Origin of the sequence: Bradyrhizobium sp. 139 (assembly GCF_023074175.1) — a bacterium.
Classification (GTDB): domain Bacteria; phylum Pseudomonadota; class Alphaproteobacteria; order Rhizobiales; family Xanthobacteraceae; genus Bradyrhizobium.
In genome coordinates this window covers 1-170,165 of sequence record NZ_JADPKS010000045.1, presented here as the reverse complement: position 1 = coordinate 170,165, position 170,165 = coordinate 1, and the positions used below count along the sequence as shown (strand labels likewise).

173 protein-coding genes, 1 other RNA gene and 2 pseudogenes are annotated in these 170,165 nt (G+C 64.4%); 70 read left to right on the top strand and 106 right to left on the bottom strand.

The window, feature by feature from the left end; all coding sequences use genetic code 11:
• Positions 1 to 112: 112 nt before the first annotated feature.
• On the bottom strand, positions 113 to 1,000 hold the full coding sequence (locus tag IVA80_RS11835; protein ID WP_247429483.1) for a 50S ribosomal protein L11 methyltransferase: 888 nt from the start codon (positions 998 to 1,000) through the stop codon (positions 113 to 115).
• A gap of 151 nt (positions 1,001 to 1,151) precedes the next feature.
• Between IVA80_RS11835 and IVA80_RS11830 the strand changes: the two genes are divergently transcribed.
• Positions 1,152 to 1,316, top strand: a complete 165-nt coding sequence (locus IVA80_RS11830) for a Flp family type IVb pilin (RefSeq protein WP_247429481.1) — start codon at positions 1,152 to 1,154, stop codon at positions 1,314 to 1,316.
• A gap of 287 nt (positions 1,317 to 1,603) precedes the next feature.
• Here IVA80_RS11830 and IVA80_RS11825 read toward each other — a convergent pair whose 3' ends face one another.
• Positions 1,604 to 3,214, bottom strand: a complete 1,611-nt coding sequence (locus tag IVA80_RS11825) for an NAD(P)/FAD-dependent oxidoreductase (RefSeq protein ID WP_247429479.1) — start codon at positions 3,212 to 3,214, stop codon at positions 1,604 to 1,606.
• A gap of 178 nt (positions 3,215 to 3,392) precedes the next feature.
• Between IVA80_RS11825 and IVA80_RS11820 the strand changes: the two genes are divergently transcribed.
• Positions 3,393 to 5,672, top strand: a complete 2,280-nt coding sequence (locus tag IVA80_RS11820) for a fused MFS/spermidine synthase (RefSeq protein ID WP_247429477.1) — start codon at positions 3,393 to 3,395, stop codon at positions 5,670 to 5,672.
• Positions 5,673 to 5,780: 108 nt separating this feature from the next.
• On the opposite strand, the pseudogene IVA80_RS11815 reads toward IVA80_RS11820, so the two are convergent.
• Positions 5,781 to 5,981, bottom strand: a pseudogene (locus tag IVA80_RS11815) (glycerophosphodiester phosphodiesterase family protein); the annotation flags it as partial.
• Between the two features lie 303 nt (positions 5,982 to 6,284).
• Between IVA80_RS11815 and IVA80_RS11810 the strand changes: the two are divergent.
• From IVA80_RS11810 to IVA80_RS11800, 3 genes are read left to right on the top strand one after another with little or no spacing between them, the layout of a single operon-like run.
• Positions 6,285 to 7,244 carry a fatty acid desaturase gene (locus IVA80_RS11810; RefSeq protein ID WP_247429475.1) on the top strand — a complete coding sequence of 320 codons (960 nt, stop codon included), beginning with the start codon at positions 6,285 to 6,287 and terminating at the stop codon, positions 7,242 to 7,244.
• Between the two features lie 46 nt (positions 7,245 to 7,290).
• Entirely contained in the window at positions 7,291 to 8,673 is a 1,383-nt protein-coding gene (locus tag IVA80_RS11805) for an MBOAT family O-acyltransferase (protein ID WP_247429472.1), read from the top strand.
• Positions 8,648 to 9,658 carry a hypothetical protein gene (locus tag IVA80_RS11800; protein ID WP_247429470.1) on the top strand — a complete coding sequence of 337 codons (1,011 nt, stop codon included), beginning with the start codon at positions 8,648 to 8,650 and terminating at the stop codon, positions 9,656 to 9,658. Before IVA80_RS11805 ends, IVA80_RS11800 begins: the two co-directional genes overlap by 26 nt.
• A gap of 82 nt (positions 9,659 to 9,740) precedes the next feature.
• Here the strand turns inward: IVA80_RS11800 and IVA80_RS11795 are convergent, their stop codons facing one another.
• The 3 genes from IVA80_RS11795 to IVA80_RS11785 form a co-directional block, all read right to left on the bottom strand.
• The gene (locus IVA80_RS11795; RefSeq protein WP_247429468.1) at positions 9,741 to 11,441 is read right to left on the bottom strand and encodes a fatty acyl-AMP ligase; all 1,701 of its coding nucleotides are present in this window, start codon (positions 11,439 to 11,441) and stop codon (positions 9,741 to 9,743) included.
• A 26-nt stretch (positions 11,442 to 11,467) separates the two neighbouring features.
• Positions 11,468 to 11,722 (bottom strand): acyl carrier protein, encoded by a 255-nt coding sequence (locus IVA80_RS11790; protein ID WP_247429466.1) that lies wholly within the window; start codon positions 11,720 to 11,722, stop codon positions 11,468 to 11,470.
• A gap of 288 nt (positions 11,723 to 12,010) precedes the next feature.
• Positions 12,011 to 12,793, bottom strand: a complete 783-nt coding sequence (locus IVA80_RS11785) for a L,D-transpeptidase (protein ID WP_247429463.1) — start codon at positions 12,791 to 12,793, stop codon at positions 12,011 to 12,013.
• A gap of 325 nt (positions 12,794 to 13,118) precedes the next feature.
• On the opposite strand from IVA80_RS11785, the gene IVA80_RS11780 reads away from it, so the two are divergent.
• Complete coding sequence (locus IVA80_RS11780) at positions 13,119 to 13,442, top strand: hypothetical protein (protein WP_247429461.1); 324 nt, start codon at positions 13,119 to 13,121, stop codon at positions 13,440 to 13,442.
• A gap of 112 nt (positions 13,443 to 13,554) precedes the next feature.
• On the opposite strand, the gene IVA80_RS11775 is transcribed toward IVA80_RS11780, so the two are convergent.
• The gene (locus tag IVA80_RS11775) at positions 13,555 to 14,316 is read right to left on the bottom strand and encodes an ABC transporter permease (RefSeq protein WP_247429459.1); all 762 of its coding nucleotides are present in this window, start codon (positions 14,314 to 14,316) and stop codon (positions 13,555 to 13,557) included.
• Positions 14,313 to 15,236 (bottom strand): ABC transporter ATP-binding protein, encoded by a 924-nt coding sequence (locus IVA80_RS11770; RefSeq protein WP_247429455.1) that lies wholly within the window; start codon positions 15,234 to 15,236, stop codon positions 14,313 to 14,315. Before IVA80_RS11770 ends, IVA80_RS11775 begins: the two co-directional genes overlap by 4 nt.
• A gap of 288 nt (positions 15,237 to 15,524) precedes the next feature.
• On the opposite strand from IVA80_RS11770, the gene IVA80_RS11765 reads away from it, so the two are divergent.
• Complete coding sequence (locus IVA80_RS11765) at positions 15,525 to 16,244, top strand: hypothetical protein (RefSeq protein WP_247429453.1); 720 nt, start codon at positions 15,525 to 15,527, stop codon at positions 16,242 to 16,244.
• Here the strand turns inward: IVA80_RS11765 and IVA80_RS11760 are convergent.
• Together IVA80_RS11760 and IVA80_RS11755 are read right to left on the bottom strand one after the other, a co-directional pair.
• Positions 16,241 to 17,419, bottom strand: coding sequence for a cytochrome P450 (locus IVA80_RS11760; RefSeq protein ID WP_247429451.1), 1,179 nt, complete (start codon positions 17,417 to 17,419; stop codon positions 16,241 to 16,243). The two genes, IVA80_RS11765 and IVA80_RS11760, sit on opposite strands and share 4 nt — an antisense overlap.
• A 16-nt stretch (positions 17,420 to 17,435) precedes the next feature.
• Positions 17,436 to 18,644 carry an ABC transporter substrate-binding protein gene (locus IVA80_RS11755; protein ID WP_247429449.1) on the bottom strand — a complete coding sequence of 403 codons (1,209 nt, stop codon included), beginning with the start codon at positions 18,642 to 18,644 and terminating at the stop codon, positions 17,436 to 17,438.
• Between the two features lie 159 nt (positions 18,645 to 18,803).
• Here IVA80_RS11755 and IVA80_RS11750 point away from each other — a divergent pair, with 159 nt between their 5' ends.
• Together IVA80_RS11750 and IVA80_RS11745 are read left to right on the top strand one after the other, a co-directional pair.
• Positions 18,804 to 19,226, top strand: a complete 423-nt coding sequence (locus IVA80_RS11750; protein ID WP_247429447.1) for a MarR family transcriptional regulator — start codon at positions 18,804 to 18,806, stop codon at positions 19,224 to 19,226.
• Positions 19,227 to 19,583: 357 nt separating this feature from the next.
• Positions 19,584 to 20,525, top strand: a complete 942-nt coding sequence (locus IVA80_RS11745) for a LysM peptidoglycan-binding domain-containing protein (protein WP_247429444.1) — start codon at positions 19,584 to 19,586, stop codon at positions 20,523 to 20,525.
• Between the two features lie 330 nt (positions 20,526 to 20,855).
• Here IVA80_RS11745 and IVA80_RS11740 read toward each other — a convergent pair whose 3' ends face one another.
• From IVA80_RS11740 to IVA80_RS11720, 5 genes are all read right to left on the bottom strand, one after another.
• Positions 20,856 to 21,086, bottom strand: a complete 231-nt coding sequence (locus IVA80_RS11740; protein ID WP_247429442.1) for a hypothetical protein — start codon at positions 21,084 to 21,086, stop codon at positions 20,856 to 20,858.
• A gap of 29 nt (positions 21,087 to 21,115) precedes the next feature.
• On the bottom strand, positions 21,116 to 21,433 hold the full coding sequence (locus IVA80_RS11735) for a hypothetical protein (protein ID WP_247429440.1): 318 nt from the start codon (positions 21,431 to 21,433) through the stop codon (positions 21,116 to 21,118).
• Between the two features lie 115 nt (positions 21,434 to 21,548).
• A complete protein-coding gene (locus IVA80_RS11730) occupies positions 21,549 to 22,004 on the bottom strand; it encodes an Hsp20 family protein (RefSeq protein WP_247429438.1) in 456 nt (151 codons plus the stop codon).
• Between the two features lie 282 nt (positions 22,005 to 22,286).
• Positions 22,287 to 23,360, bottom strand: a complete 1,074-nt coding sequence (locus tag IVA80_RS11725; RefSeq protein WP_247429435.1) for a tartrate dehydrogenase — start codon at positions 23,358 to 23,360, stop codon at positions 22,287 to 22,289.
• Positions 23,361 to 23,380: 20 nt separating this feature from the next.
• Positions 23,381 to 24,679 (bottom strand): MFS transporter, encoded by a 1,299-nt coding sequence (locus tag IVA80_RS11720; protein WP_247429431.1) that lies wholly within the window; start codon positions 24,677 to 24,679, stop codon positions 23,381 to 23,383.
• A gap of 155 nt (positions 24,680 to 24,834) precedes the next feature.
• Between IVA80_RS11720 and IVA80_RS11715 the strand changes: the two genes are divergently transcribed.
• Both IVA80_RS11715 and IVA80_RS11710 read left to right on the top strand, forming a co-directional pair.
• Entirely contained in the window at positions 24,835 to 25,752 is a 918-nt protein-coding gene (locus IVA80_RS11715; RefSeq protein ID WP_247429429.1) for a LysR substrate-binding domain-containing protein, read from the top strand.
• Positions 25,753 to 25,790: 38 nt separating this feature from the next.
• Positions 25,791 to 26,615 (top strand): aspartate dehydrogenase, encoded by an 825-nt coding sequence (locus tag IVA80_RS11710; protein ID WP_247429427.1) that lies wholly within the window; start codon positions 25,791 to 25,793, stop codon positions 26,613 to 26,615.
• Between the two features lie 3 nt (positions 26,616 to 26,618).
• Here IVA80_RS11710 and IVA80_RS11705 read toward each other — a convergent pair whose 3' ends face one another.
• The 8 genes from IVA80_RS11705 to IVA80_RS11670 all read right to left on the bottom strand — a co-directional run bounded on the left by IVA80_RS11705 (position 26,619) and on the right by IVA80_RS11670 (position 34,812).
• Entirely contained in the window at positions 26,619 to 27,920 is a 1,302-nt protein-coding gene (locus IVA80_RS11705; RefSeq protein WP_247429425.1) for a sorbosone dehydrogenase family protein, read from the bottom strand.
• A 227-nt stretch (positions 27,921 to 28,147) separates the two neighbouring features.
• Positions 28,148 to 28,357 carry a hypothetical protein gene (locus IVA80_RS11700; RefSeq protein ID WP_247429423.1) on the bottom strand — a complete coding sequence of 70 codons (210 nt, stop codon included), beginning with the start codon at positions 28,355 to 28,357 and terminating at the stop codon, positions 28,148 to 28,150.
• Positions 28,358 to 28,649: 292 nt separating this feature from the next.
• The gene (locus IVA80_RS11695; protein WP_247429421.1) at positions 28,650 to 29,276 is read right to left on the bottom strand and encodes an isoprenylcysteine carboxylmethyltransferase family protein; all 627 of its coding nucleotides are present in this window, start codon (positions 29,274 to 29,276) and stop codon (positions 28,650 to 28,652) included.
• 26 nt (positions 29,277 to 29,302) lie between these two features.
• Positions 29,303 to 30,334 carry an NAD-dependent epimerase/dehydratase family protein gene (locus IVA80_RS11690; protein ID WP_247429419.1) on the bottom strand — a complete coding sequence of 344 codons (1,032 nt, stop codon included), beginning with the start codon at positions 30,332 to 30,334 and terminating at the stop codon, positions 29,303 to 29,305.
• A 30-nt stretch (positions 30,335 to 30,364) separates the two neighbouring features.
• On the bottom strand, positions 30,365 to 30,901 hold the full coding sequence (locus tag IVA80_RS11685; protein ID WP_346347990.1) for an Mpo1-like protein: 537 nt from the start codon (positions 30,899 to 30,901) through the stop codon (positions 30,365 to 30,367).
• 153 nt (positions 30,902 to 31,054) lie between these two features.
• A complete protein-coding gene (locus IVA80_RS11680) occupies positions 31,055 to 31,720 on the bottom strand; it encodes an OmpA family protein (RefSeq protein ID WP_247429414.1) in 666 nt (221 codons plus the stop codon).
• Positions 31,720 to 32,136, bottom strand: a complete 417-nt coding sequence (locus tag IVA80_RS11675) for a hypothetical protein (RefSeq protein ID WP_247429411.1) — start codon at positions 32,134 to 32,136, stop codon at positions 31,720 to 31,722. Before IVA80_RS11675 ends, IVA80_RS11680 begins: the two co-directional genes overlap by 1 nt.
• Positions 32,137 to 32,226: 90 nt before the next feature.
• Entirely contained in the window at positions 32,227 to 34,812 is a 2,586-nt protein-coding gene (locus IVA80_RS11670; protein ID WP_247429408.1) for a UvrD-helicase domain-containing protein, read from the bottom strand.
• Positions 34,813 to 35,049: 237 nt separating this feature from the next.
• Here IVA80_RS11670 and IVA80_RS11665 point away from each other — a divergent pair, with 237 nt between their 5' ends.
• Positions 35,050 to 35,223, top strand: coding sequence for a DUF1328 domain-containing protein (locus tag IVA80_RS11665; RefSeq protein ID WP_247429404.1), 174 nt, complete (start codon positions 35,050 to 35,052; stop codon positions 35,221 to 35,223).
• A 3-nt stretch (positions 35,224 to 35,226) separates the two neighbouring features.
• Here IVA80_RS11665 and IVA80_RS11660 read toward each other — a convergent pair whose 3' ends face one another.
• The gene (locus IVA80_RS11660) at positions 35,227 to 35,721 is read right to left on the bottom strand and encodes a thioesterase family protein (protein ID WP_247429401.1); all 495 of its coding nucleotides are present in this window, start codon (positions 35,719 to 35,721) and stop codon (positions 35,227 to 35,229) included.
• Positions 35,722 to 35,808: 87 nt separating this feature from the next.
• On the opposite strand from IVA80_RS11660, the gene IVA80_RS11655 reads away from it, so the two are divergent.
• The 3 genes from IVA80_RS11655 to IVA80_RS11645 all read left to right on the top strand — a co-directional run bounded on the left by IVA80_RS11655 (position 35,809) and on the right by IVA80_RS11645 (position 39,109).
• A complete protein-coding gene (locus IVA80_RS11655) occupies positions 35,809 to 37,233 on the top strand; it encodes an FAD-linked oxidase C-terminal domain-containing protein (protein WP_247429399.1) in 1,425 nt (474 codons plus the stop codon).
• A gap of 91 nt (positions 37,234 to 37,324) precedes the next feature.
• Positions 37,325 to 38,629, top strand: a complete 1,305-nt coding sequence (locus tag IVA80_RS11650; RefSeq protein WP_247429397.1) for a Spy/CpxP family protein refolding chaperone — start codon at positions 37,325 to 37,327, stop codon at positions 38,627 to 38,629.
• A 117-nt stretch (positions 38,630 to 38,746) separates the two neighbouring features.
• Entirely contained in the window at positions 38,747 to 39,109 is a 363-nt protein-coding gene (locus tag IVA80_RS11645) for a hypothetical protein (protein WP_247429391.1), read from the top strand.
• A 4-nt stretch (positions 39,110 to 39,113) separates the two neighbouring features.
• Here IVA80_RS11645 and IVA80_RS11640 read toward each other — a convergent pair whose 3' ends face one another.
• Both IVA80_RS11640 and IVA80_RS11635 read right to left on the bottom strand, forming a co-directional pair.
• Entirely contained in the window at positions 39,114 to 40,781 is a 1,668-nt protein-coding gene (locus IVA80_RS11640; RefSeq protein ID WP_247429389.1) for a SulP family inorganic anion transporter, read from the bottom strand.
• Positions 40,782 to 40,939: 158 nt separating this feature from the next.
• Positions 40,940 to 42,415, bottom strand: a complete 1,476-nt coding sequence (locus IVA80_RS11635) for a caspase family protein (RefSeq protein WP_247429387.1) — start codon at positions 42,413 to 42,415, stop codon at positions 40,940 to 40,942.
• 416 nt (positions 42,416 to 42,831) lie between these two features.
• Here IVA80_RS11635 and IVA80_RS11630 point away from each other — a divergent pair, with 416 nt between their 5' ends.
• The 6 genes from IVA80_RS11630 (at position 42,832) to IVA80_RS11605 (ending at position 50,985) form a co-directional block, all read left to right on the top strand.
• Positions 42,832 to 43,863: a TRAP transporter substrate-binding protein gene (locus IVA80_RS11630; RefSeq protein WP_247429385.1), complete on the top strand. Its 1,032-nt coding sequence runs from the start codon at positions 42,832 to 42,834 to the stop codon at positions 43,861 to 43,863.
• Between the two features lies 1 nt (position 43,864).
• The gene (locus IVA80_RS11625; RefSeq protein ID WP_247429383.1) at positions 43,865 to 45,751 is read left to right on the top strand and encodes a TRAP transporter large permease subunit; all 1,887 of its coding nucleotides are present in this window, start codon (positions 43,865 to 43,867) and stop codon (positions 45,749 to 45,751) included.
• Positions 45,752 to 45,763: 12 nt separating this feature from the next.
• Positions 45,764 to 46,741 (top strand): NAD(P)-dependent oxidoreductase, encoded by a 978-nt coding sequence (locus IVA80_RS11620; RefSeq protein ID WP_247429381.1) that lies wholly within the window; start codon positions 45,764 to 45,766, stop codon positions 46,739 to 46,741.
• Between the two features lie 59 nt (positions 46,742 to 46,800).
• Positions 46,801 to 47,040 (top strand): hypothetical protein, encoded by a 240-nt coding sequence (locus IVA80_RS11615; protein WP_247429379.1) that lies wholly within the window; start codon positions 46,801 to 46,803, stop codon positions 47,038 to 47,040.
• A gap of 124 nt (positions 47,041 to 47,164) precedes the next feature.
• Positions 47,165 to 49,594 (top strand): EAL domain-containing protein, encoded by a 2,430-nt coding sequence (locus IVA80_RS11610; protein WP_247429489.1) that lies wholly within the window; start codon positions 47,165 to 47,167, stop codon positions 49,592 to 49,594.
• A gap of 92 nt (positions 49,595 to 49,686) precedes the next feature.
• Positions 49,687 to 50,985 (top strand): MFS transporter, encoded by a 1,299-nt coding sequence (locus IVA80_RS11605; RefSeq protein ID WP_247429377.1) that lies wholly within the window; start codon positions 49,687 to 49,689, stop codon positions 50,983 to 50,985.
• 144 nt (positions 50,986 to 51,129) lie between these two features.
• Here IVA80_RS11605 and IVA80_RS11600 read toward each other — a convergent pair whose 3' ends face one another.
• Together IVA80_RS11600 and IVA80_RS11595 are read right to left on the bottom strand one after the other, a co-directional pair.
• Entirely contained in the window at positions 51,130 to 53,109 is a 1,980-nt protein-coding gene (locus IVA80_RS11600; protein ID WP_247429375.1) for an adenylate/guanylate cyclase domain-containing protein, read from the bottom strand.
• A 113-nt stretch (positions 53,110 to 53,222) separates the two neighbouring features.
• Positions 53,223 to 53,834: a TetR/AcrR family transcriptional regulator gene (locus IVA80_RS11595; RefSeq protein ID WP_247429373.1), complete on the bottom strand. Its 612-nt coding sequence runs from the start codon at positions 53,832 to 53,834 to the stop codon at positions 53,223 to 53,225.
• Between the two features lie 144 nt (positions 53,835 to 53,978).
• On the opposite strand from IVA80_RS11595, the gene IVA80_RS11590 reads away from it, so the two are divergent.
• The 6 genes from IVA80_RS11590 (at position 53,979) to IVA80_RS11565 (ending at position 62,118) form a co-directional block, all read left to right on the top strand.
• A complete protein-coding gene (locus IVA80_RS11590) occupies positions 53,979 to 55,211 on the top strand; it encodes a cytochrome P450 (RefSeq protein ID WP_247429370.1) in 1,233 nt (410 codons plus the stop codon).
• Positions 55,212 to 55,367: 156 nt separating this feature from the next.
• On the top strand, positions 55,368 to 58,997 hold the full coding sequence (locus IVA80_RS11585; RefSeq protein ID WP_247429367.1) for an AsmA-like C-terminal region-containing protein: 3,630 nt from the start codon (positions 55,368 to 55,370) through the stop codon (positions 58,995 to 58,997).
• A 318-nt stretch (positions 58,998 to 59,315) separates the two neighbouring features.
• Entirely contained in the window at positions 59,316 to 60,434 is a 1,119-nt protein-coding gene (locus IVA80_RS11580; protein WP_247429364.1) for a DUF2336 domain-containing protein, read from the top strand.
• Positions 60,435 to 60,468: 34 nt separating this feature from the next.
• On the top strand, positions 60,469 to 60,702 hold the full coding sequence (locus tag IVA80_RS11575; protein ID WP_247429361.1) for a hypothetical protein: 234 nt from the start codon (positions 60,469 to 60,471) through the stop codon (positions 60,700 to 60,702).
• 282 nt (positions 60,703 to 60,984) lie between these two features.
• A complete protein-coding gene (locus IVA80_RS11570; RefSeq protein WP_247429359.1) occupies positions 60,985 to 61,359 on the top strand; it encodes a response regulator in 375 nt (124 codons plus the stop codon).
• A 273-nt stretch (positions 61,360 to 61,632) separates the two neighbouring features.
• On the top strand, positions 61,633 to 62,118 hold the full coding sequence (locus tag IVA80_RS11565) for a DUF417 family protein (protein WP_247429356.1): 486 nt from the start codon (positions 61,633 to 61,635) through the stop codon (positions 62,116 to 62,118).
• A gap of 223 nt (positions 62,119 to 62,341) precedes the next feature.
• On the opposite strand, the gene IVA80_RS11560 is transcribed toward IVA80_RS11565, so the two are convergent.
• The 7 genes from IVA80_RS11560 to ssrA all read right to left on the bottom strand — a co-directional run bounded on the left by IVA80_RS11560 (position 62,342) and on the right by ssrA (position 67,884).
• Entirely contained in the window at positions 62,342 to 64,213 is a 1,872-nt protein-coding gene (locus IVA80_RS11560) for a ferrous iron transporter B (protein ID WP_247429351.1), read from the bottom strand.
• A gap of 34 nt (positions 64,214 to 64,247) precedes the next feature.
• Positions 64,248 to 64,523, bottom strand: a complete 276-nt coding sequence (locus tag IVA80_RS11555; RefSeq protein ID WP_247429348.1) for a FeoA family protein — start codon at positions 64,521 to 64,523, stop codon at positions 64,248 to 64,250.
• 115 nt (positions 64,524 to 64,638) lie between these two features.
• Entirely contained in the window at positions 64,639 to 64,890 is a 252-nt protein-coding gene (locus IVA80_RS11550) for a ribbon-helix-helix domain-containing protein (protein WP_247429345.1), read from the bottom strand.
• Positions 64,887 to 65,075, bottom strand: a complete 189-nt coding sequence (locus tag IVA80_RS11545; protein WP_247429342.1) for a DUF4169 family protein — start codon at positions 65,073 to 65,075, stop codon at positions 64,887 to 64,889. The genes IVA80_RS11550 and IVA80_RS11545 overlap by 4 nt, the downstream gene beginning before the upstream one ends.
• 278 nt (positions 65,076 to 65,353) lie before the next feature.
• Positions 65,354 to 66,796, bottom strand: coding sequence for a class II fumarate hydratase (fumC, locus tag IVA80_RS11540; protein WP_247429339.1), 1,443 nt, complete (start codon positions 66,794 to 66,796; stop codon positions 65,354 to 65,356).
• An 88-nt stretch (positions 66,797 to 66,884) separates the two neighbouring features.
• Complete coding sequence (locus IVA80_RS11535; RefSeq protein WP_247429333.1) at positions 66,885 to 67,403, bottom strand: ClpXP protease specificity-enhancing factor SspB; 519 nt, start codon at positions 67,401 to 67,403, stop codon at positions 66,885 to 66,887.
• Between the two features lie 116 nt (positions 67,404 to 67,519).
• Positions 67,520 to 67,884, bottom strand: a transfer-messenger RNA (tmRNA) gene (gene ssrA / locus IVA80_RS11530).
• 83 nt (positions 67,885 to 67,967) lie between these two features.
• On the opposite strand from ssrA, the gene IVA80_RS11525 reads away from it, so the two are divergent.
• From IVA80_RS11525 to IVA80_RS11475, 11 genes are all read left to right on the top strand, one after another.
• Positions 67,968 to 68,564, top strand: coding sequence for a chromate transporter (locus IVA80_RS11525; RefSeq protein ID WP_247429330.1), 597 nt, complete (start codon positions 67,968 to 67,970; stop codon positions 68,562 to 68,564).
• 4 nt (positions 68,565 to 68,568) lie between these two features.
• Complete coding sequence (locus IVA80_RS11520; protein WP_247429327.1) at positions 68,569 to 69,099, top strand: chromate transporter; 531 nt, start codon at positions 68,569 to 68,571, stop codon at positions 69,097 to 69,099.
• Positions 69,100 to 69,193: 94 nt separating this feature from the next.
• A complete protein-coding gene (locus tag IVA80_RS11515; RefSeq protein WP_247429324.1) occupies positions 69,194 to 69,955 on the top strand; it encodes a tripartite tricarboxylate transporter TctB family protein in 762 nt (253 codons plus the stop codon).
• A gap of 7 nt (positions 69,956 to 69,962) precedes the next feature.
• Complete coding sequence (locus IVA80_RS11510; RefSeq protein WP_247429321.1) at positions 69,963 to 71,528, top strand: tripartite tricarboxylate transporter permease; 1,566 nt, start codon at positions 69,963 to 69,965, stop codon at positions 71,526 to 71,528.
• 242 nt (positions 71,529 to 71,770) lie between these two features.
• Positions 71,771 to 72,565, top strand: a complete 795-nt coding sequence (locus IVA80_RS11505) for a thymidylate synthase (RefSeq protein WP_247429318.1) — start codon at positions 71,771 to 71,773, stop codon at positions 72,563 to 72,565.
• A gap of 61 nt (positions 72,566 to 72,626) precedes the next feature.
• Positions 72,627 to 73,112, top strand: a complete 486-nt coding sequence (locus tag IVA80_RS11500) for a GNAT family N-acetyltransferase (RefSeq protein WP_247429315.1) — start codon at positions 72,627 to 72,629, stop codon at positions 73,110 to 73,112.
• Positions 73,112 to 73,621, top strand: a complete 510-nt coding sequence (locus IVA80_RS11495) for a dihydrofolate reductase (RefSeq protein ID WP_247429312.1) — start codon at positions 73,112 to 73,114, stop codon at positions 73,619 to 73,621. Before IVA80_RS11500 ends, IVA80_RS11495 begins: the two co-directional genes overlap by 1 nt.
• Before the next feature lie 153 nt (positions 73,622 to 73,774).
• Entirely contained in the window at positions 73,775 to 74,914 is a 1,140-nt protein-coding gene (gene hflK / locus IVA80_RS11490; RefSeq protein WP_247429309.1) for an FtsH protease activity modulator HflK, read from the top strand.
• Positions 74,911 to 75,807 carry a protease modulator HflC gene (locus tag IVA80_RS11485; protein WP_247429306.1) on the top strand — a complete coding sequence of 299 codons (897 nt, stop codon included), beginning with the start codon at positions 74,911 to 74,913 and terminating at the stop codon, positions 75,805 to 75,807. The genes hflK and IVA80_RS11485 overlap by 4 nt, the downstream gene beginning before the upstream one ends.
• A gap of 71 nt (positions 75,808 to 75,878) precedes the next feature.
• Complete coding sequence (locus tag IVA80_RS11480; RefSeq protein ID WP_025038031.1) at positions 75,879 to 76,085, top strand: DUF2065 domain-containing protein; 207 nt, start codon at positions 75,879 to 75,881, stop codon at positions 76,083 to 76,085.
• Between the two features lie 154 nt (positions 76,086 to 76,239).
• Positions 76,240 to 77,739 carry a Do family serine endopeptidase gene (locus IVA80_RS11475; protein WP_247429302.1) on the top strand — a complete coding sequence of 500 codons (1,500 nt, stop codon included), beginning with the start codon at positions 76,240 to 76,242 and terminating at the stop codon, positions 77,737 to 77,739.
• Positions 77,740 to 77,833: 94 nt separating this feature from the next.
• Here the strand turns inward: IVA80_RS11475 and serB are convergent, their stop codons facing one another.
• Positions 77,834 to 78,739 (bottom strand): phosphoserine phosphatase SerB, encoded by a 906-nt coding sequence (gene serB / locus IVA80_RS11470; RefSeq protein WP_247429299.1) that lies wholly within the window; start codon positions 78,737 to 78,739, stop codon positions 77,834 to 77,836.
• A 12-nt stretch (positions 78,740 to 78,751) separates the two neighbouring features.
• On the opposite strand from serB, the gene miaA reads away from it, so the two are divergent.
• The 8 genes from miaA (at position 78,752) to ilvC (ending at position 86,882) form a co-directional block, all read left to right on the top strand.
• Positions 78,752 to 79,684, top strand: coding sequence for a tRNA (adenosine(37)-N6)-dimethylallyltransferase MiaA (gene miaA, locus IVA80_RS11465; protein ID WP_247429296.1), 933 nt, complete (start codon positions 78,752 to 78,754; stop codon positions 79,682 to 79,684).
• 349 nt (positions 79,685 to 80,033) lie between these two features.
• On the top strand, positions 80,034 to 81,809 hold the full coding sequence (locus tag IVA80_RS11460; RefSeq protein WP_247429293.1) for an acetolactate synthase 3 large subunit: 1,776 nt from the start codon (positions 80,034 to 80,036) through the stop codon (positions 81,807 to 81,809).
• A 153-nt stretch (positions 81,810 to 81,962) separates the two neighbouring features.
• Complete coding sequence (locus tag IVA80_RS11455) at positions 81,963 to 82,934, top strand: threonine dehydratase (RefSeq protein ID WP_247429290.1); 972 nt, start codon at positions 81,963 to 81,965, stop codon at positions 82,932 to 82,934.
• A gap of 23 nt (positions 82,935 to 82,957) precedes the next feature.
• Entirely contained in the window at positions 82,958 to 83,500 is a 543-nt protein-coding gene (gene ilvN / locus IVA80_RS11450; protein ID WP_247429286.1) for an acetolactate synthase small subunit, read from the top strand.
• 3 nt (positions 83,501 to 83,503) lie between these two features.
• Positions 83,504 to 84,199 carry a class I SAM-dependent methyltransferase gene (locus IVA80_RS11445; protein WP_247429283.1) on the top strand — a complete coding sequence of 232 codons (696 nt, stop codon included), beginning with the start codon at positions 83,504 to 83,506 and terminating at the stop codon, positions 84,197 to 84,199.
• A gap of 45 nt (positions 84,200 to 84,244) precedes the next feature.
• Entirely contained in the window at positions 84,245 to 85,120 is an 876-nt protein-coding gene (locus tag IVA80_RS11440; RefSeq protein WP_247429281.1) for an EamA family transporter, read from the top strand.
• A 7-nt stretch (positions 85,121 to 85,127) separates the two neighbouring features.
• Positions 85,128 to 85,730 (top strand): LysE family translocator, encoded by a 603-nt coding sequence (locus IVA80_RS11435; RefSeq protein WP_247429278.1) that lies wholly within the window; start codon positions 85,128 to 85,130, stop codon positions 85,728 to 85,730.
• Between the two features lie 132 nt (positions 85,731 to 85,862).
• Positions 85,863 to 86,882, top strand: a complete 1,020-nt coding sequence (ilvC, locus tag IVA80_RS11430) for a ketol-acid reductoisomerase (protein ID WP_247429275.1) — start codon at positions 85,863 to 85,865, stop codon at positions 86,880 to 86,882.
• 23 nt (positions 86,883 to 86,905) lie between these two features.
• Here the strand turns inward: ilvC and IVA80_RS11425 are convergent, their stop codons facing one another.
• Positions 86,906 to 87,193 carry a hypothetical protein gene (locus tag IVA80_RS11425; RefSeq protein ID WP_247429272.1) on the bottom strand — a complete coding sequence of 96 codons (288 nt, stop codon included), beginning with the start codon at positions 87,191 to 87,193 and terminating at the stop codon, positions 86,906 to 86,908.
• A 195-nt stretch (positions 87,194 to 87,388) separates the two neighbouring features.
• Between IVA80_RS11425 and IVA80_RS11420 the strand changes: the two genes are divergently transcribed.
• A complete protein-coding gene (locus IVA80_RS11420; protein ID WP_247429269.1) occupies positions 87,389 to 88,240 on the top strand; it encodes an SDR family oxidoreductase in 852 nt (283 codons plus the stop codon).
• An 8-nt stretch (positions 88,241 to 88,248) separates the two neighbouring features.
• Here the strand turns inward: IVA80_RS11420 and IVA80_RS11415 are convergent.
• The 7 genes and pseudogenes from IVA80_RS11415 to IVA80_RS11385 form a co-directional block, all read right to left on the bottom strand.
• Positions 88,249 to 88,455 (bottom strand): annotated as a pseudogene (locus IVA80_RS11415) (hypothetical protein); the annotation flags it as partial.
• A 202-nt stretch (positions 88,456 to 88,657) separates the two neighbouring features.
• Positions 88,658 to 88,864 carry a DUF2158 domain-containing protein gene (locus IVA80_RS11410; protein WP_247429265.1) on the bottom strand — a complete coding sequence of 69 codons (207 nt, stop codon included), beginning with the start codon at positions 88,862 to 88,864 and terminating at the stop codon, positions 88,658 to 88,660.
• Between the two features lie 347 nt (positions 88,865 to 89,211).
• Positions 89,212 to 89,970: an HAD family hydrolase gene (locus IVA80_RS11405; RefSeq protein WP_247429261.1), complete on the bottom strand. Its 759-nt coding sequence runs from the start codon at positions 89,968 to 89,970 to the stop codon at positions 89,212 to 89,214.
• A complete protein-coding gene (gene hemF, locus IVA80_RS11400) occupies positions 89,961 to 90,848 on the bottom strand; it encodes an oxygen-dependent coproporphyrinogen oxidase (RefSeq protein ID WP_247429259.1) in 888 nt (295 codons plus the stop codon). Before hemF ends, IVA80_RS11405 begins: the two co-directional genes overlap by 10 nt.
• Before the next feature lie 121 nt (positions 90,849 to 90,969).
• Positions 90,970 to 91,335, bottom strand: a complete 366-nt coding sequence (locus IVA80_RS11395; protein WP_247429487.1) for a 6-carboxytetrahydropterin synthase — start codon at positions 91,333 to 91,335, stop codon at positions 90,970 to 90,972.
• 17 nt (positions 91,336 to 91,352) lie between these two features.
• Complete coding sequence (queE, locus tag IVA80_RS11390; RefSeq protein ID WP_247429256.1) at positions 91,353 to 91,985, bottom strand: 7-carboxy-7-deazaguanine synthase; 633 nt, start codon at positions 91,983 to 91,985, stop codon at positions 91,353 to 91,355.
• A gap of 10 nt (positions 91,986 to 91,995) precedes the next feature.
• A complete protein-coding gene (locus IVA80_RS11385) occupies positions 91,996 to 92,463 on the bottom strand; it encodes a tRNA (cytidine(34)-2'-O)-methyltransferase (protein ID WP_247429485.1) in 468 nt (155 codons plus the stop codon).
• 289 nt (positions 92,464 to 92,752) lie between these two features.
• Here IVA80_RS11385 and petA point away from each other — a divergent pair, with 289 nt between their 5' ends.
• From petA to IVA80_RS11360, 5 genes are all read left to right on the top strand, one after another.
• Positions 92,753 to 93,283, top strand: coding sequence for a ubiquinol-cytochrome c reductase iron-sulfur subunit (gene petA, locus IVA80_RS11380; protein WP_026232845.1), 531 nt, complete (start codon positions 92,753 to 92,755; stop codon positions 93,281 to 93,283).
• 62 nt (positions 93,284 to 93,345) lie between these two features.
• Complete coding sequence (fbcH, locus tag IVA80_RS11375; RefSeq protein WP_247429254.1) at positions 93,346 to 95,418, top strand: cytochrome b/c1; 2,073 nt, start codon at positions 93,346 to 93,348, stop codon at positions 95,416 to 95,418.
• 269 nt (positions 95,419 to 95,687) lie between these two features.
• On the top strand, positions 95,688 to 96,362 hold the full coding sequence (locus IVA80_RS11370; protein ID WP_247429252.1) for a dienelactone hydrolase family protein: 675 nt from the start codon (positions 95,688 to 95,690) through the stop codon (positions 96,360 to 96,362).
• A 342-nt stretch (positions 96,363 to 96,704) separates the two neighbouring features.
• Positions 96,705 to 98,870 (top strand): anthranilate synthase component I, encoded by a 2,166-nt coding sequence (locus IVA80_RS11365; protein WP_247429250.1) that lies wholly within the window; start codon positions 96,705 to 96,707, stop codon positions 98,868 to 98,870.
• Between the two features lie 9 nt (positions 98,871 to 98,879).
• Positions 98,880 to 99,419, top strand: coding sequence for an adenine phosphoribosyltransferase (locus IVA80_RS11360; RefSeq protein WP_247429248.1), 540 nt, complete (start codon positions 98,880 to 98,882; stop codon positions 99,417 to 99,419).
• 24 nt (positions 99,420 to 99,443) lie between these two features.
• On the opposite strand, the gene IVA80_RS11355 is transcribed toward IVA80_RS11360, so the two are convergent.
• From IVA80_RS11355 to IVA80_RS11315, 9 genes are all read right to left on the bottom strand, one after another.
• A complete protein-coding gene (locus IVA80_RS11355; protein WP_247429246.1) occupies positions 99,444 to 99,776 on the bottom strand; it encodes a GIY-YIG nuclease family protein in 333 nt (110 codons plus the stop codon).
• A 90-nt stretch (positions 99,777 to 99,866) separates the two neighbouring features.
• Complete coding sequence (locus IVA80_RS11350; protein WP_247429244.1) at positions 99,867 to 100,535, bottom strand: hypothetical protein; 669 nt, start codon at positions 100,533 to 100,535, stop codon at positions 99,867 to 99,869.
• A 62-nt stretch (positions 100,536 to 100,597) separates the two neighbouring features.
• Positions 100,598 to 101,350 carry a hypothetical protein gene (locus IVA80_RS11345; protein WP_247429242.1) on the bottom strand — a complete coding sequence of 251 codons (753 nt, stop codon included), beginning with the start codon at positions 101,348 to 101,350 and terminating at the stop codon, positions 100,598 to 100,600.
• Between the two features lie 219 nt (positions 101,351 to 101,569).
• A complete protein-coding gene (locus tag IVA80_RS11340) occupies positions 101,570 to 102,775 on the bottom strand; it encodes a M48 family metallopeptidase (protein WP_247429240.1) in 1,206 nt (401 codons plus the stop codon).
• Between the two features lie 32 nt (positions 102,776 to 102,807).
• The gene (locus IVA80_RS11335) at positions 102,808 to 103,368 is read right to left on the bottom strand and encodes a LemA family protein (RefSeq protein ID WP_247429238.1); all 561 of its coding nucleotides are present in this window, start codon (positions 103,366 to 103,368) and stop codon (positions 102,808 to 102,810) included.
• Positions 103,369 to 103,503: 135 nt separating this feature from the next.
• Positions 103,504 to 104,484: a small ribosomal subunit Rsm22 family protein gene (locus IVA80_RS11330; RefSeq protein ID WP_247429236.1), complete on the bottom strand. Its 981-nt coding sequence runs from the start codon at positions 104,482 to 104,484 to the stop codon at positions 103,504 to 103,506.
• 130 nt (positions 104,485 to 104,614) lie between these two features.
• Positions 104,615 to 108,079 (bottom strand): chromosome segregation protein SMC, encoded by a 3,465-nt coding sequence (smc, locus tag IVA80_RS11325; RefSeq protein ID WP_247429233.1) that lies wholly within the window; start codon positions 108,077 to 108,079, stop codon positions 104,615 to 104,617.
• A gap of 217 nt (positions 108,080 to 108,296) precedes the next feature.
• Positions 108,297 to 108,968 carry a DsbA family protein gene (locus IVA80_RS11320; RefSeq protein WP_247429228.1) on the bottom strand — a complete coding sequence of 224 codons (672 nt, stop codon included), beginning with the start codon at positions 108,966 to 108,968 and terminating at the stop codon, positions 108,297 to 108,299.
• 139 nt (positions 108,969 to 109,107) lie between these two features.
• Positions 109,108 to 109,602, bottom strand: coding sequence for a DciA family protein (locus IVA80_RS11315; protein WP_247429225.1), 495 nt, complete (start codon positions 109,600 to 109,602; stop codon positions 109,108 to 109,110).
• Positions 109,603 to 109,724: 122 nt separating this feature from the next.
• Here IVA80_RS11315 and mutY point away from each other — a divergent pair, with 122 nt between their 5' ends.
• Positions 109,725 to 110,828: an A/G-specific adenine glycosylase gene (mutY, locus tag IVA80_RS11310; RefSeq protein ID WP_247429220.1), complete on the top strand. Its 1,104-nt coding sequence runs from the start codon at positions 109,725 to 109,727 to the stop codon at positions 110,826 to 110,828.
• A gap of 67 nt (positions 110,829 to 110,895) precedes the next feature.
• The gene (locus tag IVA80_RS11305) at positions 110,896 to 111,315 is read left to right on the top strand and encodes a PaaI family thioesterase (RefSeq protein WP_247429217.1); all 420 of its coding nucleotides are present in this window, start codon (positions 110,896 to 110,898) and stop codon (positions 111,313 to 111,315) included.
• 160 nt (positions 111,316 to 111,475) lie between these two features.
• Here IVA80_RS11305 and IVA80_RS11300 read toward each other — a convergent pair whose 3' ends face one another.
• Positions 111,476 to 112,756, bottom strand: coding sequence for a flavin-dependent oxidoreductase (locus IVA80_RS11300; RefSeq protein WP_247429214.1), 1,281 nt, complete (start codon positions 112,754 to 112,756; stop codon positions 111,476 to 111,478).
• Positions 112,757 to 112,884: 128 nt separating this feature from the next.
• Here IVA80_RS11300 and IVA80_RS11295 point away from each other — a divergent pair, with 128 nt between their 5' ends.
• Entirely contained in the window at positions 112,885 to 113,505 is a 621-nt protein-coding gene (locus IVA80_RS11295; protein WP_247429211.1) for a glutathione S-transferase family protein, read from the top strand.
• Positions 113,506 to 113,610: 105 nt separating this feature from the next.
• On the opposite strand, the gene IVA80_RS11290 is transcribed toward IVA80_RS11295, so the two are convergent.
• Positions 113,611 to 114,528, bottom strand: coding sequence for a LysR family transcriptional regulator (locus IVA80_RS11290; protein ID WP_247429208.1), 918 nt, complete (start codon positions 114,526 to 114,528; stop codon positions 113,611 to 113,613).
• A 91-nt stretch (positions 114,529 to 114,619) separates the two neighbouring features.
• On the opposite strand from IVA80_RS11290, the gene IVA80_RS11285 reads away from it, so the two are divergent.
• Both IVA80_RS11285 and IVA80_RS11280 read left to right on the top strand, forming a co-directional pair.
• On the top strand, positions 114,620 to 115,063 hold the full coding sequence (locus IVA80_RS11285) for a nuclear transport factor 2 family protein (RefSeq protein ID WP_247429206.1): 444 nt from the start codon (positions 114,620 to 114,622) through the stop codon (positions 115,061 to 115,063).
• A gap of 232 nt (positions 115,064 to 115,295) precedes the next feature.
• Entirely contained in the window at positions 115,296 to 117,305 is a 2,010-nt protein-coding gene (locus IVA80_RS11280) for a methyl-accepting chemotaxis protein (RefSeq protein WP_247429203.1), read from the top strand.
• A gap of 60 nt (positions 117,306 to 117,365) precedes the next feature.
• On the opposite strand, the gene IVA80_RS11275 is transcribed toward IVA80_RS11280, so the two are convergent.
• The 3 genes from IVA80_RS11275 to IVA80_RS11265 all read right to left on the bottom strand — a co-directional run bounded on the left by IVA80_RS11275 (position 117,366) and on the right by IVA80_RS11265 (position 119,827).
• Positions 117,366 to 118,052 carry a glutathione S-transferase family protein gene (locus tag IVA80_RS11275; protein ID WP_247429200.1) on the bottom strand — a complete coding sequence of 229 codons (687 nt, stop codon included), beginning with the start codon at positions 118,050 to 118,052 and terminating at the stop codon, positions 117,366 to 117,368.
• Positions 118,053 to 118,184: 132 nt separating this feature from the next.
• Positions 118,185 to 118,511, bottom strand: a complete 327-nt coding sequence (locus IVA80_RS11270) for a hypothetical protein (RefSeq protein WP_247429197.1) — start codon at positions 118,509 to 118,511, stop codon at positions 118,185 to 118,187.
• Positions 118,512 to 118,696: 185 nt separating this feature from the next.
• The gene (locus tag IVA80_RS11265) at positions 118,697 to 119,827 is read right to left on the bottom strand and encodes a site-specific DNA-methyltransferase (protein ID WP_276007161.1); all 1,131 of its coding nucleotides are present in this window, start codon (positions 119,825 to 119,827) and stop codon (positions 118,697 to 118,699) included.
• 415 nt (positions 119,828 to 120,242) lie between these two features.
• Between IVA80_RS11265 and IVA80_RS11260 the strand changes: the two genes are divergently transcribed.
• Positions 120,243 to 121,178: a neutral zinc metallopeptidase gene (locus tag IVA80_RS11260; protein WP_247429192.1), complete on the top strand. Its 936-nt coding sequence runs from the start codon at positions 120,243 to 120,245 to the stop codon at positions 121,176 to 121,178.
• 179 nt (positions 121,179 to 121,357) lie between these two features.
• Entirely contained in the window at positions 121,358 to 121,921 is a 564-nt protein-coding gene (gene moaB / locus IVA80_RS11255) for a molybdenum cofactor biosynthesis protein B (protein WP_247429189.1), read from the top strand.
• 212 nt (positions 121,922 to 122,133) lie between these two features.
• On the opposite strand, the gene IVA80_RS11250 is transcribed toward moaB, so the two are convergent.
• Both IVA80_RS11250 and IVA80_RS11245 read right to left on the bottom strand, forming a co-directional pair.
• Positions 122,134 to 123,120, bottom strand: coding sequence for a helix-turn-helix domain-containing GNAT family N-acetyltransferase (locus IVA80_RS11250; RefSeq protein ID WP_247429186.1), 987 nt, complete (start codon positions 123,118 to 123,120; stop codon positions 122,134 to 122,136).
• 62 nt (positions 123,121 to 123,182) lie between these two features.
• Positions 123,183 to 123,758, bottom strand: coding sequence for a glycosyl transferase (locus IVA80_RS11245; protein WP_247429183.1), 576 nt, complete (start codon positions 123,756 to 123,758; stop codon positions 123,183 to 123,185).
• A 335-nt stretch (positions 123,759 to 124,093) separates the two neighbouring features.
• On the opposite strand from IVA80_RS11245, the gene IVA80_RS11240 reads away from it, so the two are divergent.
• Positions 124,094 to 124,933 (top strand): RMD1 family protein, encoded by an 840-nt coding sequence (locus IVA80_RS11240; RefSeq protein WP_247429180.1) that lies wholly within the window; start codon positions 124,094 to 124,096, stop codon positions 124,931 to 124,933.
• 314 nt (positions 124,934 to 125,247) lie between these two features.
• Here the strand turns inward: IVA80_RS11240 and IVA80_RS11235 are convergent, their stop codons facing one another.
• Both IVA80_RS11235 and IVA80_RS11230 read right to left on the bottom strand, forming a co-directional pair.
• A complete protein-coding gene (locus IVA80_RS11235; RefSeq protein WP_247429177.1) occupies positions 125,248 to 126,444 on the bottom strand; it encodes an acetate/propionate family kinase in 1,197 nt (398 codons plus the stop codon).
• A gap of 8 nt (positions 126,445 to 126,452) precedes the next feature.
• Positions 126,453 to 128,867 carry a phosphoketolase family protein gene (locus tag IVA80_RS11230; protein ID WP_247429174.1) on the bottom strand — a complete coding sequence of 805 codons (2,415 nt, stop codon included), beginning with the start codon at positions 128,865 to 128,867 and terminating at the stop codon, positions 126,453 to 126,455.
• Between IVA80_RS11230 and IVA80_RS11225 the strand changes: the two genes are divergently transcribed.
• The 5 genes from IVA80_RS11225 to IVA80_RS11205 all read left to right on the top strand — a co-directional run bounded on the left by IVA80_RS11225 (position 128,866) and on the right by IVA80_RS11205 (position 133,251).
• On the top strand, positions 128,866 to 129,060 hold the full coding sequence (locus tag IVA80_RS11225) for a hypothetical protein (RefSeq protein WP_247429171.1): 195 nt from the start codon (positions 128,866 to 128,868) through the stop codon (positions 129,058 to 129,060). The two genes, IVA80_RS11230 and IVA80_RS11225, sit on opposite strands and share 2 nt — an antisense overlap.
• 17 nt (positions 129,061 to 129,077) lie before the next feature.
• Entirely contained in the window at positions 129,078 to 130,241 is a 1,164-nt protein-coding gene (locus tag IVA80_RS11220) for a PA0069 family radical SAM protein (protein WP_247429168.1), read from the top strand.
• 23 nt (positions 130,242 to 130,264) lie between these two features.
• Positions 130,265 to 130,720 (top strand): VOC family protein, encoded by a 456-nt coding sequence (locus IVA80_RS11215; protein ID WP_247429165.1) that lies wholly within the window; start codon positions 130,265 to 130,267, stop codon positions 130,718 to 130,720.
• A gap of 77 nt (positions 130,721 to 130,797) precedes the next feature.
• Positions 130,798 to 131,643 (top strand): ribonuclease HII, encoded by an 846-nt coding sequence (locus IVA80_RS11210; RefSeq protein WP_247429161.1) that lies wholly within the window; start codon positions 130,798 to 130,800, stop codon positions 131,641 to 131,643.
• Positions 131,644 to 131,742: 99 nt separating this feature from the next.
• Positions 131,743 to 133,251 carry a glycosyltransferase family 39 protein gene (locus IVA80_RS11205; protein ID WP_247429158.1) on the top strand — a complete coding sequence of 503 codons (1,509 nt, stop codon included), beginning with the start codon at positions 131,743 to 131,745 and terminating at the stop codon, positions 133,249 to 133,251.
• A 58-nt stretch (positions 133,252 to 133,309) separates the two neighbouring features.
• On the opposite strand, the gene IVA80_RS11200 is transcribed toward IVA80_RS11205, so the two are convergent.
• Positions 133,310 to 134,125 (bottom strand): uracil-DNA glycosylase, encoded by an 816-nt coding sequence (locus IVA80_RS11200; protein ID WP_247429156.1) that lies wholly within the window; start codon positions 134,123 to 134,125, stop codon positions 133,310 to 133,312.
• A gap of 135 nt (positions 134,126 to 134,260) precedes the next feature.
• Between IVA80_RS11200 and IVA80_RS11195 the strand changes: the two genes are divergently transcribed.
• From IVA80_RS11195 to IVA80_RS11185, 3 genes are all read left to right on the top strand, one after another.
• Positions 134,261 to 135,922 (top strand): electron transfer flavoprotein-ubiquinone oxidoreductase, encoded by a 1,662-nt coding sequence (locus tag IVA80_RS11195; RefSeq protein ID WP_247429154.1) that lies wholly within the window; start codon positions 134,261 to 134,263, stop codon positions 135,920 to 135,922.
• Between the two features lie 323 nt (positions 135,923 to 136,245).
• The gene (locus tag IVA80_RS11190; protein ID WP_247429152.1) at positions 136,246 to 138,042 is read left to right on the top strand and encodes a tetratricopeptide repeat protein; all 1,797 of its coding nucleotides are present in this window, start codon (positions 136,246 to 136,248) and stop codon (positions 138,040 to 138,042) included.
• 28 nt (positions 138,043 to 138,070) lie between these two features.
• Entirely contained in the window at positions 138,071 to 138,955 is an 885-nt protein-coding gene (locus IVA80_RS11185) for a 4-(cytidine 5'-diphospho)-2-C-methyl-D-erythritol kinase (RefSeq protein ID WP_247429149.1), read from the top strand.
• 31 nt (positions 138,956 to 138,986) lie between these two features.
• On the opposite strand, the gene IVA80_RS11180 is transcribed toward IVA80_RS11185, so the two are convergent.
• The 5 genes from IVA80_RS11180 to IVA80_RS11160 form a co-directional block, all read right to left on the bottom strand.
• Positions 138,987 to 139,865: an alpha/beta hydrolase gene (locus tag IVA80_RS11180; RefSeq protein WP_247429147.1), complete on the bottom strand. Its 879-nt coding sequence runs from the start codon at positions 139,863 to 139,865 to the stop codon at positions 138,987 to 138,989.
• Positions 139,858 to 140,490 carry a LysE family translocator gene (locus IVA80_RS11175; protein ID WP_247429145.1) on the bottom strand — a complete coding sequence of 211 codons (633 nt, stop codon included), beginning with the start codon at positions 140,488 to 140,490 and terminating at the stop codon, positions 139,858 to 139,860. The genes IVA80_RS11180 and IVA80_RS11175 overlap by 8 nt, the downstream gene beginning before the upstream one ends.
• Positions 140,491 to 140,534: 44 nt before the next feature.
• Entirely contained in the window at positions 140,535 to 141,797 is a 1,263-nt protein-coding gene (gene fabF / locus IVA80_RS11170; RefSeq protein ID WP_247429142.1) for a beta-ketoacyl-ACP synthase II, read from the bottom strand.
• A 1-nt stretch (position 141,798) separates the two neighbouring features.
• Positions 141,799 to 142,314 (bottom strand): helix-turn-helix domain-containing protein, encoded by a 516-nt coding sequence (locus tag IVA80_RS11165; protein ID WP_247429140.1) that lies wholly within the window; start codon positions 142,312 to 142,314, stop codon positions 141,799 to 141,801.
• A gap of 321 nt (positions 142,315 to 142,635) precedes the next feature.
• On the bottom strand, positions 142,636 to 143,643 hold the full coding sequence (locus tag IVA80_RS11160) for a polyprenyl synthetase family protein (RefSeq protein WP_247429138.1): 1,008 nt from the start codon (positions 143,641 to 143,643) through the stop codon (positions 142,636 to 142,638).
• Between the two features lie 130 nt (positions 143,644 to 143,773).
• Here IVA80_RS11160 and IVA80_RS11155 point away from each other — a divergent pair, with 130 nt between their 5' ends.
• Both IVA80_RS11155 and IVA80_RS11150 read left to right on the top strand, forming a co-directional pair.
• On the top strand, positions 143,774 to 144,001 hold the full coding sequence (locus tag IVA80_RS11155; protein WP_247429136.1) for a DUF2007 domain-containing protein: 228 nt from the start codon (positions 143,774 to 143,776) through the stop codon (positions 143,999 to 144,001).
• 38 nt (positions 144,002 to 144,039) lie between these two features.
• Positions 144,040 to 144,804, top strand: a complete 765-nt coding sequence (locus IVA80_RS11150) for a methyltransferase (RefSeq protein WP_247429134.1) — start codon at positions 144,040 to 144,042, stop codon at positions 144,802 to 144,804.
• A gap of 196 nt (positions 144,805 to 145,000) precedes the next feature.
• On the opposite strand, the gene IVA80_RS11145 is transcribed toward IVA80_RS11150, so the two are convergent.
• The 38 genes from IVA80_RS11145 to IVA80_RS10960 all read right to left on the bottom strand — a co-directional run bounded on the left by IVA80_RS11145 (position 145,001) and on the right by IVA80_RS10960 (position 169,577).
• Positions 145,001 to 146,680 carry a recombinase family protein gene (locus IVA80_RS11145; protein WP_247429132.1) on the bottom strand — a complete coding sequence of 560 codons (1,680 nt, stop codon included), beginning with the start codon at positions 146,678 to 146,680 and terminating at the stop codon, positions 145,001 to 145,003.
• A 204-nt stretch (positions 146,681 to 146,884) separates the two neighbouring features.
• Positions 146,885 to 147,127 carry a hypothetical protein gene (locus IVA80_RS11140; RefSeq protein ID WP_247429130.1) on the bottom strand — a complete coding sequence of 81 codons (243 nt, stop codon included), beginning with the start codon at positions 147,125 to 147,127 and terminating at the stop codon, positions 146,885 to 146,887.
• Positions 147,127 to 150,090 carry a DUF927 domain-containing protein gene (locus tag IVA80_RS11135; protein WP_247429128.1) on the bottom strand — a complete coding sequence of 988 codons (2,964 nt, stop codon included), beginning with the start codon at positions 150,088 to 150,090 and terminating at the stop codon, positions 147,127 to 147,129. The genes IVA80_RS11140 and IVA80_RS11135 overlap by 1 nt, the downstream gene beginning before the upstream one ends.
• Positions 150,091 to 150,165: 75 nt before the next feature.
• On the bottom strand, positions 150,166 to 151,203 hold the full coding sequence (locus IVA80_RS11130) for a hypothetical protein (protein ID WP_247429126.1): 1,038 nt from the start codon (positions 151,201 to 151,203) through the stop codon (positions 150,166 to 150,168).
• Between the two features lie 26 nt (positions 151,204 to 151,229).
• Entirely contained in the window at positions 151,230 to 151,613 is a 384-nt protein-coding gene (locus IVA80_RS11125; RefSeq protein ID WP_247429124.1) for a hypothetical protein, read from the bottom strand.
• Positions 151,614 to 151,631: 18 nt separating this feature from the next.
• Positions 151,632 to 153,089 (bottom strand): DEAD/DEAH box helicase, encoded by a 1,458-nt coding sequence (locus IVA80_RS11120; RefSeq protein WP_247429121.1) that lies wholly within the window; start codon positions 153,087 to 153,089, stop codon positions 151,632 to 151,634.
• Complete coding sequence (locus IVA80_RS11115) at positions 153,007 to 153,507, bottom strand: hypothetical protein (RefSeq protein ID WP_247429119.1); 501 nt, start codon at positions 153,505 to 153,507, stop codon at positions 153,007 to 153,009. Before IVA80_RS11115 ends, IVA80_RS11120 begins: the two co-directional genes overlap by 83 nt.
• Positions 153,507 to 153,884 carry a hypothetical protein gene (locus tag IVA80_RS11110; protein ID WP_247429116.1) on the bottom strand — a complete coding sequence of 126 codons (378 nt, stop codon included), beginning with the start codon at positions 153,882 to 153,884 and terminating at the stop codon, positions 153,507 to 153,509. Before IVA80_RS11110 ends, IVA80_RS11115 begins: the two co-directional genes overlap by 1 nt.
• Positions 153,884 to 154,123: a hypothetical protein gene (locus tag IVA80_RS11105; RefSeq protein WP_247429114.1), complete on the bottom strand. Its 240-nt coding sequence runs from the start codon at positions 154,121 to 154,123 to the stop codon at positions 153,884 to 153,886. The genes IVA80_RS11110 and IVA80_RS11105 overlap by 1 nt, the downstream gene beginning before the upstream one ends.
• 4 nt (positions 154,124 to 154,127) lie before the next feature.
• On the bottom strand, positions 154,128 to 154,841 hold the full coding sequence (locus IVA80_RS11100) for a PD-(D/E)XK nuclease family protein (protein ID WP_247429111.1): 714 nt from the start codon (positions 154,839 to 154,841) through the stop codon (positions 154,128 to 154,130).
• The gene (locus tag IVA80_RS11095) at positions 154,841 to 155,215 is read right to left on the bottom strand and encodes a hypothetical protein (RefSeq protein ID WP_247429109.1); all 375 of its coding nucleotides are present in this window, start codon (positions 155,213 to 155,215) and stop codon (positions 154,841 to 154,843) included. The genes IVA80_RS11100 and IVA80_RS11095 overlap by 1 nt, the downstream gene beginning before the upstream one ends.
• The gene (locus IVA80_RS11090; protein ID WP_247429107.1) at positions 155,215 to 155,685 is read right to left on the bottom strand and encodes a dCMP deaminase family protein; all 471 of its coding nucleotides are present in this window, start codon (positions 155,683 to 155,685) and stop codon (positions 155,215 to 155,217) included. Before IVA80_RS11090 ends, IVA80_RS11095 begins: the two co-directional genes overlap by 1 nt.
• Before the next feature lie 24 nt (positions 155,686 to 155,709).
• Entirely contained in the window at positions 155,710 to 156,171 is a 462-nt protein-coding gene (locus IVA80_RS11085) for a hypothetical protein (protein WP_247429105.1), read from the bottom strand.
• A 288-nt stretch (positions 156,172 to 156,459) separates the two neighbouring features.
• Positions 156,460 to 156,885: a hypothetical protein gene (locus tag IVA80_RS11080; RefSeq protein ID WP_247429103.1), complete on the bottom strand. Its 426-nt coding sequence runs from the start codon at positions 156,883 to 156,885 to the stop codon at positions 156,460 to 156,462.
• Positions 156,886 to 156,903: 18 nt separating this feature from the next.
• A complete protein-coding gene (locus tag IVA80_RS38110; protein ID WP_247429100.1) occupies positions 156,904 to 158,784 on the bottom strand; it encodes a DNA polymerase in 1,881 nt (626 codons plus the stop codon).
• A 119-nt stretch (positions 158,785 to 158,903) separates the two neighbouring features.
• Positions 158,904 to 159,578 carry a hypothetical protein gene (locus IVA80_RS11070; protein ID WP_247429096.1) on the bottom strand — a complete coding sequence of 225 codons (675 nt, stop codon included), beginning with the start codon at positions 159,576 to 159,578 and terminating at the stop codon, positions 158,904 to 158,906.
• A 52-nt stretch (positions 159,579 to 159,630) separates the two neighbouring features.
• The gene (locus IVA80_RS11065) at positions 159,631 to 159,993 is read right to left on the bottom strand and encodes a hypothetical protein (RefSeq protein WP_247429093.1); all 363 of its coding nucleotides are present in this window, start codon (positions 159,991 to 159,993) and stop codon (positions 159,631 to 159,633) included.
• A gap of 15 nt (positions 159,994 to 160,008) precedes the next feature.
• Entirely contained in the window at positions 160,009 to 160,725 is a 717-nt protein-coding gene (locus IVA80_RS11060; RefSeq protein ID WP_247429090.1) for a hypothetical protein, read from the bottom strand.
• 25 nt (positions 160,726 to 160,750) lie between these two features.
• Positions 160,751 to 162,010 (bottom strand): VWA-like domain-containing protein, encoded by a 1,260-nt coding sequence (locus tag IVA80_RS11055; protein ID WP_247429088.1) that lies wholly within the window; start codon positions 162,008 to 162,010, stop codon positions 160,751 to 160,753.
• The gene (locus IVA80_RS11050) at positions 162,000 to 162,227 is read right to left on the bottom strand and encodes a hypothetical protein (protein ID WP_247429086.1); all 228 of its coding nucleotides are present in this window, start codon (positions 162,225 to 162,227) and stop codon (positions 162,000 to 162,002) included. The genes IVA80_RS11055 and IVA80_RS11050 overlap by 11 nt, the downstream gene beginning before the upstream one ends.
• A 116-nt stretch (positions 162,228 to 162,343) precedes the next feature.
• A complete protein-coding gene (locus tag IVA80_RS11045; protein ID WP_247429083.1) occupies positions 162,344 to 163,420 on the bottom strand; it encodes a hypothetical protein in 1,077 nt (358 codons plus the stop codon).
• Between the two features lie 45 nt (positions 163,421 to 163,465).
• Positions 163,466 to 163,696: a hypothetical protein gene (locus tag IVA80_RS11040; RefSeq protein WP_247429081.1), complete on the bottom strand. Its 231-nt coding sequence runs from the start codon at positions 163,694 to 163,696 to the stop codon at positions 163,466 to 163,468.
• A 30-nt stretch (positions 163,697 to 163,726) separates the two neighbouring features.
• Positions 163,727 to 163,903, bottom strand: coding sequence for a hypothetical protein (locus IVA80_RS11035; RefSeq protein ID WP_247429078.1), 177 nt, complete (start codon positions 163,901 to 163,903; stop codon positions 163,727 to 163,729).
• Positions 163,904 to 163,921: 18 nt separating this feature from the next.
• Positions 163,922 to 164,356, bottom strand: a complete 435-nt coding sequence (locus IVA80_RS11030) for a dATP/dGTP diphosphohydrolase domain-containing protein (RefSeq protein WP_247429076.1) — start codon at positions 164,354 to 164,356, stop codon at positions 163,922 to 163,924.
• A gap of 293 nt (positions 164,357 to 164,649) precedes the next feature.
• Positions 164,650 to 164,862, bottom strand: coding sequence for a hypothetical protein (locus tag IVA80_RS11025; RefSeq protein WP_247429074.1), 213 nt, complete (start codon positions 164,860 to 164,862; stop codon positions 164,650 to 164,652).
• A 94-nt stretch (positions 164,863 to 164,956) separates the two neighbouring features.
• A complete protein-coding gene (locus tag IVA80_RS11020) occupies positions 164,957 to 165,163 on the bottom strand; it encodes a hypothetical protein (RefSeq protein WP_247429072.1) in 207 nt (68 codons plus the stop codon).
• Positions 165,156 to 165,383 carry a hypothetical protein gene (locus IVA80_RS11015; RefSeq protein ID WP_247429069.1) on the bottom strand — a complete coding sequence of 76 codons (228 nt, stop codon included), beginning with the start codon at positions 165,381 to 165,383 and terminating at the stop codon, positions 165,156 to 165,158. The genes IVA80_RS11020 and IVA80_RS11015 overlap by 8 nt, the downstream gene beginning before the upstream one ends.
• The gene (locus IVA80_RS11010) at positions 165,370 to 165,732 is read right to left on the bottom strand and encodes a hypothetical protein (protein WP_247429066.1); all 363 of its coding nucleotides are present in this window, start codon (positions 165,730 to 165,732) and stop codon (positions 165,370 to 165,372) included. Before IVA80_RS11010 ends, IVA80_RS11015 begins: the two co-directional genes overlap by 14 nt.
• Positions 165,729 to 166,046 (bottom strand): hypothetical protein, encoded by a 318-nt coding sequence (locus IVA80_RS11005; protein WP_247429063.1) that lies wholly within the window; start codon positions 166,044 to 166,046, stop codon positions 165,729 to 165,731. Before IVA80_RS11005 ends, IVA80_RS11010 begins: the two co-directional genes overlap by 4 nt.
• Before the next feature lie 15 nt (positions 166,047 to 166,061).
• Positions 166,062 to 166,265: a hypothetical protein gene (locus IVA80_RS11000; protein ID WP_247429060.1), complete on the bottom strand. Its 204-nt coding sequence runs from the start codon at positions 166,263 to 166,265 to the stop codon at positions 166,062 to 166,064.
• A complete protein-coding gene (locus tag IVA80_RS10995) occupies positions 166,262 to 166,435 on the bottom strand; it encodes a hypothetical protein (protein WP_247429058.1) in 174 nt (57 codons plus the stop codon). The genes IVA80_RS11000 and IVA80_RS10995 overlap by 4 nt, the downstream gene beginning before the upstream one ends.
• Positions 166,435 to 166,617 (bottom strand): hypothetical protein, encoded by a 183-nt coding sequence (locus IVA80_RS10990; protein ID WP_247429055.1) that lies wholly within the window; start codon positions 166,615 to 166,617, stop codon positions 166,435 to 166,437. The genes IVA80_RS10995 and IVA80_RS10990 overlap by 1 nt, the downstream gene beginning before the upstream one ends.
• 2 nt (positions 166,618 to 166,619) lie before the next feature.
• Entirely contained in the window at positions 166,620 to 166,892 is a 273-nt protein-coding gene (locus IVA80_RS10985) for a hypothetical protein (RefSeq protein WP_247429052.1), read from the bottom strand.
• 15 nt (positions 166,893 to 166,907) lie between these two features.
• Complete coding sequence (locus IVA80_RS10980; RefSeq protein ID WP_247429049.1) at positions 166,908 to 167,270, bottom strand: hypothetical protein; 363 nt, start codon at positions 167,268 to 167,270, stop codon at positions 166,908 to 166,910.
• 237 nt (positions 167,271 to 167,507) lie between these two features.
• Entirely contained in the window at positions 167,508 to 168,251 is a 744-nt protein-coding gene (locus IVA80_RS10975) for a hypothetical protein (protein WP_247429047.1), read from the bottom strand.
• Between the two features lie 90 nt (positions 168,252 to 168,341).
• Complete coding sequence (locus IVA80_RS10970) at positions 168,342 to 168,521, bottom strand: hypothetical protein (RefSeq protein WP_247429045.1); 180 nt, start codon at positions 168,519 to 168,521, stop codon at positions 168,342 to 168,344.
• Between the two features lie 298 nt (positions 168,522 to 168,819).
• On the bottom strand, positions 168,820 to 168,969 hold the full coding sequence (locus IVA80_RS10965) for a hypothetical protein (protein ID WP_247429043.1): 150 nt from the start codon (positions 168,967 to 168,969) through the stop codon (positions 168,820 to 168,822).
• A 305-nt stretch (positions 168,970 to 169,274) separates the two neighbouring features.
• Complete coding sequence (locus IVA80_RS10960; RefSeq protein WP_247429041.1) at positions 169,275 to 169,577, bottom strand: hypothetical protein; 303 nt, start codon at positions 169,575 to 169,577, stop codon at positions 169,275 to 169,277.
• Between the last annotated feature and the right edge of the window lie 588 nt (positions 169,578 to 170,165).

Sequence of the window (170,165 nt, the reverse complement as noted above, 5' to 3'; positions counted from 1 at the left end):
CCTCTCCTCACATCCGCTGCCGACAGGCCACGCCTTGACGGCCGCAAGCGCGGCGTCATGCTTGCGGAAATCGGGGGCCATACTTAATGGTTGCTACGGCATCTACGCTGGCTCATCCCACCTTCCGCAGCAACAAACTGCTCCACCCCTCGATCCGCAGGTGCCGCAGCGGCACGAGGCCGCGTGCGCGGTAGGCGGCGATCACGGCGGGGGCCTGATGGGTCAAGAGGCCCGAGAGGATGACGCGGGCGCCGGGTGCGAGGTGCCGCGCCATCGGGCCGGCCAATTGCCTTAACGGGTTGGCAAGGATGTTGGCCAGGACCAGGTCGAACCGGCCGCATCTGGCAAAGTCCGGCGCAGCGAAGCCGGTGGCGCGGATCGCCCGCACCTGGTTGCCGACTTCGTTCAGCGTCGCGTTCTCGGCCGCAACCCGCACCGAAGGCGGGTCGATGTCGGAGGCGAGCACCGCGCGATGCAGCGCTTTCGCCGCCGCGATTGCCAACACGCCGGTTCCGGTGCCGAGGTCGAGCGGGTTCCTCGGCAGGGAACTCTTCAAAACGTGGTCAAGCAACAGTAAACAGCCGCGGGTGGTGCCGTGATGGCCGGTGCCGAAGGCGAGCGCTGCCTCGATCTCGATGCCAAGCTTGTTCGGCGCGACGCGGTCGCGGTCATGGCTGCCGTGCACGACGAAGCGCCCGGCCGGCACCGGAACGAGATCTTCAAGGCTCGCCTTGACCCAGTCCTTGGCCTCGACGATGTCGAAGATGAGCGTTTCGGCGACGTCATTTCCTGCTGAAGTTGCAACGAGTTCGCGCAGCAATGCCTGGTCGGGCATCTCGGCGAAATGGAGCGTGACGTCCCATTGTCCGTCCGGCCGCTCGAAAGCGGCGACTGCTGCATCGCCCTCGAAAAAGACCTCTGTGAGCACGTCGACGACGCGCTTGGCCGCGGCCTCAGTGCCGATCGAAAAGCTGGCGCGATGTGTGGAGGAAAGCTGCATCCGAGGGTCCGTTGAGCCAATTTTTTGGAACTTTTGTTCCTAATTTCCGTACAACTTGTAGTTCTTGAGTTAACCCGGCCGCAGGCTGTGCCGCGTAGATATCCGGATGTTGGATCGACCAACACACTTTGCAATTGAATGGAGGCGAGTCTTGAAGCGCATGATTTCGAAGTTCTGGTCGGACGAATCCGGTGCAACCGCAATCGAATACGGCCTGATTGCAGCCGGCATCGCGCTGGCGATCATCACTGTGGTGAACAGCTTGGGCACCAGCTTGAACGAGAAGTTCGGTTCGATTAGCACCTCCTTGAAGTAATTTCCGCCTCCCATTTCCCAGTGGGGGCTACTTTCTTCAGAGGCTGTTTCCTGACGATCGCCCGCACGGGGAATTGCCCCTGGCGGGCGATGTCGTTTTGGGGGCTCAGGGAATGACCGACCCCCGGCCGTCCGCTCGTTTTCCGGACATTGTCCACGGCCTTATCGCGCCACTTATCGCCAGCATTTTCACCGCCTTGTACGCAGTTCGCCGGGCGAGCCACGCACCGGTTACCCACTACTTTCTCACGGCCCTGCCAACAGCCTGTCCACAGCTCATCCACAGACCTATACACGGCTTCCGAACAGCGACCGGTGATCCCTCAAGATCACCTGCGCGGCGTTGTGGCCGGGAGCGCCGGTGACGCCGCCGCCGGGGTGGGCGCCGGAGCCGCAATGGTAGAGGCCCTTCAGGGGACCCCGATAATCGGCATGGCCCAGCATCGGCCGCGCCGAGAACAGCTGGTTCAGCGTCAGCGCGCCATGGAAGATGTCGCCGCCGAGGAGGCCGAACTGCCGCTCGAGATCAAGCGGGGACAGGATCTGGCGGCCGAGCACGCTTGCCGCAAAGCCCAGGGCATATTTGTCCACCGTCGCGATCATGAGGTCGGCGACCTCTTCGCGATGGTCGTCCCAGGACTTTCCGTCGGGCAGTTCGGGCGCGACGTGTTGGCAGAACAGGCTCGCGACGTGTTTGCCCGCGGGTGCGAGCGTGTCGTCGAGCGTGGAGGGGATCAGCATTTCGATCACAGGGTCACGGCTCCAGCCGTGCGCGCGGGCATCGAGCCAGGCGCGGTCCATATAACCAAGGCTCGGCGCCAGGATGATGCCGGAGCTGAGATGATCGCCATCGCCCGGAAGCGCGGTGAAGGAGGGCAGGCGGTCCAGCGCCACGTTCATGCGGAAGGTGCCGGAGCCGTTCTTCCAGTGCCGGATGCGGGCGAGAAAGTCTCGGGGCAGGGCGTCGGCCGCGATCAGCCGCGTATAGAGCAGCTTTGGATTGACGTTGGCCGCGACGTACTTCGCGCGAATGGTCTGGCCGTTCTCCAGCACCACGCCGACCGCGCGGTCACGCTCGACGATCACCTCGCGCACGCCCGCATCGGTGTCGATCGCGACGCCGCGGCCCTGCGCGGTGCGCGCCATCGCTTGTGTGATCGCGCCCATGCCCCCGACGGCGTGGCCCCAGACGCCCTTCTTGCCATTCACCTCGCCGAAGGCGTGATGCAGCATCACATAGGCCGAGCCCGCCGCGTACGGACTGGCATAATTGCCGACGATGGCATCGAAGCCGAACAGCGCCTTGACCAGATCGTGCTCGAAGCGCTCGTCCAGCATCTCGCCGGCCGAGCGGGTGAAGAGATCGAGCAGGCTGCGGCTTTGCTCCAGCGTCAGCCCACGCAGGATGTTGGCGCTCTGGAACGCGTTCACCGCTTCGCGGACAGCAGCCGTGCCGAAGCCGTCGACCATATTGGGCGGCGCGCGCAGCACGAATTGTCTGAGCACGTCGGCGATATCTGCCAGCTCGCGAGAGAACCCGTCGAGCGCGTTTGCGTCATGCGTGCTCAGCCGCGCCACGGAGTCCTTCGTCCGTCCCTCGCCGGTGAGCAGATAGCTGCCATCGGGCGCGGGCAGAAAATTCTGCGCGCGCCGCTCCACGATTCGCAGACCCTGCTCGGCCAGCCCGAGGTCGCGGATCACCTGCGGATTGAGCAGGCTCACGGTGTAGGCCGCGACCGAATTGCGGAAGCCCGGATGAAACTCCTCCGTGACCGCCGCCCCGCCGACCACCTTGCGGCGCTCGACCACGCGCACGCGCAAGCCCGCCGTCGCGAGATAGGCCGCGCAGGTGAGGCCGTTATGGCCAGCGCCGATGATGACGACGTCGGTTTCGATCATGACCAGTTCAATTTGTTCCGCTGTCATTCCGGGATGGTCTGAAGGACCCGACCCGGAATGACATCTGTATATCAGGCATTCCTCGCTGCAACATCACGAGAGCCTTTATTGCCCGTTCAGGTGCCTTGTGCTCCATTGCGCACCTCCGGCGCCTGCCGGGGCTTGAGCCGGAGCTTCCATGGATTCGATCGTACAACCCGCCGCTACGGAGCAGCCGTCCTCGTCGCGCAACCGGCTGCTGCTGACGGTCTACACCGCCGCGATCTTCGTCAGCGCGCTGCTGCTGTTCTCGGTGCAGCCGCTGTTCACGAAGATGGTGCTGCCGCGGCTCGGCGGCTCGCCGGCGGTATGGTCGGTGGCGATGGTGTTCTTCCAGTCGCTGCTGCTGGCCGGCTATGCCTATGCGCATCTGTTGATGCAGATCAGGAGCCGCATCGTTCCGGTCGCGGTGCATCTGATTTTGCTGATCGCGGCCTTCGCCACGCTGCCGCTCGGCATCGCCACCGCCTATGGCGAGCCACCGGCCTCCGGCTATGCGTTTTGGCTGCTCGGCCTGTTCGTGGTCTCGATCGGCTTGCCGTTCTTCGCGCTCGCCGCCAACAATCCGCTGCTCCAGGCCTGGTTCGTCCGCACCGGCCATCCTGCCGGACACGATCCCTATTTTCTCTATGCATCCTCCAACATCGGCAGCTTCCTGGCGCTGTTGTCCTATCCGTTCCTGCTGGAGCCGATGTTCACGCTGCACACGCAGAACCGGTTCTGGACCCTCGGCTATGGCCTTCTGATCCTCCTGCTTGCCGCCTGCGGCGTGCTGCTGCTGCGCTCGCCGAAGCTTGCCGTGGCAGACGCGCAATCCGAGGATGTCAATGCGCCCGCGCCGGGCCTCGTGATGCGGCTGCGCTGGATATTCCTCGCCGCGGTGCCGTCCGGCCTGCTCATCGCCGTCACCGCGCACATCTCGACCGATGTCGCGGCGGCGCCGTTGCTCTGGGTGCTGCCGCTGTCGCTGTATCTGCTCACCTGGGTGGTGGTGTTCCAGTCGCGGCCGCTGTTGCCGCATAAATGGATGCTGATGCTCCAGCCGGTCGCGATCGCGGGCGTCATCTTCCTGCTGGCTTTCGGCGGCGAACAGAATCTGCTGCTGACCCTCGGCGGCCACCAATTGTGCTTCTTCGTCATCGCCATGGCCTGCCATGGCGAACTGGCGCGGACACGGCCGGCCGCCAAATATCTCACGGGCTTCTATGTCGCGCTGTCGTTCGGCGGCATGGTCGGCGGCCTGTTCGCAGGGCTTGTTGCGCCTTTCACCTTCTCCTGGATCGCCGAATATCCGATTCTGATCGCGCTCGCCGCGCTGTGCCGACCGCCTGCGAACGAGCGGCTGGCGGGCATTGTCAAATGGTACTGGCTGGCACTTGCGGCGCTCGCGGTAGCACTCGTTGCGCCGTCCTACGCGACCGGCAATCTCTCGACCTGGTTCGAGGATCACCGCGTCTGGGTCGCGGGTGCCGTCGGCGTGCTCGCAGCACTTCTGGCGCTCGCGCTCAATGCCGGCCGCTGGAAGATATTCGCCACCGCCGCGCTCGCGCTGGCGTTGATCCGCGTTTATCCCGCGGACGAAGGCCGCGTCACGACGGTGCGCAGTTTCTTCGGCGTGCACAAGATCGTGGTGACGCCCGGCGGCTATTTCCACGTGCTGATGCACGGCACCACGATCCACGGCGCCGAGCGCTTCCGCAACAATGACGGAACGCCGGTCGTCGGCCGGCCCGAGCCGATCACCTACTACCACAAGGACGGCGGCATCGGTCAGGCCGTCACCGCGATCCGCGAGCGCAAGGGCGCGCCGCTGAAGGTCGCTGCGATCGGCGTCGGATCGGGCACGCTCGCCTGCGCCGCCGAGCCGGGCGAAAGCTGGACCTTCTTCGAGATCGACCAGTCCATGGTCGACGCGGCAAGCGATCCGAAGAACTTTCGCTACATATCGGGCTGCATGCCGGGCCTGAAGCCGGTGATCGGCGATGCTCGCCTCACCTTCGCGAAAGAGCCCGACGGCGCTTATGATCTGATCGTCGTCGACGCCTATTCGTCGGATGCGATTCCGATTCATCTCGCCACCGAAGAGGCGATGAAGATCTACAAGGACAAGCTGGCTCCGCACGGCGCCGTGGTGATGCACGTCTCCAACCGGCACCTCGATCTCGAGACCGTCGTGGTCGGAATCGCCGATGCCAACGATTTGAAGAGCTGGGTTTTCAACGAGGATTCCGGGCGCGACGGCGACTACATCTTTTCGACCGACGTCGTCATCTCCGCGCGCGAGGAGGCTGACGTCGGTAAGATCGCCTCCGCCAAGGTGTGGGAGCAGACCGAAGCCGACGACCGGGTGCGGGTCTGGACCGACGACTATTCCAACATCCTAGGGGCGCTCTATCGGCGCCTGAGGGATGGGGAGTAGGCTTCGTAGCCCGGATGGAGCGCAGCGCAATCCGGGGTGCTTTCGCGCGGCGGACACAGCTCCCGGATTTCGCTTCGCTCCATCCGGGCTACAAGGAATGGCTCCGAGTTACGGCACCACCGGCGTCCCCGCCGGCAGTGCAATTCCCTTTTCGCCGGCGACCTGCCGCAACAGGTCGGGCCTGTCCGAGATGATGCCGTCGACGCCGACCTCGATCATGCGCGCCATGTCGTCACGCTTGTTGACGGTCCACACCACGACGCGCAGTCCGAGCGTCTGGGCCTCTGAAACCAGCGCGTCGGTCACATCGACAGCGCATTGGCGAAGGCCGGCAGGGTGTTTTCCGGCAACAGCGCCCTCCCGCCGCGATGCGCCTCGAGATCGAATCCCATGGCCTCTCCCGCCATCACAACCGAGATCACAGTCAGAATTGTCGCAGCACGTGATGGCATGGTGACTCGCAGGGCAAGCGGAAAAGGCCGAATTTGAGCGCGTTTTGGCGCGGCGAGCCTATTCTACAGACTTTCGTGCCTGTTGAAACCTTGGGCGGCGGCTTGGGTTGCGTTCGCGCAGCGGCTATGTACTCATAGCTGCGTCCTTGGAATCCCGGCCGTGCAATCAAAACGCGATCACCGCATCATCCGCAGCCGGCATTTTCACCGGATGCAGCGGCGGCATTTCATCATCTTCGACGTGCTTCCCTTCGTGGGCACGCTGGTCGCACTGGGCCTGTTGTTCTACCGGACGATCGGTTCGATCGAGCTCGGCCTGTTCTTCGGCTTCTGGCTCGTCACCGGGCTCGGCCTCACGGTCGGCTATCACCGCCTGTTCACCCACCGCGCCTTTGCGACGTCCACCCCGATGAGCGCAATCCTCATCGTCATGGGATCGATGGCCGGGCGCGGCCCGATGCTGTCCTGGGCGGCCATGCACCGGCGCCACCACGAGCTGTCCGATCACGACGGCGATCTGCATTCGCCGCTTCTGCATGGCGATGGCCTGCTTGGCCGCCTGCGCGGTTTCCTGCATGCGCATCTGACCTGGATGATCGAGCACGATTATCCCAACGTCGCGCATTACGTGCCGGACCTGATGGCGGACCGCAGGCTGGTTGCCGTCAACAGCTACTATTACACTTGGGTCGCGCTCGGCCTGTTGCTGCCGGCGGTGATCGGCGGCCTGGCCACCATGAGCCTGTGGGGCGCGCTGAGCGGCTTTCTGTGGGGCGGCGTGGTCCGCATGTTCGCGGTCGAGCAGACCATGTCCGCGATCAACTCGATCATGCATACATTTGGCGCGCAGCCCTTCGTCACCCGTGACGACAACAGCAGGAATCTCGGCGTGATGGCCTGGCTCGCCTGGGGCGAAGGCTGGCACAACAATCACCATGCCTTCCCGTATTCCGCGGCCTTCGGCCTGCGCTGGTTCGAGTTCGATCCCGGCTTCATCTTCATCCGCGCGCTGGAGACGCTCGGGCTTGCCTGGGACGTCAAGGTGCCGAGCGAGGAGAAGATCGCGCGGCGCATGCTGCGGCAGCCGGGCGATGCTGCGTCCGACCTGGAAACGGGCTGAGCATCATCGACCGGCGCAACGCCGGTGATGGCGCGGCTTTGATCCGATGCTCTTCAACGATTACCCCTTTCTCCTGGTCTTCCTGCCGGCGGCGCTGCTGATCTGCCGGCTGGCCGATCCCTATCCGCATTGGCGGATCGGCGTGCAGGTTGCGCTGTCGCTCGCGTTCTATGCCTGGGGCAGTCCGTCCTTCATCCTGCTTCTGATCGCCTCGATCGTGATCAACTGGCTCGCCTCGGTCGCCTATGGCCGCATGAAATGGGCGATGCTTCTCACGCTCGTGATCGTGGTCGATATTGGCGTGCTGGCGCTGTTCAAATACGCGAACTTCGTACTTGCCAATCTAGGCCTCGTGCTGGGCACGACCTTCCCGGCGCTCGACATCGGGCTGCCGCTCGGCATCTCCTTCTTCACCTTCCACCACATCATGTATCTGGTCGATCTGAAGCGCGGCAAGGCGCCGCTCTATCCGCTCGATCGCTACGCGCTCTACATCGCCTTCTTCCCGCAGGCGATCGCCGGGCCGCTGGCGCGCTGGTCGGAGGTGATGCATCAGTTCGGCCGGCGGGTTTACGTGCCGGGCTGGCAGCGCCAGTTCTGCATTGCGACCTGCTTCATCGCGCTCGGCCTGTTCGAGAAGGTCGTGATCGCCGACGGCGTCGCGCGTCTGCTCGACCCGATCTATGCGCAGGCCGTGAGCGGGCCGCTGCCGAGCGGCGATGCCTGGCTCGCCTTCTGCTTCTCCTTTCAGATCCTGTTCGACTTCTCCGGCTACTCCGATATCGCGATCGGCCTCGGTCTGCTGCTGGGCGTGCAGCTCCCCTACAATTTCAATGCGCCGCTGCGCTCGACCAACATCCAGGATTTCTGGCAGCGCTGGCACATCACCCTGATGCTGTTCCTGCGCGATTACGTATTTTACCCGCTGGTCAACATGCGTCTGTTGCCGCGGCGCTGGCTGCCGATCCAGTTCTTCGCCGCGATGATGACCACCATGACACTGTGCGGGCTGTGGCACGGCGCGAACTGGACTTTCGTGCTGTGGGGCGTGCTGCACGGGCTTGCGCTGGTCGCCTGCGCGTTGTGGCGCCGCTATGGTCCGAATTTTCCGTCATGGCTCGGCTGGGCGCTCACCGTGCTGTTCGTGCTTGCAACCGGCGTGATCTTTCGCGCGGGGTCCGTCGAGGCGGCCTGGCATATCTTCTCCGGACTGGTTTCGCCGCTGCCGCTGGAGCGCGGAAAGCATCTGTGGCCGCTGATCGCAGCGCCGCTGTTTGCCTTCCTGCTGCCAGCCAGCCAGGACATCGTCGCCATGTTCACGCGGCGGCCGAATCCGTTGCTTGCCGGCCTGCTCGGCATCGGGCTGTTCGCATTGCTGCTCCATATGGGTGGTCGGGATCTGCATGAGTTCGCCTACTTCAAGTTCTGAGACCGACCCCGGCTGGGGCCGCAGCCTGGCGGTGTGCCTGGGCACGCTGATCGGCGGCGCATTGCTCGTGCTTGCGCTGATGGTGGTGGTCGATCCCTATGACAGCGGCAAGCTCGGCCTGCTCGGCATCGACGGCGTCGACAATCGTCTGACGCAGATCACGGCGGCGAGCCGCGCGCGCGATGCAAACTTCAACGCCGCCATCCTCGGCAACTCGACCGCGCAGATGATCGAGCCGGCGGAATTGTCGCGCGCAACGGATTTGCGCTTCGTGCAGCTTTACATGACCGGCTCGAGCCCACGCGAACAGCTCGCGGTGCTCGACTTCTTCCTGCGGAATCACGGGGAGGTCGGCGCGCTGGTGATCGCGGCCGACCCCGGCTGGTGCGTGCATGCGCGGCCGAAGGAGGAGGGCGTTCCGTTCCCCTATTGGCTCTATGACAAGAGCGTCGTCAGCTATGCGGTGCGGCTGATCTCCTGGCAGGCGATCGAGCAGGCATTTCAGCGGCTGAGCATCGGGCTTGGCCGGCGGCAGCGGATGAATCCGGACGGCTTCGTCAGCTACGAGGACATCTGGCCGCCCGGCCAATTCAAGGAGGTCGGCTGGCCCAGGGATCCCGTGCCGACAGCGTCCACCGAGATGCGGGCGGCATTTCCCGAGATCGTCGCGCTGACGGATATTGTCAGGAAGTTGCCGGCCGATGTGCCGGTCGTCATCATCGTGCCGCCGACCTTTGCAGCCACGGTGCTAAAACCCGGAACGGACACGGCGCTGGAGCGCAGCGCCTGCGATGCCGCGCTGAAGGCGGTTGTGGCCGGACGGCCGCGCAGCAACTTTGTCAACTACCGCGTCGACAACGATCTGACCCGCGAGCGCGCCAACTTCGCCGACTTCATCCACTACCGATCGAGACTCGCGGGCCTGATCGAGCAGGGCATTATTGCGAGCCTGCGCGACGGAGAGAACGCGCGGATCGATTTCTGAGCAGCGTCCGGCTCAAGCTATCCGGCTCAAGCTATCCGGCTCAAGCTATCCGGCTCAAGCTATCCGGCTCAAGCTATCCGGTTCAAGCTATCTCTTGGAAACTGCCGTCGAGCCAGAGCCTGCGCGCCAGCTTGCGCTGAGTCTTGCCGCTGGTGGTCTTCGGCAGCGCGCCGGGACGGATCAGCGCGATGTGGCGAGCCGAGAGCTCGTGGCTGTCTGCGACGGCCTCTCGGATCCGGCCCTGGATCTCGGCAACGTCGATCGTGTGACGCGCGGTGCGCTCGACCTCCTGAACGATGACCAGCGTCTCCTCGCCGCTTTCGTCCGGTACCGAGAACACCGCGCCGCAGTTTTCGCGCAAGGCTCCGTCGAGCGATTGCACCGTGCGCTCGATGTCCTGCGGATAATGGTTGATGCCGCGGATGATGATGAGGTCCTTGATCCGCCCGGTGACGAACAATTCGCCGTCGGCATCAAGGAAGCCGAGATCGCCGGTGCGCAGCCATGGATCGTCTTCGCCCGCGATCCCCGCGTTGAGCCCATCGCGTGTGGCCTCTTCATTGCGCCAATAGGCGCGAGCGATGTGGGCGCCGCTGACCCAGATCTCGCCGACGCTGTCGGCCGGCAGGCGCCTGCGGCTTTCCGGGTCTACGATCGCGATCTGCTCGCCGGCGAGTGCGCGGCCGCAGCCGACCACTGTCTGCGTATCGTCCGCATTGGAAGGCCCCTCCGCCACATGCCCCTGGAGTGCCTTGCGGCTGACATTGCGCGTGACGTGACCGTCACCGCGCTTGCCGCCGGAAATCAGGAGTGTCGCCTCGGCCATGCCGTACGCCGGATACATCGCGCGCGGATCGAAGCCGTGGGCTGCGAATGTCGCGATGAACCGTTCGATGGTTTCCGCTCGGACCGGCTCGGCGCCGTTGAGCGCGATTTTGACCGAGGACAGGTCGATGCCGTCCAACTGGTCGGAACGGCAGCGGCTGACGCAGAGATCGAAGCCGAAATTCGGACCGCACGCGACTTCTGCGCGATAATGCGAGATCGCGCGCAGCCATCCGAGCGGCCGCTGCATGAACGCGTTCGGCGCCATCAGCACGCAGGTCGCCCCGACATAGAGCGTCTGCAGCGCGTTCAGGATCAGCCCCATGTCGTGATAGAGCGGCACCCAGTTCACGTAGGTCGATTGCCTGGTGTTGCCGAGCGCGAGGCGGATCATCTCGAGATTGGCGAGCAGGTTGGCGTGGCTCACCATCACGCCCTTGGGTTCGGACGTCGAGCCGGAGGTGTATTGCAGGAAGGCGATGTCGTCCGGGGCCGGCTCGGGCAGATCGACTATCGCGCCGCTACCGGCGGTCAGATCGACCTCGATCCAGCGGATGTCCTCCTGCGCAAAGCGCGCCTGCAAATCACCGCGCAGAGCGAAGGCGGAAGTGGTCAGCGCCACTGCCGGCGTACAATTGGCCTGGATTGCCGCGCTGGCATCGCGGGCGCTGTTTCGCCGCGGCATCATCATCGGCACGGCGATGATGCCGGCCATCAGGCAGCCGAAGAACGCCACCACGAATTCGAGCCCGGGCGGAAACACCAGGATGGCGCGGTCCCCACGCCGCGCGGTCGCTGCCAGGCGGGCGGCGAGCGCGGTTGCCGCGTCATGCAATTGGCGGAAGCTGAGGACAGCTTCCTCCGCCCCGCGATCGGAGACGAAGATATAGGCGCGATCGTCGCCCTGGTCCGCGGCGCGCCGGGCCAGGAGCGCGACGAGCGAGCGGAAGGTGTCCATTTGGGTTGCGCCGGCTTCAGCCGCCCTCAGGCAGCGGAGGGAATGGCGCGCTTGTCGGCGAGAAATCGCGACAGCGCCTCGACGGTCGGATGATCGTAAAAGTCGTCCGTCGACAGTTCGAGGTCGAGCTTCTCCTCAAGTTCCATCATGAGGTAGACGAGCATCGCCGAATCGAGGCCGAGGCGGTTGAATTTCGTATCGGGGTCGACCCGATCCCTCGAGATTCGCAGGATGTTGGCCAGAGCGGTAATGCAGAAATCCGAAATCTGCTCGCGTGTCATGTCATTTCCCAGAAACAATTGGAATGACAATACGGACGACCCCCAGGTTGTCAATTTGGCTGAAGCGCCGCAGCGTTGAAGGTTGGAGACTGTTGCTTTCCTGCGTCGTTTTGCTGCTCAAATGATGCACAGACTGACGCAATTCCCCGCGGTCGACAGCGTCGGCCACTGCCAACACAGCATCCGTTCGATTCGCGCATCGCGCAAAGGGGACCGAAGCCGCCAGGCCTCAGGGCCTGGCGTGGTAAGAGCGGAAGGGGCGGGCGATAACGCCGCGTTCAGGTCGCGTCAGTTCTGGTAATAGCCGCGCGGCTGATAATACTGGCGGGGCTGTTGCTGCTGATAGTAATAGCCCTGCTGGCCATAGCCCTGGTCGTAGGACGGCTGCGGCTGCGGCTGCGGCGGATAAACCTGCGTACCGTAGATGCGGTTGGTGCGCGGCGCGGGATAGCGCGCGCCGGTGTCGCTGCCGTCAGCCGGATAGATGTAGTTGTCGTCCTGCGGCATGTAGCGGCGGGCGGGCTGCGTCGGCGGTGTCAGGTTCACGGGATCGCCTGACGTAGCGTACTGCTCTTCGGCAGGCTGCGGCGCGCGGGCCACTGCTGTGGGGTTGCGGCCACGCGGATTGCGGGCCAGCGCCACCTGGGCCGAGCCGGTCAGCGTCACCGTGGTGTTGAGCACGCCCTGCTGTTGCACCAGCGCGTAGAGCGTCGTGGCATTCTGGCGCGACAGCCGCACGCAGCCATGCGAGGCGGGCGAGCCGAGCCGGCCGACCGAATCGGTGCCGTGGATGGCGTGCCCGACCTTGGTGAAGAAGATCGCGTGCGGCATCGGCGCGTCGTCGAATTCCTTGGAGTAGTGATCCTCTTCCATGCGGAAGGTGCGGAATGCGCCGTTCGGTGTTTCGCGCGAGGGAATGCCGGTCGATACCGGCCAATGATAGCGCGCCACGCCGTCGACCGCGACGGTCATCTGCTGATTGTCCTTGTCGATGGTGATCTCGACCTTGGCCTGCGCGGTGCCCGCGCTCAAAAGCATCAACGAGGAAAAAGCGATTAAAAAAGAACGCATCTGGAAACGCATTTGAATCCTGGCTCCGGCCTGTCCACGCTAGGCGCTGCGGCTCTCCGTCCCCCGGCGTGCAATATGCCTGCATCCGGCTTTCGTTCCAGCGGCCTGCCCGCCCATCGTTAACGTGATGCCCGGCGTAAGCAAGGCCGCCTTGTGCCGCGCCACGCGTGGTGGCGCTGACATTTTCGCGAGTGGACACGCGTTCACAACGCCGACAATTCGTCACAAAGGCGCAACCATTCGGCCGCTTCAGGCGTTGATCGTGGCCACCCTCGACAGGCGGCTTTGGCCGCCCTTTACCCCTTTACTTCCCTTGGGATCGAAGATGAACAAAGCCCGTATCGCCGCCGCGCAATTGCCGGCCGGTTTGCCCGTCCGCCTGCTGTTCGCAGCCGCCGCCATCCTGCTCGCGCTGTTGTCGCTGCCGCAAGCCGGCCACGCTCAGGGCATCGTGCGCGGCGCCCAGGAAGGCTCCTATGAAGGCAACCGGATCGCCGGCCCCGTGGGCGGCGCGGTTGGAGGTGTCGTTGGTGCTGGCGTCGGCGGCGCCGTCGGTGCAGTCGAAGGTGTGCTCGGCATTCCCCACCGTGGTCACCGCCGCTGCCGCGGTTACTATGACGGCTACAACCGCTTCCACTGCTATCGGTGATGTCATTCCGGGGCGCGACGAAGTCGCGAACCCGGAATCCATTCATCCACCAGCTCTGCCGTCCGATGGATTCCGGGCTCGCGCTACGCGCGCCCCGGAATGACGGCGAGGGTCAGTTCTTCAGCCGATAGCCCGTGCGGAAAATCCACCAGATCACGATCAGGCAGATCACCAGGAACGCCAGCGTCATGCCGATGCTGACGGCGACGCTGACATCCGCGATTTCGTAGAAGCTCCAGCGGAAGCCCGAGATCAGATAGACGACCGGGTTGAGCAGCGCCACCGTGCGCCAGGTGGGTGGCAGCATGTCGATGGAATAGAAGCTGCCGCCGAGGAAGGTCAGCGGCGTCACCACCAGCATCGGGATCATCTGAAGCTTTTCGAACCCGTCGGCCCAGATCCCGATGACGAAGCCGAACAGGCTGAATGTTACCGCCGTCAACATCAGGAAGGTCAGCATCCAGATAGGATGGTGGATGTGCAGTGGCACAAAGAGACCGGCCGTTGCCAGAATGATAAGGCCCAGAATGATCGACTTGGTCGCGGCGGCGCCGACATAGCCGAGCACGATCTCGAAAGAGGAGATCGGCGCCGACAGGATTTCGTAGATCGTGCCGGTGAATTTCGGGAAGTAGATGCCGAACGAGGCGTTGGCGATGCTCTGCGTCAGCACCGACAGCATGATCAGGCCCGGCACGATGAAGGTGCCGTAGCTGACACCCTCGACCTGGCTGATGCGCGAGCCGATTGCAGCGCCGAACACCACGAAATAGAGCGAGGTCGAGACCACAGGCGAGACGATGCTTTGCAGCAGCGTGCGCCAGGTGCGCGCCATTTCGAACAGATAGATGGCACGGACAGCGCGGTAGTTCATGACGTCCTCACGAGGTCGACGAAGATGTCCTCGAGCGACGATTGCGTCGTATCGAGATCGTTGAAGCGGATGCCGGCGCTGCGCAAATCGCTGAGCAGGCTGGTGATGCCGGTGCGATCGCCCTTGGTATCGTAGTCGTAGACCAGCGTTGCGCCGCCATCGCAGAGGTCGAGCTCGTAATGACTAAGGCTGTCCGGCAGCGTCGTGATCTTGCCCTGCAGATGCAGCGTCAGCCGCTTCTTGCCGAGCTTCTCCATCAACGTCGCCTTGTCCTCGACCAGCACGATCTCGCCCTTGTTGATGACGCCGATGCGGTCGGCCATCTCCTCGGCTTCCTCGATGTAGTGCGTGGTCAGGATGATGGTGACGCCGGATTGCTGGAGGGTGCGAACCACCTCCCACATGCCCTTGCGCAGCTCGACGTCGACGCCGGCGGTCGGCTCGTCCAGGAACAGGATCTGCGGCTCGTGCGACAGCGCCTTGGCGATCATCACACGGCGTTTCATGCCGCCGGAAAGGGTGATGATCTTGTTGTCCTTCTTGTCCCACAGCGAGAGGTCCTTCAGCACCTTCTCGATATGGGCCGGGTTCTTCGGCTTGCCGAACAGGCCGCGGGAGAAGCTCACCGTCGCCCACACGCTCTCGAAGGCATCGGTGTGCAATTCCTGCGGCACGAGGCCGATCAGCGAGCGCGCCTTGCGGTAGGAGGCCTGAATGTTCTCGCCGCCGACCAGGACCTTGCCTTCGCTGGGATTGGCGATGCCGCAGATGATCGAGATCAACGTGGTCTTGCCCGCGCCGTTCGGCCCGAGCAGCGCAAATATCTCGCCGCGCTTGATGTCGAGACTGACGTTCTTGAGCGCCTTGAAGCCGGACCCATAGGTCTTCGACAAATTGGCGACGGAAATGATGGAGGACATGATGGCCGCAAATCTGAGGGGCAAATACTGGGGAGGGAAGGCTGGAACCGGCCCGGCAGGGCGGTCAGCGGAGCCCTGAAATAGGAATGCTCTTGCCCGGCCGCAATTGGCTGGAGAAAAATGGTCTCAAAACGGGCCCTTTGGTGGCAGGTTTCGGGCAAGTGTTGCGCGATGGTCACGGGCCGCGGCTAAGATTGCCGCTCACGCGCCTCTTGGTTGCGTCTGTGAGCACGCCGTGGCTACGATTCCGCTCAATCGCAAAGCGTATTATCCTCAGGGAAAAGATCGATGAGACCGAACGGTCGTCACACCGCCGGCGCCAGCCGGTTGTCCGCCATCCGCGTGTGGGCGATCTGCCTGCTCCTGCTGTCAGCTGTTGCCATCAACCCGACCATCGCCAGAGCGGCGCCAAGCCAGGCCGCGGCCGCGACCACGCATGTCTACCTGCTCCGCGGCGTGCTCAACATCTTCTCGCTCGGGCTTGATACGATCGGCGCCCGGCTCCAGGCCCAGGGCATCCCGGTGACCGTCGCCAACTTCGTGTCCTGGTCCTCGCTCGCGGATGAAGCGGCGACCGCCTACAGGGCCGGCCGCATCAAGACCATTGTTCTGGTCGGCCACTCCTCGGGCGCGACCGCGCTGCCGGATATGATCGCCAAGCTCAACCAGCTCGGCGTTCCCGTGAAGCTCGCGATCGGCCTCGATTCCGTCTTCAAGACCAAGCTGTCGACCGGCGCCGAACGCTACATCAACATCTATATCGGCGACGGTCCCGGTGAGCCGGTGCGGGCCGCGACTGGCCTGCGCGGCAAGCTCGACAATGTCGACGTCCGCGGCACGGGCGTCGGCCACATCTCGATCGACAAGAACGAGGCGATCCAGCGCCGCGTCATCGCCGAGATCGACGCCGCCATCATGCGCTCGCGCGCACCGGCTGCTCCGGTCGCCGAACCCGGCGCGCCGCGTCAGGCGCGCTCGGCGGCCGCCACGGCGCCGGCAAGGAACTAGGCAGCCGCCACCCGCACCGGCATGCTCTCCAGCCCGCGCAGGGAATTGTTGAGCTTGCGCCGGGGCTCCGCTGTGAGCTCGATGGTCTTCACGCGCCTTGCGAGCTCGCTGAAGATCAATTCGCCTTCGAGACGTGCGATCATCTGGCCGACACAGGCGTGAATGCCGGCGCCGAAGCCGACATGGCCGGTCGCGAGCCGCTCGACGTCGAAGCGATCGGGTCTGTCCCACCGCGCCGGATCGCGATTGGCGGAGGCCATGAACAGCAGCACCTTGCGGTGCGCCGGGATCACGCCGCCGCCGATCTCGACGTCGCGCGAGGTGGTGCGAAAGAACGTCTGCACCGGGGAATCGTAGCGCAGGCCTTCCTCGAAAGTGTTGCGCGCCAGCTCCGGCTTGTGGTGCAGCTTGCGGTATTCGTCCGGATGCGTGGCGAGCGCGAGCAGGGTGTTGCCGATGCCGTTGACGGTGGTGTCGATCCCGGCAGTGAGGAACGGCCGCACCAGATGGGTTGCTTCGTGCTCGCTGATCTCGCCGTCGTCGGCAGCCTGGTAAATCATCATGCCGAGCCCGTCAGGTCGCAACGCATCTCGCGCACAACATTCCATGATCCAGCTTTGAGCGGCGAGACCTTCCTTCCGTGAAGCCGCCAGCATCTCGTTCTCCGGGCCAAAGCTGTCGAACACGAACGTGCTCCAGGCCAGCAGCTTCTCGCGGCCATCGGGCCGGATGCCGATCGCATCCGGAAAGACCTTCATCGGGTAGGCTTCGGCAAGATCGGTCACGGCATCGAACGTGCCTCTGTCGATCAGCTCCGAGACCTTCTTCTCCGCCTCCTGCTGAAACGTTTCGCGCAGTCGCCGTGCGACGCCCGGGGACAGCGTGCGGCCGAGGACGCGGCGGCCCTTGTCGTGGTCGGGAGGATCGATCTGGAGCGTCAGCGGCTTTGGCAAGGCCGGGTTCATGCCGTGGAGCCCGACACCCTCGCCGCTGATGAACGTCTTCCAGTCCTTCAGGGCCGGCTCGACTTCGGCATGGCCCGCCATCGCCCACACGCCGTAGCGCTCCAATGCGAACGCAGGCCCGAGCGCGCGCAGCGCCTCATAAGCAGGGTAGGGGTCCATCAGGAAGTCAGGCGCAAACGGGTCGGCCGGACTGGATGCAATGCCGCTCATGGTCAGCTCCCGTCGGCTATTGCTTGGTCAGCGGGCACTGGCCTTCGCTCTCGGAGCGGAACGCATCCTCGCCCTTGATCGTGGCGACGACCTTCAGCAGATCCCAGGTCGAATTCGACTCCTCGGGGGCCTTCACCTGTAAGAGGTAGAGCGGGTGGATCTTGCGTCCGTCCTTGCGGATATAGCCTTTGCCGAACAGCGCATCGTCGGTGGACATTTCCTTCATCGCGGCGACCACGGCCTTGCCGTCCTTGGCGCCGCCGAGCTTGTCGACCGCCTTGAGATAGTGAATGACCGAGGCATAGACTCCGGCCTGCATGTCGTTTGGATAAGCCTTCGACGGAATGCGCTCGGCGAACCGCTTGGCGAAAGCGCGCGTGCCGTCGTTCAGGTCCCAGTAAAACGGGTTCATGATCTGCGCGCCCTGCGCAAACTTCAGCCCGAGCGCGGGAAGGCCGTTCATGCCCAGGATCAATCCGACCAGCTTGTGGTCCTTGGTCAGACCGAACTCGGCGGCCTGCTTCATCGACGTGATGGTATCGTCACCGGCATTGGCGAAGCCGACGACGTTCGCACCCGACGCCTGCGCCTGGAGCAGGAACGAGGCGTAATCGGCCGTTCCCAGCGGATGCCGGACACTGCCGAGCACCTCGCCGCCGGATGCCTTGACGGCCTCCGCCGCCTGTTTCTCCAGATCGTGACCGAAGGCGTAATCGGCGGTGATGAAGAACCACTTCTTGCCGCCCTGCTGGACGATCGCCTTGCCGAGGCCGCGCCCGTAGGCATAAGTGTCGTAGGTCCAGTGCACGGTGTTCGGCGTGCATTTTTCGCCGGTCAGCAGCACCGTGCCAGCGCCCGATCCGACGAAGACCTTGTTCTTCTCGGCGCTCATGCCGGCCACCGCAAGCGCGATCGACGAGTTCGGAATGTCGAAGATCGCATCGACGCCGTCGTTCTCGTACCAGCGCCGCGCGATGCCGATCCCGATATCCGTCTTGTTCTGGTGATCCGCCGCAACGACCTCGACGGGCTTGCCGGCGACCTTTCCGCCGAAATCCTCAACGGCCATCTTGGCAGCAACGACGGAGCCGATGCCCTGATAGCTCGCGAACGGACCCGACTGGTCGTTCAAGATGCCGATCTTTACCACGTCCTGGGCGAATGCCGGCGCCGCGGACAGCATTGCGGACAAAATGCACAATTTATGCAGGAATTTGCTGTTCATAGTCTCCCTCCCATAAGCGGTCTTGCTGCCGCTGAATAATAGTTATATTTTATATCTATTTTCGGGAGAGTCAATTCGGCGGACGTTTGGCCGCCGCGGTTTGAGGATCATGAACCCGTGAGACCCGCAGGGAAGTCCGGTCAGCAGCCGGATAAATCGTTGAATTTACGGGCGCTCCAGCGCACGCCGGGTTTCATGTTGCGGCTTGCGCAGCTGAAATTCTTCGAGGGCTTTTACGAAGAGTTCGCCGCATTGGGCGTGACGCCCGCGACCTATGCGATCTTCGCCGTCATCCGCGACAATCCCGGCGTTCCGCCGAGCAGCCTTGCAAGCCTGCTCCGGTTGCGCCTGCCCAACCTGATCAAGATCCTGAACGAGCTCGAGTCGTCGGGCTTCATCAAACGCAACCGCTCGAAGTCGGATCGCCGCGCCGTCGAGCTCATGCTCACGCCAAAGGGCGCAAAGCTCATCCACGAGGCAGCAAGGCTGACGGAGCCGTACAACAAGAAGATGCTCGTTCCGCTCAGCGAGGCCGAGCAGCGCACCTTGCTTGATTTGCTGAACCGGATTCTGCCGCTTTAGCTTGGGGCAGCAGCTGCACTGATCTCTCGACAAAAGCTTCTCGTCTTTGCGGCCAGTGCGGACAGCTCTGCAGCGACAAACTCGATGAACACGCGTACTGCCGGGACCGGGCCGCGGCGCCGCGAAAACACGGCGCGAAGCTGATGCACCGCGGCGCGATGATCAGGCAGGAGGATAACAAGGCGGCCGTCGGGCGAGGAGGGCAAGGCTGTTCAGAGGCTGCTGCCGCGCCCTCGGTGCCTCCGGCCGGATGCTGGTCCTGCGCAGGGGCCGCCTCCGTGCCCCAAAAACCACCCAATCGGTGGTCACTAAGCCCGCGGGGAGGGCTTTGCCTCCCGTGGCGGGACTGCTGGACTGATGCTTGATCCAAGGCGAATTGTGGTGCTGGCAGCGATTGCGCTGCTCGCCTCAAGCACCGGCGTGGCCGTTGCCTCACCTGCCAAGCCGAAACGTCCCGCGGTCGCGACCGCCGCGCCGCCGCCTCCCGCTCCGCCCGTCGAGCCGCTGCCGCCGCCGAAAATCTACCTGTTCCGTGGCGCCATGGGGCCGATCTTCTCGACCGGCATGGACCGGCTCGGCGAGAAGCTGACGCAGGCCGGCTTCTCGGCCGACGTCTATGAATTCACCATCTGCCGATGGATCGGCGATCGCGCCATCTCCAGCTACAAGGAAACCCCGGCGCCGATCGTTCTGATCGGCCATTCCATGGGCGGGCTGTGCTCGATCGTCATCTCCGAGATGGCGGCCAAGGAGAATATTCCGATCAGCCTTGTCATCGCCATCGACCCCGCGCATGCGACCGGCGACGTGCCGCTCAATGTCGAGCGGTTCATCAACATCTTCCTCTCGGACAGCGTGCTCGGCGGCGGCAACGTCGTGGCCGTGCCCGGCTATCGCGGCCATTATGCGAGCTACGACCTCAAGGAGAACTCGCGGGTCAGCCACATCAATATCGAGAAGTCGGACGACATCCATCGCCAGATCGTCGAGATGGTGACGCAGCTGCCGCGCATCCCCGCGCAGAGCCAAGCTGATGCAGTACCGCTGCGCTACCTCGTGCCGGCGAATACGCTGGTGGAATTGTGGGATAGTGGCGTGCGGGTGCCGGTGCGCCGGGGCGACACCATGGAAAGCATCGCCGCCGCCAATCGCGTGCCGCTGTGGTCGCTCGCTCAGAGCAACTCACTGCCGGAGAACGCAACGCTCACCCCCGGCCAAACCGTCATCGTCCCGCGTCACCTGACGCCGCCCGAGCCGGCGGCAGCGATGGTGACGCCGGCAACGCCGAGCCGGCGGTAGGCGCTCGGGCGCCGACATCTGCCGGACCCCAAGCGCCATCCGGTGCCCCGTGTTGTCATTCACGCATCCGGTGCCGCCGCGCCCATATTGACGCTGGCGGCGCCAAGGATGACTGCACCATGGCCGAAGCCTGGCTCGCCGCTTGAGAGGGCGCGGCGAGAAGCATCAGAAAGAGCGCCCTCTCAGCCGCATATTTGGCTGCGGGCCGGTGATTTTCCGACCCGCGCATGACAAGGCGCCCTTCCGTCGTGCAGAGGCGCCACCGCCACGTCCTCCGGCCGGACCTCTTCAAGAACACTTCGAAGGTCGAGAATGTCTCGGGCATTTCGATTATCCGCTTGCTGTCTCTAGCGTGGCTGTCCTCTCGATCCGCCCGACTGGAGATTGAAAGGTCAGGGGAAATGTAGAGGCGGCGAGCTTCTCGATCGCGGACCGTTCTTCTGACAAGCGCCTCTCGATGAACAGCCGCTCGAATTCCGTCAGTTGGGTCTTGAGCAGCCTGTGGTAACGGCTGATGTTGTTGCGGTGCGCGCGCAACTGGGCCAGTTCTTCGTCAATCATCGTCCTCATCCCATCGTATGGTCGGCTGCCTAGGCTGCGAGGCCGGTTCGAGAGATGGACCTCGTACGAGCCGGCTTGCCGCCCGGAGGTCCCTTCGGATGGTTGTCCAGTGTCGCGAGCGCTTCCAGGATCTCGTCGATAGTGACGGTTCGGTCCGAACCGGGCAGTTCTCTCAACACCGGATTTGAGGCAACACTGGCTGCGTCCGAAGCCCACGATGCGAGGATCGCCCGCTTCTCTTTGGTCGACAGAGTTGGATCCTGGACGACGTCGCGGGGATGATCGTAGACAGAACCGGGGTGCAATATCGCGTTCAGGTCGATGATGTTGTCGGCACGGTCAATCATGAGAGGTCCTCCTTCTCCTTTCGCTAGAAACCTCTGGTCTGCATTCGGGTACGAAAGGCACGGGTCGCTCCCGCCCGGCGACCGGGCGGGAAGCACCAAGCCTTCGACCGACCGTTCAGGCGGCTTTGCCCTCGAGCTGGTGCACGTTGCCGGTCGGCGCGCCATTGATGGCAATTCGCCGCGGCTTCATGGCTTCAGGAATTTCGCGGAACAGTTCGATCTTCAGCAGACCGTTCTCGAAAGCGGCGCTCTTCACTTGCACGTAATCGGCAAGGTTGAATTGCCGCTTGAAGGGCTGTGCGGAAATGCCCCGATAGAGATATTCGCGTTCGGTCTTGTCCGTCTTGTTGCCCTCGACGATCACCGCGTTCTGCTCGGCGATCACCGAGATCTCGTCGGGCGAGAAGCCCGCAATCGCAAGCGAAATCTGGTAGCGATCCTCGCTGACGCGTTCGATGTTGTAGGGGGGATAATTGTCTTCGCCGGCACGCTGTGCGGTTTCAACGAGGTCGAAAAGGCGATCGAAGCCAATGGTCGAACGCCAAAGGGGAGAGAAGTCGTAAGTGCGCATAGCCAGATCCTCCAAAGAGCAAAATGGATACGAGCGACACCGGACACGACCGGTGCCCGTCTCAATTTTCCCGACCCATCAGGCGTCGGGAGCACCACCTCTCGGCAGCAGCGGAAAAATAAAAAAAGCCCGTTTTGGTTTCAAGAGGGGGATGCAAAAATTTTGAAGTCGTTGGCGGTTCAGCCCGCCGCCCGCTCGCTCCAGTCCATCATCGTCGCGCGCCACCCGAGGCGGCCGGAGTCCGGCGCTGCCATGGCAACGCCAGGCCGTCCGCGCTCTTTTCTAGACGTTCGCCCCGTGGATCGCGTCGATCACGGCCTCGGTGACTTCCTTCGTCGTCGCCGTGCCGCCGACGTCCGGCGTCAGCACGCCGGCCGCGCAGACGCGCTCGACCGCCGCCATCAGCCGCATCGCGGCATCCTTCTCGCCGAGATGCTCGAGCATCTGGGCGCCGGTCCAGAACGTCGCGACCGGATTGGCGATGCCCTTGCCGGTGATGTCGAAGGCCGAGCCGTGGATCGGCTCGAACATCGAGGGAAAGCGGCGCTGCGGATCGATGTTGCCGGTCGGCGCCACCCCGAGGCTGCCGGCGAGCGCGCCGGCAAGATCGGAGAGGATGTCGGCGTGGAGGTTGGTCGCAACGATCGTGTCGAGGCTCTTCGGATGCAGCGTCATGCGCACAGTCATGGCGTCGACCAGCATCTTGTCCCAGCTCACATCGGCGAATTCGGTCGCGACCTCGGCTGCGATCTCGTCCCACATCACCATGCCATGGCGCTGCGCGTTCGACTTCGTCACCACGGTCAGGAATTTGCGCGGACGCGACTGCGCGAGCTTGAACGCATAGCGCATGATCCGCGTCACGCCGACGCGGGTGAACACCGCGACTTCCGTGCCGACCTCCTCGGGAAGGCCCTTGTGGGCGCGGCCGCCCATGCCGGCATATTCGCCTTCCGAGTTCTCGCGCACGATCACCCAGTCGAGATCGCCGATGCCGACATTGCGCAGCGGCGAGGCGACGCCGGGCAGGATCTTGGTCGGCCGCACATTGGCGTATTGGTCAAAACCCTGGCAGATCGGCAGGCGCAGGCCCCACAGGGTGATGTGATCGGGCACGTCGGGCGCGCCGACCGCGCCGAAATAGATCGCGTCGAACTTCCTCAATTCGTTGAGGCCGTCAGCCGGCATCATGACGCCGTGCTTCTTGTAATAGTCCGAGCCCCAGTCGAAGGTTTTGATGGTGAAGGCGAGATCGCCGCTGCGCTTGGCCAGCGCCTCCAGCACGCGGATACCGGCCGAGATCACCTCGGGCCCGATCCCGTCGGCGGGGATTGCTGCAATCGAATGGGTACGCATGGAAGGCTCCGTTTCAGATATCAGTGGAATTGTGTGACGGGTTCGACGGGCGCAGTCTTCGCGCGCGACAATAGCAGGGTCAGGACCGCGGAGAGAACAAGCAGGCCGGCGACGAAGTAGAGCCCGCCGATGAAGCTGCCGGTCTGGTCCTTGACCCAGCCGATCATGGCGGGGCCGACGAAGCCGCCGAGATTGCCGATCGAGTTGATGGTGGCGATGCCGGCTGCGGCCGCGGGACCGGACAGGAATAGCGTCGGCATGCTCCACAGCGGCGGCTTTGCCGAGGAGATGCCGATGTTCACGAGCGCCAGCGCGACCAGCACGGCGACGACGCCGGTCGCAAGACCGGCAAAGGCGAGCCCAGTTGCGGCGATCAGGCACGCCCACACGACGTGCCAGGCGCGCTCGCCGGTGCGGTCCGAGTGCCGCGCCCACAGGATCATGGCGATGACGGCGGCGGTTGCCGGCAGTGCGTTGAGGAAGCCGACCTGGAGCGAGGACAGGCCGAACTGCTTGATGATCTGCGGCGCCCAGACCCCGAGCGTGTAGAGACCAGCCGAGGTGCCGAAATAGATCAGCGCCAGCGCCAGCACGCGCGGATCGGCGAGCCCGCGCCAGATGCTGTGGCTTGCTGTCGCGGCCTTGCTTGTGGTTTCCACGTTCATGGCCTCGACCAGCCAGCGGCGCTCGTCGTCGGCGAGCCATTTCGCCTTCTCGGGGCGGTCGGTCAGGAATGCGAGCACGACGAAGCCGAGCAGCACGGCGGGCAGCGCCTCCAGCACGAACAGCCATTGCCAGCCCTTGAAGCCGAGCAGGCCGTCCATCTCCAGCAGCGCGCCGGAGACCGGCGAGCCCAGCACGGTCGAGAGCGGCGCCGCCGCCATGAACAGCGCGGTCACCGCGGCGCGCTGGCGCGCGGGGAACCAGTAGGAGAGATAGAGGATGATGCCGGGAAAGAAGCCGGCTTCGGCGACGCCGAGCAGGAAGCGCAGCACGTAGAAGCTGGTCGGGCCCTGCACGAAGGCCATCGCGGCCGAGACCATGCCCCAGGTGATCATCACCCGCGCGATCCAGATCCGCGCGCCGACCTTGTGCAGGATGATGTTGGAGGGCACCTCGAACAGGAAATAGCCCCAGAAGAAGATGCCGGCGCCGAAGCCGTAGACGGTGGGCGACAGGCCGATGTCCTTGTTCATCGTCAACGAGGCAAAGCCGATATTGACGCGGTCGATGAAGGCCACGAAGTACAGCAGCATGATGAAGGGAACGATGCGCCAGGTGATCTTGCGCAGCACGCGCGTCTGAATCTCGCTCGCCACCTTGGCCTCCTCGATCTCTTGTTATCGTTGTGCCTGCGGACGGGTAGGTCCACACCGGCAACCAGCCTAGGCGGAGGCGGGAGGTCCACTCAATTGGCGCTGGTTTATACAAAAAAATGATATAATCATCGCGAGGCGAGCCGAGAGGACCTGGAATGGAATTGCATCAGCTTCGATGCTTCGTGGCGGCAGCCGAGCAGTTGCATTTCGGTCGGGCGGCGCAGCATCTCCAGATGCTGCCCTCCGCGCTCGGCCGCCAGATCAGGCTGCTGGAGGAGGACCTCGGCACGCGGCTGTTCGCGCGGACGACGCGGGCGGTGTCGCTGACGGAAGATGGCGCGACGTTATTGCGCGATGCGCGCGCCATCCTCGCCCGGGTCGAGGCGGTCGAGAGCAATCTGCGCAACCGCTCGCGCGCAGGCGCCGCGCGGCGGCTACGGGTTGGCGCCATCGACAGCGCGGCGGCGGGATTGCTGCCGCCGCTGCTGCGCGATTTCCGCGACAAGCATCCGGAGATCGCGGTTCAGCTTCTCGAGGACAAGACTGTTCGGCTGCTGCCAAAGATTTTGACCGGCGCGCTCGATCTCGCCTTCGTCCGCCCGCCGGTTCAGCCGGACAAGCGGCTTGAATTCCGCGACCTGCTCCAGGAGACCGCCATCGTGGCATTCCCGCAGCGGCACGCGTTGGCCAAGCGAAAGTCGATCACGCTGGCGGATATTGCCGACGAAGCGATGCTGGTGCCGGACCGCCGCTCGCGGCCGCACAGCCACGACCTCACGATAAAGCTGTTCGAGCAGGCCGGGCTGATGCCGCGCATCGTGCAGGTCGCCGACGAAAAGCAGACCATCATCAACCTGGTCGCAACGAAGCTCGGGGCCGCGATCGTGCCGCGCTGGACCACGCGGATGGGGGTGTCCGGCGTGCGCTTCGTGCCGCTCCGGCCCAAGCAGAGCGGTCCCGTCGGCCGGCTGCCGCTTGCCGCCGCATGGTTGCGCGGCTCACGCGATCCGTCCCGCGATGCCATGCTGGCGGTGCTCGAGGCGCGCCTGCGCAGCTATGCGCGGGAGGTGTGAGCGGCTATGACATTGGCCCGGCGAGCAGGTGGGATGCGATGACTGCACAGAAAGCTTCGAACGAATTGCGGGTTGCTATCGCAGGCTTCGGCTCGATCGGTACCAAGATCGCGTCCGCGCTCGATCAGGGTATCGAAGGCTTGACACTATCGGCCGTCGCGGTGCGCAATCCCGCAAAGCATCAGGCCTTTATCGGCGGTCTGCGCCGTCCGCCGCAAATCATGCCGATCGACCTGCTCGGCGAAGCCGCCGACATCGTGGTCGAATGCGCGCCGAGCAGCCAGTTGCGCGCGATCGTCGAGCCCGCGGTGAAGCGCGGCAAGGCCGCGGTCGTCGTCAGCGTCGGCGGACTGCTCGACAATTTTGATCTCGTCGACCTCGCTCGCGCCAATGGCGGCCGCATCATCGTGCCGACCGGCGCGTTGATCGGGCTGGACGCCGTCAACGCCGCTGCAATGGGCACCATTCATTCGGTGAAGATGGTGACGCGCAAACCGATTGACGGCTTGAAGGGCGCGCCCTTCATTGTCGAAAACAACATCGACATCGGCAATCTGCGCGAGCCGCTCAAGCTGTTCGAGGGCACCGCACGCGAAGCCGCAAAGGGCTTTCCGGCCAACCTCAACGTCGCAGTGGCGCTGTCGCTCGCGGGCGTCGGGCCCGATCGCACTTCCGTGCAGATCTGGGCCGATCCGACCGTGACGCGCAACGTTCATCGCATCGAGGTCGAGGCGGATTCGGCGCGCTTCTCGATGTCGATCGAGAACATCCCGTCCGAAAATCCCAAGACCGGGATGATCACGGCGCTGTCCGTGATCGCGCTGCTCCGCAAGCAACGCGCCACGCTCTGCGTCGGGACGTGAATCTTACGCTGCGGTGACGCGCCAGATCACGTTTCCGACGTCGTCGGCCATCAGCAGCGACTTGTCGGGACCGATCGCGACGCCGACCGGGCGTCCGTAGGATTCCTTCTCGTCCGGCGCCAGGAAGCCCGACAGGATGTCGCGCGCAGGTCCGGAGGGCTTGCCGTTCTCGAACGGGATGAACACGACCTTGTAGCCGGACAGCGTGCTGCGATTCCACGAGCCGTGCTGGCCGATCACCATGCCGTCGGGGAATCCCGGCAGCGTGCCTGCCGGCATCCAGCACAGGCCAAGCGAAGCGGTGTGGCCGCCGAGCGCGTAGTCCGGCGTCAGCGCCTTGGCCACCATCGCCGGATCTTGCGGGACGCGATCGTCCACCGTCTTGCCCCAGTAGCAATAGGGCCAGCCATAGAAGCCGCCGTCGCGCACCGAGGTCAGATAGTCCGGCGGCGTCTCGTCGCCGAGACCGTCGCGCTCGTTGACGACGGTCCAGAGCACGTTGGTGTTCGGCTCCCAGGCAAGGCCGACGGGATTGCGCAATCCGGCGCCAAAGATGCGATTCGTGCCGGCGGCGAGGTCGAGCTCGTAGACCGCAGCGCGGCCTTGCTCGACCTCCATGCCCATCTCGGCGATGTTGCTGAGCGAGCCGACGCCGGCATAGAGTTTTTTGCCGTCGGGGCTTGCCAGAAGACTGCGCGTCCAGTGACCGTTCGGCTTGAAATTGGTGAGCCGCTTGCCCGGCGCGGTGATGCGGTCGGCGTTCGCGACATAGGGGAAGGCCATCACCCCGTCGGTGTTGCCGACATAGAAGGTATCGCCGACCAGCGCCATGCCGAACGGCTGGCTCAGATTTTCCATGAACGCGCCGCGATACTCGGCGACGCCGTCGCCGTCCTTGTCGCGCAGCAGCGTGATGCGGTTGGCGGAAACGCCGAGCGCCGCGGCGCGCCGCATCGTCGCCTGCATCGCATAGTGAAATACGCTTCTCGGCGCGCCTGCAATCTGCGTCGCCTCCGCGATCAGCACGTCGCCATTCGGCAGCACCTCGATCCAGCGCGGATGGTCGAGTCCGGTCGCGAACGCATTGACCTTGAGCCCGGGGGCGACTGTCGGCTTCTGTCCCTCGCTCCAGCCCTTGGCCGTCGGCATCTTCAACGTCGGGATCGCGCCTTGGGGTTTTGCTTCGGGAATGGAGGGCGTCTGGCCCCAGGCTGGCGCGGGCTTGGTGCCCGACAGCTTCCGCCATTGCAGCGCGATGCCACCGAGGAGCGCAACGAACTGCGCGAAAATGCTGGAAAAAGTCATGGAAAGCCCCTGTCGAACCCTAGGCACAGTCCGACACCGGATCGCTCGAAGCCCCGCGCGGGCTCGGGCCTGATCGTCGACCTCTCCAGATCCACGATGTATGTCGTCGTGCCTCGTTGCGCGCGCATCCAACTGGGTCACGGTAAAAAGGTCAACCGTCGCGGAACTCGACCGACCTCTATTCTCGTGGAATGGCAGCCGGCCAAATTTGCATGGAGAGAGGAAGATCAGCGGCCGATCTGCCGTTCCAGCCGCCGTGCCGCGCGAAAATCATCGAGATGATGGACGTTCGGCGCCAGTGCGGCCTCCCTGGACAGGAGATGATAGACCCGCGCCACCGTGCGCTGCTTCTGCTTCGGCCGCCCAGGCGGCAACGCCCGCGCCTTGCGGACGGCAGCGATCGCGTGCGCGCGAAAATAATCGTATGCGTCCGACATGGCTCGATGCTCTGCGGTCAATGCAGGTGTCGAGGGGGTAACGGACGAGTGGAGGGGCGGTTCCCGACGGGAAGTTCCGCATGCACCGATCTATCCCGTCATCCTGAGGTGCGAACCATGGGGCGGAACGCGCCACAAGGGGAGCCTCGAAGGATGAACGGCCCGGCTGCATCGCGGCCGTGCATCCTTCGAGACTCGGCTCGCGATGCATGCGCATCGCAAACCTCGCAGCTCAGGATGACGGAATTAGCAGCAACGCTGGCAAACAGGCAGTCCGAAAGCAGCGCCCGCCTCAGCGCGGCGACAGGAACGGGATGATCATCGGCACGCGGCGGCAATAGGCGCCGTAGGCGTCTTCGCCGAGCTCCTTGGACAGGAACACCTCTTCCATCCGGCCCTTCTGCCACATCCCGAGCGAGATCAGGATCGCGCCGAGGATTGCGGTCACCGTGCCGACCGCGATGCCGGTCGCGAGCATGCCGGCGATGAGGCCGGTGTAGATCGGATGACGCACGATGCCGTACGGGCCGGTGTCGATGACGCGGTGGTCTTCCTTGTGGGTGATGGTGTTCGACCAGAACTGGCCGAGGTGAAGCCGTCCCCACCAGGTGAAGGAGATGCCGGCGAGCACGATCAGCGCCACGATGTAGACGGCGGTATTGCCGAACACCCAGAGCGGCTTTTCACCCAGCACTTCCGCGGTCCACGGCGTGAACAGGATGCCGCCCACCAGGATCGGGATGCGATAGCGGCCGGACTCCAGCGTCATCACCTGCTTCTGGGTGCGGCCCTGCCAGAACGAGGCGCCGACCCAGCTTGCAAGCCAGGCGAGCCAGATCAGGGCGAGCAATTGCGTCGGCCAGGTCGTGGTCCACCCACCCCAGGCGACAGAGAGAAGCTTGCTGAAATCGAAGGACATAAAGGTTCTTTGCGTTGGGCGGCGGCTCAGCCCGCGCGCGAGGAGAGCGCGTGATGCTTGATGGCGCCGGAGGGCTGCTGGCCGTTGCGGGCGAGAAGATGGGTGATGGTTTCGCGCAGGACCGGTTCGATCGGACGCGGCGCGTAGCCGAGTTCGGTGCACGCCTTTCCGATCGAGAGGTCGCTCGCGGCAAGCGCGATGCGCACGCCCTCGGCGGTGCCGTTGGGCGGCCGGCGCGTGATGTGATCGGAGATGGATTCGAGCATGATCGCGGAGAGTTCGGCGATCCTGCCGGGCACGACGACCGGGAACTGGCGGCGGCCGCTCATCGCGGACATCATCCGCAGGATGTTGCCGAGCGGGACGCAATCGCCGCCGAGGATGTAGCGCTGGCCGATGCGACCGCGCTCCATGGTCAGCACGAGACCCGTCGCGACGTCGCGGACGTCGACGAGATTGACCAGGAAGTTGAGATGCGGCTGCACCTTCTTCTGGAGGAAGTACCACAACATCGCGGTCGGCGGCGTCAGATTGTGGTCGGCGGCACCGATCGGCATGGTGGGCGTGCCGATCACGAGCGGAAAGCCGGCGGCCGCCGCCTTTGCGGCGTGGTGCTCGGCGAGCGACTTCGACCGCGTATAGGCGCCGGGCATCGCATCGGCCGGCTGCAGCGCCTCTTCGGCGGCAACGCCGCCCAGGTCCGAATAGGGGAACAGGATCGATTCGGTCGAGCAGTGCAGGAAACGCGACACGCCGCGCTTCATCGCCGCGGCCAGCACGATCTCGGTGCCGCGGCAATTGACGTCGTGGAAGTCCTGCTTGTTGGCGACCCACATGCCGGGCAGGCCGGCGAGGTGATAGACCTGATCGACACCGGCGATCGCGGCATCGACCGCGGCACCATCCAGCACCGAGCCGTGGACGTGTTCAACGTCCGCGTTCGCCGCCGCCGGCGGACGGACATCGAGAACGCGTACCCGCTGCCCACGGGCGCGGAGCGCTTCTACGAGATGATGTCCAATGAAGCCGCTGCCACCGGTAACCAGTACGAGAGCCATGGAGGAGAGTTTGCTGTTTCGCTCTGGAAGCTATCGGGTTGAAAGGGAATTGGTCGGAAGAGGCGCCAGAATCGCGGCAAGGTCGCGACGGAAGCCCAATGCAATGAATAATTTCGCCATGACAAACATCGGTCCAAGCAGGAAATGCGTAGGGTGGTCGACCATCGACGGCTGCCGTTCCTCGAAAAACTTGTGGCCCACGATTTGCGCTGCGATGCCGAATCCGATCAGCACCACAAAAATCGACCACATCATGACCATCGAGACCTGATTGCCGATTGCGGTTGCGACCGAAAGCAGCACGATCATCGCGGCGAGGATGCCGAGCCCGATCCCGGCGTCCAGCATCAGCCAGTAGACCAGCACCGGCAGGGCCAGAATCACGGCCAGGCTCACCTGGATCCCTAAGATGGGGAAATGCACGAAGGTGAGCGGTAGCACGGCGCCGGTGAAGAGCAGGAGGATACCGACCACGTGCATCGCGCAGTTCCAGGGATCGCGATGATATTCGACGTAGTCGGCCAGTTGGCGTTGAAAATAACTGGCCATCTCGGTCTCGTGCAGCATGGGGTCGGGAAGGGCGAGAACAGGCTATAGCACCGGATAGAGCAGTGCACAAACCGGTGCTATTGTCGCGCCAAACCTGCTGTTGCGCTGTGAGACAGGTCACAAAACGATCAAGACTTCAAGGGGTTCCGTCGAGCGCCGAAGCGCGTTTGCTCAGCGCTTTTTGGTGGGCTTTTTCGCCGCAGGCGCCGCAGCCGGATGCGCAGGCGTGTCCTCCGGCACTTTGGCGTAGGTCAGGATTTGCAACTGGCCGTTGACGGCGGAGGTCGGCTTGGCCCGGTCGAGAAACTGCTCCTCGCCGAGGCCGATCGGATGCAGCCGCTTGGTCGAGATCTTGAACGTGTTCACCAGCACGTCGCGGATCGCATCTGCGCGGCGTTGGCTCAGGATCGCATTGGCCTCGCGCGTCTTCGCATTGGATTCGACATGGCCGACGATCAGGAAGGTGTAGGGCAGCAGCGAGGCGTGGACCAGCGCGTCCGCGATGCGGCCGACGGTCTGGTAGGACGCCGGCTGGATGATCGGCGTGTCGGCATCGAACTGGATCGCCGCTGTGAAGGTCGGCAGCTTGGTCAGATCGGGCGCGATCAGCGGCCGGTTCACCGGACCCGGATCGTTCTTGATCCTGGCCTTGGCGCGCTCCATCACCTGAAGCTTCAGCGCGGGAAGGTCGACCTCGGCGGCTTCTTCGAAATGGTTCAGCTTGCCGACGATGTCGTCACGGGTCGGCGCCGACGTCTGCGCGCTTGCTGTGCCCGCGAGCAGGGCCAGGCCGAGCGTGACGGCAATGCTGGCGATCGAGAGCCTGTTCGCGCGCATCACCGATATCCCGCGTCGTCGACGGCCTTCAGGCAGTTGTTGCTGATGCCCTTGGGCGTCGAGATCAGGCAGGGAATCGCCTTGCTGGTCTCCTTGGTCGAGCCATTGCAGACCTTGACGATCTCGCGCTGGCAGGCGTTCGCCACCGTGACGCGGGCGGCAACGCGCTTCTGGATGGCGTCGAAGGCGCCGAGATAGTCGCTCTGGCACTGCTGGGACAGCACATCGCGGTTGCGGGACAGGCACTCCTTCAGCCGGGTCGAATCCGGATTGACGCCGCGGCAATTGGCGACGATTTCCGCACCGCAACTTTTCGCCAGCAGCCCGATCGAATCGCCAAAGCTCATGGTCTCCGCCGCCGCAAGCGACGGCATACCTAATGCCAGCACGATCAGTGTGATGGAGCCCCGGACCATGGGCGCATCTGATACGGGGAAGTTCGCGGTGGTCAAGGGGCGTGGAAGGAAGAAACGGCGGCGTAACGCCGCCGCAACAGGGCAGGAGCCTCACGCCCGCACCACAAAACTGTCGACCACCTTCTTCTCGCCGGCCTTGTCGAAGGCGATGGTGAGCTTGTTGCCGTCGATCCTGGTGACGCGGCCGTAGCCGAATTTCTGGTGGAAGACGCGGTCGGAGAGCGAGAATTCCGAGGTCGTGCCGGTGGATTTGGCGACCAGCTCGCCCTCGATCGTCATCGGCCCGCGGCGGCGTGAGGAGAAGCTGCCGAAATCGGGCGAGGACGAAGCGGACGAAAACGACGAGGGCTGTTCCTCGAAGCCGCCGCGGCCGCCGCCATTGCCGCCGCCCCGATTACGGTTGGCCTGGGCGCGCTGCCAGCCCGGAGTTGAATAGGTGGACCCAAACGCCTCCATGTCGTCGAAACGCGAGGCGCCATAGCCGCCGGTGCCGCCCCAGGCCGAGCCACCCTTGGATTCCGTGATCTCGACATTGGCCGCCGGCAATTCGTCCAGGAAGCGCGACGGGATGTTGGTCGACCAGGTGCCATGGATGCGTCGGTTGGTCGCAAAGAAGATCTTTGCGCGGCGGCGGGCGCGGGTCAGGCCGACATGGCCGAGCCGGCGCTCTTCCTCGAGGCCCGCGCGGCCCTGTTCGTCCAGCGTGCGCTGGCTCGGGAACAGGCCTTCCTCCCAGCCCGGCAGGAACACGTTGTCGAATTCCAGGCCCTTGGCCGAATGCAGCGTCATCAGCGATACCGCGTCTTCCTCGGCGCCGCCGTCGCGGTCCATCACCAGCGAGATGTGCTCGAGGAACCCTTGCAGGTTCTCGAACTCCTCCATCGAGCGCACCAGCTCCTTCAGGTTCTCCAGCCGGCCCGCGGCATCCGCCGAGCGGTCCTTCTGCCACATCTCGGTATAGCCGCTCTCGTCGAGCACGATCTGGGCCAGATCAGTATGCGCGGTGACCTCGCGCTGGGCGCGCCAGCGGTCGAACTGGGCGACGACGTCGCGCAGCGATCCGCGCGCCTTCGGCTTCAGCTCGTCGGTGTCGATCACGGCACGTGCCGCCTCGAACAGCGGGATGCGGCGCTTGCGGGCGTGATCGTGCAGCATCTGCACGGTGGCGTCGCCAAGGCCCCGCTTGGGTACGTTGACGATGCGCTCGAAGGCGAGGTCGTCGGCGGGTGAATTGATGACGCGCAGATAAGCCAGCGCGTCGCGGATCTCGGCGCGCTCGTAGAAGCGCGGGCCCCCGATCACGCGATAGGGCAGGCCGAGCGTGACGAAGCGGTCTTCGAACTCGCGCATCTGATAGGATGCGCGCACCAGGATCGCGATCTCGTTGAGCTTCTCGCCCTGGCGCTGGAGCTGCTCGATTTCCTCGCCGATGCCGCGGGCTTCCTCTTCCGAATCCCACGAGCCGGTCACCGTGACCTTCTCGCCGTCATGGTCCTCGGTGCGCAGCGTCTTGCCGAGGCGGCCTTCATTGTGCGCGATCAGGTGCGAGGCGGCAGCGAGGATGTGGCCGGTCGAGCGGTAATTGCGCTCGAGACGGATCACCTTGGCGCCGGGAAAATCGTGGTCGAAGCGCAGGATGTTGTCGACCTCGGCGCCGCGCCAGCCATAGATCGACTGGTCGTCGTCGCCGACGCAGCAGATGTTTTTGGTCTTCTCCCTCTCCCCGCTTGCGGGGAGAGGGTTGGGGTGAGGGGGACTCTCCACGAGCTCGGTGCTTGGAGAGTCCCCCTCACCCGCCACGCTGCGCGTGTCGGCCTCTCCCCGCAAGCGGGGAGAGGCGAAAGATTGAGACGCCGGCGCCTGCGACAGCAGCCGCAGCCAGAGATACTGCGCGACGTTGGTGTCCTGATATTCGTCGACCAGGATGAATTTGAAGCGCTGCTGGTATTGCCGCAGGATGTCCGGATGCTCGCGGAAGATGCGGATGTCTTCGAGCAGCAGATCGCCGAAATCGGCGGCGTTCAAAATCTTCAGCCGCTCCTGGTAGCTCGCATAGAGCTTACCGCCCTTGCCGTTGGCGAAGACGGCGGCTTCGCCCGAGGGCACCTGCGACGGCGTCAGGCCGCGGTTCTTCCAGCCGTCGATTAGCCCGGCCAGCATGCGCGCCGGCCAGCGCTTGTCGTCGATGTTCTCGGCTTGCAGGAGCTGCTTCAGCAGCCGCACCTGGTCGTCGACGTCGAGCACGGTGAAATTCGACTTGAGCTGCGCCAGCTCGGCATGGGTGCGCAGGATGCGGCCGCCGATGGAATGGAAGGTGCCGAGCCACGGCATGCCTTCGACCGCATGGCCGAGCATCTGACCGAGCCGATGCTTCATCTCGCGCGCGGCCTTGTTGGTGAAGGTCACCGACAGGATCTCGGCGGGGCGGGCGCGGCCCTGGCTCAGGATGTGGGCGATGCGCGTGGTCAGCACGCGCGTCTTGCCGGTGCCGGCGCCGGCCAGCACCAGAACCGGGCCGTCCAGCGTCTCCACAGCCTCGCGCTGCTCGGGATTGAGCCCGGACAGATATTTCGGGCCCACCGAGGCGCGCGCACGCGCGGCGATGCCGCCGGCTGCGGGCTGGTGGTCGGGGACGCTCTGGGACGTGATCTTGCTCGGCTCGGTCATGCGAATCATGGGCCCCACGATGGCACCGCGGGGTGGCGGAAGGGAGCCTTCATAACAGGGATTACTCCCCATATGGGGCGCCGGTGCGGGGTTTTCCACGTGCGCGGCGGGCCGATTTGTTCCTCCGGCTCAGGCGAATTTCCGCCTCGGGCGGGTCGGAACCATCGTTCCCGCATCGAGATTGTCTGGGCGAGTGGCGCGGCCAGCCGCGCCGGCGCAGACAGACATCAAGACGAGGGTTTGACCATGCTAGGCTGGGTTGTGACATTTCTGGTTATCGCACTGATCGCCGGTATCTTGGGCTTCGGCGGCATCGCCGGCGCTTCGGTCGAGATCGCCAAGATCATCTTCTTTATCGCCGTCGTGCTGTTCCTGGTCTCGGCCGTGTTCGGATTGGTCCGTGGCCGCAACAGGGTCTAGCGCCTATCGCTTCGAGGGCATCGCGATGTTTCGGCCGATGCCCTCGGGCCGCGGCACGGCGCCGTGGGCCCTGGCGACCGCGGCGATACGCTCGCGGATATCCGGTGGAAACGGTGCGACCTTGCGCAAGTTCATGTCCATGTGAAGGGACATGTTCTCGGAGGTGGCCGACAGCCAGCCTTCGGCCGCGTGACGCAACTCCTGGAACGTGTGCAGCCGCTTGTCGTCAGCCTCCAGAAGCCAAACCGACACCTGCACGGGATCGCCGAGGTGGATCTCGCGCAAATACCGCACGTGGCATTCGGCAGTGAAGGTCGAGCCGCCTCGCTCCTTCATGTAGCCCGGCCCGATCCCAAGCTGTAACCACATCTGGTCGATCGCGCGGTCGAACATCACGTTGTAATAGGCCATGTTGAGATGGCCGTTATAGTCGATCCATTGCGGCTCGATCTGCATGATTGATGAGCGGAACGGCTCAGCGGCGGCGATCTCTGGCATGTTTCCTTCCCTGGCTATGCGTCCGATCGCTTGACTTGACCGGTTAGATGTCCTTTGCCACGGTTCTTCTGTCGGGAGGAATTGTCCGTGGGTACGACCATCACCAATAATCCGCCGCGGCCGGAGCCGAAAGCCCTCGCAAGCGCGCTGGAGCAGCTTGCCGCACGCTTCGGCAACCGCCTCATCACCTCGCAGGCCGTTCGCGAGCAGCACGGCCACACCACGACGTGGATCGCCAACCAGCCGCCGGACGGCGTGGTGATGGCGCAGGAGACCGCCGACATCCAGGACGTGGTGCGGATCTGCGCAAAAAATCGCGTGCCCGTGATCGCTTTCGGCACCGGCACTTCGCTGGAGGGCCAGGTCAATGCGCCCGCGGGCGGCATCTCGATCGACCTGCGCGACATGAACAAGGTGCTCGCGGTGCATGCCGAGGACCTCGACTGCGTGATCCAGCCCGGCGTCACCCGCAAGGCGCTGAACGAGCACCTGCGCGACCAGGGCCTGTTCTTCCCGATCGATCCCGGCGCGGACGCGTCGCTGGGCGGCATGGCCTCGACCCGCGCCTCCGGCACCAATGCGGTGCGCTACGGCACCATGCGCGACAGCGTAGTGGCGCTGAAGGTCGTGCGCGGCGACGGCGAGATCATCACCACCGGCACGCGCGCCAAGAAATCCTCCGCCGGCTATGACCTGACGCATCTGTTCGTCGGCGCGGAGGGTACGCTCGGCATCATCTCGGAATTGACCATCCGCCTGCGCGGCATCCCCGACACGATCGCGGCCGGCGCGGTGTCGTTCGAGACCGTGCACGGGGCGTGTCAGGCGGTGATCCTGGCGATCCAGACCGGCATTCCCGTGGCGCGCATCGAACTGCTCAATGCCGCGCAGGTGCGGGCCTGCAATGCCTATTCGAAGCTGACGCTGCCGGAAACGCCACTGCTGCTGATGGAATTCCATGGCAGCGAGATCGAGGTCGCCGAGCAGTCCAGGGCCTTCGGCGAGATTGCGAAAGAGTGCGGCGGCGGCGATTTCTCCTGGACCACCAAGCCCGAGGATCGCACAAAACTGTGGCAGGCGCGGCACGATGCCTATTGGTCGGTGAAGGCGCTGCGGCCCGGCGACAGCATCGGCGTGGTCGCAACCGACGTCTGCGTGCCGATCTCGCGCCTGGCCGATTGCGTCGGCGAGACCGAGGAGGATCTGAAGCGGCTCAATCTGTTGTCGCCGATCGTCGGCCATGTCGGCGACGGCAATTTCCATTGCTCGCTGGTCTGCGACACCAACGACGCCGACGAGATGGCGCGCGGCGAGGAGTTCATGCATCGCCTGGTCGAGCGCGCCCAGGCCATGGACGGCACCTGCACCGGCGAGCACGGCATCGGCCAGGGCAAGCAGAAATACCTCAAGGCGGAACTCGGCCCCGAGGCGCTGGACGCGATGCGGGCGCTGAAGAAGGCGCTCGATCCGCAGAACATTTTTAACCCCGGCAAAATCGTGCCGGAGGTCTAGCGACCGGGCACGGAACTTTCGGCAGGCCCAGCCGGTTCCAATTCCCGCCAAGTTGCGATGCCTCAATGGCGCGGCTCTGCGGGAGGATGCGATGTTGCGACCGATCCTTGGAATTGCCGTGATGGCGCTGGCCTGCCTGCTGGCAGGCACGGCTCTGGGGAAGGGCGGCCACGGCGGTGGGCATGGTGGCGGGCATGGCGGCGGGCACGGCGGTGGTCATCACGGCGGTGGCCATTTTGGCGGTCGCGGCTTCGGGCACGCGCACGGCGGCGGACATCATCGGGGGATGCGGTTTGCGACCGGCGCCCGACGGGGCGGCCCGAATTTCGGTCAGATCCGGAATGCGGCCGTCCGTCCCGGAAGCTTCCGCAATGCGCTGAACGTCAACGCCGGTGCATTCCGCAACGGCCGGCTGATCAGCAATCCGGCGGCGCGGGCCCAGATCGCAGCTGCGGTCGCGCTTGCCGGCTGGCATGGCGCAAGCCGCGGTTGGTGGCAGCATGCGGGGGGCGGCTACGGCTGGGTCGGGCCGCTGTTCTGGCCGTTCGCCTATAACGATCTCTACGATTACACAGTCTGGGGCGACGGCCTCGGCTTCTGGGGCTACGGCTATCCGGACATCTATGCCGGCATCTTCGGTCCCTATGGCTATGACGGCCTCTCGGCCTATCTGCCGCAACGTCCACAAGGACGACGGCGCGCGCGAGGCGCTCCGCTCGATCAGCTCTGCGGCAGCGATCGCCGCGAAATCGTCGGTTTGCCGATCGACCAGATCGCAGCTGCGGTGCAGCCGACGGATGCGCAAGGCGGAAGCCTCGACGAACTCGGCAATGCCTCGATCCAGGCGGCGGAGCTGATCCGCGCATCCTGCCCGGCGCAGGTCGCGGCGACGGCGCCCGGTCGTCTGGCGGCGATGCAGCAGCGCATCGAGGCGATGGAGAAGGCTGTCGATCTCGTTCAGCCCGCACTCGACAGATTTTACGGTTCGCTTACGGACGAACAGAAGGCCCGCTTCAATGCGTTGTCCACGGATCAGCGTCGTGCGACGGCGTCGAACAATGCCAGTGGATCGCAGGTGCAGAACTGCAGCGCGCCCGCCGCGCTCGATTGGCCCGGCGCCGAGATCGAGGACAGGCTTCATCCCGACGACACCCAGCGCGCCGCGCTGCAAGTGCTCCAGGACAGCAGCGCCAGGGCCAGCGCATCGCTCAAGGCGGCGTGCCAGCCCAGCGACGTGATGACGCCGCCGGCGCGCATGGCCGCGATCCGCAAGCGGCTCGACGTGATGCTGGACGGGATCAAGTCGGTCCGCGCCGCGCTCGAGGATTTCTACGCCACGTTGAATGACGAGCAGAAGGCGCAGTTCGAGGCGATCGGGCCGCGCCGCACGTCCTGAACGCGTCGCGATCCACCGCTGTGGCGGAAAAACCGCCTCGCCCACCTCGACCAGGTTCAATATGCTGGGCGTCGCTGAAGCTGGAAGTTGCAGGGGAAGACCACGGGTGGCAGGGCGATGAAGTGGTTCGCAAGGCGAGAGCCGCGGCACATTTGGGATGAGCCGATCCAGTGGCCGCTCGGCGACATCGAAGCCGCCGAGCGCATCCGCGCGATTTGTGAGGCTGCAGTCGCAAGCGCGGCGGGGGCCGGTTGCAACAACAAACGCGACAGCGAGCGCTACGAACGCGCGGCAAAGGTGGCGATGGAAGTCGCGATGAAGATATCAGACGGACTGATGCGCGACGATGCAGTCCGTCGCATCGTCGATCTCTGCATGAAGGCGAATGATCTCAAGACCGCCCAGATCCTGTTTCGCGCAATCCACGCCGGCTGGATCCGCGAAACGGTACAGCGAGATTATCCCGCGCTGTCGCAGTAAGCTGCTATCTGGCCAGCGTGCGCACGGCCTCGTCCACGCTGTAAAAGACGTGCTCCCGAGGCAGGGCATCGAACAGCTTGAACCGCTCGAACGCGTCCTGCGCTCGCACCGACTCCAGCCGCGCCAGCGCGACCGTGACACCCTGTTCGTTGCACGCCTTGAACACGTCGAGCAGGATCTGCGCGGCGGTGAAGTCGATCTCGATCATGCCGCTCGCCTCCAGCACCAGCAATTGCGGCGCCGACGTGCTCAGCACCTTGGTGACGTCGCTGCGAAAACCCGGCGCGTTGAGGAACGACAGCGGCGCCTGGAGCCCGATCACGGCGACGCCGGCGATGCGCTCGCCGGTGATGTGCGGATGTGCCGGCCACCAGATCGTGGTGCCCGGCACGCGCTCGAACTCGACCAGCTTGGCGCGCGTGGTGCTCCAGATGCCGTGCAGCAGCGACAGCACGATGCCGAGGAACGCGCCCTGCTGGATCGGCAGCACGATGATCAGCGCGGCGGTGGCGACGATCAGCAGGAATTCGCCGAAGGACTGCTGATAGATCGTGACGATCTGCTTCACACGGATGATGCGCAGCGCCACGAACAGCAGGATGCCGCCGAGCGCGGCGTCGGGAACGTGTTGCAACAATCCGGTGCCGAACGCGAGCAGCGCGAGCACGAGTGCCGCAGCGGCAAGGCCTGCGAGCTGCGATTGTCCGCCGGTCTCGGCGACGATCCCGGTCCGCGGCGGGCTGGCATTGACAGGAAACGCGCCAAACAGGCCGGCCAGGACGCTGCCCGCGCCCGCACCGAGGAAATCGCGGTCGACGTCGGCCGGCTTGTCGGGATCGGACGGGAACGACCGCGTCGTCGCGGCGGTTTGCACCATCACGACGACCGTGATCACGAAGGCGAGCGGGACGAGGCGCACCCACTGCTCCGGCGCAAGCTCGGGGAAGGTCGGCCGCGGCAGCGTGCCCGGCACGGTACCGACAACACTGACGCCCCTGCTCTCGAGTCCGAGCCCGATCACGGCCAACGTCGCGGCGACGAGCCCGATCAGCGCGCCCGGAATCTTGGCGCTGATCTTCTCGGAGATGAAGACCACGGCCAGGACACCGAGGCCGATACACAGCGTGAAGGGATTGGTGCGTCCGAGTTCGCTTGCGAGCACGCAGATGCGGTCGAGCGTCGGCCCGCCCGGTGCTTCGACGCCGAGCACGCCCGGCAATTGCGACACGACGATGTGGACGGAGATGCCGGCAAGAAAGCCGACCATGACGGGCACCGACAAGAGGTTCGCGATGCCGCCGAGGCGAAAGGCGCCGCCGGCCAGCATCATCGCGCCGACCATCAGCGCCAACGCGATCGCAAGCCCCCGATAGTCGGGCGAACCGGCGGCGGCGAGCGCAGCAAGGCCGCCGGCGAAGATCGGCGTGATCGTGGAATCGGCGCCGCAGGACAGGAAGCGATTGCCGCCGAGCAGCGCAAAGCCGAACGGGCCCGCCATGAAGGCGAAGAAGCCGATCTGCGGCGCAAATCCGCCGAGCCGCGCGGTGGCCATCTGTTCGGGTATCGCAATCGCCGCCAACGTCAGCCCCGCGATGAGATCGCCGGGCAGGGAATAGAATCCGAGCGACCGGAATAGCGGCCATGCTTGCTCGGCGTGAGCGTCGTTCGGCATCGTGCTGGAGTCCCCGGAAAGGCTGGCGGTTGGCGATCAGACTACAGCATTTCCGGATCGGGAGGCGGCAGACTGCGCAACGCCGCGGCCATCAACAGAAATGTCCGGGTGACTGTTGGTTCTCTGCGGCCTCTCCGTCGTCATTGCGGGAGGTCGTCTCAGTACCGACCGCGGTCGTTGTGATAATCGCCGCCGCGACTGCCTCCCATGCCCAAGCCAATGCCAACACCAACACCAATGCCTTGCATCACGGCGCCGGGCGGCGGGCCGGGAGGCGGCGCGCGCTCGTAGACCACTTCGTCAGGCGGCGGCCGGCGCCTGGGCGGCGTATCGACAACCTTGCGCTTGGGCGGCGTGTCGTCGACGCGCCTCTTGATAACAGGCGCAACCGTCGGATTGATCGGCGTCGCTGGGGTTGACGGCGCCGAGCACGGGCAGGTCGGGGCCAGCGCGACGGCGATCGGAGCAGGGACAGCCGCCACCGTGGCGGGCACGACGTAGCTGCGGTTCTGCACGCGCAGCAGCAGCCTGCGCGCGGTGGCCGCGAGATCGCTGTTGTCCCAGTTCGCCAGATAAGCCTCGAACGAGGCGCGGGTGTTGATCGCGGTGGCGCGCTCCCAGGCCAGCATCTGGCGCCGGCGCTCCAGGATCGTGCGCAGGCGCGGCGTGAACGAGGCCTGCGCGTACAGTTCGACATAGGCCTGATACGCCTCGACGGTGTCCTCAGTGATTACGAGCTCATAGGCGACCTTGGCATCCTTGCCCTGCAAGTCCTTGCGCCAGTCCGCGACGCTGCGCGTGCCGCTGGCGAGCGCCATCGAGCCTGCGCCCGGAAGGGACGGTTGCTGACCGCGGCTCTCGCCGAAGAACTTGAAGTCGGTCGTCAGCGACGAGCTTTCCCAAGGGATCTGACGTCCGTCGGTGGACTGCGCGACGGCGATGCGGATGCGCTTGAAGACTTCCTCGATCGGCAAATTGGGCTGCTTGGCGACAGTCAGCGCCGCGGTGGTGTAGGGGCTGTCGGCGCCGGAGCCGTCTTCGGCTTCGGAGCCTGGCGAGGTGGAATAGGAGATGAAGGAGCCGGGCGCGCCGGCCTTGGTGTCGACGATCGCAAGCCCGTGGCCGGCGCCGCTGAGCGCCGGAAACGGATTGTTGCGGCAGGCATCTAACATGAAGATGCGCGCCCGTGTCGGCAGCACGCCGAGCGTGTTGAGCAGGTCGTTCAGCCGCACACCCTGGAGCGGAATGTCGGCCTCGCGCTTGGGATCGAGATCGACCGGCACCAGATAGTTCTCGCCGTCGATCTGGAGGCCGTGGCCGGCATAGAACACCAGTGCGACGGTGTCGGCGCCGCTGGCGCTGACCTTGCCGGCGAAATCCGAGATCGCAGCGCGCATCTCGTTTTGCGCCAGGTTGGCCGCCGTGGTGACGGTGAAGCCGGCATTGCCGAGCAGCTCCGTCATGCCCCTGGCGTCGTTGGCGGCGTTGGGCAGCTCCGGTACCGTGCGATAGGCCGATTGACCGATCACCAGCGCGAGCCGCGCCTCGGCGGCGGCGTCCGTTGGCGTCATCAATTGCGTGAGCGCGACAAGGCCGGATGCAAGAAACAAATGACGAAGGACTGGACGGCGCACGGTGTCACCTCCATCGGCAATGCGCACGATGATGCCACCTTTTCTAGGTCGCCGCCATGACGCCGTCTGTGCGCTGGATCACGCAAGCTGGGGCAGGGTGTCCGCCAGAGCTGGTGGAGCATGGTTCTGGCGGCATCCATGTGAATCGCGCATTGATCCATGCGCCAATTGGATTGATCCCCGGTGCTGCGCGAAAGCATCCTCTCGCGCATCGGGCGCCGGGCCGTTCTCATCGAGAATACCGGAAAAACGTGGTCGTTTCGCCGCGCGCCGATGCGGTCGATATTCGCAGCACGCCGCTTTGCGACGGCCGGCCGCAACCCTTGCCTGCCTCGTCGCTTTGGCCATACAGTCCGCGCAACAGGCCGCGGCAAAGATCGCGGCCGTAGACAAAAACATTGGGGAGAGACCGCACCATGACCATCGTGCCCGTGAGCCGTCGCACGTTCATCAAGTCGTCGACGGCGGTGACCGCCGGCCTCGTGCTCTCTCCCGCCATCATCGGCCGCGCTGAAGCCGCGACGTTGAAGCTGAAATGCTCCTCCTCGCTGCCGAACGATCCCAAATACGCCAACGGCCGCGTCTACTACGACAATCTCGTCAAGAACCTGAAGTCGAACGGGCTCGGTGAGCAGATCGAGGTCGCCTTCTTTCCCGACAATCAGCTCGGGCAGGAGATCGACGTCATCAACTCGGTGAAGCTCGGCGTCATCGACCTCATGGTGTCGGGCTCGTCGATCTCGGCCAACCTGGTGCCGTTGGTCGGTACCTTCGACCTCGGGTTTCTGTTCTCGAGTTTCCCCCAGCAGACCAAGGCGTTCGACGCCGGCGCCGCCAGGCCGATCGAGGACGCGCTGCTCAAGGGCGGCAACATTCGCATCATCGCCTGGGCCTATAATTTCGGCTCACGCAGTGTGCTGGCGAGGAAGCCGGTGAAGACGCCGGAGGATCTTGCCGGCCTCAAGATCCGGACGCTGCCAAATCCGGTGATCACGGAATGCCTGCGTCTGATGGGCGCAGCCGCGACGCCGCTGGCATTCGGCGAAATCTACACCGCCTTGCAGGCCGGCGTGTTGGATGGGCTGGAGCACGATCCGCCGACGATCCTGGCCAGCAAGTTCTTCGAAACTGCAAAATTCTATGCGCTGACGCAGCACAATTTCTCGCCGCTCGCGATCTACTTCAGCGACATGACCTACAACCGCATGGATCCGAAGCTGCGCGACGGCTTTCTCGATGCTGCGAAGAAGGCCGCAGCCGACACGCGTGCCCATGGGCTTGCGGTCGAGAAGGAAGCGCTGTCGGCTTTGACCGAGAAGGGCGTGACGGTCGCCGAATGCGACCGCGAGGCGTTCAGGAAGCGCGTGGCGCCGCAGACCGACAACTTCATCAAGGCGCGGCCGGAGTCCAAGGCCGTGATCGACATCATCCGCGCGACGCAAGCTTGAGATGGCCAAGTCTGAGATGGCCAAGTCTGAGATGTGGACGGGCGCCGTGTCTGTCTCGGGCGGCCGCCACGGGAGCATCGCGCTACTGCTTCGCTTGAGCGACGCGACCGCGGCCATCCTCCTGGCCGCCGATCTCGTGGTGGTGTGCGCTTCCGTGCTGCTGCGTTTCTGCTTCAATGCGCCGGTCGAATGGTCCGACGACGTCGCGCGCGGCCTGATGGTCGGCTCGGCCTTCTTCGGCGCCGCGAGCGCGCTCGCGCGCGGCGAGAATGTCGGCGTGTCCTTCTTCCGCGATCTGCTGCCGCTGCGGTTGCGCACGCTGGTCGATGCCGCGAGCGCGCTTCTGATCGTGCTGATCTCCGGCTATGTCGCCTACAATGCGATCAAGCTGGGTTCATTGACGGCCGGCCAGACCACCGGATCCGGCCTGCCGCTGGAACTCACCTTTTACCCGATGGGCATCGGCGCGCTGTTCATGACGGTGTTCGCGATCGACCATCTCTGCGCAAGGCCGCTCCCCGACATCGTCAGGGGCCTCGTCGCGATTGCCATCGTGACCGGCCTCTATCTCGCCTGGGATTATCTGTCGCCGTCCACCGTGCCGTCGGCGGGCACGCTGATGCTGATCGGCTTCTTCGCAACCCTGTTCGGCGGATTGCCGATCGGCTTTGCGCTGGCGCTGGCCGCCCTGGTCTTCATCTGGGTCGAGGGCGCGCTGCCTGGCGTGATCTTCGCCCAGCAGATGGCGCGCGGCATCGACAATTTCGTGCTGCTCGCGATTCCCTTCTTCATCCTCGTCGGCTACCTCATGGAAGCCAACGGCATGTCGGTGCGGCTGATCGAGCTGTTGCAGCGCGGGGTGGGGCGCATGCGCGGCGGCCTGAACGTCGTGATGGTGGCTTCGATGGTGCTGTTCTCGGGCATCTCGGGTTCGAAGATGGCCGATGTTGCCGCGGTCGGCTCCGTGCTGATCCCGGCGGCGCGACGCTCGAAGCAGAACCCGGGCGGCGCGGTGGCGCTGCTTGCCGCGTCCGCGGTGATGGCGGAAACCATTCCGCCCTGCATCAATTTGATCATCTTGGGGTTCGTGGCGAACCTGTCGATCGGTGGTCTCTTCGTCGCGGGCCTGTTGCCCGCGGCGCTGATGGCGCTGGTCCTGATCGCCGTCTCCATCATCTTCGGCAAGCGCCCGGCCGAGGCCGAGGACGTCGAGCCGCAGGTCCCGGTGTCGGGCTTGTGGAGCGGCGCAATCGCCTCGTTCGGCCTGATCTTCATGATCTTCTTCGGCTTCAAAAGCGGCTTTGCCACGGCCACCGAGATCTCCGCCTTCGCCGTGGCCTATGCGCTCGTCGTCGGCAGTCTCGTGTTCCGCGAACTCAGCTTCAAATCGGCCGCGCACAGCTTCGTGCAGGGAGCGACGCGCGCAGGGCTCGTGCTGTTCATCGTCGCCGCGGCGCAATCGCTCGCGTTCACGCTGACCTTGCAGCAGGTGCCGCATGCGGTCGGCGAGATCATGCTGGGACTATCCAAGACCAGCGGCGTCTGGATGTTTATGCTGCTGGCAATCGCCGTGCTGATCGTGATGGGCTCGGTGCTGGAGGGCGCCGCCGCGCTCATCATCTTCGGGCCGCTGCTGCTGCCGGTCGCCGTGCAGCTCGGCATCGATCCCCTGCATTTCGGCGTCGTGCTGGTCATCGCGATGGGCATCGGCCTGTTCGCGCCGCCGCTCGGGCTTGGGCTCTACGGCGCATGCCTGATCGGCAATGTGCCGATCGAACAGACGGTGAAGCCGATCATGGGCTATCTCGGCCTTTTGACGGTCTGCCTGCTCGTGATCGCGTTCGTGCCATGGCTCTCGACGGCGCTGCCGCGCGCGTTCGGCTATTGAGGGAGTGTTGCCGTGAAAGTCCTGCTGGCCCACACGCCGGAGATGCGCCGCAATTACTACGGCGACCGCAGCCTGAACGGCCTGCGCGCGAGCGCCGAGGTGATCCTGCACGAGAGCGATGATACGCTGGACGCAGCCGGCCTCGTGCGCGCCGCGCAAGATGCCGACATCATCGTCGCCGACCGCATGACCGAGGGCCGCGGCGAGATCTTTGCGCAATTGCCGCGCCTGCGTGCCTTCGTCCGCTGTGCCGTCGACATCCGCAACATCGACCTCGATGCAGCCTCGAACGCCGGCGTGCTCGTGACCCGCGCCGGTCCGGGCTTCGTGCAGGCGGTGGCCGAGCTTGCGCTCGGCTTCATGGTCGATCTCTCCCGCGGTGTGTCGCGGGCGACGGCGGATTACCAGGCTGGCCGCAAGCCGGAGGCACGGATGGGCCGTCAGCTCGCCGGCAGCAAGATCGGCATCATCGGCTATGGCAGCATCGGGCGTTACCTCGCAGAGGTCGCAAAAGCGCTGCGCATGGAGGTGCTGGTCGCCGACCCCTTTGCGACCGTCGAGGACGGCGCGATCCGGCAGGTCGGGCTCGACGAACTCCTCGCCGCGTCGGACTACGTCGTCTGCCTGGCAGTTGCCAACGAGCAGACCGAGAACCTGATCGGCGAGGCGGCGCTGGCGCGCATGCAGCGGGACGCCGTCTTCATCAATCTCTCGCGCGGCAATCTCGTCGACGAGGCCGCCTTGGCACGGGCGCTGCGCGAGAAGCGCATCGCCGGCGCGGCGATGGACGTCGGCCGCGCGCCCGACCAGATGCCGACACCGGAGCTGGCAAAGCTGCGCAACGTCGTCGCCACGCCTCATGTCGGCGGGCTGACGCCGCAGGCGATCGAATACCAGTCGCTGGAAACGGTGCGGCAGGTCGAAGCGATCGTCAAAGGCGAAATCCCGCCAGGCGCCGTCAACGCCGACCGCTGGATGCGGCGGCCTTGAAAGGGCAAGGCTATCGCAGATGACGTGGACGCTTTGTGCGCTGAAGCTTCGACGCCGTCGTGGCCGGGCTTGTCCCGGCCATCCACGTCTTACCCAGCGGGACGAAGAACGTGGATGCCCGGGACAAGCCCGGGCATGACGGCCTCCTGCGTTTGCTTATTCCGTTGCCCAGCCCGAACGGCCGCTACGGCCGCTCGACGGATTTAAAGGTCCCGTCCCACTGGATGATCGTCAAAAACACCTTCGGCGGCGCATCGATCATGCGCGGGCCGACTGCTTGCGGGTCAATCGTTAACTAAGCCGCGCAATGTGAAACGATCCGGTTCCGAAATTGTGCGGTTCTTAACTGCATCCTTGTCCGGTAGCAGTTCCGGTAGCTCAACCAGAAGTGGGCCGCCGCGTCGAGGGGACTTGCGGATCAAGATGGGCGGGCGCGATCAGAACGATCAGGATCGGGAACGTGTGGCCGGGTGGTGGCGTGTCGCGCCGCTGCTCGGACTCTATCGCCCTGCGCTCGTCGCAATCGGCGTCGGTCTTCTATTCTCGGTCGTGGGCGCCGCCGCTGTGGCGCGATGGGAACACCGCGTCAACGGGATCGAGTTCGAGAACGCGGCCGAAACCGAAGCGATGGTCATGCAGAACGGCATGAACGAGTACATCAGCAGGCTCGTCGCGCTGCGCACGCTATTCGAATCGACCAAGGAGGAAATCAGCCGCAGCGAGTTCGAGACTTTCAGCGCCCGGCTGTTCGAGCGTCACCCCGGCATGATGCGCATCGCCTGGCTGCCGCGCGTCAACCGCAAGGAGCGCGCCGAATACGAGGCGGCTGCGATCACGGACGGCGTGTCCGGCTATCGCATCAAGTCGCTCCAGGGCGAGGGCTTCAGGGTCGCGCCGCAGAGCGATGAATATTTCCCGGTGTTCTACTCGACCCAGCCGAAGACGTCGTCGGTCTACGGCATGGATTACGCGACCGTCCCGGACCGTCGCGCAGTCCTCGAGCGCGCGCGCGACAACGACGGCGTCGCTGCCATCCGCACCCGCCTTTACGAGCCAAAGGAGGGCGGCCGGCTGCCGGACGTCCTCGTCGCCATTCCCGTCTACGCCAAGGGGACCTCGCGCGACACGGCGGCGGACCGGCGCCGCAATCTGGCGGGCTTCGTCGTCGGAGTCTTCGATCTGCCGCTGCTGATCCAGTCCATTCGCGTGACCACGGGAGCCAGCCGCGCGGTCAGTGTGAACGTCTATCCGCCCTTTACCGGGCGGATCGTCAGCCTGGAACAAACGCTGCCGGATTATTCGTCGGCCGCCACGTCGCCGCAGTCGATGCGGGACGTCGCCCGGGCGCTGCACTGGTCGGGCAGCCTCAAGATCGGGGATACCGACTGGCAGGTGCGCGCCGTGCCGACGGCCGGCGGCTCGCTGGAGACGACCTACGACCGCGCGGCCGTAGTCATCATTGTCGGCATGTTGCTGACGTTGTCGCTTGCAACCTACCTCATGCTCGCGAGCCGCAACTCGCGGCGGCTGTCGCTGGCGAACCGGCGGATGCTGGAGCTCGCCCAGACCGACACCCTGACCGGGCTGCCGAACCGCGCCTTCTTCCTCACCCGGCTCGACCTGATGAACAGCCAGTTGAGCGTGAGGGGCCTGCCGTTCTCGATCCTGATGCTCGATCTCGACCGCTTCAAGAACGTCAACGACTCGCTCGGCCACGGTGCGGGCGATGCGCTGCTGCGCCAGGTGGCGCTGCGGCTGAGATCTGCGCTGCGGGCTACCGACGTGCTTGCGCGGCTCGGCGGCGACGAGTTCGCCATCATTCAGGAGGCTTGCGACGATCAGCGGGCCTTCGCGACTGAACTCGCCGCGCGGATCGCGAAGCTGGTGGCCGAACCGTTCCTGCTGCTCGGCCATCGCGTCGAGATCGGCACCAGCATCGGCATCGCGATCGCACCGGACCATGGCAGCGACCAGGAGCAGTTGCTGAAGAAGGCGGATCTCGCGCTCTACCGCTCGAAATCGGCCGGCCGCAACTGCTTCACCATCTACGACGAGGCAATGTCGGCCGAGCTCGAGGCTGGCAATACACTGGAAGGCGATTTGCGCGATGCCATCGCACAGTGCCAGCTCGAAGTGCACTATCAGCCCTTTGTGGACGTCGCCAGCGGTGGCCGTCGCGGCTTCGAGGCGCTGGTGCGCTGGCGGCATCCGAGCCGCGGCCTGATCCCGCCGGATCAGTTCATCCCGCTTGCCGAGGAGACCGGGCTGATCGTGCCGCTCGGCGAATTCGTGCTGCGGCGTGCCTGTGCGGACGCCGCGGCCTGGCCATGCGATCTCATGATTGCAGTGAACCTGTCGCCGATCCAGTTCAAGGAAGCCGATCTGTTCGAGACGATCTGCGCGGCGCTGGCGGATTCCGGCCTGCCGCCGCAGCGGCTGGAGATCGAAATCACCGAATCCGTGCTGCTGGAGCGCGGGGTCGAGAACCACGCTTTCATGGAACGGCTGAAGCACGTCGGCATCGAGCTTGCGCTCGACGATTTCGGCACCGGCTATTCCTCGCTGAGCTATCTGACCGCGTTCCCGTTCGACAAGATCAAGATCGACAAATCCTTCATCCGCAACCTCACGCATCAGCCGCGCAGCTCCGCCATCATCGCCTCGATCGTGACGCTGGCGCGCGGACTGGACATGTCGGTCACCGCCGAAGGCGTCGAAACCCGCGAGGAGTTCGAGCGGCTGACCGCACTCGGCGTCAATTTCGCGCAAGGCTATCTGTTCGGACGCCCGCAGCCGGTCCACCAGATCGTTTTCGACGCATCCGTTCAGCCTTCGCAGCGCGACGCGGCCTGAGCATGCCGCCCAAAGCGGCTGTTACGAAAAGCGCTTGACCTGGGCGGCCCCGGATGGTCGGTAGGGCCGTCCAGGGATGAAATAAACACAATATGCGGCTTCCGTTCTTCTACGGCTGGGTCGTGGTCGCCGCGACCTTCGTGACCATGGCCATTGGCGTCAACGCACGCACCGCGTTTTCGTTGTTCTTTCCTCCCATTATCTCCGAATTCGGCTGGGAACGCGGTGTCACTGCCGGCGCGTTCTCCTTCGGCTTCGTCGTGTCGGGCATCGTCAGCCCGCTGATCGGCCGCCTGATGGACCGCGCCGGCCCGCGCGCGGTGATGGAGCTCGGCGTCGTGCTGATGGGCGGCGGGCTGCTGCTGGCGCCGCTGACCAGCACGCCCTGGCATCTCTACGTGACCATCGGCGTCATGGTCGGCGCCGGCAGCGTCTGTCTCGGTTATTCCGGCCAATCGCTGTTCCTGCCGAACTGGTTCATCCGCAAGCGCGGCTTCGCCATCGGCATCGCCTTCGCCGGCGTCGGCATCGGCTCGGTCACGCTGCTGCCATGGGTGCAGCACATGATCGAACAGACCGGCTGGCGCACCGCCTGCACCGCGATGGGCCTGCTCGTCCTGCTCGTGCTGGCGCCGGTCAATCTGTTCCTGCGCAAGCGCCCCGAGGACATCGGCCTTCAGCCGGATGGCGACGCCGCGCCGTCCGCGGGCGCCGCAAAGCCCGCCTCCAACATCGTCGATCCCGTCTGGGTCGGCACCGACTGGACCTTGCGGCGAGCGGTTGCGACCGCGCGCTTCTGGTGGATCGCACTCGGATATTTCAGCGGCTTGTACATCTGGTACGCGGTGCAGGTGCACCAGACCAAATTCCTGCTCGACATCGGCTTCAGCCCGAGCGCCGCGGTATGGGCGCTCGGCATCGTCAGCCTGCTCGGCATTCCCGGACAGATCCTGCTCGGCCATGTCTCCGACCGGATCGGGCGGGAATGGGTCTGGGCGATCAGCTGCGCAGGCTTTGCGATCTGCTTTGCGGCGCTGATCGCGCTGAAGTATCAGCCTTCGTTCTGGCTCGTCTATCTGATGGTGTTCACGCAAGGTGCGCTCGGCTACGGCCTCACCTCGATTATGGGCGCGGTGGTGTTCGAGATTTTTCAGGGCAGGCAGCAGGGCAGCATCTTTGGCACGATCATGCTGGCGGCATTGGCGGGCGGCGCGGCCGGACCATGGGTAACCGGCTTCCTCTATGATCGCGCCGGCGACTATACGCTCGCCTTCGGCATCGCCATGGTCGTGAGCGGCTTGTCGGCGTTCGCGATCTGGCAGGCTGCGCCACGCAAGGTACGCGCGGTCGCGGGCCGGTTGCACAGGCTCCACGCTGGAACCGCTAAATAGGTTCCGCATGCACCGGCCGAGGAGTCATCCCAATGGCTCCCCTGCGCAGCCAACCGCGCTGCCACGAGGCTCCCCACTGCCAGCATCGTTGCGGCGCAAAGGTTCTTATTCGCGCAATGAAGTTTCAGTTATCTACTTGTCGCCTCATTGTTCGCGAACGCCAGCTTTTCTCAGTCCCTCGACGATATCGTCGAACTCACGACGATACTGCGGATTGCTCGAACGTGCGTAGCCTATTTGCTGGAACCACTGGACGGTGAAGTCCGGCTGTATTGCATTCAATTCGGCTAACGTTTGGTGGGCCATTTCCAATTGGCCAGTGGCTCCATAAACTGAAACCAGATCCGCATACGGCAACCAGTTTAATTTGTTCAGATTGATCGAGCGCCTGCATTCCTCAACGCCTTCGTTATATTGGTGCACATGCACGTGAGCATGACAGAGGAAGAAGTGCCAAGTGCTAGCCGCCGGATCTTTCGGGCTTAGACGCAAAGCGATCTGAACTGGGGAGAACGCTTCGCGCGCGCGTCCCGCAGTGACAAGTGTTATTCCCTTTGTTGCGTACGCGACCGGTGAATTAGGGTCGATGTCCAGAGCGGCGTCGAATTCAGGCAACGCCCGCTCGGGATTTCCGTATTGCAAAATGGTTCCCTTGATTATGTGCGCGTCTGCACTCGCCGGACGTTTTGCAAGAACCTGATCAACCAGGTTGGTGGCGATCTTTTTATCTTCCATCACGGATGTTGACCATCCGTTCTGCGCGCTGCTGGCTATGCACCATGCTTTCCCGAGCATTGCGTCGATGTTGTCCGGATCGAGATGCAGTGCTCTGTCAAACAAGTCCCTTGCCTGCGCGTTCGTTGCCTTGGTCTGGGGCCCGTAGACCTTCGCCCGGCCGCGCATGCTGAAATCCACGGCATCTGGATTCGTTGACCGGTCCATTTGGCTGCGCCGGCTTTCGGCCTCTATGAGTTGGACGTTGAGAGAACGGGCGAGCCGCGCCGTGACCTGCTCCTGCAAGGCCGCAAGATTCGTCCGATCACCGTCAAAACGGTCCGACCAGACATCGCGGCCAGTCGACAGATCGGAAAGTGACACATTCATACGGACCTGAGCTCCGGCCCGCTGCACCGCGCCCTGTACGGCCCAGCGAATGCCAAGCTCCTTGCCGAGCGTCTTAAGATCGACCTGCTTGTTCTTGTAGGTAAAGGCCGTTCCGCGCCCGATCACAAATGCATCGGGAATTTGCGCAATGTCGGTCGTCAGGTCAGTTGTAACACCGTCAGCGAAATAGTCCTGCTCGGGATCGTTGTTGAGGTTCGCGAACGGCAGGACGACAAGAGACAGGCGGGGAGCGATATCGGGCCGAACCGCTGCTTCTTTTTGCGTCTCTTGCCCTTCCCGCAAAACGTCAGTCCGGACCGTCTTCAAGACGACGAGGCCGCCGGCCACCGCACCGACGACTGCAATTGAGGCAAGCGCGCTGCCGACAGGCGTCAATCGCGCCCGGATACGACCCTTGAAATGACGAGGCGTTGAATGCGCGCCTTGGCTTGCGCGTTCAGTCTGGGTGGCCGGGCCAGGTCCATCCCTGACCACGGTATAGACCCGCACTGAGCTGTCGATATTCTTGAGGTTCTGCTCGCCCAGATTGGCGAACTCAACGCCGACTTTGCCCTGGACTTGATCGTAGGCGGAAGCCGAGATGCAGATGCCGCCCGGTTCTGCGATACCTTCCAGCCGCGCCGCAATGTTAACGCCGTCGCCGAAGATGTCGTGCGGCTCGACGATGACGTCGCCAATATTGATACCCACACGGAAAGCAATGCGCCTATCTTCAGCATCTCCGATTGTCAGTCCATCAACGCGGGTCTGGAACCGTATGGCAGCTCGAACCGCTTCGACTGCGCTTGGAAACTCTGCCAACAACCCGTCGCCGGTATTCTTTACGATGCGACCGCCGTGTTCGGCAATCGCGGGGTGGACAGCCTCCAGCAGGAGAGCGGTCAGTTTGGCATGCGTGGCCTCTTCGTCTTGGTGCATGAGCCGCGAATAGCCAGCCACATCGGCGACCAATATCGCCGACAACCTGCGCTCGATCCGGTCTGGCCGCTCTTGCATCATGCCTGCGATCCAACCTAGACGCGATCTTGTACAACAGATCACCGGGGATGCCCATACGAGCTACTGTCGCAATTGGGTCGAAAGGCGAATGCCGGAGCTGCCTGCTTAAGCCGTCACTCGGACGCCAGTCCCGTCCTGCGTCTCAAATCCGTGATCGCGCGCAAAAAACTGTCCGCCGGCGTCGTCTCCGGATCGATCAGGCGGTGCAGGCGAAAGCCGTCTTCCAGCGCCAGCACGACGGAGGCCATCCATGGCGGGTTCAGGGTGTCGTTCTTGCCGTTGCTCTTCAGCGTGGCCTCGACGATGTCGGCGACCAGCTTGCGCCGCGCACGCAGGCGTTTTGCAAGCTCCGGGCGGCGCTTCTCGGCGCGGGCGACGAAGAGGATCATCTCCATGTGCAGGAGGGGCGAGCGGCCGAGCGGATCCTGCCTGGTGCGGTCCATCGACTTCAACGCGGCGATGAAATCGTCGAGATTGTCGTGCTGGGCGAGGATGTCGAGGTTGCGCCGGATCGACTGCTCGACATGGTCTTCGAGCATGGCGATGATCAATTCGTCCTTGCTCTTGAAGTTCGAATAGAACGCGCCGCGGGTAAACCCCGCCGCAGCCGCGATCGCCTCGATGCTGGCGCCGCCGATGCCGTCCGCCTCGAACACGCGCGCGGCGGCCTCGAACAGCTTGTCGCGCGTATCGTCCCTGGTCGGCCTGGTTCTCACCCTTGACATCGGCGCAGGTTAGGGCAGAATGCAACTCGATACAATAATGTATCGAGTTGATAATTGACTCGAACGATCTTGGGGATGGTTACGCCGGGCAGTGGGGCTGCGATCGGCGTATGCGTGTCATGCGGCAACCGATTTGAGGTCACCATGAACGAGCAAGTGCAAGGCGCGGGCGGCGATCCGCTGTTCAATCCGCTGTCGCCGGACTTCATCCGAAATCCCTATCCGCACTATGACCGGCTGCGCACGATCGATCCGATCCATGTGACGCCGTTCGGCCAGTTCGTCGCCAGCCGCCATGCCGACGTCAGTCTCGTGCTGCGCGACAGGCGCTTCGGCAAGGATTTTGTCGAGCGCTCCAAGCGCCGCTATAGCCCTGCCATCATGGACGAGCCGGTGTTCCGCAGCATGAGCCACTGGATGTTGCAGTCCGATCCGCCGGACCACACCCGCCTGCGCGGCCTCGTCGTAAAAGCCTTCACCGCGCGCCGGGTCGAGGACATGCGGCCGCGCATCCAGGAGATCGTCGATCAGACCATCGATGCCGTGATCGACCGCGGCCACATGGACCTGATCGAGGATTTTGCCTTCCGCCTGCCTGTCACCGTCATCTGCGACATGCTCGGCATCCCCGAGGATCATCGCGAGGTCTTCTACAACAGCTCACGCGACGGCGGGCGGCTGCTCGACCCCGTGCCGCTCTCGCCGGAGGAGATCGCCAAGGGCAACGCCGGCAACATGATGGCGCAGATGTATTTCCAGCAGCTGTTCGAATTGCGCCGCCGCAATCCAGCCGACGATCTCATCACCCAGCTGGTGCAGGCCGAGGAAGACGGCAACAAGCTCACCAATGAGGAGCTGACCGCCAACATCATCCTGCTGTTCGGCGCCGGCCACGAGACCACGGTCAATCTGATCGGCAACGGCCTGTTGGCGCTGCATCGCAATCCGGATCAGCTCGCGCTCTTGAAGACGCGGCCCGAGTTGATGGTGGGCGCGATCGAGGAATTTTTGCGCTACGATTCCTCGGTGCAGATGACCGGACGCGTGGCGCTCGAGGACATCGAGGATCTCGGTGGCAAGAGCATCCCCAAGGGCGAGACCGTCCTCTGCCTGCTCGGCTCGGCCAACCGCGATCCGGCGGTCTACCCTGATCGCTCTGACCGGCTCGACGTCACCCGGCCGAACGTCAAGCCGCTGTCGTTCGGCGGCGGCATCCATTTCTGCCTGGGGGCCCAATTGGCGCGCATTGAGGCCGAAATCGCCATCGCGACGCTGTTGCGGCGGCTGCCGGATCTGCGCATCGACAACCTCGAGAACCCGGAATGGCGGCCGACCTTCGTGCTGCGCGGCCTCAAGCATCTGCCGGCGAGTTGGTGAGGCGAGGGGGGCGTTAACCTCCGCGCGCAACAGTCGCTGTGACTTCGCCACACTTGCCCCTATATAAGAGGCTGTTCCGGCGCGCCTGAAGCCTCAAGGCCAAGGTTTGCAGGGTCAAGGTTTGGCCCGGGTGCCGGTTTGGCCGAGGGGAGACCCGTGCAGACGACGCTGCTCGGATTGGCGATTGCCTTCATCATTGCGCTTCTGGCGGCGCTGATCGGGCCTTACTTCATCGACTGGAACCAGTTCAGGCCCCAGTTCGAGGCGGAGGCGAGCCGGATCATCGGCGTTCCGGTGCGGGTGGCGGGCGAGCTGGATGCGCGGCTGCTGCCGGCGCCGACGCTGCGGCTGCGCTCGCTCACCTTTGGCGGCAACAACGATCTCGGCCGGCTGCGCGCCGACAAGCTCGACGTCGAGTTCAGCCTGAGTTCGCTGATGCGCGGCGAATGGCGCGCCACCGAGCTGACCGTCAACGGCATGGCGGTGGATATCGGCCTGGATGCCAGAGGACGGGTCGATCTGCCGTCCATCGCGAGCGGCACCTTCAATCTGGCCTCGCTCGCGATCGAGCGGCTGAACCTCACCGGCCGCATCGCCCTGCATGATGCCGCCAGCCGCTCGACGCTGGAATTGAACGACATCGCCTTTTCCGGCGACGTGCGCTCGCTGGCCGGCGCGGTCCGCGGCGACGGCAGTTTCACCGCCGCCGGGACGCGCTATCCGTTCCGCATCTCCTCCGGCCCGAGCGCCGACGGCAGCGCCACCCGGCTCCATCTCAACGTCGATCCCGGCGAGCGCGCCATCCTCGCCGACCTCGAAGGCGTGCTCGCCTTCGACAACCGCCTGCCGAAATTCGACGGCGCGCTGACGCTCGCCGTGCCCGCCGCCAAGAAGCCGGGCGAGGCGGGGCCGACACCCTGGAAGCTCACGACAAAGCTCAAGGCCGATCCGGCCGGCGCCAAATTCGATCAGATCGACGCGAGTTTTGGCGCCGAGGACAATGCGCTCAAGTTTGGCGGTGTCGGCGATGTCAGATTCGGCACTTCGCCGCTGCTGCGTGCGGTGCTGTCGGCGCGCCAGCTCGATGCCGACAAGCTGACGGGCAAGGACGGTGCCGAACCGCAGCGTGTCCTGCCGGCGCTGCGCGCGGGCCTTGCGGCGATCCCGCAGGCACCGATCCCGGCGCAGATCGAGTTCAACTCCGACCAGATCATGCTGGGCGGCCGTCCACTCCAGAACATCACGGCGGAGCTCCAGACCGACGGAAAGTCCTGGACCTTCCAGCGGCTCGAGCTGCGCGCACCCGGCATGACGCAGCTCTCGCTCAACGGCGCGACGCCCGGCGCCGACAGCTTCAGCGGCCGTCTCAGCGTCGAATCCTCCGACCCCGATACGCTGGTGGCTTGGCTCCAGGGCCGCAGCGAGGTCAACCGCCGCAGCACGCGGCCGCTGCGCCTTGCCGGCGACGTGACCATCGCCGCCAACCATCTCGCCATCGACAGGCTGAAGGCCGAGATCGAGGGCGGCGCGGTGGCGGGCCGCATCGCCTTCGCCCAGACCGGCGCGAGCAAGGGCTCGCGGATCGACGCCGAGCTCAAGGCCGACCGTCTCGACCTCGATGCCGCCGCAAGTTTCGTGCGCGCGCTCGCGGGACCGCAAGGGGAATGGCCGGAGGAAGCGAAGCTTGCGCTCGATGTCGGCCGGGCGATTTCGGCCGGACAGGAGCTACGGCCATTCACGGCAAAACTCGGCTACGGCCCGGCGGCGCTGTCGCTGGAGCAGTTGCGCTTCGGTCAGGCGAGCGGCGTGACCACGGAAGCGAGCGGCAGCTTCGACCGCGCCAAGGCCACCGGCAGGCTCGCCCTGAAATCCTCGGCCAATTCGCTGCGTGAGCTCACCGCGCTGCTTGAGCCGATTGCGCCTTCGGTGCGTGCACGGTTCGACGCCATCGCGTCATTACCCGGCGCGACGCGCCTGAAGCTCGACCTCAGCCTCGACAAGAACGCCGAACACGCCGATCGCAGCGACGCGCGCGCCGTGCTCGATCTCGATGCGCCGCAGCTCAAGGCCACCGCGACGCTGGCCGGGCAGACGCCGGTGGCGGCAGTCAACGGCATCGACATCGATCGCTTGCGCAACAGCGACTTCACGCTGGATTCGAAAGTCTCGACACCGCAGGCTGGCGCATTGCTGGCGCTGCTGGGCCTCGATCGCGTCGTGGCCGCAGGCGAGGGCGCTTCGCAGTTCGAAGGCCGGTTAAGCGGCGCCTGGCGTCATCAGTTGCAATTGAACGCAAAGCTGAGCGGCGGGCTGGACGCGGACGCCCAAGGCAGCGTCGAATTGTCTGCGGCTGAGCCCAAAGCCAGCGTGAACCTGCGCGTGCGCAATGCCAATCTGGCGCCGCTGTTCGGGACCAGCGCGGCCGACAAGTCGGTGCAGAGCGTCAACCTGTCCTCGCGCGTCGGCCTGTCCGGCAACCGCCTGACCTTCGACGATCTCGAAGGCAGCGCAGCCGGCTCGCATTTGCGCGGTCATCTGTCGGTGACGCTCGATCAGGAGAAGAGCGTCGATGGCGAAGTCGGCCTCGACTCGCTCGATCTCGCCCCCGCGCTTGCAATCGCGATCGGCGCCGCCGGACATGATGCCGGCGAGCCGCTGAGCGCGGGGCTTCTCGGGGGCTGGCGCGGCCGCATCGCCTTCCAGGCATTGCGCGGCAGCTTGCCTGACGGCATCGAGCTGCGCCCCGTCGGCGGCACGATCCGGAGCGACGGCCAGTCGCTCGCGTTCGACGCGGTCAAGGGTAAGGTCGGCGGCGGCGAGATGTCGGCGAGCTTCGATGCGCGCAATGGGGCCAATGGCGTTGCGCTGAACGCGCGTATCGAGCTCAGCAATGTCGATGCGGCGACGCTGCGCTACCGCGCTCTCGCATTGCCCAAGGGACGCGCCTCGGTGCAGATGGCGCTGACCAGCCAGGGCCGCAGTGTCACAGCATTGATCGGCGCGCTCGCGGGCAACGGCACGGTGACGCTGGACTCCGCTGAAATCTCAGGCCTCAATCCTCGCGCCTTCGAGATCGCCATCCGCGCCAGCGATGGCGGCCAGGTCAGTGACGACGTCAGGCTGCGGCAGCTCGTCGAACCCGCGCTGTTGGCCGGGCCGATCGCGGTCGCCTCGGCGCAGATCCCGTTCACGATCCGCGACGGGCGCCTGCGCGTCGGCGCAACACCGCTGGAAGCAAAGAACGCGCGGGCCATCGTCTCCGGCGGCTACGACATTCCCGCCGACCAGGCCGACATCCGCGCCAGCCTGACGCCGATCATGACCGGGCTCTCGGGCGCGCCGCCGGAGATCCAGTTGTTCGCGGCAGGTCCTCCCGACAAGCTCAACCGTACCGTCGATGTCGCGCCGCTCTCGTCATGGCTCGCGGTGCGCACGATCGATCGCGAGACGCGCCGGCTGGATGCGATCGAGCGCGGCGAGCCGCCGCCGGCGACCGCCGCGCTGCCGACGCTGGTCTCGCCCGATCCGGCGCCGGAGCCGTCGCTGCTGGATGTGCCGATGCCCGGCCGCGATCCACGCCGCGCCCCGCCAAGGGGCAGGGCCGAGCCCAAGGCCGCGCCGACGCCGAAAGCGCCGCAGGCGGCCCCCGCCGCGCCGAGCCCGCCGCTTGCGAGCCAGCAGATCGCGCCGCTGCCGCCGCCGATCGAGGTGAGGCCGGCCCCCGGCCCGCCGCCCGCCAAGCCCAGGCCGAAGCCGCCGCTGGTGCTGACGCCGTCGAATCCGTGAGGGCAGAGCCCGTCATGCCCGGGCTCGTCCCGGGCATCCACGTTCTTGGTGCTGCGAGTAGGATCGTGGATGGCCGGGACAAGCCCGGCCATGACGACGGGGAGGCTTTGGCGCTCTAATCGCCTGCGTTAAACGCAAGCCTTCCCCACCGGTAAACACATTCCCCCGCATTTTAACGAATTTTCGTCAGCAAAACTGAACTGCCGACTTTACCAGATTCTCGCGTTTGTTCCCTAGTTTCGGTCCCAGAGGAATTCGGCATCGCGCCAGCACAGGCGCGATGGCTCACCAAGAACTGGGAAGAACTGGGGTATCGAGATGAACGGGGCGACATCGCTTCTGCAGGATCTGGACGACGCGATCGCGCGCGGCACCGACGAGAGCCGGGCCAAGGCGTTGTGGCATGTGACCGACATCCTGATCACCGGCCGCTACAGCGACGACGAGATCAGCATGTTCGGCGAAGTCATCGGCCGGCTCGCCGACGAGATCGAGGTGGCCGCGCGTGCGCAGCTCTCCGAGCTGATGTCGGCCTGCGACCACGCTCCGCTCAACGTCATCGAAAAGCTCGCGCTCGACGACGAGATCGCGGTTGCCGGACCCGTGCTGCGCGACTCCACGCGTATCGACGAGAAGATGCTGGTCGAGAGCGCCATGACCAAGGGCCAGGCGCATCTGCTCGCGATCGCCCAGCGCGAGTCGATCGGCGAAGCCGTCACCGACGTGCTGGTCAAGCGCGGCAACCAGGAGGTCGTGACCTCCGTCGCCAGGAACGAGGGCGCGCGCTTCTCGGGCTCGGGCCTGCTGCACATGGTCCGCCGCGCGGAAGGCGACTCGATCCTCGCCGAGCAGCTCGGCCTGCGCAAGGACGTGCCGCGGCACATTTTCCAGCAGCTCATTTCCAAGGCGTCGGAAGACGTCCGCCGCCGGCTTGAGACCGAGCGGCCCGAGATGATGTCGCAGATCCAGAGCTCGGTGACCGAGGTCACCGGCGATCTCCAATCCAAGTTCGGCCCGTCCTCGCGCAGCTATTTCGTCGCCAAGCGCGTGGTGACGACGCAATACCGGCAGGGCAATCTGAACCAGGACTCGATCTCGAACTATGCGCGCCAGCACCGCTTCGACGAGGTGCAGATCGGTCTGTCGCTGTTGTCGTCGCTGCCGGTCGACGTGATCGAACGCGCGATGATGGACCGCAACCGCGAGATGATCCTGGTGCTGTGCAAGGCGCTCGATTTCTCGTGGGACACGACCATGTCGCTGCTGTTCCTCGGCGCCAAGGATCATTTGATCACGGCGCGTGAGCTCCACGACAGCGAGCGCGAGTTTGGCTGGCTCAAGATCGAGACCTCGCGCAGCGTTTTGAAATTCTATCAGTCGCGCAAGACCGCGGGTGCCGACGCGGGCCGTCAGCCCGAGCTTCACCAGGTGCACTGAGCATCATCCCGGAATTCGAAAGGGAGTATTTGCAATGTTGCCTCAATTCGGCACCGCCGTTCGCAAGACCAAAAGCCTCACCGCCGAGACGAGCGGATCGGCTCCGGACAAGGCCTCGGTCGACGCCGCCTGGCTCGTGCTGGAAGCCGCCAACGACCTCGGCGACCACGCCGCGATCGAAGCCTGCCGCCGCGTCATCGACGCCGAACTGAACGGCACGAGCGCCGGCAGTTCGGATATCGATCTGGTGCTGGGGTATTTCCGGTAAGACGAGCTGCCGCGAGCTGCGCACTTCGCCGTCAAAAGTTCAGAATTGCCCTATACGGAACTCGGAAGCAAAAAGGCCCCGCCGAAGCGGGGCCTTTTTGCTTGATCTGTCGCCATTTCGGGGTTCGCGGCGGGAACTGCGGAACTGCGAAGCATCTCCAAGCGAAGCATCGCCAAGAAAGGTGCACATTCGTGTCGTGTACTTCGCGCCGGTCGGAACCTTACGTGCCGCGACGGATGCTGGCCGGCCCCGAGCCCAAACCCAAGCCACAGCCTAAGCTCAATGCAAATGATGTTGGAACTGCCTTCGATCTTGATCGTGGAGGACGAATATCCGCTCCAGGGCGTACTTGAGAGCGCGCTCGCCGAAGCCGGGTTTGCATCCGATATCCTCTCGTCGGGGGAGGAGGCGATCACCATCTTCGTCGCCCGAGGAAAGCATCACAAGGCGCTTGTGACCGGCGTCTATCTTGGCGGCAAGCTGAATGGCTGGGAACTTGCCCGCAGGATGAGAGAGAAACATCCGGACCTTCCGGTCGTGTACATGATGGCCGGCGCCGATCTGGAATCATGGAAGTCGCAACGCGTGCCCAACAGCGTGCTTCTCGAAAAGCCGTTCCAACCCGAACGGCTGATCGCCGCGCTCCAGGAGTTTTGAAGCTCCAGAACGTCGATCTTGCGACTGATTGGCCGGGCCGGTTCGCGGCCCAGCCGTCTACGCCTTCGGCATTCCGGCATCCGCGCCGTTCGTAGCTTGAGCGGCCACCCGGACCATAGCCGCTTGACCGCGGCGCGGACACGCGCATTGCACGGACGTGTGATCTGTGGAACCTGCGGATGCGGGTAACGACGGAAGCTTCTCTTCGTACAGCCTTCAGCGAACGAATTTTCGTAGCGCTGATGGATGTGCAATCCGGGGAGACATGGTCGGATGATAGGGTTCAACATTGCTGAGAATGGCGGCGGTTCTTATCGTTCTCTCGCCATTCTCCGCTGGGTCATGGTGATCATATTCGTGTCGTTTGGAATGCAGAAGTTCACACTGCAATCCGCGCAGGGCATCGCTCAATTCATCACCAACAGTCCAGTCATCTCCTGGCTGTCGGTGTTCGGTTTGAGGGGAGAGGCATATTTTCTCGGTGTTTCTGAATTCACGATTGCGGCGTTACTCGCGGCCGGCGCGTTCAGTCCGGTTTTGTCCGCCCTCGGGTCATTCATGGGCATGGTGACCTTCGCGATCACGTGGTCGTTCTTCTTCACGACGCCGGGCGTCGTCAAATGGAGCCTTTCACCCGACCCGATGGCGTGGAATTTGACCGGCGAATTTCTGTTCAAGGACATCGTCCTGCTGTGTGTTTGTGCGGTGTTGTTTGTCGCGTCGTTGCCACAATCCGTTGTGCGGCTGCGCACCGGCTGAGTGCGAGGGCGTTTTCCAGCGAAGTGGACGCCGGTGCTTTCGCTCGAGGACAGATAGCCGCTTGGCGCTTGTCGCGATCTTGATGCCGTTGGGGTTGAGGATGCCATTATGCTCCTGTTTTGCCCGACGGGTCAAATTGATTTCGGATAATACGTAAGCTATTGCTTTCGCTGGCCCCGTCTACTGTGCATGGGGTTGTTTTCGCAGTTTTGGTTTCGGAGCGCTAGCCCGCCCCTAACGCGACCGCGACATTGTACGTCAGAAGGCTCGCGGCATACGCCAGCACCAGCATGTAGGCGAAGGTCACCGCCATCCAGGTCCAGCTTCCGGTCTCGCGCCGGATCACGGCGAGCGTGGATGCGCATTGCGGGGCGAAGATGTACCAGGCCAGCATCGACAATGCGGTCGCGAGCGACCATTTCGTCGCCAGCACCTGGCCGATCTGCTCGGCGGCTTCCTTGCCGCCTTCGATCGCATAGACGGTGCCGAGCGCCGCGACCGCGACCTCGCGCGCCGCCATGCCCGGGATCAGCGCAACCGCGATCTGCCAGTTGAAGCCGACCGGGGCGAGCAGGGGAGCGAGCGCCTTGCCGATGATCGCGGCCAGGCTGAAGTCGATCGCGGGCTCGGTGGCGCCCGCGGGCGGCTGCGGGAACGAGGCCAGGAACCAGATCAGCACCATCATCGAGAAGATCGTGGTGCCGGCGCGGTGGAGAAACATTTTCGCGCGCGTGTAGACGCCGATCGCGATCGATTTCAGCCGCGGCATCTTGTAGTCGGGCAGCTCCAGCATGAACGGCGCCGGCGCATAGTCGCGCAGCATGAAGAATTTGATCAGGAACGAGACGCCGAGCGCGCTGATGATGCCGGCCGCATAGAGGCCGAACATCACGAGGCCCTGGAGGTTGATGAAGCCCCAGACGTCCCTGGCTGGAATGAAGGCGGAGATGATCAGCGTATACACGGGAATGCGCGCCGAGCAGGTCATCAGCGGCGCGATCAGGATCGTGGTCAGCCGGTCGCGCTTGTTGTCGATCACGCGCGTCGCCATGATGCCGGGGATGGCGCAGGCAAAGCTCGACAGCAGCGGAATGAAGGCGCGGCCGTGCAGCCCGGCGCCGCCCATGATGCGGTCCATCAGGAACGCGGCGCGCGCCATATAGCCGAAATCTTCCAGCAGCAGGATGAACAGGAAGATGATGATGATCTGCGGCAGGAACACGATGACGCTGCCGACGCCTGAGATCACGCCGTTCTGAAGGAAGCTCTGGAGCAGGCCGGCGGGCAGGGCGGCGTGCACGAACTCACCGAGCGCATCGAAGCCGGAGTTCAGCAGCTCCATCAGCGGCTGCGCCCAGGCAAACACCGCCTGGAACATCACGAACAGGATCAGCGCGAGCACGATCAGGCCGCCGACAGGGTGCAGCACCACGGCATCGATCCGCGCGGTCCAGGTGTCGGGACGGCTCGGCAGGCTGACGCAGTCGGCAATGATGCGGTCGGCCTCGCGCTGGGTGGCGCGCAGTTCGGCGACGCTGAGCGCGCGCCAGCTGTTTTCCTGCGGCTCGGCGGCGAACTTGGCCGAGATCTCGTCGGTCAGCGTCAGGAGGTCGGCGGTGCCGCCCTTGCGCACCGCAATCGAGGTGACCACGGGCACGCCGAGCTCCTTGGCGAGCCGCTCGACGTCGACATTGATGCCGCGGCGGGCCGCGATGTCGAACATGTTAAGCACCAGCACCATCGGCCGGCCGGTGCGCTTGAGCTCCAGCAGCAGGCGGATGGTCAGGCGCAGATTGGTCGAGTCGGCCACGCACAGCACGAGGTCGGGCACGGTCTCGCCGGAGGCCTTGCCGAGCACGAAGTCGCGGGTGATCTCCTCGTCCGGGCTGCGGCCGCGCAGCGAATAGGTGCCGGGCAGGTCGACCACCGAGACCTGGCGACCTTGCGGAGTAACGAAGAAGCCTTCCTTGCGCTCGACGGTGACGCCCGGATAGTTCGCGACCTTCTGGCGGCTGCCGGTCAGCGCATTGAACAGCGAGGTCTTGCCGCTGTTTGGCGTGCCCACCAGGGCGAGATGCAGCAGGGGTGCTTCCATGGGATCAAAGGCCTGGAATTGGGGTCCGGTCGCGTCAGGCGACGATGATGGCCATGGCTTCGCGACGGCGCACCGCGATGGTGATGTTGTCGACCCGCACGGCGATCGGGTCGCGCCCGACCAGCCCCTCGTGCAGGACTTCGACCCGGGCCCCCTCGACAAAACCGAGCTCGATCAGCCGGCTCTCGAGCTCGATGTCCGAGAGCGCCGAGCCCGCGTCCCCGGCGGAAAGATGCTGGATGACGCCGGTATAGCCGCGCTGGGCCAGGCCCAGCGGCATCTGCGGACGCGTATCATGGATGTCGGTCATGCCCTGTATTTTCAACGCAGGGCATTGAGGTCAAGCGTGCAGGTCGACCGAAACTGCACCTTAGAGTGATTTTAAAGTGCGGACGCTGGGGCGCGTCGGAAAGACGCCCCGGCGGCTACTGGGCCGGGATCTTTTCCGGCTGGGCGGCCATGGCGCGGCTCTTGAAGTAGTCCAGGACGAACAGCCGGATCGCCGACGACAGATTGCCCTGCTGGCGACCGTTGTCGATCTCGCCGACGAGCTCGGACAGCGTCATGTTGCGCAGGCCCGAGATCTCCTTCATGCCGTTCCAGAACGCCTCTTCCAGGCTGACGCTGGTCTTGTGGCCGGCGACGACGATCGATCGTTTCACGACGGGCGACTTCATGGCTGCTCCTCGTGATCGATCCGGTGCCGGTCCAGATGCTCCTTCGCCTGGTCCGCCCGCGTCTCCTCCGCCGATCGCTCGGCTTTCGTTCGGCCGAACTTCGCCCGGTTGGAGTCCGCCTGTTTCGCCGAGGCTTCCCGCTCGGCGCGCTTCCTGAAACGATTCAGGTTGATGACGTTGCCCATGCCGCGTCTCCATCATCCGATCCTCTTCAGGCAGGATGAAACATTCAGAAACAGGGGGCCGCGTTGCGCCCCACCAGACTTGATCGCCATTCGCTGGTCCTCGTCAATCGGCCGCTCGGGCCATCAAACGATGAATTTCGCCCCGTCAAGGGCAGCGAGACCTGCGTAGCACGCCGTCTCGCCGCAACATTGACGGTAATCAAATCCTGTCCCTTAAGCCTTACATTTATGAGCCTTCGGGCTCCGTATCATTACGGATGACTATCGGAATTCGGAATTTATCCGGGCCGGGTCATTTTCTCCGGCTGCACCAGGCGGTCGAACTCGTCCGCCAAGACGAAGCCGAGTCGGAGCGCCTCCTCCTTCAGCGTGGTGCCGTTGGCATGCGCGGTCTTCGCCACCTTGGCGGCGTTGTCGTAGCCGATCTTCGGGGCGAGCGCGGTCACCAGCATCAGCGAGCGCTGCATCAGCTCCTGGATACGCTTTTCATCGGCGCGGATGCCGCTGACGCAATGCTCGGTGAAGGAGCGCGCGGCGTCCGCCATCAGCCGGATCGAGTGCAGCATGTTGTAGGCGAGCACGGGCTTGTAGACATTGAGCTCGAAATGGCCCTGGCTGCCGGCGACGGTGATCGCCGTCTGATTGCCGAACACCTGGCAGCACACCATCGTCATCGCCTCGCATTGCGTCGGGTTGACCTTGCCGGGCATGATCGAGGAGCCCGGCTCATTCTCCGGCAGGATCAGTTCGCCCAGCCCTGAGCGCGGGCCCGATCCGAGCAGGCGGATGTCGTTGGCGATCTTGAACAGGCCTGTTGCGGCGGAATTGATGGCGCCATGGACCAGCACATAGGCGTCGTTCGAGGCCAGCGCCTCGAATTTGTTGGCGGCGCTGGTGAAGGGCAGTTTGGTGATCCCGGCGACCTGCTTTGCGAACAGTTTTGCAAAGCGCGGCTTGGCGTTGAGGCCGGTGCCGACGGCGGTGCCGCCCTGTGCCAGCGGATAGAGGTCCTTCACCGCCACCTTGAGGCGCGCGATGCCGCTTTCGACCTGGGCGGCGTAACCGGAGAACTCCTGGCCGAGTGTCAGTGGCGTGGCGTCCTGGGTGTGTGTCCGCCCGATCTTCACGATCCTGGCGAACTCCTTCTCCTTCTTGCGCAGCGCGCGCAGCAATTCGCCGAGGGCAGGGACGAGATCGGCGCTGATGCGGCTTGCGGCCGCGATGTGCATCGCGGTCGGGAATGAGTCGTTCGACGATTGGCTCATATTGACGTGATCGTTGGGATGCACCGGCTTCTTGGCGCCGAGCTCGCCCCCGAGCAGCTCATTGGCGCGGTTGGCGATGACCTCGTTGAGGTTCATGTTGCTCTGCGTGCCCGAGCCGGTCTGCCACACGACAAGCGGGAAATGATCGTCCAGCTTGCCCTCGATCACCTCGCGCGCGGCGCGGATGATGGCGTTGGCCCTGCGCCGGTCGAGCAGGCCGAGCTCAAGGTTGGATTGTGCGGCGGCGAGCTTGACGATGCCGAGCGCATGCACGAGCGAGATCGGCATGCGGTCGATGCCGATGCGGAAATTCTGGCGCGAGCGTTCGGTTTGCGCCCCCCAATAGCAATCGGAGGGGACCTCGATGGGACCGAAACTGTCGGTCTCGGTGCGGGTCGCGGGGTGCGAGGAGCGGTCGGTCTTCGAGCGGGCAATCTTGGCCATGAGCACATCCATTCCGCCGCACGAAACGCCGCGCGGCCACTTCATGTGCCTCTATATAGAGAGTTTGGCGGCCTGCGACGGGGCTCGCGCCCAAGCTAGATCATTTCTTGCGGAAACGATCGAGCCTCACCACCTCGGCGCCGCCCTGGTTCGGGGCGGTCGGCTCCTCGGCGCTTTCCGCCGGTTCAGTGGCAGGCGCGGGCACCGCGACGGCCGACGGTGCGGGAGCGGCCGGCAATGTCTCGGTCGAGACCTCGGCGACATCGGAGGTGTCGAACTGGAGGCCGAACTTCACGGACGGATCGAGGAAGCTCTTGATCGCGCTGAACGGCACGATCAGCCGCTCCGGAATGCCGCCGAAGGACAGGCCGACCTCGAAACGATCCTCGAGCACGGTCAGATCCCAAAACTGGTGCTGGAGAATGATCGTCATCTCTTCCGGATATTGCGCCAGCAACCGCGACGAAATCTTCACCCCCTCGGCCTTCGACACGAAGGTGATGAAGAAATGATGCTCGCCCGGCAATCCATGGGACGCGGCATCGGTCAGCACCTTGCGCAGCACGCCGCGCAGTGCGTCGCGGGCCAGCACATCGTATCGGATATGATCGGTCGCCATGATCGTCCTGTCGCGTTCCCGAAGCCGGGCCCTGCCGGCCCGACTCGCCAAGCCACAATAGTACCGCGCCTGACGGGTCAGCAGGAGTCCCCGCCGGGAAGGAAATTAAAGAGGTAAGTGGAGGCTTCTGTTGCCAGGTGCCTCCGAACCCCGCCTAACGGAGCTTAACCCGTTAGGACTTCAGAATGGTCTTTCAAACTGCGTTACGCAGCCTGAGCAACCGGAGCAAAGTTGTCGTTGGCAACTATTGCATAGCCCGATAACGGCGGAACAATACCGAGAAAAAGAACGCCCTTTACGCCCTCGTCGATCCTATTTCGCCCCCGCCAAAGCCCGCTCTGGGCTAGCCCGCTGGTGGGCTTTGGTGGAGGCGCCGGGTACCGCCCCCGGGTCCGAATGGTTTATTACGACGACCGTTTATTTCCATAGCCGGCGAACCGGCATCCCCAATATAGGGGGCAAAGCTTTCAAATGACAGGGGTTTGGCGGGACCACGATGAGGTTCCTTTGGATAGGTTCCCGATGGCCTTGGCCGCACGATCGCGTCCGCTCTAAGCTCCTGACATGTCCCCGGATTCAGCACCGGCCGCCCACGAGCCGGACATCCCCGCCGCCCAGGCCCCTCCGCCCGGCCTCGTCGCGCTGTTCCTGGCGTTCGCGCGGATGTCGCTGGCCGGCTTCGGCGGGGTTTTGGTGTTTGCCCGCCACGCCATCGTCGATCAGCACCGCTGGATGAGCGCGGACGAGTTCAACGAGACCTTTGCGCTCTGTCATTTCCTGCCGGGGCCCAACATCGTCAACCTGTCGATGGTGTTCGGCGCGCGGCTGCGCGGGATCGCGGGCGGCGTTGCCGCCTTTGCCGGACTGTTGCTGCCGCCGACGCTGATCATGACCGTGCTTGCGATCATCTACGCCCGGTTTGGCGATGTGGATGTGCTGCGCCGCAGCCTTGCCGGCATCTCCTGCGCGGCGGTCGGGCTGCTGATCGCGGTGGTCTTCCGCATGATGATGCCATTGCTCAAGCGGATGGACATTGTCGTGCTCATTCTCATGGTCGGGGTGTTGGTAGCGATCGGGGTGCTCCGCCTGCCGCTTCAGGCGGTGCTGCTGGTCGCGATTCCCGTCAGCATCGGCGTGACCTTCCTGATCGGCGGAAGGTAGCGGCATGAACGCCGAGAACCCGATCTGGGCGCTGATCTCCACCTTTGGCCTGATGTCGCTGTTCGCGGTCGGCGGCGCGGCGGCGGCGGTGCCCGAGATGCACCGCATCGCGGTCGAGGTGCATCACTGGATGACCGACAAGCAGTTCGCCGACGCCTATGCGATCGCGCAGCTCTCACCGGGTCCGAACGTGCTTATCGTCACGTTAATCGGCTATGCCGTCGCCGGCATCCCTGGAGCGCTGGCAGCGACGCTGGCGATGTGCTTGCCGACGGCGCTGCTTGCCTATTATGTCAGCCGGCTTCTGAACCGGCCGGGCCAATCGCGCTGGCCCGGCCTGATTCAGGCTGCACTGGTTCCGCTGTCGATCGGATTGATGGCAGCCAGCGCCCTGATCCTCGCCCAGTCGACCGATCGCACCGTTGCTGCGCTGCTACTGACCGCGGTGGTTGCAGTGGTGGCATCCATCTCGCGCATCAATCCACTATGGCTTTTGCTCGCCGGGGGCCTGTTGGGTTTTGCTGGCATTGTGTAATGAAAATCGCTAGGCAGTGAGCCGGGCGGGGGATCTATTTCCAGCCGATTAGAACAACAGTGCTCGTGACTTACGGGTCGCGGAGGAGACATGCATGGCCGATACGATGGGCCACTCAGCGACTGCCAAAAGAAACACGTCGGTGGCGCTCGGCTTCTGCCTGCTGGCGATAGCGCCGCAGATTTTCGAATTCATCTGGTCGATCGGAACGATCCTTGGCTGGGGCGCCGGGCGCGGCCCATCCACCGTCGTGATCAGCCATGCAACGGCGCTGCTCGCGGGCGCCCCCGGCGCCTTGCTGGGAGCGGTCGGCGGTGACACCAAGAAGGCGTCGTCGGATGTGCTGCTGGCGCTGATCTATTCCTATCCGTTGTTTGCGGTGGCGATCCTCACGATCTTCATGACGATCAGGTCGGCACAGGACTATGTCGGCGGGATCGTTCTGATGGCGCTCGCCTTGTTCGCGCTGTGGGCCTCCAGCGATTTGCAGGGTATGCGCGGCTTCTCCTTTGGCGCAGGCACGGCGCCGCGGATGTTTGGCGGGCTGCTCGTCGCACTTGGCGCCGGCATCGCGCTGACGGGACTGCTGACCGATGGGCCGGGGATGGCGCACTATGCCTGGCGCGGGCCCCTGTTCGTGATGGTCTCGATCGTCTTCTTCGCTTTGGCGATTCGTCCGCTTGGGGTGGTGGTTACGGCGTTCGCGAGCTTTATGATCGCGGCGACGGGCACGCATGAGACGCGCTGGGTCGAAGCGATCATCGTAGGCGCCTGCCTGACGCTCGGCTGCGCGCTGCTCTTCCCCTACGTGCTCGGGCTGCCGATGCCGATGTTCCCGCGCTTCCTGGTTCAGTGAGGGTGTGATGTTCGATCTCTTCCACAATCTGGGCCTCGGTTTCGGCGTGGTGTTTCAGATCTCCTGGTGGTCACCCTGGTGGCTCTACGGCCTGTCGCTCCCGATCTCGATCAATATTCTCATGTGCCTGATTGGCGCATTGGTCGGCACGCTTGTCGGCGTGCTGCCGGGCATCGGCACCGTCGCAACCGTGGCGATGCTCCTGCCGATCACGTTCGGATTGCCGCCGGTTGGCGCGCTGATCATGCTCGCCGGCATCTATTACGGTGCTCAGTACGGCGGCTCGACCACCTCGATCCTGGTCAATATTCCCGGTGAGGCGACATCGGTCGTCACGGCCATCGACGGCCACCAGATGGCGAAGCAGGGCCGTGCCGGCCCGGCGCTGGCGATCGCGGCGATCGGCTCATTCTTCGCCGGCTGCGTTGCGACCGTGCTCATCGCCATCCTCGGTGCGCCGCTTACCAAGCTCGCGCTGGCGTTCGGTCCGGCCGAATATTTCTCGCTGATGGTGCTCGGCCTGATCTTCGCGGTGGTGCTGGCCAAGGGCTCGGTGCTGAAAGCGATCGCGATGATCGTGTTCGGCCTGTTGCTGTCGATGGTCGGCTCTGACATCGAGACCGGCGCCTCGCGCATGGCGTTCAACATTCCGGAGCTCGCCGACGGGCTGGGCTTCGCGACGGTAGCGATGGGCGTGTTTGGTTTCGCCGAGATCATCCGCAATCTCGATGCCGGCGCCGAGATGAACCGCGACCTCGTGCAGCAGAAGATCACCGGCCTGATGCCGACCAGGAAGGACCTGATCGACTCGACGCCTGCGATCCTGCGCGGCACCGTCCTCGGCTCGATCCTCGGCATCCTGCCGGGCGGCGGCGCGGTCATCGCGTCCTTTGCGTCCTATACGCTCGAGAAGAAGATCGCCAAAAATCCGTCGCGGTTCGGCCGCGGCGCGATCGAGGGCGTGGCGGCGCCGGAAAGCGCCAACAACGCCGCGGCACAGACCTCCTTCATCCCGCTACTGACACTCGGCATCCCGCCGAACGCCGTGATGGCGCTGATGGTGGGCGCGATGACCATTCACGGCATCGTGCCGGGCCCGCAGGTGATGCAGAAGCAGCCGGAGCTCGTCTGGGGCATGATCGCCTCGATGTGGATCGGCAATCTGATGCTGATCATCATCAACCTGCCGCTGGTCGGAATCTGGGTGCGGCTGTTGCGCGTCCCCTACCGGCTGATGTTCCCCTCGATCGTGATCTTCTGCGCGATCGGCATCTACTCGGTGAACAACGCGCCGGTCGACGTCATCCTCGCGGGCGTGTTTGGTCTCGTCGGCTATTGGTTGATCAAGCACGATTTCGAGCCGGCGCCGCTGCTACTCGGCATGGTGCTTGGACCGTTGATGGAAGAGAACCTGCGCCGCGCGCTGCTGATCTCGCGCGGCGACTGGAGCGTGTTCCTGACGCGTCCGCTGTCGGCCGTGCTGCTCGCGATTGCGGCCTTCCTCCTGGTGCTCACGGTGCTGCCCGCGTTGCGCGCCAAGCGCGACGAGGTGTTCACCGAATCCGAAAACTGAGGGCGCCGCGCCGCCCTACGTCGGCGCGCCGGTGCTCAAGCCGGCAAGTTAGCCAGCTGGAACAAGCTGATAGGCAAGGGGCGGGACACTGAAGTCCCGCCCCTTGTCGTTTGCCCCGGGAACGCTCATTTTTTCCGGGTATAATGCGTATGGATGGCGAATCGCCGCTGTCGCAGCGCGGGGACGGCCGCTAAGTTCACCGCCTCCCCAAAGGCTGCCGTCTTCCTAAAGGTTTTTGGCACATGCATCAGTATCAGGACCTGCTCGAGCGGATTCTTTCAGACGGCGCCGAGAAGACCGATCGGACCGGCACCGGCACGCTGTCGGTGTTCGGCCATCAGATGCGCTTCAACCTGTCCGCCGGCTTTCCGATGCTGACCACCAAGCGGCTGCCGCTGAAGGCGATCGTGCATGAGCTGCTGTGGTTCCTGAAGGGCGACACCAACATCAAATATCTGCGCGACAACGGCGTCACCATCTGGGACGAGTGGGCGGACGCCAATGGCGATCTCGGCCCGGTCTACGGCCACCAATGGCGCTCCTGGCCCGCACCTGACGGGCGCAGCATCGACCAGATCGCTGGTGTCGTCGACATGATCAAGCGCAATCCGGACTCGCGCCGCCTGATCGTCTCGGCCTGGAATCCGGCCGAGGTGGACAAGATGGCGTTGCCGCCGTGCCACTGCCTGTTCCAATTCTACGTCGCCAACGGCAAGCTGTCGTGCCAGCTCTATCAGCGCTCGGCCGACGTCTTCCTCGGCGTGCCCTTCAACATCGCCTCCTATGCATTGCTCACCATGATGGTCGCGCAGGTCACCGGCTTGAAGCCCGGCGACTTCGTGCATTCGTTTGGCGACACCCATCTCTACTCCAACCATCTGGAGCAGGCGCGGCTCCAGCTCACGCGCGCGCCGCGTGCGCTGCCGGCGATGCGGATCAATCCCGACGTGAAGGACATCTTCTCCTTCCGCTACGAGGATTTCGAGCTGGTCGGCTACGATCCGCATCCGCACATCAAGGCGGAAGTCGCGGTCTAGCGCATGATCCGGAAAAGTGTGCAGCGGTTTTCCGATATGATCATGCGGGCGGTTTAAAGCGATGTCGCTCAACATTCGTCGCGTGCGCCCGGGCGAAACCGGGCTTGTTTTGGCTTTCATTCGCGAGCTTGCTGAATATGAAAAGCTTGCGCACGAGGTCGAGGCGACCGAGGCGATGATCGCGGACGCGCTGTTCGGTGAAAGCCCACAAGTCCATTGCGCGATCGCCGAATGGAACGGCGAGCCCGTCGGCTTTGCGGTGTGGTTCGTGAATTTCTCCACCTTTAGCGGCCGCCACGGCATTTATCTCGAAGATATTTATGTGCGGCCGTCGCATCGGGGCAGGGGCCTCGGCAAGGCGCTTCTGATTTATCTCGCAAAGGAATGCGTCGACAATGGCTGGTCGCGCCTGCAATGGGCGGTGCTCGACTGGAACGCGCCGTCGATCGCTTTCTACAAATCGCTCGGCGCGGTGATGATGGATGACTGGACGCTGTGCCGAGTCACCGGCCCCGCGCTGGCACGACTTGCCGGGAGCGCGTCCTGATGGAGATCGTCTTCGTCGTCGCGATCGCGGAGAACGGCGTCATCGGCGCCGGCAACGCGATCCCGTGGCGGCTGAAATCCGACATGGCGCGCTTCAAGGCGCTCACGATCGGCAAGCCCGTGATCATGGGCCGCAAGACCTTCGAATCCCTGCGCCGGCCGCTTCCGGGCCGTACCAACATCGTCATCACGCGGGATGCGGATTATCGCGCCAATGGTGCCATCGTCACGACATCGGCTGCCGATGCAGGCGCAGTCGCGCGCGGCGATGCCCTGCGGCGTTCGGTCGCCGAGATCGCCGTGATCGGCGGCGCCGAGATCTATCGGCAATGGCTCGATGCCGCCGATCGCCTCGAAATCACCGAAGTGCATGCGCGCCCCGAAGGCGACACGTATTTCGACATCGACCGGGCGGAATGGGAGGAGACGGCGCGCATCCGTCATCCCGCCGGACCTGACGACAGCGCCGACTACTCCTATGTGACATATCGTCGGCGGGCGGGCCATTAACCGCATTTGTCAATGTTTACATTGACTTTTTCGTGCCCGAGCATAGCTCGAAAGACAGCCCGGGCCGCGTTGTAAGGGACTTGCCTGTCCCCTATAAAGCCGGACCGGACCAAGCGGGCGGGGGCAATTCCTCCCTGCCGAGGAGAGCATCGAATGCCGTGGAAGAATCAGGGCGGTGGCCCGTGGGGCTCGGGTCCGAAGGGACCATGGGGCAACGGCCCGCAACCGGTCGGGCCGAGACCGCCGGATTTGGAAGATCTTCTGCGGCGCGGTCAGGACCGCCTCCAGCAGATCATGCCGGGCGGGTATTTCTCCGGCATCGGCATCACGCTGATCCTGCTCATCATCATCGCGCTCTGGCTGCTTTCGGGCTTCTTCCGCGTGCAGTCCGAAGAGCAGGGCGTGGTGCTGCGCTTCGGCAAGCACGTGCGGACCGTGGATCCGGGCCTGAACTATCATCTGCCCTATCCGATCGAGACCGTGCTGCTGCCGAAGGCGCTGCGTGTCTCCACAATCTCCATCGGCATGACGTTGATCGATGATCCGGCCCGGCGCGGCCGCTCGATCCGCGACGTGCCGGAAGAAAGCCTGATGCTGACCGGCGACGAGAACATCGTCGACGTCGACTTCACCGTGCTCTGGCGCATCAAGCCGAACGGCGTCGGCAACTTCCTGTTCAACATCCAGAACCCCGAAGGCACCGTGAAGGCCGTCGCCGAGAGCGCGATGCGCGAGGTGATCGGCCGCTCCAACATCCAGCCGATCCTGACCGGGGCGCGGACGCAGACCGAAACGACTGTGCAGGACTTGATGCAGAAGACGCTCGACAGCTACGGCGCCGGCATCCAGATCGCCCAGGTGCAGATGCAGAAGGTCGACCCGCCCGCCCAGGTGATCGATGCGTTCCGTGACGTGCAGGCGGCGCGCGCCAACCTCGAGCAGTTGCAGAACGAAGCGCAGACCTACGCCAACAAGATCGTGCCGGAAGCGCGCGGCCGGGCGGCGCAGATCATGCAGGCGGCCGAAGGCTACAAGGAACAGGCGGTTGCCGAGGCCAGGGGCCAGAGCTCGCGCTTCCTGAAGGTGTACGACGAATACAAGAAGGCGCCCGACGTGACGCGTGAACGGATTTATCTGGAGACCATGGAACGCGTGCTCGGCGGCTCGGAGAAGCTGATCTATGACGGAAGCTCCTCGGGTCAGGGCGTCGTGCCCTATCTCCCGCTCAGCGAATTGACGCCCAAGCGGCCGTCCTCCACGGCCGGCCAGCAGTCGAGCGGAGGCAGCCGATGAGGTCTCCGGTCACAGGTATCGTCGCGCTTCTCGGACTTCTCCTGGTCCTGATCGTCGCCTACATGTCGCTGTTCACGGTGCAACAGACCGAGCAGACCATCGTGCTGCAGTTCGGTAAGCCGGTGGACGTCGTCAGAGACCCCGGGCTGCACTTCAAGGCGCCCTGGAACTCCGTAATCAATATCGACAAGCGGATCCTCGATCTGGAGAATCCCTCGCAGGAGGTCATCGCCTCCGACCAGAAGCGCCTCGTGGTCGATGCCTTCGCGCGTTACCGGATCAAGGACGCGTTGCGTTTTTATCAGAGTGTCGGCTCGATCCAGGCCGCCAACCTCCAGCTCACGTCGCTGCTGAACGCGGCGCTGCGCCGTGTTCTCGGCGAGGTCAACTTCATCATCGTGGTACGTGACGAGCGTGAGAAGCTGATGGGCCGCATCCGCGAGCAGCTCGACCACGAGGCCGACGGCTACGGCATCGAGGTCGTCGACGTCCGCATCCGCCGCGCCGATCTGCCGGAGCAGAACAGCCAGGCGGTCTACCAGCGCATGCAGACCGAACGTCAGCGTGAAGCCGCCGAGTTCCGCGCGCAGGGCGGTCAGAAGGCGCAGGAGATCCGCTCCAAGGCCGATCGCGAGGCAACGGTGATCATTGCCGAAGCCAATTCGACCGCCGAGCAGACACGCGGCGTGGGCGACGCCGAGCGCAACCGTCTGTTCGCCGAAGCCTACGGCAAGGATGCGGACTTCTTCGCCTTCTACCGCTCGATGACGGCCTATGAGAACGGGCTGCGCTCGAGCGACACCCGTTTCCTGCTGCGCCCCGACTCGGATTTCTTCCGGTATTTCAGTAACCCGAGCGGCAAGACGGCGACTGGGACACCGGCCAATCCGTAAGCGCGACAGAGGGCGGCAGTTCTGCCGCCCTTCGTCCAGACAAGAACAGCATAACGGGAGGTTCCAATCCGATGAGGTCCATTGCGTTCGCCGACTTCCTCATCGGCCTAGGCATCCTGTTCGTGCTCGAAGGCTTGATGTTCGCGGCAAGTCCCAATTGGATGCGCAAGGCCATGAAGAGCGCCATCGCCACGCCGGACAATATCCTGCGGGCCGTTGGGATCGGTTCGGCCGTGGCCGGCTTGGTCTTGATCTGGGTTATGCGCCGCCCGATTTAGGCACGCCAACGCCAAAGTGAAGGCGAGAGACCGGTTTTCGCCGTATTATCCGGGTCTCGAGGGCCGTTAAGCTCCGCGCTTGCGCCGTCCCCCCGTTCGAGCGCAGTCTTGGAGGCATATCCTTGGCGCCGAATCCTGTTCTCTGGAGAAACCAATGACTGCTGCCACCATTGCCCCGACCCGCTTGCGCCTAGGGCTGGTCGCGCTCGCCGTCAGTGCATTCAGCGCCTTCGGCACGCCGGCCCTTGCGCGCGGACCGGAGGGCATCGCTGACGTCGCCGAGAAGGTGATCGACGCGGTCGTCAACATCTCGACCTCGCAAACGGTCGAAGCCAAGGGCGGCGGCAGCAACACCATGCCGCAACTGCCGCCCGGCTCGCCCTTCGAGGAGTTCTTCGACGACTTCTTCAAAAATCGTCGCAGTCCCGGCGGCGGCAGCAAGGGCGGCGAGCGCGGTGACAACCCGCCCCGCAAGACCAACTCGCTCGGCTCCGGCTTCATCATCGACACATCAGGCGTTGCCGTCACCAACAACCACGTCATCGCTGACGCCGACGAGATCAACGTGATCCTCAACGACGGCACCAAGATCAAGGCCGAGCTGGTCGGCGTCGACAAGAAGACCGATCTTGCCGTGCTGAAGTTCAAGCCGACGAAGCCGTTGGTAGCCGTGAAGTTCGGCGACTCCGACAAGCTGCGCCTCGGCGACTGGGTGGTCGCGATCGGCAATCCCTTCAGTCTCGGCGGCACAGTGACGGCCGGCATTGTCTCGGCCAAGAACCGCGACATCTCCTCGGGGCCCTATGACAGCTACATCCAGACCGACGCCTCCATCAACCGCGGCAATTCCGGCGGTCCGCTGTTCAACCTCGATGGCGATGTCATCGGCGTCAACACGCTGATCATCTCCCCCTCCGGCGGCTCGATCGGCATCGGCTTTGCCGTGCCGTCGAAGACGGTTGTTGCCGTAGTCGACCAGCTCCGCCAGTTCGGCGAACTGCGCCGCGGCTGGCTGGGCGTGCGCATCCAGAGCGTCACCGACGAGATCGCCGAGAGCCTCAACATCAAGCCCGCGCGCGGCGCGCTGGTCGCCGGCATCGACGACAAGGGGCCGGCCAAGCCCGCCGGCATCGAGCCCGGCGACGTCGTCGTCAAGTTCGACGGCAAGGACGTCAAGGATCCCAAGGATCTCTCCCGCGTCGTCGCTGACACAGCGGTCGGCAAGGAGGTCGATGTCGTCATCATCCGCAAGGGCCAGGAGGAGATCAAGAAGGTCACGCTCGGCCGTCTCCAGGATCCCGAGAAGGTGCAGGCCGCGGTGAAGACCGACGAGCCCGCGCCGGAAAAGACCGTCACGCAGAAGGCGCTCGGCCTCGATCTTGCGGCGCTCAGCAAGGATTTGCGCACGCGCTACAAGATCAAGGACAGCGTGAAGGGCGTGGTCGTCACCAATGTCGACGCCAATTCGGACGCTGCCGAGAAGCGCCTCTCTGCCGGCGACGTCATCGTCGAGGTGGCACAGGAGTCCGTCTCAAGCGGCGCCGACATCCAAAAGCGGGTCGACCAGCTCAAGAAGGACGGCAAGAAGTCGGTGTTGCTGCTGGTGTCAAACGGCGACGGCGAGCTGCGCTTTGTGGCGCTGAGCGTGCAGTAGCTTCATCCGTCATTCCGGGCGATGCGAAGCATCGAACCCGGAATCTTGAGGTTCCGGGTCTGGTGCTTCGCACCATCCCGGAACGACGTGCGTGTCAGCTTTCCACGAACTCGTCCCGTCGATACCCCTGCGCATAGAGCAGCGCGGTGAGATCGCCATGATCGATCCGTGCAGCCGCCGCAGCAGCGACCGCGGGCTTCGCGTGATACGCCACGCCCAGCCCCGCCGCCTGGATCATCGCGAGATCGTTGGCGCCATCGCCGACCACGACGGAGTCGATGTCGTCGAGATCAAACGATTCCATCAAATCCACCAGCGTCGCAAGCTTTGCTGCGCGCCCCAAAATCGGCTCCTTCACCTCCCCGGTGAATTTGCCGTCGCGCACGACGAGCTCGTTGGCGCGGTTCTCCTGGAACCCGATCTTGGCCGCGACGGCGCTTGTGAACAGGGTGAAGCCCCCGGAGACCAGGCAGGTATAGGCGCCGTGCGCGCGCATGGTCGCGACCAGCGTGCTGCCGCCCTGGGTCAATGTGATGCGCTTGGCCAGCACCTCGTCGACCACGTTGGCAGGAAGGTCCTTCAGAAGCGCGACGCGCTCGCGCAGCGCCGGCTCGAACTCGATCTCGCCGCGCATCGCGCGTTCGGTGATCGCGGACACGTGGGCCTTCATCCCGACGAGATCGGCGAGCTCATCGATGCATTCCTGGCCGATCATGGTGGAATCCATGTCGGCGAGAAAAAGCTTCTTGCGCCGGAAGCCGACTGGCTGCACCACGATGTCGATGGGCAGGTCGCCGCGAAGTTCGCGCAACCGTTGTTCGATGGCGTGGCGGTCGCCTTCGAGGTTACTGTCGGCGCCGAAGGCCACGTCGACTGCAACGCCGTCGAACAACCAGTGCGCCGGTTGGGCCTGGGGCAGCACGGCGCGGGCGCCGTCGACGACGGTGCTATCGAGTGCGGGATTCTCGGGGTTGCAGATCAGCGTGGCGACGAGGGACATTTTGAGGTTTTCGTGAGCGAGGGGCAAGTCAGCAGAAGGCATGTTGGCAAGGCCGTGCTTATCGCAGGCCCGACCGCCAGCGGCAAGTCGGCGCTGGCGCTGGAGCTTGCCATGAGCGCGGGCGGCGTCGTCATCAATGCCGATTCCATGCAGGTCTATCGTGACCTCCGCATCATCACCGCGCGCCCCACACATGGCGAGGAAGCGCGCACGCCGCACCGTCTCTACGGCCACGTCGATGCGGCCGTGAATTTCTCGGCCGGCGCCTGGGTGGCCGACGCCGCGAAGGCGCTGCAAGAGGCGAGAGCCGAAGGCCGCCTGCCGATCTTCATCGGCGGCACAGGGCTTTATTTCAAGGCGCTGACGGCGGGCCTCTCCGTGGTGCCGCCGATTCCCGCCGAATTACGTGAGGACGTTCGCGCGCGGCTGGAGCGGAACGGCGTCGAGGCGCTGCACGAGGAACTTGCACGCCGCGATCCGCGCGCCGCCGAACGATTGAACCTGCGCGACCGGACGCGGATCGCCCGCGCGCTCGAAGTGGTCGAAGCGACGGGCCGTTCGCTGCTTGACTGGCACCACGAAGGCCAGCCTCCGCTGCTGCCCAAAGACAGCTTTCGCGCGGTGTTTCTCGCCCCCGAGCGCGACGAGCTCTATGCCCGTATCGATGCCCGCTTCGATGCCATGCTCGGTGTCGGCGCGCTGAAGGAGGTCGAGCGGCTTGCCGCCCGGCGCCTCGATCCGCTGCTGCCGGCCATGAAGGCCCATGGCGTGCCGGCTTTGATCCGGCATCTGCGCGGTGAACTCGGCCTTCAGGAGGCGGCCACGATCGGCCGGGCCGACACCCGCCACTACGCCAAGCGGCAGTTCACCTGGTTCCGGCACCAATTGCCCGAATTCGAATGGGTGAAGCCGGAGGAGGCGAGAGGGTGGCTCGCCGCATCGTGAATGCGGCCGGGACCCGGATTGACGTGCTTTTGTGCCGGGTTCCCGATTTTACCTCTCGCCGAAGTCCGGGAACACCGCTACACTGCCGAAATCGCGCGGGAACGGCCGCATTGCCTTGACATCCAGGCTTTGGCCGTTATGTTTCGCGCAACCTTTGGGAAGCCGGGCAGCGCCATGCGTAACATTATTACCAAACTCCTTATCGCCGTCGTACCCAGGCACACCGCCGGGGGTGGCTAGCTGCCATCCACATGACAGGCGGTGTGCATGGGCCCTCTTCGGGGCCTTTTTTATTTCCCGAACGCGACACGAACGAAGCCGCTGACAACAGCGCATCCGGAGCAAGCCAATGAGCGACAAGAGCCACGATCCGAACCAGATGACCGGCGCAGCGATGATCGTCCGCGCGCTCATCGATCATGGTGTGACCGACATTTTCGGCTATCCCGGCGGCGCCGTGCTTCCGATCTATGACGAGATCTTCCAGCAGAGCGAGGTCCAGCACATCCTGGTCCGCCACGAGCAGGGCGCGGGCCACGCCGCCGAGGGCTATGCGCGCTCGACCGGCAAGCCGGGGGTTGCGCTGGTGACCTCCGGACCCGGCGCCACCAACATGGTGACGCCGCTGACCGACGCGCTGATGGACTCGATCCCGCTGGTCTGCATCTCCGGCCAGGTGCCGACGCATCTGATCGGCAACGACGCGTTCCAGGAGTGCGACACGGTCGGCATCACGCGGCCCTGCACCAAGCACAACTGGCTGGTGCGCGACGTCAACGATCTCGCCAAGGTGCTGCACGAGGCCTTCTACGTCGCGACCTCCGGCCGCCCCGGTCCGGTGCTGGTCGACGTGCCCAAGGACGTGCAGTTCGCGACCGGCACCTATCATCCGCCGCGCAAGTCTGACGTACACAGGTCCTATGCGCCGCGCGTGAAGGGCGACGCGACGCAGATCCGCAAGGCCGTGGCGCTGCTCGCCAACGCCAAGCGCCCGGTGATCTACAGCGGCGGTGGCGTGATCAATTCCGGCCCCGAGGCGACCAAGCTCTTGCGCGAACTGGTGGAGGTCACCGGTTTCCCGATCACCTCCACGCTGATGGGTCTCGGTGCATATCCGGCGTCGGGCAAGAACTGGCTGGGCATGCTCGGCATGCACGGCACCTATGAAGCCAACATGACGATGCATGATTGCGACGTCATGCTGTGCGTCGGCGCGCGCTTCGACGACCGCATCACCGGCCGCGTCGATGCGTTCTCGCCTGGATCGAAGAAGATCCACATCGATATCGATCCGTCCTCGATCAACAAGAACATCCGCGTCGACGTGCCGATCATCGGTGATTGCGGCAACATCCTCGGCGACATCCTCCAGGTGTTCAAGGCGGAGGCGAAGAAGCCCGACGTCAAGGCGTGGTGGCAGCAGATCGCGCAGTGGCGCGCCCGCAACTCGCTCTATTACAGGAAGAGCAACGACGTCATCCTGCCGCAACACGCGATCCAGAGCCTGTTCGAGGCGACACGCGGCAAGGACACTTACATCACGACGGAAGTCGGCCAGCACCAGATGTGGGCGGCGCAGTTCTTCGGCTTCGAGGAGCCGCATCGCTGGATGACGTCGGGCGGTCTCGGCACCATGGGCTACGGCCTGCCGGCCGCCGTCGGCGTGCAGGTGGCCCACCCGGACAGCCTCGTCATCGACATCGCGGGCGACGCCTCGGTGCAGATGACGATGCAGGAGATGTCGACGGCGGTTCAGTACGAACTGCCGATCAAGATATTCATCCTGAACAACCAGTACATGGGCATGGTGCGGCAGTGGCAGCAGCTGCTCCACGGCAACCGGCTGTCGCATTCCTACTCCGAAGCGCTGCCGGATTTCGTCAAGCTCGCGGAAGCCTATGGCGGCGTCGGCATCCAGGTGCACAAGCCTGCCGATCTCGATGGCGCCATCCAGGAGATGATCTCGGTCAAGCGCCCGGTGCTGTTCGACTGCCGCGTCGCAGCGCTGGAAAACTGCTTCCCGATGATCCCCTCCGGCAAGGCGCACAACGAAATGCTACTGCCGGAGCAGGCGAACGACGAGGCCACGGCCAAGGCGTTTGCCGGCGGCAAGGCGCTGGTGTGAGCGTGATGGTCACAATTTCCGCTGTCATCGCCCGGCTTGACCGGGCGATCCAGTACGCCGCGGCCTCTCGATCACTCTCAGGGGTCTCTGGAATACTGGATCCCCGCCTTCGCGGGGATGATAGTTGCGAGAGATGGTTGATGGGAAGGTAAAATGTTCGACCTGACGGAGCTCGAGCGTGCACATGCGATCGTGGGGCAGGCGATGCCGGCGACGCCGGCGTACACCTGGCCACTGCTGAGCCAGCGGCTCGGCACGCAGGTCGTGGTCAAACACGAGAACCACACGCCGACCGGCGCCTTCAAGGTGCGCGGCGGTCTCGTCTATCTCGATCGGCTGAAGCGCGAGCGACCGAACGTTCCGGGCATCATCTCGGCGACGCGGGGCAATCATGGCCAGAGTCTGGCCTTTGCCGCGAGCCGCCACGGCGTACCGGCAGTGATTTACGTGCCGCACGGCAACTCGGTCGAGAAGAACCGGGCGATGAAGGCGTTTGGCGCGGAGCTCGTCGAGCATGGCGAGGACTTTCAGGCCGCCCGCGAGGAAGCCGAGCGACGCGCGCAATTTGCCAGGTTCCACATGGTGCCGTCGTTCCATCCTGATCTCGTGTTGGGCGTTGCGACTTATGCGCTCGAACTGTTCCGGACGGCGCCAGATCTCGATGTTCTCTATGTGCCGATCGGGCAGGGCTCTGGAATCTCCGGCTGCATCATGGCGCGCGACCTCCTGGGCCTGAAGACCGAGATCATCGGCGTGCAGTCGACCGAAGCACCGTCCTACGCGTTGTCGTTTGCGGCCGGCATGATCGTCACCACCGAGACCAGCAACACGCTGGCCGACGGCATGGCGACGCGCATCCCCGACGCGGAAGCCTTTGCGGTGATCCGGAAAGGTGCCGCGCGCATGGTGCAGGTTTCCGACGACGAGGTCGCCGCCGCGATCCGCGCCTATTGGACCGACACGCATAATCTCGCCGAAGGCGCGGGTGCTGCCGCGCTCGCCGCGGCGCTTCAGGAAAAGACCAGGCTGCCAGGCAAGCGCGTCGGTCTCGTGCTGTCGGGCGGCAATATCGATTTCGATCTGTTCCACCGTTGGGTCGGGACGGACGCGCCAGCGATGGCGTGACGGAGAGACAAGAGGGGACGATCATGAACCAGCCCGCATCCGCCTATTTCATCGAGGACCGCCACGATCCCAACGAGACGCATACGCTGTCGGTGCTTGTGCAGAACGAGCCGGGCGCGCTCGCGCGCGTCATCGGGCTGTTCTCCGGGCGCGGCTACAACATCGAGAGCCTCACGGTCTCGGAGACCGAGAGTCAGAAGCATCTGTCGCGCATCACCATCGTCACCACGGGCACGCCTATGGTGATCGAGCAGATCAAGCATCAGCTCGATCGCATGATCCCGGTCTATCGGGTAGTCGACATGACGCTGACTAAGCGCTCGATCGAGCGCGAGCTTGCGATGGTGAAGGTGCGCGGGGAGGGCGAGCACCGGGTCGAGGCGCTGCGCCTCGCCGATGCTTTCCGTGCCAGGGTGATCGATGCAACCACCGAGAGCTTCGTGTTCGAGATCACAGGCAATACGGACAAGATCAATCAGTTTATCGACCTGATGCGCCCGCTCGGCCTCGTCGAGGTGTCGCGCACCGGCGTTGCCGCGATCGGCCGCGGGCCTGAAGGAATGTGAACCATGCTGGCGCGCGACTGGTATTATAACGAGCGGAACCGGATAGGCATCGGGCCCGCGGTTGCCTCGATCTACGACAGCCACGAGGATGCCGATCTGCGCGCGCGCGCCGCGCTGAAAATGCTTGGCTTGCAGCGGGGATGGCGGATCGCCGACATCGGCTGCGGCAACGGCGTGCTGGCGACGGAAGCAGCGCTGATGGGCGCGGAGGTCGACGCCATCGATATCTCGCCGGCGATGCTGGCGCTCGCCGAGATCTATGCGCGCGACCGCAAGGCAAAGGTCGCGACGCAGTCCGCCGGCCTGCTCAGCTTCGCCTACCGACCGGAGTCCTATGACCTGATCGTCAGCGAGTTCACGCTGCACCATCTGCCGGATTTCTGGAAGGCGGTGGCGATGTCGCGGATCTATCGTGCACTGAAGCCGGGCGCCAGCTTCTATCTGCGCGACATTGTCTACGCCTCGATGCCTGATGCCATCGAGCGCGACGTCGACCAATGGGCCGACTTTGAGATCAAGAACCATGATTTTTCGCGCGAAGGCGTCGTCACGCACATGCGCGACGAATATTCCACCTTCGGCTGGGTGATGGAGCGGATGCTGACCGATGTTGGCTTCACGCTGGTCTCGGCCGATTACCATTCCCCGATGCACGGCACTTATCTGCTGCGGAAACCGAAAGCCGGCGAGCAAGGCTAGACGACAACAACAGGGCTGCACGACAGGGCAGAACCGAGAACAACAATGAAGCCGGCCGATATTCTCATCGCCCTCATGGTGGCGATCATCTGGGGGCTTGCCTTTGTAGCGAGCCGGATCGCGCTCGACGAGTTTTCGCCGGAGCTGATGACAGCAATGCGCTTCACCATTGCCGCGGTGCCGTGTCTGTTCATTCCCAAGCCGAAGATCGCCTGGTCGCTCCTGATCGCGATCAGCTTCACGCTTTTTCTCGGCCAGTTCCTGAGCCAGGCCTATGGCATCGCCCACGGCGTGCCAGTGGGGCTGACCAGTGTCGTCGTGCAGAGCCAGGCACTGTTCACGATCGGCTTCGCCGCGCTGGCATTCGGCGAGCGGCCGACGCTGGCGCAGACGCTGGGCATCGTCATCGCGGCAGTCGGTCTTTTGATGATCTGCGGCACAGTCGGCTATGATTTCAGCGTGGCTGCGTTCGGGGTGCTGATGATCTCGCCGATCAGCTTTGCGGCCGGCAATCTTCTGCTGCGGGGCGCGCGAACTGTGCCGATGTTCGATCTGTTCGCCTGGCTGTGCCTTACCGCCGCCGTTCCGCTGTTCGTGCTGGCACTGATCGCCAATGGTCCAGTGCCAACCTGGACAGCGTTGACGCACATGTCCCTGACCGGCCTCGTCTGTCTGCTGGTGATCGGCGCCATCTCCACCAGCATCGCTTACTGGCTGTGGGGCCGACTGCTCCGTGATTATCCCGCCGCGCAAGTCGTGCCGTTCGCGCTGCTGGTGCCCTTTGTCGGCTCGGCCGCCTCCAGCGTCGTGTTCGGCGAGCGGTTCGGACCGCTCCGGCTCGCCGGCATGCTGACTGTTGTCGGCGGTATCGCCGTGATGGTGCTGGCGAAGCGCCCGCAGCCCCTGCCGAAGGCAGCGTGAGGTGAGCATGTCCCAATCGTTGCTCTATGCTTTCCTCATCTTCGCCGTCGTGATGTTCTTCACGCCCGGGCCGAACAACATCATGCTGCTGTCCTCGGGCCTGACTTACGGCTTCCGCCGCACCATTCCGCATATCGCCGGCATCACCATCGGCTTCGCCTTCATGATCGGCGCCGTCGGTCTCGGGCTCGGCACCGTGTTCCTGGCCTATCCCATCCTCCAGACCATCCTGAAATATGCCGGCGCCGCCTACCTGATCTATCTTGCCGCCGTGATCGCCTTCTCCGGCCCCGCCAAGCCGAGCCAGGAGAGCGCCCGCGGCCCGATGACCTTCTGGGGCGCAGCCATGTTCCAGTGGATCAACGCCAAGGGCTGGGTGATCGTGATCGGCACCATCACCGCCTACGCGGCCATCGCCCAGTTCCCCCTGAACATCGCGATCCAGACCCTGATCAGCCTGCTCGTGGGCTCGGTCTCGACCGTGGTCTGGGCGCTGTTCGGGACCGCACTGCGGCCGGTCCTGACCTCCGAGCGGCTGGTCCGCGCCTTCAACATCCTGATGGCGATCCTGCTGCTTGCTTCCCTCTACCCCGTTTTCATGGATGCATGATGTCGCGGATTTCCATGCAGAAACGGGTTTCCCTAGGGGCTGAAAATGCTCTAGACAGCCCCCGAAATCCGCAAATTTCACCCTTCGGACACTGACCATTGGCCGATTCTGGCCCTGAACGAGGAAACGACCATGCGTGTTTATTACGATCGCGATGCCGACCTGAACCTGATCAAGGGCAAGAAGGTCGTCATCGTCGGCTATGGCAGCCAGGGCCACGCCCATGCGCTCAATCTCAAGGACTCCGGCGTCAAGGACGTGGCGATTGCGCTGCGCAAGGGCTCGGCTTCAGCCGCGAAGGCGGAGAACGCCGGCTTCAAGGTGATGGAAGTCGCCGAAGCTGCCAAATGGGCCGACCTCGTCATGATGCTGACCCCGGACGAGCTCCAGGGCGACATCTACCGCGAGCACCTGCACGACAACATGAAGAAGGGCGCCGCCCTGGTGTTCGCGCACGGCCTCAACGTGCACTTCAACCTGCTCGACCCGCGCGCCGACCTCGACGTGCTCATGATCGCGCCGAAGGGCCCCGGCCACACCGTGCGCTCGGAGTACCAGCGCGGCGGCGGCGTGCCCTGCCTGATCGCGATCGCCAAGGACTCGTCCGGCAACGCCCATGACCTCGGCCTGTCCTACGCCTCCGCCATCGGCGGCGGCCGCGCCGGCATCATCGAGACCACCTTCAAGGAAGAGTGCGAGACCGATCTGTTCGGTGAGCAGGTGGTGCTCTGCGGCGGCTTGGTCGAGCTGATCAAGGGCGGCTATGAGACCCTGGTCGAAGCTGGCTATGCGCCCGAGATGGCCTATTTCGAGTGCCTGCACGAAGTGAAGCTGATCGTCGACCTGATCTATGAAGGCGGCATCGCCAACATGAACTACTCGATCTCCAATACCGCCGAATACGGTGAATACGTCACCGGCCCGCGCATCGTCACCGCCGAGACCAAGGCCGAGATGAAGCGCGTTCTCGCCGACATCCAGGGCGGCAAATTCGCCCGCGACTGGATGCTCGAGAACAAGGTCAACCAGACCTCGTTCAAGGCGACCCGCGCCAAGCTCGCCGAGCACCCGATCGAGGAAGTCGGCGCCAAGCTGCGCGACATGATGCCCTGGATCAAGAAGGGCGCGCTGGTCGACAAGAGCAAGAACTAAGCCCTGTCATTCCGCGTTCGCGCTCACGCGCGCCCCGGAATGACGGATGAAGCAAAAGCTTCGCTCACCAAACCAGTTCTTAAACCTTCGCGACTATATTCGAGCGAGATCGCAAACCGCGGTCTCGCTCTTTCCTTTTGCGCGAAGCATTGTTGTTTCATGCAAATTCTTTGCGAGTTGAAGCGCAGCCTGAGTGTGAAGAACTGACGCTTAATCCACATTCTTGGTCTAGCGTCCTTTCTCCGAATTTGCGCAAGCGTTGAAAACGCAAAAACTTCAGCGACTTCAGGCTTGAAGATTCGACTCTTCATCTACACTCTCATCGCGCGATTGCTGTCGACGTGCGGCGTTCGCGCGCCGCTTTATCCTAAGAACCGACACCCAGTGCTCCCTCTTGCAGGCGCTATCCGACGAAGACCATCATTCGTGCGCCCCCTGAGAACCGGGCAGCATTGCGCGCCGGCACCTTCCTCCTACATGATCGCGGGAACTCGAGGGGGAAGAGCATGCGATCTGTCGTCATCACCGGCGCGTCCACCGGCATCGGCTGGGCCATTGCGAAATTCTTGATCGGGCGCGGCTATCGCGTCTTCGGCAGTGTTCGGAAGCAGGCGGATGCCGACCGGCTCAAGGGCGAGTTCGGCGCCAATTTCATCCCGCTCCTGTTCGATGTCACCGATGAGGCCGCCGTGCTGGCCGCCGGCCACCAGCTGCGCGATGCGCTGGGCGGCGAGACGCTGGCTGGTCTCGTCAACAACGCCGGCATCGCGGTTGCCGGTCCCGTGCTCGAATTGTCGGTCGACGATTTCCGCCGCCAGATGGACATCAACGTCATCGGCCCGGTGATCGCGACGCAGGCCTTCGGGCCGCTGCTTGGTGAAGACGCGTCGCTGAAGGGGCCGAAGGGGCGGATCGTGATGATCAGCTCCGTCGCCGGCAAGAACGGCAATCCGCTGTCGGCGCCTTACTGCACCTCCAAGCACGCCATCGAAGGCCTGTCGGAGAGCCTGCGCCGCGAGCTGATGCTGTTCGGCATCGACGTCATCATCGTCGCGCCCGGCGCGGTGAAGACGCCGATCTGGAGCAAGGCCGAGCAGATCGATCTCTCGGTCTACCAGAACTCGCCCTACCTGCCGGCGCTGAACAAGGTCATGGCGTTCATGATGGAGCTCGGCGCCAAGGGCCTGCCCGCCGAGCGCATCGCCGAAATCGTGTTCGAGGCGCTGACGGCGGCAAGCCCCAAGGTGCGTTACCAGATCACGCCGGACCCGCTGCGCCATCTGATCGGCGCCATGCTGCCGAAACGGACACTCGACCGCATCATTGCCAAGCGGCTCGGGCTGCTGCCGCAGGGGTGAAACTCGCTTTAGCGCGCCGCGATGGTCCCTCCGCGCGGATGGGCGGCCATCGCGATCAGCCGCAGTGCCATCACGGCGAGCAGCGGAATGAGGAATGCGGCATAGAGCGGCGTCGCCGGCACGCGCTTGCCGAACGACACCACGAACTGGAACCAGAGGTAATAGCCGCCGATGAGGTGCAGCGCCCGCCAGGCGGGCGGCCCGAGCAGCGCGGCATGCCCTCGCGTGGTTTAACTCCGCTTGCGATGACGTAGCCGCGATCTACAAACGCGCAGTCGATGTCTGTTGATGGGCCCTTCTGCGACATCCAGCGATGTCCGCTATCGCGCCGTTGTCGGCGGAGAAGCGGACATCACGCACGCCGGAGCCGAGTACTCCGATCTAGTCTAATCTAAGTAGACGCGGCCTTAGGCGCGCCTACTCCTCGTCTTCGTCGTCATCATCCTCGTCTTCGTCGTCGAGCTCATCCAGTCGCTCGAGGGTCGCGAGCGGCAGTGTCTCGCGAAATAAATCGCCTTCCACGCCCATCCAGAGACAGAGCACGTCGTCGCCCTTCACGTCCGCGACGGTGAGCGGCTGCCCGCCGGATTTCAGCATGACGATATCGCCGGCTTTTAGTTCCATGGATGGTCCTTTCGAGTTGATTGACGGGAGAAGCTAGCAAGTCGGCATGACACGCCGATCACGGGCTGCGGAATCCGCGGATGTGTTGCGGCAGCGCGCATCCGCCCGCAGGCTGCTGAAACGCCGATGACAGAGTCTTGAGCTGGAGCGGTCCCATGACGAGAGGCAATGACGCCTGTTCAATGGATTGCGCAGGGCATCTCCATTCCGTGCGCCGCGACAATGGCATCATGCCCCTGTTTTGCCCGACGAGTCAAAGGGTTTCGTAAAATCCGTAAGTCGTTGAATTTGCAGCAGCCCGCTACTGTGCATGGGGTTGTTTTCGATATTTTGTCTTCGCGCCCTGGTTAGACCTGGTCCGGCAACAATTCACCGAGCGAGCGGATGATGCGGTCGGGCTGGACGGTCGACCCTTCGGGCAGGCCGTCGCCATGCACGTCGATCCAGATCCCGTAGATGCCGAGACGCTGCGGCGTCACGACTTCCCATTCCAGATTGTCGCCAATCATCCAGGTGTCTTCCGCGGTGACGCCGAGCGCGTCCATCGCGTGCAGATAGGCGCGCTCCTCGGGCTTGCCGAAGCCGTGCTCGCCCTCGATCTGGATGTGGTGAAAACGATGCGCCAGCTCGAAGCGTTCGACCTTGGCGCGCTGGGTATCCGCCGCACCGTTGGTCACCAGCGCGAGTTTGATGCCGAGCGCCTTCAATCCGTCGATCGCATCATGCGCTCCGGGGAAGACGAACATCTCTTCCTCGCGATAGCTGGTGAAGCGATCGGCCAGGCGAATGGCGAGATCGTCGGGCAGGGCACGATGGCCGGCAGCCGCGAGCGCGGCAAAGCCGCCCTTGACGGTGAGGTGCCGGGCCTCGGCGAGCTTCATGCGCCACGCGGCTTCCGCGTTGGCCCAGAAATTTCGTGCGAAGGACAGCACGGTGGCCGCGACCAGTTGCGGCGGCAGCGGCGCAAGCTCCTCGGCGAATTCCGCTGTAATCGTGTTCCAGGCGATCTCGGGCCGGCCATAGGCCGACAGGATGGTGTCGTCCATGTCGATCAGCATGGCGCGCGGCAGCGGCCTCATTGCGGGCTTCATCGTCGTCATGGCCATTTCACCTCCGGCGGCAGCGACGACAGGATCGACTCCACATTGCCGCCGGTCTTGAGCCCGAAGATGGTGCCGCGGTCGTAGAGCAGGTTGAACTCGACATAGCGGCCGCGCCGGACCAATTGCTCCTCGCGATCATCAGCGGTCCAGCTCGTTGCGAAATTGCGTCGCACGATGTCAGGATAGATTTTCAGGAAGGCGCGGCCGACGTCCTGGGTGAAGGCGAGGTCGGCGTCCCAATCGCCGCTGTCGTGCCAGTCGTAGAAGATGCCGCCGATGCCGCGGGCTTCTTTCCGGTGCGGCAGGTAGAAATACTCGTCGCACCATGTCTTGTACTTGTCGTAGTCGGCGATGCCGTTCGGCTGCGTGCAGGCCTGCTCCATCGCGGCATGGAAGGCGATGGCGTCGGCGTCCTCCTGCGTGCACCGGCGGTCGAGCACCGGCGTGAGATCGGCGCCGCCGCCGAACCACGCCTTTGTGGTGACGACGAAGCGGGTGTTCATGTGCACGGCAGGGACGTGCGGATTGCGCAAATGCGCGATCAGCGAGATGCCGGAGGCCCAGAACTTCGGGTCGTCCGCCGCGCCCGGAATCTGCGCGCGAAACTCGGGCGCGAATTCGCCGTGCACGGTGGAGCAATGCACGCCGACCTTCTCGAACAGCCGGCCATGCATCATCGACATCACGCCGCCGCCGCCGGGCGCGCCGGTATGATCGGTGCGCTGCCAGGGCGTGCGTTTGAAGCGGCCGGGCTCGCTCGCATAAAGGCTTTGCGGGGCATCGTCCTCCAGCCGCTCGAAGCTGGCGCAAATGTCGTCGCGCAAGGCTTCGAACCAGGCGCGCGCGCGCATCTTGCGATGTTCGATCGTCGAAACGTCCATATCAAATTCCCAAAGCGGACCGGCCCGTAGGGTGGGCAAAGGCGCGCTTGCGCCGTGCCCACCATCTATCGCCGTTTGTCTTGAATCGTGGACACGCTGCACTTTGCCCATCCTACGAAGTCTAGCCCTGCGGACCGTAATAGGTGCAGCTTTCGTTGCAACTGTCGCGGTGGATGCTGACGCGGGTGAGCTTGCCGATATGCTGTAGCCGCTCCCAGACGAACCGCGAGAGGTTTTCCAGCGTTGGTGTGCCCAGCGCCTCGATCTTGTTGAGGAACTTGTGGTCCAGCGTCAGCCGCACGTCCTCGATGGCACGCTGGACGAGGCCGAGGTCGACCACCATGCCGGTCGCAGGGTCCGGCGTGCCGCGCAAGCTCACTTCGGCACGGAAGGAGTGGCCGTGGATCTCTTCGCTGTCCGCGCCAAACGTCGTTCCCGTCAGTGAATGCGCCGCCTCGAAGCGGAACGATTTCGTCAATTCCCACATCTGTTCGAAGACCAATCCTATCTGATGCCGAGCGATTTGTGCGTCTGCACGCTGAGCCGCCATTGCGGATGGCGCAGGCAATAGTCGATCGCGCGCGCGGTGTTTTCCGCCGCCTCGGGTCCGTCCATCGGCTGCAGCGAGAAGCGTTCGAAGGCGAGATCCTCGTAGGCCTCGGGCGCGGCGAGCGGCTGCGGATAGACCAGCTTGAGTTCATGGCCGCGGCGCAGCACCAACTCGCTGCCGCCCTTGGGGCTGACGCAGATCCAGTCGAGCCCCGCAGGCGCAGCGATCGTGCCGTTGGTCTCGACGCCGATCTCGAAGCCGCGGGCGTGGAGCGCATCGACCAGCGCGGCATCGACCTGGAGCAGCGGCTCGCCGCCGGTGAGCACCACGTAACGGTTGCCGGAGGAGGCCGTCCATTGCGCCGCGACGGCGTCGGCGAGTTCCGCGGCCGAGGCGTAACGTCCGCCGAGCGTGCCGTCGGTCCCGACGAAATCCGTGTCGCAGAATTTGCAGGTCGCATCCATGCGGTCGGCCTCGCGGCCGCTCCAGAGATTGCAGCCGGCAAAACGGCAGAACACGGACGCGCGCCCGGCATGGGCGCCTTCGCCTTGCAGGGTCAGGAAGATTTCCTTGACCGCGTAACTCAATCGTCTCTCCTCAATCTGATGGGCCTTCGGGGTTCCGGAGCTGCCGCAGCGCCTCGCCTGCGGCCATCGCCGCGGTCATCGCCACATTGAGCGACCGCAACCCAGGCGTGATCGGGATCACCAGCCGCGCATCCGCGGCCTCGACCACCGCGTCGGTGACGCCGGCGCTCTCGCGTCCGAATAGCAGGATGTCCGGCGTCTGGTAACGGAAATCGCGATAGTCGGTGGCGCCCTTGGTGGTGAACAGCAGCAGCCGGCAGCCCTGTGCCGCGCGCCACTGCTCGAATTTCGACCAGGAGTCGTGGCGGGTCACGCTGACATGGTCGAGGTAATCCATTCCCGCCCGGCGGAACAAGCGGTCGGAGAACGGGAATCCCGCCGGTTCGATGATATGGGCGGCCATGCCCAGGCAGGCGCAAAGCCTGAGAATCGTGCCGGTGTTCTGGGCGATGTCGGGTTGGAAAAGCGCTATCTGCATGGGCTGTGCAAGGGCTGTATCAGGGTCGATGCGGACCGGAAATGTCTCAATAAAACATCGCTGGCTGCGGAATTCGTGCATTGCACGCCCCCACGCGGTTAGCGGGCTTGCGCTCGCCCGGCAAGGGTGCCAATAGAACGATTCTGGACTGCTGTTTTCGCCTTGTTTTGGCGGGGACACGTGAAGTTCTGCCGCCGCGGGGGGCCGCGGGCGCCGGCAGACTGTTCTGGGGACCTTGGGGGCCTCTGGAACGGTTCCGCCGGTCGCATAAGAAGAAAGGGTTGGAATCGTGACGACAGCGTCTTCGGCGGACCATCCGACACGCCGTGATTTCTTATTCGTTGCAACGGGGGCGGCTGCAGCGGTAGGGGGCGCAGCTGCGCTCTGGCCCTTCATCTCCCAAATGAATCCTGATGCGTCGACCATCGCCGCCGGTGCGCCGATCGAGGTCGATCTCAGCCCGGTTGCCGAAGGGCAGGACATCAAGGTGTTCTGGCGCGGCAAGCCGATCTACATCAGCCACCGCACCAAGAAGCAGATCGACGAGGCGCGCGCCGTCAATGTGGCGAGCCTGCCCGATCCGCAGTCCGATGAGGCCCGGGTCAAGTCCGGCCATGAGCAGTGGCTCGTCGTGATCGGCATCTGCACCCATCTTGGCTGCATCCCGATCGCTCATGAGGGCAATTACGACGGGTTCTTCTGCCCCTGCCATGGTTCGCAGTACGATTCGTCCGGCCGCATCCGCCAGGGGCCCGCGCCCGCGAACCTGCCGGTGCCGCCGTACCAGTTCGTTTCCGACACCAAAATCCAGATCGGCTGAGCTTCGGATCCGCGTCCGAAGCTTCGCGCCGTCTCGTCGTCTTATTTCCTCAGGATCGCATCATGAGCGGACCATCCGACTACCAGCCGAGCAATCCGGCCCTGCAATGGATCGAGCGGCGCCTGCCGATCCTCGGGCTCGTGCACTCCTCCTTCGTCGTCTATCCCACCCCGCGCAACCTGAACTACTGGTGGACCTTCGGCGCTATCCTCTCCTTCATGCTCGGGATCCAGATCCTGACTGGCGTGATCCTGGCGATGCACTACACGCCGCATGCCGATCTCGCCTTCAAGTCGGTCGAGCTGATCGTGCGCGACGTCAACTACGGCTGGCTGCTCCGCAACATGCATGCCGTCGGTGCCTCGATGTTCTTCGTCGCCGTCTACGTTCACATGTTCCGCGGCCTCTATTACGGGTCGTACAAGGAGCCGCGCGAGGTGCTGTGGATCCTCGGCGTCATCATCTACCTCCTGATGATGGCGACCGGCTTCATGGGCTACGTGCTGCCGTGGGGCCAGATGAGCTTCTGGGGCGCCACCGTCATCACGAATCTGTTCTCCGCCATTCCCTATGTCGGCGAGAGCATCGTGACCCTGTTGTGGGGCGGCTATTCGGTCGGCAATCCGACGCTGAACCGCTTTTTCTCGCTGCACTATCTGCTGCCGTTCCTGATCGCGGGCGTCGTCGTGCTCCACGTCTGGGCGCTGCATGTCGCCGGGCAGAACAATCCTGACGGCGTCGAGCCGAAGACGGAAAAGGACACGGTTCCGTTCACGCCGCATGCCACCATCAAGGATGGGTTCGGCGTCGCCTGCTTCCTGCTGCTCTACGCCTGGTTCATCTTCTACATGCCGAACTATCTCGGCGACGCCGACAACTACATCCCGGCGAACCCGGGCGTGACGCCGCCGCACATCGTGCCGGAATGGTATTACCTGCCGTTCTACGCGATCCTGCGCTCGATTCCGAACAAGCTCGCGGGCGTGATCGGGATGTTCTCGGCGATCATCATCCTGTGCTTCCTGCCCTGGCTCGATGCTGCCAAGACCAAGTCCTCGAAGTACCGTCCGCTCGCCAAGCAGTTCTTCTGGATCTTCGTCGTGGTCTGCATCCTGCTCGGCTATCTCGGGGCGCAGCCGCCCGAGGGCATCTACGTGATCGCGGGCCGGGTCCTGACGTTCTGCTACTTCGCCTACTTCCTGATCGTGCTGCCTCTGCTGTCGCGTATCGAGACGCCACGGCCGGTGCCGAACTCGATCGCCGATGCGGTGCTCGCCAAGACCGGCAGCAAGTCGACGCCGATGGTGTCGACCGCGATCGTGCTTGCACTGGCCGGCGCCCTGTTCGCGGGCTCGATCGACAGCGCCAGAGCGTCCGAAGCCAACGACAAGCCGCCGGGCAACAAATGGTCCTTTTCCGGTCCGTTCGGCACGTTCGACCGCGGCGCACTCCAGCGCGGCTTGAAGGTCTACAAGGAGGTCTGCGCCAACTGCCACGGTCTGTCCTACATCGCCTTCCGCAACCTCGCGGAAGCCGGCGGCCCCGGCTATTCGGTCGCTCAGGCCGCTGCCTTCGCCTCCGACTACAAGGTCAAGGACGGTCCGAACGATTCGGGCGACATGTTCGAGCGTCCGGGCCGGCCCGCGGACTATTTTCCGTCGCCATTCGCGAACGAGCAGGCGGCGCGTGCGGCGAACGGCGGCGCGGCGCCGCCCGATTTGTCGCTGATCGCCAAGGCACGCTCCTACGGCCGCGGCTTTCCGATGTTCGTCGTCGACTTCTTCACCCAGTACCAGGAGCAGGGCCCGGACTACGTCTCGGCCGTGCTGCAGGGTTTTGAGGACAAGGCGCCGGAAGGCGTGACCATCCCGGAGGGCTCCTACTACAACAAGTATTTTCCGGGCCACGCCATCAAGATGCCGAAGCCGCTCAGCGACGGTCAGGTGACCTATGACGACGGCTCGCCAACCACGGTTGCGCAATATTCCAAGGACGTCACCACGTTCCTGATGTGGACCGCCGAGCCGCACATGGAAGCGCGCAAGCGCCTCGGCTTGCAGGTGTTCGTGTTCCTGCTCATCTTCGCGGGCCTGATGTATTTCACCAAGAAGAAAGTCTGGGCCAGCTCGCACTGAGCGGCTTGAGGCGAGACGAGATTGAAGAAGCCCCCGCGAGGGGGCTTTTTTGTTAGTTTGTCATTCCGGGGCGATGCGTCAGCATCGAGCCCGGAATCCATTCATCTCATCCACCAGCTCTGTGGCTCGACGAATTCTCAGATGCGCAATTGTGCATCATAGCTCGTGCTATCGCGCGCCCCGGAATGACGAGAGTGTGGATTGCGCCGCGCGCTCGCACCCGCCAAAATGCCGCCAACCGCTCCCCCAGAAACTCATCGGAGGACACCATGGGAACCGTCATTACCTTCAAGCGCCCGGACGGCAAGGACGCCTCGGGCTATCTCGCCAATGCCGCGCGCGGCAACGCGCCGGGCGTGGTCGTGATCCAGGAATGGTGGGGTCTGTCGGACCAGATCAAGGGCCTCTGCGACCGCTTTGCGCTGGCCGGTTTCGACACGCTGGCGCCCGATCTCTACAAGGGCAAGGTGGTGCCGTATCACGACACGGATTCCGCCAACAAAGAGATGAACTCGCTCGACTTCATGGACGCCACCACACAGACGGTGCGCGGCGCCACGCAATATCTGTCGCGCAACGGCGCCAAGGTCGGCCTCACCGGCTTCTGCCTCGGCGGTGCCGTCACCATCATCGGCGCGACGAAAATCCCGGAGCTTGCGGCCGGCGTCGTGTTCTACGGCATCCCGCCGGAGCAGGCGGCCAAGCCCGCCGACGTCAAGATCCCGCTCCAGGCCCATTTCGCCAACAAGGACGATTGGTGCACTCCGCAGCTGGTCGATGCCTTCGAAAACGGCATGAATGCCGCCGGCAAGTCGCTGGAGCTGTTCCGCTATGACGCCGAGCACGCCTTCGTCAACGAGCAGCGCCAGGCCGTGCACGACCGCGAAGCCGCCGAGCTCGCCTGGGGAAGGGCGACGGAGTTTTTCCGGAAGCATTTGGGGTAGTCGCCCGTAGCCTGGATGGAGCCAACGGGTCGGCGCGAAGCGCCGCCCGATGACAGGCTCCGCGTAATCCGGGGCCGTCGCATCGCCGCACTGAACTCGGATTGCGCTGTGCTCCGTCCAGGCCACCGCAGCCGGCCCGCCCTTGACGCCGCCCCCGCACCATGGTGAGTATCCGCCCCATGAGCACCGCCGTCCGCCCAGCCCGTCTTTGGTGGCGCACCTCCTAAAGAGGTGGCCGGTGCGATTTTCCATTCCCAAATCGTCTGAGGTCGCCACGCAGTGCGGCGGCCTGATCGTTTGTCCTGTGTGGCGTTCCCTCGGCAAGTTTCGTAAGAGGACCACATGAACAGGACAGTCTTTGCCCTCCCGGCCAGAAGCGATTATGTGACCCGCGCAGGTCTCGCGATCACGCGCGTGGCGGAGCAGTTTTCCGGTGGCGCCAACCGGCTCGACGACCTTGTCAGCCTGCTCGACCGCCGCCGCGGCGTGGTGCTGTCCTCGGGCACGACCGTACCCGGCCGCTACGAGAGCTTTGACCTCGGCTTCTCCGATCCGCCGCTCAAGCTCGAAACGGTCGGCTTCAATTTCAGGCTGGAAGCACTGAACGAGCGCGGGCAGGTGCTGATCGCCTTCCTCGCCGACGTTCTGCGCGAGCCCTGCGTCGTGATTGCTGAGAAGACGGCTTCTCTTCTCGCCGGCCACATCATCCGCGGCGATGCCCCTGTCGACGAGGACCAGCGCACGCGGCGTGCCAGCGTGATGTCGCTGGTGCGCGATCTCGTCGCCGCCCTCTCCGCCAATGACGACGGGCTGCTCGGCCTGTTCGGCGCCTTCGCCTACGACCTCGTGTTCCAGATCGAGGACCTCGTGCAGAAGCGCGCGCGTGAGAGCGACCAGCGCGACATCGTGCTCTACGTCCCCGATCGCCTGCTCGCCTATGACCGCGCCACCGGCCGCGGCGTGGTGCTGAGTTACGATTTTGCGTGGAAGGGCAAGTCCACCGAAGGCCTGCCGCGCGAGACCGCCGAGAGCCCGTACCTGAAGACGCCGCGGCAGGGTTTTGCCGATCACGCGCCCGGTGAATATCAGGCCACCGTCGAGACCGCGCGCGCGGCTTTTGCGCGCGGCGATTTGTTCGAGGCGGTGCCGGGACAGCTCTTCGCCGAGCCCTGCGATCGTTCGCCGGCCGAAGTGTTCCAGCGGCTCTGCGTCATCAATCCGTCGCCCTACGGCGCGCTGATGAATCTCGGCGACGGCGAATTCCTGGTGTCGGCGTCGCCGGAGATGTTCGTGCGCTCCGACGGACGCCGGGTCGAGACCTGCCCGATATCAGGCACGATCGCGCGCGGCCTTGATGCGATCGGCGATGCCGAGCAGATCCGCCAGCTGCTGAACTCGGAGAAGGACGAGTTCGAGCTCAACATGTGCACCGACGTCGACCGCAACGACAAGGCGCGCGTCTGCGTGCCCGGCACGATCAAGGTGCTGGCGCGGCGACAGATCGAGACCTACTCAAAACTGTTCCACACCGTCGATCACGTCGAAGGCATGCTGCGCCCCGGCTTCGATGCGCTCGATGCCTTTCTCACCCATGCCTGGGCCGTTACGGTCACCGGCGCGCCAAAACTCTGGGCGATGCAGTTCGTCGAGGATCACGAGCGCTCGCCGCGACGCTGGTACGCCGGCGCGATCGGCGCGGTGAATTTCGACGGCAGCATCAACACCGGCCTCACCATCCGCACCATCCGCATGAAGGATGGTCTCGCCGAGGTGCGCGTCGGTGCCACCTGCCTGTTCGATTCCGATCCCGCGGCCGAAGACCGCGAGTGCCAGGTCAAGGCCGCGGCGCTATTCCAGGCGCTGCGCGGCGATCCGCCAAAGCCGCTGTCGACCGTCGCGCCCGATGCGACCGGAAGCGGCAAGCGAGTGCTGCTGATCGACCACGACGACAGCTTCGTGCACATGCTCGCCGATTATTTCCGCCAGGTCGGCGCCGACGTCACCGTGGTCCGCCATGTGCATGCGCTCGACATGCTCAAGCTGAAGAGGTGGGACTTGCTGGTGCTGTCGCCCGGCCCCGGCAGGCCTGAGGATTTCGCGATCAAGAAGACCATCGACGCAGCGCTGGAGAACAAGCTGCCGGTGTTCGGCGTCTGTCTCGGCGTGCAGGCAATCGGCGAGTATTTCGGCGGCGAGCTCGGGCAGCTCACCCATCCCGCCCACGGCCGGCCCTCGCGGGTGCAGGTGCGCGGCGGGCGCCTGATGCGCAACCTGCCGAACGAGATCGTCATCGGCCGCTATCATTCATTGTTTGTCGAGCGCGACAGCATGCCCGAGGTGCTTGATGTCACCGCCAGCACCGAGGACGGCGTCGCGATGGCGCTCGAGCACAAGACCCTGCCGGTTGCCGGCGTGCAATTCCACCCGGAATCGCTGATGTCGCTCAGTGGCGAGGTGGGTTTGAGGATTGTCGAGAATGCGTTCCGGCTGGATGCGCGCGTTGATTGAGAGGCACCAATGACCTTTGACCACGATCTGAAGGCGAGCGTCCGCACCATCCCCGACTATCCCAAGCCGGGAATCATGTTCCGCGACATCACCACGCTGCTTGCGGATGCGCGCGCCTTCCGCCGCGCGGTCGACGAGCTCGTCAATCCCTGGGCCGGCAACAAGATCGACAAGGTCGCCGGCATGGAAGCGCGCGGCTTCATCATCGGCGGCGCGGTGGCGCATCAGGTCTCGGCCGGCTTCGTGCCGATCCGGAAGAAAGGCAAGCTGCCGCACACCACCGTGCGCATCGCTTACTCTCTCGAATACGGCATCGACGAGATGGAGATGCATGTCGATGCGATCCAGCCCGGCGAGCGCGTGATCCTGGTCGACGATCTCATCGCCACCGGCGGCACCGCGGAAGGCGCGGTCAAGCTGCTGCGCCAGATCGGCGCCAATGTGGTCGCCGCCTGCTTCATCATCGATCTGCCCGATCTCGGCGGCGCCACCAAGCTGCGCGCGATGGACGTGCCGGTGCGCACGCTGATGACGTTCGAGGGGCACTGAGCCGCGTCGGCGCCGCGGCGATCGTCAGATCGCCTCGGCCTTCAATGCTGACCGCCAATGCAGCATGCGCTCTTTGAGCAGTGCGTTCCTGACATAGTCCGTCTCCTCATCTTCCAGACGCTCGCATTCGCCGAACGTCAGTCCCGTCTCGCCATGCGTGCTCCACGCAGCCTGGAGACTGCGACAGGGATGGCCGCCTTGGCGCAGGGAGAACCAGATGCGGTTCTGGATTGTCTCCAGGTTCGCCGCCTGGCCGACCCAGGCTTCGCCCGATGCCGCGCAGCACACGACGTAGATGCCCGCAATGGTCTTGCGCTCCTTGTAGGCGGCGATGGCCGCCTTCCGGTCGATGCTCACGGGGTAGGACCTTGCTGAGAGGGATACCGATGCCCGCCTCAATAGACACGGTCGGGGCCGCAGTCAATATTATCCGGGTAAAATCATCGCCTAAGACCGCTGCAGGATCAGGCTGAGCTCGAGCTCACGGAAGGCGAGATAGTTCCGCCGGGTCCACTGGTGCAGTTCGGTGGAGGCGTCCTTCTCCTGGCGCAGGTAGCCGGTGAAGGAGAAGTTCAGCCGGTCGATATAGGTCTTCAGGAAGCCGGGCAGCGCCGGCAGGCGCAATAGCCGGCCGCCGGCCATCGCAGCCGGCAACTCGCCGCGGATGATGAACTCATTGTCGACGGTGATCAGGTTGATCCGCGGGATCTGTCCGCGCAGCATCTCGTGGGCGCGGGCCGAGACGCGGTCGGTGTCGGCGACGAACAGGATCATCGGCGCGACGTGACGGCGCGCGGCCTCCTTCAGCAAGCCGATCTCGTCGGTCATCTTGAAGAACTCGTCGAAGGCGTGGAAGCCGAGGTCGATCACCTTGGCCATGCCGTCGTCGACGATGACGCGATCCATCAGCTGCATCTTGCCGTAAGTGTCGATCACGTCGGCGGTCTCGGTGATCTTGGGCAAATAGTCGAGTAGCGACGGTTCCTTCAGGTTGACGTCGAAGGCTGCGACATCGCCGTTCTTGAGCAGCAAAAATTCGCTCAATAGCCGCGCCAGCAGCGTCTTGCCGACCTGCGGGCGGGGCGAGCAGATGATGTAGAGGGGCGTCGCGGGCATCAACAGCTATATCTGCGCGGATTTCACCACTCAATCCAGCCGCATCCGCCCGACTTGCGCAACTATTTTTCGCTGTTGCGCGCGGTGGGCTTCGAGCCGACGATGTCGGTCAGCCGGATCCGGTCGAACTCGCTCCAGACGTTCGCCAGCCAGTGCCGGACATAGCCGCGCAGCACGAAGGAGTAATTGGCGGCATCATCGTTGATGCCCTTGTTGGCGACGAATTTCAGGAACGGAACGGACGAGACCTCGACCTGCTCATAGGCCATTTCGTTGAGCTTGGGGATGGTCAGCTCGGTCGCATCCTTGATGCGATGGAAGTAGGAATTATAGGTCGCCTGGTCCCACTGGAAGAACTGGGTGTCATTAATGAAGTTCTTCACCAGGAAGTACTTGGCGCCGGTCATGAAGCCTGCCGTCTCTGCAATCTCATCGAGCGAGGCGATCGAGGGGCCGAGGATGTGGAACACCGCGAAGGTGATCTGGCCGGCCTTGGCGGCGTCGAGGAAGCCGATGTCGCGCAAGGAGGCGAGTGCCGGCGAAAGCAGGCCGGCGCGGACGTCGATCACGGTTACCGACGGGCTCGTCGCATTGAGGGTATCGAAGATCTTCATCTGATCCGACGTCGTCGTCATGTCGACGATCTCGGTGATGTCAGGATGGAAGCGCTTCAGGGTTCCGCGCGGCGACTCCGTGTCGAACGCGCGGGTCGGCACGTTGTTGGCGGAAAAATAATCGAGCAAGGTGCGCGATACCGTGGTCTTGCCGACCCCGCCCTTGTCCGCGCCCACCACTACCACTGCCGGCTTTGCCATTGCTGTCCCCTAACGCGCGCCCCCGATCGCGAGGTCGCAATCGGCCGGGCCCCAAATCGATGTCCCAAGGATGTCCCCAAGGATGTCCCAAGTCTGCTGTTGGGCGCGAACATGGCAGAAACAAGGGAGAATTCAATTCCTCGGCATGCAGTTACGGCAATTCCCGAGGTTTTTCCCAATCGCGGCGAAAGCTGCCGCGCGTGGCGTCCAATCACGCGCTCAATGGCGACCCCAAGGACCCATGGGATTGTCCATCGGATTGCTGCTCGCGGCTTTGGAGAGGTTGGGCACGGGCGGCGGACTGGCCGAACCGCCTGCATCGTTCCAAGGCCCCTGGCGTAACGGCGGCGGGCCGTCCTGCTGCTCAACCTGTGCCTCAGGCTCGTCCGCCTCGTCAGGTGGCGGCAGCGGGCCGGGATCATGGCCGCCGGCGAACTTGACCAACGCGTCGACCCGGGACTGCACCGAGGGATGGGTTGCAAACAAATCGGCAAAGCCTTCGCGCGGATTGTCGACGCAGAGCTCCATCACCGCCGAGGTCGCGCCCGGCAGCTCGCCGCGGTTCTCGATCTTGCGCAGCGCCGAGATCATGGCGTCCGGATTTTTCGTCAGCTCGACCGAGCCTGCGTCGGCAAGGTATTCGCGCGAACGCGACAGCGCGAGCTTCACCACTTGCGACACCAGCCAGGCCACCACGATCAGCACGACTGCGATGATGATCACGATCACCGCGCCGCCGCCGGAGCTCTTGCTGTCGCTCGATGACGAGGACGATCGCGAGGAGGAGGAGCCCGATGACCACGAACCGCCGGAACTCCAGCTCAAATTCGTGAACAGGCGGAAGAACAATTCGCCGAAGAAGCCGACCGCGCCGGCGATGATGACGGCGACGACCATGAGCTGCACGTCGCCGTTCTTGATGTGGGTCAGCTCGTGGCCCAGCACCGCCTCGATCTCCTTGTCGTTCAGCGCATTGAGGAGACCCGTGGTCACGGTGATCGCATATTGACGCGGATTGAGGCCGGTCGCAAACGCGTTTAGCGCCGGGCTCTCCATGATCTTCAGCTTCGGCATCGTGATGCCGCGCGAGATGCAGAGGTTTTCGAGCAGATTGTAGAGCCGCGGCTCGTCTTGCCGGGTGACATCGTGGCCGCCGGTCACGGCATCGATCATCGACTGGTGGAAGAAATATGCGATCACGATCCAGACGGCCGCTGCAATCGTCGCGAACGGCGAGGCTTTGAGCAGGTCGGAGAAGGCGCGGCTCAGATAGAAGGCGACGGTCTGGTCGCTGTCGATGAGAACTTCGGCGATCAGCGCGCCGGCATAGACCAGCACGTAGATCAGCAGGAACAGACCGGCGAGCAGCAGCATCGAACGAAACTTGTTCGAGGCGATGTGCGTGTAGAGACCATACGCGGCCATGACGCGCTGCCCTGCCGGCCTATCGGCTCAACTCAGAACTTCACCTGCGGCGTGGCCTCGACCTCAGTGCGGCTGGCGCCGAGATCGAAGAAATCCTTCCTGGTGAAGCCGAACATGCCGGCGAACAAAGCTGCGGGCATCTGCTGGATGCCGGTGTTGTACTCCTGGACCGCGTTGTTGAAGAAGCGGCGGCTCGCCGCGATCTTGTTCTCGAGGTCCGAGAGCTCGCTGGCGAGCTGCTGGAAATTGGTATTGGCCTTGAGGTCCGGGTAGGCCTCCGACAGCGCGATCAGCCGGCCGAGCGCGCCCGAGAGCTGATTCTCGGCAGCGGACACCTGCGCCGGCCCCTGCGCCGACATCGCCGAATTGCGCGCCTTGATGACGTCGTCGAGCGTGCCGCGCTCGTGCGAGGCATAGCCTTTCACCGTCTCGACCAGATTCGGGATCAGATCGTGGCGCTGCTTGAGCTGCACGTCGATGTCGGCAAAGGCCTGGCCGACGCGTTGGCTCAGCGCCACCAGCCGGTTGTAGGCACTGAAGGCGAACAGCACGAGGACGGCGATGACGCCGAGAACGATCCAGCCGGTCGACATGGAGAACTCCTGATGGGGAAGAAGGCGGGCGCAGCCTAAACCAAATTGGCGCGGAGCGAGAGCCCGGCGCAGAGGGCAGGTAAGCCTTGGTCGAATGAGGAACCATCCGAGTTCAAGGCAAAGCGGGTAACGAGGTTAACTTTCGGACATGACGGCATCGCCCCAGCGCCAGCGCCGCGCATCCGCGTACGCGGCCTTGTCGCGTCGGGGGACCTTTGTCAGCGCGAGGCCGCCCTCGGTGCAGAGCTTGGCCGTGATCTCGGCCTTGCCGAGATCCGGCGGCGCCAGCACGCGCGAGGCGCGCGCTACGGGCGGTGTGCGGGTCAGGGCGACGTAGATAAACCTCTCGTCCTCGAACGGTACGTCAGCGCCCTTGATCTGGCGGTGCGCTTGCGAGCGCGGCAGGCGCTGACTGAAATGGCACCAGTCGGGCGCAATCAGCGGACACGGCTTTTCGTGCGGACAGGGCGCGGCGACATAGGCGCCCGCCGCGATCAGTTGCTGGCGCAGCGCGAGAATGCGTGCGTAGCCGGCGGGTGTCCCGGGCTCGATCACGACCAGCGCGTGGCGCGCTTTCGCCCACATCGTTTCCGCGAGATTGCGTTGATTTCCCACACTGAGTTCGCCGATGACATAGCTCGCAACGACGAGATCGGCTTGCGAAACCTCGGCGAGGTTCGCATCGGCATCGCCCGGCAGATAGCGACAATCCGCCAGCCGCGTGCTGTCTTGCGCGAGCTCGAGCGCCAGCCGGCTCAGGGGGGCGTTGGCATCGAGCAGGGTGAAGGATTGCAGCGACGGAAAGGCTTCTGCGGCTGCCCAGCTCGCGGTGCCCGGACCGGCGCCGACATCGAGCAATGTTTCCGGAGCAAAGTCCGGTGCAATCCCGGTCAGCGCATTCAGGCTCGCGGCCACGGCGGCATAGGTTGCCGGCATGCGCGCCAGCGCATAGGCCAGCGCATCGGCCTCCGACTTGATCGTGCCGGAGCCGCCGCCTGCGCGATAGGTGGTGGAGATCTGCGACGATCGCCGTGCCGCATCGGTGCGGGAGAAGCCCTGGAGCTTGCCGTCGAGCGCGGCTTTGAGTTCGGCGGGGAGGGTGGGAGAGATCATCATCCGCGGTCATGCCCCGCGCAGGCGGGGCATCCAGTAATCCGATACAGTGCCGTCAACCGAGGAGCCGCGGCGTACTGGATCATCCGCTTTCGCGGATGATGACGTCAATGGGTGCGGAACGACTTCAGCCTCACGCCACGTTCTGGTCGAGAATGTCCACCGCCTCTTGCAGGTTTACCGACACCAGCTGCGAGACGCCGCGCTCGGCCATGGTGACGCCGAACAGACGGTTCATCCGCGCCATCGTGATCGGATTGTGCGTGATGATGATGAAGCGCGTGTCGGTCGAGCCGGTCATCTCGTGCAAGAGGTTGCAGTAGCGCTCGACGTTGTGGTCGTCGAGCGGTGCGTCGACTTCGTCCAGCACGCAGATCGGCGACGGGTTGGTGAGGAACACCGCGAAGATCAGTGCCATCGCGGTCAGTGCCTGCTCGCCGCCCGAGAGCAGCGACAGCGTCTGCGGCTTCTTGCCCGGCGGCTTGGCGATGATTTCGAGACCGGCCTCCAGCGGGTCGTCGCTCTCGATCAGGTGCAGCGCCGCCTCGCCGCCGCCGAACAGCTCGACGAACAGGCGCTTGAAATGGTTGTTGACGACCTCGAACGAGGTCAAGAGCCGCTCGCGCGCCTCCTTGTTGAGACTCTGGATGCCCTGGCGCAGCCGCTTGATGGCTTCGACGAGGTCGTCGCGCTCGGTGACGAGGCCGGTGTGCTGGGTTTCGACCTCGCGCAGCTCTTCCTCGGCGCGCAAATTCACCGCGCCCAGGCGCTCGCGGTCGCGGCGCATCTTTTCGAGGTCTTCCTCGATGTCGTGCAGCGGCGGCAGTTCGGCGCCGGGCCCGATCTCTGCGAGGCCGGCAACGGCCTGCGGCTCGACTTCCAGCATGTCGCGGATCTCGCGCTCGATGTCCTCGAGCCGGCGCCGTGCGCCTTCCATGCGTTCCTCGGCGCGGGCGGTGGCCTCGCGGGAGCTGGAGAGCGCCTCGAGGGTCAATTTCGCGACGCGATCGGTTTCGGCCATCGCGGTCTCCGCCGAGGCGAGCGCGTCGGCGGCCATGCGGCGGTCGTTCTCCGCGTATTCGATCTCGGTGATTAGCGCGCTGCGCTTCTCGGCGAACACGGCGGGCGCGTTTTCGAGATCGCTGCGCTCGATCGAGACCTCGGTGATGCGGGTCTGGATGGTGTCGATATGGGAGGCCGCGCTCTCCTTGCGGCTCTGCCACTCGGTGCGTTCGGCGAGGATCGCCTGCACGCGGCGATCGGCGAGCTCGGCTTCACGCGCCAGCGCCTGCGCCTCGGCGCGGACCTGGGCGGCCATCCGGCGATGGCCTTCGATGTCGCTGCGGACCGCGGCGAGACGGGTCTCGGTCTCCTCGCTCGACGGCAGCTCGGTGATCCCGGCTTCGGCATATTCGTAGGCCGCTTCGGCCTCGGCACGGTCGGCGGCGAGACGGCTATGGGCTTCGATCAGCGCCGATTTGCGGGCGGCGTGACGGTTGATCTCGCGCTCGGCTGTGGCGTGGCGCTCACGCGCGACGTTGAGCTCGCGCTGGGCGGCGCGCCAGGCCTCGCGGCTCGCACCTTCGGTGCTGGCGGCCATCTGCAACTCGGACTCGGCGTTCTCCAGCGCCTGACGCTTGATCTGCGCGTCAATGCGGGCCTGCTCCAGCTCGTTCTCGATGTCGACGAGGCGGGCGCGCTCGGCAAGGCGCCGTGCCGCGCCGGTCGGGGCGTGGGCGGCTGCGACAAAGCCGTCCCAGCGCCAGACGTCGCCCTCGGGCGAGACCAGCCGCTGGCCGGTCTTGAGCTGCGAGATGAGCTCGGCGCCGCGTTCGCGCGGTACTACGCCGATCTGCGCCAGGCGGCGCGCCAGCTCGGCGGGGGCCTGAACGTGGCTCGCGAGCGGCACGACGCCCTCGGGCAGCTCCGGATCGCCGTCGGTGACGCCGGCATTGGTCCAGCGCATCGGCGCGGACGGATCGACCGGCGCATCGAGATCGTCGCCGAGCGCGGCGCCGATCGCCTTCTCAAACCCCTTGTCGACGCTGATCCCGTCGATGATCGGCGGCCACAGATTCTTGGTCTCGCCGTTGACGATCTTGGAGATCGTGCGCGCTTCGGTCTCGAGCCGCTGCACGCGTTTGTCGGCCTCGACGAGCGGTGAGCGCGAGGATTCCAGCGTCTGACGCGCGGCAACGTGCGCAGCTTCGCTCGCCTGGGCCGCGGCTTCCGAAGCAGCAAGCGTCTGCTCCGCGTTCTCGACCGTTGCGGACAGCTCGTCGAGATCGCCGAAGCCGCCGGTCTCGTCGGCAAGCTTCTGCTCCTCGGCCGCGACGTTCGAAATCTCCTGGTCGAGACGGGCGAGCTTGTCGCGGTGGGTGCGGACATTGGCCTCGAGCTGGTTGCGCTTGGCGGTGAGGTCGGCAAGCGCCGTGGTGAGTTCGGCGAACTGCTGTTCGGTTTCGGTCAGCACCGCCTCGGCTTCCGCGACGCGCTCGTCGACGCCGGATCGCTTTTCGACGCGCGACTTGATTTCTTCCTTCAACTCGGCGTCTTCAGTATCGAGCCGCTGGAGCGCGACGTCTGCGTCCATGGTCTGCTGCTGGGCGCGGGAGATGTCGCCTTCGAATTGCGCAAGGCGCCGCTCGAGCTCGGCGACGCGCTCCTTGGCGCGCTCTTCCTCGCGGTCGAGCAGCTCGCGGGCATTGGTCAGCCGTTGCAGGCCCGCGGCTGCGCGCGCTTCCGCATCGCGCAGCGCCGGCATTTCGGCGGCGCGGATCGCCTGGATGCGGGCGGCTTCGGCCTGGTGCTGGGTGCGCTCGGCCATCTCGCGGACCGCGAGGTCATGGGTCTGGCCGGATTCGTTGACGTCGGCATGCGCGCCGATCCAGCGCAGGTGGAATAGCGTGGCTTCGGCCTTGCGGACCTTGGCCGCGACCTCGCGATAGCGCACGGCTTGGCGGGCCTGCTTCTTCAGGCCCTCCACTTGGCCGGCGAGCTGGCCAATCACGTCCTCGACGCGGGTGAGATTGGTTTCGGCGGCCTTGAGCCGCAACTCGGCCTCGTGGCGGCGGGCATGCAGACCGGCGACGCCGGCAGCGTCTTCCAGCACGCGGCGGCGCTGCTCGGGCTTGGCCTGGATGATCTCGCCGATCTTGCCTTGGTGGACGAGGGCCGGCGAGCGCGCGCCGGTGGCGGCGTCCGCGAACAGGATCTGCACGTCGCGGGCGCGCACGTCGCGGCCGTTGATGCGATAGACCGAGCCCGCCTCGCGCTCGATGCGGCGGGAGATTTCGAGCAGCTGGCTGTCGTTCATCGCCGCCGGCGCGGTGCGATCGGCATTGTCAATCGTCATGGTCACTTCGGCGTGGTTGCGCGCGGGACGGTTGCCGGAGCCGGCAAAAATCACCGCGTCCATGTCGGCGGCGCGCAGCGACTTGTACGAGGTCTCGCCCATCGCCCAGCGCAGCGCCTCGACGAGATTCGACTTGCCGCAGCCGTTGGGTCCGACCACGCCGGTCAGGCCGGGCTCGATGACGAAGTCGGTGGCCTCAACGAAGGACTTGAAGCCGTGAAGGCGCAGGCGGGTGATTTTCATAAGCACGCATCTCTGTTGGCAGGCGCGAATCCCCCTGCCGGGACAATACCATGAAAGGCAATGTCGCTATCCGGGCGAGTCGCGCGAGGCGCCTCATGCGGCTGGACAATGGCCGCGGTGCGCCGCGAGGGCAACCGGCGAAAGCCGCTTTTCCCAAGGGATTTAAGACGGGAAAGATACGGCTTTTGAGATGCGAATCAGGCGTTGAGCGCGAAAATCAGCTCTTCAGCAGCGGATTGATCTTCTTGGCGAATTCCTCGAACGAGGACTCGCCCTTGATCTTCTCGCCGTTGATGAAGAAGGTCGGCGTGGAATCCACCTTCAGAACGTCGCTGGCATATTTCTGGTCGGCGGCGATCTTGTCGAGCAGTGCCTGGTCCTTCAGGCAGGCCTCGACCTGTTGCTGGGTGAGGCCGGCCTGCTTGCCGATCCGCGTCAGGGTCTCGGTGGTGTTCTTCACCACCCAGTCGTTCTGCTGGCGGAACAGCATGTCGGTGACTGCGAAGTATTTCGGCGCGTCGCCATTGGCGATGCAGCGCGACAGCATCGAGCCGGCGGCGGCTTTGATGTCGAGCGGGAACTCGCGGAAGATGTAACGCACCTTGCCGGTGTCGATGTATTCCGACTTGATCTTGGGGAACACCTGCTCGTTGAAGGCCGCGCAATGCGGGCAGGTCATCGAGGCGTATTCGGTGATGGTGACGGCGGCGTCCTTCGGGCCCAGCGCCATGTCGGGCAGCGACACCGGCTTCGCCACATCGCCAGCCGCCTGCGCCATGGCTTCAGGGATCATGGCTTCGCTGATGAACCGCAGCGGCGAGAGCCCGGCGAGCGCGGCAAGCCCGGTCAGCGACAGCATCGTGGTGAAGGCGCGGCGGGTGATGATCAAGATCGGCTCCCGAATTGGTGTGGTCTCGCCCAAGGATCCTATCAGGGTTCCCGCCCGGGCGGCCTGTCGCTAGCTTGAAACGTCGTTTGAGGCAATGGCGTGCAGCAAGGACAGGTCCAGATTAGCGGCGGAATAAGGCTCAATTTCGCTTGATGGCAGCCCCGAGCCGCGCCAGTGCCGTCTTCAACTGTTCATCCTCGATGTCGCCCAGGCTCTCCGCCACCTTGGCCACTGATTTGGGATCCGGCGGGCCCGGCCGGGCCGGCCGGCGGGCGCGCGACAGGGGGGCCTGACGGAAGGCGAGCTTGCCGACCGCGCTCCAGCCGAAGAAGCGGTTGACCCGCTCCAGGATCACGCCGGCCGAGTGCTGGATTTCCAGCGCCATCGGCCCCTCAACCCGCAGCACCAGGGTCGCCGGCTCCTGCGGCTGGCCCTCGACCGGCCGCGGCCATTGCATCTTCAAAGGCTCGGCATGGGCCGCAATCTCCGGCCCGGCAATCTGCGCCCAGCGCGTCACCAACTCGCGTGCCGCAAAACCTTGCTTGGCATAGGCCTCGGCAAAGACGTCGTTGAGCAGGACCGCGAGCGGCTTTGCGCTGATGGGACCGGGTTTGATGGGGCGAAGCTTGGACATGCGTCCTTATAGCACTCCGGGGCGTGGCCCATAGGCTCCTCGCTGCGAAGAAAGACGTGGATGCCCGCGACAAGCGCGGGCATGACGTGGAGAGATCGGCCTGACGCCGTTACAGTGAGAGCATGAGCCCAAAATCTGCCCTCAAGGCGAAATCGGAACCAGTTCAGCCGGAGGAGACCTCGTCGCGTCCGCTCGCGCTCCTTGCCTGGTACGACCGCCACCGGCGCCGATTGCCCTGGCGCGCCGCGCCCGGGGAGGCGTCCGACCCTTACCGTGTCTGGATGTCCGAGATCATGCTTCAGCAGACCACGGTGAAGGCGGTCGGGCCCTATTTCGAAAAGTTCGTCGCGCGCTGGCCTGATGTCACGGCGCTGGGGCGGGCCTCGCAGGACGACGTGCTGCGGATGTGGGCCGGGCTCGGCTATTACTCGCGCGCGCGAAACCTTTATGCCTGCGCGGTTGCGGTGACGCGCGAGCATGGCGGCACCTTTCCCGGCACCGAAGAGGGCTTGCGCGCGCTGCCGGGCATCGGGCCTTACACGGCCGCCGCGATCGCGGCGATCGCCTTCGACCGCCGCACCATGCCCGTCGACGGCAATATCGAGCGGGTGGTGTCGCGCCTCTTTGCAGTTGAAGAAGAGCTCCCGCAGGCAAAACCGCTGATCCAGCAACTGGCGGCGACGCTGCTTGCCGACTCTCGCGCGGGCGACAGTGCACAGGCGCTGATGGACCTCGGCTCTTCGATCTGCACGCCGAAAAAGCCGGCTTGTTCGTTATGCCCCCTGAACGAGGACTGCACGGGGCGCGCGCTGGGAACGCAGGAAACGTTTCCGCGCAAGGCGCCAAAGAAGACCGGCGCGCTACGGCGCGGTGCGGCCTTCGTCGTCACGCGCGGCGACGAGCTTCTCGTCCGCAGCCGTCGCGAAAAGGGCCTGCTCGGCGGCATGACCGAGGTGCCGGGCTCGGACTGGCTGGCCGGGCAGGACGATGCCAAGGCGAAGCAGCAGGCGCCGGAGCTGAAGGGGTTGTCGCGCTGGCAGCGCAAGGTCGGCTTGGTCGCCCACGTCTTCACGCATTTTCCGCTGGAACTGGTGGTCTACACGGCCAGGGCCGAGGCCCGCACGCACGCGCCCGAGGGGATGCGCTGGGTGCCCATCGCCACCCTCGCCGACGAAGCATTGCCCAACGTCATGCGCAAGGTGATTGCGCATGGATTGGGTCGCTAGGACTCATCCTGCTGACACCACGCTGTCAGCAACCCTGGGCTACTCACGCAGAGCAACGGAGGGTCGCATGATCAAGACCGCGCTCGACAACTTCAAGAGGCCGCCCTGCGCCGAGCTGCTCGGATGGCGCCTGCTCGATGCCCGCCCGGAGGAAGGCTGGATCAAGCTCGCCTTCGACGGCAAGCCTGAGTTCTGCAATCCGGCCGGTTTCATCCAGGGCGGCATGCTCTCGGCCATGCTCGACGACACCATGGGCCCCGCCGTGCTGGTGATGAGCGAGGGCCGGCTCTACACCACCACCATCAGCATGACCGTGAATTTTCTGGCGCCGGCAAAGCCCGGCCCGATCATCGCCGAGGCGAGGGTGACGCAGCTCGGCAAGACCATTGCGTTCGTCGAAGCGAAGCTGATGGCCGAGGACGGCGCGGTGCTCGCCACCGCAACAGCCAGCGAGCGGCTGCTGGAGGCGGCAAGAGTGGTGCGGTAGTGTTTGGTCGCGCCACGCACTCCGCTTCCCTTCTCCCGCTTGTGGGAGAAGGTGGCGCGAGGCGCCGGATGAGGGGTATCTCTCCGCGTTTACCAGCGTCGCGGCCCTCTCCCACAAGGGGCGAGGGCACATCAATGTGCATCTCGCTTCGCGCGAAAACTCACGCCCCCACGCGCTTCGCATCCGCGCTCACAATCGCAGGCTTGGCGTTCAGCGCCTCGACCTGGAAACCCGCGACGCGCTTGTAGTTGGCGGCGATGTCTTCCAGCTCCTGCTGCGACAACACATCGGTGACCACGCTGTAGCCGCCGGGCGCGCGCTCTTCGACGAGCTGCATGACCTGCTCGGGGCCGTTCTTGCGGTTGAGCAGGACGAGGTCGGTGGTCGCGGGCCGCCGCTCGGCCTCATAGGCGCGCAGCGCCGCGGCCGTTGGGCCATGCGCAAGGATCTCGCGGGTGATGGTGCGGGCATCGAGGATCGCCTGCGAGGCGCCGTTCGAGCCGATCGGGTACATCGGATGCGCAGCATCGCCCATCAGCGTGACGCGGCCAAAAGTCCATTGCGACACCGGATCGCGATCGACCAGCGGATATTCGTAGGCGTGCGGGCAGTTCTTGATCAGGCCGGGCACGTCGAGCCAGTCAAACTGCCAGTTCTCGAACCAGGGCAGGAACTCCTCGAGCCGCGCGGTGCGGTTATAGTCCTCGCGGCGCCACTGATAGGTCGGCGGCATGTGGCGCTCGGCGACCCAGTTGACGAGGTGGTTGCCTGCCGCATCCGGCGCCTTGCTGATCGGATAGCAGACGAATTTCAGGATCTCGTGCCCGGCCATGATCATGGTGCGGCCGGTGAGAAAGGACTTGGCCGGCGTGACGCCGCGCCAGAGGATGCGGCCGTTCCAGATCGGCGGTCCCTCCTGCGGATAGAGCTTTTCTCGCGCGGCGGAATGAATGCCGTCGGCGGCGATCAGGATCGCGCCGTCATAAGTCCCCGCGGCCTTGCCGGTGGCCTTGTCGATGAAATCGGCGCGCACGCCGTCGGCCGTTTCGCTCCAGCCGGTCAGATGATGGCTGGTGAGAATGTTCTCGCGTCCCAGCCGCTCGATCGCGATATCGAGCAGGAGCTGCTGAAGCGTGCCGCGGTGGATCGAGAATTGCGGCCATTTGTAGCCGGCTTCAAGCCCGCGCGGCTCGCTCCAGATCGGTTTGCCATGCTTGGAGAAATAAGCGAGCTCGCTTGTGCGCACGCCGCTGGCGTCCAGCTTGTCCATCAAGCCGAGCTCGATCAGCTCGCGCACCGCATGCGGCAGCACGTTGATGCCGACGCCGAGTGGCTTCAGCTCGGTGACGCTTTCGAACACTTTTGCTGGAACACCGATTCCGTGCAGGCTGAGCGCAAGCGTCAGCCCGCCGATGCCGCCACCGGCGATGAGTACGGTCATGACAAAACCCCTCCGATTGGAGGCGTCTTGACACAGGCGGGCGGCGGTGGGCAACTGCGAAGAGAAGGTCGTGCTATGGACCTGAAGGCCGACAGCCGTTAACTTCCGGCTTTCTCATGAGGTCCGACATGTTCAAGCTCTACTACGCCACCGGTACCTGTGCGCTCGCCACCTACATCACCCTGGAAGAAGCCGGTGCCGACTACGCGGCCGAACGGCTGAGCTTCAAGACCAACCAGCAGAACAGCCCGGACTATCTCGCCATCAACCCGAAGGGCCGCGTGCCGGCGCTGGTGACCGATCGTGGCGTGCTGACTGAGACGCCGGCGATGCTGGCCTATGTCGCACAGACCTTCCCCAAGGCGAAGCTCGCGCCGCTCGATGATCCCTTCGACTTCGCCCAGGTGCAATCGTTCAACTCCTATCTCTGCTCCACCGTGCACATCAACCATGCCCACAAGATGCGCGGCGCGCGCTGGGCGAGCGAGGAGAGCTCGTTCGCCGACATGAAGCAGATGATCCCAAAGACCATGGGCGCCTGCTTCTCCCTGATCGAGCAGAAGATGTTCAGAGGACCGTGGGTGATGGGCGAGCAGTACACGATCTGCGACCCCTATCTTTATACCTTGTCGACCTGGCTCGAAGGCGACAGCGTCGACATCAACGCAACGCCGAAGATCGCTGACCATTTCAAGCGCATGTCGGATCGCCCCGCCGTGCGCAAGGTGATGGACGCGCAGAAGGCGTGAGGCGCGGATTGTAGAGTGGGCAAAGGCGCAAAGCGCCGTGCCCACCATCTTTCCGAGATTGCAATAAAAGTGGTGGGCACGCTTCGCTCTGCCCACCCTACGAAGTTACGAAGCCTTCCGCTTCTCCAGCTCCCGTCCCGTCTCCAGCATCAGCCGCCGCAGCCAGATCGAGCCGGGGTCCATCTGCGCCCGGGTCGGATGGAACATGAACTGTTCGTCGATCCCGGGGTCGAGCGGCGGCGGCACCGTGACGAGACCGAACTGCTTCGACAGTGCCGCGATCAGGCGGCGCGGCACGAAGGCGACGAGGTCGGTGCGGGCGGCGACGTGCAGCGCTTCGAGATAGCCTGACACCACCAGCGAAATGTGCCGCTCGATGCCTTTGCTGCGCAGCCAGGTGTCGATCAGGTCCTCAGGCTGGCCGCGGATGATCACGCCGACATGGCGTGCGGCCAAAAACGTCTCGCGCCGCTTCAGCTTCACTCCCATGGGGTGGCCGCGTCGCACCGCCAGCGCATCGCTGTCGGTATAGAGCAATTGGCGGTGAAAACCCCTAAAGGCGTTGCCGATCGAGATCACGAGATCGATGGTGCGGGCGAACTCGGCGTGGAAGATCGCAGGTCCCCGCCACGGCACGATTTCGATGCGGACGTTGGGTGCGGCCCGCGTCACCTTCTCCATCAACGCCGGCATCAGGAGCTCGACCGCGAGGTCCGGCATCATCAGGCGGAATTGCCGCTCGCTGCGCGCGGCGTCGAAATCGTCCGGCACGAACAGCCCGCGCACCTGGTCGAGCGCCTGCGCCAGTGGCGCGCGCAGCGCCTGTGCCCGCGGCGTCAGCTCCATCCGCGCGCCGTTGCGCACCAGAAGCGGATCGCCGAAAATGTTGCGCAGGCGCTGCAGCGCGTGGCTCGCAGCCGGCTGCGACAGGCCAATCCGCAAGGCAGCGCGGCTGACATTGGCCTCGCGCAGCAGCGCGTCGAGTGCGGTGAGCAGATTGAGGTCAAGCGAATTCAAATTCATGAGGCGAATAGATATCATATTCGCTATCGATTTGAAGAATTCTCATCCAGCGGTGATGATCCCCGTGATGTCACCAAACGGAGATGCCGCCATGAGCGCGAGTGCCAACAAGAAACTGATGCAGGATATCTTTGCCGTCGCCGCCAATCCCGATCCGGCCGTGCGCGACCGCACTTTGTTTACTGCAAGCCTAGCCGATGACGCCAGATGGGTCGTGACCGGGCAATATTCATGGTCGCGCACCTTCACGGGGAAAGAGGCGATCCTCAACGATTTGCACGGCTATGTGCGGACCCGCCTTCGTGACCGGACGCGCACGGTCGCCCACCGCTTCATCGCCGACGGCGACATCGTCGTGGTCGAAGCCAAGGGCGACAACGTCACGCCAGAAGGCGTGCGCTACGACAACGACTATTGCCTGGTGTTTCGCCTGGAGGACGGCAAGATCAAGGAAATCAGGGAATATTGCGACTCGATCCTGACCGAGAAGGCGCTGGGACCGTTTCCGCAAATGGCCGCGAAGGCTGCGAGCTGACCGCGTTGACGCGAGTTTCCTGCGCATCTGCTAACAAAATCAGCAGCTTTCGTCGGCATTGCAGAAACTCGGGCCGAGAAAAGAAGGAGAGGATTAACAAGTGTCGATCATGGTGTGCTCTGCAGCATGAGTGATTCAAGATGCGATCCTTGTGGCTGCGAGGGCGGCCGCTGGCGAATACCGGAAGGCATTCGGCTGTCCTAATTCTGTTGCTTCTGGGTGGACAGTGGAAATGCCGAAGTTTCGTTTGGGGATCAGAGGACGTCTTTACGCCGGGTTCACGGCTCTCGTTCTGGTAGGATTGACCATGGCCGTGGTGGCGGTCTGGAATCTCAGGGCCGTGCAGGATCAGGTCGCAAGACAATCGGCGCTTTCGGACAGCACCGCGCGGGTTCTGGAGATATCGACCCATCTCCAGGCCATCCAGCGCGCCAATCTGCGATACATCTACGACGCCAGCGAGCCAGCGATGAAGGAGGCCGCCGAGCGGGAGACCGCGGCGAGCGAGCTGTTGAAAGTCGGGGCGCAGGGGACGCTTTCGGAGGAGCGGCGGAAGCTCTACAACGATCTGATCGCCGACATCGCGAAAATGCGCAGCCTGCGGGACAATCTCGGCGACGCCGTCAACGAGGCGCGAACGGGCAAGGCGACGCTGCTGCCGAGCGGCGACGAATTGACCGTCAAGATGGGCAAGCTGGTCGACACGGCGCGTGCAGCCGTTGACGAAGACACCGCGGCCCTGGTCGCCGACCTCGAATCCAGGCTCCTACTCGTTCAAATCGCGAACTGGCGTTTCCTGGCCTTGCGAGACGTCAAGGGGCCCGCGAATTTCAGAACCAATGTGGACAGGGCAGCGCAGCGGCTCGCGGCGCTCGAAAAGAGCCCGCAGGCGGCAGAATTGCGAACCACGCTCGCGCCGGTGAAGACCTCGCTCGGAATCTACAAATCCGCCTTCGAGACGACGTCGGCCGCGATGCTCCAGGCCGACGAGATCTACCACAAGAACCTCGCGCCGCTCATCGTCGAGAGCATCGCCAAGCTCAAGGTCGCGGAAACCGCCTTGAAGAAAGACTACAAGGAATCGCGCAACCGAGCCGAAGCCGTGATCGACGGCACCACGACCGTGCAGGAGATCGCGGGCGGCCTTGCCACCCTGTTCGGATTGATCGTCGCCTTCCTGATTGCCCGCAGCATCGTAGGTCCCCTGACGTCGATGACGCGCGCGATGGGGCTGCTTGCCGGCGGCAATCTCGAGGTCGAGATTCCCGGCCGCGGCAAGGCCGATGAGATCGGCGACATGGCCAAGGCGATCGAGGTGTTCAAGACCAACATGCTTGACACCGAACGCCTGCGCGCGGAGCAGAGCGAGCTCGAGGCGCGGCAGGCCGAGAGCCGCAAGGCCGACATGGTCCGGCTCGCCGACCAGTTCGAGCAGGCGGTCGGCGAGATCGTCGACACCGTGTCGTCAGCGTCGGGCGAACTGGAGGCTTCGGCCGGCACGCTGACTGCGACCGCGACGCGCGCGCAGGATCTGTCGACCGAAGTGGCATCGGCCTCTCAGGAGGCCTCGGCCAACGTGCAGGCCGTTGCGTCGGCGACCGAAGAGCTGTCCTCCTCGGTCACGGAAATCGCCCGCCAGGTGCAGGAATCCGCCCGCATCGCCAACGAGGCCGTCGGGCAGGCCAGCAGGACGAACGAACGCGTCAGCGAGCTGTCCAGGGCGGCCGCCCGCATCGGCGACGTGGTCGAGTTGATCAGCACGATTGCCGGCCAGACCAACCTGCTCGCGCTGAACGCCACCATCGAGGCCGCGCGAGCCGGCGAGGCCGGGCGCGGCTTTGCGGTGGTCGCCTCCGAGGTCAAGGCGCTGGCCGAGCAGACCGCGAAGGCCACCGGCGAGATCGCCCAGCAGGTCTCCGGCATCCAGGCCGCGACCGAGGAGTCGGTCGGGTCGATCCGGGAGATCAGCGGCACGATCGAGCGGCTGTCGGAGATTTCGTCGGCGGTTGCCGCAGCCGTGGAAGAGCAGGGCGCGGCGACGCAGGATATTTCCCGCAACGTCCAGCAGGCGGCCCATGGCACGCAGCGTGTCTCGACAAATATTGGCGACGTGCAGCGCGGCGCGTCCGAGACCGGCTCGGCCTCCTCGCAGGTGCTTTCGGCGGCGCGCTCGCTGTCGGCCGACAGCAACCGGCTGAAGCAAGAGGTCGCCAGGTTCCTGAACTCGGTCCACGCCGCCTGAGTCTCAAAAGCAAAAGGCCACGCGCATGCGCGTGGCCTTTCGAATCGCGGCGTGGTGCGATCAGGCCACTTTCGTCGTCATGTGCTTGAACATGTTGCCGCGGGCCTCGTCGTCCATCTCGGCCTTGAAGGTGAACTTGTCCTTCAGTGCGATCGCGCGCGCGGCCGCAGGCCTGCCCGAGATTTCGTCGACCAGCCGCTTGACGTTCGGGTATCGCGCAAAGGCGTCGTCGCCGAGCTTGAACGGCACCATCCGTGCCCAGCCCCACAGCGCCATGTCGACGATCGAATAGCTGTCGCCAACCATGTAGCGGCGGCCTTTGAGGTGACCGTCGACAATCTTGTAGTGGCGATCGGTCTCGTACTGGTAGCGGTTATGGGCGTAGTCGTGGTTCTGATCCTTCGGCGCAAAGTGCTTGAAGTGCACGGCCTGGCCCGAATAGGGGCCGAGGCCGGTGGCGATGAACATCAGCCATGACAGCATCTCGCCGCGCACAGCGGGGGCAGGCAGGAATTTTCCGGTCTTCTCGGCGAGATAGAGCAGGATGGCGTTCGAGTCGAAAACGATGGTGCCGTTGTCGTCGATCGCCGGCACCTTGCCGTTCGGATTGATCTTGAGAAATTCCGGCGCGAATTGCTCGCCTTTGCGGGTGTCGATCTTGACCGGTTCGAAGGGCAGGCCGGACTCTTCCAGATAAAGCGCGACCTTGGTCGGGTTCGGCGACCCGTTGAAATAAAATTTGAACATCGATCATCTCTCCAGTGTCTGTTGGCTAAGAGCGAACGCAGCGTCATTGCCGCCGGCGGCCTTGTCTTGCCTGAACCTCGTCGGGGAGGGCAACCGGCGAGTTTGCCGGGCGGCATCTGCGTGGTGCGCAGATCAGCCGGCGTAACAAAGGCCGATTGCCGCCGTAACCACCATTGCCGCGCCGACCGCTTCCAGCCGCAGCCCGAGCCGCGTCGCGATGTGCATGTCGGAGGCCCGCGCCGCACGCTCCGATCCCCGCGCGTAGCCGTGCACGATGACGTCGTGATTGAAGCTGTCGTGGGCCTCGTTGCTGCTGGCGAGCCCGACGCAGACCACGAGCACGCCGAACAGCGCAAGCCCGAAAAACCCCAGCAGCGCAATGAGGAACATCGGAAACATGCCGAGCAGGAAGATCGGCAGCAGCGGCACCAGCAGCAAAGTCTCGGACTGTCGTCGCATGGGAGCCGGACCGGCCAGGACGGGAGCGATGCGGTGAACCTAGTCCTGCTGAGGCCCGCGTTCAACCACTGTCATTCCGGGGCGCGCGAAGCGCGAGCCCGGAATCCATTGGGCCCGCTTGTACTGTAGTTAGATGGATTCCGGGCTCGCTCGCTCCGTTCGCGCCCCGGAATGACGGAGAGATACTATTCCGCCGCCATGCCGGCGCGGATTTCGGCGCGGAGTTCGTCGATCAGCTTGAGACCCTTCTTGGTCTCGATGTGCCAGAAGGTCCAGCCGTTGCAGGCTTGCGCGCCTTGCGCCACGGCGCCGATGCGGTGGATCGAGCCGACCTTGTCGCCGAGCATGATGGCGCCGTCGGCGCGGACGAGTGCGCCGAGCTTCTTCTTGGCGTCAAACAGTTTCGTGCCGGGCATGATCATGCCGCGCTCGATCAGTTCGGAGAACGCGACCCGCGGCGCGTCGCGCGCGGTCATGAACGGGGCGAGGCTTGCCTCCGGCAGCGGCTCGACCGCGGCGATGCGCATCTGTGCCGCCTTCGCATAGGTCTTGTCGCGCTCGAAGCCGATATAGGAGCGGCCGAGGCGCTTTGCGACCGCGCCGGTGGTGCCGGTGCCGTTGAAGGGATCGATCACGAGATCGCCGGGTTTGGAGGACGACAGCAGCACGCGCGCGAGCAGGCCTTCCGGCTTTTGCGTCGGATGCACTTTCTTGCCGTCGGCGCCCTTGAGGCGCTCCTCGCCGGTGCAGAGCGGGATCAGCCAGTCGGAACGTGCCTGCACGTCCTCGTTCGCCGCCTTCAGCGCTTCGTAGTTGAACGTGTAGCCCTTGGCCTTCTCGTCACGCGCGGCCCAGATCATGGTCTCGTGCGCGTTGGTGAAGCGGCGGCCGCGGAAATTCGGCATCGGGTTGGACTTGCGCCAGACGATGTCGTTCAGGAGCCAGAAGCCGAGGTCCTGCATGATCGCGCCGACGCGGAAGATGTTGTGATAGGAGCCGATCACCCAGATCGTCGCCGACGGCTTCATCGCGCGGCGGGCGGCGAGCAGCCAGGCACGGGTGAAATCGTCATAGGCCGCGAACGAATCGAACTTGTCCCACTCGTCGTTGACGGCATCGACATGGGATTCGTCGGGGCGCTTGAGATCGCCCTTGAGCTGGAGATTGTAGGGCGGATCGGCGAACACGAGGTCGACCGAACCAGCCTGAAGCTTCGACATCTCGGCGACGCAATCGCCCAGAATGATGCGATGCGAGGCGGACTCGAAATTTGTGCGGGGCGCCCTTGCAGACGCCCCGCGACGCGACTCTACCATGACTCAAGAACTCTGACTCAGGCGACGCTGTCGGCGACGCGGGACCAAACAACCGACTGACCGTTACCTTGAAGGGGCAAAGTAAAAATCGACTTAATCCGCCGCTTTCGTGAACAACCCTCGCATCGCGTCTCGCAAGCGGGTCGTCGTGCGCATTCGCCGTATTTTACAGTGTATTTCGCGTTTCGCTGCGTCGCGGGAGCAGCCGAAGCTCCAAAAGGCTCCAAATTTCTCTCGGAAAAAATTGCTCGACTCCCGGAAAAAATTGCTGGCACCGGCATGGTGTCGCACTAGGCAATTTTTGCCGGCCACGATATTGATAAGAGCAACGGAAATTTCTACGTGTGTGGCGCGTTGAGCTTTGGTTCCTGCGCGCCGACGAAACAGCATCAGGGACCCCACGGGGAAGGCCGCCATGCGCTACGATGATTTCCGCCGCAGCGACGACGTCGAGGATCGTCGCGACGATGGTGGTGGTGGCGGCGGAGGAGGCGGGTTCGGCCTGCCGATGGGCGGCGGCGGACTCGGCATCGGCACCATCATCGTGCTCGGCCTGGTCGGCTATGCCTTCGGCATCGATCCGCGCATCCTGATCGGCGGCGCCGAGATCCTCACCGGCGGCGGCCAGGCGCCGAGCTACCAGAGCGATCGCCAGTCGTCCTCGACCGCCAAGCGCGGCGCGCCGACCGACGAGATGGGCAGCATGATCTCCGGCATTCTCGGCGAGATCGACGACCGCTGGAGCGAGATCTTCCAGGCCTCGGGCCAATCCTACACCGGTCCGAAAGTCGTGCTGTTCCGCAACGCCACCAATGGCGGCCGCTGCGGCCGGGCAGAGTCGGCGATGGGGCCGTTCTATTGTCCGCCGGACCGCACCATCTTCCTCGACACCGGCTTCTTCCGCGAGGTCGAGACGCGCTTCCGCGGCTGCTCCGGCAAGTCCGCCTGCAACTTCACCACCGCCTACATCATCGCCCATGAGGCTGGCCATCACATCCAGAACCTGCTCGGCATCATTCCGCGCGTGACGCGGCTGCAGCAGCAGGCCGGCAGCAAGGCCGAGGCCAATGCGCTCCAGGTGAAGGTCGAATTGCAAGCCGACTGCCTGTCCGGCGTCTGGGTCAATCGGGAGGCGAAGAAGCGTCCGAATTTCCTCGAGCCCGGTGACATCGACGCCGCGCTGACCACCGCGAGCGCGATCGGCGACGATACGCTGCAGCGCCAGGCCACGGGACGCGTCGTGCCCGATTCCTTCACCCACGGCTCGGCAGCGCAACGCAAGCAGTGGTTCATGACCGGCTACCAGCAGGGCACGGTCCAGGCCTGCAACACGTTCGGCGGCGGGGCGTAGTCGTTATCCGTCATTCCGGGCGTGCGCAGCGCGAACCGGAAGCCAGAAGTAGTGGCGTCATCCCGAGGTGCTCGCCTCTTCGGTGAGCCCAAGAGGAGGACGAGGCCCCCGGCCCATCCTTCGAGGCGTGCAAGGGCACTCAGGATGACGGCGGCGGGCGCGGAAGCAGGAGTGAAGTCGTGGCCTCAATCGACGAAACAAAGCAGTTCATCCCGCTCAACATCGCGGTGCTCACCGTCTCTGACACGCGCGTGCTCGCCGACGACAAGTCCGGCCAGACACTCGCCGATCGTCTCACCGCGGCGGGCCATCATCTTGCCGCGCGCGAGATCGTCACCGACGACGTCGAGGCGATCCGCGCCGCTGTCCGTCGCTGGATTGCTGATTCCGGCATCGACGTCATCATCACCACCGGCGGCACCGGCTTCACCGGACGCGACGTCACGCCGGAGGCGATCGAGCCGCTGTTCGAGAAGCGCATGGACGGATTCTCCATTGCATTCCACATGCTGAGCCACGCCAAGATCGGGACGTCGACGATCCAGAGCCGCGCCACCGCGGGCGTTGCCGGCGCGACCTACATCTTCTGCCTGCCCGGCTCGCCCGGCGCCTGCCGCGACGGCTGGGACGGCATCCTGAAAGCCCAGCTCGACTACCGCACGCGCCCCTGCAACTTCGTCGAGATCATGCCGCGCCTGGACGAGCATCTGCGAAGAGCAAAGGCACAGGGCGCGACGGTGTAGAAGCAGATGATGGCTCTTCTTTCCTTCTCCCCTTGTGGGAGAAGGTGGCGCGAAGCGCCGGATGAGGGGTTCTCTCCGCGGACACGGATACTCGCGGAGGCAGACCCCTCACCCAAGTGAGTGCGCGTCCACCAGCGTCGCTGCCCTCTCCCACAAGGGGCGAGGGCACATCAATCGGCATCTCGCCGTAACCTGCATCTCGCCTCGCGCGATCAGAGATCCCGCTCCCAGGTCTCGCCAACCAAATTCTGCCCAAAGCTGCGATGCGGCTCGGTCGCAACGAGCTTGAAGCCGGCGCCCTGGTAGATGCCTCGCGCGGCGACCAGGATGCTCTGCGTCCACAGCGTCATCCGCCGATAGCCGCAGGCGCGTGCGAAGGAGACGCATTCGGCGACGAGCCGTTGGCCCAGCCCTTGTCCTCGCGCGGCCGGATCGAGCAGCAACAGGCGCAGCTTGGCGACGTCGTCGCTGGCCTTGACCAGAAACACCGAGCCGACCGGCCGGCCCTCGATGTCGGCGATCCAGCAGCGCTCGCGCGATGGATCGTAGCAGGTCATGTATTTGGCGACGATCTCGGCGACCAGCGCCTCGAAGCCGGAATCGAAGCCGTATTCGCTGGCGTAGAGCGCGCCGTGGCTCTGCACCACCCAGCCCATGTCGCCGGGGCGCGGATCGCGCAAGATCGCGCGCGGAGCCGGCGTGCGCTGCAGCCTAAGCAGCTGCTCGATCGTCTCCATTGCGCCGGTGAGCTTCCTGCGCTCCTGGTCCGGCAGCGGCCGCAGCATCGCGGCGACGTCGTCCTGCGTGACGCGTTCGAGCTTGGCAAACGCCTGGCGACCCTTCGCGGTCAGGCTCAACTGAACCTGCCGGCGGTCGCTCGGAAGCGGCTTACGCACGATCAGCCCGCTCTCGTCGAAATTCTGCACGATGCGGCTGAGATAGCCGGCGTCGAGCCCGAGCGCGATGCCGATCTCCTTGGCCGGTTGCTCGCCGCCATGGGCGAGCTCGTAGAGCACGCGCGCCTCGCTCAGCGAGAACGGGCTCTTCAGGAGCTGCTGGTCGAGTACCCCGAGCTTGTGGGTGTAGAAGCGGTTGAAGGCGCGAACCGCCTGAACCTGGTTGTCGGCGACCTGTTCGGTCGCAAGACTTGATGAACGGCTTGATGGCGCCGGATTTGATGGCGAAAGGCTGGATGGCATGGCTCACCTCGATACGTGCCATTGTCAAACGATTATTTGACTTTGGCAAGTATTGCGTGGCTTCAGCCGACCATGACGATCCGGCTGCGCAGCATGATCCGGGACGAGCGGCCGAGCCGCCGGAGTAGGCGGGCCTCGGAGCGGCGGGCCTGGGGCGGGTAGCCGCCGATCCGGTCGTAATGATCACGGGCGATCAAAAGTCCCTGATCGCCGAACGGACCGACGAGCTTGCGCGTCACCGCGCGGATGAGATCGCGGAATCCGGTATCGGAGTAAGGTGAGCGCGCATAGCGGAACACCGCCGCACGGTCCCGGCCGCTGGTCGAGACGCTCTGGATGAATTGGGTGGTCTCCTCGATCCAGCCCGTTTCCAGCACGGCGCCTGCGGGGAGGAACATCAGCCAGGGCGAACGGGCCTGGAGCGCGCCGGCGGCGAGCGCGGCGCCCTGCGAGTATCCCTCGAAGCCGATGAAACGGCAGCCAGCAACGTCCGCAACGCGCTCGATGACGCCATTGCGGGTGCCGTCGACCAGGAGCACTTCACGGATGACGCCCGCGGCGGCACCGGGTACCAGCGCGGCGAGAGTTGCGACCGCCGTCTGCTCGACGCCTTCGGTCGGAATGATGACGCTCAGCATGATTGAAGCTTCAGTGTCTGCACTTCGGGAGAAGCGTAGCTCTTTATGATGTTGTCATAAACACGCGGCGTTGCCGAGTGCAACTTTTCGGCGGCGTTTGGGCGTACGATGGTAAACTGCCAGAGCCGTCGCATCCACCAAATGTGTCCCACGCCGGGTGCCAATGTTGCCGATTGTTGCGGCACAAGCGCGTCTTGACGGTATTAACTCGGAGTTCTTGCCGATATTGCGTGGCATGCAGGCAGATCGCAAATCCTGCAAGCGGAGGATGCGTTGCCTGACGGACGGCGGGAACGCCAGAACTGTGCAAGCCTCGGTGCCGACGAGGGCTACGAATGAACGTCGATCAACTTGCTGTCAACATGCCGGCAACATCGCCCAAGCCGGACGGGGCGCCGACCTTGCGGATCCGCGCCGTGATGCTGGGTGAACGCATCAATGCCTCCGGCCTGGAGCTCGGCACGCTGGTATCCTCGACGCCGGTCGCCTTCCGCATCCATGCCGGCCTTGTGGTCATCTTCCGCTACGGCGTCGTGGTGTTGATCGGCCTGCTTCCATCGGAAGAGAAGGTGCTGATCGACAGCCTGAAGCCGCGGGTGATCGGCGAGCTCAGCCCTCATGAAGAAGAGACAGCGCAGGCGCAGTTGTGCAAGGACGAGAGCGCCGAGGCGATCCAGCCCGGCGGCCCGATCTGCCTGGCAAAGTTCTCCGACGACCGGTTGCTGCTGATTGCGGATGCGCTTGCCAAAAGCACCTCGCTCGCCCGCGACGAGCGGCGCGTCGCCGGGGTCTTCGACGTGATCGAGCCCTTCGCGCGCAAGCTCGCCGAGCAGGGCCGCACGCCGCCCCGGCGCAAGGGCATCTTGCAATTGATCGGCAATGCGCTTCTGGTCCAGCAGCGCGTCGCCGGCCGTGTCGCGGTGGCCGAGAAACCGGACGTGCTCTGGGAGAAGCCCGAGCTCGACCGGCTCTATGCCCGTCTCGAGGACGAGTACGAATTGAAGGAGCGGCTCGACACGCTGGAGCGCAAGCTCACCGCCGTATCGGAAACCGCAAACGCGCTCACCGACATCATCGACACCCAGCGCTCGCTCCGCCTCGAGATCGCGGTGGTGGTCCTGATCGTGATCGAGGTCGCGATCGGGTGCTTTCAGATTTTATCGGGGACGCATTAGAACGAACTTCGGTTGGATCTGTGCGAGCCGCGAGCGAGATGCGCGTTGCTGTGCCCTCGCCCCTTGCGGGAGAGGGCAGCACCGCAAGGAGACGCGAATTCACTCGGGTGAGGGGTTTCTCTCTCCGCGCGTTCGCATGGTGCGTTGTGATACGCGATGTTGCCGCATTCTTCGTCATTGCGAGCCAACGGGTCCGCGCGAAGCGCGGCCCGATGACGGGCTCCGCGAAGCAATCCAGAATCCCGCCCCAAAGCCAGGCTGGATTGCTCGCTTCGCCGCTTCGCTCGCAATGACGGGGTGGCTAACATCACGCGCTAATCGGATGACCTTTCCATCGCTCGCAGCATCGCCGCACAATGCCGAGCGATCGTCAGTTCCTCATTGGTGGGAATGACGAAAACATCGACGGCGCTATCGCCCCCGTTGATGCGCTCGCACGCCTCGCCGTTGGCCGCGGCATCGATGCGCACGCCGAGCCACGCAAGACGCTCGCCGATGGCGCTGCGGATTTCCTTGGCATGCTCGCCGACGCCGCCGGTGAAGACCAGGCCGTCCATCCCTCCAAGCGTGTTCGCCATCACCGCGACCTCCTGCGCCGCTCGGAAGGTGAAGAGATCGACCGCCTCGCGCGCTGCAGCCTCGCCGCGCGCGAGCAGCGCGCGCATGTCCGCCGAGATCCCGGAGACGCCGAGCAGGCCGGACTCGTGATAGAGCAGATGCTGGACGGCCTCGACAGACATGTTCTCGTGTTGTTGCAGATAGAGCAGCACGCCGGGGTCAATGGTGCCGCAGCGCGTGCCCATCACCAGCCCGTCGAGCGGCGTCAGTCCCATCGTGGTGTCGACGCTGCGACCATCGTGCAGCGCGCACAGGCTCGCGCCGTTGCCGAGATGCGCGATCACGGTGCGCTTCGAGGCGAGCTGCGGCGCGATCTCGGCGAGACGACCCGCGACATATTCGAAGGAGAGACCGTGAAAGCCGTAGCGCCGGATGCCACGCGCCTCATAGCGCCGCGGCATCGCGAAGCGGCTCGCGGGCGGCGCAATGCTGTGATGAAAGGCGGTGTCGAAGCAGGCGACCTGCGTCAGGTCGGGCTTTATCGCCCTGATGGTGCGGACCGGCGCCAGGCACCGCGGCTGGTGCAGCGGCGCCAGCGGCGTCAGCGCCTCCAGCTTTGCGTAGACATCGTCCTTGAGCTCCGCCGGGCCGGAATAGTCCGGGCCGCCATGAACGATGCGGTGACCGACGGCGCGCAGATCGAATTTGCCAAAATGATCCTCGATAAAGGCGAGCACGTCGGCGAACAGATGACCGCCGTCGACGTCTGGCGCCTCGCTCCGCGTCTCGAACAGGTCTTCGCCCCCAGGGCTTTTCACGACAAGCCGGGGCTTTGCTTCGTGCTCGTCGAGCAAGCCCTTGCAGAGCAGGACAGGCTCGGCCGCCGAGATCTCGAACAGGCCGAACTTGATGCTCGACGAGCCCGAGTTGAGGACGAGAACCGCGTCTGACATGGCGGCCGTCAATCGCCGGCTTCGGCCGGCGTGTTGCCGCCGGCGCTGTTCTGCCAGACCCATTTTTGGATTTCCGGCATGTCCTCGCCGTGTTCGCGCACATAGTGCGAGTGCTCGATCAGCTTGTCGCGGAATTGCTGCTTGACCTGCGCGGCCTTGGTCGCAAGCCCCGGCACGCGCTCGATCGCCTCGATCGCGAGGTGAAAGCGGTCGAGTCCGTTGAGCACGACCATGTCGAACGGCGTCGTCGTGGTACCTTCCTCGGCAAAGCCGCGCACATGCATGCCGGCATGGTTGGTGCGGTTATAGGTCAGCCGGTGGATGAGGTAGGGATAGCCATGATAGGCGAAGATCACCGGCTTGTCGCGCGTGAACAGGCTGTCGAAGTCGCGGTCGGAGAGGCCGTGCGGATGCTGCTCCTTTGGTTGCAGCGTCATGAGGTCGACGACGTTGACGACGCGAATAGCGAGCTCGGGCAGCGCCTTGTGCAGCAGGTCGACGGCGGCGAGCGTTTCCAGCGTCGGCACGTCACCGGCACAGGCCATCACCACGTCAGGCTCTTGTCCTGCTTCTTCCGTGCCGGCCCAGGTCCAGATGCCGATGCCGGCATCACAATGCGTGGCCGCTTCCTGCATCGAGAGCCATTGCGGCGCCGGCTGCTTGCCGGCGACGATGACGTTGATGCGGTCATAGGTGCGCAGGCAGTGATCGGCGATCCACAGCAAGGTGTTGGTATCAGGCGGAAAGTAGATGCGGACGATATCGGCCTTCTTGTTGGCGACGAGGTCGACGAAGCCGGGGTCCTGATGGCTGAAGCCGTTGTGGTCCTGCCGCCAGACATGCGAGGTGAGGAGATAGTTGAGCGAGGCGATCGGACGTCGCCAGGGCAGGTGCCGCGTCACCTTCAGCCATTTGGCGTGCTGGTTGAACATGGAATCCACGATGTGGATGAAGGCCTCGTAGCAGGAGAACAAGCCGTGCCGTCCCGTGAGCAGATAGCCCTCGAGCCAGCCCTGGCAGAGATGCTCGCTCAAGACCTCCATCACGCGGCCGTCCTGTGCGAGATGCACGTCGTAAGGCTCCGTCGGCTCCATCCAGACCCGTTCGGTTGCCTCGAACACCGCATCGAGCCGGTTTGACGCGGTCTCGTCCGGGCCCATGATGCGGAAGTTGCGCTCTTGCGCGTTGAGGCGGATGACGTCGCGCAGGAATTTGCCGAGCTCGCGGGTCGCTTCTCCGGTGACGCCGCCGGGCTGCGGCACGTCCACGGCGAAGCTGCGGAAGTCCGGCAGCTTCAGTTCCTTCTTCAGCAGCCCGCCATTGGCATGCGGATTGGCGCCCATGCGGCGGCTGCCGTCGGGCGCCAGCGCCTGGAGTTCGGGAACGAGGGCGCCGTTCGCGTCGAACAGCTTGTCCGGCTCGTAACTGCGCATCCAGTTTTCCAGCACTTTCAGATGCGCCGGATTCTCGCGGCAAGAGGAAACGGGCACCTGGTGCGCGCGCCAGAAACCTTCGACCTTCTTGCCGTCGACTTCCTTGGGGCCGGTCCAGCCCTTCGGGCTGCGCAGCACGATCATGGGCCAGCGCGGTCGTTCGATGCTCTTGCGCCCGTCGCGGGCGTGCTGCTGGATCGAGCGGATGCTGGCGAGCGCGACGTCGAGCGCATCCGCCATGGCCTGGTGCATCAGCTTGGGATCGTCGCCCGCGACGAACAGCGGCTCATGGCCAAGCCCGCGAAACAGATCGCGGATTTCCTCGTCGCGCATCCGCCCGAGCACGGTCGGGTTCGCGATCTTGTAGCCGTTGAGATGAAGGATCGGCAGCACCGCGCCGTCATGGACCGGGTTCAGGAACTTGTTCGAGTGCCAGGACGCAGCGAGCGGGCCGGTTTCGGCCTCACCGTCACCGACGACACAGGCGACGACCAGGTCGGGATTGTCCAGGGCCGCGCCATAGGCATGCACCAGCGCATAGCCGAGCTCGCCGCCCTCGTGGATCGAGCCCGGCGTTTCCGGCGCCGCGTGGCTCGGAATGCCGCCGGGGAAGGAGAACTGCCGGAACACCTTACGCAATCCGTCCGCATCGCGCGCAATGTCTGGATAGATCTCGCTGTAGCTGCCTTCCAGATAGGTGTTGGCCACCATGCCCGGGCCGCCATGGCCGGGGCCGCAGACATAGAGCATGCTGATGTCCAGCGCGCGGATGACGCGGTTGAGATGGGCATAAATGAAGTTCAAACCCGGCGTCGTACCCCAATGGCCGAGCAAACGCGGCTTGATGTGCTCGGGCCGCAGGGGTTCGCGCAGCAACGGATTGTCGAGCAGGTAGATTTGCCCGACGGAGAGGTAGTTCGCGGCGCGCCAATAGCGATCGAGGAGATCGAGGTCGCTGCTCACAGCGGCCGATTTTTGTTGATTTGTCATGTTCCTGCTGACCTTCACCCAAGCGATCGTCACCAACTTTGTTCCGGTGCGATTGATCCTGTCGGGTATCGAACGGGATCGCCACCACAGGTGTGTTGCGCGAGGTCAAGGGACCGCGCCCGAAATTTGGGCGGCTACTTTGCATGGGGTTGTTTTTCCGTTTTTTGTTTGTGTTCTTGATTTGTTCCTTTGACGTGCTATCTTGGCTTCATGAGTCCAGCATCCTCTCATGCTCTCAAGCACCCGCCGGTCACGGCGCCCTCCGAGCCGGCGGGTGCGCCTTCCGACTTTCCTGAGCTGGCGGTTGCCATCGACCGCCAGCGCAGGCGAGGCCGGGGCGCGCAGTCCAACGCCAGCGGCCGCTACGAGGCCGAGGCCCGCGTCGCCTTCGACGATGGCTGGCAGAGCCTGGAGGAGCTGCCGCCGTTCAAGACCACGGTCGGCATCGACACCTCGCGCAAGGTGATCACCCGCAACGATTCCCCCGATATCGGCTTCGACCGCTCGATCAATCCTTATCGCGGCTGCGAGCACGGCTGCGTTTACTGCTTCGCACGGCCAACCCACGCCTATCTCGGCCTGTCGCCGGGGCTCGACTTCGAGTCACAACTATTCGTCAAGCCCGAGGCGCCGGCGCTGCTGGAGAAGGAACTCGCCGCATCCGGCTACGAGCCGCGGATGATCGCGATCGGGACCAACACCGATCCCTATCAGCCGATCGAGCGCGAGCGCAAAATCATGCGCGGCATTCTGGAGGTGCTGGAGCGCGCCGGGCATCCCGTCGGCATCGTCACCAAATCGGCGCTGGTGGTGCGCGACATCGACATTCTCGCGCGCATGGCCAAGCGCAACCTCGCCAAGGTCGCGATCTCGGTCACCTCGCTCGATCCAAAACTCGCGCGCACCATGGAGCCCCGCGCCTCGACGCCGCCGAAGCGGCTGGAGGCGCTGAAGCAGCTCTCGGAGGCCGGCATTCCGACCACCGTGATGGTCGCGCCTGTGATCCCCGCGCTGAACGATTCCGAGATCGAGCGCATTCTCGACGCCGCTGCCCATGCCGGCGTCAAGGAAGCCTCCTACGTGCTGCTGCGGCTGCCGCTGGAGGTCCGCGATCTCTTCCGCGAGTGGCTGATGGCGAACTATCCGGACCGCTATCGCCACGTCTTCACGCTGATCCGCGACATGCGCGGCGGCCGCGACTACGATGCGAAATGGGGCGAGCGCATGAAAGGCACCGGCCCGATGGCCTGGACCATCGGCCGCCGCTTCGAGATCGCCTGCGACAGACTTGGACTGAACAAGCGGCGCTCCAAGCTGACGACCGATCACTTTGCCAGGCCGAAGCGGAACGGCGATCAGCTCAGCCTGTTCTGATCGAGAAGTGGACGAGGCGTAGCATGAGTAAGGAACTCCCGGTCCCGGTGCCGCGGCTCACCGTGATCACACTGGGTGTGAGCGACATTCGCGCCAGCATCGCCTTTTACGACACGCTCGGTTTTTCGCGCCGTTTGAAGGCGACCGGTGAGGCCGTGGCTTTCTACGATACCGGTGGCCCGGTGCTCGCTCTGTATCCCTGGGATCAACTCGCGGCCGACGCCAGATTGCCGGACAATCCGAGGCCAGCGACCTTCCGCGGCATGACGCTCTCATGGAACTGCGCGACGCGCGAGGAGGTGGACAGCGTGCTGGCCTTCGCGGTCGACAAGAGAGCGGTATTGCTGAAACCCGCGCATGAGACCGATTACGGCGGTTATTCCGGCTATTTCGCAGATCCCGACGGCCATCCCTGGGAAGTCGTGGTCGCGCCAGGCATCGAGGTCGGTGAGGACCGGCGAGTGCATCTGGCCGAGTAGGGCGGTTGGCCTGAATAACGGGAATTGTCCAGGGTTCCCGGTTGCGCCCGCCGGGCCACTTGCGCACGATCCCGACCATGATTCGGGACAAGTCCGCCAAGAAGCCGGCCAAAGACGCGCCAAAGAGGGACGCCGCCAAGAAGGCAGCGCCTGCGAAGGCGGCCAAGGCGTCGGCTGGTAAGACCCCGGCCGCCCGGCCGAGCGCCATCATCGCCATTGCTGCCCCGAGCTTCCGCCGCGAGCGCGGGCTGATCAAGCGCGGCGTCTGGCCGGTTGCGGGCTGCGACGAGGCCGGCCGCGGGCCACTCGCCGGACCCGTGGTCGCAGCCGCCGTGATTCTCGATCCCGATCGCATTCCCCGTGGCATCGACGATTCCAAGCGCCTGACGGCCGATGAGCGCGAAAGACTGTTCGACAAGATCTGCGCCACCGCGCAGGTCTCGGTTGCCGTCGCCTCGCGCTCGCGAATCGACCGCGACAATATTCTGCGTGCCTCGCTGTGGGCGCTGAGGCGCGCCGTGGTGGCGCTGCCCGAGGCACCGCGGCATGTGTTTGTTGACGGCCGCGACCGGCTCGACACGCCTTGCGATTGCGAGGCGGTCATTGGCGGCGACGGCATCGTCCTGTCAATCGCGGCAGCCTCGATCGTCGCCAAGGTGACGCGCGACCGCCTGATGTGCGCGCTGGCGCAGGACTGCCCCGGCTACGGCTTCGAGCAGCACAAGGGCTACGCCGTCCCGGATCATCTCGACGCGCTCGACCGCCTCGGTCCCACCGTCCACCACCGCAGCTTCTTCGCCCCCGTCGCCGCCGCCCGCGCCAAGCACATGCCCTGGACGGTCGAGCCGGCGCAGGACTTGTTTGCGGTCACCGAGGTCGAGGTGCAGGTCGACGTCGAAATCGATGCTTCAGCGAGCCTCTAGCGTAGACTGTCGTTGCCACGACGCGCAGCGCGCTTTATCAAAACAGGCGTGAGCGATTAGGGCCGGCTGGACGGGTTGGCTGCATCTTTCGGACGTTGCATGCGGTTTACCTCCCTGATCATCGAGCTCATTCGCGCCCGGCCGCGACTGATCGTATGGATCGCCGTGCTGCTGCAGGCCGCGATGTGGCTGTTCGTGGCGCTGGTGTTTTATCGCAGCCCACCCGGCTCCCTTGCAACCCTGCTGGCCTTCGGTCGCGAGTATCAGGTCGGCACTGATCTTGGCCCGCCGCTGCCAGTCTGGCTTGCCGACATCGCCTATCGCGCCGCCGGCGGCCACGTGTTCGGCGTCTATGTGCTCGCCGAACTCTGCGAGATCGCGACTTTCATCGCGCTCTATTACCTCTCCCGCGCCGTGGTCGGCTCGCAGCAGGCGGTGCTCGCCGTGCTGCTGACCATGACGGTACTGGCCTTCTCCTCGCCCGCGCTCGACTTCGGCCCCCTGGTGCTGGCGCGACCGCTCTGGACGCTGCTGCTGCTGCATTCCTGGCAGATCATCGGCCAGCGCCGCGGCCCTGCATGGTTTGCCTGGTCGATCGAGGCGGGCCTTTTGCTGTTAACGACGCCCGCGGCGATCCTCCTTCTCCCGCTGCTCGTGGTCTTCGCGATCTCGACGGCCAGTGGCCGCCGGACGCTGCGCGCGCTCGATCCGCTGTTCGCGCTGATCGTCGTCGCGGTGCTGGCGCTGCCCTACGCGATCTGGCTGATGCGTGCCGAGACGCTGGTCCTGCCGACATTGCCGCAAGTCCTCGAGCTCAACGCCCGCGCGCTGCAGGCGGCCTGGCTGCTCGGCGGGCTCGTGCTCGGGGCCGCGGCGATCCCGGCGCTGACCTTTCTCAATGCCGGCCTGTTCGTCGCCAAGGGCGAGGAAGCGCCGATCATCTACCGGCCGCCGGTCGAGCCGCTCGCGCGCAACTTCGTCTATTTCTTCGCGCTGGCGCCCGCGCTCGGCGCGGTTCTGATCTCCGGCGTGCTCGGGCTCGACGCCGTCGTCGGCGGCGCCGGCGTCGTGCTGGTCATGTCGGGGCTTGCCGTGGTCGTGGCGGCTGGCGATCTCATCGCGATGCGCCGCGCGCGGATGCTGCGGATGGTGTGGGCTGCCGCCGTCGTGGCCCCCGCAATCGGCGTCGTGCTCGCCGTGCTGCTGATGCCCTGGACTGGCACTGGCGAGATCGCGACCTCGATGCCAGCATGCGCGATCTCGGACTTCTTCGACGAGAGTTTTGCCCGCCGCACCAATCATCGCCTGCGCGCGGTTGCCGGCGAGACTCAGCTTGCGAGCCTGATCACGCTGCATTCCGGCCGGCCACATCTCTTCATTGATGCCGAGCCCGCGCGTACGCCGTGGATGAATCAGGCCAAATTCAGCGAGACCGGCGGCGTCGTGGTCTGGCGCGCCTCCGACACCGCCGGCACCCCACCGCCGCAAATCCTCGCGCGCTTTCCCGGCATCGTGCCCGAAGTGCCGCGTGCCTTCGAATGGCTGGTGACCGGCCGTCAGCAGCTGCTGCGCATCGGCTGGGCCATCGTGCGGCCGAAGGGGACGTAAGCAGGTGTCATTCCAGGGCGCGGCAAAGCCGCGAGCCCCGGAATGACGGCGTGCATAGCTACGCTGAACCGCCCGCCAGCACCTTCGCGATCGCGCGCAGATCCTGCCAGGCCAGGCGCTTGTAGGACGGCGAGCGCAGCAGATAGGCTGGGTGGAACGTCGGCAGCGCGCGAATGGTGCGCTGGCCCGTCTCGTAGTCGAACCAGCGGCCGCGGGTGCGCATGATGCCTTCGCGCGTCGACAGCAGCGTCTGCGTCGAGGGATTGCCGAGCGTCACCAGCACATCTGGATTTACCAGCTCGATCTGGCGCTGGATGAAGGGCAGGCAGATTTGCGTCTCCTGCGGCGTCGGCGTGCGGTTGCCGGGCGGCCGCCAGGGAATCACATTGGCGATGTAGGCAGTGGTGCGGTTGAGCCCGATCGCGCCGAGCATGAGGTCGAGCAGCTTTCCGCTGCGACCGACGAAGGGCAGCCCCTCGATGTCCTCGTCGCGGCCCGGTGCCTCGCCGACGAACATGATATGCGCCTGTGGATTGCCGTCGGCGAACACCAGCCGCGTCGCAGTGTGTTTTAGCGCGCAGCCTTCAAAGCTCTGCATCAGTTCGCGTAGTGCCTCCAAGGTCGGCGCGGTGCGCGCGACCTCGCGCGCCGAGGCGATCGCGATATCGGGCGCGGGTGCGGCCTCGCCGCGCATCACCGCGGGCGCGGCGACAGGGCGCGGTGCCTCGACCTGAGATGCCGCGCGCAGCGCCGGAGGCGGGGCGTCCCCTTCCGCCAGGCGGTCAATCGGTTCCTCCGCGAGCGCGCAATCGACCCCGGCCTCCAGATAGAAGGCGAGAAGCTCTCGGACGGTGGGGGCGGGTTCGAGGATCATGGGAAAGTCTGACTATTAGTTCAGTTTAGGGCGCCTTGCATCCCCGTGAAACGCATTTCCGTGGTTGTCCTACCCGGAAAAATCGGAAACAAGAGGACGCAAACGACCGAGGACCGTGTCAAGGGCTGAGATCAGATGAGCACCGAAGAACTTCCCCCGCGCGAATCCATGGAATTCGACGTCGTCATCGTCGGCGCCGGCCCGTCTGGCTTGGCGGCTGCGATCCGGCTGAAGCAGCTCAACGCCGATCTCAACGTCGTCGTGGTGGAGAAGGGCTCCGAGGTCGGCGCGCATATTCTCTCCGGCGCGGTGATCGACCCGGCCGGGCTCGACAGGTTGATCCCGGACTGGCGCGAGGATTCCGACTGCCCGCTGAAGACGCAGGTCAAGGACGACCGCTTCTACTGGATGACGGGCGGCGGCGCGATCAGGCTGCCGAACTTCGTGATGCCTCCGCTGATGAACAATCATCACTGCTATATCGGCTCGCTCGGCAATGTCTGCCGCTGGTTGGCGCGCAAGGCCGAGGCGCTCGGCGTCGAGATCTATCCGGGCTTTGCCGCCGCCGAGGTGCTCTATGACGAACAGGGTGCGGTGAAAGGCATCGCCACTGGCGATATGGGCATCGGGCGCGACGGCAAGCCGAAGGACTCCTTTACACGTGGCATGGAACTGCTCGGCAAGTACACCCTCTTTGCCGAAGGCGCCCGTGGCAGCCTGACCAAGCAGCTCATCGCGAAGTTCGCACTCGATTCCAATAGCGAGCCGGCGAAGTTCGGCATCGGGCTGAAGGAAGTCTGGCAGATCGATCCCGCCAAGCACCAGAAGGGCATGATCCAGCATTCCTTCGGCTGGCCGCTCGACCTGAAGACCGGCGGCGGCTCGTTCCTCTATCATTACGACGACAATCTCGTCGCCGTCGGCTTCGTCGTGCATCTCAACTACGACGATCCATATCTGTCGCCGTTCGACGAGTTCCAGCGCTTCAAGACCCATCCCGCGATCCGCGGCACCTTCGAAGGCGCCAAGCGGCTCGCCTATGGCGCGCGCGCCATCACGGAAGGCGGCTACCAGTCGGTGCCGAAGCTCACCTTCCCCGGCGGCGCACTGGTCGGCTGCGCGGCGGGGTTCGTCAACGTGCCCCGCATCAAGGGCGTGCACAATGCGATGGGCACCGGCATGCTCGCCGCCGAGCATGTCGCGGCCGCGCTCGCCGCCGGTCGCGCCAACGACGAGATCGTCGACTACGAGAACGCGTGGCGGTCCTCGTCGGTCGGCAAGGATTTGTTCCTGGTCCGCAACGTCAAGCCGCTATGGTCGAAGTTCGGTACCGTGCTCGGCGTCGCGCTCGGCGGCTTCGACATGTGGTGCAACACGCTGTTCGGCGCATCGCTGTTCGGTACCCAGTCGCATCGGAAGCCCGATCGCGCCACGCTCGATCCGGCCAAGCAGCACGCTCCGAAGAACTACCCGAAGCCGGATGGCAAGATTACCTTCGACAAGCTGTCGTCAGTGTTCCTGTCTAACACCAATCATGAGGAGGACCAGCCGGTCCATCTGAAGGTCACGGACATGAACCTGCAGAAGACCTCGGAGCATGACGTGTTCGCCGGTCCCTCGAATCGCTATTGCCCGGCCGGGGTCTATGAATGGATCGAGGAGGGCGCGGCGCCGCGCTTCCAGATCAACGCCCAGAATTGCGTCCACTGCAAAACCTGCGACGTGAAGGACCCTAACGGCAACCTCACCTGGGTTCCGCCGGAGGGCGGCGGCGGCCCGAACTACGAGGCGATGTAGGCCAAGGTCATCGAGATAGGGACAATATGCCCAAGGTTACATGAACCAGGCATTGTGACGCACATTCGCGTGAGGACGGGGCTACCACCGGCGCTCGCGGCCACGATAAGGCCATACTACCGGCGTCTTGGGGCGCTCTTGGCGGATTCACTTGGCCGATTTGGACCTGCGGAGGGGATCGCCCGGTCCGAATCCTTGCGGCGAAGCGCCAAAAGCGGCATTGTCGGCCTGACGGTTCCGGGTCCCGATGCCACCGGCCGCGTTCGCATGCGATACGGCCTTCTGCTGCAAACCCAGGCACTACCAACTCAAGGCGAGCCCTGATGCTTTCAAATCGTTTCAACCGCTGGACTGTTGCCGCTATCGCCCTCATGGGCACTGCGATCGCGACGGTCCCCGGCGCGGTCCTGGCGCAGACGCCGGACCATCCGTCCGATACGGCGGCGCAATTTCCGACCCGGAACGATTTGAAGTCGCTGACGACCTCCGGCAGCTATCTCGCTGCCCGCCATGCCAGCGTCGAGCGCGATGCGGCTTCGGCCGCCGCCTTTTACCGCTCGGCGCTCCGCAGCGATCCCAAGAACAATGAGCTGCTCGATCGCGCCTTCATCTCGTCGGTTGCCGACGGTGACATCGACGAGGCGGTCAAGCTCGCCGAGCGCATCCTCACCATCGACAAGACCAACCGGGTCGCGCGCCTCGTCGTCGGGGTGCACGATCTCAAGACGAAGAAATACGCCACCGCGCAGACCAACATCAACCAGTCGATCCGCGGTCCGATCACCGATCTCGTCGCCACACTGCTGTCGGGCTGGGCCGCCTATGGTGCCGGCGATGCCAAGGGCGGTGTCGCCACCATCGACAAGCTCGCCGGTCCGGAATGGTATCCGCTGTTCAAGGACCTCCATGCCGGCATGATCCTCGAGCTCTCCGGCAAGGAGAAGGACGCCGGCACCCGCTTCGAGCGCGCTTACAAGCTCGACGATTCCATGCTGCGCGTCACCGAGGCCTATGCGCGCTGGCTGTCGCGCAACAAGGATTCCGCGGCCGCGACCACCGTCTACCAGGCTTTCGACAAGAAGCTTGCCCGCCATCCGCTGATTGTGGAAGGCCTGCGCGACACCAAGGCTGGCAAGAAGATGCCGCCGCTGGCCGATTCCGCGCAAGCCGGTGCGGCCGAAGCGCTCTACGGCATCGGCGCCACGCTGACCCGCCGCGGCGGCGAGGATCTGGCGCTGGTCTATCTCCAGCTCTCGCTTTATCTCCAGCCGACCCATCCGCTGGCGCTGCTCTCGCTCGCCGATCTCTATGAATCGGTGAAGCGCCCGCAGATGGCCATCAAGGTTTATGAACGGGTGCCCGCGACCTCGCCGTTGAAGCGCAATGCGCAGATCCAGCTCGCCATCGATCTGGATTCCGCCGACCGCACCGACGAGGCGATCAAGATCCTCAAGGGCGTCACCTCGGACGATTCCAAGGATCTCGAAGCCATCATGGCGCTCGGCAATATCGAGCGCGGCCGCAAGAAGTTCGGCGATTGCGGCGCGACCTATTCGCGGGGCGTCGACGTGCTGCCGGCCGGCAACGACAAGGCCAACAGCGTCTGGTATTATTATCGCGGCATTTGCGAGGAGCGCTCCAAGGAGTGGGGCAAGGCCGAAGCCGACATGAAGAAGGCGCTCGAGCTCCAGCCTGACCAGCCGCACGTCCTCAACTATCTCGGCTATTCCTGGATCGACCAGGGCGTGAATCTCGACGAAGGCATGAAGATGATCAAGCGCGCCGTCGAGCAGCGTCCCGATGACGGCTACATCGTCGACTCCCTCGGCTGGGCCTATTACCGCATCGGCAATTACGAAGAGGCCGTGAAGAACCTCGAACGCGCGATCGACCTCAAGCCCGAGGATCCCACCATTAACGATCATCTTGGCGACGCCTATTGGCGTGTCGGCCGCACGCTGGAAGCCAAATTCCAGTGGTCGCACGCCCGCGATCTCAAGCCCGAGCCGGATGACCTTCCGAAGATCGAGGCCAAGATCGCCAACGGTCTCACCGAAGACAATTCGAACTCTTCGGCGGCGCAGGCCGAGAAGAAGAAGGATGACGGCAGGGGCGGCTAGTCTGAGCGAAGTTGGGGGCGTGTCGCTGATGACGGCGTTGACTGAAGAGGGGCGCGCGAAGGTCAATCTGAGCCTTCGCGTGGTCGGCCGTCGTGCCGACGGCTATCATGATCTCGAAAGCGTGGTCGCGTTTGCCGACTGCGCAGACCGGCTGACGCTGGAGCCGGGCGGCGAGCTGAAGCTCGTTACCACCGGGCCGCTGGCCGCGGCCTGCGGCGATGCCGCGGACAATCTCGTGTTCAAGGCGGCCAAGCTTCTGGTCGAGGCCGTGCCGAATCTGAAGTTGGGAGCCTTCGCGCTCGACAAGGTGCTTCCCGTCGCGGCCGGCATCGGCGGCGGCTCGGCCGATGCCGCGGCGGCGCTGCGGCTGCTCGCGCGTCTCAACAATCTATCGCTCGATGATCCGCGCTTGCAGAAAGTCGCGCTCGCGACCGGCGCCGATGTGCCGGTGTGCCTGGCTTCGCGCGCCTGCGACATGACGGGCGTCGGCGAGCAGCTGCTGCCGCTCGCGCTGCCGAGCATGCCCTGCGTGATGGTCAATCCGCGCGTGCCGGTCGCAACCAAGGACGTATTCCAGTCGCTGGGCCTGCGCAACGGCGAATTGCTGGTTGGCGCCACCTCCGTCCTCGACGCTATCTCCTGGCCGCAGGAAGGCGCGTCGATCGCCGATTGGGTCGACGTTCTCGAAACCGTCGCCAACGACCTCGAGGCGCCTGCACTGCGGATCGAGCCGGTGATCGGCGACGTGCTGGAAGTCTTGCGTGACTCCGCCGGCGTCAAGCTCGCCCGCATGTCCGGCTCCGGCGCAACGTGCTTTGCGATCTTCGGCGAGATCGCTGCTGCCCGCACCGCCGCCGAAAAAATCCGGCGCGATCACCCCGCCTGGTGGGTGCATTCGGGAACGTTGAGCTGAGCCTGCTCGCAATGACGAGGATATAGCTGAGCTAACTCGCGCAGTGCTTGGCCAGCTCGAGAAATTTTCGGATCGCACCTGACACTTCTTGCGGCCGGTCGTGTTGCAGCCAGTGTCCAGCCCCGGCGATGGTCTCGACGCGCGCCTGCTGGAAATAACGCTCCAGGCCTGCGGCCCTCGCGCCAGCCAGAAAGCTTTCACCGGCATTCAGCAGCAGGGTCGGACACGTGATGCGCGACCACAGTGCGACGTGGTCGTCCGGCCAGAGCCGGTGCGGCGCACTGGCGCGCTGGTAGGGATCGAACTTCCAGCTATAGCTGCCGTCCTCGTTTTGCCGCGCGCCGTGCGTGGCGAGGTGCAGCGCGAGGTCGCGGGACAGCCGCCTGTTGTGAAGCACCATCTGCGCCGCAGCGTCCTCAAGGGTCGAATAGCGGCGCGGCGTGCGGTCGTGCAGCTTGTCGAGCTGGCCGACCCATTTGCTGATGCGCTCATGCGCCGGCGGCTTTGGCGTATCCGGCAGCATGGTCACACCATCGAGCACGACCAGCTTCGCGACCAGTTCGGGGAACGATCCTGAAAGGATCAGGCTCACCATGCCGCCCATCGAATGACCGATGAGGGTCACCTGAGGCGCTGCGACGCTGCGGATGAGCTGTGCAAGGTCGTACACATACTCCGTCAGCGCGTAGCTGCCGCCTTTGGTCCAGTCGGAATCGCCATGACCGCGCAGATCGGGCGCGAGCACGTGGAAATGCGGCTGCAGCGAGCGCGCAATGGCGTCCCAGCTCCGGCAATGATCGCGGCCGCCATGAACCAGGATGGCGAAGGGCGCGCCTTCGTTGCCCCAGTCGGCGTAGTGCAGCCGCAGGCCATGCGATTCATAGAAGCGGCTTTGCGGGGCACTATCCATTCGCCGGCCGCCGCGCCAGCGCGAGCGAGAGGCCGAGGCCCGCGATGAAGACGCCGGATCCTTGCGTGAGACGCCGCATCAGATGCGGCCTTCCAATCAGCTGCGTGCGTGTCGCGGAGGCCATCAGCACCACGACGACATCGGCGAGCGTGTTCAAGATCACCGAGATCGTGCCGAGCATCATGAATTGCAGCGTGGGGTTCGATCCCGCGGGATCGAGGAACTGCGGAATGAAGGCGAGGAAGAATGCGGCGGTCTTCGGGTTCAACGCCTCGACCAGCACGCCGTCGCGGAACGCGCGCCTGTCGCCGACGGGCTCGCTCTCCAGCGACAGCGCGCGGCCGGCGCTGCGGAAGGTCTTGATGCCGAGCCAGACCAGATAGAGCGCGCCGACGAATTTTACGGCGGCAAACAGCTCGGCGCTGGCAAGGATGATCGCGGAGATGCCGAGGCTGCCCGCGACGACATGAACAAGCCCGCCCAGCGCTGTGCCCGCAGTTGACGCAAAACCGCTGGCACGCCCTTCGGACAAGGTCCGTGCCGCGACGTAGAAAATGCCGGGGCCGGGAACGGCGGCAATAAGAAGAGCGGCGGCCAGGAACAGCCAGAAATTCGTTTCAATCATCCCATTTTGGTAACGAAACGTGCCGCGATTGCAAGGCCCCTTGTTTAGCCCATCCGGCGGAAGATCACGCTGGCATTCACCCCGCCGAAGCCGAACCCGTTGGAGATCGCGTTGAGCATCGGCATCGGTCGCGCTGCGCCGGAGACGATGTCGATGCCGTCAGCGCCCGGGTCGGGGTTTTCGAGATTGAGCGTCGGCGGCGCGACCTGGTCGCGCAGGGCGAGAACGGTGAAGATCGCCTCGAGGCCGCCGGCGGCGCCGAGCAGATGGCCGGTGGCCGATTTCGTGGCGCTCACCGCGATGTTTCGATTGCGGCCGAACAGTGCGGCAATCGCGCCGAGCTCGCTCTCGTCGCCGGCCGGCGTCGACGTCGCATGCGCGTTCAGGTGCTGCAAATCCGCGGGCGCGAGGTTCGCCTGCCGGAGCGCGATCTCCATGGCGCGGCGGGCGCCGTCGCCATCCGGCGGCCCCGATGTCATGTGATAGGCGTCCGCCGTCGTGCCGTAGCCGACGATCTCCGCGATCAGCGTGGCGCCGCGCGCAAGCGCGTGCTCCAGCTCCTCAATCACCAGGATGCCGGCACCTTCGCCCATGACAAAGCCGTCACGGTCGCGATCGAACGGACGCGAGGCGCGCGCGGGCTCGTCGTTGAATCCGCTCGACAGCGCGCGCGCCGCCGCAAAGCCGCCGAGGCTGACGATATCGATGCAGGCCTCCGCGCCGCCGCAGATCGCGACGTCGATTTCGTCGGCGCGGATCATGCGCGCGGCATCGCCGATCGCCTGGACGCCGGCGGCGCACGCCGTGACCGGTGTGCCCAGTGCTCCCTTGTAGCCGTATCTGATCGAGACGTGGCCCGCGGCGAGATTGGCGAGAAACGAGGGGATGGTGAACGGCGAAAGCCGGCGCGCGCCGCGCTGCTCGGTGATGCGCACTGCCTCCGCCATGGCCGGGAATCCGCCGACGCCGGAGGCAATGATCGTCGCGGTTCGTTCCTGCGCCGCCGCGTCCTGCGGCGTCCATTTGGCCTGCGCGACCGCTTCTGCCGTAGCCAGCAGCGCGAACAGGATGAAGCGGTCCATCTTGCGCTGGTCTTTCGGCGCGGCGGCCTGCGCGGGATCGAAACCTCCGTCCGCATCGTCGGCTTTGTCGGGCACGAGACCGGCGATCCGCGCAGGCAACGCCTGCGACCATTCGGGCAGAGGACGCAGCCCGCTTTGGCCGGCGAGCAGCCGGCGCCACGATATTTCGAAGCCGCAGCCGAGCGGCGACACCGCCCCCATTCCCGTCACGACGATACGACGCATGTCAGTCTCCTGCCGGCGCGACGGCCGGGTTCATGGCCTTGAGCAAAGCGAGCCGCTTGCGCATCCCGCGGCTGGCGCGAGGACCTGCGACGACGACCGCATTGGCGAGGGTGATCGGACGCATGTCGGCGGCATCGACCATGATCGGATCGAACGGACGAACATCGTCGCGGTTCGCCAGCAGGATGGATTCGCCCTTCGGCGCGAGATGCTTGTTGCCCCAGGCCAGCATCGCCACGATCACGGGAAAGAAATCCCGTGCCTTCTCCGTCAGCACATATTCGTACCGCGGCGGTCGCTCATGATAGCGGCGGCGGACGAACATGCCGCTCTCGGTAAGATGGGCAAGGCGCCGCGACAGGATATTCGGCGCAATCCCGAGGCTTTGCGAAAATTCGTCGAACTTTGTTGCGCCCTGGAACGCATCCCGCAGGATCAAGATGCTCCACCATTCGCCGACCGTCTCAACGGCGCGGCCGACCGGGCATTCCAGGATCGAGGGGGATTTGGGTTGCATGGAGCCAAGCTAGGGGTGTTACTTGCAAAATGCAAGTCACTAGCGGGCAGCAGCAGAGCAAGCGTGGAGCGATTGCTTCGCTGCGCTCGCAATGACGACGTTGATGCAGCGAGCTCTTACATATTACCGTCACGCCAAGGTGTGAGGCTAGCGACGCAACAGCGTCGCTCGCCGAGCCTCGAAGGGCGACGGCCCGGCTGCATCTCGGCCGTTTCATCCTTCGAGGCTCCCGGCGCGATGCTGCGCATCGCGCCACTCGCGCCTCAGGATGACGGAGCTAGCGGTGATGCGGAAATCAGAAACGGCGTCAAGCCGTCGCGCTTAATGCGACCGCGCCAGACAGAATGCCACCACCTGCTCCAGCGCGCTCTTCATCGGCGAGGACGGGAACAGCGCCAGCGCGTCGACCGCCATGGCGCCGTAGTGCTGGGCGCGGATGAGCGTGTCCTCGAGCGCGCGGTGTTTGTTCATCAGGCCGAGGGCGTGATCGAGATCGCCGTCGCCGATCTCGCCGCGCTCCAGCGCGCGGATCCAGAAGGCGCGCTCGGTGTCGTTGCCGCGGCGGAAGGCCAGCACGACCGGCAGCGTGATCTTGCCTTCGCGAAAATCGTCGCCGGTGTTCTTGCCGAGCTTGGCGCTCTTGCCGCCATAGTCGAGCACGTCGTCGACGAGCTGGAAGGCGATGCCGAGATTCATGCCGACCGAGCGGCAGGCGGTCTGCTCCGCCTTCGGGCGGTTGGCGATGACGGGGCCGACCTCGCAGGCGGCCGCAAACAACTCGGCGGTCTTGCCGCGGATCACCGCGAGATATTCGTCCTCGGTGGTCGCGGTGTTCTTGGCGGCGGCGAGCTGCATCACCTCGCCCTCGGCGATGGTGGCGGCAGCCGCGGAGAGGATGTCGAGCGCGCGGAGCGAACCGACCTCGACCATCATGCGGAACGCCTGGCCGAGCAGGAAGTCGCCGACCAGCACGCTCGCCTCGTTGCCCCAGAGCATGCGCGCCGACAGCTTGCCGCGGCGCATCTCGCTCTCGTCGACGACGTCGTCATGGAGCAGGGTCGCGGTGTGCATGAACTCGACGGAGGCCGCGAGCTTGATGTGACCGTCGCCGGCGTAGCCGGCGAGGTTGGCCATGGCGAGCGTCAGCATCGGCCGCAGACGCTTGCCGCCGGAGGAGATCAAATGGTTGGCAACCTCCGGGATCATGGTCACGTCCGAACCGGTCCGCGACAAGATCGTGGCGTTGACGCGCTCCATGTCGCCGGCGACAAGGGCAACCAGCTCTTCGATCGACGCGCCGGGAGTTTCGAAAGGTACGATGACGGCCACGCCGGTCTCCAATATTTGCTCCGGAGGAGCTATTCTGATGGAAATACAATAGAAACTGGAGGCGGATGCGGCAAGTGCTGCGGAACCATTAACATTTGCCGCTTAACCCCTTTCAGGCAGGAGACCTGCTTTGCGTGAACTGGTTCGAACCAACGATATCGTGCTGGTGTCGGCGATCGGCGCGCTGCTCGACGGCGCCAACATCCATCATCTTGTGCTGGACCAGAACATGAGCATCATCGAGGGCTCGCTCGGCATTTTGCCGCGGCGGATCCTGGTTCATGAGGACGACGCCCAGGAGGCCCGGCAGCTCCTGACCGAGGCCGGCCTCAGCCATGAACTGCGCGGCAATGATTGAGGCTTGGATGATTGAAATCTTGGAGATTGAAGTCTTGGATGATTGAAGGCTTGGCAGACATTACCGAGGACGCCTTTCTCGGCGGCCGTTTGCGGCTGAGACAGAAGCGGACCGGCCACCGTGCCGGGCATGACGCCATCCTGCTCGCAGCGGCGACGGAAGCGCGGGCGGGCGACCGCGTGGTCGATCTCGGCGCCGGCATCGGCACGGCGGGGCTGGCGCTCGGCCGGCGCGTCGCCGGCATCGGGCTGAGCCTGGTCGAGATCGACCCCGAACTGGCGGAACTCGCGCGCACCAATGCGGCAGCGAATGGAATTGCCGCGGAGACGATCGTGCTCGATGTCACGGCGGATGCGCAGGCGTTTGCGGCAGATGGGCTGTTGCCCGACAGCGTCGACGTTGTGCTGATGAACCCACCCTTCAATGACCCCGCACGCCATCGCGGTTCGCCCGATCAGGCGCGCCACACCGCGCATGTTGCGACGGAGGAGACGCTGAATGCATGGGTGCATGCGGCGCGGCGCATCCTCCGATCGGATGGCGCGCTGACCCTGATCTGGCGCGCAGATGGCATCGCGGAGGTTTTGGCTGCGCTGTCACGCGGCTTCGGCAGCCTGTCGATCCTGCCGATTCACGGCGAGGCGGGACGGCCCGCGATCCGCGTACTGGTGCGCGCAGTCAAAGGCGGCCGGGCTCCGACGCGACTGCTGCCGGGTCTCATGCTGAACGCGTCACGCGTGACTGAAAATCAGGTGACGGATATTCTGGAGGGGAGAGCGGTCTTGCCGCTGGCGGAGCCGTGACGGCTTACTGCGGAAGGGATTCCGACTGCTGCTCTTGCGGAGTCGTCAGGCGGATCGCCATGAACAGCGCACCGATCAGCAGCATCAGCAGATAGATTTTCATGTTGTTCTCCGCTGCCTCATTGCAACTTCCCAACGGGAAATCTGCAAAACACGTTCCGGGCACTTCCAATGACAGTCGCGTGATAAGAAATAGTTAATCAGAGGTAACGGCATGGCCTGTACCGAACAACGGGTTAACCCCTTCTTCTGCAACGATTTTATCGTGAGAACGCTGGGCCGGAAAAAGGTTCAGATTGCCGATCGCTGAGACTCGGCAGTACAGGCTCAGGTCGTAGGGCGCCTTCTTTGGCGTCGGATGGACCAAGACACAGTCGATGAGGTTGCCCATCGCCAGCCGGCAGTGCGGGTCGTCGGGGTTACGTTTGAGCAAAGCGATCAGGGTCTCGATGCTCTTGCCAAATTCGGCCATGCATGCGGACGGAAAGCCGGTGACGTTGTTGGCGTCGCCGAGGAGACGCTGCCGCTCCTTCAGGGCAACCCGCTCGGCCTCCTTCGCTTTGATCTTCTCCTTGAGCTCCGGTACCGGCAGGTCGCCTTCGGTGAGGACATCGACCAGTCGGGCAATCTGCACGTTGAGCCGATCGATCTGACGCTGCACCGCTTGCCGCTCGGCCCCTTCCTCGCGCTCGGCCTTCGCAAGTTCGAGGGCGCGGGCTTTCATCCGCGCCTTCAGGAACTCCGGATTGGTGAGCTCCTGGTCCACCTTGTCGATCACTTCCGACGTGATGGTGCCGAGATCGTACAGTTTGGTGTGGTCGCAAGTGCCGCGGTATCTGGCATTCGAGCAGCCGATCTGACCACCCCGCGCAGAGGACACAATCGTCATCCCGCCGCTGCATGTGGCGCACTTGACGATTCCGGAGAGCAGTTGTGGTTTACGGCCGAGTACCGGCTTGACCACTCCGCTGGGGTTCATTTGCACTCGGCGCTGGCGACGGACGGCATGGGCCGCGTTCCATAGTCCCTCGTCGATGATCCTCAGATGCGGGGCTTCGACCACGATCACGTCGTCGGGGTCCGCCAGCCGTCTCAGCCTCTTTCCGGTGTCCGGGTTCTTGAGGCTCTTGGCGCGGTTGCGCACGACCTTACCGCGGTAAATTTCGCGGTGAAGAAGCCCCGCCCCGGTTGCCGCCTTATCAGAGCCAAGGATGCCTTGGTAGTTCCACACCGCTTTTCCGCTGGGGGAGGGAATGCCGTCCCGACGCAGGGCGGCGACGATCTTGCGCGGCGATGCGCCGCTGGCGTACTCAGCGAAGATGCGGCGGATGACGGCGGCTTCAGTCTCGTTGATGGTACGCTCGCCCGGCTTGCCCGGCACCAAGTCGTACCCATAGCAGTGGCTGCCTGCGACCTTACCTTCGCGGGTAATGCCGTCATGACCGCGCTTCACCCGCACCGCCAGCTTGCGAATGAAGTCCTCGTTGCTGTGCCCGTCGAACGTCAGCTGCATATCGCTGACTTCACCGGCCGGCGTAAACAGGATGATGTTGTGGAAGTTGAACCGCTTGGCGAGCCAGAATAGATCGGCGCGGTCACGCGAGAGCCGGTCGGTCGCCTCGACAAGAATGGTTTCGAACTCACGACGCGCTGCTGCGCCCATGAGCTCGCGCGTCAGACCGGGGCGATCGAACAGGGAAGAGGCTGAAACACCGCGATCGGCGTAATAATGCCGCCTGTCCGCCTGTAGCCCGAACCGCTTAGCGGTTCTTTCGAGCTCGGCGAACTGATCCTCGATAGAGCGATCCTTCTGCAGATCGCTGGAGAAACGCGCATAGAGCGCAACCCTCTTATTGTGGTGGACACTGTGGAGCATTGTCGTTGTCGCCTCCGTGACTCTGCAGCCTAATCTGCTCGCGCGCTTCAAGACGTCCGATCGCCTCAGCGAACTCCACCCAAGCGTTCTTGTGGTTTGGGTGGCTCATGCTCCGAGGGTCGGAGGGGTCAAGCGCGCGAATTACCGCTTTTCGTTTTGTACGAATCATTACTTAAGCAGCCCCTAAACAACTTGCAAGCGAGGTCATTCCACCCTCCAAACACGGATGCCCTTGCTCGATGCCTTGGTGCGCCAGCGCGTCTCCGGGGCGTTGCGCTTGCGATAGCTCTTCACAGCCCACCGCACGCGCTGGCCGGTGGCAGTGAGCTCGGCACCTTCACAGGGTACCAGGAAGCTCTCGCCGACCTGCAGGCGCTCGAACCCATAGACGTGGTTGTTGCGCGCCGCCGGCGGCGGTACGTCGGTCTCGATGGCGAACATGCTCATCACGCCTCGTCCAGGAAGTTGACGTGCGGTGAGCCGGCGAGGTCGATCTCCATCAGGTATTCGAGCGCGCCGGAGTATTGGGTGCCGGACGCGATGCGCGCCTTGGTGGTCTTGGCACCGAACTCCTTCTCCAAGGCATCGGTCATGACGCTGGTGGAATACTCGTGGTCCTTGAACCACTGGTTCAGGGTGTATTTGGAGATGCGCAGCTTCTTGTCGTCGACCCCGACATGGACATGGATCGCCTCCAGCCGCTCGGGGTGAGCGGTGAGGATCTTGATCGTTCCGGCCGGCGGACGCCCAAGGCCGGTATGGATGCGGTTGGTCTGGATCGTGTGGCGCGCCCGGTGCTGGTTCAGGAACTGCGCCAGCACGTTCGAGATGTTCAGCTTGTCGCTCATGTCGACCGGCGCCGCGGCCTTCTTGGACCGCATCCCCTGCAACACAGTCACCAAGAAACCCTTCAACCCTTTCAGGTTGATCTCGGTGTATCCCTGCGCGTTGGCGTACTCGGCGCCCTTCAGAAGCGCCGCCAGCATCCCACGCCAGAACCGCTCCTCGTTCTCCATCCCGAGCTCGACGCGGAGATCTTCGTTGGCCTGAAACACCTCCTGTTCGATGGTTTTATGGTTACTTCCGAGGTAACGGGCGTATTCGAGGCCGATCTGGGCATAGTGGTCATCGAGCTTGCCGACGATGCGGTCGGCAACCGCCGAGGAGATCTGGCCCTTGCCCGTGGTGTTGGGCGCTACCTCGAACTCGAACACGCGATACATGCCGGCCAGCGTCTGCTTCGAGTGGGCGAGGACGTGATCCATGATGCTGTCGTTCGAGGCGGAGACCATCATGGTCTGCCAGCTACCGGACTCGCGCAGCGTGGCGGACTGCGTCATGCGGTCCTTCTCGCGGCCCTGCGTCAGCTGGAACACCATCTTGACGAACTTCCGCGCCTGATCGTCGCCCTTGAGCTCGTCCCAATAGAGCGGCAGGCAGCGCAGCTGGCTGACCTTGCCGAACACCGCGTTCTGGGTGTCGTCGAGACCGGCCATTGCGCGGCGGGGGTCGCCCCAGACCGACTGAGCAACGCGCATCGCGGTGGTCTTGCCGATGCCGGACGCGGTCGAGTAGGTCGAGAGCAGGATGCCCGGCTGGTTGGTGAAGCGGATCAGCGGGCCGGCGAAGGCCGAGGCGAGGATCGCGTTGAGCTCGGGCCGGTCCTGGTCGGTGATCATCTTGGCGGCGTCGATCCATTCCTGACGGTTGCCGGTCGGGCGGTAGCGGCGCGCCAGAAGCGGATCAGGGTTGGCGGCATTGCGATCGCCGGTCGGCGTCCACAGGCTGCCGCCATAGACGAAGCCTTCGAGATTGCCCTTGTTGTCGACGCTCCAGCCGAACGGCGCCGAGGACACCACGGCGGCCTTGATCTTCTGCAGCTTCTCGATCCAGCTCACGACAAAATCCCTCAGTGCTTTGGTTTCATTCTCGGTGGTGACGACACCCTGCTGCCACAGGGTGCGGTTGAAGCCGTCCTTGGCGGCGACTTCCTTGGTCGGCAGCGAGATCTGTTGCGTGCGGCCGAGCTCGGTTTCGGTGTGGAAATTCAGCGTGTAGAGCGGCGAAGGCTGGATGCTCGGGTCGAACAGCGGGTAGCGGCAAATGACCTCGTCATAGGAGCTGCCGGTGGTGGCATCGATCATGATCTTGGCGATGCGGTTGTCGGGCATGCGCTTGTAGCCGGGTGGCATGTCCCAGTTGGGCGGCAGTGGGGCGCCCGGTGTGCTTGGTGCGCCCGCTGCGGGCGGCGGCGGAGGCGCAGGCGGGGCCGCGCCATAGTTGAGCGGCGACTTGCCGGCGGCGAAATGCGGGCAGCTCTGGCAGCTGGTGCAGCCCGACGCCGAGATGGTGCGGCAGGACGGCCAGCCGAGGCCCTTGGCGGCCTTCTCGCGCTCCTTGCGGTCATAGAGCTCGTCGGTCGACGGCGCCGAATAGCCGGGGTGCTCCCTCGCCATCACATGCGCCGCGACGCGGCTCTGCTTGGTGAAGGTCGCGATCAGCGTGGTGAGATTCCACAGCGGGTTGGTGTAGGCGGCGCCGCCCGTGAACACGGCCTCTTTGATGAAGCCGCATGCCTTGGCGAGCTGCTTCAGGTCGGCGGGCGCGGCGTTGCCCATGTCGACGCCGGCCGCGAGATCGCTGACGCCCGTGAGAGGTACCCGCGGAGGTAACGCCGGGGCCGGTGCCGCCTTGACGAACGGCGCTAACGCCAGTGCCAGACGATCAACCGAGTAATCCAAGCCAGTGCGACCCCCTGCAAGGGTAACTGGCCGAGCCACGTCCAGCTTGCGATTAAAAGTTCCAGGCACGCGAAGGATGCGAGCGGCATCAATGGTGCAAGCGGTGTCGCATTTAAGGTCATGAACCTTGGTTGCCTCGGCGAGAGCGTTCGCCAGAGGCTGCCATTCGGCGACGGTGAGTGCGCGGTCGAACGTCCAGTAGACATGCAAGCCGCCGCCTGACGTGACGATGGCGCTGGGCTTCGGCATGCTCGCTGCGGCCACGAACGCTTCGAGGGCGGTAACGGCCTCCGGCAATGACGCGTAACTGTTCTTGTCCGCGCCTTTGGCATCGAGATCGAGGAAGATGCTCTTGAGGGCAACGGCATTGGGCTGCGAGCGAACAGGAGCGAAATACTCCCGGCCGCTGGTTTTGGCCTTCTTGGCGAGCGCCTCGCGCTGCGTGGACAGGCAGACATAGATGTCCTTGGTTTCGGGAAGGGACAGCGCCCACTTCACCGTGCTGACGGCTTCCGCGACCGAACGCACGGCGCGCCCGGTATAGATCGGCTTGCCGGTCTTTTCGCTGAGTTTGTCGATGGACCAATGCAGATTGACATAGGCCGGCGCGTCGCCGTCCTGCGGCCAAGCGAGCACCTTGGCGAAGTATTCCTGGGCGTGTTCTGGCATGACCTTACTTTGGGAGGTAAGCGGGGGTGGGGCGGGGGTCGTAACCCCCGCCGGCAAAACATTCGTCAGGCTGGTTTAGCTGCCGAGCAGCTTGTCGAGCTCGGCATCGAGGTTGGCCTCGAAATCGCCGCTCGGGGCGACCGGCGCCGTCGTCACCTGCTGAACCGGCTGCACGGTCTGCTGGACAACCTGCTGCACCACCTTGGGCTCGGCGCCGCCGAACGCCGGCTGCACGGTCTGGACAACCTGCTGCACCGGCTGCTGCTGCACCGGCGGCTGCTGCTGCACCACCTGCTGCTGCACGATCTGCGGCGCGGCCACCGGAGTGATCGGCGGCTGCTCGAACGCCGACGCGATCGCCGCAGCCTGCTGCACCGGACCGGCGGGCGCCGCCATCTCCGAACCCTCGGCCAGGATGGTGGTGACCTGCCGGCTGTCACGCAGCTCCAGCACGAGATCCGCCTCGGCGTCGGTGAGCGGGCGGATCGCGCTGAACACGAACTTCGGATACGCCTCGGTGGGATCGAACGCGATGCGGGTGGCGATGGCGAAATACTGGTAGCCCAGCGCGCCCATCTTCTCGCCATAAGCGGCAAGGTCCCGCAGCGATGCCGCCGGCACGCGAAGCAGGAGCGGGCCGCCGAACGCCTCGTTCTTGATGTCCTCGGCCGGCGCCACGGCCAGACGCTTGGAGTCCGAGCACGCCTTGCCCTGCTTACCTGCCGGGGTAATGCGGCTGCCCCACTGGTTCATCGGGCAGGTGGCGCAGGCATTGCCCTGCTTCTTCTTCGACGCCGGGTCGGGGGTGACGCCGTTGGCGGAGAAACAGTCCGGCGCCGCGGCGGAGCCCTCGACATAACCGTTCTCGTACCAGATCTTGGAGACGTGGCCCGACGCCTTGAGCACCACGACCTCGATCGAATTGCGCGGGCCGTCGCCATCTTGGCGCATCAGCGGGGTTTCCTGGCCGCCCTTGCGCAAGCTCCAGACCTTGCCCTTGTAGCCCATGATGCCGAAGCCGGCCTGCACGCCAGCGGAGAGATCGTCGGTGACCGCGACACCCTGAAAGCGGGTCGACACCGGGCCGAAGTTCTGGGGGACGAGAGCGTTCATTTCCTGTGTTCCTTTTCGAGTTGGGGTTATGCGCGCCGGACGCCGGCAACGTATGTGCTTGACCAATTCACGCCGGGAGGCGGCGAGTTGTTCTGGTTGATGAAGTCTTCCACTGCCGAGACGTTGGCCTTGCGGTCAATCAGGTCCCAGGCGTTGTTCTGGATGACGTAGTCCATGAACGCTTGAGCATCTTGCAGCGAGGCCGACTTCTTCTCGGTGCGGTAGACGGTGCCGGTGTCGGTGGCGACGCTGTTGCCGTTCACGCTGTTGAGATGCGCCAGTAAAAGCGCGTTGAGTTGCTCAAGGGTCTCATTGTAGGGCTTCATCGCTTTTTTATGCTCGTCGTTCTTCGCCTTGATCAGGTCGCGCAGCTTGACGAACTGTTCGACGCGCTTTGCGATGTCGGCCATGTCGGTTACCTCCGTGGGTTACGCCGCTTCCGCGGTGATGTCGGTGTGCTCCTCGAACAGCCGCAGGAGCTTGTTCTGGACCAGCTGCTTGGTCTGCAGCATCCGGTAGATCTTCTTCTCCACCGGGGTCGACTGCAGGTGCAGGAACAGCTGCTTGAACTTCTGGCCGACGCGCCGGATGCGGTGGTTGGCCTGATCGTAGATCTCCAGCGACGTGACCGGCGCGAACCAGATGATGGTGGCCGCCGCCGTCAGCGTGATGCCGTGCGCCAGACATTGCGGGTGCGCGGCGAGGACGCGGTATTTCGTGGTGTTCTGGAAGATGTTGAAGATCTGCGCGCGGTCGCTCGCCGCAGTGTCGCCGTCGACCGTGGCGTGGTCGATGCCTTCCGCCTTCAACGCCTCGGAGATGCCGGCCAGTGCGTGCTTGAACGGCACGAACACCAGCACCTTGCGGTCGGTGGCGTTGATCGCGTCGACCAGCGCCTCGATCCGCTTGTTGTTATCCAGCGCCACGACCTTGCGGTCCCTGTCGTAGACCCAGCCGGTCGAGACCTGGAGCAGCTTCTGCATCACGGCGCCAGCGTTCGCCGCCGTGATCTCATGGCTGGACACCGCGGCATAACACTGGTCGACCAGCGCCTTGTAAATCCGCTGTTGCTTGGCGCCCATCTCAACGTCAACGAAGCGCTCGACCGCGTCGGGCAGCTCCACCACATCGTCGAGCGTGAAACGAACCGCCGGTTGAAGGGTGTTATAGGCGCGCTCGACCGCGTCCGCCTTCGGTACCCATTTGAAGGCCGTGGCCTTGGTCATGAGCTCGTCGCGGTAGCGGCCGAAATAGTTCGGCACGCGGGTCGGGGTCACCAGCCTTGCCTGCGCCCAGGCGTCGGTCGGCGAGGTCGGGATCGGCGAGCCGGTCATGCCCCAGACCCAGACGTCGGAGCGGCTCGTCAGCTTCAGCATGCTCTTGGTGCGGTTCGATCCGCCGTTGCGGAACACCGCGAGCTCGTCGATGCAGATGACGTTGATGTCGGTCCGCGCCAACAGCTCATCCAGGATGACGGTGTGGCCGTCGTGGTTGATGATGAAGATGTCGACGTCGGGATCGGCCAGCTTCGCCAGCCGCTGCTTCTTGGTGCCGTGGAGCACGGCGCATTTGCGGTGCGGCAGGGTGTTGAAGATCTCGCGTGCCCAGGTGAAGGTCAGGGTCGAGAGCGGGGCCGAGACGATCATCTTGCCGCAGACGTTGTTACTTCGGAGGTAATCGAACGCCCACAGCGCCGACTTGGTCTTGCCGGTGCCCATGCCGTTGAGCACATAGGCGCGCTGCTCCAGCGTCAACAGCGCCGCGGTCGACTTCTGGGAGTTGAAGGGTTTGCCGCCGCACCAGTCATAGTGCGTCAGGATCGGTGCCGGTACCTCGAAGCCGAGCCGGCGCAGCAGGAAGGTCTCGGTCGGCTGATGCGGCAGCAACAGGTGCGGCGCGCCTGCGAACTCGATTCGCCGGGCCGCGGGGAAAAGATTGAAGACGTTGTCCGCGAACGGCACCGCCACCATCTTGTGTTTGGTGCTGACCTGAACTTGCATCTGACTTCACCTGCTCAAGGAACGCGACAAGCTCGCCGCAGCCATCGACGCTGTCGATGACGAAAACCACACCGCCGGCAGTCTCAATCTGCCGGATGATTTGTTGCTGTCGGCGCGTCGGCTTCTGGCCGGGCGCCTTGGCCTCGATCGCCACGAACAATCCGTAGTGGCAGATCAAATAATCGAGGCTCGACTGGCCGTAGCCATAGGGCACCGGCATGTAGCGGTAACTCGCGAGGTAATCGCCGAGCACCTTGTTGACCGCGGCCTTGACCTTGCCCTCGGGGGTGTTGCCCTTCGCCATCAGGTCACCAACGCCACTTCGGCGATCAGCTCGTCGCTCGGGAAGCGCAGCACCTCGTCCTCCCAGATCCGCTTCTTGCCGTCGGCACAGTTGACCTCGATCTGGACGATCCACTTGCTCGCGGGCTCGCTGAAGATGGTCCGCACCGGGCCGAAATGGCCCGCGCCGAACCGGCGACAGAGCTCGTGGCGGCCGGCCTCGGCGACGGAGCCGCGCAGCTGATCGACCAGCGACTTGCGTCCGGCCTCGCGCTCCCAGCGCGTCTTGAGCGGCAGCGACGGATCGTCCTCGACCTTCATGGCGGCTTCCAGCGTCATGACGCGGAGGCGGAGCTCCTCGACCGCCTGCGAGGGATGTGGTGATTGAATGTTCTTCATCACGCCACCAGCATCGCTTGCGCGATCATCAGCTCGCTCGGGAAGATGCCGAGCGGTTCGGTGCCGAGATCCAGCGGCGGGCGGGCCTCGCGCAGGAACTGCACGCGAACCAGCCACTTGCCGACGCCGGCATCGTAGAGCGAGGTTACCTTGAGGGGTACATCGTCCGGCAGGTGTTGGCGCAGCTCCAGCTCACCGAACACGGTGGCCGATTGCGGGGTGATCAGGTCGAAGTCCACAGGCTCACCAGTTGCTCGATCCATAATGCGGGCAGGCGGCAACGGGGCAGTAGCGCCGGCAGAGCGCTCCGGCCTTGGGCGGGTAGAGCGTGTTTTCATGGGCATGCTTGAGGGCCTCGATGCGCGGCCAGAGATGCTTCCACATCGCCGGCATGTCATTGCGGTGGTAATCTTCCTTGGTCTCGCAATCGTCCTTGAGCCAGACGAACAGGCTGCGGACCTTGAGCACCTCGGGATAGTGGGCGAACACGCAGGACGCCATCAGCGCCAGCTGCTGCGAATCCTCCAGCACCTTGCCGGTCTTCCAGTCGACGATCAGGGCGACCGGGCCGACGATCTTGAGGACGTCGCCGATGCCGCGATACCACGGCAGTCCCTTGCCGGCGCGCCGGGCCTCGCTCTCGAACCAAGCGGTCGGCGCGAAATTGGCGTCGATCGCGAGCTGCTGCTCGACCAGCACCTGGACGCCGGGATTGCCCTGTCCGGCCGAGACCTTCTGCACCCACTTCTCGAACTTCTCGGTGCCGGCGGCGAGCGGCGTGCCCTTGCCGATGCGGTCGGCGAGGCGCTTGTGCACCTCGTTACCCCAGAGCAGGGCCTCGCCTTGCTCCTCCTTGACGTCCTTGTTGATGTCGACATGCCAGTGCCGCTTCGGGCAGGACTCGTAGTTCTTGAGCCGGGAGTAGCTCCACGCGAATGGTTTGACGTAAGCGTTCATCACTTATCTCCCAGCAGGCGCAGCTGCGACACCAGCGTGTCGCTCGGGAACAGGCCGGCATCGTCCTCGACCACCAGCGCCTTGCCGTTATGAATGACGAAGACGGCGACCGCCTCGTCGTTGAGCTTGCTGCAGAAGCATTTGGCGAGCGGGCATTTGGGGACGCTGATGTCCCAGCCCATGCGCGAGTACAGCATGTCCTTCAGATGCGCGTCGGTGGACTTGATGTCGGGGACGTTGGTCGTCGTCGCCATCTGGAAGGTGTTCGCCGTCAGATAGTCGCGCGGCATCCTCAGACCGTCCCGGATCGGGTCGTAGCCGCGGTCCTCTTTCATCATCTGCTCGAACATGCGCGCGGTCAGCGACGATGCCATCACTTACCCTCCGGGGTAACGAGCTCGGGGGTAACGAGCTCGACCTCGACATCGCTCTCGTCGAACATGCGGCGGGCCGAGTCGAAGTCGCACAGCCAGGATGCGTGCGCAGGCTTGGCGAGCTCGGCGACGACGCGCTTGATGCCCGACTGGATGATGGCGCCGGCACAGCCCGCGCAGGGATGCAGCGGGGTGACGAACAGCGTGCAGCCCTGCAGCGGCTCGCGGGCGGTGAGGATCGCGTTGAGCTCGGCATGCACCGTGCGCCGGATCTTCTCGGGCCGGTCGGCGAGATAGTCCTCGCGGTCGAAGGTGCCACGCGGAAAGCCGTTATAGCCCACCGCGACCACGGTGCGGTCAGGCCGCACAATCACGGCGCCGACTTTGGTTGAGGGGTCCTTGCTCCACGCGCCGACGTTGCGCGCGAGGGCAAGGAAGCGCGTGCGCCAGAGCGGCGTCAGCCTGTCCATATGCTTGATCTCGGTAAGGGGGTGTTAGGCGCTGGCAGCGCGCGGGAGTTCGGCGACGGCGTCGGGCGCAGCGGGCTGCGGCGCGGCGGTGGTGTTGTCGACGACGACATGCGGAGGCACGGGCGCGCCGGCCAGCTGCTCGCGGATCATGTCGCGGATCTTCATCTTGGCCTCGTCGTCGAGCCAGTAACCGACATTGCGCCGCGACTGCACCGTGATGCCGTAGGGCAGCATGTGCTTGCGCAGACGGTGGATCGCCACCTTGGCGTCGTGCGCGATCTCCAGGCGCTGCCGCACCATTTCGGGCGTCACCGCCGGCACGTTCAAAAGCAGGCCGAGCACGTTATTCAGGACCGGCGTGAGCCGGAAGGTTGCCACCAGACTCTCGTCGCGCAGCCCCAGCACGAGTTCCAGATCGCGGACGCGGGTCCGCAGGTGGGCGGTCTCTTCGCTGTCCGAAGGCAGCGTATTGGTCGTCGGTCTCATGGTGATGCAGTTCCCCAATTCCAATTCCAACTTCTGCCCCAAACACGCAACAATTACGAAACCTAGATGAGTCAATCTAGGGATGAAGTCAACAGGGGTTGACTGAAAATTCCCTATATATTTCAAAGGTTTCACCAAGGTTTCCGGAGCGTGTCCTGAAGGTTAACAAGTCGGGAAGTTTGACCATTTGGGGGCATCTATTCGCAATGTTGCCATCGTCCATTTTGGACTTGTGAGGGCTTCATGGTGTCCGTTTTGGACGTATCCCGTAGCTCCACGGTTCGAGGGTTATTTGGGGGTTTCTTTGGGGGCGAGCAGGTCTTCGAGGTCGCCATACGCCTCGGCGAGGACGCGGCGGTAGCCGTTGATTCGTTCCGGCTTGGCGTCCTGCCACTTCATCAGCGCCAGCTTGTAGGGGCGGTCGCGACCGTGACCGGGGACTTCGGCGATGGTGCCGATCTCGGTGAGGCGCTTGAGCTTGCGCATCACGGTGGTGCGCGGGATGTCGGTGTAGTGCCCGATCTTGGTCGCACCCATCGGCTTGCCCTCGATGTGGCCGACACCGACGGCGCAGGCGACGACGACGGTGGTGATGTCATCCCAGTCCTTGTCGTCGCGCCCGTTGTAGACGCTTTCGCGGAGCTCGCGTGAGAGCTCCACGAACAGCTTGAACACGGCCCGCCGTTCCTTGCGCATGGCGACGGCCTTGGGCATGGCGTTTACCCCTCGGGGTTATTTGGCGTCGCCGTAGGACAGGCCCACTCCCACCTCGGCTGCGAGCGGGAGCTCGGGCGCCCATGCGGGCCGCCGGCACATTTCCTCCATGACGATCTGCCGCACCGTCTCCACCAGATGGTTCGGGACGATGTAGACCAACTCGTCGTGCACCTGCATTGCCAACGCGATGCGGCGCTGAATCCGCACCGCGGCGTCCATTACCGCGATGCGGGCCAGTGCCTGCACGATGTTCTCCAGCAGCTTGCCGCCGTAGAGTTTCTGGAACTCCCTGCCGTAGGAAAACACCCACTGCATGCCGCGCTCGCCGGTCTCCTGATGGAGATCGTCGTAGTACAGCTTCAGGCCGCTCGGCAGGGACACGGCTCCTTTCTCGAACACACAAGGGCCGAGCGAATAGCTGCCACCATTTCCCGCGAGCACGGGAATGCCCAACGTCTGGAGCTGGCTCCACGTTCCGGAAATTTTGCTGTACTTGCGGCGATACAGCTGGACGATCCGGATCGCCTCTTCGAGCGGCATTGGAATCTCGGTGCCGAGCTGCAGCACCGACTGCACCTCGATGGTGTTGGCAAACTTCTCGCCGCCGACCTGGAAACCAAGGCCGAGGATCGAGGTCTTGCCCATGAAGCGCTCTTTGGGGTGGGTTTTCTTACCCACGGGGTAACCGAAGATCTCGCTGGCGAAGGACGAGTAGACGTCCTCGCCGTCGGCGAACGCCTGCACGAGGTCGTCCTGGCCGCACAGCCATGCCGTGATGCGGGCTTCGATCTGCGCGGAGTCGATGGTCAGCACGGTGTGACCGGGCGGGGCGATGAGTGCGCGGCGCAGGTTGCCGCCCCGCGGCAGGTTCTGCAGGTTCAGCTTCCACTCGCCGCCGAGCCGGTGGGTGTGGGCGCGGCCATAGCCGAGCGGGATCGGCATCAGGCCCTGCTCGTTACCCGGCCAGGTAAGCTGCGAGATCTTGAGCAGGCGCTCGCAGCGGGATTCCTCCAGCGTGCTCTTGTGGCCGGCGCGCGCCGCCACCAGGATCTGCACCGCCGGGTTGGGATGCTCTTCGAGCTCGATGAACGCCTTGTCGGTCTTGGCGAAGGCGTAGGTCGTCAGGCCGGTGCGCGGCGAGACCTTGGTGGGCGGCTCGCAGCCGTGCCCGCGCAGAAGGGCAGCGAACTTGTCGTTTGACATCAGGTCGCTCTTGCCGGCGTCGGCGCCGATCAGCATGGCTTGCGCCAGCAGCATTTCCTTCTTGGCGCGGACTTCGCCGAGATGCTGGCACAGCAGGTTCTGGTCGAGCCGGAAGCGCGGCTGGATGGCGCAGCGCAGCACCATGTCGAGCACGAACAGCTCGCTCATCGGGAACTTGCCGCTGCGCACCAGCAGGTCATAGGCGCCCGCGCAAATGTCGGCGTCGCCCATCGAGTAGTTGGCGTAAGCCTGCCAGAGCCCCGCGGCCTTGATCGCCTCGCGGTTCATGCCGATGACGTTGTGGACGGTGTCGCCCTTGGCCTGCAGCTGCAGATGCCGCGCGACTTCCTTCAGCGCCAGTGACCTCATGCGGTAACCCAGCATGGCGCGGGCAACGCCGAGCATGTCGACCATCAGCTTCGGCACCACGCCGTAGCGCCACGCCAGGATGCACATGTCGAACAGCGCGTTGTACGAGATCACGACGCACTGATCGAGCTTGGCGTCCTTGACCCAATCGCCGAAATCGGCGCCGTCGACGTAATAGGTCGGCTGATTGCTCGGCCAGCCTTCCTTGACGGCGCAGAGGATGTTTTCGAAACGCGGATCGAGAATGTATTCGACCGGCGTCATTTTGCGGAGCGAGTACTCCTTGTCGTAGTAGGTTTCGAAATCGAGGATGACTGTCCGCACGTTGATTGTCCCATTGACACGAGATTCGGGGCCGCCCATATAGGGCGGGCGTTCACACGCATCTCCTGTGGGTGGGGGACTACAAGCCGGCGAGGATGGTCCAGATCCTCGCCGGCTTTTTACATGCCGTGATAGTCGCCGAGATCCGGCTCGTTGTATTTCTGGCCTTCCGTGCAGACGATGTTGACGTCGCCGTAGTCGGCTTCCGGCGTGTTCTTGTCGAGCAGCGCCACGGTCGCGAGCGTCTCGGCGGTGAGCCGGCAGGCGCGCTGTAACCCCGCAGGTAACGTCAGCCCTTGCGGCGGGCGGATCGACTGCAGCTCGTTGACCAGCGACATGGTCATCGCGTTCTCGGCGCAGATCTGCATGAGCGACGGCCAGAAGAAGCGGATCTGGCTCGGCGACTTGCAGAGCTCGTTGAGCTTGATCAGTGTCGCGACGACGCGGCCATAATCGCGTGAGATGTTGCCGCCGCGATCCAGCCAGGTATTGATACGCTCGATCACCTCAAGCGGGGCGTCGGGCTGCAGATAGTGCTGGCCCAGACCCGGAGGCGCAGGGCGGTCCTTGCTGGAGTCGCGCCACATCCAGAACTTCACCACCTCGTCCCCATGCAACCATGCCAGCGCGGTGCCGCCACCCGGCTTGCCGACATAGGGCGCGATGTCGACGAACAGCTGGCGCGCCTCGCGCGGGGCGAACGTGGCGAGGTATTCCGCATGGGTCAGCGTCAGCCGGCCGATCCGACTGCGGCGCTGGTAGAGCTCGCGAATGTTCTCGCGCAGGGTGGACATGGTCCTGTCCTTGAAGGCGGGCATCATGACCTCGTTGGGTTATCTGAGGGTGTTATGGTTTGGTGAGTGCGCGCCAGTGCAGGTCGGCCTCGAAGCCGAGGCGGATCAGCTCGGCGCGGATGGTCTCTTCGCCGCACGGGTCGATGCCGATGAAGTAGTCGCGCTCCCTGTTCCAATCGATGCACGCGCGCAGCGACGTGGTGAAATCGGCGTCGTCGCTGCAGAGTGTGTGGGTCAGATCGCCCTCACAATAGTTGAACAGCTCGCGCTTCACCGGGTTGACCCAAGTGCCGTAGTAGGGGGCGTCCTGCCTCGTATCGAGCTGCGCCCAACCGTCTGACGGCTTGCAGAGCCGGAGGTCGTATTTGTAGCGGTCGCCGTTGATGACGTCGGAGCCGCGCTTGATCTCAGCCATGATTACCTCTCGGGGTTATGCAGCGAGCTGCTGCAGGGCGTGGCCGCCCCATTGCGCCGCCATCGCGTCGGCGATGCCGGGGAAGAACTTCGAGCGCTCGTGCCGGCGGTCGACATTGGAGCCGAGCCCGTGGATGCGCTGGGCGCGGCCGGCGACGATGTTGGTGGGCGTCAGCTTCGGCAGGTTCTTCAGCCAGAAGCAGGTGCGCTTGCACTCGCCGTGCCCGAACTGCCAAGGCTGCACCGACTGGGCGAGCTCGGCGTAGTTGCGGATGCGCTGCTTGGCGTGGCCGTGCATCACCGGGTTCTCGATGCAGATGCGCGGGATGCCGTGGTCGATGTCGGCATTCCAGAACGCGGAGAACAGCTCCGCGCCCTTGTCGAGCTCGTCCCACATGAAGGCGAGACGCTGCTCGCGGTTCATGCGGGCATAGGCCGCCACCTCGCGGATGGTGTAATGCGCGGTCGAGAGCTTGGTGGGCGGCTCGTGCAGCCAGCGCACGCCGGACAGACACAGCCGCGTGCAGGGCGGATGGGCGACCATGAGCAGGTCCCAGCCCCAATGCAGGATGGTGCGGGCGTCGCCGGTAATGTGCCGGTTGCTGCGGTCGTCGCTTGCCAGCAGGTCGCAGGACCAGACGTCGTGGCCGAGCGCAGCAAAGGCGCGGCGCACGATGCCGGAGAACTCGCAGGCGACCAGCACCCGCAACGGCCGATCGACGACCGACTGCATGTCGTTACCTCGTGGGGTTAGGGGATCAGGCGGCTTGTTGCGGAATGTCGACGACCTCGCCGAACGGATAGGTCGCTTGCGGATAGATCGACCCCCAAATCACGGGATAGCTCGGCGCGGCGCTCGGGAAGGTGCCGAGTCCGTCAGTCAAGAAAACCAGCGCGTCGGGCTCCAGCCCCAGCGCGGCGATCTCGTCGAACACCGGAGTGAACTTGGTGCCGCCGCCGCCGGGCGCGCCCTTGTGGCGGATCACATTGAGGTCGCTGGCCTCCTCGGCCTCGTCGACCCGTTGCAGCTTGGCGTCGCACCACATGATGACCAGCCGCTGCGGCTTGGTGTCCTCCAGGATGCCGGCGATCTCGGCAAAGAACATGTCGAGCGTCTTGGCGTTGATCGAGCCGGAGGTGTCGCCGCCGATCACCACGGTGCCACAGCCATAGCCGGAGCGGGCGGGGTAGTAGATGTCCCGCACGATCAGCCGCTTGTCGGGCTTCTTCCAGTCGTAGCGGTCGGCGCCGAGCCGGCGCGCCATCAGGCCGCGGATCTTGTCGCGCCAGTCGACCTGCGGGTTGAGGATGTTGTCGTTGAACCAGCGGTCAAGCGCCGCCGGCAGCTTGCCGCGGGCACGGGCGGCGTTCATGCCGGCCGCCACCTCGGTCTGCCATTTCAGCGCGTTGCGCTCGCTGGCGGCCGAGGTCGGGTCCTTACCTTGCGAGGTACCCGGCTCAAGGTGCTCGTCGAAGTGCTCGCCGCTCGGCCCCTTGCCCTTGCCGCCGTTGCTGTCGTCGTAGACCTTCTTGTAGGCGTCGAGCGCCGAATCCATCGAGGTCGCGATATTGGTATCGTGCAGCCAGTCCTTGTTGAAGGCGAGGCCCTCGACCTTGATCAGGAGGTCGTTAATGACCAGATCGGTCGCCACGTTCATCAGCTTCGGCAGGTAGGGCAGGTCGGTGCCGTCGGGATAGGCGACCTTGCCGCGCTTGTGGAAGCGGTGCATCAGGCCGATATGGTCCCAGATGCAATGCATGATCTCGTGGGCGCAGACGAAGCAGCGCTCCCTGAGATTGTACTTGAAGAACGTATCCGGGTTCAGCAGCAGGTTGGCGCCGTCGGTCGCGGCGATCGGCACCTCCTTGGTGAACAGCGCGGTGTGCTTCGAACCGGCCTCGTTCATCATGGTGTAGAAGACGTGCGAGAACGCCGGGCAATACCACAGCAGCGCGGTGCGGGTATCGTCCCAGAGCTTCTCCTGGGTGGGCGTGAGTGCGCAGGGTTCAAACTTCATCGAGCACCTCCTCGTCGTCGACCATCTCGACTTCCTTGTTGCCGGCGAACATGTCGCCATGCTCGACCGCGACCTGCGGCTTGCGCTTGTCGGCGATCAGGGTGGCGGAGCCGAGCAGCTCCTTCGCCAGCTGCATCGCCAATCGGGTCATGAGCTCCGGCTTCTTCTTGTCGTCGAAGTCCACGCGGAGCGTGATCTTCCATTCGCCCAGTGCCATGCGTTCGGTCCTCTCGGGGTTCGAGGGTTACTTGGTCGGGTAACGGTGGGCGCAGGGGCGGCCAGTCCCTGCTTTGAGTGTTATTGTCGCGAGAGACGGCCCTACACCCAGCCCGGCTACCTGCTCAGCGCGGCCAGCAGCGACGCGTTCTTGCTGGTCCACTCGCGCATGGCGGGGTGGATCACGAGATCGCTGTTGCGGGTGCAGGCGGCCTTGGCGAAGGTGATCGCGAACTCCTTCTCCAGGCGCTGCACATAGGTGATGACCGGCTTGATGGTCTTGTCGCAGACGCGGTGCGCCAGATTGTAGGCGATCAGCATCGCCGCATCGGGCTTGTTCTCGGGCACCTTGGTGCCGGTGGGATCGGCGACGATCTTCTCGAACCGCGGCATCTCGCGCTCCAGCCGCACGAAGGCGAAGTATTGCGAGGAGCCGCCGACGCCGATCATGCCGCTGGCTTCCTCCGCCAGCAGAGGATCGTCCGGAATGTTCTCGGTGCCGCCGGTTACCTCGCGCAGGTAACGGTCCCAGCCGGCCAGCGAGCGCGGCGTGCACCACGCACCTTGTTTGTCGGGCACGCCTTCGGTGAAGACGATCTGCGGGTTCTGCGCGGCGAAGGCTTGGGTCAGCGGCAGCAGGCCGTTGGCGCTGGCCCATTCCAGCCAGCCCTCGATGTCGTCGGTGACGTCGATCTCCATCCGGCGGTTGATCAGATGGTCGAGCTCCTTGGTGGAGCCGGAGCGGTCGGTGGCACGGTTGCCGGCCATCCAGATGACCCAGCCCTCGGGGATGAAGTGCGGCCCGAGCCGGCCGGACAGCGCGGCCTCGCCCATGATCTTCTTCAGGTCGGTGTCCATCTTGTCGGCCTCGTCGACCACGATGACGCCGCCGTCATATTCGTCGAGCCGCTTGCCCTCACGGGTGCGGAACCAGAACGGATCGGTGAAGACGGATTCGAGCCGGCCGTTGTCGAGGCGCCGCGGCATCAAATAGCCGAGCACGTCGCCGGGCGTGAGCAGCGGGCCGTTGAGGATGACGAGCCCGAAGCTCTTGCCGGGATACTTGGCGGCGAGGATGGTCGGGGCGAGCGACAGCGTCTCGGTCTTGCCGCGGCCGGGCGCCGATTTGAGGTAGATCGAGCGGCGCGCCGCATACCAGCCGGGCATGCGCTTGGCGATGTCGTGCAACTTCATGAGGTAATTTCTCCAGGTGGGGGGTGGGGTGGTGGTGAGTGCGCGTCAGGCGGCGAGCAGGTAGTCGCCGTGGCCGACGTCGTGGATCAGGGTGACCGGATCGTGCGTCCGCAGCAGCCGATGTTGCTGCACCGATGTCAGGCACTCGTAATGCGCCTTCACGATCGTGAGCACGTTCTGCTTCTTGTCGAGCACCGCGACCACGTTGTCGGTGAGCACGTCGACGAAGCGGATGATGCGCGCCGGGCCGTTGTCAGGGTTGAATGCGAAGACCAAGGGTTACTCCCGAAGGTTATGGTTTGCGGGTTAGACCGGGACGCGCTTGCTTGCTTCGTCGAGGAACGGGCGCGTGTTGAGGAGCGCGACAACGTCCTTGTCGAGGATCAGAGCCGTGTCGGCCTTGACGAGATCCTGCAGCGCGTCGAACGCGGCAGGCTGTGGCAGGGTGGCGATCACGGCGAGGCGGGACTTCAAGTCGTTCATGTCGGTTACTCCGTGGGGTTACGCCGCGATCTTGTCGCGTTCGGTGTACGGCTTCTTCGGGTCGGGGTATTTTTCGAGCAGCGCCACCGCTTTGGCGTTGAGCTCCTCGATCCACTTGTCGTCGCTGCGCGGCGGCCGGTCGTCCTCCCAATTGCCGCGCATCATCGCGTCCCGCAGCACGACGAGCGACGCGATGGCCTTGGTGACGTGGCTGAGCCCGCTGTCGGGGTCGTTGTCCTGCCCCTCCCACCATGCGGGCATGTGGCGGGACATGACGGCGTCGTAGTAGACCGAGGCGCGGACGCCGATGACGCGGTAATTGTGGCGGCCGTACTTCAGCGCGCCTTCCATCATCGCCAGCCCCACTTCGCCGAGGACCGGCGCAGGGATTGGCGAGACTGGAACTTTCCTGATCCCGAAGGCGTCCTTGGGGTTCGAGGGTTTGATGGTCATATCGACTCCGGTTCAGCGGGGTTTCGCTGTGGAGTCGATTAGCTTTCGAGGGTTACACGAGGGTCTTATTCGCGGATGGAACCCAAATTATTTTGGGGAACTCGCAGGCGCAGTCGCCCACTTCCTCCGAGGACTCGGGGCTGATGTCCTTGCCGCACTGTGGGCACTCGTCGTCGACGCCGCAGGACCAGTGATCCTCCCAGCTCACGTCGCAGTGATCGCAGTGATACTTGTTGAGGAACAAGGGCGAGCATTCGGATTCGGTTGCCCATTGGTGGGCGCAATCGGGCTGCTTATCTGGCATTGCGGTCGGCCTCCATCTGCGCCTCGACCACCGCGAAGGCGGCGCGGCCCCGCTCGACCTTCGCCACGCGCCGATCGACCTCGTTGGCGAGCTCGTAGGTATCGCGGAAATCGCCGGGACAGTTGCGCATGTGAGTGCGCGGGATGGTGTTGAGGGCGTGCTGGATCGCCTTGAGGAAGTCCAGCATCGGCAGGTCGGGCATGTTACCTCTCGGGGTTAGATGGTGTGAAGCAGGAAGGCGAACCAGATGACGAGCGCGATGGTGAGCATCGCGGCGAACTCCAGCAGCCTCATTCCTACTCGTGCTCGGCGATGTTGCGGTTGGGTGGCGTGGTGAGTGCGCGGTTGCTGACATAGCCGGGGCCGTAGCACGCGCCGCATTCGAGGCGGGTCCAGTCCGTCTTGCCGTCGGGGTCAGGCTGGTTGCGCAGCTCGGGCTTGCCATCGAGATCGTCGATGTGCGTGGGCTTGCCGCAGGCGTGGCAGCGAAACAGATCAGGCATTGTTACCCTCCAGAGTAACCTTGCTGCGCTTGGTGGCGCGCTTCTTGTTGGGGATCTTCTTCGCCCGGTAGATCGGCAAAGCGAGTGCAGCGGCGGCCGGTGAGCGGCGGCGCGGCTTGCGCGGCTTCTTCTTGGTCACGATGATCCTCTTCACCAGTCCATAAGGCTGCCCATAGGGCCACGGGCAGAACTCGTCATAGACCTCCTCAGTCCTGGGCATCGACGCCCTCCTTCAGCTTGACCAGTCCGCGTTTGCGCAGCTCGTCGCCGATGTCGTCGCGGTGCTGGCGCAGCGTCTCGAAGATGCCATCCGAGAGTTGCTGCTCCACCACCAGCTTGTTGAGATCCGCGCGGGTGCCGACGTATTCCTCCTCGCCGTCGTCGAAGTCGCTGAGCACGTCGGGCGCCGCCAACACAACCCATTGGTCGCCGTTGAGATCGCCGATGTTGTGGACGATGCCGTAATAGCGGTCGCCGAGCGCGGTGTGCAGCGCTGCCGCGATCTGGCCGGGCGCCATGCCGTCGAACAGCAGGATCAGGGTGGCGCCGACGCCGGCCACGTCCGTCACCTCCGCCCCCAGAAGAACCAGCGCTTGCCCTCGCGGTTCTTCAGCAGCACGCCAACGGCACGCTCCTTGATCCGGATGGTGCGCTCCTTCGATGCCACTTCCTTCTCGCGGATGGCGAGCGCATTACCCTTCGAGGTAAGTTCGTCCAGGCGTCGCACGGTTTCGTCGTGCAAATATTCGAGCAGCAGAACGACGTCGTCGTGATTTTGTGGCGTGAGTGCGCGCGGGTTCATCGCGCGGATCTGCGCTGCGAGGGTGTGATAGGTGATTTCTTCCGGGGCGTGGTCCTCGCCGAAATTTGGCATCACGTTCATGGCTGGGTCTCCTGGTTAGATCAGGTGGTGGCGGATGCAGTAGCGGCGGGCCGCGTCGGCTTGCGTGTCGCCGCAGCAGTGGACCCATGTGAAGTCGAAGTCGTCTTCGCTGGGGTGGTGACACGACCACGGCTTGAGCTGCATGTGCTCGGCGGCGCGCTCGAACGTCGCGCCAGTGAGCACCGCGATCGCAATGCACTCGTCGTCCGAGAACGTCACGGCTGCTTCTCGGTTACCTGCGAGAGTAACCAGTGGTGATGATGCAGGGCCATGCGCTGCTCGTGGTCCATCCTCGCGAGCATCGTGGTGCGGTGATAGAGATCCACGACCAGCAGGCACAGCAGGGCGCCGATGATGACGAGGCTTGCGAGGATGATGTTGACGAGCATCAGGGTTGCGCCTTGAGGTATTGGTCCGCCTTGCCGCTGGAGGTCTGGCGGTGGGTGTTGATGCGACGCATCAGGTCGCGGACGTATTCGTGGCCGGCAGCGGTGATGTCGCCGGTTGCGGCGTCGACCAATCCCTGTTCCACCAGGGACTGGCGCATCTTGTCGTGAGGAACGAAGCGCATCATTACCACTCGTATTTGGGCAGCGCGTCGACCTCGTCGGCGTCACGGTCGAAGCAGATCCAGCGGCAGCCGAGGTTGTGGGCGTATGCGACACAGGCCGCCAGATCGGCGGGCCAGTCCTTGTCACCGCGAACGGCGACGTCGCTATCGACCCAGACGAACCAGCCGTATTCATGCTTCGCCATGTGGAAGTCGGTCTCGCCGTCCAAGAGCTTGGCGGTTTGCTTGGTGACGTGGCAGGTGGACAGGTGGAGGAGGGTGCTGGTCTCGGGCATGGTTACCTCGTGGGGTTAGCGCATGAGCTCGGCGAGGAAGTCTCGCCGCGACTGATTGGTGCGGTTGTCATCGTCGCCGTACTTCTGCGCGTCGCTGGCCCAAGCATCATGCAGGCGCTGCAGGCTGCGGATCTGCGGCATCTCGGTCGCATCCATATGGATGCAGCCGATCAGATCAACTGAGCACGTCATATGGCTGGTCTGGCCGATCTCCGTCAGTTGCTCTTCGCTGAGAGCGGCACCGACAACACAGCGATAGCCGTCGTTGGTCTCGTAGACGCATTCGCGCATGGACTCGTCGGGATGCTGCGCGGTGAGCTTGCCGGCCTCGTAGTATTCGCGGCCCTTCTGCTTCACGGATTCGAGGGTGAGATTCACGGTTACCTCGCGGAGTTAGTGGGCAGCCAGGAGGCAGCCGGCGATGGCGCAGAGCACGAAGAACTGCGCGGCGAGGACGGTGATGATCGTATCGAACTGCATGCGTGTCATGGTCTGATGGTCCGATGATTTGAGGGTGGGGCGGCGTGAGTGCGCGAGGCGGGTGCAGCCCGGCGCGTGCCGACCAGTGATGAGCGATCCGCAGCCGGGGCAGCCAAGCATCGTTACCTCTCCGGGTTACGCGGCCTGCTCGATCAGCTTCAGCCCGCCATTGCCCTGCCGGCGGGACATGATCTGCGCCAGCATCTTGTCGTCGTCCTCGGCCTGCTTCACCGTCATCAGTGCAGCGAGGCGCTGGGTGATCTGCTCGTGGGCGGAGATGATCTCCGGCGACTGATCCTGCAAGCCGTGGGTGTTCTCGCCCGTGATGATCTTCTCCAGCTTGGCGGCGATCTTCTTCAGCTCCTTCTCGACAGAGACCTCGGTCTCTTTCTCCGCCTTCATCACGGTCGCCTCGATCTGGGCGTCGGTCAGCGGCGTGTCCTGCTTGAGTTGTTCCCTCGCGATGTCGACGAAGGCGGCATAGGCCGGCTTCACATCGATGTCGTCGTTCTTCAGCTTCTGCCGGGTGACGTGAGCCTGATTGAGAATGTCGGTGGCGTCCCATTTCGGGTTCGCAGCGAACAGACCGATCTGCCGCAGCTTCGAGACGTTGGCCTTGAGCCCGGTCTCGGTGCGATCGTGGATCGCCTTCTTGCCCTCGGCCTTGGCGTACTCGCCGAAGATACGGCTAGCGCCGTCGAGCCCGGCCTTGTCCTTGCCCATCTCCACCACACCATCCTGCACAGCGCGGCAGAAGGCGATCGCGAGGTTGGGCAGTGCGTCCTTGCCTGCCGCGGCGTTGCGTCCGAACTCGCGGACGTCAGCCATGAAATCCTGCAAGCGGGTGTCGTTGGTGGTGTCGTGGGCGAGTGACGTCATAGCGTGGTTACCTCGTGGGGTAAGGGTTGACGGGCTTTCCCTCGCGTAACGATCCAGGGTTACGCGAGGGTCTCATTGCGAAAATTATTTTCAGGCCGCCGTGACGTTGAGGGTGAGCTTCTCGACGAGCTGGCCGCCCATCGCGCTCTTGCGGACGTAGAGCGTGCCGATCTTGGGGTCGAAGGCGTCGCTGCCGTCGGCGTTCACTTCCTTGAAGCGGACCGCTCCCTTCGTCTGCTTCTCGATGGCGAAGTGCAGCTTGATGTCCATTGGATACCTCTCGGGCTTGGGACATGAAAAAACCCGCCGGTTAGGGCGGGCGGGGTGGAAGGGTGTGATGGTGTTATAGGTGGCGCGCGTGAGTGCGCTCAGTGGCGTGGTCTACGCACGCTCTCGCGGTTCAGGCGCCAAGTGTATTCGTCCGCGTGCTGCGGATCGAAGGGCGCAACATCCTGCCTGCCGTTGCGGAACTGCAAGATCGAGAAGATGTAGCGGCCGCTGCTGTGTTGGTTCTCGAAGCGAGCTCGCTTGCGGCAGCCTTCTGCCGTCTTGAAGACTTGCGAGTAGATCACCGGGCAGCCTCGGCACGCGAGATGCAGAACGAGACGTTGAAGCGTCCGAGCTTCACGAACCAGATGCCGCCAACCTTGCGGCGTGAGAAGTTGAAAGCCGGCACACCATAAGACAGGAGCGCCGCGGCGTGAGCCACTGCTTGCATGTTACCTCTTGGAGTAATGGGTGGTGAGTGTTCGGTTACGTGGGCGTCTCAATCGTGATGGATCAAAGGGTTAGGCTTAATGTGCCACATTTTTAATGATCCGCGCGAGGAGAGATCGTAGGGTGCGAGGGTGTTAGGGCGCGGGGCACTATAACTTTCGTGTAACCCTCAGAATCCGGGACTTGTATTGAAATAGAACATAGAACATTAGAACATTATATATATAGATAGATAACTTATTGATTTTATTAGAAAGAAACCTATAGGAAACGCTCCAACTACCTGCCGAATGTACTAACGGGAACTCAGTGCGGGCGATACACGCAACCCGACAGGCCGCGCTTGCCAAAGGGACGCGGGCGATAACCTTCCTTCACAGGCGCAATGAACTTGCGCGCCTTCGGTGCGGTGTTCTTGGGCGTCTCGTCTGCCACATCCCAGCGTTCCGGCCTGTGAAGATCGACCACGTTACCCTTGCGGGTAACTTTGTCTTTCAAGACGACAGGCGTCTTGCCCATCAACGGCTTGAAGCTGCCGTAGCGTTCTTTCATTGCGAACTGCTTGGCCTTGAGCGTGAGCTTCTGAACGGCACCGCCATTCTTCGACATGTGATCCTCCAAGAGTGAAACCATCTAACGATACGATCGTCGCGCGATCGCATGGTTAGAAGGTCAAGCGGCGCGTGCTTACCGACACGCGCCGCTTACCTCCCAAAGTAACTTCCTCACGCAATACCCGTTCGGCGCATCCGGCTCGTAAGCCGGCCCCTATCGGCATTGCGTGGTGGGTACCTCACACCAATCCCGCCGAAAGTCGCACGCTGCCCCACGCTGGTCTGATGCTTCAGAGATCACAGGCCCCGCCACTCACGAGTTCCTGCTACCTTCCGACGCGACCACTCGGTTACTTTGCCAAGGTAACCACTACGAGCAGCATGCATTCGACGGTTTGATGATAGTCCCTTGCTGGCGTTTCCCAGCCCAGCCTGCACCCGTTTAACGTGGTCGTCGACTTTCGTCGGACCGGATGTGCGGCGTTGTGAAACCGACCCTGATTAGAAGTCGGGGCGATCTGCCGTGAAAGGCAGGGCAGCTTTGCTCTCGGGCTGCTCAGTCTAGGTTCGGGGAGGTTGTAATCTCACCGTCTCACAGCCTAGGTGTGGGGGGTTACCCGGCGGGGTAGATGGACTAGGGGGT

Excerpts from the sequence above, each read along its gene's own strand:
- IVA80_RS11030 (WP_247429076.1), bottom strand. The coding sequence starts at position 164,356 with ATGACCATCAAACCCTCGAACCCCAAGGACGCCTTCGGGATCAGGAAA.
- IVA80_RS11595 (WP_247429373.1), bottom strand. The coding sequence starts at position 53,834 with ATGTCAAGGGTGAGAACCAGGCCGACCAGGGACGATACGCGCGACAAG.
- fabF (WP_247429142.1), bottom strand. The coding sequence starts at position 141,797 with ATGCGTCGTATCGTCGTGACGGGAATGGGGGCGGTGTCGCCGCTCGGC.
- IVA80_RS11445 (WP_247429283.1), top strand. The coding sequence starts at position 83,504 with ATGCTGGCGCGCGACTGGTATTATAACGAGCGGAACCGGATAGGCATC.
- IVA80_RS11580 (WP_247429364.1), top strand. The coding sequence starts at position 59,316 with ATGAACGGGGCGACATCGCTTCTGCAGGATCTGGACGACGCGATCGCG.
- IVA80_RS11560 (WP_247429351.1), bottom strand. The coding sequence starts at position 64,213 with ATGGAAGCACCCCTGCTGCATCTCGCCCTGGTGGGCACGCCAAACAGC.
- IVA80_RS11800 (WP_247429470.1), top strand. The coding sequence starts at position 8,648 with ATGAGTTCGCCTACTTCAAGTTCTGAGACCGACCCCGGCTGGGGCCGC.
- IVA80_RS11770 (WP_247429455.1), bottom strand. The coding sequence starts at position 15,236 with ATGTCCTCCATCATTTCCGTCGCCAATTTGTCGAAGACCTATGGGTCC.
- IVA80_RS11250 (WP_247429186.1), bottom strand. The coding sequence starts at position 123,120 with ATGCCATCCAGCCTTTCGCCATCAAATCCGGCGCCATCAAGCCGTTCA.
- IVA80_RS11045 (WP_247429083.1), bottom strand. The coding sequence starts at position 163,420 with ATGAAGTTGCACGACATCGCCAAGCGCATGCCCGGCTGGTATGCGGCG.
- IVA80_RS11065 (WP_247429093.1), bottom strand. The coding sequence starts at position 159,993 with ATGGCTGAGATCAAGCGCGGCTCCGACGTCATCAACGGCGACCGCTAC.
- IVA80_RS11060 (WP_247429090.1), bottom strand. The coding sequence starts at position 160,725 with ATGCAGTCGGTCGTCGATCGGCCGTTGCGGGTGCTGGTCGCCTGCGAG.
- IVA80_RS11420 (WP_247429269.1), top strand. The coding sequence starts at position 87,389 with ATGCGATCTGTCGTCATCACCGGCGCGTCCACCGGCATCGGCTGGGCC.
- IVA80_RS11195 (WP_247429154.1), top strand. The coding sequence starts at position 134,261 with ATGAGCACCGAAGAACTTCCCCCGCGCGAATCCATGGAATTCGACGTC.
- IVA80_RS11695 (WP_247429421.1), bottom strand. The coding sequence starts at position 29,276 with ATGTCCTTCGATTTCAGCAAGCTTCTCTCTGTCGCCTGGGGTGGGTGG.
- IVA80_RS11125 (WP_247429124.1), bottom strand. The coding sequence starts at position 151,613 with ATGGCCGACATCGCAAAGCGCGTCGAACAGTTCGTCAAGCTGCGCGAC.
- IVA80_RS11835 (WP_247429483.1), bottom strand. The coding sequence starts at position 1,000 with ATGCAGCTTTCCTCCACACATCGCGCCAGCTTTTCGATCGGCACTGAG.
- IVA80_RS11340 (WP_247429240.1), bottom strand. The coding sequence starts at position 102,775 with ATGGCCGCGTATGGTCTCTACACGCACATCGCCTCGAACAAGTTTCGT.
- IVA80_RS11245 (WP_247429183.1), bottom strand. The coding sequence starts at position 123,758 with ATGCTGAGCGTCATCATTCCGACCGAAGGCGTCGAGCAGACGGCGGTC.
- IVA80_RS11280 (WP_247429203.1), top strand. The coding sequence starts at position 115,296 with ATGCCGAAGTTTCGTTTGGGGATCAGAGGACGTCTTTACGCCGGGTTC.
- IVA80_RS11150 (WP_247429134.1), top strand. The coding sequence starts at position 144,040 with ATGATTGAAGGCTTGGCAGACATTACCGAGGACGCCTTTCTCGGCGGC.
- IVA80_RS11785 (WP_247429463.1), bottom strand. The coding sequence starts at position 12,793 with ATGCGTTCTTTTTTAATCGCTTTTTCCTCGTTGATGCTTTTGAGCGCG.
- IVA80_RS11505 (WP_247429318.1), top strand. The coding sequence starts at position 71,771 with ATGCATCAGTATCAGGACCTGCTCGAGCGGATTCTTTCAGACGGCGCC.
- IVA80_RS11675 (WP_247429411.1), bottom strand. The coding sequence starts at position 32,136 with ATGGTCCGGGGCTCCATCACACTGATCGTGCTGGCATTAGGTATGCCG.
- IVA80_RS11110 (WP_247429116.1), bottom strand. The coding sequence starts at position 153,884 with ATGAAGAACATTCAATCACCACATCCCTCGCAGGCGGTCGAGGAGCTC.
- IVA80_RS11435 (WP_247429278.1), top strand. The coding sequence starts at position 85,128 with ATGTCCCAATCGTTGCTCTATGCTTTCCTCATCTTCGCCGTCGTGATG.
- IVA80_RS11330 (WP_247429236.1), bottom strand. The coding sequence starts at position 104,484 with ATGATGATCTCTCCCACCCTCCCCGCCGAACTCAAAGCCGCGCTCGAC.
- IVA80_RS11645 (WP_247429391.1), top strand. The coding sequence starts at position 38,747 with ATGAAGTGGTTCGCAAGGCGAGAGCCGCGGCACATTTGGGATGAGCCG.
- IVA80_RS11025 (WP_247429074.1), bottom strand. The coding sequence starts at position 164,862 with ATGCCCGACCTGCCGATGCTGGACTTCCTCAAGGCGATCCAGCACGCC.
- IVA80_RS11545 (WP_247429342.1), bottom strand. The coding sequence starts at position 65,075 with ATGGGCAACGTCATCAACCTGAATCGTTTCAGGAAGCGCGCCGAGCGG.
- IVA80_RS11220 (WP_247429168.1), top strand. The coding sequence starts at position 129,078 with ATGAGTCCAGCATCCTCTCATGCTCTCAAGCACCCGCCGGTCACGGCG.
- IVA80_RS11085 (WP_247429105.1), bottom strand. The coding sequence starts at position 156,171 with ATGAGACCGACGACCAATACGCTGCCTTCGGACAGCGAAGAGACCGCC.
- IVA80_RS11410 (WP_247429265.1), bottom strand. The coding sequence starts at position 88,864 with ATGGAACTAAAAGCCGGCGATATCGTCATGCTGAAATCCGGCGGGCAG.
- IVA80_RS11230 (WP_247429174.1), bottom strand. The coding sequence starts at position 128,867 with ATGACAAATCAACAAAAATCGGCCGCTGTGAGCAGCGACCTCGATCTC.
- mutY (WP_247429220.1), top strand. The coding sequence starts at position 109,725 with ATGAGCCCAAAATCTGCCCTCAAGGCGAAATCGGAACCAGTTCAGCCG.
- IVA80_RS11100 (WP_247429111.1), bottom strand. The coding sequence starts at position 154,841 with ATGAACGCTTACGTCAAACCATTCGCGTGGAGCTACTCCCGGCTCAAG.
- IVA80_RS11095 (WP_247429109.1), bottom strand. The coding sequence starts at position 155,215 with ATGGCATCGTCGCTGACCGCGCGCATGTTCGAGCAGATGATGAAAGAG.
- IVA80_RS11215 (WP_247429165.1), top strand. The coding sequence starts at position 130,265 with ATGAGTAAGGAACTCCCGGTCCCGGTGCCGCGGCTCACCGTGATCACA.
- IVA80_RS11020 (WP_247429072.1), bottom strand. The coding sequence starts at position 165,163 with ATGCCTGATCTGTTTCGCTGCCACGCCTGCGGCAAGCCCACGCACATC.
- IVA80_RS11665 (WP_247429404.1), top strand. The coding sequence starts at position 35,050 with ATGCTAGGCTGGGTTGTGACATTTCTGGTTATCGCACTGATCGCCGGT.
- IVA80_RS10990 (WP_247429055.1), bottom strand. The coding sequence starts at position 166,617 with ATGCGCTTCGTTCCTCACGACAAGATGCGCCAGTCCCTGGTGGAACAG.
- IVA80_RS11395 (WP_247429487.1), bottom strand. The coding sequence starts at position 91,335 with ATGTGGGAATTGACGAAATCGTTCCGCTTCGAGGCGGCGCATTCACTG.
- IVA80_RS11440 (WP_247429281.1), top strand. The coding sequence starts at position 84,245 with ATGAAGCCGGCCGATATTCTCATCGCCCTCATGGTGGCGATCATCTGG.
- fumC (WP_247429339.1), bottom strand. The coding sequence starts at position 66,796 with ATGGATGTGCTCATGGCCAAGATTGCCCGCTCGAAGACCGACCGCTCC.
- IVA80_RS11640 (WP_247429389.1), bottom strand. The coding sequence starts at position 40,781 with ATGCCGAACGACGCTCACGCCGAGCAAGCATGGCCGCTATTCCGGTCG.
- IVA80_RS11190 (WP_247429152.1), top strand. The coding sequence starts at position 136,246 with ATGCTTTCAAATCGTTTCAACCGCTGGACTGTTGCCGCTATCGCCCTC.
- IVA80_RS11495 (WP_247429312.1), top strand. The coding sequence starts at position 73,112 with ATGGAGATCGTCTTCGTCGTCGCGATCGCGGAGAACGGCGTCATCGGC.
- IVA80_RS11745 (WP_247429444.1), top strand. The coding sequence starts at position 19,584 with ATGCTTGATCCAAGGCGAATTGTGGTGCTGGCAGCGATTGCGCTGCTC.
- IVA80_RS11345 (WP_247429242.1), bottom strand. The coding sequence starts at position 101,350 with ATGGCAAAGCCGGCAGTGGTAGTGGTGGGCGCGGACAAGGGCGGGGTC.
- IVA80_RS11300 (WP_247429214.1), bottom strand. The coding sequence starts at position 112,756 with ATGACCGTACTCATCGCCGGTGGCGGCATCGGCGGGCTGACGCTTGCG.
- IVA80_RS11350 (WP_247429244.1), bottom strand. The coding sequence starts at position 100,535 with ATGCCCGCGACGCCCCTCTACATCATCTGCTCGCCCCGCCCGCAGGTC.
- IVA80_RS11600 (WP_247429375.1), bottom strand. The coding sequence starts at position 53,109 with ATGATGCAAGAGCGGCCAGACCGGATCGAGCGCAGGTTGTCGGCGATA.
- IVA80_RS10965 (WP_247429043.1), bottom strand. The coding sequence starts at position 168,969 with ATGCAAGCAGTGGCTCACGCCGCGGCGCTCCTGTCTTATGGTGTGCCG.
- IVA80_RS11790 (WP_247429466.1), bottom strand. The coding sequence starts at position 11,722 with ATGACACGCGAGCAGATTTCGGATTTCTGCATTACCGCTCTGGCCAAC.
- IVA80_RS11575 (WP_247429361.1), top strand. The coding sequence starts at position 60,469 with ATGTTGCCTCAATTCGGCACCGCCGTTCGCAAGACCAAAAGCCTCACC.
- IVA80_RS11005 (WP_247429063.1), bottom strand. The coding sequence starts at position 166,046 with ATGAACGTGATGCCAAATTTCGGCGAGGACCACGCCCCGGAAGAAATC.
- IVA80_RS11535 (WP_247429333.1), bottom strand. The coding sequence starts at position 67,403 with ATGGCGACCGATCATATCCGATACGATGTGCTGGCCCGCGACGCACTG.
- IVA80_RS11090 (WP_247429107.1), bottom strand. The coding sequence starts at position 155,685 with ATGGACAGGCTGACGCCGCTCTGGCGCACGCGCTTCCTTGCCCTCGCG.
- IVA80_RS11015 (WP_247429069.1), bottom strand. The coding sequence starts at position 165,383 with ATGCCCAGGACTGAGGAGGTCTATGACGAGTTCTGCCCGTGGCCCTAT.
- IVA80_RS11755 (WP_247429449.1), bottom strand. The coding sequence starts at position 18,644 with ATGAACAGCAAATTCCTGCATAAATTGTGCATTTTGTCCGCAATGCTG.
- IVA80_RS10995 (WP_247429058.1), bottom strand. The coding sequence starts at position 166,435 with ATGCTCGTCAACATCATCCTCGCAAGCCTCGTCATCATCGGCGCCCTG.
- IVA80_RS11070 (WP_247429096.1), bottom strand. The coding sequence starts at position 159,578 with ATGTCCACCCTGCGCGAGAACATTCGCGAGCTCTACCAGCGCCGCAGT.
- IVA80_RS11275 (WP_247429200.1), bottom strand. The coding sequence starts at position 118,052 with ATGTTCAAATTTTATTTCAACGGGTCGCCGAACCCGACCAAGGTCGCG.
- IVA80_RS11670 (WP_247429408.1), bottom strand. The coding sequence starts at position 34,812 with ATGATTCGCATGACCGAGCCGAGCAAGATCACGTCCCAGAGCGTCCCC.
- IVA80_RS11660 (WP_247429401.1), bottom strand. The coding sequence starts at position 35,721 with ATGCCAGAGATCGCCGCCGCTGAGCCGTTCCGCTCATCAATCATGCAG.
- IVA80_RS11145 (WP_247429132.1), bottom strand. The coding sequence starts at position 146,680 with ATGCTCCACAGTGTCCACCACAATAAGAGGGTTGCGCTCTATGCGCGT.
- IVA80_RS11165 (WP_247429140.1), bottom strand. The coding sequence starts at position 142,314 with ATGCAACCCAAATCCCCCTCGATCCTGGAATGCCCGGTCGGCCGCGCC.
- IVA80_RS11425 (WP_247429272.1), bottom strand. The coding sequence starts at position 87,193 with ATGAAGAGTCGAATCTTCAAGCCTGAAGTCGCTGAAGTTTTTGCGTTT.
- IVA80_RS11140 (WP_247429130.1), bottom strand. The coding sequence starts at position 147,127 with ATGAGCATGTTCGCCATCGAGACCGACGTACCGCCGCCGGCGGCGCGC.
- IVA80_RS11335 (WP_247429238.1), bottom strand. The coding sequence starts at position 103,368 with ATGTCGACCGGCTGGATCGTTCTCGGCGTCATCGCCGTCCTCGTGCTG.
- IVA80_RS10960 (WP_247429041.1), bottom strand. The coding sequence starts at position 169,577 with ATGTCGAAGAATGGCGGTGCCGTTCAGAAGCTCACGCTCAAGGCCAAG.
- IVA80_RS11050 (WP_247429086.1), bottom strand. The coding sequence starts at position 162,227 with ATGGCACTGGGCGAATGGAAGATCACGCTCCGCGTGGACTTCGACGAC.
- IVA80_RS11055 (WP_247429088.1), bottom strand. The coding sequence starts at position 162,010 with ATGAAGTTTGAACCCTGCGCACTCACGCCCACCCAGGAGAAGCTCTGG.
- IVA80_RS11185 (WP_247429149.1), top strand. The coding sequence starts at position 138,071 with ATGACGGCGTTGACTGAAGAGGGGCGCGCGAAGGTCAATCTGAGCCTT.
- IVA80_RS11605 (WP_247429377.1), top strand. The coding sequence starts at position 49,687 with ATGCGGCTTCCGTTCTTCTACGGCTGGGTCGTGGTCGCCGCGACCTTC.
- IVA80_RS11715 (WP_247429429.1), top strand. The coding sequence starts at position 24,835 with ATGGAATTGCATCAGCTTCGATGCTTCGTGGCGGCAGCCGAGCAGTTG.
- ilvC (WP_247429275.1), top strand. The coding sequence starts at position 85,863 with ATGCGTGTTTATTACGATCGCGATGCCGACCTGAACCTGATCAAGGGC.
- IVA80_RS11765 (WP_247429453.1), top strand. The coding sequence starts at position 15,525 with ATGAGACCGAACGGTCGTCACACCGCCGGCGCCAGCCGGTTGTCCGCC.
- IVA80_RS11385 (WP_247429485.1), bottom strand. The coding sequence starts at position 92,463 with ATGCAGATAGCGCTTTTCCAACCCGACATCGCCCAGAACACCGGCACG.
- IVA80_RS11265 (WP_276007161.1), bottom strand. The coding sequence starts at position 119,827 with ATGGTAGAGTCGCGTCGCGGGGCGTCTGCAAGGGCGCCCCGCACAAAT.
- IVA80_RS11650 (WP_247429397.1), top strand. The coding sequence starts at position 37,325 with ATGTTGCGACCGATCCTTGGAATTGCCGTGATGGCGCTGGCCTGCCTG.
- IVA80_RS11500 (WP_247429315.1), top strand. The coding sequence starts at position 72,627 with ATGTCGCTCAACATTCGTCGCGTGCGCCCGGGCGAAACCGGGCTTGTT.
- IVA80_RS11510 (WP_247429321.1), top strand. The coding sequence starts at position 69,963 with ATGTTCGATCTCTTCCACAATCTGGGCCTCGGTTTCGGCGTGGTGTTT.
- hemF (WP_247429259.1), bottom strand. The coding sequence starts at position 90,848 with ATGGACGTTTCGACGATCGAACATCGCAAGATGCGCGCGCGCGCCTGG.
- IVA80_RS11405 (WP_247429261.1), bottom strand. The coding sequence starts at position 89,970 with ATGGCCATGACGACGATGAAGCCCGCAATGAGGCCGCTGCCGCGCGCC.
- IVA80_RS11290 (WP_247429208.1), bottom strand. The coding sequence starts at position 114,528 with ATGAATTTGAATTCGCTTGACCTCAATCTGCTCACCGCACTCGACGCG.
- IVA80_RS11295 (WP_247429211.1), top strand. The coding sequence starts at position 112,885 with ATGTTCAAGCTCTACTACGCCACCGGTACCTGTGCGCTCGCCACCTAC.
- IVA80_RS11130 (WP_247429126.1), bottom strand. The coding sequence starts at position 151,203 with ATGAACGCTCTCGTCCCCCAGAACTTCGGCCCGGTGTCGACCCGCTTT.
- IVA80_RS11780 (WP_247429461.1), top strand. The coding sequence starts at position 13,119 with ATGAACAAAGCCCGTATCGCCGCCGCGCAATTGCCGGCCGGTTTGCCC.
- hflK (WP_247429309.1), top strand. The coding sequence starts at position 73,775 with ATGCCGTGGAAGAATCAGGGCGGTGGCCCGTGGGGCTCGGGTCCGAAG.
- IVA80_RS11555 (WP_247429348.1), bottom strand. The coding sequence starts at position 64,523 with ATGACCGACATCCATGATACGCGTCCGCAGATGCCGCTGGGCCTGGCC.
- IVA80_RS11630 (WP_247429385.1), top strand. The coding sequence starts at position 42,832 with ATGACCATCGTGCCCGTGAGCCGTCGCACGTTCATCAAGTCGTCGACG.
- IVA80_RS11825 (WP_247429479.1), bottom strand. The coding sequence starts at position 3,214 with ATGATCGAAACCGACGTCGTCATCATCGGCGCTGGCCATAACGGCCTC.
- IVA80_RS11240 (WP_247429180.1), top strand. The coding sequence starts at position 124,094 with ATGAACGTCGATCAACTTGCTGTCAACATGCCGGCAACATCGCCCAAG.
- IVA80_RS11260 (WP_247429192.1), top strand. The coding sequence starts at position 120,243 with ATGCGCTACGATGATTTCCGCCGCAGCGACGACGTCGAGGATCGTCGC.
- IVA80_RS11485 (WP_247429306.1), top strand. The coding sequence starts at position 74,911 with ATGAGGTCTCCGGTCACAGGTATCGTCGCGCTTCTCGGACTTCTCCTG.
- IVA80_RS11475 (WP_247429302.1), top strand. The coding sequence starts at position 76,240 with ATGACTGCTGCCACCATTGCCCCGACCCGCTTGCGCCTAGGGCTGGTC.
- IVA80_RS11205 (WP_247429158.1), top strand. The coding sequence starts at position 131,743 with ATGCGGTTTACCTCCCTGATCATCGAGCTCATTCGCGCCCGGCCGCGA.
- IVA80_RS10975 (WP_247429047.1), bottom strand. The coding sequence starts at position 168,251 with ATGACGTCACTCGCCCACGACACCACCAACGACACCCGCTTGCAGGAT.
- IVA80_RS11550 (WP_247429345.1), bottom strand. The coding sequence starts at position 64,890 with ATGAAGTCGCCCGTCGTGAAACGATCGATCGTCGTCGCCGGCCACAAG.
- IVA80_RS11460 (WP_247429293.1), top strand. The coding sequence starts at position 80,034 with ATGAGCGACAAGAGCCACGATCCGAACCAGATGACCGGCGCAGCGATG.
- IVA80_RS11565 (WP_247429356.1), top strand. The coding sequence starts at position 61,633 with ATGATAGGGTTCAACATTGCTGAGAATGGCGGCGGTTCTTATCGTTCT.
- IVA80_RS11200 (WP_247429156.1), bottom strand. The coding sequence starts at position 134,125 with ATGATCCTCGAACCCGCCCCCACCGTCCGAGAGCTTCTCGCCTTCTAT.
- IVA80_RS11705 (WP_247429425.1), bottom strand. The coding sequence starts at position 27,920 with ATGACTTTTTCCAGCATTTTCGCGCAGTTCGTTGCGCTCCTCGGTGGC.
- IVA80_RS11175 (WP_247429145.1), bottom strand. The coding sequence starts at position 140,490 with ATGATTGAAACGAATTTCTGGCTGTTCCTGGCCGCCGCTCTTCTTATT.
- IVA80_RS11080 (WP_247429103.1), bottom strand. The coding sequence starts at position 156,885 with ATGCCCAAGGCCGTCGCCATGCGCAAGGAACGGCGGGCCGTGTTCAAG.
- IVA80_RS11180 (WP_247429147.1), bottom strand. The coding sequence starts at position 139,865 with ATGGATAGTGCCCCGCAAAGCCGCTTCTATGAATCGCATGGCCTGCGG.
- IVA80_RS11820 (WP_247429477.1), top strand. The coding sequence starts at position 3,393 with ATGGATTCGATCGTACAACCCGCCGCTACGGAGCAGCCGTCCTCGTCG.
- IVA80_RS11520 (WP_247429327.1), top strand. The coding sequence starts at position 68,569 with ATGAACGCCGAGAACCCGATCTGGGCGCTGATCTCCACCTTTGGCCTG.
- IVA80_RS11685 (WP_346347990.1), bottom strand. The coding sequence starts at position 30,901 with ATGCTGCACGAGACCGAGATGGCCAGTTATTTTCAACGCCAACTGGCC.
- serB (WP_247429299.1), bottom strand. The coding sequence starts at position 78,739 with ATGTCCCTCGTCGCCACGCTGATCTGCAACCCCGAGAATCCCGCACTC.
- IVA80_RS11285 (WP_247429206.1), top strand. The coding sequence starts at position 114,620 with ATGAGCGCGAGTGCCAACAAGAAACTGATGCAGGATATCTTTGCCGTC.
- IVA80_RS10985 (WP_247429052.1), bottom strand. The coding sequence starts at position 166,892 with ATGCCCGAGACCAGCACCCTCCTCCACCTGTCCACCTGCCACGTCACC.
- IVA80_RS11315 (WP_247429225.1), bottom strand. The coding sequence starts at position 109,602 with ATGTCCAAGCTTCGCCCCATCAAACCCGGTCCCATCAGCGCAAAGCCG.
- IVA80_RS11735 (WP_247429440.1), bottom strand. The coding sequence starts at position 21,433 with ATGATTGACCGTGCCGACAACATCATCGACCTGAACGCGATATTGCAC.
- IVA80_RS11710 (WP_247429427.1), top strand. The coding sequence starts at position 25,791 with ATGACTGCACAGAAAGCTTCGAACGAATTGCGGGTTGCTATCGCAGGC.
- IVA80_RS11725 (WP_247429435.1), bottom strand. The coding sequence starts at position 23,360 with ATGCGTACCCATTCGATTGCAGCAATCCCCGCCGACGGGATCGGGCCC.
- IVA80_RS11455 (WP_247429290.1), top strand. The coding sequence starts at position 81,963 with ATGTTCGACCTGACGGAGCTCGAGCGTGCACATGCGATCGTGGGGCAG.
- IVA80_RS11270 (WP_247429197.1), bottom strand. The coding sequence starts at position 118,511 with ATGCGACGACAGTCCGAGACTTTGCTGCTGGTGCCGCTGCTGCCGATC.
- IVA80_RS11700 (WP_247429423.1), bottom strand. The coding sequence starts at position 28,357 with ATGTCGGACGCATACGATTATTTTCGCGCGCACGCGATCGCTGCCGTC.
- IVA80_RS11360 (WP_247429248.1), top strand. The coding sequence starts at position 98,880 with ATGACCTTTGACCACGATCTGAAGGCGAGCGTCCGCACCATCCCCGAC.
- IVA80_RS11730 (WP_247429438.1), bottom strand. The coding sequence starts at position 22,004 with ATGCGCACTTACGACTTCTCTCCCCTTTGGCGTTCGACCATTGGCTTC.
- IVA80_RS11760 (WP_247429451.1), bottom strand. The coding sequence starts at position 17,419 with ATGAGCGGCATTGCATCCAGTCCGGCCGACCCGTTTGCGCCTGACTTC.
- IVA80_RS11570 (WP_247429359.1), top strand. The coding sequence starts at position 60,985 with ATGCAAATGATGTTGGAACTGCCTTCGATCTTGATCGTGGAGGACGAA.
- IVA80_RS11625 (WP_247429383.1), top strand. The coding sequence starts at position 43,865 with ATGGCCAAGTCTGAGATGGCCAAGTCTGAGATGTGGACGGGCGCCGTG.
- IVA80_RS11370 (WP_247429252.1), top strand. The coding sequence starts at position 95,688 with ATGGGAACCGTCATTACCTTCAAGCGCCCGGACGGCAAGGACGCCTCG.
- IVA80_RS11680 (WP_247429414.1), bottom strand. The coding sequence starts at position 31,720 with ATGCGCGCGAACAGGCTCTCGATCGCCAGCATTGCCGTCACGCTCGGC.
- ilvN (WP_247429286.1), top strand. The coding sequence starts at position 82,958 with ATGAACCAGCCCGCATCCGCCTATTTCATCGAGGACCGCCACGATCCC.
- fbcH (WP_247429254.1), top strand. The coding sequence starts at position 93,346 with ATGAGCGGACCATCCGACTACCAGCCGAGCAATCCGGCCCTGCAATGG.
- IVA80_RS11525 (WP_247429330.1), top strand. The coding sequence starts at position 67,968 with ATGTCCCCGGATTCAGCACCGGCCGCCCACGAGCCGGACATCCCCGCC.
- IVA80_RS11515 (WP_247429324.1), top strand. The coding sequence starts at position 69,194 with ATGGCCGATACGATGGGCCACTCAGCGACTGCCAAAAGAAACACGTCG.
- IVA80_RS11805 (WP_247429472.1), top strand. The coding sequence starts at position 7,291 with ATGCTCTTCAACGATTACCCCTTTCTCCTGGTCTTCCTGCCGGCGGCG.
- IVA80_RS11135 (WP_247429128.1), bottom strand. The coding sequence starts at position 150,090 with ATGCCAGAACACGCCCAGGAATACTTCGCCAAGGTGCTCGCTTGGCCG.
- IVA80_RS11235 (WP_247429177.1), bottom strand. The coding sequence starts at position 126,444 with ATGTCAGACGCGGTTCTCGTCCTCAACTCGGGCTCGTCGAGCATCAAG.
- IVA80_RS11690 (WP_247429419.1), bottom strand. The coding sequence starts at position 30,334 with ATGGCTCTCGTACTGGTTACCGGTGGCAGCGGCTTCATTGGACATCAT.
- IVA80_RS11305 (WP_247429217.1), top strand. The coding sequence starts at position 110,896 with ATGATCAAGACCGCGCTCGACAACTTCAAGAGGCCGCCCTGCGCCGAG.
- IVA80_RS11795 (WP_247429468.1), bottom strand. The coding sequence starts at position 11,441 with ATGGACACCTTCCGCTCGCTCGTCGCGCTCCTGGCCCGGCGCGCCGCG.
- smc (WP_247429233.1), bottom strand. The coding sequence starts at position 108,079 with ATGAAAATCACCCGCCTGCGCCTTCACGGCTTCAAGTCCTTCGTTGAG.
- IVA80_RS11775 (WP_247429459.1), bottom strand. The coding sequence starts at position 14,316 with ATGAACTACCGCGCTGTCCGTGCCATCTATCTGTTCGAAATGGCGCGC.
- IVA80_RS11610 (WP_247429489.1), top strand. The coding sequence starts at position 47,165 with ATGGGCGGGCGCGATCAGAACGATCAGGATCGGGAACGTGTGGCCGGG.
- IVA80_RS11480 (WP_025038031.1), top strand. The coding sequence starts at position 75,879 with ATGAGGTCCATTGCGTTCGCCGACTTCCTCATCGGCCTAGGCATCCTG.
- IVA80_RS11740 (WP_247429442.1), bottom strand. The coding sequence starts at position 21,086 with ATGATTGACGAAGAACTGGCCCAGTTGCGCGCGCACCGCAACAACATC.
- IVA80_RS11590 (WP_247429370.1), top strand. The coding sequence starts at position 53,979 with ATGAACGAGCAAGTGCAAGGCGCGGGCGGCGATCCGCTGTTCAATCCG.
- IVA80_RS10970 (WP_247429045.1), bottom strand. The coding sequence starts at position 168,521 with ATGGACATCAAGCTGCACTTCGCCATCGAGAAGCAGACGAAGGGAGCG.
- IVA80_RS11225 (WP_247429171.1), top strand. The coding sequence starts at position 128,866 with ATGTTCCTGCTGACCTTCACCCAAGCGATCGTCACCAACTTTGTTCCG.
- IVA80_RS11365 (WP_247429250.1), top strand. The coding sequence starts at position 96,705 with ATGAACAGGACAGTCTTTGCCCTCCCGGCCAGAAGCGATTATGTGACC.
- IVA80_RS11115 (WP_247429119.1), bottom strand. The coding sequence starts at position 153,507 with ATGGCGAAGGGCAACACCCCCGAGGGCAAGGTCAAGGCCGCGGTCAAC.
- IVA80_RS11210 (WP_247429161.1), top strand. The coding sequence starts at position 130,798 with ATGATTCGGGACAAGTCCGCCAAGAAGCCGGCCAAAGACGCGCCAAAG.
- IVA80_RS11035 (WP_247429078.1), bottom strand. The coding sequence starts at position 163,903 with ATGAACGACTTGAAGTCCCGCCTCGCCGTGATCGCCACCCTGCCACAG.